Origin of the sequence: Gordonia sp. LUNF6, assembly GCF_047041125.1 — a bacterium.
Lineage (GTDB): Bacteria > Actinomycetota > Actinomycetes > Mycobacteriales > Mycobacteriaceae > Gordonia > Gordonia sihwensis.
This window is the reverse complement of record NZ_CP178181.1, coordinates 1-229,364: the sequence shown is the minus strand read 5'-3', so window position 1 is coordinate 229,364 and position 229,364 is coordinate 1. Positions and strand designations below refer to the sequence as shown.

200 protein-coding genes, 3 tRNA genes, 3 rRNA genes, 12 pseudogenes, 1 riboswitch and 1 other annotated feature (1 of these 220 running past the window's edge) are annotated in these 229,364 nt (G+C 66.6%); of the genes and pseudogenes, 117 read left to right on the top strand and 101 right to left on the bottom strand.

Annotation, left to right across the window (positions count from 1 at the left end):
* Nucleotides 1-455 carry the end of an MBL fold metallo-hydrolase gene (locus tag ACK8HH_RS01090; RefSeq protein ID WP_062367830.1) on the top strand. Its footprint begins 1,123 nt before the window's first position, so 455 of the gene's 1,578 nt are visible here — the last part of the coding sequence; its start codon lies off the left edge, out of view; the stop codon is at nt 453-455.
* Nucleotides 442-1,080 (top strand): TetR/AcrR family transcriptional regulator, encoded by a 639-nt coding sequence (locus ACK8HH_RS01085; RefSeq protein WP_062367829.1) that lies wholly within the window; start codon nt 442-444, stop codon nt 1,078-1,080. The genes ACK8HH_RS01090 and ACK8HH_RS01085 overlap by 14 nt, the downstream gene beginning before the upstream one ends.
* A gap of 182 nt (nt 1,081-1,262) precedes the next feature.
* Here the strand turns inward: ACK8HH_RS01085 and ACK8HH_RS01080 are convergent, their stop codons facing one another.
* Nucleotides 1,263-2,090 (bottom strand): CPBP family intramembrane glutamic endopeptidase, encoded by an 828-nt coding sequence (locus tag ACK8HH_RS01080; RefSeq protein WP_082781337.1) that lies wholly within the window; start codon nt 2,088-2,090, stop codon nt 1,263-1,265.
* Between the two features lie 36 nt (nt 2,091-2,126).
* Nucleotides 2,127-2,897 carry a DUF2470 domain-containing protein gene (locus tag ACK8HH_RS01075; RefSeq protein ID WP_006897145.1) on the bottom strand — a complete coding sequence of 257 codons (771 nt, stop codon included), beginning with the start codon at nt 2,895-2,897 and terminating at the stop codon, nt 2,127-2,129.
* A gap of 114 nt (nt 2,898-3,011) precedes the next feature.
* Here ACK8HH_RS01075 and pheA point away from each other — a divergent pair, with 114 nt between their 5' ends.
* Together pheA and ACK8HH_RS01065 are read left to right on the top strand one after the other, a co-directional pair.
* Complete coding sequence (gene pheA / locus ACK8HH_RS01070) at nt 3,012-3,941, top strand: prephenate dehydratase (RefSeq protein ID WP_006897146.1); 930 nt, start codon at nt 3,012-3,014, stop codon at nt 3,939-3,941.
* A gap of 4 nt (nt 3,942-3,945) precedes the next feature.
* On the top strand, nt 3,946-4,611 hold the full coding sequence (locus ACK8HH_RS01065) for a histidine phosphatase family protein (protein ID WP_006897147.1): 666 nt from the start codon (nt 3,946-3,948) through the stop codon (nt 4,609-4,611).
* Nucleotides 4,612-4,635: 24 nt separating this feature from the next.
* Here ACK8HH_RS01065 and ACK8HH_RS01060 read toward each other — a convergent pair whose 3' ends face one another.
* Both ACK8HH_RS01060 and ACK8HH_RS01055 read right to left on the bottom strand, forming a co-directional pair.
* On the bottom strand, nt 4,636-4,986 hold the full coding sequence (locus tag ACK8HH_RS01060) for a metallopeptidase family protein (protein ID WP_006897148.1): 351 nt from the start codon (nt 4,984-4,986) through the stop codon (nt 4,636-4,638).
* Nucleotide 4,987: 1 nt separating this feature from the next.
* The gene (locus tag ACK8HH_RS01055; protein ID WP_062367827.1) at nt 4,988-6,382 is read right to left on the bottom strand and encodes a septum formation family protein; all 1,395 of its coding nucleotides are present in this window, start codon (nt 6,380-6,382) and stop codon (nt 4,988-4,990) included.
* Between the two features lie 80 nt (nt 6,383-6,462).
* Between ACK8HH_RS01055 and serS the strand changes: the two genes are divergently transcribed.
* Both serS and ACK8HH_RS01045 read left to right on the top strand, forming a co-directional pair.
* Nucleotides 6,463-7,716, top strand: coding sequence for a serine--tRNA ligase (serS, locus tag ACK8HH_RS01050; protein ID WP_006897150.1), 1,254 nt, complete (start codon nt 6,463-6,465; stop codon nt 7,714-7,716).
* 105 nt (nt 7,717-7,821) lie between these two features.
* Nucleotides 7,822-8,706: a Rieske 2Fe-2S domain-containing protein gene (locus ACK8HH_RS01045; protein ID WP_006897151.1), complete on the top strand. Its 885-nt coding sequence runs from the start codon at nt 7,822-7,824 to the stop codon at nt 8,704-8,706.
* Here ACK8HH_RS01045 and ACK8HH_RS01040 read toward each other — a convergent pair.
* Together ACK8HH_RS01040 and ACK8HH_RS01035 are read right to left on the bottom strand one after the other, a co-directional pair.
* Nucleotides 8,669-9,148 carry a hypothetical protein gene (locus tag ACK8HH_RS01040; protein ID WP_006897152.1) on the bottom strand — a complete coding sequence of 160 codons (480 nt, stop codon included), beginning with the start codon at nt 9,146-9,148 and terminating at the stop codon, nt 8,669-8,671. The genes ACK8HH_RS01045 and ACK8HH_RS01040 overlap by 38 nt on opposite strands.
* A complete protein-coding gene (locus ACK8HH_RS01035) occupies nt 9,145-11,475 on the bottom strand; it encodes a molybdopterin oxidoreductase family protein (protein ID WP_006897153.1) in 2,331 nt (776 codons plus the stop codon). The genes ACK8HH_RS01040 and ACK8HH_RS01035 overlap by 4 nt, the downstream gene beginning before the upstream one ends.
* A 233-nt stretch (nt 11,476-11,708) precedes the next feature.
* Here ACK8HH_RS01035 and ACK8HH_RS01030 point away from each other — a divergent pair, with 233 nt between their 5' ends.
* The 3 genes from ACK8HH_RS01030 (at nt 11,709) to ACK8HH_RS01020 (ending at nt 14,146) form a co-directional block, all read left to right on the top strand.
* On the top strand, nt 11,709-12,020 hold the full coding sequence (locus tag ACK8HH_RS01030) for a GlsB/YeaQ/YmgE family stress response membrane protein (RefSeq protein ID WP_006897154.1): 312 nt from the start codon (nt 11,709-11,711) through the stop codon (nt 12,018-12,020).
* A 576-nt stretch (nt 12,021-12,596) separates the two neighbouring features.
* Nucleotides 12,597-13,520: an LCP family protein gene (locus ACK8HH_RS01025; RefSeq protein ID WP_062367826.1), complete on the top strand. Its 924-nt coding sequence runs from the start codon at nt 12,597-12,599 to the stop codon at nt 13,518-13,520.
* An 80-nt stretch (nt 13,521-13,600) separates the two neighbouring features.
* Nucleotides 13,601-14,146, top strand: a complete 546-nt coding sequence (locus tag ACK8HH_RS01020; protein WP_006898078.1) for a ferritin — start codon at nt 13,601-13,603, stop codon at nt 14,144-14,146.
* Between the two features lie 24 nt (nt 14,147-14,170).
* Here ACK8HH_RS01020 and ACK8HH_RS01015 read toward each other — a convergent pair whose 3' ends face one another.
* Genes ACK8HH_RS01015 through ACK8HH_RS01000 form a run of 4 tightly spaced genes read right to left on the bottom strand, consistent with a single transcriptional unit; the run spans nt 14,171 to nt 17,292 of the window.
* Entirely contained in the window at nt 14,171-15,136 is a 966-nt protein-coding gene (locus ACK8HH_RS01015) for a DUF5926 family protein (RefSeq protein ID WP_412475470.1), read from the bottom strand.
* Nucleotides 15,137-15,194: 58 nt separating this feature from the next.
* Nucleotides 15,195-15,983 (bottom strand): glycerophosphodiester phosphodiesterase family protein, encoded by a 789-nt coding sequence (locus tag ACK8HH_RS01010; RefSeq protein WP_085950764.1) that lies wholly within the window; start codon nt 15,981-15,983, stop codon nt 15,195-15,197.
* Nucleotides 15,980-16,942: a DUF4328 domain-containing protein gene (locus ACK8HH_RS01005; protein ID WP_062367824.1), complete on the bottom strand. Its 963-nt coding sequence runs from the start codon at nt 16,940-16,942 to the stop codon at nt 15,980-15,982. The genes ACK8HH_RS01010 and ACK8HH_RS01005 overlap by 4 nt, the downstream gene beginning before the upstream one ends.
* Nucleotides 16,942-17,292 (bottom strand): rhodanese-like domain-containing protein, encoded by a 351-nt coding sequence (locus ACK8HH_RS01000; RefSeq protein ID WP_006898082.1) that lies wholly within the window; start codon nt 17,290-17,292, stop codon nt 16,942-16,944. The genes ACK8HH_RS01005 and ACK8HH_RS01000 overlap by 1 nt, the downstream gene beginning before the upstream one ends.
* Before the next feature lie 442 nt (nt 17,293-17,734).
* On the opposite strand from ACK8HH_RS01000, the gene ACK8HH_RS00995 reads away from it, so the two are divergent.
* The gene (locus ACK8HH_RS00995) at nt 17,735-18,469 is read left to right on the top strand and encodes a VOC family protein (protein ID WP_412475469.1); all 735 of its coding nucleotides are present in this window, start codon (nt 17,735-17,737) and stop codon (nt 18,467-18,469) included.
* A gap of 28 nt (nt 18,470-18,497) precedes the next feature.
* Here the strand turns inward: ACK8HH_RS00995 and ACK8HH_RS00990 are convergent, their stop codons facing one another.
* A complete protein-coding gene (locus ACK8HH_RS00990) occupies nt 18,498-19,562 on the bottom strand; it encodes a winged helix DNA-binding domain-containing protein (protein ID WP_346077537.1) in 1,065 nt (354 codons plus the stop codon).
* A 9-nt stretch (nt 19,563-19,571) separates the two neighbouring features.
* Nucleotides 19,572-20,291, bottom strand: a complete 720-nt coding sequence (msrA, locus tag ACK8HH_RS00985) for a peptide-methionine (S)-S-oxide reductase MsrA (protein ID WP_006898085.1) — start codon at nt 20,289-20,291, stop codon at nt 19,572-19,574.
* Nucleotides 20,292-20,408: 117 nt separating this feature from the next.
* Here msrA and ACK8HH_RS00980 point away from each other — a divergent pair, with 117 nt between their 5' ends.
* Both ACK8HH_RS00980 and ACK8HH_RS00975 read left to right on the top strand, forming a co-directional pair.
* Nucleotides 20,409-20,552 carry a hypothetical protein gene (locus ACK8HH_RS00980; RefSeq protein WP_156150494.1) on the top strand — a complete coding sequence of 48 codons (144 nt, stop codon included), beginning with the start codon at nt 20,409-20,411 and terminating at the stop codon, nt 20,550-20,552.
* Nucleotides 20,553-20,675: 123 nt separating this feature from the next.
* Complete coding sequence (locus tag ACK8HH_RS00975; protein WP_045539355.1) at nt 20,676-21,305, top strand: superoxide dismutase; 630 nt, start codon at nt 20,676-20,678, stop codon at nt 21,303-21,305.
* A gap of 103 nt (nt 21,306-21,408) precedes the next feature.
* On the opposite strand, the gene ACK8HH_RS00970 is transcribed toward ACK8HH_RS00975, so the two are convergent.
* The 4 genes and pseudogenes from ACK8HH_RS00970 to ACK8HH_RS00955 form a co-directional block, all read right to left on the bottom strand.
* Nucleotides 21,409-21,957 (bottom strand): dihydrofolate reductase family protein, encoded by a 549-nt coding sequence (locus ACK8HH_RS00970; RefSeq protein ID WP_006898087.1) that lies wholly within the window; start codon nt 21,955-21,957, stop codon nt 21,409-21,411.
* Nucleotides 21,954-22,909 (bottom strand): annotated as a pseudogene (locus tag ACK8HH_RS00965) (helix-turn-helix domain-containing protein). The gene ACK8HH_RS00970 and the pseudogene ACK8HH_RS00965 overlap by 4 nt, the downstream one beginning before the upstream one ends.
* A 71-nt stretch (nt 22,910-22,980) precedes the next feature.
* Nucleotides 22,981-23,730, bottom strand: a complete 750-nt coding sequence (locus ACK8HH_RS00960) for an energy-coupling factor transporter transmembrane component T family protein (protein ID WP_006898089.1) — start codon at nt 23,728-23,730, stop codon at nt 22,981-22,983.
* Nucleotides 23,730-25,757 (bottom strand): ABC transporter ATP-binding protein, encoded by a 2,028-nt coding sequence (locus tag ACK8HH_RS00955; RefSeq protein ID WP_045539365.1) that lies wholly within the window; start codon nt 25,755-25,757, stop codon nt 23,730-23,732. Before ACK8HH_RS00955 ends, ACK8HH_RS00960 begins: the two co-directional genes overlap by 1 nt.
* A gap of 160 nt (nt 25,758-25,917) precedes the next feature.
* Here ACK8HH_RS00955 and ACK8HH_RS00950 point away from each other — a divergent pair, with 160 nt between their 5' ends.
* Complete coding sequence (locus ACK8HH_RS00950) at nt 25,918-26,646, top strand: TMEM165/GDT1 family protein (protein ID WP_006898091.1); 729 nt, start codon at nt 25,918-25,920, stop codon at nt 26,644-26,646.
* A 120-nt stretch (nt 26,647-26,766) separates the two neighbouring features.
* On the top strand, nt 26,767-27,528 hold the full coding sequence (locus ACK8HH_RS00945; RefSeq protein ID WP_006898092.1) for an SDR family oxidoreductase: 762 nt from the start codon (nt 26,767-26,769) through the stop codon (nt 27,526-27,528).
* Between the two features lie 46 nt (nt 27,529-27,574).
* Here the strand turns inward: ACK8HH_RS00945 and ACK8HH_RS00940 are convergent, their stop codons facing one another.
* A complete protein-coding gene (locus ACK8HH_RS00940; RefSeq protein WP_006898093.1) occupies nt 27,575-29,239 on the bottom strand; it encodes a TM0106 family RecB-like putative nuclease in 1,665 nt (554 codons plus the stop codon).
* Nucleotides 29,240-29,371: 132 nt separating this feature from the next.
* On the opposite strand from ACK8HH_RS00940, the gene ACK8HH_RS00935 reads away from it, so the two are divergent.
* Both ACK8HH_RS00935 and ACK8HH_RS00930 read left to right on the top strand, forming a co-directional pair.
* Nucleotides 29,372-30,097, top strand: a complete 726-nt coding sequence (locus tag ACK8HH_RS00935) for a DUF6474 family protein (RefSeq protein WP_039868111.1) — start codon at nt 29,372-29,374, stop codon at nt 30,095-30,097.
* Nucleotides 30,098-30,100: 3 nt separating this feature from the next.
* A complete protein-coding gene (locus tag ACK8HH_RS00930) occupies nt 30,101-30,826 on the top strand; it encodes a cutinase family protein (protein ID WP_006898095.1) in 726 nt (241 codons plus the stop codon).
* Between the two features lie 32 nt (nt 30,827-30,858).
* Here the strand turns inward: ACK8HH_RS00930 and ACK8HH_RS00925 are convergent, their stop codons facing one another.
* Genes ACK8HH_RS00925 through pdhA form a run of 3 tightly spaced genes read right to left on the bottom strand, consistent with a single transcriptional unit; the run spans nt 30,859 to nt 34,249 of the window.
* Complete coding sequence (locus tag ACK8HH_RS00925) at nt 30,859-32,154, bottom strand: dihydrolipoamide acetyltransferase family protein (protein WP_346077542.1); 1,296 nt, start codon at nt 32,152-32,154, stop codon at nt 30,859-30,861.
* A 20-nt stretch (nt 32,155-32,174) separates the two neighbouring features.
* A complete protein-coding gene (locus ACK8HH_RS00920; RefSeq protein WP_006898097.1) occupies nt 32,175-33,173 on the bottom strand; it encodes an alpha-ketoacid dehydrogenase subunit beta in 999 nt (332 codons plus the stop codon).
* Nucleotides 33,173-34,249 carry a pyruvate dehydrogenase (acetyl-transferring) E1 component subunit alpha gene (pdhA, locus tag ACK8HH_RS00915; protein WP_346077544.1) on the bottom strand — a complete coding sequence of 359 codons (1,077 nt, stop codon included), beginning with the start codon at nt 34,247-34,249 and terminating at the stop codon, nt 33,173-33,175. Before pdhA ends, ACK8HH_RS00920 begins: the two co-directional genes overlap by 1 nt.
* Nucleotides 34,250-34,399: 150 nt before the next feature.
* Here pdhA and ACK8HH_RS00910 point away from each other — a divergent pair, with 150 nt between their 5' ends.
* Both ACK8HH_RS00910 and ACK8HH_RS00905 read left to right on the top strand, forming a co-directional pair.
* Nucleotides 34,400-34,882, top strand: coding sequence for an Lrp/AsnC family transcriptional regulator (locus ACK8HH_RS00910; protein WP_006898099.1), 483 nt, complete (start codon nt 34,400-34,402; stop codon nt 34,880-34,882).
* A 143-nt stretch (nt 34,883-35,025) separates the two neighbouring features.
* Nucleotides 35,026-36,195, top strand: coding sequence for an FAD-dependent oxidoreductase (locus ACK8HH_RS00905; protein ID WP_346077546.1), 1,170 nt, complete (start codon nt 35,026-35,028; stop codon nt 36,193-36,195).
* 30 nt (nt 36,196-36,225) lie between these two features.
* Here the strand turns inward: ACK8HH_RS00905 and ACK8HH_RS00900 are convergent, their stop codons facing one another.
* Complete coding sequence (locus ACK8HH_RS00900) at nt 36,226-37,779, bottom strand: succinic semialdehyde dehydrogenase (RefSeq protein ID WP_412475468.1); 1,554 nt, start codon at nt 37,777-37,779, stop codon at nt 36,226-36,228.
* Nucleotides 37,780-37,809: 30 nt separating this feature from the next.
* A complete protein-coding gene (gene rraA, locus ACK8HH_RS00895; RefSeq protein WP_039868113.1) occupies nt 37,810-38,298 on the bottom strand; it encodes a ribonuclease E activity regulator RraA in 489 nt (162 codons plus the stop codon).
* A 172-nt stretch (nt 38,299-38,470) separates the two neighbouring features.
* Here rraA and ACK8HH_RS00890 point away from each other — a divergent pair, with 172 nt between their 5' ends.
* From ACK8HH_RS00890 to ACK8HH_RS00880, 3 genes are all read left to right on the top strand, one after another.
* Nucleotides 38,471-39,043: a TetR/AcrR family transcriptional regulator gene (locus ACK8HH_RS00890; RefSeq protein ID WP_006898105.1), complete on the top strand. Its 573-nt coding sequence runs from the start codon at nt 38,471-38,473 to the stop codon at nt 39,041-39,043.
* 70 nt (nt 39,044-39,113) lie between these two features.
* Nucleotides 39,114-40,202, top strand: coding sequence for an ABC transporter permease (locus ACK8HH_RS00885; RefSeq protein ID WP_346077555.1), 1,089 nt, complete (start codon nt 39,114-39,116; stop codon nt 40,200-40,202).
* Nucleotides 40,199-40,855: an ABC transporter ATP-binding protein gene (locus tag ACK8HH_RS00880; protein WP_006898107.1), complete on the top strand. Its 657-nt coding sequence runs from the start codon at nt 40,199-40,201 to the stop codon at nt 40,853-40,855. The genes ACK8HH_RS00885 and ACK8HH_RS00880 overlap by 4 nt, the downstream gene beginning before the upstream one ends.
* Before the next feature lie 72 nt (nt 40,856-40,927).
* On the opposite strand, the gene lysX is transcribed toward ACK8HH_RS00880, so the two are convergent.
* Nucleotides 40,928-44,320, bottom strand: coding sequence for a bifunctional lysylphosphatidylglycerol synthetase/lysine--tRNA ligase LysX (gene lysX / locus ACK8HH_RS00875; protein ID WP_346077550.1), 3,393 nt, complete (start codon nt 44,318-44,320; stop codon nt 40,928-40,930).
* Here lysX and ACK8HH_RS00870 point away from each other — a divergent pair.
* Nucleotides 44,319-44,591, top strand: a complete 273-nt coding sequence (locus ACK8HH_RS00870) for an RNA-binding S4 domain-containing protein (RefSeq protein WP_006898109.1) — start codon at nt 44,319-44,321, stop codon at nt 44,589-44,591. The genes lysX and ACK8HH_RS00870 overlap by 2 nt on opposite strands.
* Before the next feature lie 328 nt (nt 44,592-44,919).
* Entirely contained in the window at nt 44,920-45,342 is a 423-nt protein-coding gene (locus ACK8HH_RS00865; protein ID WP_045538342.1) for a VOC family protein, read from the top strand.
* Between the two features lie 91 nt (nt 45,343-45,433).
* On the opposite strand, the gene ACK8HH_RS00860 is transcribed toward ACK8HH_RS00865, so the two are convergent.
* Both ACK8HH_RS00860 and ACK8HH_RS00855 read right to left on the bottom strand, forming a co-directional pair.
* Nucleotides 45,434-46,417 carry a TauD/TfdA dioxygenase family protein gene (locus tag ACK8HH_RS00860; RefSeq protein ID WP_006898112.1) on the bottom strand — a complete coding sequence of 328 codons (984 nt, stop codon included), beginning with the start codon at nt 46,415-46,417 and terminating at the stop codon, nt 45,434-45,436.
* Nucleotides 46,418-46,602: 185 nt separating this feature from the next.
* A complete protein-coding gene (locus ACK8HH_RS00855; protein ID WP_278125698.1) occupies nt 46,603-48,954 on the bottom strand; it encodes an arylsulfatase in 2,352 nt (783 codons plus the stop codon).
* Between the two features lie 197 nt (nt 48,955-49,151).
* On the opposite strand from ACK8HH_RS00855, the gene ACK8HH_RS00850 reads away from it, so the two are divergent.
* From ACK8HH_RS00850 to ACK8HH_RS00835, 4 genes are read left to right on the top strand one after another with little or no spacing between them, the layout of a single operon-like run.
* Complete coding sequence (locus tag ACK8HH_RS00850) at nt 49,152-50,735, top strand: ABC transporter substrate-binding protein (RefSeq protein WP_346077552.1); 1,584 nt, start codon at nt 49,152-49,154, stop codon at nt 50,733-50,735.
* Between the two features lie 2 nt (nt 50,736-50,737).
* Entirely contained in the window at nt 50,738-51,697 is a 960-nt protein-coding gene (locus tag ACK8HH_RS00845; RefSeq protein WP_006898115.1) for an ABC transporter permease, read from the top strand.
* Between the two features lie 41 nt (nt 51,698-51,738).
* Nucleotides 51,739-52,659 carry an ABC transporter permease gene (locus tag ACK8HH_RS00840; protein ID WP_006898116.1) on the top strand — a complete coding sequence of 307 codons (921 nt, stop codon included), beginning with the start codon at nt 51,739-51,741 and terminating at the stop codon, nt 52,657-52,659.
* Complete coding sequence (locus ACK8HH_RS00835) at nt 52,656-54,326, top strand: dipeptide ABC transporter ATP-binding protein (protein WP_006898117.1); 1,671 nt, start codon at nt 52,656-52,658, stop codon at nt 54,324-54,326. Before ACK8HH_RS00840 ends, ACK8HH_RS00835 begins: the two co-directional genes overlap by 4 nt.
* 896 nt (nt 54,327-55,222) lie before the next feature.
* Here the strand turns inward: ACK8HH_RS00835 and rrf are convergent.
* From rrf to gltB, 5 genes are all read right to left on the bottom strand, one after another.
* A 5S ribosomal RNA gene (rrf, locus tag ACK8HH_RS00830) occupies nt 55,223-55,339 on the bottom strand.
* Between the two features lie 176 nt (nt 55,340-55,515).
* Nucleotides 55,516-58,657 (bottom strand): 23S ribosomal RNA (locus ACK8HH_RS00825).
* Between the two features lie 449 nt (nt 58,658-59,106).
* A 16S ribosomal RNA gene (locus ACK8HH_RS00820) occupies nt 59,107-60,628 on the bottom strand.
* The 16S, 23S and 5S rRNA genes sit together here, the layout of an rRNA operon.
* A gap of 757 nt (nt 60,629-61,385) precedes the next feature.
* Entirely contained in the window at nt 61,386-62,840 is a 1,455-nt protein-coding gene (locus ACK8HH_RS00815) for a glutamate synthase subunit beta (RefSeq protein ID WP_006897966.1), read from the bottom strand.
* Nucleotides 62,833-67,467, bottom strand: a complete 4,635-nt coding sequence (gene gltB / locus ACK8HH_RS00810; RefSeq protein ID WP_006897965.1) for a glutamate synthase large subunit — start codon at nt 67,465-67,467, stop codon at nt 62,833-62,835. The genes ACK8HH_RS00815 and gltB overlap by 8 nt, the downstream gene beginning before the upstream one ends.
* Nucleotides 67,468-67,678: 211 nt before the next feature.
* Here gltB and ACK8HH_RS00805 point away from each other — a divergent pair, with 211 nt between their 5' ends.
* The 4 genes from ACK8HH_RS00805 to ACK8HH_RS00790 all read left to right on the top strand — a co-directional run bounded on the left by ACK8HH_RS00805 (nt 67,679) and on the right by ACK8HH_RS00790 (nt 72,744).
* A complete protein-coding gene (locus ACK8HH_RS00805; protein ID WP_039868056.1) occupies nt 67,679-68,671 on the top strand; it encodes an alpha/beta hydrolase in 993 nt (330 codons plus the stop codon).
* A gap of 129 nt (nt 68,672-68,800) precedes the next feature.
* The gene (locus ACK8HH_RS00800) at nt 68,801-70,255 is read left to right on the top strand and encodes a catalase (protein WP_006897962.1); all 1,455 of its coding nucleotides are present in this window, start codon (nt 68,801-68,803) and stop codon (nt 70,253-70,255) included.
* 82 nt (nt 70,256-70,337) lie between these two features.
* Nucleotides 70,338-72,110 carry a DUF2207 domain-containing protein gene (locus ACK8HH_RS00795; protein WP_346077586.1) on the top strand — a complete coding sequence of 591 codons (1,773 nt, stop codon included), beginning with the start codon at nt 70,338-70,340 and terminating at the stop codon, nt 72,108-72,110.
* A gap of 70 nt (nt 72,111-72,180) precedes the next feature.
* Complete coding sequence (locus ACK8HH_RS00790) at nt 72,181-72,744, top strand: LemA family protein (RefSeq protein ID WP_346077585.1); 564 nt, start codon at nt 72,181-72,183, stop codon at nt 72,742-72,744.
* A gap of 37 nt (nt 72,745-72,781) precedes the next feature.
* Here ACK8HH_RS00790 and ACK8HH_RS00785 read toward each other — a convergent pair whose 3' ends face one another.
* Nucleotides 72,782-73,045: a hypothetical protein gene (locus ACK8HH_RS00785; RefSeq protein WP_045538737.1), complete on the bottom strand. Its 264-nt coding sequence runs from the start codon at nt 73,043-73,045 to the stop codon at nt 72,782-72,784.
* A 34-nt stretch (nt 73,046-73,079) separates the two neighbouring features.
* Here ACK8HH_RS00785 and ACK8HH_RS00780 point away from each other — a divergent pair, with 34 nt between their 5' ends.
* Both ACK8HH_RS00780 and ACK8HH_RS00775 read left to right on the top strand, forming a co-directional pair.
* The gene (locus ACK8HH_RS00780; protein ID WP_045538738.1) at nt 73,080-73,472 is read left to right on the top strand and encodes a YccF domain-containing protein; all 393 of its coding nucleotides are present in this window, start codon (nt 73,080-73,082) and stop codon (nt 73,470-73,472) included.
* A gap of 79 nt (nt 73,473-73,551) precedes the next feature.
* Nucleotides 73,552-74,694 carry an SLC13 family permease gene (locus ACK8HH_RS00775; protein WP_346077590.1) on the top strand — a complete coding sequence of 381 codons (1,143 nt, stop codon included), beginning with the start codon at nt 73,552-73,554 and terminating at the stop codon, nt 74,692-74,694.
* Nucleotides 74,695-74,749: 55 nt separating this feature from the next.
* Here the strand turns inward: ACK8HH_RS00775 and ACK8HH_RS00770 are convergent, their stop codons facing one another.
* From ACK8HH_RS00770 to ACK8HH_RS00750, 5 genes are all read right to left on the bottom strand, one after another.
* Complete coding sequence (locus ACK8HH_RS00770) at nt 74,750-76,444, bottom strand: SulP family inorganic anion transporter (RefSeq protein WP_006897956.1); 1,695 nt, start codon at nt 76,442-76,444, stop codon at nt 74,750-74,752.
* Nucleotides 76,434-77,099 carry an MBL fold metallo-hydrolase gene (locus tag ACK8HH_RS00765; RefSeq protein ID WP_006897955.1) on the bottom strand — a complete coding sequence of 222 codons (666 nt, stop codon included), beginning with the start codon at nt 77,097-77,099 and terminating at the stop codon, nt 76,434-76,436. Before ACK8HH_RS00765 ends, ACK8HH_RS00770 begins: the two co-directional genes overlap by 11 nt.
* The gene (locus ACK8HH_RS00760) at nt 77,096-78,184 is read right to left on the bottom strand and encodes an S-(hydroxymethyl)mycothiol dehydrogenase (protein ID WP_346077584.1); all 1,089 of its coding nucleotides are present in this window, start codon (nt 78,182-78,184) and stop codon (nt 77,096-77,098) included. Before ACK8HH_RS00760 ends, ACK8HH_RS00765 begins: the two co-directional genes overlap by 4 nt.
* 36 nt (nt 78,185-78,220) lie before the next feature.
* Complete coding sequence (locus ACK8HH_RS00755; protein WP_412475467.1) at nt 78,221-78,754, bottom strand: Rho termination factor N-terminal domain-containing protein; 534 nt, start codon at nt 78,752-78,754, stop codon at nt 78,221-78,223.
* A gap of 131 nt (nt 78,755-78,885) precedes the next feature.
* Nucleotides 78,886-80,034: an N-acetylglucosamine-6-phosphate deacetylase gene (locus tag ACK8HH_RS00750; RefSeq protein WP_346077588.1), complete on the bottom strand. Its 1,149-nt coding sequence runs from the start codon at nt 80,032-80,034 to the stop codon at nt 78,886-78,888.
* A gap of 202 nt (nt 80,035-80,236) precedes the next feature.
* Here ACK8HH_RS00750 and ACK8HH_RS00745 point away from each other — a divergent pair, with 202 nt between their 5' ends.
* Entirely contained in the window at nt 80,237-80,824 is a 588-nt protein-coding gene (locus ACK8HH_RS00745; protein WP_006897951.1) for a DUF2812 domain-containing protein, read from the top strand.
* A gap of 59 nt (nt 80,825-80,883) precedes the next feature.
* Entirely contained in the window at nt 80,884-81,363 is a 480-nt protein-coding gene (locus tag ACK8HH_RS00740) for a TY-Chap domain-containing protein (protein ID WP_346077583.1), read from the top strand.
* A gap of 10 nt (nt 81,364-81,373) precedes the next feature.
* Here ACK8HH_RS00740 and ACK8HH_RS00735 read toward each other — a convergent pair whose 3' ends face one another.
* The gene (locus ACK8HH_RS00735; protein ID WP_346077582.1) at nt 81,374-85,129 is read right to left on the bottom strand and encodes an NACHT and WD repeat domain-containing protein; all 3,756 of its coding nucleotides are present in this window, start codon (nt 85,127-85,129) and stop codon (nt 81,374-81,376) included.
* Between the two features lie 190 nt (nt 85,130-85,319).
* Here ACK8HH_RS00735 and ACK8HH_RS00730 point away from each other — a divergent pair, with 190 nt between their 5' ends.
* Both ACK8HH_RS00730 and gdhA read left to right on the top strand, forming a co-directional pair.
* Complete coding sequence (locus ACK8HH_RS00730) at nt 85,320-85,997, top strand: MspA family porin (RefSeq protein WP_006897948.1); 678 nt, start codon at nt 85,320-85,322, stop codon at nt 85,995-85,997.
* A gap of 229 nt (nt 85,998-86,226) precedes the next feature.
* A complete protein-coding gene (gene gdhA, locus ACK8HH_RS00725) occupies nt 86,227-87,570 on the top strand; it encodes an NADP-specific glutamate dehydrogenase (RefSeq protein WP_006897947.1) in 1,344 nt (447 codons plus the stop codon).
* 61 nt (nt 87,571-87,631) lie between these two features.
* On the opposite strand, the gene ACK8HH_RS00720 is transcribed toward gdhA, so the two are convergent.
* The 7 genes from ACK8HH_RS00720 to ACK8HH_RS00690 form a co-directional block, all read right to left on the bottom strand.
* Nucleotides 87,632-88,357, bottom strand: coding sequence for a hypothetical protein (locus ACK8HH_RS00720; RefSeq protein WP_346077579.1), 726 nt, complete (start codon nt 88,355-88,357; stop codon nt 87,632-87,634).
* Between the two features lie 106 nt (nt 88,358-88,463).
* On the bottom strand, nt 88,464-89,165 hold the full coding sequence (locus ACK8HH_RS00715; RefSeq protein WP_346077577.1) for a hypothetical protein: 702 nt from the start codon (nt 89,163-89,165) through the stop codon (nt 88,464-88,466).
* An 86-nt stretch (nt 89,166-89,251) separates the two neighbouring features.
* Nucleotides 89,252-89,986: a (2Fe-2S) ferredoxin domain-containing protein gene (locus tag ACK8HH_RS00710; protein ID WP_346077575.1), complete on the bottom strand. Its 735-nt coding sequence runs from the start codon at nt 89,984-89,986 to the stop codon at nt 89,252-89,254.
* The gene (locus ACK8HH_RS00705) at nt 89,986-90,798 is read right to left on the bottom strand and encodes an ABC transporter ATP-binding protein (protein WP_346077573.1); all 813 of its coding nucleotides are present in this window, start codon (nt 90,796-90,798) and stop codon (nt 89,986-89,988) included. Before ACK8HH_RS00705 ends, ACK8HH_RS00710 begins: the two co-directional genes overlap by 1 nt.
* Nucleotides 90,795-91,835: an iron ABC transporter permease gene (locus ACK8HH_RS00700; RefSeq protein WP_346077571.1), complete on the bottom strand. Its 1,041-nt coding sequence runs from the start codon at nt 91,833-91,835 to the stop codon at nt 90,795-90,797. The genes ACK8HH_RS00705 and ACK8HH_RS00700 overlap by 4 nt, the downstream gene beginning before the upstream one ends.
* A 7-nt stretch (nt 91,836-91,842) precedes the next feature.
* Complete coding sequence (locus tag ACK8HH_RS00695; protein WP_346077570.1) at nt 91,843-92,808, bottom strand: ABC transporter substrate-binding protein; 966 nt, start codon at nt 92,806-92,808, stop codon at nt 91,843-91,845.
* Between the two features lie 28 nt (nt 92,809-92,836).
* A riboswitch (cobalamin riboswitch) is annotated at nt 92,837-93,023 on the bottom strand.
* A 38-nt stretch (nt 93,024-93,061) separates the two neighbouring features.
* Nucleotides 93,062-93,862, bottom strand: coding sequence for an acyl-CoA thioesterase (locus ACK8HH_RS00690; protein ID WP_006897939.1), 801 nt, complete (start codon nt 93,860-93,862; stop codon nt 93,062-93,064).
* A 49-nt stretch (nt 93,863-93,911) separates the two neighbouring features.
* Between ACK8HH_RS00690 and ACK8HH_RS00685 the strand changes: the two genes are divergently transcribed.
* The 6 genes from ACK8HH_RS00685 (at nt 93,912) to ACK8HH_RS00660 (ending at nt 99,905) form a co-directional block, all read left to right on the top strand.
* On the top strand, nt 93,912-94,469 hold the full coding sequence (locus ACK8HH_RS00685) for a helix-turn-helix domain-containing protein (protein ID WP_346077569.1): 558 nt from the start codon (nt 93,912-93,914) through the stop codon (nt 94,467-94,469).
* Between the two features lie 81 nt (nt 94,470-94,550).
* A complete protein-coding gene (locus ACK8HH_RS00680; protein ID WP_346077567.1) occupies nt 94,551-95,099 on the top strand; it encodes a TetR/AcrR family transcriptional regulator in 549 nt (182 codons plus the stop codon).
* On the top strand, nt 95,099-96,646 hold the full coding sequence (locus ACK8HH_RS00675) for an MFS transporter (RefSeq protein WP_346077565.1): 1,548 nt from the start codon (nt 95,099-95,101) through the stop codon (nt 96,644-96,646). The genes ACK8HH_RS00680 and ACK8HH_RS00675 overlap by 1 nt, the downstream gene beginning before the upstream one ends.
* Before the next feature lie 100 nt (nt 96,647-96,746).
* A complete protein-coding gene (gene galT / locus ACK8HH_RS00670; RefSeq protein WP_006897935.1) occupies nt 96,747-97,883 on the top strand; it encodes a galactose-1-phosphate uridylyltransferase in 1,137 nt (378 codons plus the stop codon).
* Complete coding sequence (galK, locus tag ACK8HH_RS00665) at nt 97,876-99,036, top strand: galactokinase (RefSeq protein WP_006897934.1); 1,161 nt, start codon at nt 97,876-97,878, stop codon at nt 99,034-99,036. The genes galT and galK overlap by 8 nt, the downstream gene beginning before the upstream one ends.
* 5 nt (nt 99,037-99,041) lie before the next feature.
* Nucleotides 99,042-99,905 carry an SCO6745 family protein gene (locus ACK8HH_RS00660; protein ID WP_039868059.1) on the top strand — a complete coding sequence of 288 codons (864 nt, stop codon included), beginning with the start codon at nt 99,042-99,044 and terminating at the stop codon, nt 99,903-99,905.
* A gap of 197 nt (nt 99,906-100,102) precedes the next feature.
* Here the strand turns inward: ACK8HH_RS00660 and ACK8HH_RS00655 are convergent, their stop codons facing one another.
* Together ACK8HH_RS00655 and ACK8HH_RS00650 are read right to left on the bottom strand one after the other, a co-directional pair.
* Nucleotides 100,103-101,449 carry a lipase family protein gene (locus tag ACK8HH_RS00655; RefSeq protein WP_006897932.1) on the bottom strand — a complete coding sequence of 449 codons (1,347 nt, stop codon included), beginning with the start codon at nt 101,447-101,449 and terminating at the stop codon, nt 100,103-100,105.
* Nucleotides 101,446-102,714, bottom strand: coding sequence for a hypothetical protein (locus ACK8HH_RS00650; RefSeq protein ID WP_412475466.1), 1,269 nt, complete (start codon nt 102,712-102,714; stop codon nt 101,446-101,448). Before ACK8HH_RS00650 ends, ACK8HH_RS00655 begins: the two co-directional genes overlap by 4 nt.
* A gap of 290 nt (nt 102,715-103,004) precedes the next feature.
* On the opposite strand from ACK8HH_RS00650, the gene ACK8HH_RS00645 reads away from it, so the two are divergent.
* The 3 genes from ACK8HH_RS00645 to ACK8HH_RS00635 all read left to right on the top strand — a co-directional run bounded on the left by ACK8HH_RS00645 (nt 103,005) and on the right by ACK8HH_RS00635 (nt 106,837).
* Nucleotides 103,005-104,210, top strand: a complete 1,206-nt coding sequence (locus ACK8HH_RS00645; protein ID WP_045537523.1) for a CaiB/BaiF CoA transferase family protein — start codon at nt 103,005-103,007, stop codon at nt 104,208-104,210.
* A 115-nt stretch (nt 104,211-104,325) separates the two neighbouring features.
* A complete protein-coding gene (locus ACK8HH_RS00640; protein ID WP_412475465.1) occupies nt 104,326-105,888 on the top strand; it encodes a DUF222 domain-containing protein in 1,563 nt (520 codons plus the stop codon).
* 70 nt (nt 105,889-105,958) lie between these two features.
* On the top strand, nt 105,959-106,837 hold the full coding sequence (locus ACK8HH_RS00635) for a crotonase/enoyl-CoA hydratase family protein (RefSeq protein ID WP_412475464.1): 879 nt from the start codon (nt 105,959-105,961) through the stop codon (nt 106,835-106,837).
* A 4-nt stretch (nt 106,838-106,841) separates the two neighbouring features.
* Here ACK8HH_RS00635 and ACK8HH_RS00630 read toward each other — a convergent pair whose 3' ends face one another.
* Complete coding sequence (locus ACK8HH_RS00630; protein ID WP_006897926.1) at nt 106,842-107,459, bottom strand: L,D-transpeptidase; 618 nt, start codon at nt 107,457-107,459, stop codon at nt 106,842-106,844.
* A gap of 35 nt (nt 107,460-107,494) precedes the next feature.
* Nucleotides 107,495-108,196 (bottom strand): MgtC/SapB family protein, encoded by a 702-nt coding sequence (locus ACK8HH_RS00625; RefSeq protein ID WP_006897925.1) that lies wholly within the window; start codon nt 108,194-108,196, stop codon nt 107,495-107,497.
* Between the two features lie 184 nt (nt 108,197-108,380).
* Between ACK8HH_RS00625 and ACK8HH_RS00620 the strand changes: the two genes are divergently transcribed.
* From ACK8HH_RS00620 to ACK8HH_RS00605, 4 genes are all read left to right on the top strand, one after another.
* A complete protein-coding gene (locus tag ACK8HH_RS00620) occupies nt 108,381-109,556 on the top strand; it encodes a low temperature requirement protein A (RefSeq protein WP_006897924.1) in 1,176 nt (391 codons plus the stop codon).
* Between the two features lie 120 nt (nt 109,557-109,676).
* Nucleotides 109,677-110,618, top strand: coding sequence for an alpha/beta hydrolase (locus tag ACK8HH_RS00615; protein ID WP_006897923.1), 942 nt, complete (start codon nt 109,677-109,679; stop codon nt 110,616-110,618).
* The gene (locus tag ACK8HH_RS00610; RefSeq protein ID WP_006897922.1) at nt 110,615-111,889 is read left to right on the top strand and encodes an ATP-grasp domain-containing protein; all 1,275 of its coding nucleotides are present in this window, start codon (nt 110,615-110,617) and stop codon (nt 111,887-111,889) included. Before ACK8HH_RS00615 ends, ACK8HH_RS00610 begins: the two co-directional genes overlap by 4 nt.
* 19 nt (nt 111,890-111,908) lie before the next feature.
* Nucleotides 111,909-113,948: a CocE/NonD family hydrolase gene (locus tag ACK8HH_RS00605; RefSeq protein ID WP_006897921.1), complete on the top strand. Its 2,040-nt coding sequence runs from the start codon at nt 111,909-111,911 to the stop codon at nt 113,946-113,948.
* Between the two features lie 50 nt (nt 113,949-113,998).
* Here ACK8HH_RS00605 and ACK8HH_RS00600 read toward each other — a convergent pair whose 3' ends face one another.
* Entirely contained in the window at nt 113,999-114,898 is a 900-nt protein-coding gene (locus ACK8HH_RS00600) for a hypothetical protein (protein WP_412475463.1), read from the bottom strand.
* Complete coding sequence (locus ACK8HH_RS00595; RefSeq protein ID WP_412475462.1) at nt 114,895-115,050, bottom strand: hypothetical protein; 156 nt, start codon at nt 115,048-115,050, stop codon at nt 114,895-114,897. Before ACK8HH_RS00595 ends, ACK8HH_RS00600 begins: the two co-directional genes overlap by 4 nt.
* A 125-nt stretch (nt 115,051-115,175) precedes the next feature.
* Between ACK8HH_RS00595 and ACK8HH_RS00590 the strand changes: the two genes are divergently transcribed.
* Both ACK8HH_RS00590 and ACK8HH_RS00585 read left to right on the top strand, forming a co-directional pair.
* A complete protein-coding gene (locus tag ACK8HH_RS00590; RefSeq protein WP_045537527.1) occupies nt 115,176-115,505 on the top strand; it encodes a hypothetical protein in 330 nt (109 codons plus the stop codon).
* A 291-nt stretch (nt 115,506-115,796) separates the two neighbouring features.
* Nucleotides 115,797-117,691, top strand: a pseudogene (locus ACK8HH_RS00585) (alkyl/aryl-sulfatase).
* A gap of 281 nt (nt 117,692-117,972) precedes the next feature.
* Here the strand turns inward: ACK8HH_RS00585 and ACK8HH_RS00580 are convergent.
* Nucleotides 117,973-118,055 (bottom strand) — tRNA-Leu (locus ACK8HH_RS00580).
* Between the two features lie 261 nt (nt 118,056-118,316).
* On the opposite strand from ACK8HH_RS00580, the gene ACK8HH_RS00575 reads away from it, so the two are divergent.
* The 7 genes from ACK8HH_RS00575 to pknB all read left to right on the top strand — a co-directional run bounded on the left by ACK8HH_RS00575 (nt 118,317) and on the right by pknB (nt 127,837).
* On the top strand, nt 118,317-119,606 hold the full coding sequence (locus ACK8HH_RS00575) for a DUF3662 and FHA domain-containing protein (protein WP_062367473.1): 1,290 nt from the start codon (nt 118,317-118,319) through the stop codon (nt 119,604-119,606).
* Between the two features lie 111 nt (nt 119,607-119,717).
* Entirely contained in the window at nt 119,718-120,182 is a 465-nt protein-coding gene (locus ACK8HH_RS00570) for an FHA domain-containing protein FhaB (RefSeq protein WP_006896815.1), read from the top strand.
* The gene (locus ACK8HH_RS00565) at nt 120,179-121,654 is read left to right on the top strand and encodes a PP2C family protein-serine/threonine phosphatase (RefSeq protein ID WP_006896814.1); all 1,476 of its coding nucleotides are present in this window, start codon (nt 120,179-120,181) and stop codon (nt 121,652-121,654) included. The genes ACK8HH_RS00570 and ACK8HH_RS00565 overlap by 4 nt, the downstream gene beginning before the upstream one ends.
* Entirely contained in the window at nt 121,651-123,078 is a 1,428-nt protein-coding gene (locus tag ACK8HH_RS00560) for an FtsW/RodA/SpoVE family cell cycle protein (RefSeq protein ID WP_006896813.1), read from the top strand. Before ACK8HH_RS00565 ends, ACK8HH_RS00560 begins: the two co-directional genes overlap by 4 nt.
* On the top strand, nt 123,075-124,577 hold the full coding sequence (locus tag ACK8HH_RS00555) for a peptidoglycan D,D-transpeptidase FtsI family protein (protein WP_006896812.1): 1,503 nt from the start codon (nt 123,075-123,077) through the stop codon (nt 124,575-124,577). The genes ACK8HH_RS00560 and ACK8HH_RS00555 overlap by 4 nt, the downstream gene beginning before the upstream one ends.
* Entirely contained in the window at nt 124,574-125,914 is a 1,341-nt protein-coding gene (locus ACK8HH_RS00550) for a protein kinase domain-containing protein (protein ID WP_062367472.1), read from the top strand. Before ACK8HH_RS00555 ends, ACK8HH_RS00550 begins: the two co-directional genes overlap by 4 nt.
* A gap of 6 nt (nt 125,915-125,920) precedes the next feature.
* The gene (pknB, locus tag ACK8HH_RS00545; protein ID WP_006896810.1) at nt 125,921-127,837 is read left to right on the top strand and encodes a Stk1 family PASTA domain-containing Ser/Thr kinase; all 1,917 of its coding nucleotides are present in this window, start codon (nt 125,921-125,923) and stop codon (nt 127,835-127,837) included.
* 12 nt (nt 127,838-127,849) lie between these two features.
* Here pknB and ACK8HH_RS00540 read toward each other — a convergent pair whose 3' ends face one another.
* Nucleotides 127,850-128,500, bottom strand: coding sequence for an aminodeoxychorismate/anthranilate synthase component II (locus ACK8HH_RS00540; RefSeq protein WP_045540401.1), 651 nt, complete (start codon nt 128,498-128,500; stop codon nt 127,850-127,852).
* A gap of 55 nt (nt 128,501-128,555) precedes the next feature.
* On the opposite strand from ACK8HH_RS00540, the gene crgA reads away from it, so the two are divergent.
* Both crgA and ACK8HH_RS00530 read left to right on the top strand, forming a co-directional pair.
* Nucleotides 128,556-128,834 (top strand): cell division protein CrgA, encoded by a 279-nt coding sequence (gene crgA, locus ACK8HH_RS00535; RefSeq protein ID WP_006896808.1) that lies wholly within the window; start codon nt 128,556-128,558, stop codon nt 128,832-128,834.
* Between the two features lie 108 nt (nt 128,835-128,942).
* Nucleotides 128,943-129,371 (top strand): PH domain-containing protein, encoded by a 429-nt coding sequence (locus ACK8HH_RS00530; protein WP_412475461.1) that lies wholly within the window; start codon nt 128,943-128,945, stop codon nt 129,369-129,371.
* Nucleotides 129,372-129,383: 12 nt separating this feature from the next.
* On the opposite strand, the gene ACK8HH_RS00525 is transcribed toward ACK8HH_RS00530, so the two are convergent.
* Together ACK8HH_RS00525 and ACK8HH_RS00520 are read right to left on the bottom strand one after the other, a co-directional pair.
* Nucleotides 129,384-130,130, bottom strand: a complete 747-nt coding sequence (locus tag ACK8HH_RS00525) for a rhomboid family intramembrane serine protease (RefSeq protein ID WP_045540403.1) — start codon at nt 130,128-130,130, stop codon at nt 129,384-129,386.
* A 125-nt stretch (nt 130,131-130,255) separates the two neighbouring features.
* Nucleotides 130,256-130,786 carry a peptidylprolyl isomerase gene (locus ACK8HH_RS00520; RefSeq protein WP_006896805.1) on the bottom strand — a complete coding sequence of 177 codons (531 nt, stop codon included), beginning with the start codon at nt 130,784-130,786 and terminating at the stop codon, nt 130,256-130,258.
* A gap of 68 nt (nt 130,787-130,854) precedes the next feature.
* Between ACK8HH_RS00520 and ACK8HH_RS00515 the strand changes: the two genes are divergently transcribed.
* Together ACK8HH_RS00515 and ACK8HH_RS00510 are read left to right on the top strand one after the other, a co-directional pair.
* Nucleotides 130,855-131,004: a hypothetical protein gene (locus ACK8HH_RS00515; protein ID WP_169317717.1), complete on the top strand. Its 150-nt coding sequence runs from the start codon at nt 130,855-130,857 to the stop codon at nt 131,002-131,004.
* 24 nt (nt 131,005-131,028) lie between these two features.
* Complete coding sequence (locus tag ACK8HH_RS00510; RefSeq protein ID WP_157225326.1) at nt 131,029-131,814, top strand: DUF4190 domain-containing protein; 786 nt, start codon at nt 131,029-131,031, stop codon at nt 131,812-131,814.
* 1 nt (nt 131,815) lies between these two features.
* On the opposite strand, the gene ACK8HH_RS00505 is transcribed toward ACK8HH_RS00510, so the two are convergent.
* The gene (locus tag ACK8HH_RS00505; protein WP_412475460.1) at nt 131,816-132,961 is read right to left on the bottom strand and encodes an alpha/beta hydrolase family protein; all 1,146 of its coding nucleotides are present in this window, start codon (nt 132,959-132,961) and stop codon (nt 131,816-131,818) included.
* Between the two features lie 126 nt (nt 132,962-133,087).
* On the opposite strand from ACK8HH_RS00505, the gene ACK8HH_RS00500 reads away from it, so the two are divergent.
* The 8 genes from ACK8HH_RS00500 to ACK8HH_RS00465 all read left to right on the top strand — a co-directional run bounded on the left by ACK8HH_RS00500 (nt 133,088) and on the right by ACK8HH_RS00465 (nt 138,484).
* Nucleotides 133,088-133,960, top strand: a complete 873-nt coding sequence (locus tag ACK8HH_RS00500) for an SDR family oxidoreductase (RefSeq protein ID WP_006896802.1) — start codon at nt 133,088-133,090, stop codon at nt 133,958-133,960.
* A gap of 21 nt (nt 133,961-133,981) precedes the next feature.
* A complete protein-coding gene (locus ACK8HH_RS00495; RefSeq protein WP_412475459.1) occupies nt 133,982-134,410 on the top strand; it encodes a ChaB family protein in 429 nt (142 codons plus the stop codon).
* A gap of 203 nt (nt 134,411-134,613) precedes the next feature.
* The gene (locus tag ACK8HH_RS00490; protein WP_278125605.1) at nt 134,614-135,366 is read left to right on the top strand and encodes a SigB/SigF/SigG family RNA polymerase sigma factor; all 753 of its coding nucleotides are present in this window, start codon (nt 134,614-134,616) and stop codon (nt 135,364-135,366) included.
* Between the two features lie 55 nt (nt 135,367-135,421).
* Nucleotides 135,422-135,859, top strand: a complete 438-nt coding sequence (locus tag ACK8HH_RS00485; protein ID WP_045538779.1) for a hypothetical protein — start codon at nt 135,422-135,424, stop codon at nt 135,857-135,859.
* Nucleotides 135,859-137,097 carry an NRAMP family divalent metal transporter gene (locus ACK8HH_RS00480; RefSeq protein WP_045538790.1) on the top strand — a complete coding sequence of 413 codons (1,239 nt, stop codon included), beginning with the start codon at nt 135,859-135,861 and terminating at the stop codon, nt 137,095-137,097. The genes ACK8HH_RS00485 and ACK8HH_RS00480 overlap by 1 nt, the downstream gene beginning before the upstream one ends.
* Nucleotides 137,094-137,447, top strand: coding sequence for a hypothetical protein (locus ACK8HH_RS00475; protein ID WP_006896797.1), 354 nt, complete (start codon nt 137,094-137,096; stop codon nt 137,445-137,447). Before ACK8HH_RS00480 ends, ACK8HH_RS00475 begins: the two co-directional genes overlap by 4 nt.
* On the top strand, nt 137,444-137,737 hold the full coding sequence (locus ACK8HH_RS00470) for a PRC-barrel domain-containing protein (RefSeq protein WP_278125601.1): 294 nt from the start codon (nt 137,444-137,446) through the stop codon (nt 137,735-137,737). The genes ACK8HH_RS00475 and ACK8HH_RS00470 overlap by 4 nt, the downstream gene beginning before the upstream one ends.
* 123 nt (nt 137,738-137,860) lie before the next feature.
* Nucleotides 137,861-138,484, top strand: coding sequence for a PAS and ANTAR domain-containing protein (locus ACK8HH_RS00465; RefSeq protein ID WP_006896795.1), 624 nt, complete (start codon nt 137,861-137,863; stop codon nt 138,482-138,484).
* A gap of 16 nt (nt 138,485-138,500) precedes the next feature.
* On the opposite strand, the gene mftM is transcribed toward ACK8HH_RS00465, so the two are convergent.
* The 8 genes from mftM to ACK8HH_RS00425 form a co-directional block, all read right to left on the bottom strand.
* Nucleotides 138,501-139,361, bottom strand: a complete 861-nt coding sequence (mftM, locus tag ACK8HH_RS00460) for a mycofactocin oligosaccharide methyltransferase MftM (RefSeq protein WP_006896794.1) — start codon at nt 139,359-139,361, stop codon at nt 138,501-138,503.
* Nucleotides 139,352-140,353: an acryloyl-CoA reductase gene (locus ACK8HH_RS00455; protein ID WP_006896793.1), complete on the bottom strand. Its 1,002-nt coding sequence runs from the start codon at nt 140,351-140,353 to the stop codon at nt 139,352-139,354. The genes mftM and ACK8HH_RS00455 overlap by 10 nt, the downstream gene beginning before the upstream one ends.
* 15 nt (nt 140,354-140,368) lie before the next feature.
* Nucleotides 140,369-142,339 (bottom strand): AMP-binding protein, encoded by a 1,971-nt coding sequence (locus ACK8HH_RS00450; protein ID WP_006896792.1) that lies wholly within the window; start codon nt 142,337-142,339, stop codon nt 140,369-140,371.
* Nucleotides 142,332-143,108, bottom strand: a complete 777-nt coding sequence (locus ACK8HH_RS00445; protein WP_006896791.1) for an enoyl-CoA hydratase-related protein — start codon at nt 143,106-143,108, stop codon at nt 142,332-142,334. Before ACK8HH_RS00445 ends, ACK8HH_RS00450 begins: the two co-directional genes overlap by 8 nt.
* Entirely contained in the window at nt 143,095-144,069 is a 975-nt protein-coding gene (locus ACK8HH_RS00440; RefSeq protein ID WP_412475458.1) for a LysR family transcriptional regulator, read from the bottom strand. The genes ACK8HH_RS00445 and ACK8HH_RS00440 overlap by 14 nt, the downstream gene beginning before the upstream one ends.
* Entirely contained in the window at nt 144,069-144,968 is a 900-nt protein-coding gene (locus ACK8HH_RS00435; protein WP_006896789.1) for a hypothetical protein, read from the bottom strand. Before ACK8HH_RS00435 ends, ACK8HH_RS00440 begins: the two co-directional genes overlap by 1 nt.
* A gap of 93 nt (nt 144,969-145,061) precedes the next feature.
* A complete protein-coding gene (locus ACK8HH_RS00430; RefSeq protein ID WP_006896788.1) occupies nt 145,062-146,174 on the bottom strand; it encodes an NDMA-dependent alcohol dehydrogenase in 1,113 nt (370 codons plus the stop codon).
* Between the two features lie 99 nt (nt 146,175-146,273).
* A complete protein-coding gene (locus ACK8HH_RS00425; RefSeq protein ID WP_006896787.1) occupies nt 146,274-147,728 on the bottom strand; it encodes an aldehyde dehydrogenase family protein in 1,455 nt (484 codons plus the stop codon).
* 302 nt (nt 147,729-148,030) lie between these two features.
* Here ACK8HH_RS00425 and ACK8HH_RS00420 point away from each other — a divergent pair, with 302 nt between their 5' ends.
* The 6 genes and pseudogenes from ACK8HH_RS00420 to ACK8HH_RS00395 all read left to right on the top strand — a co-directional run bounded on the left by ACK8HH_RS00420 (nt 148,031) and on the right by ACK8HH_RS00395 (nt 154,942).
* Nucleotides 148,031-149,683 carry a sigma-54-dependent Fis family transcriptional regulator gene (locus tag ACK8HH_RS00420; RefSeq protein WP_346074738.1) on the top strand — a complete coding sequence of 551 codons (1,653 nt, stop codon included), beginning with the start codon at nt 148,031-148,033 and terminating at the stop codon, nt 149,681-149,683.
* A 177-nt stretch (nt 149,684-149,860) separates the two neighbouring features.
* On the top strand, nt 149,861-151,018 hold the full coding sequence (locus tag ACK8HH_RS00415) for an iron-containing alcohol dehydrogenase (protein ID WP_006896785.1): 1,158 nt from the start codon (nt 149,861-149,863) through the stop codon (nt 151,016-151,018).
* Between the two features lie 65 nt (nt 151,019-151,083).
* Nucleotides 151,084-152,511 carry a CoA-acylating methylmalonate-semialdehyde dehydrogenase gene (locus tag ACK8HH_RS00410; RefSeq protein WP_412475457.1) on the top strand — a complete coding sequence of 476 codons (1,428 nt, stop codon included), beginning with the start codon at nt 151,084-151,086 and terminating at the stop codon, nt 152,509-152,511.
* A 174-nt stretch (nt 152,512-152,685) separates the two neighbouring features.
* Nucleotides 152,686-153,192 (top strand): annotated as a pseudogene (locus tag ACK8HH_RS00405) (helix-turn-helix domain-containing protein); the annotation flags it as partial.
* Nucleotides 153,192-153,893 (top strand): annotated as a pseudogene (locus ACK8HH_RS00400) (ISL3 family transposase); the annotation flags it as partial. The pseudogenes ACK8HH_RS00405 and ACK8HH_RS00400, both read left to right, overlap by 1 nt.
* A gap of 155 nt (nt 153,894-154,048) precedes the next feature.
* Nucleotides 154,049-154,942: an alpha/beta fold hydrolase gene (locus ACK8HH_RS00395; RefSeq protein WP_006897061.1), complete on the top strand. Its 894-nt coding sequence runs from the start codon at nt 154,049-154,051 to the stop codon at nt 154,940-154,942.
* A 44-nt stretch (nt 154,943-154,986) separates the two neighbouring features.
* On the opposite strand, the gene ACK8HH_RS00390 is transcribed toward ACK8HH_RS00395, so the two are convergent.
* Nucleotides 154,987-156,009, bottom strand: a complete 1,023-nt coding sequence (locus ACK8HH_RS00390; protein ID WP_412475205.1) for an IS30 family transposase — start codon at nt 156,007-156,009, stop codon at nt 154,987-154,989.
* Between the two features lie 90 nt (nt 156,010-156,099).
* Here ACK8HH_RS00390 and ACK8HH_RS00385 point away from each other — a divergent pair, with 90 nt between their 5' ends.
* The 10 genes from ACK8HH_RS00385 (at nt 156,100) to ACK8HH_RS00340 (ending at nt 165,277) form a co-directional block, all read left to right on the top strand.
* Nucleotides 156,100-157,050: an MFS transporter gene (locus ACK8HH_RS00385; RefSeq protein WP_006897060.1), complete on the top strand. Its 951-nt coding sequence runs from the start codon at nt 156,100-156,102 to the stop codon at nt 157,048-157,050.
* Nucleotides 157,051-157,125: 75 nt separating this feature from the next.
* Nucleotides 157,126-157,992 (top strand): aldo/keto reductase, encoded by an 867-nt coding sequence (locus ACK8HH_RS00380; RefSeq protein ID WP_006897059.1) that lies wholly within the window; start codon nt 157,126-157,128, stop codon nt 157,990-157,992.
* 138 nt (nt 157,993-158,130) lie between these two features.
* Complete coding sequence (locus ACK8HH_RS00375) at nt 158,131-159,594, top strand: aromatic-ring-hydroxylating dioxygenase subunit alpha (protein WP_006897058.1); 1,464 nt, start codon at nt 158,131-158,133, stop codon at nt 159,592-159,594.
* Between the two features lie 2 nt (nt 159,595-159,596).
* The gene (locus ACK8HH_RS00370; protein WP_006897057.1) at nt 159,597-160,208 is read left to right on the top strand and encodes a 3-phenylpropionate/cinnamic acid dioxygenase subunit beta; all 612 of its coding nucleotides are present in this window, start codon (nt 159,597-159,599) and stop codon (nt 160,206-160,208) included.
* A complete protein-coding gene (locus tag ACK8HH_RS00365) occupies nt 160,205-160,510 on the top strand; it encodes a hypothetical protein (protein WP_006897056.1) in 306 nt (101 codons plus the stop codon). The genes ACK8HH_RS00370 and ACK8HH_RS00365 overlap by 4 nt, the downstream gene beginning before the upstream one ends.
* 48 nt (nt 160,511-160,558) lie before the next feature.
* A complete protein-coding gene (locus tag ACK8HH_RS00360; RefSeq protein ID WP_006897055.1) occupies nt 160,559-160,756 on the top strand; it encodes a ferredoxin in 198 nt (65 codons plus the stop codon).
* Nucleotides 160,753-161,988, top strand: coding sequence for an NAD(P)/FAD-dependent oxidoreductase (locus tag ACK8HH_RS00355; RefSeq protein ID WP_006897054.1), 1,236 nt, complete (start codon nt 160,753-160,755; stop codon nt 161,986-161,988). Before ACK8HH_RS00360 ends, ACK8HH_RS00355 begins: the two co-directional genes overlap by 4 nt.
* On the top strand, nt 161,985-162,734 hold the full coding sequence (locus tag ACK8HH_RS00350; protein ID WP_006897053.1) for a class II aldolase/adducin family protein: 750 nt from the start codon (nt 161,985-161,987) through the stop codon (nt 162,732-162,734). The genes ACK8HH_RS00355 and ACK8HH_RS00350 overlap by 4 nt, the downstream gene beginning before the upstream one ends.
* A 46-nt stretch (nt 162,735-162,780) precedes the next feature.
* The gene (locus ACK8HH_RS00345) at nt 162,781-163,581 is read left to right on the top strand and encodes an IclR family transcriptional regulator (RefSeq protein WP_006897052.1); all 801 of its coding nucleotides are present in this window, start codon (nt 162,781-162,783) and stop codon (nt 163,579-163,581) included.
* Between the two features lie 292 nt (nt 163,582-163,873).
* The gene (locus tag ACK8HH_RS00340; protein WP_006897051.1) at nt 163,874-165,277 is read left to right on the top strand and encodes an IS1380 family transposase; all 1,404 of its coding nucleotides are present in this window, start codon (nt 163,874-163,876) and stop codon (nt 165,275-165,277) included.
* 98 nt (nt 165,278-165,375) lie between these two features.
* On the opposite strand, the gene ACK8HH_RS00335 is transcribed toward ACK8HH_RS00340, so the two are convergent.
* Both ACK8HH_RS00335 and ACK8HH_RS00330 read right to left on the bottom strand, forming a co-directional pair.
* Complete coding sequence (locus ACK8HH_RS00335) at nt 165,376-166,434, bottom strand: MFS transporter (protein ID WP_327037082.1); 1,059 nt, start codon at nt 166,432-166,434, stop codon at nt 165,376-165,378.
* Between the two features lie 383 nt (nt 166,435-166,817).
* On the bottom strand, nt 166,818-167,573 hold the full coding sequence (locus tag ACK8HH_RS00330; RefSeq protein ID WP_006898357.1) for an IclR family transcriptional regulator: 756 nt from the start codon (nt 167,571-167,573) through the stop codon (nt 166,818-166,820).
* Between the two features lie 70 nt (nt 167,574-167,643).
* On the opposite strand from ACK8HH_RS00330, the gene pcaH reads away from it, so the two are divergent.
* The 4 genes from pcaH to pcaC are packed head-to-tail and all read left to right on the top strand — an operon-like array spanning nt 167,644 to nt 171,423.
* On the top strand, nt 167,644-168,411 hold the full coding sequence (gene pcaH / locus ACK8HH_RS00325; RefSeq protein ID WP_006898356.1) for a protocatechuate 3,4-dioxygenase subunit beta: 768 nt from the start codon (nt 167,644-167,646) through the stop codon (nt 168,409-168,411).
* Nucleotides 168,408-168,977 (top strand): protocatechuate 3,4-dioxygenase subunit alpha, encoded by a 570-nt coding sequence (gene pcaG / locus ACK8HH_RS00320; protein ID WP_006898355.1) that lies wholly within the window; start codon nt 168,408-168,410, stop codon nt 168,975-168,977. The genes pcaH and pcaG overlap by 4 nt, the downstream gene beginning before the upstream one ends.
* A 5-nt stretch (nt 168,978-168,982) precedes the next feature.
* Nucleotides 168,983-170,227: a lyase family protein gene (locus ACK8HH_RS00315; RefSeq protein ID WP_039868240.1), complete on the top strand. Its 1,245-nt coding sequence runs from the start codon at nt 168,983-168,985 to the stop codon at nt 170,225-170,227.
* The gene (pcaC, locus tag ACK8HH_RS00310; protein ID WP_006898353.1) at nt 170,224-171,423 is read left to right on the top strand and encodes a 4-carboxymuconolactone decarboxylase; all 1,200 of its coding nucleotides are present in this window, start codon (nt 170,224-170,226) and stop codon (nt 171,421-171,423) included. Before ACK8HH_RS00315 ends, pcaC begins: the two co-directional genes overlap by 4 nt.
* Before the next feature lie 368 nt (nt 171,424-171,791).
* On the opposite strand, the gene ACK8HH_RS00305 is transcribed toward pcaC, so the two are convergent.
* Complete coding sequence (locus tag ACK8HH_RS00305) at nt 171,792-172,568, bottom strand: recombinase family protein (RefSeq protein WP_006898352.1); 777 nt, start codon at nt 172,566-172,568, stop codon at nt 171,792-171,794.
* A gap of 165 nt (nt 172,569-172,733) precedes the next feature.
* Here ACK8HH_RS00305 and istA point away from each other — a divergent pair, with 165 nt between their 5' ends.
* Together istA and istB are read left to right on the top strand one after the other, a co-directional pair.
* Nucleotides 172,734-174,245, top strand: a complete 1,512-nt coding sequence (istA, locus tag ACK8HH_RS00300) for an IS21 family transposase (RefSeq protein ID WP_075845131.1) — start codon at nt 172,734-172,736, stop codon at nt 174,243-174,245.
* Complete coding sequence (istB, locus tag ACK8HH_RS00295; RefSeq protein ID WP_062394395.1) at nt 174,242-175,030, top strand: IS21-like element helper ATPase IstB; 789 nt, start codon at nt 174,242-174,244, stop codon at nt 175,028-175,030. Before istA ends, istB begins: the two co-directional genes overlap by 4 nt.
* Nucleotides 175,031-175,055: 25 nt before the next feature.
* Here the strand turns inward: istB and ACK8HH_RS00290 are convergent.
* A pseudogene (locus ACK8HH_RS00290) lies at nt 175,056-175,244 on the bottom strand (DUF2510 domain-containing protein); the annotation flags it as partial.
* Between the two features lie 229 nt (nt 175,245-175,473).
* On the opposite strand from ACK8HH_RS00290, the gene ACK8HH_RS00285 reads away from it, so the two are divergent.
* A complete protein-coding gene (locus ACK8HH_RS00285; RefSeq protein ID WP_075844772.1) occupies nt 175,474-176,217 on the top strand; it encodes a DUF4839 domain-containing protein in 744 nt (247 codons plus the stop codon).
* Between the two features lie 263 nt (nt 176,218-176,480).
* Here ACK8HH_RS00285 and ACK8HH_RS00280 read toward each other — a convergent pair.
* Together ACK8HH_RS00280 and ACK8HH_RS00275 are read right to left on the bottom strand one after the other, a co-directional pair.
* Nucleotides 176,481-177,703 (bottom strand): IS3 family transposase gene (locus tag ACK8HH_RS00280; protein WP_085948520.1). Its coding sequence is split into 2 segments (ribosomal slippage): nt 176,481-177,424 and nt 177,424-177,703, totalling 1,224 coding nucleotides; the frame shifts between segments, so codons are not numbered across the junction.
* Nucleotides 177,301-177,434: a sequence feature (AL1L pseudoknot), on the bottom strand. It overlaps the preceding gene by 134 nt.
* Nucleotides 177,704-178,337: 634 nt before the next feature.
* Complete coding sequence (locus ACK8HH_RS00275) at nt 178,338-179,360, bottom strand: IS30 family transposase (RefSeq protein WP_412475205.1); 1,023 nt, start codon at nt 179,358-179,360, stop codon at nt 178,338-178,340.
* Between the two features lie 632 nt (nt 179,361-179,992).
* Between ACK8HH_RS00275 and ACK8HH_RS00270 the strand changes: the two genes are divergently transcribed.
* Nucleotides 179,993-180,649: a hypothetical protein gene (locus ACK8HH_RS00270; protein WP_006898340.1), complete on the top strand. Its 657-nt coding sequence runs from the start codon at nt 179,993-179,995 to the stop codon at nt 180,647-180,649.
* A gap of 272 nt (nt 180,650-180,921) precedes the next feature.
* On the opposite strand, the gene ACK8HH_RS00265 is transcribed toward ACK8HH_RS00270, so the two are convergent.
* Nucleotides 180,922-183,732 carry an AMP-binding protein gene (locus ACK8HH_RS00265; protein WP_156896117.1) on the bottom strand — a complete coding sequence of 937 codons (2,811 nt, stop codon included), beginning with the start codon at nt 183,730-183,732 and terminating at the stop codon, nt 180,922-180,924.
* Nucleotides 183,733-183,847: 115 nt separating this feature from the next.
* The gene (locus ACK8HH_RS00260; protein ID WP_006897085.1) at nt 183,848-184,486 is read right to left on the bottom strand and encodes a TetR/AcrR family transcriptional regulator; all 639 of its coding nucleotides are present in this window, start codon (nt 184,484-184,486) and stop codon (nt 183,848-183,850) included.
* Between the two features lie 98 nt (nt 184,487-184,584).
* Here ACK8HH_RS00260 and ACK8HH_RS00255 point away from each other — a divergent pair, with 98 nt between their 5' ends.
* Genes ACK8HH_RS00255 through ACK8HH_RS00230 form a run of 6 tightly spaced genes read left to right on the top strand, consistent with a single transcriptional unit; the run spans nt 184,585 to nt 190,890 of the window.
* Nucleotides 184,585-185,472: a CoA transferase gene (locus ACK8HH_RS00255; RefSeq protein ID WP_008382193.1), complete on the top strand. Its 888-nt coding sequence runs from the start codon at nt 184,585-184,587 to the stop codon at nt 185,470-185,472.
* A gap of 23 nt (nt 185,473-185,495) precedes the next feature.
* Nucleotides 185,496-186,701, top strand: coding sequence for a thiolase family protein (locus ACK8HH_RS00250; protein WP_006897083.1), 1,206 nt, complete (start codon nt 185,496-185,498; stop codon nt 186,699-186,701).
* 52 nt (nt 186,702-186,753) lie between these two features.
* The gene (locus ACK8HH_RS00245; RefSeq protein ID WP_008382195.1) at nt 186,754-188,427 is read left to right on the top strand and encodes a long-chain-fatty-acid--CoA ligase; all 1,674 of its coding nucleotides are present in this window, start codon (nt 186,754-186,756) and stop codon (nt 188,425-188,427) included.
* On the top strand, nt 188,424-189,221 hold the full coding sequence (locus ACK8HH_RS00240) for an enoyl-CoA hydratase/isomerase family protein (RefSeq protein ID WP_008382197.1): 798 nt from the start codon (nt 188,424-188,426) through the stop codon (nt 189,219-189,221). The genes ACK8HH_RS00245 and ACK8HH_RS00240 overlap by 4 nt, the downstream gene beginning before the upstream one ends.
* 23 nt (nt 189,222-189,244) lie before the next feature.
* Nucleotides 189,245-190,408 (top strand): acyl-CoA dehydrogenase family protein, encoded by a 1,164-nt coding sequence (locus ACK8HH_RS00235; RefSeq protein WP_008382198.1) that lies wholly within the window; start codon nt 189,245-189,247, stop codon nt 190,406-190,408.
* Nucleotides 190,405-190,890 carry a MaoC/PaaZ C-terminal domain-containing protein gene (locus ACK8HH_RS00230; RefSeq protein ID WP_006898348.1) on the top strand — a complete coding sequence of 162 codons (486 nt, stop codon included), beginning with the start codon at nt 190,405-190,407 and terminating at the stop codon, nt 190,888-190,890. Before ACK8HH_RS00235 ends, ACK8HH_RS00230 begins: the two co-directional genes overlap by 4 nt.
* A 558-nt stretch (nt 190,891-191,448) precedes the next feature.
* Here ACK8HH_RS00230 and ACK8HH_RS00225 read toward each other — a convergent pair.
* A complete protein-coding gene (locus ACK8HH_RS00225) occupies nt 191,449-192,201 on the bottom strand; it encodes a hypothetical protein (protein ID WP_412475456.1) in 753 nt (250 codons plus the stop codon).
* A gap of 59 nt (nt 192,202-192,260) precedes the next feature.
* Between ACK8HH_RS00225 and ACK8HH_RS00220 the strand changes: the two genes are divergently transcribed.
* From ACK8HH_RS00220 to ACK8HH_RS00205, 4 genes are all read left to right on the top strand, one after another.
* Nucleotides 192,261-193,283, top strand: a complete 1,023-nt coding sequence (locus tag ACK8HH_RS00220; RefSeq protein WP_412475205.1) for an IS30 family transposase — start codon at nt 192,261-192,263, stop codon at nt 193,281-193,283.
* A 70-nt stretch (nt 193,284-193,353) separates the two neighbouring features.
* Nucleotides 193,354-194,190 (top strand): hypothetical protein, encoded by an 837-nt coding sequence (locus ACK8HH_RS00215; protein WP_412475455.1) that lies wholly within the window; start codon nt 193,354-193,356, stop codon nt 194,188-194,190.
* 34 nt (nt 194,191-194,224) lie between these two features.
* The gene (locus tag ACK8HH_RS00210) at nt 194,225-194,518 is read left to right on the top strand and encodes a transposase (protein WP_006898371.1); all 294 of its coding nucleotides are present in this window, start codon (nt 194,225-194,227) and stop codon (nt 194,516-194,518) included.
* A 53-nt stretch (nt 194,519-194,571) separates the two neighbouring features.
* On the top strand, nt 194,572-195,021 hold the full coding sequence (locus ACK8HH_RS00205) for an IS3 family transposase (protein WP_412475454.1): 450 nt from the start codon (nt 194,572-194,574) through the stop codon (nt 195,019-195,021).
* Here ACK8HH_RS00205 and ACK8HH_RS00200 read toward each other — a convergent pair.
* Nucleotides 194,961-195,983: an IS30 family transposase gene (locus tag ACK8HH_RS00200; protein WP_412475205.1), complete on the bottom strand. Its 1,023-nt coding sequence runs from the start codon at nt 195,981-195,983 to the stop codon at nt 194,961-194,963. The two genes, ACK8HH_RS00205 and ACK8HH_RS00200, sit on opposite strands and share 61 nt — an antisense overlap.
* A gap of 85 nt (nt 195,984-196,068) precedes the next feature.
* Between ACK8HH_RS00200 and ACK8HH_RS00195 the strand changes: the two are divergent.
* Nucleotides 196,069-196,395, top strand: a pseudogene (locus ACK8HH_RS00195) (helix-turn-helix domain-containing protein); the annotation flags it as partial.
* 149 nt (nt 196,396-196,544) lie between these two features.
* On the opposite strand, the gene ACK8HH_RS00190 reads toward ACK8HH_RS00195, so the two are convergent.
* Nucleotides 196,545-197,069, bottom strand: a complete 525-nt coding sequence (locus ACK8HH_RS00190) for a PaaI family thioesterase (protein WP_008379464.1) — start codon at nt 197,067-197,069, stop codon at nt 196,545-196,547.
* Nucleotides 197,070-197,455: 386 nt separating this feature from the next.
* Between ACK8HH_RS00190 and ACK8HH_RS00185 the strand changes: the two genes are divergently transcribed.
* Entirely contained in the window at nt 197,456-198,619 is a 1,164-nt protein-coding gene (locus ACK8HH_RS00185; protein WP_231887316.1) for an ISL3 family transposase, read from the top strand.
* Between the two features lie 12 nt (nt 198,620-198,631).
* Here ACK8HH_RS00185 and ACK8HH_RS00180 read toward each other — a convergent pair.
* Both ACK8HH_RS00180 and ACK8HH_RS00175 read right to left on the bottom strand, forming a co-directional pair.
* A pseudogene (locus tag ACK8HH_RS00180) lies at nt 198,632-199,468 on the bottom strand (IS3 family transposase); the annotation flags it as partial.
* Nucleotides 199,465-199,758 (bottom strand): transposase, encoded by a 294-nt coding sequence (locus ACK8HH_RS00175; protein ID WP_006898371.1) that lies wholly within the window; start codon nt 199,756-199,758, stop codon nt 199,465-199,467. The pseudogene ACK8HH_RS00180 and the gene ACK8HH_RS00175, both read right to left, overlap by 4 nt.
* A gap of 70 nt (nt 199,759-199,828) precedes the next feature.
* Here ACK8HH_RS00175 and ACK8HH_RS00170 point away from each other — a divergent pair.
* Nucleotides 199,829-200,047, top strand: a pseudogene (locus tag ACK8HH_RS00170) (transposase); the annotation flags it as partial.
* A gap of 45 nt (nt 200,048-200,092) precedes the next feature.
* Here ACK8HH_RS00170 and ACK8HH_RS00165 read toward each other — a convergent pair.
* From ACK8HH_RS00165 to ACK8HH_RS00130, 8 genes and pseudogenes are all read right to left on the bottom strand, one after another.
* Nucleotides 200,093-200,563: a transposase gene (locus ACK8HH_RS00165; RefSeq protein ID WP_228549380.1), complete on the bottom strand. Its 471-nt coding sequence runs from the start codon at nt 200,561-200,563 to the stop codon at nt 200,093-200,095.
* Nucleotides 200,564-200,602: 39 nt separating this feature from the next.
* On the bottom strand, nt 200,603-201,709 hold the full coding sequence (locus tag ACK8HH_RS00160; RefSeq protein WP_067478094.1) for a BtrH N-terminal domain-containing protein: 1,107 nt from the start codon (nt 201,707-201,709) through the stop codon (nt 200,603-200,605).
* A gap of 329 nt (nt 201,710-202,038) precedes the next feature.
* Nucleotides 202,039-202,251, bottom strand: a pseudogene (locus ACK8HH_RS00155) (transposase); the annotation flags it as partial.
* Nucleotides 202,252-202,331: 80 nt separating this feature from the next.
* Nucleotides 202,332-203,102 (bottom strand): annotated as a pseudogene (locus ACK8HH_RS00150) (IS3 family transposase); the annotation flags it as partial.
* A complete protein-coding gene (locus ACK8HH_RS00145; protein ID WP_412475205.1) occupies nt 203,086-204,108 on the bottom strand; it encodes an IS30 family transposase in 1,023 nt (340 codons plus the stop codon). The pseudogene ACK8HH_RS00150 and the gene ACK8HH_RS00145, both read right to left, overlap by 17 nt.
* 175 nt (nt 204,109-204,283) lie before the next feature.
* Complete coding sequence (locus tag ACK8HH_RS00140) at nt 204,284-204,577, bottom strand: transposase (protein WP_006898371.1); 294 nt, start codon at nt 204,575-204,577, stop codon at nt 204,284-204,286.
* Nucleotides 204,578-204,616: 39 nt separating this feature from the next.
* Nucleotides 204,617-204,772 (bottom strand): annotated as a pseudogene (locus ACK8HH_RS00135) (IS256 family transposase); the annotation flags it as partial.
* A gap of 263 nt (nt 204,773-205,035) precedes the next feature.
* Nucleotides 205,036-206,436 carry an IS1380 family transposase gene (locus tag ACK8HH_RS00130; RefSeq protein ID WP_067476669.1) on the bottom strand — a complete coding sequence of 467 codons (1,401 nt, stop codon included), beginning with the start codon at nt 206,434-206,436 and terminating at the stop codon, nt 205,036-205,038.
* A 586-nt stretch (nt 206,437-207,022) separates the two neighbouring features.
* On the opposite strand from ACK8HH_RS00130, the gene ACK8HH_RS00125 reads away from it, so the two are divergent.
* From ACK8HH_RS00125 to ACK8HH_RS00100, 6 genes and pseudogenes are all read left to right on the top strand, one after another.
* Entirely contained in the window at nt 207,023-207,586 is a 564-nt protein-coding gene (locus tag ACK8HH_RS00125; protein WP_412475453.1) for a recombinase family protein, read from the top strand.
* A gap of 2 nt (nt 207,587-207,588) precedes the next feature.
* Nucleotides 207,589-207,828: a transposase gene (locus ACK8HH_RS00120; protein ID WP_231887311.1), complete on the top strand. Its 240-nt coding sequence runs from the start codon at nt 207,589-207,591 to the stop codon at nt 207,826-207,828.
* Entirely contained in the window at nt 207,825-208,649 is an 825-nt protein-coding gene (locus ACK8HH_RS00115) for an IS3 family transposase (RefSeq protein WP_412475452.1), read from the top strand. The genes ACK8HH_RS00120 and ACK8HH_RS00115 overlap by 4 nt, the downstream gene beginning before the upstream one ends.
* A gap of 33 nt (nt 208,650-208,682) precedes the next feature.
* Nucleotides 208,683-209,705 (top strand): IS30 family transposase, encoded by a 1,023-nt coding sequence (locus tag ACK8HH_RS00110; protein ID WP_412475205.1) that lies wholly within the window; start codon nt 208,683-208,685, stop codon nt 209,703-209,705.
* Between the two features lie 9 nt (nt 209,706-209,714).
* Nucleotides 209,715-209,795 (top strand): annotated as a pseudogene (locus ACK8HH_RS00105) (IS3 family transposase); the annotation flags it as partial.
* A gap of 263 nt (nt 209,796-210,058) precedes the next feature.
* Nucleotides 210,059-212,128 (top strand): DNA methyltransferase, encoded by a 2,070-nt coding sequence (locus tag ACK8HH_RS00100; protein WP_412475451.1) that lies wholly within the window; start codon nt 210,059-210,061, stop codon nt 212,126-212,128.
* On the opposite strand, the gene ACK8HH_RS00095 is transcribed toward ACK8HH_RS00100, so the two are convergent.
* Nucleotides 212,129-212,449: an integrase core domain-containing protein gene (locus ACK8HH_RS00095; protein WP_412475741.1), complete on the bottom strand. Its 321-nt coding sequence runs from the start codon at nt 212,447-212,449 to the stop codon at nt 212,129-212,131.
* 91 nt (nt 212,450-212,540) lie between these two features.
* Nucleotides 212,541-213,233: a hypothetical protein gene (locus tag ACK8HH_RS00090; protein WP_346074739.1), complete on the bottom strand. Its 693-nt coding sequence runs from the start codon at nt 213,231-213,233 to the stop codon at nt 212,541-212,543.
* A 144-nt stretch (nt 213,234-213,377) separates the two neighbouring features.
* On the opposite strand from ACK8HH_RS00090, the gene ACK8HH_RS00085 reads away from it, so the two are divergent.
* Complete coding sequence (locus ACK8HH_RS00085; RefSeq protein ID WP_045537118.1) at nt 213,378-213,572, top strand: hypothetical protein; 195 nt, start codon at nt 213,378-213,380, stop codon at nt 213,570-213,572.
* 84 nt (nt 213,573-213,656) lie between these two features.
* Here the strand turns inward: ACK8HH_RS00085 and ACK8HH_RS00080 are convergent, their stop codons facing one another.
* Both ACK8HH_RS00080 and ACK8HH_RS00075 read right to left on the bottom strand, forming a co-directional pair.
* On the bottom strand, nt 213,657-213,914 hold the full coding sequence (locus ACK8HH_RS00080) for a hypothetical protein (protein WP_006896781.1): 258 nt from the start codon (nt 213,912-213,914) through the stop codon (nt 213,657-213,659).
* Between the two features lie 87 nt (nt 213,915-214,001).
* Nucleotides 214,002-214,214, bottom strand: coding sequence for a hypothetical protein (locus ACK8HH_RS00075; RefSeq protein ID WP_006896780.1), 213 nt, complete (start codon nt 214,212-214,214; stop codon nt 214,002-214,004).
* A gap of 153 nt (nt 214,215-214,367) precedes the next feature.
* Here ACK8HH_RS00075 and ACK8HH_RS00070 point away from each other — a divergent pair, with 153 nt between their 5' ends.
* Both ACK8HH_RS00070 and ACK8HH_RS00065 read left to right on the top strand, forming a co-directional pair.
* Entirely contained in the window at nt 214,368-215,486 is a 1,119-nt protein-coding gene (locus ACK8HH_RS00070; protein ID WP_039867593.1) for an alpha/beta hydrolase, read from the top strand.
* Nucleotides 215,487-215,575: 89 nt separating this feature from the next.
* Nucleotides 215,576-215,905, top strand: a complete 330-nt coding sequence (locus ACK8HH_RS00065) for a PLD nuclease N-terminal domain-containing protein (RefSeq protein WP_006896778.1) — start codon at nt 215,576-215,578, stop codon at nt 215,903-215,905.
* Nucleotides 215,906-215,975: 70 nt separating this feature from the next.
* On the opposite strand, the gene ACK8HH_RS00060 is transcribed toward ACK8HH_RS00065, so the two are convergent.
* From ACK8HH_RS00060 to dnaA, 12 genes are all read right to left on the bottom strand, one after another.
* On the bottom strand, nt 215,976-216,551 hold the full coding sequence (locus tag ACK8HH_RS00060; RefSeq protein WP_006896777.1) for a dihydrofolate reductase family protein: 576 nt from the start codon (nt 216,549-216,551) through the stop codon (nt 215,976-215,978).
* Nucleotides 216,552-216,648: 97 nt separating this feature from the next.
* Complete coding sequence (locus ACK8HH_RS00055) at nt 216,649-216,990, bottom strand: hypothetical protein (RefSeq protein ID WP_006896776.1); 342 nt, start codon at nt 216,988-216,990, stop codon at nt 216,649-216,651.
* Nucleotides 216,991-217,111: 121 nt separating this feature from the next.
* A tRNA-Ala gene (locus ACK8HH_RS00050) sits at nt 217,112-217,184 on the bottom strand.
* 26 nt (nt 217,185-217,210) lie between these two features.
* Nucleotides 217,211-217,287 (bottom strand) — tRNA-Ile (locus ACK8HH_RS00045).
* A 61-nt stretch (nt 217,288-217,348) separates the two neighbouring features.
* The gene (locus ACK8HH_RS00040) at nt 217,349-218,263 is read right to left on the bottom strand and encodes a DUF3566 domain-containing protein (protein ID WP_006896775.1); all 915 of its coding nucleotides are present in this window, start codon (nt 218,261-218,263) and stop codon (nt 217,349-217,351) included.
* Between the two features lie 53 nt (nt 218,264-218,316).
* Nucleotides 218,317-220,815, bottom strand: a complete 2,499-nt coding sequence (gene gyrA / locus ACK8HH_RS00035; RefSeq protein WP_006896774.1) for a DNA gyrase subunit A — start codon at nt 220,813-220,815, stop codon at nt 218,317-218,319.
* Nucleotides 220,816-220,906: 91 nt separating this feature from the next.
* Entirely contained in the window at nt 220,907-222,961 is a 2,055-nt protein-coding gene (gene gyrB, locus ACK8HH_RS00030) for a DNA topoisomerase (ATP-hydrolyzing) subunit B (protein WP_006896773.1), read from the bottom strand.
* 184 nt (nt 222,962-223,145) lie between these two features.
* On the bottom strand, nt 223,146-223,697 hold the full coding sequence (locus ACK8HH_RS00025) for a DUF721 family protein (RefSeq protein WP_006896772.1): 552 nt from the start codon (nt 223,695-223,697) through the stop codon (nt 223,146-223,148).
* Complete coding sequence (recF, locus tag ACK8HH_RS00020) at nt 223,690-224,940, bottom strand: DNA replication/repair protein RecF (protein WP_346074740.1); 1,251 nt, start codon at nt 224,938-224,940, stop codon at nt 223,690-223,692. Before recF ends, ACK8HH_RS00025 begins: the two co-directional genes overlap by 8 nt.
* A gap of 18 nt (nt 224,941-224,958) precedes the next feature.
* A complete protein-coding gene (gene gnd, locus ACK8HH_RS00015) occupies nt 224,959-225,951 on the bottom strand; it encodes a phosphogluconate dehydrogenase (NAD(+)-dependent, decarboxylating) (protein ID WP_346074741.1) in 993 nt (330 codons plus the stop codon).
* 41 nt (nt 225,952-225,992) lie between these two features.
* Nucleotides 225,993-227,195 (bottom strand): DNA polymerase III subunit beta, encoded by a 1,203-nt coding sequence (gene dnaN, locus ACK8HH_RS00010; RefSeq protein ID WP_006896769.1) that lies wholly within the window; start codon nt 227,193-227,195, stop codon nt 225,993-225,995.
* A gap of 549 nt (nt 227,196-227,744) precedes the next feature.
* Nucleotides 227,745-229,364, bottom strand: a complete 1,620-nt coding sequence (gene dnaA / locus ACK8HH_RS00005) for a chromosomal replication initiator protein DnaA (protein WP_006896768.1) — start codon at nt 229,362-229,364, stop codon at nt 227,745-227,747.

Below are 229,364 nucleotides of genomic sequence, written 5' to 3'. Positions count from 1 at the left end.
TCGACTTCCCCAAGCGAACGGTGCGGATGCGCGAGGACGGCGACGGCAAGTACCGGTACGGATTCCGGATCGCCCCCGAGTTGGTGCGCACGGTGCTGCGCGACGACGAACCCGACTGGGTGAACACCATCTTCCTCTCGACCCGGTTCACCACCTGGCGGATCGGCGGATACAACGAGTACCTGTACACCTTCTTCAAGTGCCTCACCGATGAGCGCATCGCCTACGCCGACGGCTGGTTCTCCGAGGCGCACGACGACTCGGCGTCCATCGAGCTCGACGGGTGGGAGATCCAGCGCCGCTGCCCGCACCTGAAGGCCGATCTGAGCAAGTTCGGCGTGATCGAGGGCGAGAAGCTCACGTGCAACCTGCACGGCTGGCAGTGGGATCTGGCGAGCGGGCGCTGCCTGACGTCGAAGGGACACGAGCTGCGAGCACAGCGTGCCGAGCCCTAGTCCGGACGCCCCCAGCCGGTGCTATGCCGGCCGTTCACTGGCCGAGCGGAGGGCTGAGCGGCGGGAACGGTTCCAGGAGGCCGGCCTCGAGCTGTTCGGCACCCTCGGCTTCTCCTCCGTCACGGTCTCGGCGCTGTGCGCCGAGGCCGGATTGTCGCGGAGACAGTTCTACGAGGAGTACTCGAGCCGGGAGGCGTTGCTCGCCGAGGTCTACGACAAGATCCAGGAACACGCACGCAAGACTGTCGTCGACGCGGTGCGGGCGCTCGGGGAGACGAATCCCCGCGAGGCGGCGCGCGCGGCGATGAGCGCCTACATCGACACGATCGCGACCGATTCGCGAGCTATCCGATGCTCCTTCATCGAGGTCGTCGGCGTCTCCGCCGAAGTGGAACGGCGTCGTCTCGCCGGTCGTGTGACATGGGCGCGGTTCATCGCCGACACGATTTCAACGATCCCGGGAACCACGCGAAAAGACGTCGACTACGCCGCGACTGCCTTCATCGGCGCGCTGACCTCGGTCGTTCACCGCTGGGGGACGGCACAGGAGCGTCCGGACCGGTCGGAGATCGTAGATCTGCTGTCGGACATACTCGTTCACATCGCAATCGACCGCACTGACTAGTGCACACAGCCGGTTAACCGTGATAGCTTTGGCACAGGTTCTGAGACGCTAGAGTCTCACACCGCGTGCTCGGTCCGGGTGGAATCGGGGCTCTTGGGAGGGAGCTGCTCGGATCGCCGGAGGGCGCGGCGCCGGTTTGGGGGAGAATCCGCAAACTGCGCCGCGCTTTCTCTTGCCGCAGGTCAGGACGGATTCAGCACACCGGTCGCGACCAGGACCGCATAACCGATGAAGGCCACGGTGTCGATCAGCGCGTGCGCCAGGACCAGCGGCCAGAGCCGCCCCGTCGCCTGATACCAGCGTCCGTACACCAGACCCATCACGAGGTTGCCCGCACCGGCCCCGATGCCCTGGTACAGGTGGTAGCCGCCGCGCAGAAGCGCGGACGACGCCAGCGCACCCCGCTCTCCGACGCCCAACTGCCGTAGCCGGGTCATGAAGTAGCCGACCACGACGACCTCCTCGGCGAACCCGTTGCCGAACGCCTTCATCGCCAGAACCGGGATCCGCCACCACAGACCGTCGTCCGGCGCCGCCACGAGCTGCGAATTCCAGCCCATCGCCTGAGAGAACGCGACCAGCGCCAGACCGGGCAGTCCGATGATCGCCGCCAGGACTGCGGCGGGCGGCACATCCGCACGCACGGGCCGCCCGAGGCCGATCCGCCGAAGGCCGATTCCGCTGCGCCACAGCAGGTACGCGCCCAACCCACCGATCGCCAGCAGGCGGACCACGCTCATCGACTGACGGATCACGTCGATCGCGGCCACCGACGAGCTCACCGGGTTGAGGGCGACCGTCGTGTCGCCGATGCCCGCGGTGAGAGCGTTCTCCGCCAACGACAGCACCGCGTACACGGCCGAGAACCCGAAGGTGAGAACGCCGACGAGGATCAGTTCGACGACGATCGCACGCCGTTCGCGGCGGTCGTCGACGCGTCCCACGGCAGGCGCGGGCGGGTGGACGAAAGCCCGCAGAAGTCCGCGGATGCCGCCCGCCTCAGAACTCACCGCTCCAACGGTAGCGGCAGCACTGAGGCGATGCGTTCAGTCCTCGCCGAAGCAGGGATGCAGGGCCAGCGAGTGAATCGCCGCGGACAGTTCCGGGATGCGGGAGACCGGGCGGGCGAACGGCATCCGCACGTCTTCATCGCGATTGCCGACCTCCACGCGGAAGGTGATGCCGAACCGGTCCAGGCGCAGCGGCCGGGCGCGCCCGCCTCGGACGTGGTCGGGCAAGCGCTGAGCGAGTTGGCAGATGAGGTCCTGGTGATCGGCGTCCAGGTGCACCAGCCAGTCGTTCTCGAACTCCCAGAACAGATCCGGACTCGCGGCGGCGAGCGCGTCCACGTCGACGCCGCCCGCCCCGGTCGACGTCGCGATGACAGCCGACTCGAGCGCCATTCGCATGAGGCTGTATCCGTGGCCCACGTCGAGCAGCTTCTCGTCCGGGTGGTCACCGGCGATCTCCACCGCCAGGTCGCGCTCGAGCCGTGCGGGCACCTCGTGAAGCGTGCCCGACAACCAGATCAGCGACCGCACCCGCTCGCGCATCCTGACCGGTGCGACGTCGATGACCTCGACCATCGCCGTGACGTCTCCGCCCTCGCGGACCAGGCGCAGCGCCGGCGTCTCGTCGGGAACCAGGAGAAAGGCGTCGCTTTCGAACAGATGGACCATCCCGACCGAATCGCACCCCTTCGGCTCGGTCGCCGCACAGTCCGGCGCACTGACCGACAGCGTTCCCGAATGAGCACGACGGCAGGCCGTCTGGATCAGTTCGGCATCGCACGGCGCGAGGATCGTGTTCACGTCCACCTCCAGGAAACGGTCTAATTAGCTAAGCCTAACTTATGCTCACCTAACCTAACCTGAGGGCTTTTCGCCGTCAACGCCCCGGCCGCACGGCCGGTTTCTCTCGACTACTGTGAAATGGTGCCCGTCTACGCTTACTTCGGCCCCGCCGGCACGTTCACCGAGATGGCGCTCGATGCCGTCCTGCGCCGACGCGGCGAGGCATCGACGGCGACCAAGATCGCGGTGAGCAATCCGCCGGCCGTCATCGATCTGATCCGCAGCGGGGGCGCGGACTTCGGCTGCGTCCCCATCGAGAGTTCGCTCGAGGGAGCGGTCCCGGCCACGATGGACGCCCTGTCGCCGAGCGCCGGCCTCCCGCGCGTCCAGGCGTACGCGGAGGCGGCTCTCGACATCTCCTTCACCGTCGCCGCGGCAACGCCCATGGACCCCGCCGACGTGCGGACCGTCGCGGCGTATCCGGTGGCCGCGGGTCAGGTCCGCCGCAGCATCGAAGAGCTGTTCCCGCGGGCCGAGGTGGTCGTCGCCACCTCCAATTCGGGCGCAGCGCGCGACGTGGCCGAGGGTCGCGCCGACGCCGCCGTGACCACGGCCGCCGCGGCGCGGATGCATGAGCTGGCGACGCTGGCCGACGGCGTCGCCGACTCCGACGACGCCGTCACCCGGTTCCTGCTGCTGGGGCCTGCGGGGCCGCCGCCGGAACCGACGGGAGCAGACCGCACGTCGGTGATTCTGGACCTTCCGAACACGCCCGGAAGCCTGGTCGCGGCGATGAACGAGTTCGCGATGCGCGGCATCGACCTGACCCGTATCGAATCGCGGCCGGTCGGCCCCGGACAGTACCGTTTCTATCTCGACGCGCGAGGCCACGTTCGGGACGCTGCGGTCGGCGAGGCGCTCCGCGCCCTGCACCGCAGTGCCGAACGTGTGGTCTTTCTCGGATCGTGGCCGGTCGACCCGCAGTTGGCCGTGACCACGGCCGCGACACCGCCCGACCACACCGAGTCACGCGAGTGGTTCCACCGTCTTCTTTCTGGAGAACTCTAAAGACATGGCAAGGCTTCACCTGGTCCGGCACGGCGAGACCACGTCCAACGTGCTCAAACGTCTCGACACCGCACTTCCCGGCGCGTCGCTGACCGATTTCGGCGCGCGACAGGGCGTGCGGTTCGGGCTCGAACACCCGCTGACCGACTCGGCGGTGCTGGTGAACTCTGTCGCCAATCGGGCGCAGCAGACCGCGGAACTGATCGGATCGGTGTGGGACTCGTCCACCGAGACCGTGGAAGGCGTTCACGAGATCCAGGTCGGCGACCTCGAGGGGCGCAGCGACCGCGAGGCGCATGAGCAGTTCCACGAGATCGTCGTGCGCTGGCACCGGGGCGACCTCGACGCCCGGCTGCCCGGTGGCGAGTCGCTGGAGATGCTTCACGACCGCTATCTGCCGATCATCGACGATCTGGCGTCGCGGTACCTCACCGGCGCGAATCAGCGGGACGTGTACTTGGTCTCCCACGGTGCGGCGATCCGGCTGATCGCCGCACACCTGACGCGGCTCGACCCGGAATTCGCCATGAAGAACTACCTGAACAACACCGGTTCGGTGGAGTTGGAGTTCACCGGCGATCTGTGGGTCTGCCACCGATGGGGCGAAGCCGCACTGCCGGACGCCGACGGTTCGGATACCGCACCCGGCTACGAGGATCCGATGGGCTGACCCGGCCCCGACGGCCTGATCCGGTCAGCCCCAACCGTTGGCGTGCAGCCACTCGTCGCTGATACCGAAATGGTGCCCCACCTCGTGCAGCACGGTGATCGCGACCTCTCGGCGCAGTTGCTCGGCCGAATGGCACATCGCGAGGAGCGGCTCGCGATAGATCTCGATCGTGTCGGGCAGGAAGCCGCTGTACTCGGTGGTCCGCTCGGTGAGCGCCACACCCGTGTACAGGCCCAGGATGCCGGGATCGTCCTCGTTGTGCGGACGCACCAGGATCACGACGTTCGACATGGCGTGCATCAGCTCCTCGGGGAGGAGGTCGAGCGCATCGCCGACGAGGTTCTCGAACTCTCGCTCCGACATCCGCAGCGGCATGTCAGCCGCCTGCCGGCGCGGGAAGCTGCGCGTCGTTCGGCGTGTAACCGGGAGGCAGTGGCACGGGCTCGCCCACCGACCGTCCCGGCGGGCCGACGTCGACCGGCTTCGGACTGCCGCCGTTGATGAGCAGCGTGTCCGGTCCGCCGCGGGCGTCGCCGACCAGGGTCGCGAAGCCGCCGCGGTCGGGCAGCGCCGCGTAGCAGACCACACGCCGGCTTCCCGTCAGCCAGCTCACCTCGGAGATCACCGACCACTGCACGTTGAGCGTGGTCGCCTTGAACTTCTGCGCGCCGCCGAAGAACCTGTTCGTCTGCGTCGGGCAGATCGTCTTCAGGTAGTCGTTCTGATCCGCGACGCTGGGCCACGGCTTGCCGGAGTTGCGGCCCCCGAAGCGCTGGGACAGGTCCACGGTGCCGGTCACCTGGAAGGCGTGGGGTTCGGCGCAGTTCACGACGCTGCTGGTGGCCTTGCGGGTGGTCTTGTCGATGCCGATGCAGGTGCCGTCGGGCCATGCGAACGACTGGTCCACATCGCGGACGCGGCCGGTGAACTCCTCCTGGCCGCCGCCGGCACCGGGTTGTTCGATTCCGCAGCGCAGACTGCGCACGCCGCGTTCCCACTCCACCTTCGACGGGAACATCAGTCCGGGCGAGAGCCGGCCCTGCGGATCCAGTCCACCGCCCAGGTAGCGGTCGACGATCACGCCGCAGCTCTCATCGCGGATCGCGGCGAAGCGCTCCGGTCCGGGCCACGGTGCCTCCGAGGAGAACTCGGAGCTCGGGAACGCGGAGGTGTCGAGCACACCGGCCACTTCGAACCGATGCGGCGACTCGCACGCCACCGCGCTCGGCTCGCCGGGTGTGTCGGCGCTCCAGGTGAGGCAGTCGCCCGCCTCGGATCGGGTGAAGTCGTTCTCCTGCGCGGGCGATCCCTCACCGATGACCGACGAGCCGACATCGCCGACGTCGTCGAAGACACCGGTTCCGAGCATCACTCCGCCCGCGGCGAGCGCACCGACGAGCACGGCCCCGAGCACCAGCCGCAACGAGTTCTTCGGCATCCGGTTGCGGGAGTCGGCCGGCTCGCGGCCGTCGGCGGGCTCGGGCCCCCCGTCGTCCCCATCGCGCTCTCCGTCGTCACCGTAGTCGTCGTCGCCGTATCCGTCGTCGCCGTAGTCGTAGGCGTCCTCCGGTTCGACGCCCCACTCCTCGACGTCGTCCTCGACCTCCGCGTCGTAGTCGTCGAGTCCGGCCGTCGGCTCCGCCTCCCCGCCGATCTCCGGGAGCTCTGCGGTCGCCTGCTCATCGCCTTCGACGGCACCGACCGGCCCCCACACGTCGGCATCGCCGTCGACGACGGGGCGGGCCTCGTCGTCGCCGCGGCCGTCATGCATCGGTTGATCCCTCTTCGAAGTCATCGCGTTCCATCATGCCTGGTCGTTGCTCGCCTCGTGTTCCGAGTAGGGTTCAACGTGTGATCGACCTGAAGATCGTGCGTGAGAACCCCGACCTTGTACGTGCCTCCCAGCGTGCCCGCGGCGAGGATCCCGGACTCGTCGACCAGCTCCTGGAGGCGGACGCGGCACGGCGCTCGGCGATCGCCGAAGCCGACGCCCTGCGCGCGGAGCAGAAGTCGCTCGGCAAACTCGTCGGCAAGGCATCCGGAGACGAGAAGACCGCTCTGCTCGCCAAGGGCAAGGAACTGGCCGAGCAGGTGAAGGCCGCCGTCGCGAAGCAGAACGACGCCGACTCCGCGTCGCAGGCCGCGCACCGCGCCATCTCGAACATCATCACCGATGCCCCGGCCGGTGGCGAGGACGATTACCTCGTCCTCGAACACGTCGGTGAACCGCGCGCCATCGACGACCCGAAGGACCATCTCGAACTCGGAGAGAGCCTCGGCCTCATCGACATGGCCCGCGGTGTCAAGGTGTCGGGTTCGCGGTTCTACTTCCTCACCGGTCTGGGCGCGATGCTGCAGCTCGGTCTGCTCAACATGGCCGCGGCGAAGGCGACCGCCAACGGTTTCACGCTGATGATCCCGCCGGTCCTGGTGAAACCGGAGATCATGGGCGGCACCGGCTTCCTGGGCGCGCACAGCGACGAGATCTACCACCTCGACGAGGACGACCTGTACCTCGTCGGCACGTCGGAGGTGCCTCTCGCCGGGTACCACAAGGACGAGATCCTCGACCTCTCCGGCGGACCGAAGCGTTACGCGGGCTGGTCCACCTGCTTCCGCCGCGAGGCGGGGTCGTACGGCAAGGACACCCGCGGCATCATCCGCGTGCACCAGTTCGACAAGGTGGAGGGCTTCATCTACTGCAAGCCGGAGGACGCCGAGGCCGAGCACCAGCGGATTCTGGGCTGGGAGAAGGACATGCTCGCGGCGATCGACGTGCCGTACCGAGTCATCGACGTGGCAGGCGGGGACCTGGGCAGCTCGGCCGCCCGCAAGTTCGACTGCGAGGCATGGGTTCCGACGCAGGGCACGTACCGCGAACTCACCTCCACGTCCAACTGCACCACCTTCCAGGCACGACGACTCTCTGTCCGCTACCGGGACGAGAACGGCAAGCCTCAGATCGCGGCGACCCTCAACGGCACCCTCGCGACCACCCGGTGGCTGGTCGCCATCCTCGAGAACCACCAGCAGCCGGACGGTTCGGTTCGCCTTCCCGAGGAACTCGCGCGGTTCGTCGGGGTGGAACACATCCGACCGGTGTAGTCGGCATTCCGGACGTCGTCGTCCGCGCCCTCGAAACCGTTTCATCCGTGCCGTCGCCGGGTATCCGACGGCACGGATGAAACCGCCAGAGAGGACCTCGGGTCGATGGACGTGCCACAGAGACTGATCGATCGCATCAGCGAGTTCGAGGAGGCCGATCGGGCCGCAGCGCCGCTCGCCGGTGCGGTACACCGCGTGACTCGGCGCGATGCGGTGAAGAACGCACTGTCGGGCAGCGCACTCGGCCATCAACTGCATCCGGTGCTGACCGATCTGCCGATCGGCGCCTGGACGATGGCGTCCGCGCTCGACTACTTCGGCGGCACTCGTCACGCGGACGGCGCGAGGCGGCTGGTCGCGCTCGGTGTGCTCAGCGCTGCGCCCGCCGCTGCGGCCGGAGCCTCCGATTGGTCGGATTCGTACGGCGGCGACCGGCGGATAGGCCTCGTCCACGGCGTGATGAACCTGGCGGCCACGGGTGTGCACGCCTGCTCATGGGTGGCCCGGATGCGCGGGCGATCGAAGGCGGGGGTGGCGCTGAGCACGATAGGTCTCGCCCTCACGGCGGGGGCGGGGTACCTCGGCGGCCATCTCTCGTTCGCCCGCGGCGTCGGCGTCAACCGAACCGCATTCGAACCAGCGGTCACCGAGTGGACGCGAGTGGCGGCGCTGCACGAGCTCGAAGAACGCAAACCCCTGCGTGTCGAGGCCGCGGCGGTGCCCGTCGTTCTCGTGCTCGTCGACGGCCGCGTCCATGCGCTCTCGGCCACGTGCATCCACGCCGGGGGCCGGCTCGACGACGGGATGGTGATCGATGAAGATTCCGGCCCGTGCCTCGTGTGTCCGCTGCACGGCAGTACATTCCGTCTCGCGGACGGCGGCATCGAGCGAGGGCCGGCCGCGGTGCCGGAGCCGCGCTGGCAGGTGAGAATCGACAGCGGTGAGATCTGCGTCAGCCGGCGGACAGTGCCTGCGGCGAGAGGGTTCTGACCAGATTCCTGGCCCATTCGAACTGGCGCTCAGCTTGTGACAGACACTGATCGACGAGCGCGGAGCACTCGGAATCGTTGGTAGCGGCGGCGCCTTGGCCGAGGATCTCCCACTGCATCGTCAGCCCTGCGATCCGTTGACAGACGCCGCACAATTCGGCGACCGGCAGAAGCGACGCGGGGAGCTCTCGGGCCGGAGTCTCGAACACACTCGACGGGCCGACGGCGGCCTGAGTGTCGAACGTCGCCTCCGACTCGACGCCGCGAGCGACGGCCAGCGATCTGACGGCACCGGCGTGATTGCGCGACCAGGCCGCGAGATCCGCAGCGAGATAGTGGATCTCAGGGTCGGTCGGGTGGTCTCGTGCGATCGATTCCAGCTCCAGGGCGAGAAGTCGTTCGGAGCGCTCGAGTTCACGAAGGAGGAGGCCCAGGTTCTTCATCGCGTCCCCTCGCTCTCCCTGGAGAGCAATGCGATGGCGGCGGCCGCGGTTTTGAATATCGGTTGCTTGGACGCCGGATCCCAGTCCGTGAGCGTCAGCTCGTTGGCGGCCCGGTCGTGAGCTGCCGGTGATTCCACGTCCCAATAGCCGTAATGGAAGGGCAGAAACAGCACCCCCGGTCGAATGTCCGCGATCCGTGCGGCGGCGCGCACCGTGCTGCGGGGACTTCGGATCTCGACCGGATCGCCGTCGCGAATGCCGTGGGTGGCCGCATCTGCCGCTGACAGCTCGACCCACACCTCCGGGGCCGCACCGTTGAGTTCCGGTGCCCGGGCGGTCTTGGTTCGGGTGTGGAAGTGGTAGACGGTCCGCCCCGTGATCAGGGCGAAAGGGTATTGCGCCGACGGTGGTTCGTGCGGCGTCTCATAGTCTGCGGACTTGATCAGCGCGCGTCCTTTCGGATCGTTCGCCCGGTACCGGGTGGCGTCGACGGGAGATCCGGTGATCAGGTCCTTGCCGTACGTCTCGCACTCGTCGGCCGCGGTCCAGAAACGACCGTCCGCATAGAGGCGTGCCGTGCCGCCGGGCGCGGTGTCCGTGCACGGCCACTGCACGCTGCCCTGCTCACGCAGCCCCGCATAGCTCATGCCGCTGTAATCGCAGAGTCTGCCGGCGCTGCACCGCTTCCACGCTTCGAACACGGCCTCCGCGTTCGACCACGGCGTCAGCGGGCGGCCGTCTCGGTCACGGAAGTCCATCCGTCGCGAGAAGTCCAGAAAGATGTCCAGATCCGCACGGGCCCCTCCGGGTGGGTCCACCGCCTTCTCCGACAGGTGCACGGTGCGGTCCGCGTTGGTGAAGGTACCGACCTTCTCGCCCCACGCCGCCGCGGGCAGCACCACGTCGGCGAGCATGCCGGTCTCGGTGAGGAAGATGTCCTGCACCACCAGGAACAGACTCTCCTTCGAGAGGATCGACCGTACCCGGCGCAGCTCCGGCATCGAGACAGCGGGATTGGTCGCGGAGACCCAGAGCATCTTCAGCGATTCCTGCTCGGCGTACCGGAAGATCTGCATCGCGTGGGTCGGCGGCGCGAAATGCGGGATCGTCGCCGCATCGACGTTCCAGACCGAGGCGAGCTCTCTCACGTGTGCGGGGTTGGCCCAGTTCCGAAAACCGGCCAGGTCGCCGTCGGCGCCGCACTCACGGGTGTTCTGTGCGGTCGGCTGCCCGTTCATCTGCAGTACGCCGCAGCCCGGACGTCCCAGCATTCCTCTGAGCAGGTGGATGTTGTTGACCTGTACCGCCGACGCCGTGGCTTGATGCGACTGGTAGAACCCCTGCAGGACCGTCGACAACAGTCTCTGGGCTTCGCCTATCAGCCTCGCCCCATGCCGGATGTCGTCGGCCCCGACTCCGCAGATGTCTGATACTCGCTCCGGCGGGTACTGCGAGACGAGGTCGGACAGGTCCTCGAATCCGACGGTGTGTTCCCGGATGAACTCGTCGTCGATCCACCCGTTGACGACGAGTTCGCGCAACAGACCGTTCATCAGTGCGAGGTTCGTTCCGGGCAGCGGCGCCAGATGGACGCTCGCCCGTCGCGCGACCGCGGTTGTCCGCGGGTCGACGCAGAGGAGCTTCGGCGGATCCGGAGCCGCGAGACGGTCGAGTATCCGCATCCAGGTGACGGACTGGGTCTCCGCGACGTTGTGCCCGAAAAGCGCGATGACGTCCGCATGGTCGACATCTGCCAACGTACCGGGTTGGCCGTCACTGCCGAACGATTCCTTCAGTGCTTCACCGGCGGTAGCGGTGCACAGGCGAGTGTTGCCGTCGAGGTGGTTCGTACCGATCCCGGCGCGGGCGATCACGCTCAGCGCGTAGTACTCCTCGAGGAACAGCTGGCCGGATGTGTAGAACCCGATCGAACTCGGGCCGCTGGAGTTCAGCAGGTCCTCGGCGTGTTCGGCGATCCGGCTCATCGCGGTGTCCCAGTCGGTGGGGACGAGTTCACCGTCCTTGCGCACCATCGGCGTGCTGAGCCGGTCCGGGGAGGCGTTGGCCTTCCAGCCGTAGCGGTCTTTGACGTCGAGCCTTCCGCGGTTGATCCGGTCGTCGGCACGGCCTCGGATTCCGACGATCCGACCTCTCCGGACGGCGATCTCGAGGCCGTCGCCATTCGAGTGAAGAACCGACGCGGTCGGTACCCAACAGTCCACGTCGTCTGACGTCGTGCCGGCCGCCAGCTCGGTATCGACCCGTCGCGGCCACATCTGGGCCCTCTTGTACGGGGTGCGCGGCCCCCAGATGTCGGTCACGGCCATCACTCCCCTGCTTGACAACGCTGTCGCTGCCCAGCGGGTACCCGACCGAACCGCTCTGAAACCTCGGCGAATCTCGACGCGACTCCCCGAGGAGAAGGCTCTCGCGGTCGTACGTGGGCGTACGAGCCCGCACAGCCGATGCCGACGGATGTTTCGTCTCCGGGGTCCGCGGGCATTCCCCGTGAAGTTCTCCACCGACCTGCAAAGACCGAGATCTCACTCAAGGAGCCGGCATGACCGACCACCTACTGCTCGCCGACGAGGTTCTGGCGCGCTCGTCCATGTTCACCTCTGTGGGCTGGATCGGCTACATCATCATCGGCGGCGTGGCGGGATGGCTCGCAAGCAAGATCACCGGCGTGGACGCACAGATGGGCCTGTTCGCCAACATCGTCGTGGGCGTGGTCGGTGCTCTGATCGGCGGATTCGTGCTGAGCTTCTTCCTCGACACCGCCAGCGCCGGGATGTGGTTCACATTCCTCACCGCGCTCGCCGGTGCGGTGTTGCTCCTCGTCGTCCTCAAGGCCCTTTCACGACGAGCCTGACAGTCTCGTCGCTGAGACGACGGCTGCGGCGACGGTCTGACCGGCGACCTCGCCCGAGGTGCCGCGCCGCTCGGCGGCCGCACCGACGGTGGCGGGACCGGTAGCGTAGTTCAGATGAACTCCCAGCGACCCGAGCCGCCGTACCAGCGGCGACCGAGCGGAGGCCCTCGACCGGAGGCGCCGACCCGCAGGGTCTCCGGTCCGCCGCCCGGGGAGCCGGGCTACCGGCCGCCACTCGCGTGGTCGCAGGAACCCGACCCCCGTTCGCGGCGACGTTCGCCCGCGCCGCCGCCCCAGAACCCGCTGCCCCCGAACCGGCAGGCGCCGCCCGCCGGTCCCCGCCCGGCCGCTCCCGGCGCGGTCGGCTACGCCCCGCGCCAGGAGCCCCAGCCGGTCCCGGCGGGGCGGCGGCGCCCTCCGTCTCCCGCACCGGCCGCAGGTGACGCACCGCCTCGCCGTCGCTCCGACGAGAGGCGGTCCACACCGCCGCCGACTCCGCCCCGGCGCCGCGGCCGCGCCGCGACCTCTCCCAAACCGCGCAAGCGCAGGCGGTTCCGGCTGGGCCGGATCCTGCTCGTGATCGTGCTCCTGCTCGTCGTGATTCCAGTCGGGCTGCTGTTCTATTACGACGGCAAGCTGCATCGGGTCAACGCCCTGTCCGGCTATCCCGGACGGATCGGCGATACTCCCGGAACCAACTGGCTGATCGTCGGAACCGACTCCCGTCAGGGACTCACCGAGGAACAGAAGAAGAACCTGGCGACCGGTGACGCCGACGGAGCGCGCACCGACACCATCATGATGGCGCACCTGCCGACCTCGGGTAAGCCGATGCTCATCAGCATCCCCCGCGACCTGTACGTGCCGATCCCCGGAATGGGCAGCCACAAGATCAACGCCGCCTTCAACAACGGCGGGCCGCAACTACTGGTCCAGACCGTCGAAGAGTTCACCGGCGTCCGCATCGACCACTACGCCGAGATCGGGTTCGGCGGCTTCGACAACCTCGTCGATTCCGTCGGCGGGGTTCAGATGTGCCTCGATCAGCCCCTGCACGACCCCAAGGCCGGGCTGAACCTGCCCGCGGGATGCCAGAGACTCGACGGCGCTCAGGCACTCGGACTGGTGCGCACCCGCGCCTTCCCCAACGCCGACCTGGAGCGAGTGGTGAACCAGCGCAAGTTCCTCGCGGCACTGATGTCGAAGGCCACGAGCCCAGGGGTGCTGCTCAACCCGTTCCGGCTGTTCCCGTTCGTCAGCGGGGCGGTCGACGCGGTCACCGTCGACAGCGGCGACCACATCTGGAACCTGGCCTGGCTCGCGTACAAGATCAGCGGTGATCCGATCACCACGACGGCGCCGGCCGACGGCGACGAGTTCACCGACGACGGCGACTCGCTGATACCGGGCGAGACGACGAAGAGTTTCTTCGACTACATCGCGCGCGGCCGGGCGGTTCCAGCCGATCTGCTGAGCGGAGGAACCGGCGCCGTGTCGTAGTGGCCGCCGCCACCGAATCGGAGTCGGGCGCCGCCCGTCGCCACCAGCCGGGTGCGGAGCCGGGCCATTAGACTCGTCCCATGACCGAAACGCCGCGCACGCCGTTCCATCAGCTGCTGCACGACCAGATCAGCAACGAGTTCTCCGCATCTCAGCAGTACATCGCGCTCGCGGTGTACTACGACAGCCACGACATGCCGCAGCTGGCGAAGCATTTCTACGCCCAGTCCGTGGAAGAGCGCAATCACGCGATGATGATCGTCCAGTACTTCCTGGACCGCGACATCGATGTCAAGATCCCCGCCGCCGACGCCCCGATCACCGAGTTCGACGACTACCGCGGCCCGATCGAACTCGCGCTGAAGCAGGAGAAGATCGTCACCCAGCAGATCGTCGATCTGGCGAAGACCGCCCGCGACAGCGGCGACTACCTCGGCGAGCAGTTCATGCAGTGGTTCCTCAAGGAGCAGGTGGAGGAGGTCGCGACGATCACCACGCTCCAGACCATCGCCGACCGCGCCAACGGCAACATCTTCGATCTCGAGAACTTCGTGGAACGCGAGGTCAACAACGGCGGCCCCGCACCCGACGCCGCCGAACCGCCGGCCGCGGGCGGAAACCTCTGACGGCCGGCGGGACGGCTCCGGCGGCTACCGCAGCGTGACCTGACGCCCGATGATGCCCGCCCGGGAGCTTCGCTCGGCGGCGGTGAGGTCGGAGGTCTCCGCCAGCGCCTCGGTCAGCCGGGCGTCGAACTCCTCGACTCCCGAGTGCCATTCCTCGTGGTGCGCCTCGGGATCGAGGTCGAAGACCGGAACCACCAGACCGTGGGTGCGGAACGAACCCGCGAAGCGCGAACCCTCGCCCAAGGTCAGCCCGCCGGCCGCGTGCACGCGGGCGAGTGCGTTCATCAACGCGGTCTCCTCCTCCGGACGCACCCACCTCAGATGTGCACGATCGCCTGCGTCGACCCACCACGGTGCACCGACCCCGCTCGACGGGTGCAGCCGGGCGGTCGGAAGGATTGTCGCGTTGGCGCGCTCGAGCATCATCGAGAGCTCCGCCGGAACGTCGGAGTCGTCGGCGAACCACCAACCGAAGTCCTCATGCACGACCACCTGGAGTTCGGCCTCCGGGTCGATGATCTCGGTGAGCGGACGATCGAGCACGCCGCCCGGGTAGGTGTCGCCGGCGGCGGCTGCACTCGCCCAGGTCAGAGCCGCGGACAGCGAGCCGGCGAGGTCGGCCGGCTCGGGGTTGGTCTGCAGGGCCACGAGGCCTCCGGTGACCTTCCCGCCCTCGTCCCCCTCCGCCGCTCCGCGCTCGCCGAAGACCGCTGCGTCGCGCTGCCGGACCTGGGCCGGCACCGCACCGGGCAGAATGGTCGCGAAGTCGGCTTCGTGCGCCGCGTCGAACTCTGCGGCGAACGGCACCCGGGCAGTGGCGGAAGCGATGAAGGCGCGCAACGCCACCAGATCGCATTCCGCCTTGAGTCCTTCGAACGGGCGCGCCGGCGCCGCCAGTGCGGCTTCCTGCCGTGCCTTGCGGGCGGCGATCCGCTCGGCTCGATTGCTCCCCGGACGCGGGCCGCTGCCGCGCTTACTCTTCTTTCCCATGCGACCAGCCTCTCATCCGCCGGGACGCGGCGCACGAGGGCACCCGATCGCTGGCGTCTCACTCCACCGTGACGAGCCAGTCCCGGACTCGGGCCGGGTAATTGGTCGCCAGCCAGCGCACGCCGAGGTCGGCGCACAGCTGCACGTCGGCCTGGTCGTCGCACGTCCACGCGTAAGTGACGCGGCCTGCTGCGGCGGCCCGATCGACGAGGTCGGGGTGCAGCCGCAGGGTCTCGATGGACGGTCCGACACCGGTGGCGCCGACAGCCGTGGCCGCCGTCCCGCCGATGATGCGGATGCTGTCGCCGAGGAGGATCGTCGGGAGTATCGGTGCGGTGCGCCGCACCCGCCACACACCCGCCGGGGAGAACGAGATCACGACGGCACGGCTGTGGTCGGCAGACGGCGGCGCAGCGACGCCGAACTCGTGGAGGACTTCGAGGAGTTTGAGTTCCACCATGCTGCCGAAGCGGACCGGATGCTTGGTCTCGATGAACAACCGCACCGGCCGATGCCAGTCCAGGGTGAGGGTGAGCAATTCGCGCAGGGTGAGCACCGACGCCGCCCGGCCGCTTCGGTGCCACGAGCCGAAGTCGTATTCACGCAGTTGCGCCAGGCTCATCTCGCTCACCACACCACTCGCGTCGGACGTCCGGTCGATGGTGCGGTCGTGGATGCAGACCAGTTCGCCGTCGGCGGTCAGCCGGACGTCGCATTCGAGGCCGTCGGCGCCCTGCGACAGCGCCAGCTCGTAAGCGGCCAACGTGTGCTCGGCCAGCTCGCCGGAGGCGCCGCGATGCGCGACCACCGCGGGCTTGCCCGAGCGCGAGATACCCGCCGACATCATGCCGCCACCAGTCGTCGTCCGGATGCGCTGGAACCGACCGGACCGGTGAGGACCGTCACCAGCCGCGGACCCACCCAGTGGGCGAAGACCGCGGAGACCGCGAGCGAGAACGTGACCAGCGCGAGCGCATTGGCGCTCACCTGGACCGAGTCGCTGAACCATGAGCCGATTCGATAGCAGACCGCGATCAGCGCGACGAGATTGACGATCGCCCACGCGGTCCCCAGACGCTTGATGCGTCCGATCGCCGGAGCCGGAGCGTCGCCGCACAGCGCGGCCTCGCTGAGCAGCAGGGGGATTCCGACGACATTGGCCAGCGGCACCGCCGCCAGCGCCAGCACCACGCGGGCCGGCCGCGGGTCCCGGCGGTCGGCGGCCCGATACGCTGCGGCCCGCGCCGGAAGCAGCCAGCGCACGAAGGCCACGAGTGCCACCAGCATTGCGACGAAGGCGAAGACTCCGAAGACGAGCACCGCGGCGCCCGAGAGCAGATCCAGCCACATCGGAATCGGCGTCGAGCGGTTGACGGCCGCGATGACGTACCGGATCAGATGCACCACCGCCGCCGCGCCGAGCATGGAGGTCGCCATCCGCAGCGCGCGCAGCAGCGCGTCGCCGGGGTCCGCGGGCTCCGGGTTCTCCCCCGGCGAGATCGGCCCGCGATCCGACAGACCCCAGCGCGGTATGTACCGGTACGACGGGGTCGGTGTCCATTCGTGCGCGCGGACCGTGACCGGAGCCGGACGCGCCTCGGCCGGACGGTCGGCGACCCAGCGCAGACCGGCCCGCGCGACACTCGTGCGCGGTGCCGAAGCCCCTCGCGCGGCACCGGACTGCGGCCGCTGAACCACGCGGCCCTGTGCGTCGAGCACCATGAGCCGACGGCCGCAGCGCGGGCACAGTTCACGTCCCTCGCGATGCGGCGCCTGGATGCGGCAGCTGGGGCAGACGTCGAGCATCAGGCGTCGCCGCTCCCATACATCCCTTCGGTTCCGGTGTCGACGGGCTTGTCCGCCGCCTGCCACGCCACCATGCCGCCCTCCACGCAGGTTCCGTCGATACCGCGCATCGCCAGGTACTGGAGCAGGCGGAACGATCGCCCACTGGTCCGGCATATCACCAGGAGTTCGGAGTCGAGGTCGATCTCGTCGATCCGCGCGGGCACGTCGTCGAGCGGGATGTGCAGCGCCCCGCGCACGTGGGCTTCCTCCCACTCGTAGTTCTCTCGAACGTCGAGAAGGACCTTGTCGGTGACATCGCTGAAGTCGTCGGGGAGGTCGGTGACCGCCACCGTCTCGATCTCGTCCATGCTCACCGTTCCCATGCTTCCACAAGTGCCCCGAACTCGATGCGGAGCCGCCGCGGATGACCGCATCGCGGAGCCTTCGGCGCTACCACAACCGCCCAGCGGCGCAACGCGCTCACCCATATGCAAGGTTGCATATTTTTATCCACAGCGGCGTGTCGCACTGTCGATCCACACATACCCACAACCTCCGCCAGCCCTGTGGACAGCCCTGTGGATTTGTGGATAAGGGGAGGTGAAGCAAGACTTTCTGTGTCGCACGTCTCATTCCGGCTGACAATTCCCTGAATCTTCATCGCATTTCCCCTGGATTGTCGCCTGACGGCCAAGCGATTCTTCCCCAAGTGCACTGTGGACAACGTGGGGATAACCCAGTCGAACAAACCCTCAAGTTCTACTTGCGACTTGCTCGGGCGCTGATCGCGGCACACTACACTCCGAGGTTGTGCACGTGCGCTGGCTCACCGCTTTCTTCGACTTCCCGGCCTCCGAATTCGGCGCGGAGGTGACCTTCTGGCGCGCGATCTCCGGCAGTACGGTGTCCCCGCCGCGCGGCGAGTTCAAGGAGTTCGCGACGCTCGAACCGTTCCACGGCGACCCTTATCTGCGTGTTCAGCGGGTCGACGGCGGTCCGGGCGGGATGCATCTGGATCTCCACGTGGACGATCCGTCGCAGGCGATGCTCGAGGCCGAGTCGAGGGGCGCGACGGTCGAGTCCGTCGCCGACGGTGTCGTGACGATGCGCTCGCCCGCCGGCGGCGTGTTCTGCCTCATCCCGTGGCGGAACGAATCAGTCCGGGCCCGGCCCATCCGGTGGCCCGGAGGAGGCATCAGCATCATCGATCAGCTCCGATTCCAGGTGCCGTCCGCCGACTTCGGTACCGAGGTGCAGTTCTGGGCCGGACTCACCGGCAAAGACGCCGGCCCCACCGAGGGCGTCGATGCGGTCGCTCTCAACAACAGTCCCCGACTCTCGCTGCAGGTCGTCATCATGCGGACCGACGAGAGCATCGCCAGCGCGCACACCGCGATCGCCGCCACCAACGTGCCGGACGAAGTGGAGCGGCACGAGGGCTGGGGCGCGACGGTCGTCGCACGCTCCGCCGACTGTGTGCAGATGGCCGACCCGTGCGGCCGGCTCTACTGCATCACTGCGCGCAATCCGCGGACCGGTGTGTGAGACCACCCCCGACTGCCCCACGCGTCCGTCAGCCCAATTCGGCGAGTCTGCGGGCCTCACGTTCACACTCACGGCGCTGCGCCGGCCGCAGGTCCACGAGCTCGGTGAGCTCGACGCCGGCCGCCGTCCGCCGCCAGGTCCCGGCCAGTCGCCCGTCCGCCAGGATGAATCCCGGCGACTGCCCGTTGGGTGTCACGGTCCGCGCGTAGACGTCCGGGTCGGCGACTCGGGCGCGGTCGGCGGCGGTGAAGATCACGTTGTCGAAGGGTGCGACGAGCCGAATCGGCACCGCGGTTTCCGGATCAGCGAGCGCCAGCCCGTCCAGGTCGTACAGCGTCCGTCCGTCGGGTCCGGTGAGACGCACCAACTCCCAGTCGTCCGTCATCTGCTCCAGTACCGGGCGCAGTCCGCGCAGACCGGACCAGGTCTGCACCGCCGCGACCGTCGACGGCCCGAAACCCCTCAGGTAGAGGCGGATCAGGTCGCGAATCGCCTCATCACCGGCGACGGCCGGCTCCCCCGGTCCGATCCAGTCGTCCAGTAGGCGGAAGGCCGGGCCGCCCGGCCGTCGCCACAGTCCCCGCGGGGGCGTCTGGACCAGCGGCATCCACGCCCGGACCACCGCGGCCATCGCGTCGACGGGTTCGGCCGGCCAGGTCTCCGAGAGCGCCGTACGCAGCCGGGCCGCCGTCACGGGCTCGGGTCCACCGCCGATGATCCGCGCGCCCACGGCCGCCACCTCGTCCGGGGTCGGACCGTCGAGTCGTCGGACGTGATGGCGAGCGCCGCTGATCAGCGTCGGGCTCAGCAGCGCCCTGATCCACCGCGCGTCGAGGGCGTCCATCAGGAAGACCGTGCCCCGCTGAAGCGCCATCCGGACCATCGATCGATCCTGGATCAGACTGTCCAATTCGGCTGGATCGAAGTCCTCGATCCGGGAGGCGAGCGCATAGAACGCGGCCTGCGGATCCTGCGACTGCAGGCCGACGCACCGGTCGACGACCTCCACGGCGTCCTCGTCCACCCGCTCGATCAGGTGTTGCCGCTCGAGCAGCGTGCGGTTCCATTGGCGCAGACTGATCGCTCCGGTCACGGCCGCGAGTCAGCCTGCCGCCGGGAACTCCAGGCCCGTGGTGGCATGGCAGCGGTATCCGTTGGGGTTCGTGAACAGATACTGCTGGTGGTAGTCCTCGGCGTAGTAGAACATCCCGTCGCCGGCCTCCGACATCAGCGAGATCTGGCTGGTCACCGGACCGTAGCCGGCAGCGGCGAGGACCGGTTCGAACCGGCGTGCGGCGGCCGCGGCCTGGTCGGCCTCGGCCTCGTCGAAGGTGAAGACGGCCGACCGGTACTGAGTGCCGATGTCGTTGCCCTGCCGCATCTCCTGGGTGGGGTCGTGCGAGGTGAAGAAGACCTCGAGGATCTTCTGGAAGGTCAGCACCTCCGGGTCGTAGACCACAAGCACCGACTCGGTGTGGCCGGTCTGTGCGGTGCACACCTCCTCATACGTGGGATTCGGCGTGTAGCCGCCCGCGTACCCGACGGCGGTGGTGTGGACTCCGGGCAGCTGCCAGAAGATCTCCTCGAACCCCCAGAAGCATCCGCCGGCCAACACCACGGCGCGCAGGTCCGGGCCCCAATCGCCGATACCCGCCGGAGCGAACTCTCCGTTCTCGTCGGCCGCCCCGCGCAGCGGCCGATGCAGCACCCGATGCTCCGCCGGTATCGGCATCGGCGCCCGACGGCCGGGAAGTGCGTCGTCGCGAGCCACCATCACGCGTTTGACGTCGGCTGCGGCCAGAATCCGATCGAAGAGGCTCATGCATTCCAGCGTACGTCGATCCGGACGGTTGTCGGGGCCGTCGATCCCGAGTAGCGTCTGGTACCCAGGAAGTCTGGTGTGAGGCACATCACGTCCAACAGTCGGGGAGGCTCAACGATGGCGGGACAGGCACGGTCAGCACTCGATCGGCCCGCGGAGGACACTTCACGTCTCGACCTGCACATCGGACAGCAGTGCGCCGCGACCGCGGCCACCATCGCGGCGATCATCGTGGCGATCGTGCTCGTCGTGCTCATCTGAGCCCGGGCGGTCGGCGGGTTTCGCGCAGTCGGCCGCCCTCTGTTGCAAAGCGTCTCAGTCTACGGAAATGTAGAAACCAGACCCGGGTACGGATCTTTCACACTTTCCACAGAGAGGACCATCGTGGCTGAATACACTCTGCCTGAGCTGGACTACGACTATGGCGCCCTGGAGCCGCACATCTCCGGCAAGATCATGGAGCTCCACCACAGCAAGCACCACCAGACCTACGTGAACGGTGCCAACACCGCTCTGGAGAAGCTGGCCGAGGCGCGCGAAGACGGCACCATCGCCGGCAAGGTCTACGGACTGTCGGCCAACCTCTCGTTCCATCTCGGTGGCCACACCAACCACTCGATCTTCTGGAAGAACCTGTCGCCCAACGGCGGCGACAAGCCCGTCGGCGACCTCGCCGACGCGATCGCCAACGATTTCGGCAGCTTCGACAAGTTCCAGGCCCACTTCACCGCGGCGGCCACCACCCTGCAGGGCAGCGGCTGGGCCATCCTCGGCTGGGACACCATCGGACAGCGTCTGGTCATCGAGCAGCTGACCGACCAGAGCGGCAACACCTCCGCCGCCCTCATCCCGGTCGTCATGCTCGACATGTGGGAGCACGCCTTCTATCTCGACTACCAGAACGTCAAGCCGGACTACGTCAAGGCTTGGTGGAACGTTGTGAACTGGGCCGACGCCGGCGAGCGCTTCGATCGCGCCCGCACCCAGGGCGCGGGCCTCATCGTCCCGGCCTGACACTGGGCCCGGCGACATACCCGGCACGGCGGCCCGGCACCGAAAGGTGCCGGGCCGCTCTGCGTCTCGGGAGGGGCCGGCCCGGAAGGGACCGGTCCGACTGTCACTGCGACGGGCCCCTGGCCCCCACCACGCGATAGCGCGCGATCACGAAGGCCTTGTTCCGGGCGGTCTCGAGCAATTCGAAGTCGAAGGGCCGGGTGAACAGCGGCCGCCCCGCTCCCAGCGCGACCGGGGCGTAGCAGACCACCATCTCGTCGAGCATCCCGTCCGCGGCGAAGGCGGCGGCGAGGCCGCCGCCGCCGACCACCCACACGCCGAGTTCACCGGCCGCGGTCTCCAGGAGTTCGCGGTGCTCGGCAGGGCTTCCGGAGATCACTCTCACCGTGGGATGCACCAGGGGCAGTTCGCGGTGACTGAAGACGAAGGTCTGCTGATCCGGATAGGGCCACGGCTCGTCGGGCGTGTGCTCGAGCACCCACTCGTAAGTGGTCGCGCCCATCACGATCACGCCGGTCGCCGCCATCAGGTCGGCGATCGAGAACGGACCGTCCTCGTCGATCGGCTGCGACAGCAACCAGTCGAGCGAATCGTCCGGATCAGCGAGGAATCCATCGAGTGTGGAAGCGGTGTAGTACGTGTAGTCGGTCATGGGGTTCCTCCTCCGGTGTGGCGTCGGTGCCAGACGATCGGGTCGGGGTCGAGGGCCGGAACGTCGACGTCGACGCCCGCGTCGCGGAGCATCCATCGCACCAGCAGCCGACGGTGTGCCGAGAACGTCAGTTCATGAGCCACGATCTGGCCCAGCAGAAAGGACTCGGGCGGTACACACAGCGCATCGACCACTCGGTCCGACCAAGCGTCGCGACGATCGATGTCGCGGACGGTGGCGAGCCAGCGCGCGGAGACATCGGCGTGCCGGTCCCTCAGCGCCCCGATCTCGCGGACCGGTGTGAGGTCGGGCATCTGTTCGCCGGCGATCGTCGCCAGCCACGGCTGCTTGCTGACCACGAGATGCCACATCACCTCCGACGTGATTCGTCCGGCCCGTCCCAAGAACGCGGACGGCTCCCGGGCAGCCTGCGCCGCGTGTACTCGTCGTCGCCGAGTTGCGCGACGGCGTCGATCAGCACACCGATGTCCGCGACGTCGTGCCTGGACATGATCTCGACGACGTCCCCGGCCGGTCCGGAGCCTGCCGTGCGGCTGTCGCCGGCGTCCACGTAGAGCGCGGTCGGCGAATGGAAGTGGATGCCGTTCGGGGCCGGCAGCCAGTGGCCGGATCGATCGGCGGGCGGCAGAGCCGTCGGGGGGTGTCCGTACGCGCGGGCGAAGGCCCGGCTGAACCCCTCCACCGATCCGTAGCCGTTGGCGAAGGCCGTCTCGGTCACCGAGGCGCCGCGCTGCAGTTGCCACGCGGCTCGTTCCAGGGTCACTCTGCGCCGCAGCGCCACCGGCGACTCGCCACTTCCCTGCCGCACCTGCCGCGCGAAGTGGAACTGCGAGGTGTACGCCTCGCCCGCCATCGCATCGAGATCGTCGTTCGCGTCGTCGAGAACCGCGTCGAGGAGCATGCGCAGCGGATCGGGCCTCGGTTCGCTCATGCACCGAGTATCCCCGGGGCGCTCGGCCGGACGCTTGACCGTTCTTGCTGTGTTCGACGGGCCGCCGCTGACTACAGGTAGATCACGCTCACGGTGACCGCGGCCGCACACGCCACCGCGAACACCCCGAGCACCAGCGCATCGATGCGGCCGGGACGGGACGGATACGCGGTCAGCCGCCCGGTGCCGCCGCGCGCGGTGATGGCCTCGGCCATCTCCGAACTGCGCCGCATGGCCGACGACATCGCGGCCACGATGATGTCGAGCACCGACAGCTCCGCCGAAGGGTGTCCGGAGTCCGAACTCGACCGCGGTCGCAGTCGGTGCGCGGCCCACAGGAGCCGGATCTCCTCCACGAGCAGCGGAAGGCCGCGGAGCGCCAGGGCGATGGTGACGGCCCATTCGTCGACGGGAAGCCGGAGGATCCGCAGCGGCGACATCAGGCGCGCCAGCGCCGGCGCCAATTCGGCCATCGGAGTCGTCCAGATCACGAGCACCGACATCGACACCACCAGCAGGCCGAGGAGAACCCCGCGCAACGCCGTGATGCCGCCGTCGCTGCCGCGGGCGATCCACGACCACACCACCGTCGCCGCCATCAGCGCCCAGAACCACCACGGCGGCCGCGGCAGCGCGCCGAGCGGGATCTTGGCGATCAGCACGAAGGCGATCAGGCAGATCGCGACGAAGCCGAGCCCGGGCCAGGAGGGAAGGACCCACGTCATGAGCCCCAGGACGAAGATGATGATCAGCTTGCTGCCGGCCCACAGCCGGTGCACCGGCGAATCGCCGGGGATCTCGCGCAGCATCGGAATCTGCATCACAGACCGCCTTCCAGCACACCGTCGACCAGTTCGATCCGACGGTTGCACACCCGATCGAGCGACTCCAGATCGTGCGAGATGATGATGATGGTCGCGCCCTTCTCCCGCAGTCCGGCGAGGACGGCGAGGACCTCCTCGCGCGCCTGCGGATCGAGTCCGGCCAGCGGCTCGTCGAGCACCAGGAGTTCCGGCCCCGAGGCGATCAGGGAGGCGAGCACCACGCGGCGCATCTGACCTCCGGAGAGGGCGTCTACCCGCCGCGCGGCGATCTCCCTCGGCAACGCGACCAGGTCGAGCACATGCCCGACCTCGGCGGTACCGACTTCGAGACCGCCCACCGCCATGATCTCGTCGGCGACCGTCGTCTTCTGCAATTGCAGTCGCGCGTGCTGGAAGCCGAGTCCCACGTCGCCCACCCGCTCCGCCGTCGGCTCACCGCCGAGCAGCACCGAGCCGCGGGTGGGGGTGATCAGTCCGGCGAGAATCCAGGCGAGGGTCGACTTCCCGGAGCCGTTGCCGCCGACGATGAGGACACCGTCACCGGAATTGACCTGGAAGTTCACCGATTTCAGCGCGGTGACCTCCCACGGCGATCCGGGCAGATAGGTGTGCGCCAGATCGCGGACCACGAGCAGCGCCTGCCCGTGCTCGTCGTGCCGTTGCGGTAGCGGGGGGCTGATCGCCTCCGGCCGCATCCACTCCGGATGGTGCTCCACCACCCGGCCCGCCTCGAGGTGGATCACGCGGTCTGCGGCGCGGGCCTCGGAGTCGCGGTGGGTGATCAGCACGACGGTGATCGCCCGGCGGCGCGGGAGTTCAGCGAGGATCTCGATCAACTCGGCGCGCCCGACCGGGTCGACCATCGACGTCACCTCGTCGGCGATGAGCAGCTGCGGGCTGCGCGCGAGCGCGGCGGCCACCGCCAGTCGCTGCTGCTGACCGCCGGACAGATCAGTGGTCTCGCGGTCGCCGAGTCCGGCGAGACCCACTTCCGCGAGCAGTCCGTCGACGTCGACCTCCGCGTCGTCGGGCAGTCCCCACACGAGGTCGTCCGCGACCCGCGCACCGAGCATCTGGGCTTCGGGCCGCTGCAGGACGAGTGCCGTTCCGCCCTCTCGGCCGAGGCCGGGCGCACCCGGGCGGTCGACGATACCGATGGTCGGATCCACCCCGGCCAAGAGCTTGGCGAGCGTCGACTTCCCGGAACCGTTTGCGCCGACGACAGCCACGAACTCACCGCTGATCAGCGAGAGGTCGATGTTGTGGAGCACCTGCCGGTCCGACCCCGGATAGGTGTAGCCGACCCCGGCCATGCGCAGCGGAAGGGGCTCCACGGGGCGATCGCCGTCGGCGATCCCGGCGATCTCCAGGGTGTCCTCCAGCGGCACCTCGTCGAGGCGGTCGAGCACCTTGCCCAGCAGCCACCCGGCGATCAGCAGCGTCACCAGCGTTCCGATCACGCCGGGAATCCACATCCACAGCCACCAGTTGTCGACCACATTGCGCGAGAGCGCGTCCATCGCGTCGCCGACGGCGTCGAGTCTGATCGCGCGCGCGGTCTTCGCGATTCCGGTCAGCACGTTGTCGAGGACTTCGAGTGCCAGTTTGCGCAGCGGCACCAGTACCCACATCAGCAGTACCGACACCCCGGCGAGGATCGGCGAGGCCAGCAGCGACATCAGCGCCATGGCGGGCATCCGCCCGCCGCGCCGATGCACCTCGCCGATCAATCCGCCCATCACCGCCGAGACGAGCACCGCGAAGGCGGGCCCCAGTCCGGCGACCACGAAGGTCACCGCCACCGTCGTGACGATCGCCGCCAGGACCGCCCGCGGGCGGGTGCGCGCCGCGAGCAGCGCGACCGGCACCGGTGTCATGAACCCGAGCGCCGCCGCCAACGGCACCACGGAGACGATGACGGCGGGCACCACCGTCAGACCACTGAAGATCGCGATGGCCGCGATCTCACGGGCACGCAGGCCCCCTGTCGGCGTCGCCGGGACGTCGATTGCTTTGCTGACCACCTGTCCATTGTGCCCGGTCGGGGTGCCGGACACCGACGCTCAGGGCTCCCGGGGCGGGTCGGTACGGGTACCCGAATCACCCCTTTTGGGCTCCCTACCAGCGATTTTCCAGGCCGTCGATCTGTTGCGTACGGCAGATAGGCCGCCCTAACCTAGCGATATGTTCGCCGCTCTGATGCTCAGCTCGGGCATCATCTTCGTCGCCGAGCTGGGCGACAAGTCTCAGCTCATGGCGATGACTTACGCTCTCCGATACCGCTGGTGGGTGGTACTGGCCGCGATCCTGACCGCGACCACCCTCGTCCACGCCGTCTCGGTCTTCTTCGGTCATTTCCTGGGCCTGTCGATACCGTCCGACATCATGTCGGTGCTGGCCGGACTGTCGATGCTGGTCTTCGGACTCTGGACGTTGCGGGGCGACGAGCTCGACGAAGAGGAGTCCGCCCGGGCGCGACGGGTCGGTGCATCGGTGTTCCTGGCCGTGATGAGCTCGTTCATGCTGGCCGAACTCGGCGACAAGACGATGCTCGCCACCATCACGCTCGCCACCGATCACGACTGGGTGGGCGTGTGGATCGGCTCGACGGTCGGCATGGTCGCCGCCGACGCGCTCGCGATCGCCGTCGGCCGACTGCTCGGCAGGCATCTCCCCGAGCGCGCCATCGCGGTGGGCGCGGCGGTCCTGTTCTTCGGATTCGCCGTCTGGCTGCTGGTCGAGGGTCTGTCGGGTGCTTCCGGAGTCCTCGTGGCCGTCGCGGTCCCGGCCGCGGTCCTGATCGTCGTCGCGGGTGTGTTCTGGATCCGGGTGACGCATCGGCGCAGGCAGGCGCGCTCGCAGGTCGCCGAACACGACGTCGCCGAAGCCGACCGGATCCGCGAACTGTACTGAGAGAGGCTTGCGGGTACTATTGCATCGGCCCTACCGAGCGAGCGCTCGGGGTTGTGGCCGATCAATCCGTCACGGTGCCCGGTCCGGTGCGGGCCGCACCCGCCTGAAAGGAATTCGTCCATGGACGTCACAGGTTCCGCAGTCATCGTCACCGGCGCCGCATCCGGCCTGGGTGCCGCCACGGCACGTCGGTTCGCCGAGCAGGGAGCGACCGTCTTCGGCATCGACCTGCCGCAGTCGATCGAGAAGGCGGAGTCCGTCCCGGGCGTGCAGTTGGTGGCCGCCGACGTCACCAGCGAATCCGAGGTCCAGGCCGTCATCGATCAGATCGCCGAAGCCGGTCTGCCCTTGCGCGCGGCGGTCAACTGCGCGGGCGTGGGCTGGGCGTCACGCATCCTCGGCAAGGAGGGCCCGCACGATCTGGAGCTCTTCCGCAAGGTCATCGACATCAACCTCGTCGGCACGTTCAACGTGATGCGCCTGGCCGCCAACCGGATGCAGCATGAGTCCGCGGTCACCGACGACGGCGCTCGCGGCGTCATCGTCAACACCGCGTCGGTCGCGGCCTTCGAGGGCCAGATCGGGCAGATCGCCTACACGGCCTCGAAGGGTGCCGTGCATGCCATGACGATCTCCGCCGCCCGCGACCTCGCTCGAGCCGGCGTCCGCGTGTGCACCATCGCCCCGGGCACCATCAACACCCCGATGCTCGCCGGCGTCACCGACGAGTTCAAGAAGACGCTCGAGGCGGGCATCCCGTTCCCGCAGCGTCTCGGCGAGCCTTCGGAGTACGCCGACCTCGCGGCGTTCATCGTCTCCCACGACTACCTCAACGGCGAGACCATCCGCATGGACGGCGCACTGCGCATGGCTCCGCGCTAGAGGACCTCGCGCAGCGGTGGCGGGCCGGCCGGTGAACGCCGGCCCGTCACCGCCCGCCGGGCAGAACGCCGCCGCCGGCGTTCTCGGCCAACAGATCGGCGGCCAGCGGAAGCTCGAGCACTTCGTCCGAGTCGATCCATTCGCGGAGCACCTTGGTGGCGCGGACGTCGTCCTCGTTGTACTGAAGCAGACGCTCGCGCTGACTCTCGTCGCGCACCGCGCCGTCCAGACCCACCGCGGCGGCGTACCACTCCATCGACGCCTCGCCGCCCGCCTCGTCGTCGCGCCAGTTGAATCCGGCCACCGGAGCGATGCGCTTGAGTCCCTTGCCCTTCGGGCACACGAAGTTGTCGTTGACGGCCTCGAACACGTCCACCCACTCGCGGGATGCGATGAAGGCGTCCACCGCGGTCCGCGACGGAACACCCGGCATGTCGGCGAACCGGTCGGCGCTGCCGCGCAGCCACCGGTTCTCGGCATGCTGCGAATAGCAGTAGGCGGCGAAGGTCTTGCCTGCGGCACGCGCCGCATCGCGTTCGGCTGTCAGCCACGCCCAGAACTGCGCGAACGACCGCCCCTCGTCGCGCGTGGGCAGCGGATCCCACGTGACGAACGGACGATAGGCCACCGGCCGCGCCGGATCGGTGTTGTCGGTCAGGAGTGTGCCCCACATGTACGCACCGCGCTCGGAATAGCTCTCCATGTCTACGTCGACCTCGACATCGGCCCGCTGGACGCGCGGGCGGTCGTGCCGCCGGACCAGCGGGATGTCGCGGACCCAGCACTTCGCGGACACGACGGTGTCGTCGAAGCGCACCGCACCCACCCACTCGGCCGGCTCCGCGCCGCGATAATCGGCGAGCTGATCGATGGTGACGACCCCGATGTCGCGGAGAATCTGCCCCTGGTTCCCGCCGACCACCAGACTCACGTCACGTTTCTCGGTGAGTTCGGCCTCGCATCGCGGCCACCAGTGACAACTGCGGCACTCGCTCACCCGTCGGGGCGAGGTCGCGATGTCCCCCGCGGCGATCGCCCGGCGGCGATCGAAGGTCTCGTCGTAGTCGTGGGCCGATTCGCCGAGCGGGACCACGACGATGCAGTCGGCGTCGAGACCGATCAGTCCGCCGAGCGCCTCCTCCCGCGGGGCGTGCAGCCGTCCGAGGTCGTCGAGCATCGCCGCGATCTGCGCCAGCCGCATCACGTCGCCGCGCCGGCTGCGGAACGACCGCGTCGCATCCGGCTCGGGATGCCAGCCGAACAACGGACTGGTCCGCAACGTCGGCACCTCGCCCTCGCGGGGTTCGGCGATCGTCGTCGTGACACGGTGGTTGACGACGATGATCGGGAGATAGCCCTCCCCATGCCGCAGCAGCGCCTCGGCGTGACCGCGACGGCCGCGCTCCACGTCGGTCGGCAGTGCGGCCTGGAGAATCCACTGCGCCCCGCGGTCCATCGCCGCACGGGTCGCCGCCACCCGGTCTCGGTGATCGGCCGCCTCCACCACGACCACCGTTCCCTCCGGACGGTCGCTCCAGAACCCGCGGATCAGATCGAGCACGTGACGTCGATGCGCCTGAGCTGCCTCGATCCGTCGATTCGCCTCGGCGGTCTCCGGCTTCGCGACACCGTCCGCGGCAGCCGCGGAGTCGAGCGCCAGCCGGTGCTCGCAACCCGTGAGATTCCGCGCACCGAGAATCGCAGATCCCACGTGATCGGCCTCGACTTTCCGTTTCCGAGCGGCAACACGGCCACGGGGGCCGAGTTGTTCATTACCCACAGAGACTATGCAAAGCTGGAGACAACTGATCGCAGGTGTCGGGTATCCGACGGGAAGGTCGCCATGGGACTGCTCTCATCTATGAGCTCGAAGAGGGCTCAGCGCAAGGCCGATGCGAAGGTTCGCAAGGCGGAGGAGAAGGCGATCCGCAAGCGCGCCGAGGTCCAGGCGGAGGCCGAGTCCCGCGCGAGCCGCAAGGCGCAGAAGCGTCGGCTCAAGGATGAGCACAAGTTCCACAAGCGGGCGCAGAAACAGGATCGCAAAACGGTCAAGGCCACCGGCAAGGCCCAGCAGAAGGCGGCGGCCGCCGAGGCCAAGGCGATAGCCGAACAGGCGAAGGCCGACGCCGCCGCGGCGTTCTTCACGCCGGCGAAGATGAAGCGGTACCTCGCGGTGGCCCGGATGGCGGCCCCGATCGTGGTTCCGATCGCGTATCGGGCCGCGGTCGGCGCCCGCAGCCAGGTGACCGCCGTCCAGGCCCGCCGAGCGGGCGTGTCGCCGGCGCTCCTGACCCAGTACGGCGGCCCCAGCGCATCGCTGCGGGCGCGCATCGCGGCGTGTCGCGCCACCGCGGACGAGGTCGCGGCGCTCGAACAGTCGGCCGAGGGCAAGGCCTTCGTCTCGGCGATGTCCAGCCGCCTGGACAACCTCCAGGTCGCTGCCGATGCCGCCGACACCATGCCCGCTCAGCAGCGCAAGAACGCCCAGCGCGCCATCGACAACGAGTTGACGGCGATCGACAACGATCTGCTGGCGCGGCTCAACGTCCATCCGGTCCAGGCGGGCTGAGCCGTGACGCGCCGGGTACTCGCGCTGCTGTCCTGCCTGATCGTTGCGGCCGCGGGTCTGCTGACCGGCGGCGCGACCCTCGGCCGCGCCCCCTCGACCGCGGCACCGCGGTGCGTCGACGTGCACGTCCTGTTCGCGCGCGGCACCGTCGAGGAGGCTCCCCCGCTGGGCGTCACCGGGATCGCGTTCGGCAACGCCGTCAGGAACCGGTTGCCCGGTAAGTCTGTCCGCATCGAAGCCGTCGACTACGCCGCGAGCGGCAACTTCACCGACCGGCTCGCGTTCGCGCGCACCTTCGTCGACGGAGTCAAGACCGCGCAGCGGCGGGTGAAGTCGATCGCCGCCGCGTGCCCGGACACGCGGATCGTCATCGGTGGCTACTCGCAGGGCGGCGCACTCGCCGGATACGCGATCAGTTCGGCCTACCGGGTCCCCGATCGCTATCAGCAGTACCGCACATACGTGCCCGAACCCCTGCCCGCGGCCGTCGCGCCCCACATCGCCGCCGTAGTGGAGTTCGCACCGCCGTCGGCGCGCTTCCTCCGCGAGGCAGGCGCTCCCCCGGTCCAGCCGCAGGCGGTCTACCGGAACCGGACCGTCGAGTACTGCATCCAGGGCGACACGATCTGCAACGGCGCACCGCTCGGCGGCCCGAACGCGCTGCACCTGCTGTACTCGGTGAACGGCATGGCCGATCAGGCCGCCGATTACGTCGCCCGGCACCTGTAGCGCGACCCGCGAGCCCCGGCCCGGTACCCCGCTCAGCTCAGGGCGATCAGCGACAGCGGGTCCGAGAGCGCGTCGGCGACCGTCGCCAGGAAGACCGAGCCCTGCTCGCCGTCGACGAGCCGATGGTCGAAGGAGAGGCTGAGGGTCGTCACCTGCCGCAACGCGATCTCACCCTGCCATTCCCAGGGTCGAGGCCGGACCGCGCCGAAGCAGAGGATCGCCGCCTCACCCGGGTTGATGATCGGCGTACCCGAGTCGACGCCGAAGACGCCCACGTTGGTGATCGAGAACGTGCCGCCGAGCAGGTCGGCGGGCGGCGTCGCACCGGCCTTCGCGACGGTCGTCAGTTCGCCCAGCGCCCGAGCGAGTTCCAGCAGGCTCATCGTGTGGGCGTTCTTGATGTTGGGGACCAGCAGTCCGCGGGGCGTGGCCGCCGCGATCCCGAGGTTCACATAGTGCTTGGTGACGATCTCCTGCGCGTCCTCGTCCCACGTCGAGTTGAGCGACGGGTTGCCGCGCAGCGCCACCAGCGCCGCCTTCGCGACGAGTGCGAGAGGTGTCAGCCGTACTCCGGAGAAGCGTCGGTGAGCGGCGAGGTCGTCGACGAGTTCGGTCATCGCCGTCACGTCCACGTCCACGAACTCGGTGACGTGCGGAGCCGTGAACGCGCTCGCCACCATCGCCTCGGCGGTGCGGCGCCGGACGCCGCGGATCGCGGTGCGCTCCTCGTCCGGCCCGGCGGCCCCCGCCGCGGTCGGCGCTGCCTCGTCGACCGCACCGGCCTTCACCGCGGTCAGATGCCGGTCGAGGTCGGCTCGAGTCACTTCGCCCGAGCGTCCGGTCGGCCGCACGTCCGTCAGGTCCACGCCGTGTTCGCGCGCGAGTTTGCGGACGGGCGGAGCGGCGAGCGGTCGTTCCGGAGCGCTGTGGCCGACCGCCCCGACGGTGTCGCGCGCGTCGGAGGCGGGCGCGGGCTTCCGCCGCCTCCGGGTGCCGCTCTCCGCCGCGACGCCGTACCCGACGAGCACGGGTTCGGGTGCCTGCGGCTCGACGGCATCGGCCTCCGGCGCATCCGCCTCGTCGCCGGCGACCCGGATGTCGATGAACGGGCTGCCGACGTCGACGGTCTCCCCCTCCTGGACGTGCAGTTTCACCACGGTGCCCGCATACGGCGACGGCAGTTCGACGGCGGCCTTCGCGGTCTCCACCTCGGCGATCACCTGGTTGAGTTCCACGGTGTCACCGACCGTCACCTCCCAGCGCACCAGTTCGGCGTCGGTGAGCCCCTCACCGAGGTCGGGCAGATCGAAGGTCGAGATGACGGACATGCCGGGTCCTTCCGCAGGAGTCAGTCGAGGAGTACCGCGTCGACGGCGGCGAGGATGCGGTCGACGTCGGGCAGAAAGTGACGTTCGAGTTTCGCCGGCGGATAGGGGGTCGCGAACCCGCCGACCCGCTGGATCGGTGCCTCCAGATGGTAGAAGCACTCCGACATCACGCGGGCGGCGATCTCGGCGCCGACGCCCATGAAGACCGGCGCCTCATGCGCGATCACCAGCCGGCCGGTGCGCCGGACCGAGGCCGAGAGCGTGTCCGTGTCGAGGGGCGAGATCGATCGCAGATCGACCACTTCGACGGACCGTCCCTCGTCCTCTGCGACGGCGGCCGCCTGCAGCGCGGTGGTGACCAGCGGCCCGTAGGCCACCAGCGTGACATCCTCGCCGGGACGTGCGACGCGCGCCTTGTGGAGGGGATACGGATCGGCGTCCAGAGCCGGGTAGTCCGTCTCGCCCTTCTCCCAGTAGCGCCGTTTGGGCTCGAAGAACAGCACCGGATCGTCTGAGGCGATCGCCTGCTGGATCATCGTGTAGGCGTCTGCCGCGTTGCTGCAGGTCACCACCCGCAGACCGGCGGTCGCCGCGAAGTAGCCCTCGGGCGACTCGGAGTGATGTTCCACCGCGCCGATGCCGCCGCCGAAGGGGACCCGGATGGTGATGGGCATCGAGACATGGCCCGCGGTCCGGTAGTGCAGTTTGGCCACCTGCGACACGATCTGATCGAACCCCGGATAGATGAAGCCGTCGAACTGGATCTCGCACACCGGGCGGTAGCCGCGGAAGGCGAGCCCGACCGCTGTACCGATGATGCCGGACTCGGCGAGCGGGGTGTCGATGACCCGGCCGGTCCCGAACTCCTCCTGCAATCCGTCGGTGATGCGGAAGACCCCGCCGAGGCGACCGATGTCCTCGCCCATCAGGACGACCTTCGGATCGTCGGCGAGCGCCTTTCGCAGACCCGCGGTGACGGCCTTCCCGAGTGGAGTCGGGGCGGGCGCCGCGGCGGTCATCATGCCTCCAGGGTGTCGAGGTAGGCGGCGTACTCGCGCCGTTCGGCGTCGATCAACGGGTGCGGTTCGGCGTACACGTCGTCGAAGATCGACAGCGCAGGCGGGTCGTCCAGCGCGAGGCATCCCCGCCGGAGTTCGGCGGCCGCGGCGTCGGCGTGCTCACCGATCAGCTTCGCGTCCTCGTCCGACAGCGCACCCGCGGCCTCGAGCAGCAGGCGGATGCGCTCGATCGGGTCGCGCCGGATCCACTCGGCATCATCGGCCGCGGTGCGGTAGCGGGTGGGATCGTCGGACGTGGTGTGCGGTCCGCGGCGGTAGGTGACCGCTTCGATGAAGGTGGGGCCGCCGCCCTCTCGCGCCAGTTCCAGAGCCGCCCGGGTGACCGCCAGCACGGCCAGCACGTCGTTTCCGTCCACCCGCACGGTCGGCATCCCGTAGCCGCGGCCGCGGTTGACGATCGGCGTCTTGCTCTGCAGGGTCACCGGCTCGGAGATGGCCCACTGGTTGTTCTGGCAGAAGAAGACCACCGGCGCGGCGAAGCTCGCCGCGAAGCCCATCGCCTCCGAGACATCGCCCTGGCTGGTGGCGCCGTCGCCGAAGTAGGTGATGACCGCGCTGCCCGCACCCTCGAGGTTCAGTCCCATCCCGTAGCCCGCGGCGTGCAGGGTCTGCGCCCCGATGATGATCGCCGGAGTCGCGATGTTGTGCTCGTGCGGATCCCAGCCGGACAGTGACGTGCCGCGCCAGAACGGCATCATCTCCTCGAGCGCCACGCCGCGGCAGTAGGCGACGCCGTGTTCTCGGTAGCTCGGGAAGACGAAGTCCTCGGCGTCGAGCGCTCGGGCCGAACCGATCTGAGCGGCCTCCTGCCCGAGCAGCGGCGCCCACAGACCGAGCTGCCCCTGGCGTTGCAGCGCCGTGGCCTCGGCGTCGATGCGTCGGACGACGACCATGTCCTCGTAGAGTCTCCGCAGTTCGGCCATGTCGATGTCGTCGACGTAGGTCGAGAAGTCGGGATGGATGTGCCGCTCGCCGGTGATGGTGACGAGTTGAACGATTTCGTCGATGTCGGACACGACTGCCTCCTTCGGGACGTCCGCGTGGATCGCACGCTTCCTGGTCCGTGTGGCCACCGTCTCAGTAGATTGCAGCCTGCGCAAGGTCCATCGGGGAAATTGATCAGAATGCCCAACATCAGCACCGTTCGACGAGCGATACTGTGCGCTATGGCCAGGCTGGACCGAACCGACGCGAAGATTCTCCGTGCTCTGTGCGAGTTCCCGCGCGCCACCGGCGTGCAGTTGGCGGGACTGGTCGACATGGCGCGCAACACCGTCCAGGCGCGGATCGGGCGGTGGGAGACCGAAGGCGTGCTGGCCCCTTTCGACCGTCGCGTGCATCCGCGCGACCTCGGCTTCCCCCTGCGCGCCTATATCGCCGTGGTGGTCGACCAGCATCGCCTGGAGCAGGTGCTGGACTCGCTCGACGGGATTCCCGAAGTACTCGAAGCCGTAGGCGTCTCCGGCATCGCCGATCTGCAGCTGCTGGTGGTCGCCGCCGACGCCGACGATCTCTACCGGATCGCCGGACATGTGCTGGCCGTTCCGGGAGTGGAACGGACGACGGTATCGGTGGTGATGCACGAGGCGATCGGGTATCGGACCCTTCCGCTGATCGAGCGCCTCGCCGGCGGACGTCCGCCCGACTGACCTCTCCGACTGGTCGGTTTGTGGATCTCACCGATCTGCGGCCTACCGATTCGTGCTGATGACCAAGACGTGGATCACATCTCGTGCCTACCCTCGGAGGGGAGGACACATCTCGCCTCTTCGACCTGCCGAGGGGAAGCCCCATGGACAACACCGCTTCGATCACCGCCGCCGACTTCGACACAATCGTCGTCGGCGGCGGAATCGCCGGCGTCTCGATCGCGTACGAACTGGCCGCCCACCGATCGGTCGCCCTCGTCGAACGTGAATCGACGCTGGCCTACCACACCACCGGCCGTTCGGCCGCGACCTTCCTGGAGAGCTACGGCAACGCCACCGTGCGTGCGCTAACCCGGGCCAGCCGCGACTTCTTCGTCGCGCCGCCCGACATCGTCGACGGCCCGCTGGTGGCCGAACTGCCGTTGCTGATCGTCGCCGAGGAGACCGAGGTCGACGGACTTCGCGCCCTGTACGAGACGGTGAGTCCACGCAGCCAGACCATCGAGCTGGTCGACGGGAACGCGGCGGAACAGCTGAATCCGATGCTCCGGTCGGGTTACACCGACCTCGCGATGGTCGACTACGGTTCGCTGGAACTCGACGTTCACGGCCTGCACCAGGGCTTTCTGCGCGGGCTCCGGCGCCGGGGCGGCACCGTGCTCAAGTCGGCGGGCATCGTCGAAGCCCGCCGCGAGCGGTCGTCCTGGGTGCTGCGCGATGCGGCCGGCGACGAACTGCGCGCCCGCACCGTGGTCAACGCGGCGGGGGCGTGGTGCGACGAAGTCGCGGGCATGTTCGGCGCCGCCCCGATCGGCATCGCTCCGCTCCGCCGGACCGCGTTCATGGTTCCCGACCCGCGGGAGACCCCTGCCCGCTCCATCGCGGCGCGCCGCACCATGACGATGTCGGCGAACGAGGACTTCTACTTCAAACCCGACGGCGCAGGCTTCTTGTGTTCCCCCGCGGAGGAGACACCGCAGCCGCCCTCGGACGCCAAACCGGACGATCTGGAGATCGCCCGCGCGATCGAACGGCTCAACGAGGCGACGCTGCTGGCCGTGCGCAGCGTCTCGACGTCGTGGGCCGGCCTCCGCAGCTTCACCGCCGACCGCACGCCGGTGGTCGGACCCGATCCCGCGGTCGACGGCCTCTTCTGGTTCGCAGGCCAGGGCGGCTACGGAATCCAGATGGCTCCGGCGCTCGCGCGCGCCGGAGCGTCGCTGGCACTCACCGGCGATCTGCCCGCCGACCTCGCCGACTTCGGCATCACGGCGGCGTCCCTGGCCCCCGGCCGATCGGCCCTGGCCGCCTGAGGGTCAGGCGACCGGGCCTCGAACCCTCGCTTACCGGCCGGGCAGGTACTTGAGCGACTTGATGATCTGCGGGGTCAGCTTCAAGTACAGGCTCTGCGGGATCCCGCGGATGCCGTCGAGACCGATGAACCGCTGGGTGGCGATGGTCTGCGGCTCGGTGTACTTGAGCAGCCCCTCCTCACCGTGTCGGCGTCCCATGCCCGAGATGCCCATGCCGCCCATCGGAGCTGCCGTGGAACCCCATGCGGCGGCGTAGCCCTCGTTGATGTTGACCGTGCCCGCGTGGATCTGCTCGGCGATCTTCTGCGCTTCGTCGTTGCTGCCCGCGAAGACGCTGGCGTTGAGACCGTACTCGGTGTCGTTGGCGCGCTTGATCGCCTCGTCGGTGGAGTCGACCGGGTAGATCGACACCAGCGGGCCGAAGGTCTCGTCCGCGTAGCAGGTCATCTGTTCGGTGACGCCGGCGAGCACGGTCGGCTCGTAGAAGAACGGGCCCAGGTCGGCGCGCTTGCATCCGCCGGCGAGCACCTTGGCGCCCTTGGCGACGGCGTCGGTGACGTGCGCGTCGACGGTGTCGACCTGCTGTGCCGAGGCGAGCGAGCCCATGTCGGCGCTGAAGTCATAGGTGCCCGCCAGGTTCATGCCCTTGACGTGCTCGGCGAACTTCTCCGAGAACTCGTCGGCGATGGCCCGATCGACGTAGATCCGCTCGATCGAGATGCACAGCTGCCCGGAGTTCGAGTAGCACGCGCGGGCGGCACCGGCGACGGCCCGGTCGACATCGGCGTTGCGGGTGATGATCAGCGGATTCTTTCCACCGAGCTCGGCCGAGAAACCGATCAGCCGCTTGCCCGCCTGAGCCGCGAGAGTCGACCCGGTGGCCGATGATCCGGTGAACATGACGTAGTCGGTCTGCGCGACGATCGCCTGCCCGACCACCGAGCCCGGACCGGGCACCACCGCGTACAGCTCGCGCGGGAGTCCCGCCTGGTACAGGAGTTCAGCCAGCGCGAGGCAGCAGTACGGGGTGTTGCTGTCGGGCTTGATGACGACGGCGTTGCCCGCGATGAGCGCGGCCACCGCGTCGGAGACCGCCAGCGTCAGCGGGTAGTTCCACGGGCTGATGACGCCGACGACGCCCTTGGGCTGGTAGCGGACCCGAGTGTCGGTCGCGCCCGGAAGCATGCCCTGCACCTTGCGATCGGCAAGCATCTTCGGACCGTGCTGCGCGTAGAAGCGGGCGGTCAGCGCGACGTCGATGACCTCTTCCTGCGCATAGATCCGCGCCTTGCCGGTCTCGGCCTGCGCGATGTCCATGAGCTCCTCGGCGTGGTCGTTGACCAGCTCGGAGAAGCGGTTGATCACCTTGGCCCGGTCGGCGGCCGAACGATCGCCCCATGCGCTCTGAGCTGCGCGGGCGCGGGCCACGGCCAACTCGAGATCCTCGGCGGTGCCCACTGGCACGGTCGCCATCTCGACGCCGCTGTAGGCCTCGAGCACCGGCCGGGTCGGGCGGTCGGCCGGGTTGTCGATCGCGGCCAGCGCGGCCAGACGCTGGAAGTATGCGGGTGCGGGCTTCGGCATGATGTGCTCCTAGAGTTCTGTGGCCTGCGGTCAGGCTTGGGGCGCGACGAGGACGATGCCGTCGTCGTCGGAGTAGACGATGTCGCCCGGATTGAAGGTGACGCCGCCGAGCTCCACCGGCACGTCCCGTTCGCCCGCACCGGTCTTCGTCGACTTGCGCGGGTTGGTCCCGAGCGCCTTGACGCCGATGGCCATGCCGCCAATGGTCTTCGCGTCGCGGATAGCGCCGTTGGCGATGATTCCCACCCAGCCGTTGGACCGACCGAGTTCGGCGATGATGTCGCCGACGAGCGCGGTGTGCACCGACGCGTCGCCGTCGATCACGAGCACGCCGCCCGGGTTGGGCTCCGACAGGATCGACTTGAGCAGCGCGTTGTCCTGGAAGCACCGGACCGTGGTCACGGTACCGACGAACTCACGGTTCCCGCCGTACTGGGTGAACTGGGTGTCGCAGCTCCGGACATCGGCGCCGATCTCGTCGACGAGGTCGGCGGTCGGGGTGAAGTTCAACGTGCTCATGGCCATCGATTCTAGGCGGGCGGACTCTTATCTGTAACGCCCGGTTACGTCACAGCTGCCGCAGCCGGTGAGCACCGGCTTCGGGCACCGGCTTCGGCGGCCCGCGCGGCGGCGGTAGCGTGTTCTATCCGTACGACCCGAGTCTCCACTTCCGGAAAGGCGGCCGACCGACGTGCCGAAGATCAGTGCCGACTCGCTCGCCGAGCACCGCGAGGCAGTGCTGTCGGCGTTGATCGACGGAACCGAGCGGATTCTGCTGAGCCGGGAACGGCTCACCGCGGCCTCGGTCGCCGCCGAGGCGGGCATCGCCCGGAACAGCATCTACCGCTACGTCTCCTCGATCGACGATCTGGTGGACATGGTGGTCGCGCGAGGCTTCGAGGAGTGGGCGTCGCAGGTCCGCGCGGACGTCGCCGCCGCTGCCGACCCGCGCGCCGCCGTGGTCGCCTACGTGCGCAGCAACCTCACACTCGCGGCCGGCGGCGAGCACGCTCTGCAGCGGTCACTCGCCCACGCCGGCCTGTCGGAGTCGGCCCGTGAGCGGATCTCCGACCTGCACGGACAGATCGCAGCCGTGCTGCACGAGGCGGTCGCGCGTTCCGGCGCCGCGCACCCCGACCTGGTCATCGCCGCGGTCGGGGCGCTCGTGGACTCCTCACTCGCCCTGGTCGGTCCGGAACAGGACTCGGAGTCGGTCATCGACTTCATGTGCGGCGCCGCGGAGGCGATCGTCGACTCCGACTGAGCCCAGTTAGGGACACCCTGTCGCGATCATGTACCGTCCTTCGCGACATAGTGTCTCTAAGATGGGAGCGATGGTGTTCATCGCATTGCGTGAACTGCGAGCGGCCTGGGGCCGCTTCGCGATGATCGGCCTGGTGGTCGCGCTGGTCGCGGCCCTGGTCGGAATGGTGTCGGGCTTCACGATCGGCCTGGGCAACGACACGGTGTCGGCGCTGCGTGCGCTCAACGCCCAGTCCGTGGCCTTCGCCGACGGAACCTCCGACTTCAACCGGAGCGTGATCTCGGCGAAAGACGTGGACGCCTGGCGATTCCAGTCCGGCGTCGAGGCGGCGCCGATGGGCGTCACCATGTCGCACGGCGAGACGGAGAAGGGCACGATGGTCGACCTCGCGGTCTTCGGCGTCGATCCGGACGGTCCGCTGGCTCCGGACACCGAGAGCGGTGATCGACTGACGCCGGCACCCGGCGAAGTGGTCGTCTCCGACAAGCTGCACGACGACGGCGTCGGCATCGGCGACGTGCTCGCGATCGACAACAGCGACGTCCGACTGCGGGTGGTCGGTATCTCCGAGGCCCGCTCGTACGGACACGTCCCCGCCGCGTACACCTCGCTCGACACCTGGCGGACCATCCGGTACGGCACCACCGATCTGGGCCCGCGCCAGCAGGGAACCGCCGCCGCCGTGGTCATCGTCGGCGGGACACCGCCCGATACGCTCGGCGGCACCACCACGCAGAGCGAGGACGTCCTGCTAGCCGCGGCTCCCGGCTACTCCGGCGAGCGGCTCACCATGAACTCGATCCTCGCCTTCCTCTACGTGATCGCTCCGCTGATCGTCGCCGCGTTCTTCGCCGTCTGGGTGCTGCAGCGTCAGGGCGTGTACGCGTTGCAGCGGGCGCTCGGCGTGTCTCGCTGGTCGCTGATCGGTTCCGCACTCGCCCAGGCCGCGGTGGTCGTCGCGCTCTCCACCATCATCGGCTCGGCGGTCGCGTATCTGCTCGGCCTGTTGCTCGGCGACGCCGTTCCCTTCGACCTCTCGTTCTCGTCCCTGGCGACGACCACGCTGGCGGTGATCGCGGCATCGCTCGTCGGCTCCGCCGTCACCCTCCGCTGGGTGGTCTCTGCCGATCCCCTGACCATGCTGGGAGCATCCCGATGAGCCTCGACCTCCGCGACGTCCGCGTCGAATACCACTCGGGTGAGGAGCGTCTCACCGTCCTCGACGGATTCGACGCGACCTTCCGAGCCGGTGAGGCCACGGCCATCGTCGGCCCGTCGGGCTCGGGCAAGTCCACCCTTCTCGGTGTGTGCGGCATCCTGCGACAGCCCGACAGCGGGAGCGTCACCCTCGACGACACCGAGGTCACGGGCCTGTCGGTCCGCGCCCGCGACCGGATGCGGCGCACCCGGGTGGGATACGTGTTCCAGTCCGGCAACCTGTTTCCCGGACTCACCGTTCTCGACCAGGTGCTGGCCCAGGCCGTCATCTCCGGACGCCGACCGTCGCAGGCCCGCGACCGCGCCCTGCACCTGCTCGATGAAGTGGGGCTGGCCGGACACGAGAAGCAGCGGCCCGATGAACTCTCCGGCGGCCAGCGTCAGCGAGTCGCGATCGCACGCGCCCTGGTCCACGAGCCACGACTGCTGCTGATCGACGAGCCGACGGCTGCGGTGGACCGCAGCCAGGCCGGCCGCATCACCGCCCTGATCAAGCAGGTGACCGCCGAGTCCGGCTGCATCACGGTCATCGCGACCCACGACCCCGAGGTGATGGCCGCGGCAGACAGCACGCTGTCGCTCGCCGCGGTCTGACCGCACGCGCTCGAAAACTTTGGCTCCCGGACCGGTCTCACAGCCCGTTCCGGGAGCCAAAGTTTTCGGGGTCTATTGGTGCGGCTTGGCCAGCGGGAACGCAAGCGACTCGCGGATTGACTGACCGGTGATCAACATGACGATGCGGTCCACGCCGAGGCCGAGGCCGCCGGTCGGAGGCATCGCGTACTCGAGCGCGGTGAGGAAGTCCTCGTCGAGCTCCATCGCCTCCGAGTCACCGCCCGCCGCCAGGATCGACTGCTCGGTGAGCCTCGTGCGCTGTTCCACCGGGTCCGTCAGTTCGGTGTAGGCGGTGCCGAGTTCCACACCCCAGGCCACCAGATCCCAGCGCTCCGCGAGGCCGTCGACGAGGCGGTGTGCGCGGGTGAGCGGCGACGTCGAGGTCGGGAAGTCCTTGTAGAACGTCGGGAACGTGGTCCGTGCCTCCACCAGGTGTTCGTACAGTTCCAGGACCAGATGCCCGGCGTCCCAATCGGGGCGGAACGCGATGTCGAGCCCGCGGCACACGTGCCGCAACTCATCCACCCCCGTCTCCGGAGTGATCTGCACTCCCGCAGCCTCCGACACCGCGGCGTGAACGGACTTCACCGGCCACTGTCCGGAGATGTCGACCGTCTCCACGCCGCCGTCCCCGGTGCGCTCGATCACCGCCCGCCCGTTGGCGGCGGTGGCCGCTGCGACGATCAGCTCCCGCGCAAGCGTCATCATCGACTCGTAATCATGGTGTGCCGCATAGGCTTCCAGACTGGTGAACTCCGGGTTGTGCGAGAAATCGACGCCTTCGTTGCGGAAGTTCCGGCCGATCTCGAAGACCTTCTCGATGCCTCCCACGCACAGTCGTTTCAGGAACAGTTCGGGGGCGATGCGCAGGTACAGGTCCATGTCGTAGGCGTTGATGTGCGTACGGAACGGGGTCGCGTTCGCCCCTCCGTGCACCTGCTGCAGGATCGGCGTCTCCACCTCCAGGAATCCCTCCAAGGCGAGATGATCGCGGAGGGCGCGGACCACGGCGCTGCGGGTCGCCAGCAGTTCGCGGCTGCGAGCGTTGACCGCCAGGTCGAGGTAGCGCTGCCGCACCCGGGCCTCCGGATCGGTGAGACCGCTCCATTTGTCCGGAAGCGGGTGCAGACACTTGCCGTTCAGACGCCACTGCGTCGCGAGCACCGACAGCTCGCCCGATCGGCTGGTCCCGATGGTTCCGGTGATATCGACGAGGTCTCCCAGATCCACGGTGGACGCGAAGTCGAGCGAGTGCTCCCCCATCGCCGCGGGTTCCACGAGGATCTGGATCTCGCCGCTCTGGTCGTGCACGTCGGCAAACGTGACTCGACCGAAGTCGCGTTTGCGCGTGAGCCTTCCGGCGATGCGCACCACGGTCCCGAGCGACGCGGCCGCGGCCTGGGCCACGGTGTGCGTGGGCGGTTGCGCCACCGGGTACGGGTCCACTCCGTCGTCGATCAGCCGCTCCAGCTTGTCCAGCCGCACGCGCACCTGTTCGGGCCGACGCACCTCGGCGATCCCTCGGGTCCGCGACTCCGATTCGAGTTCGGCGACCAGTTCGTCGACGTCGATGCCGTCCGGGACCGACGACGCACCGCTCCGATAGTGCCTGGCCCGCCAGTGCTTGCCGGGAAGCTGGACGAATCCCTCGGCGACCATCGCGGCCAGAGCGACGCGTGGAATCACCTTGGCGTCTTCGTAGCAGATGTAGCGCGGCTTCCACCGGGGCTGATACTTCGCATTCGACTTGTACAGCGACTCCATCTGGAAGAACTTCGAGAAGAACTTCAGCACCGCGTACACCAGCCGCAGCACCGGTCGGGCCCCCACCTGCGGCCCGTGCTCGAAGACGTCTCGGAAAGTGGCGAAGTTGAGGGAGATCTTCGTGACGCCGACCGACTCGGCGTTCTGCGCCAGCTCGGACACCATGGTCTCCACCACGCCGTTCGGGCCGTTGCGGTCGCGCCGCATCAGGTCCAGCGAGACACCGCTGCGGCCCCAGGGAACGAACGACAGCATGCCGATGACCTTCTCGTCGGCGGTGCCCTCGGCCTCCACCGCCTCGACGAGCAGTGCATCGCCGTCCGCCGGGTCACCCACCCGGCCCAGCGCCATCGCGAAGCCGCGCTCCTGCTCGGTGTCGCGCCATTCGTCGGCGCGCCGGACCACTCCTTCCACCTCGGCCCACGGCAGTTCGCTCATGCGCCGCATCCGGACGGTCACACCGAGCCGTCTGACCCGCGACACCGACCCCCGCACACCCTTCATGGTGGGCCCGGACAGGCTGAAGTCGGCCGCGTTCAGGATCGCCTCGTCGCCGAGGTTGATTGCGTCGAGGCCGGCAGCGTGCAGGACTTCGGCTCCCCTGGTGCTGGCGCCGAGCACTGCCGGATGCCACCCATAGGTCTCGCAGAGCGCGAAGAACTCGGCGATGGCCTCGGTCCAGGAGTCCGGATCGCCCACGGGATCGCCGCCGGCGAGCGCTGTCGACATCTCCACTCGATAGGTGATCGCCGCACGTCCGTCGGGGGAGAAGACGACCGCCTTGTCGCGCCGCGTCGAGAAGTAGCCGAGCGAGTCCTCGTCGCCGTAGGCGTCCACAAGCGCACGCACCAAGCGTTCGTCCTCAGCGGTCATGAGCGAGCTGAGCCGCTGCGACCGGAACAGCACGACGGCCGCACAGATCAGCGCGAGCGCCCCGAACAGACCGAGCAGCCAGTTCACCATCCAGGGCGCGTGATGATTCGCGAAGGGTTTCACATCGATGGTCGCGAAGGCGACCACGTGGTTGAAGGCGTACGGCAGCCGTTCGTTCGGTGCCACGGTACCGGGTGCGACGCTGAGCAGCGCCCAGCCGGCGAGGGTTCCGGCGGCCAGTCCGCCGACCAGCACCACCGCCGCCCACCGGAGGGCGCCGCGCCGGACACGGGTGTTGAACTGCCGGTAGCCCGCGATCAGCACGACCATCAGCGCGATGTTGACGATCAGACCGCTCACCGACTGCCGCCACTCGTCCGCCCAGCCCGGGTCCGACGCGGCGACCAGGACCACCAGCAGGTTCAGCACGGTGTAGAGCGATAAGTAGGCGACCGTGATCCACCACGCCACACGTTTGCGCAGCGACAGCGACACCGCGAGCAGCCCCAGAACCACCGTCCACGCGAGGCTGGTGCTGGGCATGGGGAACAGGTAGTCGTCGACGAACATCCGCGGAATGCGGATCAGATGCCGGAACGGCGGGATCAGCGTCGACAGCAGTGAGACGGTCGCGAGCAACCCCACGACGGTCCCCGCGATCCGCGGTATCCGCCGGCCGAAGCCGCTGGGATTGGAGATGCGCCGGACGATCGCGGACGATCGACGATTGGCGGTCGCGTGTCGACTCGCCTCCCGCGTCGCCGCACTCGGCATCGCGTCACGGGATCCGTTCTCCAGTTCTGGCATGCCTTCAAATTATCCGGGCGCCCGGCCGACGGAGAAGGACGCGCGGCACAATGCAGGAGTGGATCAGATCGAAATCCGGGATGACAACATCCGACTCGGGCAGTTCCTGAAGCTTGCGAACCTGATCGAGTCCGGGGCCGACGCCAAGGCGGTGATCGCCGACGGGCTGGTCACGGTCAACGGCCGGCCGGAGATCCGCCGCGGCCGTCAGCTGCGCGACGGCGACGTGGTCGAGCTGGGCGGAATCAGCGTGCGAGTTTCAACTCCGTGAGCTCCTGCTGAGTGACGAGACGTTCTCGCTGCTCAGACAGCTCCCGGGGAACACGGCGCCAGTTGCCGACGACACGCGCGAGCATCGTTCGCGGGGTCTTGCGTCGTTGGCGACTCGTCGGCATGTCTGTCCTTTCCACTCCGAGCCCGCAGTAGGCTCACTCCCTATCCAGAGTGTCGTCGACGACGCACCACGCGTTAGCCTCCGGCGCGGAAAGAGTCCGGTTTCACTCACGGGCCGCGGTATGAGCCAGGTCGGCCGGACACCTCCCCCGCGCCCTCGAGGTGCGCGCATACTACAGAGACCACCGGCCCCGAAGGAGCGAGACATGGCAGAGTCGATCGCAACGTACATCGCATTGCCCGGCACCACAGCCGAGGCAATGCAGCACTGGCACGACGTCTTCGGAGGGGAGCTCCAGATCCTCCGCTACGGAGACAACCCGATGCCCGGAATGCCCTTCGACCCCGACCCGCAGGCGGTAGCGCACGCGACTCTGGTGACGGACGCAGGCATCATCGCCGGCGCCGACGCGATGCCGGACGGTCACGACTACGCCGTGCAGGGAACGGCCTACTCGCTGCTCTACACGACGGACACTCCGGACCAGGCGCGCACCTACCTCCAGCGGTTGGTCGAGGGCGGCGGCCGCGAGGCCATGCCCTTCGCCCGCGCGCCCTGGGGCGGATGGTACGGCCAGGTGTTCGACCGATTCGGCGTGATGTGGGCGTTCTTTTGCGCGGGAGAGTAGTGAGACGGCGGTCGGACCCCGGCCGCGGTGAGCCCGAGGCGGCCCGACACCGCAGTGCCGGGCCGCCGCCGCGTAGGTCACGCAGCGTAGGTCACGCCGCGTATACGCCCAACCGGCGCGGCTCCTCCACCACCGAGTAGTGCGATGCGTCGCCGGCGATGATCCGGCTGCTCTCGCCGTCGATGCTCACCGGGACGTCGCCGGCGAGCGTGATCCGGTGCAGTTCCCGCTTCTGCCCGCCGAAGTCGGCGATGCCGTAGTGCTGCGTGGCACGGTTGTCCCAGATCGCCACATCGCCGAGACTCCAATTCCACCGGAAGGTGTTCTCGAGCCGGGTGATTCGGTTCTGCAGCAGCTGGTACAGCGGACCGAACTCGGCGGGCTTTAGCGCCGGGAACTCCTTGACGAAATGTCCGAGCAGCAGACTCCGCTCCCCGGTCTCCGGATGCACCCGCACCACCGGATGGAGCGTCTCGTACGCGGCGCTCGTGAACTCGCGGTAGTGGTCGGCGCGACGGCGCGTCTCCTCGTCACCGCCGTCGTGTTCGGCGGTCACGTAGTCGTAGAAGTTGGTGTGCTTGGCCCACAGCCCGTCGACCAGCGCCCGCAGCGGCGCGGGCAGTTGCTCGTAGGCCGCCACGGTCGAGGCCCAGGTGGTGGCTCCGCCCCACGCCGGCAGCGTCACCGCACGCAGGATGGACGCCTTCGGGACGCGGTCGACGAAGGAGACGTCCGTATGCCAGCTGTTGGCGGCGCCTTCGATCGTCAACAGCTGCGAACCGCGGGAGGTGACCGTGGGGTGCGGAAGAGTCGGATCGCCGAGCAGTTCGGCGAACGCGTACTGACCGTCGTCGTCGAGATGATGCTGGTCGGTGAAGACGACCACCTTGTTCGCGGCGAGGGCGAGGCGGATCGCCTCGACCTGTTCGGCGGGCAACTCCCCGCCCAGGCGCACTCCGCCGATTCTGGCGCCGATGTTCTCGCCGAGTCGGTCGACGGTGATGCCTGCTTCGGAATAGATCTTTCGCGCGGCCTCTTCGCGGTCGGCGCGATTGGAGATGGACGTGACGGTCATAGCGAGATCCCTCTCGAAGAATGTGGTTGGAATGGTGTGAATTCATCACTGAATCGGCGAATGCCGATGCTTCGCCTGTGAGTGAGGAACTGATTGATGAGATACCGATTCGGTAATTCAATGAAATCAGTCGGCTCGACCTGCCGCGAGATATTCACTCACCCTGATCGAAAGGACGCAGAGCCTCAATCCGCGTGGTCGGCGGCGTGATCGTCGATCTCTCGCCGCACGTCTTCGGGGACCCGCACCGGGCCCGGCCGGTAGGTGACGGCCACCAGGGCGGGACCGGCACGGAAGACGCCGCGACGGCGGCGCAGCTGCGGGTCGACGGCGCCGCGTGCGTCGCGACCCACCGAGATCCCGGTCCACGGCGCCATTCCGACCAGTTGCACCGCATCGGGCAGGGACGCGACCACCGTCTCATCGCCTGAGGCCGAGGCGAGCACGGTGAAGTCCCACCTCACCCGCGGTGTCGCGGCCGCCCGGAGGGTGACGGTGTCCGTTCCGGGCGGCAGAGCACCGGTGACCCGCTGGATCCGGCCGTAGGAATTGAAGGTGAACGTCAGCCGCCCGTCCTCCACCGCCAGCAGGTAGCCGCCCTGCTGGTCGCCGTGCGCGACCAGCACCCCTTCGTCCTCGGCCGACCAGCCCCGCAGTTCGACGATCACGTCGAAGTCTCGGTAGGCGATGAGCCGACTCGACCGGTACCGTTCGAGCGTCGGCGTCCCGGCCAGGATCCGGACCGGCGATGCGTACCGGCGGTCCTCGGCCGGGCGTCGCCGCTGCGGTGCGTCCGCGGTGTCGAAGAGCGGGAACACCGTGTTGTGCCAGGCCGCGGCGTCCCATGCTCGCGCCAGTTCCGCCACGAGGTCGGGATGTTCCGCGGCCACGTCGTTCGTCTCCGCGGGGTCGGTGCGCACGTCGTACAGCTGCCAGCGGGGTGCGTCGACGTGGTCAGGGCGGTGGTCGTGCAGCGACAACAGCTTCCAGCCGTCACGATAGAAACCGCGATGGCCCCCGAACTCCGCGTACTGCTCGATGTGCGGCGAGGACGCCGCCGGGTCGCGGAGCACCTCGGCGATGCTGACGCCGTCCCGTTCCACCGCGGGCACGCCCTGACGTGTCGCGGGAGTCGGCACGCCGGCCAGCTCCAGCAGAGTCGGCGCGAGGTCGGTGACGTACGAGAACTGCCGCCGGACGCCGTTGTCTCCCTCGGTCCGCGGCAGCCCGCTCGGCCACGACATCACGAACGGCACCCGCACGCCGCCTGCGAAGGTCTGCCCCTTGTAGAAGCGGAAGGGGGTGTTGGACGCCTGGCCCCAGCCGCGCGGATAATGAACGCCGAGGTCGGCCGAGCCGATCAGCTCCTCGTCGTGCGGCACGTCGCGCTCCCAGTCATCGGGCACCGGACCGTGCACGAACTGGCTGAAGTACGACCGTGTTCCGGTGGCCCCGCCCTCTGCGGTGCCACCGTTGTCGGAGGTGAACACGATGATCGTGTCCTCGAGCTCACCGAGATCCTCGAGTAGGCCGATGAGCCGCCCGACGCTCTGGTCGACGCTGTCGACGAGCGCCGCGTACACCTCCTGGTAACGCTGGTAGCGGCGCTTCTCGTCGTCGTTCAAGTCGTCCCAGCACGGCGCGTCGTAGCCGGGTTCGGTGTTGCGCTCGGCGATCGGCGTGCCGGGGTCGAACAGACCGTCGGCGATCTGTCGCGCGAAGCGTTTGCGGCGCACCTCGTCCCAGCCTTCGGCGTACCTGCCGCGGTGACGAGCCAGGTCGTCGGCTTTCGCCTGGTGCGGTCCATGCATCGCGATGTGCGCGAAGTACAGGAAGAAGGGCTTGTCCGAGTCGTGTGCGCGCAACGCTGTGATCTGGTCGATCGCCCGGTCCGTGAGATCGTCGGTGACGTAGTACCCGTCGGGATACTCGTCGACGTCGACCACCGAGTTGTCGGCGATCAGCTGATTCGGGTTGAAGAACGAGTTCAAGCCCTCCAGCGAACCGTAGTAGCTGTCGAAGCCGCGCTGCAGGGGCCACGACTTCCGCGATCGCCCCGGGCTCATGTCGGCGTCCCGCACCAGATGCCACTTGCCGACAGCGAAGGTGGCGTACCCGGACTCCCGCAGTATCTCCGGCAGCGTGAGCACGTCGTCGGCCAGTTCCAGGCGCAGCCCGGGGAAGCCGGGGTCGGAGTTGGCGACGCTGCCGTAGCCCGCACGGTGCGGATTGACGCCGGTCAGCAGCGCCGCACGCGCCGGTGAGCACACCGGTGTGGTGTGGTAGTTGCTCAGCCGGAACCCGCTCCGCGCGAGCCGGTCGATGTTCGGCGTCGGGATCTCGGCGCCGAAGGGACCGACATCGGAGTATCCGAGATCGTCGACCAAGACCACGACGATGTTCGGCGCGCCGGCCGGCGGTTCGGGCTCGGGCGGCCACCACGGCGTCGACACCGAGGTGGTGCGGCCGACTGCGCCGCCGAAATCCTCGTAACCTCGCGCATGAGCGGGAATTGAATTGCCGTCGTTGCCGGACATCTGCCTGCTTCCTGTTCGTGTTATTCGCCGAATCAGCGTTTCGGCGCTTGCGCGAAGATGCCTCACTCTCCGATCTGTGGTCAAAGTTTAGATTCGGGCTGAACGCAACCGATTACATTCGGCCGCCACCCGCGAATGATTCCTCGAAGTCGCGCATTTCCGCGATCACCGTCCTCTTCGAGAAAGCAGACCTTCGCATGTTCCCGATTCCGCGCTCGCGAAAACCGTGGGTGCTCGCCCTGACCGTCGTCGTCGTGCTCGGCCTCGGTGGTTGCCGCAGCGCGGTCGAGGCGCAGCAGACCACCGCGACGTCCGGCCCCGTCGCGGCCGGCGGTGATCTGCGCGTGGGAGTACTCGGCGACCTCTCGCCCAAGACCTTCCTGCAGATCGGTACCGGCAGCGTCAACGGCCACGTTCTCGCGAACGTGTACGACACTCTGATCACCTACGACCACGCCACCCTCACGCCGCGGCCCTCACTGGCGACCCCGTGGAGCACGGCACCGGACGGCAAGACACTGACGCTGAATCTGCGCGAGCACGTCCGCTTCCACGACGGGCGCCCGTTCACCTCGACAGACGTTCGCGCGTCGCTCCAGGCGTACCTGGGCGGTCCGTGGACACCGCAGTTCAAGCGCACCGCGGCCGCCATCACCTCGTACGACGTCAGCGATCCCCACCGCATCGTGCTGACGTTCGCGCACCCCACGGGCAACGTCTTCGACCTGCTCGACTCCGCGCCCGTCCTCGACGGATCCAAGATCGATGAGCTCAAGGCCGGCAAGTCGTTCAACGGCACCGGCCCGTTCCGGTTCGACTCGTGGACGCCGAACTCCTCGGTGCGTCTGGTCCGCAACACCGGGTACTGGGGCGGGGCGGCGCCGCTCGACGCCGTCACCTTCGTCGAAGCCCGCGATCCCAAGTCGCTCTACACCCGGCTGCGCACCGGACAGCTCGACGTGGCCAGCGGACTGACCGACAGCGACCACCAGATCGCCACGCGCCGTTACGGCTTCAGCGACATTCAGCTCACCGGCGGCGAGTCCCAGGTGTATGTGGGCGTCAATGTGGCCAACCCAGCGCTCGGCGACCCCCGGGTGCGTCGCGCCATCGCCTACGCGGTCGACAGGGATCGGATCATCAAGGACGTCTATCGCGGCTCCGGATATCCGGTGAATCTGCCGTGGCCCCGGACCTCGCCCGCCTACGACGAGTCGGGCAACCGTACCTATCGCCGGGATCTCCAGCGGGCCCGCGACCTCCTGCGTGAGGCCGGGCCGGTCCCGCCGATCGACCTCGACTACACCACCGGCGGCTCGGACCGGATCGTTGCGGAGATCATCCAGTCGAACCTGCGCGAGGTCGGGATCACCGCGAATCTCGTTCCCAATGACCGGACCGTGCAGGCCACCAAACTGATCGGCGGTCAGTTCTCCGGGCTGTGGATACTGCAGCATGCCTTCGCACAGTTCACACCGTCGACGCTGGCGGTCTCGGCGTATCCGTTCAACGCAGCCAAGAACTCCTCGAACTACTCGAGCGCCGAGTACTCGTCGGCGGCCGACGCCGCCTGGAAGATCGCCGATCCGGCGTCTCCGCAGGCTCTGGACGCCTACCGCCGACTCGACCGTGTCTGGCTCGACGACCTCTTCCTGATCGAGATCGGTGTCGTCATCTCGAGCGTGACCGCGGCGCCGACGGTCCACGGCGTCGACTGGGACCGCCGCGACCAGCTCCATTTCGATCACACCAGCCTCGCCACCTCTGATCGGAGGTCCTGACCATGACCAGATATCTCATTCGCCGGATTCCGACGGCCGTCGTCGTTCTGCTGGCCGCCTCTCTGCTCGTGTTCGCCGTGCTCCGGCTCATCCCCGGAGGTCCGGAATCGGCTCTGGCGGGTCCCGACGCCGGGCCGGAGCAACTCGCCGCCATCCGTCATGACCTCGGACTCGACCGTGGTTTCTTCAGTCAGTACTGGGCATGGATCAGCGCCCTGGTCACCCTCGACTTCGGAACCAGCTACCAGGTGGGCGGCGACATCGGCGATCTGATCTCCTTCGGCCTCACCAACACCCTCGTGCTGACCGCGGCTGCGACCGCGGTGGCGGTGAGCCTCGGGCTGGCGTTGTCGCTGAGCGCCGTGATCTGGCGAGGACGGGTACTCAACGCGGTCCTCACCGGGATCAACGCGGTCGCGATAGCGTTGCCCACCTTCGTGGTCGGCACTGTCCTGATCGCCCTCTTCGGCATCCGCTGGCGAGTACTGCCCGCAGGCGGCACCCCGCCCAACGGACTCACCGACGACCTCGGGATCACCGCGCAGTATCTGCTGTTGCCCGCCCTCACCCTCGGGCTTCCCGCCGGGGCGATGCTGGCGCGGTTCCTCACCGAAGCCCTGCGGACCGAACTCGCACAGCCGTACGCCACCACTGCGATCGCCACCGGCGCGACCCGTCGTGATGTCGTCCTCAAGCACGCTCTGCGCAACGCGCTGCCGTCCACCGTCACCGCTTTCGGTCTGATCGTCGGCGCATTGCTCGGCGGGGCGGTGCTCGTCGAATCGATCTTCGGTTGGCCGGGGCTCGGGTTGCTCACCGAAGAGGGCATCTCCGCCCGCGACTACCCCCTCGTCCAGGTGCTCGTGCTCCTGTCGGTCACCGCGTTCGTGCTGATTCAGCTCGCCGCCGACGTCGTACACGCCTGGCTCGACCCTCGAATCCGACTGGCAGGTGCACAGTGACTCGTTCTTCCGACGCCCGACCATCCGACCCCAGGCCCGGGGTGCTGATACCGCAGCCACCATCCAGTTCGTCCGGCGAAGCCCTGCCCGTCGGTCCGGGACTGCTGCCGGAGGCACCCGCAGACCGTGACGAGACACGCGCGCGGCTGCCGCTCTACCGGAGCCTCCTACGCGGCTCCGGCCTCGTCGGGACCGTTCTCGTCCTCGCTGTCGTCGCCGCCGGGGTATTCGGTCCCCTTTTCCTCTCGCACGGCGCCGACCAGCAGATCGAGGGTGCGTATCTGCTTGCGCCCAGCGCCGATCACTGGTTCGGCACCGACGACGTGAACCGCGACGTCCTCGCACGCACGCTCGTCGGCATCCGCGTGGACCTGCTCATCATTCTCATCGCCGTCCCCATCGGTGCCGCCCTCGGCACGCTCGTCGGGCTTGTGTCGGTCACCGTGCCGCTCGCCGACAGCGTCGCGCAGCGCGTCTTCGACGTGATCCTCGCTTTCCCGGCGCTGATCCTCGGCATCGCGCTGGCCGCGATCCTGGGTCCCGGCGCGCTCACGGTCGGCATCGTCATCGCGGTCGCCGAGATCCCCGTCTTCGGCCGACTGGTGCGGACCTCGGTACTGCGAGTACGCGAGCAGCCGTATGTCGAAGCAGCGCGGGTCAGCGGCGCCGGGACCGGACGGATCCTGCTGCGGCATGTGCTGCCGAACTCGGTGGAGGCGCTCGGCGTGCAGTTCGCGCTGTCGCTGTCGCTCGGGGTCTTCATCGAAGGTGCGCTGGGCTATCTGGGGATCGGCGTCGTCCCACCGACTCCGTCGCTCGGCGGCCTCATCGCCGCCGGAAACAACTACCTGGAGACCAATCCGTGGTTCTCGCTCGGACCACTGTTCGTCATCTCCGCTCTCGTACTCGGGCTCTACCTGATCGCCCAGTCGATCTCGAACGACAGAAGGAACCTCCGATGACCGCCGCGTCCTCCCCCGCCGTACCCGTACCGTCCGTTCCTCCGGCCCTGGAAGTGACCGACCTGCACGTGCGGTTCGCCTATCCGCGTCCGGCGGTCTCCGGAATCAGCCTCCGCGTCGATCGCGGCGAAATCGTCGCTCTCGTAGGAGAATCCGGATCGGGCAAGACCATGACCGCACGGGCCGCGATCGGTCTCCTGCCCGACGGTGCGACGGCCACCGGTTCGGTTCGGGTCGACGGACGCGAGATTCTCGGTCTTCCGGAGAAGGACCTCGCTCGCCTTCGGGGCGACCGCGTGGCCATGGTCTTCCAGGAACCGCAGACCGCGCTGAACCCGGTCCAGACCATCGGCTGGCAGCTTCGCCAGGCGCTCACCCGGCACAGCGGTCTGTCCCGGGCGGCGGTGCGCGCCAGGGCCGTGGAACTGCTCCGACTCGTCGACCTCCCTGAACCGGAGGTCCGTGTCGGCTATTATCCGCACCAGCTATCCGGCGGCCAGAAACAGCGTGTGGTCATCGCACTCGCGCTCGCCGGCGACCCGGCCCTGCTGCTCGCCGACGAGCCGACCACAGCCCTCGACGTCTCGGTGCAGCGAGAGATCCTCGAACTCCTCGTCCGTCTCCGCGAGCGCACGGGCGCAGGCATTCTGCTCATCACGCACAACCTCGGTGTCGTCGCCGAGATCGCTGACCGCGTAGTGGTGGTGCAACTCGGGGAGACGGTGGAGACCGGCGACGTGGGACGGATCTTCGCCGAGCCCTCCGCACCCTACACACGCCAGTTGCTGGCCGCCGTTCCGCGCTTGGACACCGCGTCGCGGGACAGCAGACGCCACGCCGCGCACGGACCGACGCCGGTCGTCGTGGTCGACGGCGTGACCGTCGAGCATCCGGGATCGTTCGGGTCGAACCCGCACGTAGCGCTGTCGGACGTGTCGCTGGTGGTCGAGTCCGGTGAGGTGGTCGGGGTGGTCGGCGAGTCCGGCTCCGGAAAGACGACCCTCGGGCGAGCCATCGGCGGCCTGCTGCCCCTGGCCGGCGGTCGTATCCTGCTGGATGGCGACGATCTCGCCGAACTCTCCGGCAAGGACCTCCGAGCAGCGCGGCGCCGCATCGCCTTCGTTCCGCAAGACCCGACCGCCTCTCTCGACCCGCGCTTCACCGTCGCCGAGTCCATCCGTGAGCCGCTGGAGATCCAAAGGATCGGGGACCGCCGCTCACGCGCGGCTCGGGTCGCCGAACTGCTGTCGGCCGTGCAATTGCCGACCTCGTTCGCCTCTCGCCTGCCACACGAGTTGTCGGGTGGTCAGCGTCAGCGCGTCGCCCTCGCCCGTGCGCTCTCGACGGACCCCAAACTCCTCATCGCCGACGAGCCGACGAGCGCGCTGGACGTCTCCGTCCAGGCCCGCGTATTGGAGCTGTTCGCACAGTTGCAGGCCGACATCGGCTTCGCGGCACTGTTCATCAGCCACGACCTCGCCGTCGTCCGCCAGGTGTCCGACCGCGTGACCGTCCTCAAGTCCGGTCGCGTGGTCGAGTCCGGCAGTGCGACAAGGATCTTCGTTCAGCCCGCCACCGACTACACCCGCACTCTGGTGCACGCGGTCCCCGCCCCCGACCCCGAACGAGACCGCCTCGGCCGCGAGCTGCTGCCCGCAACCTCGTAGCCCAGACCGCGCCGCGGCCCCCTCACACGAACCCCGCCGTATCAACACAGTCCACACCTGCGGGAAGCGATCGCCGTCCCCCCCCCCGAGGATCGTCGAGTAGGCGAGCGAGCGTAGCGAGCACGGCGTATCGAGACCAGCCTGCTCCCGCGTGTGGTGGTTTCGACTCGCTCCGCTCGCTCAACCAGCCGTCGCCCCGAGGCTCGTCGAGTAGGCGTGTGAGCGTAGCGAGCACGCCGTATCGAGACCGCTCTGCCGTCGTGTGGTGGTTTCGACTCGCTCCGCTCCCTCAACCAGCCTAAGAGGGTGCGCGCTCAACCAGCCTGCCGGAACCGCTCTCCGACCCCCCGCGGTTTGTCGAGTAGGCGGGTGAGCGTAGCGAGCACGGCGTATCGAGACCACTGTGCACCCGTCGTGTGGTGGTTTCGACTCGCTTCGCTCGCTCAACCAGCCTAAGAGGGGTGCGCGCTCAACCAGCCTACGGGAACCGCTCTCCGACTCCCTCGAGGTTTGTCGAGTAGGCGGGTGAGCGCAGCGAGCACGCCGTATCGAGACCACTCTGCCCGTCGTGTGGTGGTTTCGACTCGCTTCGCTCGCTCAACAAGCCTGAAGGGGGTGCTCGCTCGACCGGCGTGGAATCTCCGGCTCCCTCGAGGTTTGTCGAGTGGGCGGGTGAGCGTAGCGAGCACGCCGTATCGAGACCAGCCTGCACCCCTCGTGTGGTGGTTTCGACTCGCTTCGCTCGCTCAACCAGCCTGAAGCCAGTCTGAAGAGTGCGCGTTCGCGGTCCGTCAGGCGCGCCATACCCCAGACACCACCCGCCGGCCGGGGGTCACGTCCCGGGAAATGGGTTGAGCCCCGATCAGACGGTGTCTGATCGGGGCTCAACAAGTTGTGTTCGGCGGTGTCCTACTCTCCCACACCCATTACAGTGCAGTACCATCGGCGCAGGTGGGCTTAGCTTCCGGGTTCGGAATGGGACCGGGCGTTTCCCCACCGCTATAGCCGCCGTAACAATATGAAACCATCCACACCACAACCCCTCACCAGAGTTGTGGTTTGTGTGTTGTTTCAGAAGTACATAGTGGATGAACGAGCAAACATTCTGTGTGCGTGTAACAATCACCGAAACCGACTCACACAACCTCGTGATTCGTTGAATCCGAAAAAAGAATTGTTGGTGAGTGTTGTTGGTAAGTCCTCGGCCGATTAGTACCGGTCACCTGAACACATTACTGTGCGTACAGTTCCGGCCTATCAACCCCATCATCTGTAGGGGGCCTTACCCCACCCGAAGGTGGGTGAGAAACCTCATCTTGGAACAGGCTTCCCGCTTAGATGCTTTCAGCGGTTATCCCTTCCGAACGTAGCTAACCAGCAGTGCTCCTGGCGGAACAACTGGCACACCAGAGGTTCGTCCGTCCCGGTCCTCTCGTACTAGGGACAGGTTTCCTCAAGTTTCTACACGCGCGCGGCGGATAGAGACCGAACTGTCTCACGACGTTCTAAACCCAGCTCGCGTGCCGCTTTAATGGGCGAACAGCCCAACCCTTGGGACCTACTCCAGCCCCAGGATGCGACGAGCCGACATCGAGGTGCCAAACCATCCCGTCGATATGGACTCTTGGGGAAGATCAGCCTGTTATCCCCGGGGTACCTTTTATCCGTTGAGCGACACCGCTTCCACACGCCGGTGCCGGATCACTAGTCCCGACTTTCGTCCCTGCTCGACATGTACGTCTCACAGTCAAGCTCCCTTGTGCACTTACACTCAACACCTGATTGCCATCCAGGCTGAGGGAACCTTTGGGCGCCTCCGTTACACTTTAGGAGGCAACCGCCCCAGTTAAACTACCCACCAGGCACTGTCCCTGAACCCGATCAGGGTCCGAGGTTAGAAGCCCAATACGATCAGAGTGGTATTTCAACAACGACTCCACCCACACTAGCGTGCCGGCTTCACAGTCTCCCACCTATCCTACACAAACCGCACCGAACACCAATACCAAGCTATAGTGAAGGTCCCGGGGTCTTTTCGTCCTGCCGCGCGTAACGAGCATCTTTACTCGTACTGCAATTTCGCCGAGCCTGTGGTTGAGACAGCAGAGAAGTCGTTACGCCATTCGTGCAGGTCGGAACTTACCCGACAAGGAATTTCGCTACCTTAGGATGGTTATAGTTACCACCGCCGTTTACTGGGGCTTAAATTCTCAGCTTCACCACCCCGAAAGATGATTAACCGGTCCTCTTAACCTTCCAGCACCGGGCAGGCGTCAGTCCGTATACATCGTCTTACGACTTCGCACGGACCTGTGTTTTTAGTAAACAGTCGCTTCTCTCTGGTCTCTGCGACCACCACCAGCTCACACCGAAAAAGTGATCACCGGTCGTGGTCCCCCTTCTCCCGAAGTTACGGGGGCAATTTGCCGAGTTCCTTAACCACAGTTCACTCGATCGCCTTAGTATTCTCTACCTGACCACCTGTGTCGGTTTGGGGTACGGGCCGTGTACCAACTCACTAGAGGCTTTTCTCGACAGCATAGGATCACCGAATTCACCACAACGGCTACGCATCACCTCTCAGGCTCAAAAAGACACGGATTTGCCTATGTCTCACCCTACAGGCTTACACCAACTATTCCACCAGTTGGCCCGGCTACCTTCCTGCGTCACCCCATCGCTTGACTACTACACCCAAGGTCCCACGCAGCCACCATCAGAGAAATCCGAAGAAATCAACGACAGCTTTTGGATGGTTAGTACAGATGATTCATCACTGGGCGCGGATACACGGGTACGGGAATATCAACCCGTTGTCCATCGACTACGCCTGTCGGCCTCGCCTTAGGTCCCGACTCACCCTGGGCGGATTAACCTGGCCCAGGAACCCTTGGTCATCCGGCGGACAAGTTTCTCACTTGTCTTTCGCTACTCATGCCTGCATTCTCACTCCCACACCCTCCACAACTGGATCACTCCGCTGCTTCCACGGATGCAGGACGCTCCCCTACCCACCCACACCACTACACACCCACCCGCAGGCAGGCATGGATGAAATGTGTGAGTGCCGCGGCTTCGGCGGTGTACTTGAGCCCCGCTAAATTGTCGGCGCAGAATCACTTGACCAGTGAGCTATTACGCACTCTTTCAAGGGTGGCTGCTTCTAAGCCAACCTCCTGGTTGTCTCAGCGACCCCACATCCTTTTCCACTTAGTACACGCTTAGGGGCCTTAGCCGGCGATCTGGGCTGTTTCCCTCTCGACTACGAAGCTTATCCCCCGCAGTCTCACTGCCACGCTCTCACTTACCGGCATTCGGAGTTTGGCTGACGTCAGTAACCTGATAGGGCCCATCGGCCATCCAGTAGCTCTACCTCCAGTAAGAAACACGCAACGCTGCACCTAAATGCATTTCGGGGAGAACCAGCTATCACGGAGTTTGATTGGCCTTTCACCCCTACCCACAACTCATCCCCTCCATTTTCAACTGAAGTGGGTTCGGGCCTCCACAACCTCTTACAGCTGCTTCACCCTGGCCATGGGTAGATCACTCCGCTTCGGGTCTAGACCCAGCGACTCAACACGCCCTATTCAGACTCGCTTTCGCTACGGCTACCCCACACGGGTTAACCTCGCCACTGAGCACTAACTCGCAGGCTCATTCTTCAAAAGGCACGCCATCACCCACCACCCAAAGGTGCGCAAGCTCTGACGGATTGTAAGCGTCCGGTTTCAGGTACTATTTCACTCCCCTCCCGGGGTACTTTTCACCTTTCCCTCACGGTACTAGTCCGCTATCGGTCACCAGAAAGTATTTAGGCTTACCGGGTGGTCCCGGCAGATTCACAGCAGATTCCACGAGCCCGCTGCTACTTGGGAACAATCGAAGCCAGTCAACACGCTTTCAGCTACGGGACTCTCACCCACTACGGCAGACCATTCCAGGCCACTTCACCTAACATGTCGATTTATCACTGACCCACCGCACGGCAGCACGATGAACGATCACCCCACAACCCCACACGCACAACCCCTGCCGAGTATCACATACGCATGGTTTAGCCTCCTCCGCTTTCGCTCGCCACTACTCACGGAATCACACTTGTTTTCTCTTCCTGTGGGTACTGAGATGTTTCACTTCCCCACGTTCCCTCCACACCCGCTATACATTCACGAGTGGGTAACACCACATCACTGGTGCTGGGTTTCCCCATTCGGACACCCTCGGATCACAGCTCGTTTGACAACTCCCCGAGGACTATCGCGGCCTACCACGTCCTTCATCGGCTCCTGGTACCAAGGCATCCACCGAACGCCCTCAAACACTTACAACAACACCCACAAACACACCCCACACACCAAACAGTGCCCGAGGCGCGAATGCGGACAACAAACAAAAACAACGATCACAACACGCGATCGCACAAACCAGAATCGAAATTGCAGAACACACAAACCCAACAACAACAAATGCTGCCGGGCTAGATGCTCGCATCCACTATGCACTTCTCAAACAACACACACCCACCACCCCCAACACCCCACACTCGAGGCGGAAAACAGTGAGCACCAAGACAACCCGCGCAGAACGCGTGTTCCCTCAGAACCCCGATAGTGTGCTTCGTCCACAACCGCAATCACTCACGGTCGACCACCCGCCGGCCCGCCCGCATCTCGCAGGCCACCGACAAACAAATGATGGTTTCTTGTGTTTCACCCATGAACAAACACCGACCCGATACACATTCGGCACCAGCATCGACGTGTTGTTTGCTCCTTAGAAAGGAGGTGATCCAGCCGCACCTTCCGGTACGGCTACCTTGTTACGACTTCGTCCCAATCGCCGATCCCACCTTCGACAGCTCCCTCCACAAGGGTTAGGCCACCGGCTTCGGGTGTTACCGACTTTCATGACGTGACGGGCGGTGTGTACAAGGCCCGGGAACGTATTCACCGCAGCGTTGCTGATCTGCGATTACTAGCGACTCCGACTTCATGGGGTCGAGTTGCAGACCCCAATCCGAACTGAGACGCGCTTTAAGGGATTCGCTCCACCTCACGGTCTCGCAGCCCTCTGTACGCGCCATTGTAGCATGTGTGAAGCCCTGGACATAAGGGGCATGATGACTTGACGTCATCCCCACCTTCCTCCGAGTTGACCCCGGCAGTCTCCTGCAAGTCCCCGGCATAACCCGCTGGCAATACAGGACAAGGGTTGCGCTCGTTGCGGGACTTAACCCAACATCTCACGACACGAGCTGACGACAGCCATGCACCACCTGTACACCAACCACAAAGGGGGGCCGTATCTCTACGGCTTTCTGGTGTATGTCAAACCCAGGTAAGGTTCTTCGCGTTGCATCGAATTAATCCACATGCTCCGCCGCTTGTGCGGGCCCCCGTCAATTCCTTTGAGTTTTAGCCTTGCGGCCGTACTCCCCAGGCGGGGTACTTAATGCGTTAGCTACGGCACGGAACTCGTGAAATGAGCCCCACACCTAGTACCCACCGTTTACGGCGTGGACTACCAGGGTATCTAATCCTGTTCGCTCCCCACGCTTTCGCTCCTCAGCGTCAGTTACTACCCAGAGACCCGCCTTCGCCACCGGTGTTCCTCCTGATATCTGCGCATTTCACCGCTACACCAGGAATTCCAGTCTCCCCTGTAGTACTCAAGTCTGCCCGTATCGCCTGCACGCCTGCAATTGAGTTGCAGAATTTCACAGACGACGCGACAAACCGCCTACGAGCTCTTTACGCCCAGTAATTCCGGACAACGCTCGCACCCTACGTATTACCGCGGCTGCTGGCACGTAGTTGGCCGGTGCTTCTTCTCCAGGTACCGTCACTTACGCTTCGTCCCTAGCGAAAGAGGTTTACAACCCGAAGGCCGTCATCCCTCACGCGGCGTCGCTGCATCAGGCTTGCGCCCATTGTGCAATATTCCCCACTGCTGCCTCCCGTAGGAGTCTGGGCCGTGTCTCAGTCCCAGTGTGGCCGATCACCCTCTCAGGTCGGCTACCCGTCGTCGCCTTGGTAGGCCATTACCCCACCAACAAGCTGATAGGCCGCGGGCCCATCCTGAACCGCAAAAGCTTTCCACCACCAACCATGCAATCAGTGGTCCTATCCGGTATTAGACCCAGTTTCCCAGGCTTATCCCAGAGTCCAGGGCAGATCACCCACGTGTTACTCACCCGTTCGCCACTCGAGTACCCAGCAAGCTGGGCCTTTCCGTTCGACTTGCATGTGTTAAGCACGCCGCCAGCGTTCGTCCTGAGCCAGGATCAAACTCTCCAACAAAAAATGCAGAAACCACAAGATTTCAACACAAAGCCAGAAAACAGAACCTGACCAAATCCAAAAAACTGACATGGTAAAAAATTCATCCAAAACACTCACCAACCCCCCAAAAAGGGCCGGCAAGCACAATCTGTCCAAAAATCTCCCACGCCACAAAACAAAAAAAATTAGTGGCACAAGAAATCCAAAACACACTATCGAGTTCTCAAAGAACACACACCCACCAGAACCAACCCCCACAAACAAGGGCCGAACACCAGCAGACATCTGCAATTATCTGTCAGCCACCCCGTCTCCGGAGCAACCTCACCAGCCTAACACAATCCTCCAGACACCCACCAATCAGTGATCCCTCACAGGACTCACCGAATAGTCGAAGCTTTCGGACCCGATTCGGCCGACCCCGCACAAGAACACCGCGACCGAAATCGCGGCGATCAGAGTAAGGGGACGTCGTCGCGGCCTCGCCGCTCTGACTCCGAATAAGTTACGCACAGATGGACGTGAGGTCAAATCGGCGCAGGTGTGACCTGCGACAAGTACTTGGCGCAGTGGTGGTGGGAACGGCGCAGGGCGGCCCGGCTTTCGGCCGGACCGCCCTGTGGGGGTGTTTTGGTGGGGGAATCTCGATGCGCTCCCCCGCTTCGCTCCTCCGCTTACTCGATGAGCCTAGAAGGACATTCGATGGGCCTGGAAGGAGATTCGACGAGCCTCGGAGAAGTTCGATGAGTCTGGACGTATGACCGGCCCCGCGTCGCTACCGCTGCGCGACCGTCGTCGGGAGGATCGGCGACGGGAGCTGGGTGGAACCCATCAGGTACGCGTCGGCGCCGGCGGCGGCGGACCGTCCCTCGGCGATCGCCCAGACGATCAGCGACTGTCCGCGTCCGGCATCGCCCGCGACGAACACGCCGGGGAGTCCGACCGCACCGAAATCGCCTCCGCGGGCCACATTGCCTCGAGCGTCGTAGGTGGCTCCGAGCTTGTCGAGCAGATCGCCGCGCTCCGGGCCGACGAAGCCCATCGCGAGCAGCACCAGGTCCGCCTTCAATTCGAAGTCCGTGCCCTCCACCTTCTCGAAGCGGCCGCCGGTCATCTTGACCTCGTGGGCCTTGAGCGCGGTGACCTTGCCGTTCTCTCCGACGAACTCCTCGGTGTTCACGCTGTACACGCGCTCGCCGCCCTCTTCGTGAGCGGACGAGACCCGGTACATCAGCGGGTACGTCGGCCACGGAGTCGATTCGGCACGCTCGATCGGCGGCTTGGGCATGATCTCGAACTGGTGCACCTGCGCGGCACCCTGGCGCAGCGAGGTGCCGAGGCAGTCCGCGCCGGTGTCTCCGCCGCCGATGATCACGACGTGCTTGCCCTCCGCCGTGATCTGGCCGTCCACCACGTCGCCGTGCTGGACGCGGTTGGCCTGCGGCAGGAACTCCATCGCCTGATGGATGCCGTCGAGCTCGCGTCCCGGAATCGGGAGGTCACGGCCGATGGTGGAACCGTTGGCCAGGACCACCGCATCGAAGTCGCCGCGGAGTTGCTCCACCGTGACGTCGACACCGACGTTGACTCCGGTACGGAAGACGGTGCCTTCGGCCTCCATCTGCTCGAGCCGGCGGTCGATGAACCGCTTCTCCATCTTGAACTCGGGAATCCCGTATCGGAGGAGACCGCCGATACGGTCCGCGCGCTCGAAGACGGTCACATCGTGGCCGGCACGCGTGAGCTGCTGTGCGGCCGCCAGTCCGGCGGGTCCCGAACCGACCACGGCCACCTTCTTGCCCGTGCGCTGCGTGGGGATCACCGGAGTCACCGTCCCGTCGCCCCAGGCCTTCTCGATCAACTCCACCTCGACCTGCTTGATGGTCACGGCGGGCTGATTGATGCCCAGCACGCACGACGCCTCGCAGGGCGCCGGACACAGCCGCCCGGTGAACTCGGGGAAGTTGTTGGTGGCGTGGAGTCTGTCCATGCCTGCGTCCCACTGGTCGCGGTACACCAGATCGTTCCACTCGGGGATCAGGTTACCGAGCGGGCATCCGTTGTGGCAGAACGGAATTCCGCAGTCCATACAGCGGCTCGCCTGCGTCTGCAGGGTGCCCTTGTCGAACTCGGTGTACACCTCTTTCCAGTCGAGCAGCCGCAGTTCGACGGGCCGGCGGACCGGCGTCTCCCGCTCGGGGTGCTTGAGAAAACCTCTCGGATCAGCCACGTGCCGCCTCCATGATCGCTTCGTTCACATCTCGTCCGGAGCGCTCGGCGGCGTCGATGGCGACGAGCACCTTCTTGTAATCGCGGGGCATCACCTTCACGAAGTGCCCGCGGGCGACGTCCCAGTCGTCGAGGATCGCCGCGGCGACCGGCGAACCGGTCTCGTCGCGATGCTCGGTGAGCAGGCCCGACAGCACGGTCAGATCGTCGGCGTCGAGCTCTTCGAGCTCCACCAGTTCGGTGTTCAGGTCGGCCTCGAACTCACCGTGCGGGTTGTAGACGTATGCGACGCCGCCGGACATGCCCGCCGCGAAGTTCCGTCCGGTACGTCCCAGAATCACGGCGGTACCGCCGGTCATGTACTCGCATCCGTGGTCGCCGACGCCTTCGACGACCGCCTGGACACCCGAGTTGCGGACACAGAACCGCTCGCCGACCACACCGCGCAGGAAGATCTTGCCCGCCGTGCCGCCGAATGCGATCACGTTGCCGCCGATGATGTTGTCCTCGGCCACGAATTCGGCGGGCGCGTTGCGCGGCGGCCGAACGACGATCTTGCCGCCCGAGAGCCCCTTGCCGACGAAGTCGTTCGCGTCGCCCTCGATGCGCATGGTGATACCGCGCGGGACGAAGGCGCCGAAGCTGTTGCCCGCCGAACCGGTGAAGTCGATGGAGATCGTCCCCTCCGGCAGTCCCTGGGCACCGTAGGCCTTGGTGACCTCGTGGCCCAGCATGGTTCCGACCGTCCGGTTCACGTTGCTGATCGGGGACGCCAGCGTGACGCGGGTGCCGGACTCGATCGCGGCCCGGGCCTTCTCGATCAGCTCGTTGTCGAGGGCCTTGTCCAAGCCGTGGTCCTGAGTGCCGGAGCAGTACAGGTCCTGGTTCATGAACGGCGACTCGGGCATCGTCAGAATCGGCGTCAGGTCGAGCTTGCCGGCCTTGTGGTTCTTCCAGTGTTCGAGCGCCTTGCGCGTATCGAGCGCCTCGAACCGTCCGACGGCCTCCTGCAGGGTGCGGAAGCCCAGGCGCGCGAGCAGTTCGCGCACCTCCTCGGCGACGTAGAGCATGAAGTTCTCGACGAACTCCGGCTTGCCGGAGAACCGCTCACGCAGCAGCGGGTTCTGCGTGGCGACGCCCACCGGGCAGGTGTCGAGGTGGCACACGCGCATCATGATGCAGCCCGAGACCACCAGCGGAGCGGTCGCGAAACCGAACTCCTCACCACCGAGCAGGGCGGCGATCATCACGTCGCGGCCCGTCTTCAGCTGACCGTCGACCTGCACCACGATGCGGTCGCGCAGACCGTTGAGCAGCAGTGTCTGCTGGGTCTCGGCCAAGCCGATCTCCCACGGGGCGCCGGCGTGCTTCAGCGAGGTCAGCGGGCTCGCACCGGTGCCGCCGTCGTGTCCGGAGATCAGGACGACGTCGGCGTGCGCCTTGGAGACGCCCGCGGCGACGGTGCCCACACCCAGTTCCGACACCAGCTTCACGTGGATCCGGGCCTGCGGATTCGCGTTCTTCAAGTCGTGGATCAGCTGAGCGAGATCCTCGATCGAGTAGATGTCGTGGTGCGGCGGCGGCGAGATGAGGCCGACGCCGGGCGTGCTGCCGCGCACCTCGGCGACCCACGGGTACACCTTGTGCGGAGGCAGCTGGCCGCCCTCGCCTGGCTTGGCGCCCTGCGCCATCTTGATCTGGATGTCGGTGCAGTTGCTCAGGTAGTGGCTGGTGACACCGAAGCGGCCGGAGGCGACCTGCTTGATCGCACTGCGGCGCCAGTCGCCGTTCTCGTCGTGGACGAAGCGGCGCGGGTCCTCGCCGCCCTCACCCGAGTTCGACCGGCCACCCAGACGGTTCATCGCGATCGCGAGCGTCTCGTGCGCCTCCGCCGAGATGGAGCCGTAGCTCATCGCGCCCGTCGAGAAACGCTTGACGATCTCGCTGGCCGGCTCCACCTTGTCGATCGGGATCGGGTCGCGGTCGCCGAAGTTGAAGTCGAACAGACCGCGCAGTGTGCCCAGCTTGGCGGCCTGGTCGTCGACCAGCTTGGTGTACTCCTTGAACACCGAGTACTGACCGGTGCGGGTGGAGTGCTGAAGCTTGAACACCGTGTCCGGGTTGAACAGGTGGTACTCGCCCTCGCGGCGCCACTGGTACTCGCCACCGACCTCGAGTTCGCGATGAGCGCGCTCGGCGGGACGCTTGGTGAACGCGAGAGCGTGACGCTGGGCCACCTCGTCGGCGATCTCGTCGAGCCCGATGCCGTCGAGCTGGCTGTTCAGACCCGTGAAGAACTCGTCGACGACCTCCTGCCCCAAGCCGATGACCTGGAACAGCTGAGCGCCGGTGTACGACGGCACCGTCGAGATGCCCATCTTGCTCATCACCTTCAGGACGCCCTTGCCCGCCGCCTTGATGTAGTTGGCGCGCGCGACGGCGAAGGTGGCCTCGTGGCTCATGTCCTCGGTCCCCGGGACGTCGAGGCTGCCCGACTCGAGCATGTCCTCGATGGTCTCGAAGGCCATGTAGGGGTTGATGCCGCTGGCGCCGAAGCCGACGAGCAGCGCCATGTGGTGCACCTCGCGGGCGTCGCCCGACTCGATGATGAGGCTGGCCCGGGTCCGGGTCCGCTCACGCACCATGTGGTGATGAACCGCCGCGGTCAGCAGCAGCGACGGGATCGGCGCGAGGGTCTCGTCCGACTCGCGGTCGGAGAGCACGATGATGCGGGCGCCGTCGGCGATGGCCGCCGACACCTTGCTGCGGACTCCGTCGAGTGCCCGACGCAGACCTTCGCCGCCCTCGGCGACCGGGTACAGACCGTGGATGTGCACGGAGGGGAAGCCGGTGGCCGGGTCGATCTCCACGAGCCGCGCCAGATCGTCGTTGTCGAGAATCGGCTGGCTCAGCACGATCTGCTTGGCCGAACCCGCGGCCGGGTTCAGCAGATCGCGCTCACCGCCGATGCGGCCGCCGAGGCTGGTGACCACCTCCTCGCGGATGGCGTCGAGCGGCGGGTTCGTGACCTGGGCGAACAGCTGCTGGAAGTAATCGAAGAGCATCCGCGGCCGGTTCGACAGGACGGCGACCGGGGTGTCGGTGCCCATCGAGCCCAGCGCCTCGCCGCCCGTCGCGGCCATCGGCGAGATGAGCAGCTTCAGATCCTCGGTGGTGTAGCCGAACATCTGCTGACGCAGCGTCACGCGATCGTGCGCCATGTGCTTGTGCGGCGGCGCGGGCAGGTCGGACAGTGCGACCTGGTTGGCGTCGAGCCACTCCTGGTACGGCTGCTCGCCGGCCAGCGAGTCCTTGATCTCCTCGTCGGCGACGATGCGGCCCTGCGCGGTGTCGACCAGGAACATCTTTCCGGGCTGGAGTCGCTGCTTGGCGACCACATCGGCGGGGTCGATGTCGAGGACGCCGACCTCCGACCCCAGAACCACGAGCCCGTCCTTGGTGACCCAGATGCGGGACGGACGCAGTCCGTTCCGGTCCAGGACGGCGCCGATGACAGTGCCGTCGGTGAAGCAGACCGACGCCGGTCCGTCCCATGCCTCCATCAGTGCCGAGTGGTACTCGTAGAACGCCCGATGCTCGGGCTTCATGTCCTCGCTGCGCTCCCAGGCCTCCGGGACCATCATCAGCACGGCGTGCGGCAGGGTGCGTCCGCCCAGGTGCAGCAGCTCGAGGACCTCGTCGAACCGTGCGGTGTCCGACGCGCCGGGAGTGCAGACCGGGAACACCTTGTCGAGGCTGTCGCCGAAGACGTCGGTCTTGATGAGCGACTCGCGGGCGCGCATCCAGTTCTCGTTACCGCTGACGGTGTTGATCTCGCCGTTGTGCGCGACTCGGCGGAACGGGTGGGCGAGAGGCCACGACGGGAAGGTGTTCGTCGAGAAGCGGCTGTGGACCATGCCGAGCGCGCTCTCCACACGCTCGTCCTGCAGGTCCAGGTAGAAGTCGCGCAGCTGAGGCGTGGTCAGCATGCCCTTGTAGACGAACGTCTGCCCCGACAGGCTCGGGAAGTAGACGGTGTCGCGGCCGGGGCCGTCCTGGCCGGCGCCCTTCTCGCCGAGCTCGTACTGGACGCGCTTGCGGACCACGTAGGCCTTGCGCTCGAGTTCCATGATCTCCGCGCTGGACGGTGTGCGCCCGCTCGCCTCGCTCCCGGCGAGCGCGAGGAAGACCTGCCGGAAGGTCGGCATCGCATCGCGCGCCAGTGCGCCGAGCGAGCTCTCGTCCACCGGCACGTCGCGCCATCCGAGGAGAGTGAGCCCCTCCGCGGCGATGATCTCCTCGACGCCCTCGACCGCCTCGGCGGCGTCGCCGGCCGACTGGGGCAGGAAGGCGATGCCGGTGGCGTACGAGCCCTCGGCGGGGAGGTCGAAGTCCACCACCTCGCGCAGGAAGCGGTCGGGGACCTGAATCATGATGCCCGCGCCGTCGCCCGTGTTGGGCTCGGCACCGGCCGCACCGCGATGCTCGAGGTTCACCAGGGCGGTGATGGCCTTCTCGACGATGTCGCGGCTGCGGCGACCGTGCATGTCGACGACGAACGCGACGCCGCACGCGTCATGCTCGTTGATCGGATCGTAGAGCCCGACGGGCCCCGGCAAGTGCTTCATGAATCTGCCTACTCCGCACGCGACGCTGCGTACTGATACGTACTGGAGAGAGTCCCGGGTCAGAGGTCAGTGCGAACCAGCGCACCGCCCGGGGATTCAGCTTCATTGCTGGCCCGCTCAGGTCGCAGGGGGTGACCCCTCGACGCAAAGCGCAGTACTTCAAGTATTCCACTCGGGCCCGGCTGAGGCAAAAAGTGGATACAGTCCCACTGTGTACACCACGTCACACGCGGGTGAAAGTCGCGCGTCACTGCGTGCCCGCGCCTTCTCGAGGTCGACGTTCGCCTCGCGGCCGCTGATGGCCGCGGCGGGGCGGAGTGTCCTGGCCAGTCCGCGGCTCCTGACGATGACCCGCCCGGGCGTCAACCGCGGCCTGTCGCTGCTGAGCCCGGTTCCGCGCGGCACCCGCATCACCCCGGTCCGCGAACTCACCGACTCCGGGCAGGTCCGCGGCGAGTGGGTTCACGGGCGCGGGCGAGCCGACGTCCCGGCACCGTCGACCGACGACACGATTCTCTATTACCTGCACGGAAGCGGATACGTGATCTGCTCGGCGCGCACCCATCGCGGGCTGGTCGCACGGCTCGCCGGGCGCGCGGGGATCGGCGCGTTCAGCCTCGACTACCGGTTGGGTCCGGAGCATCGTTGGCCCAGCGGCGGCGACGACACCGTCCGCGGATACCGCTGGCTGCTCGATCAGGGGTTCGACGCCGGGCAGATCATCGTGGCCGGCGACTCGGCCGGTGGCCACCTGGCGCTCGACCTCCTGGCCGCCAATCACTCCGACGGCGTGCCGCAACCGCGGGCGATGGCACTGTTCTCGCCGCTGTACGACCCCACTTTCCAGCTCGCACGAGATCTGGCCGACCGCGGCGTCCGAGACCCGATCATCGACGTCGGCGCGGCGGTGACCTTCCTCGGTCTCTACACCGCGGGCGCCGATCCCGACCATCCGCGGATGCGGATCAAGCTCTCCCCCGCGATGGACCTGCCGCCGACCCTCATCCAGGTGGGCGCGCGAGAGATCATGGCCGACGACGCCCGCACCGTCCACCGCAGGCTGCTCGACGCCGGTGGACTGTCGGAGCTGCAGGAGTGGCCTGGTCAGGGGCATGTCTTCCAGATGTTCCCGTACTTCTCCCCCGAGTCGGAGCGGGCTGTGGGCGCGGCCGCTGAGTTCATCTCGCGGCAGCGCCGCCGATAGCGGACGCCACGCGGCGACCGATGTCCGTTTGTCGGGCACGTCTGCCGGACGGGCGATAGTGTCGAAGGCGGGGCCTCGGCAGGCGCCGAGCCCCGTACAGCCCGCACTCAACCTTCCTGGGAGGGTGATATGTCCGAGGAGACCACCAACTACACGACTACCGACTCCGGCGCTCCGGCCGGCAGCGATGAGCACTCGCTCACCGTCGGCCCCGGAGGGCCGATCGTTCTGCACGACCACTATCTGCTCGAGCAGATGGCCCAGTTCAATCGTGAACGCATCCCCGAGCGCCAGCCCCACGCCAAGGGAAGCGGCGCGTTCGGCACTTTCGAGACCACCGCCGACGTCTCGCCCTACACCTGCGCTTCGCTGTTCCAGCCGGGAGTGAAGACCGAGATGGTCGCGCGCTTCTCCACCGTCGCGGGCGAGCGGGGCAGCCCCGACACCTGGCGCGACCCCCGCGGATTCGCCCTGAAGTTCTACACCGACGAGGGTGTGTACGACATGGTCGGCAACAACACGCCGGTGTTCTTCATCAAGGACCCGATGAAGTTCCAGCACTTCATCCGGTCGCAGAAGCGGCGTGCCGACAACAATCTCCGCGACCACGACATGCAGTGGGATTTCTGGACGCTGTCGCCCGAGTCCTCACACCAGGTCACCTGGCTGATGGGCGATCGCGGCATCCCGCGCACCTGGCGGCACATGAACGGCTACAGCTCCCACACGTACCTGTGGGTCAACGCCGAGGGCGTCAAGCACTGGGTGAAGTACCACTTCATCACCGATCAGGGCATCGAGTTCCTGACCCAGGAGGAGGCCGACCGGCTCGCCGGGCAGGACAGCGACTACCACATGCGGGATCTGTACGAGTCGATCGATCGCGGCGATCATCCCACGTGGACGTTGAAGGTGCAGCTGATGCCGTTCGACGACGCCGCGGGCTACCGCTTCAATCCGTTCGATCTGACGAAGGTGTGGCCGCACGGCGACTATCCGCTGCACGAGGTCGGGAAGATGACCCTGCACACCAATCCGACGGACAATCACGCGCAGATCGAGCAGGCGGCCTTCGAGCCGAGCAACGTGGTCCCGGGAATCGGTTTCAGCCCCGACCGGATGCTCCTGGGCCGGGTCTTCTCGTACTCGGACGCACACCGCGCACGGCTGGGAGCCAACTACAAGCAGATCCCTGTCAACCGTCCGCGCAACGAGGTGCGCAGTTACTCGAAGGACGGGGCGATGCGGATCGATCCGGTCACCGACCCCGTGTACGCGCCCAACTCGAAGGGCGGTCCGGCCGCGGTGTACCCCGGACAGGCCGAACCGCAGTGGGCGGCCGACGGTGAGATCGTGCGCAGCGCCTACGTCGATCACCCGGAGGATGACGATGTGACGCAGCCCGGAACACTCGTCCGCGACGTGATGGACGACGCCGCGCGAAGCCGGTTGGTCGACAACGTGGTCGGTCACCTGCTCGACGGTGTCTCCGAGCCGGTCCTGTCCAGGGCTTTCGAGTACTGGCGGAACATCGACGCCGACACCGGTGCGGCGATCGAGGCGGGAGTGCGCGCGGCACAGTGATGCCGTCGCGGTAATCCTGGGCGTCGCCGGCCGAGTCATTCATCGAACAGAGAACTCGGCCGGCGGCGCATAGGATCGCCGCATGAAACGATTCCTGCTGTCGCTGGTGGCGCTCATCGCCACCGTGATCGGCGTCTTCTGGCCGCTGGTCGCGAACTCGGCGTCGTCGGGCGACGAGACCGTCGACACGGCCGTGATCACCGATTACCGCGCCGACTACGCCCTCGCGCGCGACGGCGAACTGGCCGTGGACGAGACGCTGACGGTCGATCTGCCGGAGGGCAAGCACGGGATCTTCCAATTCTGGGATGTCTCCGACGCGGACCCGGAGAACAAGGGCGTGCGTTACGAACCCCGCGACATCCGGATCACGATGGACGGGCAGGCGGTTCCGTTCGAGCTGGGTTCCGAGGAGGGCGGCAAGTTCGAGACGGCACGGATCGGCGACGCCGACACCCTCGTCTCGCCCGGCGAGCACGTGTACCGGGTGTCGTACCGGATCGCAGACACCATCGCGGACGGCGACCCGGGCCGCTTCATCTGGCGCGTGGTGGGCAACGGCTGGCGGATGCGGATGGAGCGCTCCACCAGCACCGTCCACTTCCCCGAGGCGCCGACGTCGTTCGCGTGCAGCACCAACAACGGAACCGCGTGCCAGGTGTCGGAACCGGACCCGGCCACGCGAGTGGTCACCACCGGCCCGCTGGAACCGAACGTCGGCGTCGCGGTGAAGGCCGACCTGCCCTTCCCCGGTCCCGGCCGCGCACAGTTGCCGTGGTCGGTGTCGATGGACCCGATTCTGGGCACCTCGAAGGCCATGCCGATCGTCATCGTTCTGCTCTCGCTTCTGACGTTCGCCGGGGGCTTCTACTGGATGTGGCGCAGCCGGGAGCACGCGCCGCTGCTGCCGGTCATGTACGAGCCGCCGGCCGACCCGCAGAATCAGAGCCGCGAGCTCGGACCGGTCCAGACCTACTACGTCGCATACGAGGACATGCCCAAGAAGGCGCTGGTCTCCACCCTCTTCCACCTCGCCGAGCAGGGACACGTCCGGCTCGACCGGACGTCGAACAAGGACTGGACCGTCATCTCGCAGCTCACGCCGGAGCGGTTCGCCTCACTCGATCCCGCCGCCAACGCGGTGGTCGCGGCACTGGGCCTGTCGCACGAGGGCTCGACCTTCACCGCCGACGGATCCAAGAACGCCGGACTGCGGCTGTCCACGGCGACCAAGGAGATGGACGCCGCGACCGCCAACTGGGGCACCGGGAGCGGAGCGCTGCGGGTCAGCCGCTCGGAGCTCGCTGGGCGCGTGGTCGTGGCGGCGGCGGTGGTCGTCGCAGCCGTGTTGATGATCTTCCAACTCCTCCCGGGCACGATCATGGCGCTGCCGTTCGCAGCGTTCGCGGTCGGCGGCGCCGGACTCTACGTGGCGGGGGTCGGCACCCGGCGTACGCGGCTGGGCCGTGAGGTGTGGTCGCGGGCCGGCGGTTTCGAGCGGCTCCTGTCGACGACGTCGAACCGGGAACGACTCGACTTCTCCGCCCGCAAGGACCTCTTCACCAGCTACATTCCGTACGCGATGGCCTTCGACTGCGCCGACGCGTGGGCCGCCAAGTATCGCTATGCGACCGGGCAGGAACCGCCCGACCCGATCTGGTTCCCCGGCTTCTACATCGGCAGCTCGCATGCCCTGTTCGGCGGCGCCGGCTCCGGCATGGACAGCTTCGAATCGAGCCTCTCGTCGTCCCTGTCTGCGTACAGCTCGTCGCAGTCGTCCTCAGGCGGCGGCGGAGGATTCGGCGGCGGCTTCGGCGGCGGAGGAGGCGGTGGCGGAGGAGGCGGTTCGTGGTGAGCCCGTCGCGGCCGACCGTCCCTCCATGCCATTCTCTGTGCACGTCCCTTAATAGAAAGAGGCACCAATCGTGATCTGGGCACTGATCGTCATCGTTGTCCTGCTCGTCCTGCTGGCCGTCTTCGCGATGGTCGGCTTCAACAAACTCCGCAAGGCGGACATCACCGCTCAGGAAGCGCTCGGCGGTATCGACGTCCAACTCACTCGGCGCGCCGATCTGATCCCCAACCTGGTGAACACGGTGAAGGGGTACGCGGCCCACGAGTCGGGCGTGCTGGAGGCGGTGACCGAGGCCCGCGCTCACATGCAGCAGGCGGCGCAGGGGGCGTCAGTGGCCGACAAGGCCGCCGCTGAGGCGCAGATGAGCGGAGCCCTCGGCCGGCTGTTCGCTGTCGCTGAGAACTACCCGCAGCTGCAGGCAGCGCCCAATTTCATGGCGCTGCAGACCGAACTCGGAGAAACCGAGAACAAGCTCTCGTTCGCGCGCCAGTACTACAACGACGCCGTCTCGCGCCTGAACCAGGCGGTGCAGACCATCCCGTGGATGCTGTTCTCCGGCATGGCCGGGGTTCGCGTCCGCGAGTTCTACCAGGCCCCGGCGGGACAGGAGCAGCCGCCGCAGGTTCAGTTCTGAGCAGCAGCGCACTCGCGAGCCGCCGGGAGGGAAGGCCTCAGGGCTCCCACCGGCGGCTCGTGCTCGGATAGCGGACCCGCAGGTAGCTGTACAGATACCAACTGATCGCCATGGCGATGGCCGCGCCGGCGGCCCACCACAGCCAGCCGTTGAGCAGGCTCGAACGCACCGCGGCGACCAGCCAGGCGATCGTGAAGAAGACGGTCGCGATGGTCGCCAGGACTCGGACGGTGAGCACGATGAGCGCGGCCGCCGACCAGATCGCTCGGCGACCGGCTCCGGGTTCGGGGTCAATACCCATTCCGAAAGCGTAGGCGACGCAGGACAATGGGGCCATGAGGACGATACTGAACGTGTTGTGGCTGGTCCTGTGCGGACTGTGGATGGCGATCGGTTATGTACTGGCCGGCATCGTCTGCTGCATCCTCATCATCACGATCCCCTTCGGTATCGCGTCGTTCCGCATGGCGAACTACGCGCTGTGGCCCTTCGGACGCACCGTGGTCCGCAAGCCGACCGCGGGCGCCGCGTCGACGGTCGGCAACGTCATCTGGATCATCGTCGCGGGTATCTGGCTGGCGCTGGGCCACCTCACCACCGGCCTCGCCCTGTGCATCACCGTCATCGGCATCCCGCTGGGTGTCGCGAGCTTCAAGATGATCCCCATCTCCCTGGTACCGCTCGGCGCCGAGATCGTCTCGACCAACGATCCGCGCGCGGCGTACTGAATCGACCGGTGACGGGGCGGTGCCGGCGGTGTCCGGTCCCGCGGGTCGCTGTTCGGCCGGGCATCATTGATCCGTGGCGATGGCGTGGATCGGCGGCGCACTGGTGCTCGCCGGTGCGACGGCCCTGGTGACGGGAGTTCTGCCCGCCGCGGACGCCGCCGCGACATTCGACCGAGCGTGGCCGGTGCTGCTGTTCGTCGTAGCGATCACGGTGGTCGCGCAACTGGCCGCGGAAGCCGGGGTGTTCGAAGTGGTCGCGGCGCGGCTCGGCGTTCTGGCCCGCGGCCGGGTCTTCGGCCTGTGGCTGCTGACGGTCCTCTTGGCCGTGGTCTGCACGGCCTTCCTGTCGCTCGACACCACCGCGGTCCTGCTGACACCGGTCGTACTCGCATTGGCGCGCGTCGCGGGCGTCGCGCCCGCACCGTTCGCGCTGACCACGGTGTGGCTCGCGAACACCGCTTCGTTGTTGCTTCCCGTCTCCAACCTGACGAATCTGCTGGCACTGGACCGTATGAACGTTCGCGGCGCCGCGGGCTTCGTCTCCCTGCTCGGGCTGCCGGCCGTGTGCGCAACGGCTGCAACGGTCGGGGTCCTGTGGCTGCTGCATCGACGCGAGCTCCGCGGCCGATTCCGTGCGTCGCCGGTCCCGTACGTCGGCGATCAGACACTGTTTCGGATCTGTTCGTCGATACTCCTGCTTCTCATCCCGCTGCTGGTGGTGATGCCCGCACCGTGGGTGCCTGCCTGCCTCGCCGCGCTCGCCCTCACGGCGACGTTCGCCCTCCGCCGACCCGAGGCGCTGCAGTTCGGCCTGATTCCGTGGTCGCTTCTGTTGTTCGCCGGCGGCCTGTTCCTGGTGGTGGGCGCGGTCGAGGCCTCGGGCCTGCTCGACCCCATCGGTCGGCTCTCCGAACACGGCACGGCGAGTGTCTGGGCGTTCGCGGGGGCGGGCGCAGTCGGCGCGAACCTGGTGAACAATCTGCCGGGCTTCCTGCTCCTCGAACCCGCGACCACCTCGCCGATCACCTTGGCGGCACTGCTGATCGGAGTCAACGCGGGACCCCTGGTGACGCCGTGGGCCTCGCTGGCGACGCTGCTCTGGCATCAGCGGCTGGTCGACGACGGAGTCGAGTTCGGCTGGCGCAGATACGTCTTCGTCGGTGCTGTCGCCGCTCCGGCCATCGTCGCGGCGGCCACGCTGACGCTGTCGGCGACATCCTGACAGGGCGGCCGGCGGTCCAGCGCCTGCGCGGCGTGACGACTCGGCGCGGACCGGCTCAGTGCGGTGACTGCTCGAACGCGCGAACCGCCGAGCCGACGCTCGGATACACGCTGTCGGGTGCCAGATCGGCGAGCAACTGCGCGGTCTCGAGTGCGCCCCGCAATTCCGGGGTCACACCGGCGAGGATGAACCTCGCATGCACCGAATGCACGTAGTCGATGAGATCGCGCAGTGCCTTCGCCGCCGAATAGTCGACGTCCGAGATCGCCGAACAGTCCAGCACCAGCCATCGCACCGGGTCGGGCGCAGCTTTGATCAGCGCGGTCACGTCGTCGGTGAACCGTCCGACGTTGGCATAGAAGAGGTCCGCGTCGTAACGGAAGACGATGAGCCCGGGCAGGGTCTGATGCCCGGGTCGGGCGCTCTCGTACTCGCGCTGCCCGTTCCGGCCGACCCCGACGACGAACCGCTCCGGGCGGTACTGACGGTGAATGATCTGCAGCACCGACATCACCATCGCGGCGACGATGCCGGTCAACACGCCGAAGACCACCACCATCACGGTCGTCAGCACCGCGATGGCGAACTCCACGCGCCGGATCCGCCAGATGTGCGCGAACCCCGCCCAGTCGATCAGATCGAGTCCGACCATGAACACGATCGCTGCCAGCACCGCCTCCGGGAGATCACCGAGCGGGCCGGACGCGGCGACCACCACCACGAGCGTCACAACGGCGGTCGTGATGTTCGCGACCTGAGTGCGGCCGCGCTGCCGGTCGAGGATCGCGGTCTTGGTGGGACTGCCGTTCACCACGAACGAGCCGGTGAGGGACGCGGAGACGTTCGCCGCCGACAGCCCGAGGATGTCGCGGTTGACGTCGATCCGATCTCCGTGGCGCTGAGCGAAGCTGCGTGCCGTCGCCGCACTCTGCGCCAAGATCACCAAGACGCACCCGAAAGAGACCGTGAGAACGGTGGGAAGGCGCCCGAGCACCTCGCTCATCGGTGGAAAGTCGATCGACGGCGGACCGGCGTCGACGGGCCCGACCGTCGGCACCCAGCGATCGAGGCCGAATACCGCCACGGCGACGATCGACCCGATCACGATCAGAATCGGCGTCGGCAGGCTGGGCCGCAGCCGTCGGACGCCGAGCAGGCCGGCCAGCGTCACCGCGGCGAACAGCATCGACTGCCAGTGCACTCGGTCGACGTCCCCGATCACGTGCGCCCACTTCTCGAGAGTGTGGCCGGCGTCGCGCTTCGGTTCGCCGAGCATACCGGGGATCTGCTCGGTCACCACGAGCACGCCGACGCCGGCCAGGAAGCCGACGAGCACGGAGGTCGACAGGAAATCGCCCAGGAAGCCCAGGCGCAGAACTCGGGCGACCAGCAGCATCACGCCGGTCACCAGTGCGATGAGGCCGGCCCAGGCGAGCCACTGCTCCGTGTCGGGCCGCAACCCGACCACTCCGAGACCCGCGATGCCCGAGGCGAGCAGCGCCGCGGTGGCCGAATCCGCTCCGACCACCAGCAGCCGAGACGCACCGATCAGCGCGAAGACCACCGCCGGCACGATCAGCGAGTACAAGCCGGCGCCGATCGGGACATGGGCGATGGAACTGTAGCCCATCGCCTCCGGGATCGCGACGGCTGCGAGCGACGCCCCGGCGAGGACGTCGGCCCGCAGCCAGGAGCGCTGATAGCCGCTCAGCGCGGGCGGGCGAAGACGCGTCAGCCGGTCAATGGCCACGACGAATCCACTCGTCGAGGTCACCTGCCTCGGCACCGACGGTGGTCTCGTCGCCGTGCCCGGTGCACACGCGCGTCTGCGGGTCGAGCACCAGGATTCGGTCGCGGATGGATGCGATGATGTCGTCGAAACTGGAGAACGAACGCCCGGTGGCGCCCGGTCCGCCCTGGAACAGGGTGTCGCCGCTGAAGAGCACGTTCGCCGACGGCGCCCACACCACGCACGAGCCGGGGGAATGGCCCGGCGTGTTGATCACCTCGAGTTCGTGGCCGCCGACCACGATCCGCTGTCCGTCCGAGAGTTCGTCGTGGGCCACTCCCGGGTGAGTCCGGTCCCACAGCATCTCGTCGGCCGGATGCAGCAGGATCGGTGCGCCGGTCGCCTCGGCGAGTTCCGGGGCGACTCCGATGTGGTCGTTGTGCGCGTGGGTCAGGACGATCGCCACCACGTCGCGGTCGCCGACGGCTTTCAGGATCGGCGCCGCGTCGTGCGCGGCATCGATGATGACGGCCTGGTCGTCGTCGCCGACCACCCAGACGTTGTTGTCGACGTCCCAGGTGCCGCCGTCGAGCGAGAACGTTCCGGAAGTGACGACTCGGTCGATCCGCAGACCGGCGGGGACCGATCCTTCGGGTCCGGTGGACTCGGTGCTCACAGCTCCACCACCGAACGCAGGACGCGGCCCTCCTCCATGGCCTTGAAGGCGTCGTCCACACCGTCGATGCCGATGCGCTCGGTGACGAACTTGTCGAGCGGAAGACGGCCCTGCAGGAACAGGTCGATGAGCATCGGGAAGTCGCGTTCGGGCAGGCAGTCGCCGTACCAGGACGATTTGAGCGCCCCGCCGTGACTGAAGAAATCGACCAGCGGCATCTCGAGGCGCATCTGCGGCATCGGCACACCGACCAGCACCACGACACCGGCGAGATCGCGGGCGTAGAACGCCGTCCGGTAGGTCTCGGGGCGGCCGACGGCGTCGATCACCACGTCGGCGCCGAATCCCCCGGTCAGTTCCTTGACGGCCTCGGCGACGTCGTCGATCGCCGACGCGTCGATGGTGTGGGTGGCGCCCAGTTCTCTGGCCCAGTCGAGCTTGCTCGGGTCGCGGTCGACGGCGATGATCGTCGTGGCACCGGCCAGGCGCGACCCGGCGATCGCCGCGTCGCCGACTCCACCGCAGCCGATCACCGCTACCGAATCGCCGCGACCGACCTCCCCGGTGTTCATCGCGGCGCCGAGCCCGGCCATCACCCCGCAGCCCAGGAGGCAGGCGACGGCTGGATCCGCGGCTTCGTCGACCTTGGTGCACTGTCCCTCGTGGACGAGCGTCTTCTCGGCGAAGGCGCCGATGCCCAGCGCCGGAGTCAGTTCGGTGCCGTCGGCGAGGGTCATCGGCTTACTGGCGTTGAAGGTGTCGAAGCAGTACCAGGGCCGACCGCGCTTGCAGGCGCGGCACTCGCCGCACACGGCACGCCAGTTCAGAATCACGTAGTCGCCGGCCGCGACGTGGGTCACCGCGTCGCCGACCGTCTCGACGATGCCCGCCGCCTCGTGTCCGAGCAGGAACGGGTACTCGTCGTTGATGCCGCCGGTGGCGTAGGCGAGGTCGGTATGGCAGACGCCGCACGTCTTGATCTTGACCACCACGTCATTGGGTCCGGGATCCGGGATCGTGATGTCGACCAGTTCGGTAGGCGCGTTCTTGCTGCGGGAGACGACTCCCTTGACGACGATGGGCACGTGTTCTCCTAGTCGGACGGCCGCACTTCGACGCGTTCAGCCGAGAGCGGCGATGAGTTCTGCCTTCTTCATCGTCGAGTATCCCTTGATTCCGGCCGCCTTGGCCTCGGCACGCAGATCCGCCACCGTCTTCGACGCGGTTCCCGACTTCGGCGCGGGCTTGGCGGAAGCAGCCGGCTTGGTGGCACCGGACTTGGCGGCGGTCTTCGCGGCGCTCGGCTTGGCAGCACCGGACTTGGCGGTGGCGGACTTGGCGGTGGCGGGCTTGGCGGTGGCGCCGGTGGTCTTGGCGCCGGGTTCGGCGGTCTTGGGGGTGGCGGGCTTCGCAGTCGCGGGCTTCGCAGTCGCCGGCTTCGCGGCGGACTTGGGCTCAGCAGCCTTCGGCTCGGCGGGCTTGGGCTGCGCCGGCTTCACGGCGGTCGGTGCCTTGGATGCGGGCGCGGGCGTCTCAGGCTTCTTCGGCAGCATCGGAGAACGGGCGAGCATCGTGTCGCGGAGCGCGACCACTTCGGCGGAGAGGCGCTTGACCTCTTTCTCCAGTCGCTTGATCAAGCTCTTCTTGCCACTCATCACTGGTGTACCTCCATATGTCTGTGGCTCCAGCCGGAGTGCCCGACCGGGTCAATTGTGACCCTACTGTGAGCAAACCCCGCGATGCGACTCGCGGGTAGCATGCGTCGCCGCAGATCCGAACAGCGGGGTCAGCGTGCGGAATGAACGTGAACCACACGCAGGTCGGCGTCGAGCACCACCAGATCCGCGCGGCGGCCCGATGCCAGGGCGCCGATGTCAGCGCGCCCCAGAACGCGGGCGGGGTTGGCCGAGGTCATGGCCACCGCCCCGAGCAGGATCTCGTCGGAGACGCGGTCTCGCACGCCCGGGGCGTCGGAGCGCAGGCCCGCGACCGTCCGCGCGAACAATCCGGCCATGGTGGCGGTGCTTCCCGCGATCGCGCCGGTCCGCGCGACCCGCGCGGCGCCGTCGGCGACGGAGACGTCCAGAGCACCCAGTCGATACGCGCCGTCCGGCATGCCGGCGGCCGCCATCGCATCGGTGACGAGCGCGACGCGGTCGAAGCCGACGGCACGCTGCACGTCGCGCACCAGGGCCGGATGCAGATGCACCCCATCGGCCACCAGCTCGACCACCACGCGGGGATCCTCCATGAGGGCCAGCGGCGGTCCGGGTTCGCGGTGGCCGAGCGGCGCCATCGCGTTGAACAGATGCGTTGCGACCCGAGCTCCCCGCGCAATCGCCTCTCGGACCTGGTCGTAGGTGGCGTCGGTGTGCCCCACGGCCACCGTGACACCCGCACTCACGAAGCGGTCGATCGCCTCCATCGCGCCGGGAAGCTCGGGAGCCAGCGTCACCATCACGACGGCGCCGTCGGCCAGTTCGAGGAGTTCGTCGATCTCGCCCGGCGACGGCGGGCGCAGCACGTCCGGGTCGTGCGCCCCGCACCGCGCACCGCTGATCCAGGGTCCCTCGAGATGGATGCCCGCGCTGATCCCCTCGCCTACCAGAACGCTCAGACGCGCGACGATGTCGCGGAGCTCGGCGCGACCGGCGCTCACCGTGCTCGTCACCGTCGTCGTGGTTCCGTGCTCCCGGTGGAATCGGGCGGCGGCCCGCACGTCGTCGCCGATCCCGTCCGTGTACGACGATCCCCCGCCGCCGTGGACGTGCATGTCGACGAAACCCGGCACGATCACTCCGTCGGCGAAGGTCGCACTCGCCGCGGCCGGCGGCGGCCCCGCGCCGACACCGGTGATGAAGCCGTGCGCGATCTCCACCCAGCCCGGCCGGTGGACCACGCCGTCGGCGACGACCGTGCCCGCGGCGATGATCATCGTCTCGTTCAAGGGAGTCCCTTCCGCGAATCGACTCGACACCAGTGGCTCGGAGTGTATCGCCGGCGACGCCGCGGATCGGCGCCAAACTGCAGGAAGAGACGCCTGGTGAGTTCAGTCTCAAATTCCTTGACCGGGTCGTCCGACCGGCGGAACAGTGGAGTGCAAGCTCTACTCAGGCAGCTCTCCCCAGGAGGTTCTCATGAGCTCCTCATCGTGGTTCGTCGCGCTCCGGCACCCGTCGCCCGCCGATCTCGAACTGTGGCTCGAAGCCCAGGCGGCGGACGGCCGCGTGCTGACCGACTACTCGCTGCTCAGTCCGCTGCGAATGCGGTTCACCGAGTCCGCTCCGGCCCGGGTCCGGTACGCGGTGGAGCGGCGCGCCGTCCCCGCACCCGTCGACTACTTCCGGTTCCGCGAAGCGCAGGGCTGGGAGCACGTGGGTCAGGCCGCCGACTTCCACATCTGGAAGCGCCCGTACACCGGCGAGCGCCCGGCCGGGTTCATCGGCGAGGATCTCGGCCGCCGGGCCTCCGCCCTCGCGATCGGGCTCGGAGTGATCGGAGTCCTGGCCCTCGCCGTGGCCCTGGCTCTCGGCGCCGTCGCAGGTCTGGCGGCCTTCGAGTGGACGAACTCGGTGGAATTCTGGGCTCCGGCCGTCGCAGCAGCCGTGGTGGGAGTGCTCGCCGTGACCGCCGGCGTCGTGCTCGCGGTCTCGGGCCGCAAGGCGTCCGCCCGCACCGCGCCGGGCGAGACCGCCACGCGCGAACGCGCCGAGATCGGCGGCTGAGCGCGCCCGATCTGTCGGTGTCCGCTGTTACCGTAGGGCCATCCGCTCAGGAGGTCACGATGGACAGTTCATCCGGCGTCTTCTCCGAGGCCGCGTTCGACGCGGCGATCGATCGAGTCTGGGTCAGATTCCGGTGTGAGTTGGCCGACCAACTCGACCAGATGAGTCACGACCACCCCGTCACCGTATTCGCACTCTGGACCGAGTTGTTCGGCCCGCAGCCCACCGTCGTATTCACCCACACGCTGAACTCCCGCCTGCGGTTGACCGTCGCGCATCGCGATCTGTATCCGTACGGGCCAGAGGACCGGCAGCGGGTGGCCATGCTGACCGACCGGGGCTGGCGCTCGCTGCGCGACCAGACGTGCATCGTCGAGTTCGCCCGGCGCGGAGTCGACGCCGCGGCGATGGCCGCACAGTACGCCCTACGGGAGGTGTGGGGCGTGCCCGATCCGAGCTATCTGGTGGCGGATCAGGACGACGTGCTGCGGACGTTCATCACGTCGGACGCCGCCGCGCGCGAACCCAAGATGCGCTGAACCCGATAGGTCACGGGCAGCCGTCGTCCGCCGACAGTCTGCCGAGATAGCGGTCGCGTTCCGCACCCGAGAGCGGGTCGGTGGCACTGCACACCCAGCGGCGCGCGGATTCGCGGTCGGTGGTCTGCAAGTAGACGACGCCGGTGCCGTCGCCGGCGACCGGATACCCGGGACCCGAGCCGGCATCGGTCGGCACCACCCAGTTCGACACCGTCCGCGACCCGCCGAGCACAGGAGAGACCGCCGCCCCCTGAGTGAGCGAGCCGTCGGCGCCCAGGGCGAAGTCCACCACCTCCCGCGTCCCCGTGCTGATCATCAGCCGGCCTCCCGATCGGCCGATGGACTCGGCGTGCAGGTCGCTGACCCTGCTGACCACCGTCGGCGGGCCGTCGTCGATCCGCCACACCGCCAGATCACCGGCCGCCAGAACCACGTACCTGCCGTCGCGGGCGAACGTCGCGTCGGCCACCTCCTCGCCCATCGGCAGCACCAGCGGTCGGGAATCGGCCCGGTCGAGCCGGTAGACGTAGCCGTTGCCGTCGTCGGCGGTGACGGCTAACCGAGAACCGTCGACCGCATAGCTCACACTGCGGATGAGATCCCCCGGCCCGCCGAGCGGATCGCCGACCGGTCGCGGCGCCGCCGGATCGGTCAGATCCCAACGTTGCACGCGCCGGTCGTCGATCCCGGCGGCGAGTTCACGCGTGCCGGGAGCGAAGGCGAGCGCATTGGTGTATCGGGTCCCGACTCGGAGTTCGCCCACCCGGCGCGGGCGATCGGGATCGCCGAGATCCCACAGTTCCACCAGGCCGCCGTTGTTGTTGGCCGTCGCGGCGAGCATCCCGTCGGTGGTCACCGCGACGCTGGGCCGGTTGTTGGCCCGGCGATCGATGTCGACACCGCCGCGCTGGTGCCACTGCCCGTCGTCCCGGGTCCAGACGTTCAGCCGGGCGTCGGAACCGACCGTCACCAGCCGGCGGCCCGACGCGTCCATGTCCACGCCGCTGATCAGTGCGCCGCGGTCCGGGAGCAGGCCCGGCGGCAGGGTCCAGAGGTCCACCTCGCCATCCGACCGCCCGACGGCGAGTTCCTGACCGTCGGGGCTGAACACGGTGCTGACCATGCGCACCGCTCCGGGTGCGGCCGATCGCTGCAGCTCCCAGAGCGGCAACGGATCGGAGATCGACGTGGTGTTCCAGACATGCACGATCCCGTCGGTCCCGGCGCGGGCCAGCAGCGGGCGCACCGGGTTGGCGGCGATGGACCACGAGCCGCCGGTGACGCCGGCCAGCGACGTGGTGTCCGGCCGGGGCGCCGCCGGGTCGGTGACGTTCCACAACTGCACGTTGGCGCTGTCGCCGGTGACGGCAAGCACCGAGTCACCGCGGGTGAAGGCCAGCGCGTGGGTGATGCTGGGGAATCCGCGCAACGGTTCGCCCGCGGGCCGCGGGGTGTCGGTGTCGGCGGCCGTCCAGAGCCGTACCGTCTGGTCTTCCCCGCCGGTCGCCAGCACCGTGCCCGCGGAGTTGAACGCGAGCGAGCGGACCGCGCGGGTGTGGCCGCGCAGGACCGCGGTCTGCGTCGGCGGACGGTCGCCGTCGACGCGGTACACGGTGACCGTTCCGTCGTCGGACGAGGCCGCCAGGTGAGCGCCGCTGGGACTGAAGCGCGTGAGATACGCCGCGCCGCTGCCGGGCCTCAGTGTCGCGATCTCCCGAGGAGACCCGGGATCGGCGACGTTCCACAGCCGGACCGTGCCGTCGCCGCTCGCCGCGGCGAGCAGCCGGCCGGAGCGATCGAAATCCACCGAGGTGACGAACGACCCGAAGCCGCCCAACCGGGCCACCTCGCGGAAGGGCTTCACCGCACCATCGGTGCGCTGCCACACGCGAACCGTGCGGTCGTTGCTCGCCGACGCGAGCAGCCGTCCGTCGCGGGAGAACATGACGTCGTAGACCGCGCCGGTGTGCCCGTCGAGCGAGCGTGCGAGCGGTGAGGTGTATGCCGCGAGCAAGCCGCTGCTGACCTCGGTGTCGTCGGCGTAGTGCTGATCCGCCACCGCCAGCATCCGCGCGGCCAGCGACGGATCCGAACTCACCAGTCCTTCGATGCTGGACATGACGGCCGCGTGTTCGGCGCTGTTGCGCTGCCGTGCGAGATCGCTCGCCTGCCGGGTGGCGATGATCGCGGTGATCGCGGACGCCAGCCCGAGGACCACCACCAACGTGATCGAGGCGAACCGGAGGCGCTTGCGGACGGTCCGTTGCCTGCCTGCGGCGTCGAGGAACTCCGCGGCACCGGCCGGCAGCAGGACCTGACGGTGAGCGCCCAGTTCGGCGCGGTTGGCCTGCGAGGTCGCCAGCCGGGCTCCGCTGTAGAGGTGGTCCGCTGCGCGGCCGCTCTCGTTCCACGCGTCGGTGTCCGCCGCCAACTGCTGCATCCACTGGATCAGATCCGCGTCTTCGGCGATCCAGTCGGCCATCCGCGGCCATGCGGACATGACCGCCTCGTGGATGAAGGTGACCGATTCCGAACTCACCGTCAGCAATCGGGCGTCGGAGAAGGCGTCGATGATCCGCGTGGCCGATTCGGGGAAGCGCTCCCGCAGATCGCTCGGGGCGACGGCGTTGCGCATCGGCGTCCGGCGAGGACCGAACTGGACCAGCGCCAGCAGCAGTGCCCTGGCCTCCTCGTGGTCGGCCGGGTCGAGTGCGGCCCAGGTGCGTTCCGCGGTCTCGGCGAGCGCCGAGGTGATCCCGCCCGCGGCGCGGTACGACCCGACCGTCAGCCGGTTCCCGGTCCGTTTCGCCCACATCACCTGGAGAGCGTGGGCGAGCAGCGGGAGCCGTCCCGCGCGATCGCCCTCGGTGGAGGCCTGGTGCAGATCGTCGATCATCAGATCCGCCAGACCCTCGTCGATCCGGCCGCCGGCCATCCGCACCGGCTCGATGATGACCTGACGGAGCTGGTCGTCGGACATCTCGGACAGGATCATCGAACGGTCCTGCCACGCTCGGGCGAGCATCGGGTACTCGACGCAGGCGCGGAAGAAGTCGGCGCGGATACCCAGGACCACCACGCTCCCGGCGTCCGAGAGTTCCTGCACCCGATCGAGCACGGCGCGTCGCCGCGTCTCGTCGTCGAGCGCGAAGACCTCTTCGAACTGGTCGATCACCACCAGCGCCGCACCGGCGGCCACCTCGTCTCCGACGAGTCCGGACGGCCCCACGCGCAGCGCGATCGCGGTGTTCCACGGTTCACCGGCGCGGGCGAGCCCGGCACCGAGCAGTGACGACTTGCCCGCCCCCGACACTCCGGTCACCACGACGACCCGATTGCCCGCCGAGTCCCGTGCCTCGGAAAGCAGCCCCGAGAGGGCGGCGATCGTGTCGTCGCGTCCGAAGTACCTGTCGCGGTCGCGGGCACCCATCGAGGCGAGTCCGGGAAAGGGCGTGTCCAGCCTGGCGCCCGACGCGGGGTCGTGGTGGCGTTCCCAGAGCCGTCTCCATTCGGGCATGGACACGAGGTCGTCGGCACCGGCGTCGAGCGCCCGCCGGTTGAGCCACATGATCAGCGGCAGGACGGTGTCGAAGTCCCGCGGGACGTGTCTGCCGTTGCGCCAGTCGCTGATCCGCTGCGGCGTGGCCTCGGCGCGACCGAATCTGGCCATTCCCTCCGATGCCGCACGCAGCGTCGGCTTACCGGCTTGGCGGAAGAGTCTCGCGAGCGCCGGACCGAACTCGCTCTCCGGCGGCGTCGAGGTCACGACTGTGAGGTTATCCGAGCACCGGATTCCGGGGAATTTCTCCGGTCCGGATAACTCATCCACACCTGTGACCAGTGACGATGCGGACATCGGCGAGAGATTCGTTGAATCGGCACATCGCGGATTCCTACTGTGATATGGACTCGCCGCCGGGCGGGTCTCTCTCTTCTACCGTCGGGGTAATCAACACATGACCAAGCGTCTGATCACAGCGTTCACGCTGCTCGTCGCGTTCTTCGCGACCGCCGCACTGATTCCGGCCACCGCAACGGCGGCCACCCACCACACCCGTGAGGGTGTCACCGTGGAGCTGACCACCGGCCAGCTCTCGGCCAAGCGGATTCCGCCGCTGGACGGTTCTCCCACCTCGGCCGAGGCCCTGCTCTCGTCCGACGTGCACGCCGCGCTGACCGGCATCAAGGACAAGAAGGTCAGCGCCACGCTGGAGGTCGGCTACCAGATCGGGTATCCGGTCTCGATCGCACCCGGTGGCGTCAAGATCACCGCGCACACCCCGGATCTCAAGCTCACCGGCGGCGTCGACGCGAAGGTGAACCCGAACGTCACCGTCTCCGGTACCGGTGGCGGCGGCTCGGTCGGCGACGTGGGTGTCAGCCTGGGCGCGGAGTCGACGATCATCCCGGCCACCGACCTCGAGTTCGAGGTGGCCGCGGGCAAGATCACCACTGTCTCGCTCGCGAAGATCGCGCTCACCAAGCCGACGGCCGACATCGTGCTGTCCGGCGTCGAGCTTCACGCGACCAACGCGCTCGGCCCGATCTCGGTGCGTCCGTTCACGAAGATCTCCGTCACCACCGAAACCGGCGTCTACGTCTACTACGCGTACGGCAAGACCAGCCGGATCTGACCCGCTCTCCCGCGACGGGGCCGGTGCATCGCGCGCCGGCCCCGTCGTCGTGGCGGCTGCGCCGTAATAAGCATGTAATGCAGTGGTCAACCACACGAAACGAGCATCCGGTTTCATGCCGCACCCGCTGCGCCGATAGAGTGACCAACGGAAATTGGCCCGAGAGGACCGGAATTTGCGGTGTGCGCCGAGCCCGCCTCGTCCAGCGCACCAGTTGGGAGTACTACACATGACCGCATGGGACAGCGATCTCCAGGGTTGCTACGACATGGTTATCAACCGCAACCCCGGTGAGCCCGAGTTCCACCAGGCCGTTCAGGAAGTCTTCGAGTCGCTGAGCCCCGTCATGGTCAAGCACCCCGAGTACCAGGACGTCCTGGCCCGGATGTGCGAGCCCGAGCGTCAGATCATCTTCCGCGTGCCGTGGATCGACGACGCCGGCCAGGTCCAGATCAACCGCGGCTTCCGCGTCGAGTTCAACTCGGCCCTCGGCCCGTACAAGGGCGGCCTGCGGTTCCACCCGTCGGTGAACCTGTCGATCGTCAAGTTCCTCGGCTTCGAACAGATCTTCAAGAACGCTCTGACCGGCCTGCCGATCGGAGGCGGCAAGGGCGGCTCGGACTTCGACCCCAAGGGCCGCTCCGACCTCGAGGTCATGCGCTTCTGCCAGTCGTTCATGACCGAGCTGTATCGCCACATCGGCGAGTACACCGACGTTCCCGCCGGCGACATCGGCGTCGGCGGCCGCGAGATCGGCTTCCTGTTCGGCCAGTACAAGCGCATCACCAACCGCTACGAGTCCGGCGTCCTGACGGGCAAGGGACTGTCGTGGGGCGGTTCGCAGGTCCGCCCGGAGGCCACCGGTTACGGCGCTGTCTTCTTCGTCGACGAGATGCTGAAGGCCAAGGGCGACAGCTTCGAGGGCAAGAAGGTCCTCGTCTCCGGTTCCGGAAACGTCGCCACTTACGCGATCGAGAAGATCCACCAGCTCGGCGGCACGGTCATCGCCTGCTCGGACTCCTCCGGCTACGTCGTCGATGAGAACGGCATCGACCTGGAGATCCTCAAGGAGGTCAAGCAGGTCCGCCGGGCCCGCCTGAGCGAGTACGTCGAACTGCGCGGCGGCGGTGCCCGCCTGGTCACCGAGGGCAACCTCTGGCAGGTGCCCGCCGACATCGCGCTGCCGTGTGCGACGCAGAACGAGCTGGATGAGAAGGACGCCGAGGCACTGGTCCGCAACGGATGCAAGGTGGTCGCCGAGGGCGCCAACATGCCCACCACACCGGAGGCCACCAAGGTCCTGCTCGCTGCGGGCGTCGGCTTCGCGCCGGGCAAGGCCGCCAACGCCGGCGGTGTGGCGACCTCCGCGCTGGAGATGCAGCAGAACGCCTCGCGCGACTCCTGGACGTTCGAGTACGCCGAGGAGCGTCTGAGCTCCATCATGCGCACCCTGCACCACACCTGCCTGCAGACCGCCGACGAGTACAACGACCCGGGCAATTACATCCTGGGCGCCAACGTCGCCGGTTTCGTTCAGGTCGCCGACGCGATGAACGCGCTCGGCGTCATCTGACCGACGCAGTCATATGAGAAAGGCCCGCCGTCGGCGGGCCTTTCTCATTGTCCGGGAGTGGTCAGGCGGTCTCGGTGGCCACCCGATCGACGGCCTTGGTGAAGACCTTGTTGAACGCTGCCAGGTCGGGAGTCGACTGCGGGGAGGCGTCGCTGGCCTGCACGCTGACCAGGTAGCCGTTGACCATCGCGTAACCGACGATCATCGACGTCTTGGTGGTGGTTCCCTTGAAGTCGATCGTGGAACTCTGCTGCACGACGATCGCGTCGTCCGCCTTCGTCTTCGGCGCCGGAATCACCTTCGAGACGGCCGTGCCCTTCGCGCCCGCGGCCTGGCCCTCGGTGATCTCGACCTTGATCTTGCCGCAGTCGCCGGTCACGGCCTTGCGGAAGTCCTCCACGGAGTGGTCGACCACGGAGACGGTCTCAGCGAGCACGGAGGTGCCCTTCATCGCGATGACGAAGCCGGTCTTGGCGAGGTCGATCTTGTCTGGAAACGCACTCAGCTGCATGCAGTTCGCCGGCGTCACCTTCGCGCTCTTCGTCGAGCTGAGAACGGAATCGGCGACCTTCTGGATCTGGTCTCGCGGAACCGGGGTCACCTGGTACCCGGCCGGAAAATCGGCCTTGCCGATCACCAGCGTCGGCGCCTTGCCCGCATCTACGGACGGTGCGGCGGCCGACGATGCGGGACCCGGCACCGGTGCGCCGTCCTCGGTCGAGCCGCAGCCGGTCACGAGCAGCAATGCCGCGCTCGCGGCAGCGGCGGCGCCGGCAATCCTCTTCATTGTCATCACGTCGGTCTTCATCCCTATCTGGTGATACTGAGTAGACGGGACAATCCTGACCGATGCGGAATCCGGGCGCGGCACCGGCATCCCGTCGAGGCGGCGGTCAGCGCGCGGCCTTGGCGATCGCCCTGGCGAAGACGTCCTCGAAAACCGCACGATTCAGATCGGCGGTCTGGTCGACGGCGCTCATCTGTACGGTGACCGCGTAACCGTTGACGAGGGCGTTTCCTACCAGCAGACTCGTCTCACCGGATTTGGAACCGTTCACGGTCCTACTCCGGCTCTCCACCGCCAGGACCTGGTCGGCGGCCCCGCGCGGTACGTCGATCACGGTATGCGTGACGGTGATCTCCGCACCTTTGACCGGGCCGGCCTTCACGTGCACACGGACGACGCCGCAGTCGCCGGTGACCTGCTTGCGCGCAGCCTCGAGGTCGACGCCGCCGTCGATCTCGGCGACGGGCTGCACCGACTCGCTGATCGCATCGTCACCATCGGTCGCCGCCATCACGCCGACCCTCTTCGGGTCGATCGTGGTGACCATCGCTCCGGATGCCGCACACTGCGCGGGTGCGATGTCGACGTGTGCGGTGGAATCGGAGAGTTGCTCCGTCATCTGCGCGAGGGCGTCCTTGCTGAGCCGGGCGGTGTGGAAACCGGCGGGCAGTTCGGCCTGTGTCAGCGGCAGCTCGGCGGCCTCGCGCTCGGCAGCGGTGGACGAGCCGTCGGTGCTGCATCCCACCGAGGCGAGCACTGCGCCACCCGCCAGCATCGCCACCGACATCCGGATCGCCCTGCCCGCCATGTGTCCCCTTCGACTGTGGTTTCAGTACTGAATGTACTTGCCGGACATCCGGGCCGTCCCCGGCCGTCTCCGCTCGGGCGTCCGGTTCACCGGCTCGCCGATCGGTCTCCGAACCACTCCCGGATCGGTTCACCTCCCACCAGGTGCCGCTCCACCACATCGGCGACTCGCGCCGCTGTGAGTCCGGCGTACCAGACGTCGTCCGGATAGACCGCGACCACCGGCGCCTGCGAGCAGGGGAACAGGCACCCGGTGAGCGTGATGAGGACGTCGTCGTCGCCGAGCCGCCGGGCGTCGAGTTCGGCGGAGAGTTCCGACTGCGTCTCGGCGCCCCCTCGCGCCGAGCATCGGGGACCGCGGCAGACCAGCACGTGTCGCGCGAACCCGGGAACCGCGTCCCAGGCCTTCGTCGCGAGCGGGGCGGTGGTATCGCGGGCCGGGGCCCCGCCGTCGGCGGCAGCCCGCTCGATCAGATTCGCGTAATCCGTTGTCTGGCAAAGCGATCCGCCGATCCTGATATCCGGCGCGGAGCCCGCCGGGCGGTTCCGCAGCCAGTGCCCGATCACGCGGCGGAACCAAGCGTCCATCTTTCGGTCGGCGAGCGTCTGACCGCTCAGCACCACCACCGAGTCGGCGCCCTCGCGGGCCGCCTCGTCGAGCACCTCGGTGACGGTGTCGGACTCACCGCCCAGGACGGCGGAGCGGAAGACCGTGCCCGGATGGCGTTCGGCGACCTCTCCCAGCGCACGGGCGAGTTCGCCGTGCACATCCGCGCCGCGATCCGTCGGCGCCGTCACGATCACCCAGTCGGCGTCGATCATCACTTCTCCCCGCCTGTGGCCGAAACCACGCCGCACATGACGATCAGTGGCCCGCCGGTGACCGGATGGCGAAGCACCTGCGCGTCGAGGCCGTAGACGTCCGCCAGCAACTCGGGCGTCAGCACCTCGGAGGCGCTGCCCTGCGCACGGACGCGGCCCTCGTCGAGCACGACGAGGTGGTCGCAGTACATCGCGGCGAGTTGCAGATCGTGCAGGGCAGCGAGGACGGTGAGGCCGAGATCCCGGGCCAGCTGCAGCAGGTGAAGCCCGGCCGCCACATCGAGATGGTTGGTCGGCTCGTCGAGGACGAGGACCTTCGGGCGCTGCGCCAGCGCCCGCGCCATCTGGACCTTCTGCCGTTCGCCGCCGGACAGGGTCTGCCAGGTGCGGTGCCGCAGATGCTCGATGCCGAGCGTTCCGATGGCCTGATGCGCCTCGTGCGCGGCGTCTCCGAGCGGCCTGGCCCATCCCCCGGCGTGCGGGATGGTGCCGAGCTCCACAATCTGTTCCACCGACAGTTCCAGGACGGTCGCCGAGTGCTGTTCCACCTCGGCGACGGTGCGCGCGAACTCGCGGCGGCCCAACTCCCGGACGTCGGTGCCGCCCAGCAGCACCTGGCCGGCGTCGGGCCGCTGCCAACGCATCACCATCGACAGCAGGGTCGACTTTCCGGACCCGTTCGGGCCGATCACGCCGGTGAATCGGCTGGCGGGCGCCCGGGCCGTGACGTCGTCGAGGATTCTCCGCTCGCCGCGGGCGAAGCTCACCGCCCGCATCTCGATGCCGGGCATCCCGGTCTCGGTCCCGGTCATTCGGTGCCTCGCTGTCGCCGGAGCAGGTAGATGAAGGCGGGCACGCCGATCACCGAGGTGACGAGCCCGAGCGGCAGTTCCCGCGACGGCATCACGCCGCGGGCGATGATGTCGGCCCAGACCACCACCAATGCCCCGAGCACCACCGCCACCGGCAGGACCCGATAGTGCAGCGGGCCCACGAGAAAGCGCACCATGTGCGGCACCACGAGCCCCACGAACCCGATGATCCCCGACAGCGCCACCAGGACGGCGGTGCACAGCGACACCAGCGCGTAGAGCACCCAGCGAGTGCGGGCCACGTGAGTGCCCAGGCTCGCGGCGGCGCGTTCACCGAAGGCGAAGGCGTCCAGCGTTCGGGCGTGGGCCAGCACGGCGACGATCGTGCACACGGTGACGATCGCGGTCAGCGCGAGGGTGTTCCAGCGGATGCCGGCCACCGACCCCATCGACCAGAACATGACGCGGTCGGCGGTGCCGTGCGGGCCGAAGTAGATCAACGCCGAACTCAGCGCCGCGGCGAGTTGCCCGACGGCGACGCCGGCCAGGATCAGTCTGCCCGGAAGCAGCGCGCCCCCGCGCGTGACCGCGATCGCGAACACCAGCAGCAGCGAACCCATCGCCCCCAGAAACGCTGCGACGGAGACCACTGAGCCACCGGCCATGCTGCCCATGCCGACTCCCGTGCTCAACACCACCACGGCGCCGAGAGACGCACCGCCGGACATCCCGAGGATGTACGGGTCGGCCAGCTGGTTGCCCGTCAACGACTGCAGGACGGTGCCGCAGACCGCCAGGCCCGCACCGATGAGTGCCGCTCCGACCACCCGCGGCAGCCGCAGCTGAACGACGATGTTCTCGTCGAGCACATCGGACGTGCCGATGCCCACGCTGCTGCCGAGCGCTCGCACCACCGTGCCCAGCGGCAGATCGGCCGATCCGACCACGATTCCCAGCGCCATGCTGATCAGCAGCAGGACCGTCAGTCCGGCCAGCCAACCCGCCAGGGCCGGTGTACCGCGGAGCCGTTCGCGCACGCGCCGACTACTTCGCGAGCGCGTCCGACAGCTTGGCGGCGCCGTCGATCAGCCGCGGACCGGGGGTGCTCTCAGCGAACGGGATCACCACGAACGATCCCTTCGCGACGGCCTTCAGGTCCTTGAGCGCCGGGTCGGACTCCAGATACTTCCGCTTGGCGGCGGCCGGATCCCAGTCGGCGTCCACCAGGACGATCACGTCCGGATCGGCTTTGAGCACCGCCTCCCAGCCGGTCTCGGCCCAGTTGCCGGAGAGATCCCCGAAGACGTTCTTCGCGCCGACGGCGTCGATCACCAATTGCGGCCCGCCGTCGCCGGCACCGACGAAGGGCTTGTCGGTCGAGGAATCCCACCACAGAACCGTCTTGCCCCGTCCGGCCGACTTCGCGGTGAGGTCGGCTAGCTTCGCGCGCATGTCGGCGTTCACCCGGTCGGCATCGGCCGTCCGTCCGAAGAGCACGCCGTAGTCGCTGGTCTCACCGGCCACCGCGTCCCAGGACGAGGCCGGACGCTTCGACTTGTCCTCGCAGCCGAAGGGCGACACGTAGGTCGCCACACCGAGGTCGTCGAACGACTGCCGGCTTCCCAGCGCCTTGTCGTCGAAGGCGCTGCTGTACGACGCGGCGATCAGGTCGGGGTGCTTCTCGAGGACCGCTTCGCGGGTGGGGTACTTCTCCGACAGCACCGGGATCTCGCCGTAGGCTGCGGCCCATTGCGGGGCGATGGCGCTGTCGAGGTAGGCGGTGCCGACCAGTTGCCCGCCGGCGCCGACGGCCAGGGCCGACTCGGTGGCCCCCTGGTTGACGGTGATGGCCGCGTCGGCCGGCTTCTTCAGGGTGACGGTGCGGCCGCAGTTCTGCAGGCTGATCGCCGAGCCGTCGGCGCCCGATGCGGGATCGTCGCCGGAACAGGCGGAGACGGTGAGGACGGTGCCGGCGACGGCCAGGATCACCGCGTTCTTCAGGGTGCGCAATGCGACCCCCCTTTCCAGATACTCGTGGAACTTCGGGGTACGCCGCGGCCGGTCTCCTGGCTACACAGGACTGCCGGCGGTCGCACCTTCCCAGATGACGAGCACCCAGTGGCTGGAGTCCTGCACTCCCGGCGACTTCCGGACCTGTTCACAGTGGCGAGTACCGCGCCGGCTTCTCACCGGACTTCCCGAGCACCGTGACGTATCGCCCGAGTGTATCCGGGCACGGCCGGGACACTCGGGCGACCTCGAATCAGGCGGGGTCTTTGAAGTACACGAGCTGGTGCGTGGTCGCGAGGAGCACCTCGCCCGACCAGAGCTGTCCGTACTGGTCGAAGTGACCGTGCCCGAACCGGGCGGCGCGCGCCGTCGCGAGGACGTGTCCGGTTCCATGCGCCTCGAGTTCCTGCGCGGTGGCGTGGAAATACGTGGTCAGGGTGATGGTGCCCGCCGGCATGTAGGTTCCGTGCCGGAGAAAGACACGAGGGTAGAAGACATCGGTCATCGCGGTGAGCGCCGGGAAGTCGAGCGGCCGCTCGGGCCGGTCGCGCAGCCACAACGTCGACGTCGAGTCGGCGTCGTTCCTCCCGTCCATGCCGCCCGCGACGAACCGCTTGTCGTAGTTCTTGGCCCAGGCGATGAAGTCCACGTACTCGCTGACCTCGACCTCCTCGGCGGGCGGTGCGGCCGGAGGCGTCGGCTCGGTGTCGGACCAGGTGTCACGGGCGACGCCGAAGACCGCGGTGCCGGTGGCCGCCACCTGTCCGGATTGGCTGATCGTCACCACCCAGTGCTGATTGGTGCGGTTGGTCCGGACGGGCCGCAGGTCGAGATCCCACTGTCCTTCGGCGATCGGTGCCGCGTAATTGATGGTCAGCGCGAGCGGATCGCCGAGGACGTCGGGCCGCTGCTGGATGCCGTTGACGACGGTCGCGGCCGTGATGCCGCCGAACGGGCCGACCATGTTGTTGTACGCGGGATGCGTCTGCGCGCGGACCACATGGTCCGACGCCGTGGGCGTGAGGGCGATGGCCTCATCGAAAACGTGAGTCATGCGTCGACGGTAACAGAACGATCGTTCTACTCACGCGTACCCTGGGTGCATGGCAACACTCCCCGTCCGCGACCGACTGCTCCTGTCGGCGACTCAGCTGCTCCGGAGCAAGGGAGCCGACGGATTCGGAATGTCGGAGCTCATGGAGCACAGCGGCGTGGCGCGGCGCTCGATGTACCAGCACTTCCCCCGCGGCAAGGCGCAACTGCTGGAGCAGGCCACCGACGAGGCGGCCAGGCACGCCTCGTCGCGCCTCGCGGCCGCACTGTACGGCCGGACCGCTGTGGCGGGTCTGATCGTCATCGTGGACGAGTGGAAGCAGACCCTGGTGCGCCACGACTACCGCCTCGGCTGCCCCCTGGTGGCCGCCTCCACCTCCGCCGCGGAGTACCCGGGTGCGGCCGAGCGCGCCGCCACGGCTTTCCAAACGCTGGCGGGCCAGATCGCCGCGTCCTTCGAGGCCGACGGACTGGCCGCGGACGCCGCCCGACGCGCCGGCGACATGCTGGTGGCAGCCCTCGAAGGCGCCATCATCACCTCTCGCGCCACCCGTTCCACCGCACCGCTCGACGCCTTGTCGGCACACATCCGCGAGACGTGGGGCTGAGCCCTCCGATATTCGGTCGACAGACCTCCGCCAGCCCTGTACAAAAGTACATGTACATTCGTACAGAATTGTGAGGGAGTCATGGCCAAGCACGACCCGGAGGCACGGCGGGCGGCGATTCTCGCCGCGGCGGCGGATCTGGTGGTCGAACTCGGACCGGCCGCGCTGACGCACCGCCGCGTCGCCGAGCGTGCGGGTGTGCCGTTGGGATCGACGACCCAGTACTTCACCTCCATCGACGACCTGCGCACCCAGGCCCTGGAGCGGCTCGCCGCGGAGGTCGACGAAGACCTGGCCGCCGTGCGGAGCAGCCTGGTCGCGGCCGGCGGGTCAGCGGAAGCGCTGGTGGATCAGATTCACGACTACCTCGCCGACAGCCGCGCCGTCGCGGCCGACGTCTCGCTGATGTCGGCGGGCCTGTTCGATCCCGAACTGCGCGCGCTGTCGCTCCGCTGGCAGACCAATCTCGTCGAGATCTTGAGCGATTACGTCGGACCCGACAACGCGCTCGCCCTCGCGATCGTCTCCGACGGCGTCGTGATGCACGCGGCATTGCACAACACCGTCGTCTCCAAAGACTTCCTGCACACTCTCGTCGCGCCGTTCATGGCGCAGAAAAGACAACCGTGATGACTGCCTCACCCACCACGGGGAGCACCGGCTACTCCACCGTCCGCGCCTGGCTCGCGACCGCTGTGTTGAGTGCGAGCCTGCTCGTGATCGTGATGGATATGACGATCCTGAACATCGCTCTTCCCGCGATGTCGGCCGACTTGGAGCCCACCGCCTCCCAGCTGCTATGGATCGTCGACGTCTACTCGCTGGTGCTCGCCGGGCTGCTCGTCCCGGCCGCATCGTTGGCCGACCGCTGGGGACGCAAGCGGATGCTGTTGGCCGGGTACGCCGTCTTCGGCGCCGCATCGCTGCTCGTCCTGGTCGCCGAGTCGGCGACCGCGGTGATCGCCATCCGCGCCCTCCTCGGCATCGGCGGCGCGTTCATCATGCCGACCACACTGTCGACGATCCGCGTCCTGTTCACCGACGCGCGCCGGCGGGCGCGCGCACTCGCGGTGTGGTCGTCGGTCGCCGGTCTCGGTGCGGCGATCGGCCCGCTGGTCGGCGGTTTCCTGGTGGAGCACTTCTCCTGGCAGTCGGCTTTCCTCGTCAACGCTCCGCTGATGGCGCTGGCCGTGGTCGCCGGGGTCTTCCTGCTCCCCGAGTCGCGGTCGGCCGACCCGGGAGTCTGGGACTGGCTGGGCATCGCCCTCTCGTTCTCCGGCATGGTGCTCCTGATGTGGTCGGTGAAGCACTTCGGTGCCGAATCGAGTCTGCTGGTCCCCGAGGGCTGGGCCGCGTTCGCCGCAGGAGTGCTGCTGCTGACCGTCTTCGTCCGCCGCAGTCTGCGCCAGGACCGGCCGATGCTCGACGTCGGGCTGTTCCGCAGCCGCGTCTTCACCGGCGGTATCGCCGGCGCCCTCGGCTCGATGTTCGCGATGGCCGCGGCCCTGCTGCTGCTCGCCCAGTGGCTGCAGTCGGTGGAGGGCAGTTCACCGATCCGTGCCGGCCTGCAGCTGGTCCCGCTCGCTGTCGCCTCGGCCGCCGCCTCGCTCGCCGCACCGCGTCTGGCCGAACGCGTCGGTCCGCGAATCGTCATTGCCGGCGGCATCGCGGTGGCCGGCATCGGCATGATCGCCGTGTACCTGATCCCCGGAGAGCTGCACTACGCGTCGGCCGTCGTGTCGTTGATCCTGGTGGGTGTCGGCATCGGATCGCTGGCGATCGGCTCGGCGCTGATCATGTCGGGCAGCCCCGAGAACCGCGCGGGCAACGCCGCCGCGATGGAGGAGACCTCCTACGAACTCGGCAGCGTCATCGGTGTCGCGCTCCTCGGCAGCGTCGCCGCGGTGCTCTATCGCAGCCGGCTCGACGAGTCCGGCGCGCTGGACGACCTCGATCCCCGATTGCACGACGCGGCCCGCGAGTCGATCGGGTCCGCGGCGGGCGTCGCCGATCAGCTGCACATGCCGAACCTGGCACAGCAAGCCGGTACCGCGTTCACCGATTCGCTGCAGATCACCAGCCTCACCGGCGGTCTCATCATGCTGGCGGTCGCCGCGGCGGTGTACGCCCTGGTTCCCGCGGGTACGCGTATCGACGCCGAGGTGGTCGAGGGATGAGCCGGGCTCGGGGTCATCTCCCCGTGACGATCTGAAAACGCGTGCCGGGCTCCGGTCGCGGAAGGTCGTCGCGACCGGAGCCCGATGGTAGATTCGCCGCGTGTCGACGGCGAGGTCTCTCCCCGAACCGGTCCGCGGACGGCTCAGTGACGGACGCGAGATACTGCTGTTCGACGACGGCGAGGCCTCCGTCCTGCGCCCCGACCGCCGCGACCTGCCGACGGATCGCGGTGCGACGACCGTCCGCCGAGACCCCGTCACGAACGACTGGGTGATCGTGGCGCCCGCGCGCCAGGACCGTACCCATCTGCCGCCGCGGCGGCAGTGCCCGCTGTGCCCCGACCCGGAGGGTCTCCGAAGCGAGATCCCAGCGTCGGACTACGGGGTGGCGGTGTTCGAGAATCGCTTCCCGTCGCTCGCCGCACCACCGGAGCATGCCGGTGCCGGAGCGTCGCCGCCGGCGAGCGACGATCCGCTGCGGACCGAGATTCCGGGCACCGGCCGCTGCGAGGTGGTCTGCTTCACCAGCGACCACGACGGTTCGTTCGGCGCACTCCCCGAACGCCGCGCCCGCCTGGTCCTCGACGCTCTGGCGCACCGGACCGCCGAGCTCATGGCGTTGGACGGCGTGCGCGAGGTCCATTGTTTCGAGAATCGCGGCGAGGAGATCGGCGTGACCCTCGGTCACCCGCACGGCCAGATCTACGCCTACCCGTTCCGTACCCGACGCACCGAATCGATGCTGCGGTCGGCCGGTCGGTATCGGCGCGAGCACTCCGCAGACCTCTTCGAAGCGATCCTCGCCCGCGAACTCGAAGACGGCGAGCGAATTCTCCTGTCGACCGCGCACACCACCGCGTTCGTACCGTTCGCGGCGCGCTGGCCGGTGGAGGTGCACGTCTACCCGAACCGGCACGTCCGCGGTCTCGGCGAACTCACCGACCGGGAGGCCGACGACCTCGCGCGGACCCAGCTCGCGGTCCTTCGAGCCTGCGACGCCCTGTACGACGCCCCGCTGCCCTACGTCGCGTCGTGGCATCAGTATCCGGCCGACGCGGCCGAGGGCTACCTGCACGCCGAGATCTTCTCGATCCGCCGCAGCGCCCACAGACTCAAATACCTGGCCGGGTCCGAGTCGGCGCGCGATGCCTTCATCACGGACAAGACCCCCGAGAACATCGCCGAGCAATTGCGTGCGGCGCTCGGCCGACAGGCGGACCATGGCAGACATGCCTGAGGGATCGGCCGGCAGCACCTCGCCTCCCGGACCGCGGTCGCGGGAGCCGGAGGTGCGCGCATATGCGCCGGGCCGAGTCAATCTGATCGGTGAGCACACGGACTACAACGACGGGCTGGCGCTGTCGATCGCGCTGCAGCTCGGGACCACGGTGAGCTTCCGGCCGGACCCGGCCGCCGAATCGGTCGTCGTCTCCTCCGACCTCGCGCCCGGCCGGGCCGGCGTGCCCATCGACACCGCTCCCGACGATGACGCGGCGCACGGCACCCGGGTGACCGGCTGGGCGTCGTATGTGGCGGGCTGTGTCTGGGCGCTGCGCGAACACGGTGTCCGGGCGCCCGGCGGGCGCATGGCGATCCGCTCCGATGTGCCGGTCGGAGCGGGACTGTCGTCGTCTGCCGCTCTGGAGTGCGCGGTGCTCCACGCGCTGGCCGCCGCGGCCGAGGCCACCGTCGACCGGCGCACCCTCGCGCTGATCGCCCAGCGCGCCGAGAACCGATACGTGGGCGCCCCCACCGGTCTGCTCGACCAGTTGAGCAGTCTGTACGGCGCCGACGGCACCGCTCTGCTCCTCGACTTCCGCTCACTGCAGGTGACGCCGGTGCCGGTGACTCTGGGCGGCGCGGTGCTCCTCGTCATCGATTCGCGGTCCCCGCACCGGAACGCCGACGGCGAGTACCGGAGGCGACGAGCGGCGTGCGAGGACGCCGCCCGCCGCCTGTCGGCGCCCAGCTTGCGCTATGTCCGAGATGACGGCTGGCGAGCACTCCGCGGCGACGAACTGCGGCGCCGCGCCAGGCACGTTCTCACCGAGAACCGACGGGTCCGGGACGCAGCACAGGCGTTGCGCGACGGAGACTGCACGCGTTTCGGAGAACTGATGAATCAGTCGCACCACTCGATGCGCGCCGACTTCGAGATCACCACACCCGGCATCGACCGCATCGCGGAGACCGCCCGCGACCTCGGCGCCTTCGGGGCCCGGATGACCGGCGGAGGATTCGGCGGCAGCGTCGTCGCCCTGGCACCGGCCGAGGCCGCGATGCGGATCGAGAGCACGTTGCCGGGTCTCGTCGCCGATGCCGGCGATCCGCGTCCGACGGTGATCCGTGTCCGTCCGGGCGCGGGAGCCGGTCCGGTGATGGCACAGTGACACTCATGAGCACCGAACAGGCGGCGATCGCGCGCCGCGCCTACGAGACTCTTGAACCCTTCCACGTCCTCGCCTACTTCAATCCGGGCCTCGGCGACGCCCAGACCGACCTCGGGCTCGACGGCCACGCGTTCTACGTCGGCGCTCGCGGCGCCCCGATGGGCGAAGCCACGGGAGCGGTCGTAGCCGCCGCTTTCTACAACTTCTCACCCGCGCTCATCGAATCCGCATGGGACCGCGCTCGGGCCGTCGGCCTCGAGAAGGTCGCCGAACGGCGGTACGCGATGCTCGACGAGCAGTACCGCGCCATCCTCGGCGACGCGTGCGAGCGGATCACGCCGCTGCTGCCCGAGTACGAGAAGGCGGTCGGAGGACTGCCCGTCTCCGGTCGGCCCCTGGGCGCGGCGTGGGCGTCCACCCCGATTCCCGACGCGCCGCATCTCGCCCTCTGGCGTCACTTGTCGGTACTCCGGGAATGGCGCGGCGACAACCACATCGCCGAGCTGATCGGCCACGGTCTGGACGGGATCGACGCCGGCGTCTTCCACGAGGCCGCATTGCCCGACCCGACCGTCCGTCGACGGGTGATGGGGCATCGGTTCTTCCTACTCACCCGCGGGTGGTCGGAGGACGACTGGGACGCCTCCGTCGACCGACTGGCGCGGCGCGGTCTCGTCGAGATCGGCGACGACGGACACCGCCTCACTTCGGCGGGCTTCGACCTGTATCAGGACATCGAAGCACGCACCGACCTACTGACCGGCGCGAGTCTGGGCACCGACGTCGCCGACCTCATCGAGCGCACTCGCCCCTTCGTCAAGCCGGTGCTCGACGCCGGCGTGCTCCCCGGTACGTCGAAGAAGTCCTGACGAGCGCCTCCCAGGCCCTCCCCAGGCTGGTTGAGCGAGCGTCCTCCTCAGGCTTGTTGAGCGAGCATCCCTCCTCAGGCTCGTTGAGCGAGCGAAGCGAGTCGAAACCCCAGACCCCGCCCAGCACCCCCGCAGGCTCGTTGAGCGAGCATCCCTCCCCAGGCTTGTTGAGCGAGCGAAGCGAGTCGAAACCCCCTCTACCCCTTCAGATTCGCCGCCAGCCAGTCGACGGTCTGCATGCCGAACAGGTCAGTGCCCCAGCCGTACATGTCGGTGATGAACTTGACCATGCTGCAGTCCGTCGGCTGGTAGTCGACGCGAGCGCCTCGGCTGCGCCACGCTCGGACCAGCTTGCGCGAATCCGCAGCCGGTACCAGCGACATCGGCGAGTCGTCGGCCACGCACGACGCGACGAGTGTGCGCACGCCCTTCGCTGCCGTCCCCTGCCCCATCACGTTGTCCCGGTAGGCGCGCTGGAACGCGGGAATCGTCGCAGGCGACTCATTCCCCTTGAACAGCGTGTTCAGCGGTACCAGCGGCAATGTGAAGTACGCGGGCGTCTGGCACTGGGTCCGGTAGTAATCGGCCACAGCGCGTCCCGCATCCGTGAGGTGGTCGTCGATCCGCATGTCCGGGTAGTGCGGCTCCAGGCCCAGAAGGGTCGCCATCGCGAAACCCGAACCGACGGAGCCGTCGGCGGTCGCGATGAAGTTCCGGTAGTTCGGAACCATTCCCTCGAGCACCGCGGCCTTGATGTTCAGTTCCGGCGCGTACTGATCCTTCATCTCCAACGCGTGACCGGTGCCGACACCGCCGCCGGCGATGCCGAACATGCCGATCGGAGACGATGCGGACAGGCCGGCATCGCGGACCGCGAGCGCGGCGCGCACCGCGTCGAGACTGGTGCGGGCGTTGTACTTTCCGGCGAACACGCCGTGCGGGCGCGGGTCGCCGTTGTTACCGACGTCCGACATCACGACGGCGTACCCCTTGCCGAACAACTGTGCCAGCGGCCCGAGGGCCGACCACGAGGCGCCGTCGATCGGATCGCCACCGGTCCACATCACCGACGGATGGCAGTTGGCGCCCACGCTGTCGTTGGCCATCTGGTAGCTGACGATCGGCCGCGTGGCGTTCTTGCGGCCGTCGCGCGGGATCATGATCAGCCCGGTGCTGATATCGGGCTCACCGTCGAGCGCCGTGGTGACGTACATGATCTTGTACGCATCCACGTCGCCCGGGCGGAAGCCGGCGAACTGGATGGCCACGGGCTCGGCCTTCAGCAGCGTCCCGGCCTTCTCCGACCCCGTGAGTCGCGGCTCCTTGTAGAACGGGTCGGTGGACTGCAGCGGCTTGAGGATCTCGTCGGGCGTACCCATCCGGCCGTGCTGGAAGGTCCCGAGTACGAAACCGTTGAAGACCTCGCCGAGTTGCGGAGTGCGGTTCGGCGGTCCGGCTGCGGCCGGCGCGGCTGTGAGGGAGGCACCGACGGTCAGGGCGCTCAGCAGTGCGACCGCCGCGACGATCCAACGCTGCGCTTTCATCGGACCTCCACCTTCAGCGTGTCGAGCGCCGACTGCATCATCGGCAGGAGATTGAAGATGGGGCGGTGCTGCTCCATCTGCGGATCGGCCGGCATCACCAGTTCTCGGCGCAGGTCCGGCCAGCGGTTCTCCACCTGGAATCGGTACTTCGGCAGCAGTTCGTGGGTGATGTAATCCCATCGCTCGTCGAAGACCGACCAGTTCCACGACGGCAGCGGCACGGTCGCGGTGACGGTCCGCCCGTCGGGCGTGGTCCCCGTCAGCTTCAGCGGCTTGTACGAGCGCAGCGGAAGGACTCCGGCCACCGACGGCGACCCGGCGAGGGTGCTCGCGTAGGTCATCGCCTCACCGACGTCCCCGCGGTAGGCGCGGACCGTGTCCCACTGCTCGTTGATGATCTCGCCCTGCTCACGCCTGAGCAGGCGCGCATTGCCCGCCGCGATCCCGTCGAGCGTCTTGCTCGCGACATCCTCCCACGCCTTCATGACGTCGGCGGGGAAGAGTCCCGCTCGGTACATCTCTCGCAGTGCCGACAGTCCGCCGGTCACGTATGCGCGGTGCATCGGCATCAGGTCGCTGAAGATGTTCTTCTGCATCACGAGGATCGAGCCCTGCACGTACTGGAGGTCGGCCGGCGTGAGGGTGGCGCCGACGCGGGCCAGCGCGCGCAGACCCTTGGGGAGCTTGTCGATCATCGTCGGTCCGAACGCCCTGTTGGTCTCGGTGACGATGGCGTTCGCCACCGGTGCCAACCGCGTGAACTCGTAGACGTCGGTGGCCAGCTCGAAGTCGAGGAGCCCGCCGCCGAAATCGGCACCGACGAGCCCGCCCATCCCGGCCCACTGGAGTTCGCGGTGCTTGAGCTGCAGGTTCTTGTAGAACTGGTACGACTTCGTGAGGTTTCCGCGGTTCGCAGTCACTCCCGCGCGCGGGTTCCACGACTTGAGGTCGATTCCCGCCGCCACTGTTGTGTCGGCCAGCCAGTACTGAAGCACCAGGGCCTGGTACGACGTAGGCGCGACCCCTCGTTCACGCGCCTCGTCGAGCAGGTTCTTGAGGACCTTCGGGTCGGTGGGGAGTGCCGGGTTGACCCCGCCGGGACCGTGATCCGCATGGCGATTGACCAACGGCAGATCCAGGTACCGATCCAACTCTCCGGCGGCCGACGCGGGCGGCGCAAGGACGGCCGATCCGGCCAGGGCCACCACCAGAGCCGCTGCCGTCAGAACGACGGCCCTCCAGCCGATCGTGCGAATTGAACGCATCGGTCACCTCCTGCGACTCGAGGCCGCACCGATCACGCGAGCCTGTCCGGCTCGCTGGTCCGGGATAGTGAATCACCGCGTTGTCACAACGACAAATGGCACGATCCGTCTCGACCTGCAGGTCAGAGCGCGATGAATCTGATAACGGTGCAGGTCCAAACCGTGTGCAGCGGCCCCGAACGACGGATTCGGGCGGGTCGCGGGAGCCGGTCGTCACACCACAAATCGCTCGATCGGGTGACACGCCGCCCGCCGGAGCCGCCCATCGCCGCGGTGCGATAGTGGAGTGTATGGCACTGCGTCCCGACCAACTCCTCCCCCTCGCCGGTTACACGGTCGTGACTCTCGAACAGGCCGTCGCCGCGCCGCTCGCGTCCCGCCATCTGGCCGATCTCGGCGCCCGCGTCATCAAAGTGGAACGGACCGACGGCGGCGATTTCGCCCGCGCCTACGACGACGCCGTGCACGGCACCGGCGCGCACTTCGTGTGGCTGAACCGCGGGAAGGAATCCATCGCCGTCGACCTGAAGTCGGACGAGGGGCGCAAGGTGGTCCGTGCGCTGATCCGCGACGCGGACGTCTTTCTGCAGAACCTGGCGCCGGGCGCAGCGGCGCGGCTCGGCCTGGGGGCCGATGAGTTGCGCGAGGGTCACCCCGAGTTGGTCACGGTCGATCTGTCGGGCTACGGCCGAGGCGGTCCGTTCGAGCAGCGCAAGGCGTACGACATGCTCATTCAGGCCGAGAGCGGCCTCATCTCCATCACGGGTACACCGGAGCATGCCGCCAAGACCGGGATTCCGACCGCCGACATCGCCTCCGGTATGTACTGCGCACAGGCGGTTCTCGCGGCGCTCCTGCGTCGCTGCCGCACCGGAGTCGGAGCGGCGGTCGAGGTCTCGATGCTCGAATCGACCGTCGAATGGATGGGACATTCGCTCTACACGCAGATGTACACGGGCGTGCAGCCGCCGCGGATGGGCGTGAGTCATGTGTCGATCGCGCCGTACGACTCGTACCCCACCAGCGACGGACAGATCTTGATCGGCGTTCAGAGTGAAGGAGGCTGGAAGGCGCTCACCACAGTGTTGGGCGTCCCCGAGCTGACGACCGACCCGCGATTCTCCACCAATATGAAGCGAGTCGAGAACCGGGCGGCGTGCGACGCCGCAGTGGCGCAACGGACCAGGCTGTGGACCACTGCGGAGCTCGACGCGAAGCTTTCCGCCGCGGGTGTTCCGGCAGCCCAGATCAACGAGCTCGAACAGGTCGCCGAGCATCCGCAGCTCTCCGCACGGGATCGCTGGCGCACTGTCGGTACCGAGTTCGCGCAGGTCAAGGCACTACTTCCGCCGGTCACATTCGATGACGTCGAGGCGGCGATGGGCGACGTTCCGGCACTCGGCCGCCATACAGCCGCGCTGCTCGCGGAACTCGGCTACGACGAGCAGGACGTGCAGCGGATGTCGGCCGCCGGTGTTGTTCGCGTCGGCGACTGAGAATCGAACGTAGGTCGATCGCGTCAATGTTGTTTGTCATAGGTGGGTGATAGCTTTCAGGTAGGTCAAGAAAACATGGTGTGACCAGCCGAAACACTCGGGGGAGGTGGCAGCGATGACCGATCCGATCACCGATTCGATCGCGACTGTCGTCGCCACCGGCGCGCTGCCGGAGCAGCCCGCCGAACTACTCGCCCTGATCGATGCCGCGGCGGTCAAACTCGCCGAGACCTCCCTGTCACCGGAGACCGAACCGGAACTGCTGGCCCACACACAGACCGCCGAACGCATCCGGCGACGCTGGGACGGCATCTCCGCCGCGCTGCTGGTGGAGGTCTCCGACCGCAACGCGCACCGCACCGCCGGCTATCTGAATCCGCACCAATACCTCTCACAAGGGCTGCGGCTCGGAACCCGCGAAGCCGGTCGACGGCTGCGGATGGCTGAGGCGATCGGCGAGTTCTCCAACTTTCAAGGGCAGACGCTGCCTCCGCGCAAGCCGGCTACCGCCGCCGCGGTGGCGGCCGGGACTGTCGGCGCCGAACACGCGTTGGTGATCTCGGGCGTTTTGGCGAAAGTGCCCGGCTGCATCTCGCCGGAAGTCAAAGCCCGTGCTGAGGCGGAGTTGGCCGAGGCTGCGGCCGGGTTGAATCCGGATGATCTGGGCAAGGTCGGCGACCGCCTGCTCGCTCACCTGGACCCCGACGGGCAGGAAAGCGATCACGTCGACCGGCAACGCCAACGCGGAATCAGCATCCTCCCGCAAGACCGCCAGTTGATGAGCAAAGTGCGCGGCGCGATGACTCCGGAGTTGCGGGCGAAGTTCGAGGTGATCTTGACCGCCTGGGCCGCACCCGGGATGAACAATCCCGCCGACCCGGATTCGCCGACTGGAACCATTGACGCCGACGGCATCGACGCCGAGGCTTTGGCGGCGGCGCGGGGTCGGGATCTGCGCAGTGCCGCTCAGCGCACACACGATGCGTTGCTGGCGTTGTGTGATTACGTTCTCGCCCACGGTGGACTCGGTGCACCGAGCCGGATACCGGCGGAGTTGGTCATCACCGTCACCGACCAGGAACTCGCCGCCCACGCCGGAATCGCGTTGACCGCGACCGGCACCCGCATTCCGATCGGTGAACTCGTGCGGCTCGCTGCCGAGGCTGTGCCGCATCTGGCGGTCTTCCGCCATCACACCAGCGAAGTCCTCTACCAAGGCCGCGGTGCACGCTTCGCGAGTAAGGCGCAGCGGTTGGCGTTCGCCCGCGACCGCGGCTGCACCGCCCCCGGCTGCGACCGCCCCTTCGCGCAAACTCAGGCCCATCACGCACCGGACTGGATCACCCCGGGAGGGCGCACCGACATCGACGCCCTCGGCGCCGCGTGCGGGCGCCACAACCGCGCCGTCGGCACCAACCGCGGCCAATGGGAGACCACCATCCTCACCGACGGACCCGATGCCGGACGCATGGGCTGGCGACCGGCCACCACCGACCAACCCTGGCGCCTGAACCCCATCCACCACGCCGGACAAGCACGGCACCTGCACCCGCCAGAACTGCATCGGCAAGAATCGGGCCCACCGCCGGCGCATCCGCCGCCTCGGACTCCACCGCAGGAGTCACAAGCTCCCCCGGCAGATTCCGAATCTGCCCAGTCACCCCACGCCGCGGCCTGACGCGTCCTCCCAAGGTGCGCCGCGCTTCTAAGCTGCAATCGACACACCCGCCGACCAGGGAGCACATCGCATGGAACTGACGACGCTGACGCACGAGAACGAAGACGGCATCCTCACAGTCCGGCTCAACCGCCCCGACCATCTCAACGCCTTCACCGTCGAGATGGCGCAGGAATTGGAGCACACCTTCCGTTCGGTCAACGATGACGACTCCGTTCGGGCTGTCATCGTCACCGGCAACGGACGTGCGTTCTGCGCCGGCATGGACCTGGCGACCGAGGGCGACAATGTGTTCGGGCTCGACGGCGCCAAGCGGCCCACGCTCGCGGACATGGCCGATCTGGATGATCCCGGAATCGCGCGGATTCGCGACATCGGCGGGCGGGTGACGCTCGCGATCTACGCTTGCCGCAAACCGGTGATCGCGGCCGTCAACGGCGCCGCAGTCGGCATCGGCGCCACGATGACGCTGCCGATGGACGCTCGACTCATATCGACCAAGGGCCGGATCGGCTTCGTGTTCGGACGTCTCGGCATCGTTCCCGAGGCGGCGTCATCGTGGTTCCTCCCTCGAGTGGTCGGCCTCCCGAAAGCGCTCGACCTGGTGTACCGCGCCGACATCCTCGATGCGCAGAGCGCACTCGACGCCGGCCTGGCACAGAGCGTCCACGAGCCGGAGGATCTGCTCGACGCTGCGCGCTCGCTCGCCGACTCCTGGACTCAGGGCCGTTCGCCGGTGGCCGTCGCGCTCGCCCGCCAGATGCTGTACCGCAACGCGGCGCAAGAACATCCGACAGAGGCCCATCGCATCGATTCGCTCGCGATGTTCTACACGAGCATCGGCGACGGCGACGACGATGTTCGAGCCTTCCTCGAGAAGCGACCGGCCGAGTTCGATTCGAAGGCGTCTCGGATGCCGGAGTTCTATGACGAGTGGACGCGGGAGTAGCGCCTCACTCGGCCACGGTCACCGTCGTGCCGACCTCGGCCCAGTCGTAGAGATGCTTCATCTCTGGTCCCGGAACGTGGACGCATCCGCGAGATCCCGCGGTCTTGAAGGCTTCGCGGTCGCCGAACGCCGTCTTCTGCCACGGTGCGTCGTGGAATCCGAAGTCACCGAAGAACGGCAGCCAGTAGCGAACATGGTCTCGGTAGCCGGGTCCGACGAGGTCCCGATTCGTCTCTCGGCTCTGAACGGTCCAGGTGCCGGTCGGCGTGCCGTCACCGCGCGCGACGTTCCCCGTCGTCACCGGTGACGACGACACCGGACGTCGCCCGTCGCACATCCACATGGCTTGCTGGGACAGACTGACTCGGATCAGTCGTCGTCCGGGCGCGTTGGTCCGGCACTCGGCACTTCCTGCTGCGCGAATGGCGGCGGGATCGGAGATCGTGCTCGCCGGAACCGCCGCGGCATGCGTGGCGGGCTGCACCGCGGCAGAGTTCGTGTTCCACGTCAGATGGAGAAGCAGCGCCACCGTCACCACCAGTGCCGCGGTCGCCAGGGCGAGCGGCGCCGCGTACCCGCGCACACCGCTGCGCAGTCGGTTGCCGCTCGCCACTTCCGCCACCCTGGTCTCCTCGCACTCGCGATGGCCCAGGGTAGCTATTCCGACTCCTGCTCGGATAGGACCTGCACCTCACGGACGCCGTCGATCTCGGCGAGAGCCGCGACCAACGCCTCCGTCCTCGCTCCCCCGGCCACCTCCAGGATCAGTGCGGCGGTGCCGTCGACTTCCACGTCCTGAGGCCGGGCCTGCCGTATCGTCCACCCGCCGCTGGTGATCGACTCGATGATCTGCCGCAGTAATCCGTGCCCGTCGGCGTAGGTGACTTCGATCTGCGATTCGGAGACCTGCCCGGGCAACAGTCGCGACAGGGCCCGCAGTCCATACGCCGTCACGAAGTGCAGCGCGGTCACCACCACGGCCAGCAGCCACAGGCCGGCGCCGGCCGCCATGCCGATCGCTGCGGTCTCCCACACTGAGGCCGCAGTCGTGAGGCCGCGCACCGCACCCCGGCGCGTCAGAATGATGCCCGCTCCAAGGAAGCCGATGCCCGACACCACCTGAGCGGCCACTCGCGACGGATCGACGACCACTTCGTCCGAAAGCACATTCATGAATCCGTACTTGCTGATCAGCATGAACAGTGCGGCGGAAGTGCCCACGATCGCCTGAGTGCGGAGCCCGGCACTGCGCCCGCGAAGCTGTCTCTCAAGCCCGATCAGCGCGCTGAGGACAAACGCGAGTACCAGCTCACCCACTTGGGGCCAGCCCTGCTGCTCCAACGCGTCAGCGAGTGCCATCGTCGTTCGACGGTACTCCCGGAGCAAGCGCACCGGAGTGGCGCTGAGAGATTCTGCCGACTGGTTCCACGTGAAACCGGCATCGGCACTCCCCGCGACGTCGTTACGCCCTCAGCTCGAGTCGGCGTCAAGCTACGCTGAGCCGCACCGTCAGGGAGTTCGACGAAGGGGGTCGGCCGTGGCTATGCCGGCATTGGGGCGAGCACGCAGCAAGGGCGGCGAGGTCGCGACCATCGAGTTGTTCTTCGACCTCGTCTACGTATTCGCGTTCAGCCAACTCGCATCGTTTTTCGCCGAGCACCTCACCGGCCGCGGGACCGTCGAGGTGATCGTCATGTTCGGCGGAGTCTGGTGGGTGTGGAACTACACCGCGTGGGCCACCAACTTCGTCGACCCAGCCCGCATCCCCGTCCGGATCCTGCTGGTCGTCCTCATGCTGTTGAGCCTGGTGATGGCCGCGTCCATCCCTGAGGCGTTCGGCGACCGAGGACCCCAGTTCGCCATCGCGCTGGCTGCGATGCAGGTGGTCAGGCCGTTGTTCATCGCGATTGCGATGCGCGGACAGCAGATCGGCCGCAATTACGCGCATCTGCTCGCATGGTCCGCCGTGGCCGCCGCGGTGTGGGTGATCGGCGCGTTCTGCGAACCCGACACCCGGCTGATCGTCTGGATCGTCGCCCTCGCCATCGACGTCGCCGCCCCGCTCCTGCGCACCTGGCTGCCGCGGTTCGGCGGAATCGACATGCGGATGTGGGAATTGACGCCCGCACATCTCGTGGAACGTAATCGGCTGATCTTCATCATCGCGCTCGGCGAGACGGTCCTTTCCATCGGGCGCGAGTTCATGCACATGGAATCGAGCCTGTACTCATTCGTTGCACTGGGGGTGGCGTTCGCCGTCCCGGTCGCCTTCTGGTGGCTGTATTTCGCCCACCATTCGGAGCGCACCGAACGACGGCTCGAAGAGGCCGACGATCCGACCGCCCTCGCCCGCGGAGGCTTCGCATATGCGCACGCCATCCTGGTCGGCGGCGTGATCGTGACCGCCGTCGGCACCGAGAAGATGCTCGCGCATCCCCACGATGAGACGACCACCGTCTACGCGCTGCTCCTCGCCGGTGGCCCGGCGCTGTTCTACATCGGCCTCGCGCTCTTCGTGGCGTCGATCGGCGGCCTGGACCGCTTCGAATCGACTGTCACGGCGTCAACCCTCGCCGTCCTGGCGGCAATCGGCGTTGTCGCCGCATCGACAGGTATCGAGCTCCTCGTGCTGGCCGCGCTGGTCGCTGCGATCCTCGCCGCCGGAGTCGCCTCCGCGTCCTGGCATCACCGGAACGACGCCGCGGTCGCGAAGTCCTGAGGCATTCGCACCCTCCCGTTTCCGCCGGCTGGCAGTCGCCGCACCCCACGTTTCGCGCAACCGCGACCCGGGAACCCCGTGCCCCAGGACATTGAACGGACACGGAAGGGAAGGGACCCGATGGTCTCGATACCGGCTCGATTGACGATGGCCTCACTGCGCGCGACGAGGAGCAAGAAGTTCTATGCAGACCCGGCGGTGATGACCGAGCGCCTCCCCCGGCACCAGCGCAAGAGCATGACCACGCCGCCGTGGCTGCCCACGGTGCAGGTCTCTCTCGAACACGTCGGCGACATGCGCTGCTACCGCATCGAACCGCGCGACGGTGCAGGCGACACCCGCATACTGCACCTTCATGGCGGTGGCTTCGTCGAGGAGCCGCAGCGCCATCATTGGCGGTTCCTCGCGTGGCTGGCGCGGGCCGCCGACGCCTCTGTGATCATGCCTATCTATCCGCTCTGCCCATCGGCGGATCACCGCACGATCATCCCGGCGGTGGCCGATGCGGCGCACACCTATCTAGCAGGCGCACCCGGGCCCACTGTGCTCTCGGGTGACTCCGCAGGCGGCCGACTGGCTCTCGAACTGTGCTGCGGTGATCGGAGATTGCGAACCGAACCGGACGCCGTCGTACTGCTCTCGCCATGGATTGATCTCACGGTCTCGATGCCGGAAGCCGACGCGATCGACCCCGATGATCCGGAACTCGGGATCGCCGGTCTGCGTCAAGCGGGACGGTGGTTCGCCGGGAACGCGCCGCCCACCGACTTCGGGCCCGTCGACGGCGAGCGACTCTCGGCGCTGCCCCCGACGATCGTCTTCACGGGCACACGCGACGTCCTCAACCCGGATGCCCGCGATTTCGTCGGCCGGGCGCGATCAGCAGGCGCCACGATCAGCCTCAAGGAGCATCCGGGCATGTTCCACAACTGGATCATGCACAAGATCCCGGAGGCCAGTCGGGCGCGCAGGGAACTCGAGGCCTTCATTTCCGAACGTCTCGAAGACGGAGGGTCGCACCTGCGGGGACGATCCACGACCTCGAAGGGGTCGATGCAGTGACTGTCAACGTGGTGGTCCCGGGCCTCAGCGACCGGCAGCGAGCCGAACTCGAGGCACTGCCCGGCGCCGACCAGATGCGGTTCCACAGTCTCCTGGACGTCGAGACGCTCACCGCCGCGCCTCATTTCGACCTCGAGTCGCTGCTCGACCGAGCCCGCGAAGAACTCGCGACGCTGGGCCGGGTGGACGCCATCGTCGCCCACTGGGACTTTCCGACCAGCATCCTGGTGCCGATCCTGGCCATGGAGAACTCGATACCGTCGCCCAGTCTCAAGAGCTTCCTGACGTGCGAACACAAGTACTGGTCTCGATTGATGCAGGCCGAGGCAGTACCCGAGTGCGTCCCGGATTTCGCGGCGTTCGACCCCTTCGACGACGACCCGCTGAGCGGAATCGAGGTGGCATTCCCGTTCTGGGTGAAGCCGGTGAAGTCGCACTCATCGCAACTAGGCTTCGAAATCCACGACGCTGACGAGTTCTACGAGGCGGTGGCCCAGATCCGCCGCGAGATCACGGTGATCGGCGACGCCTTCAATCAGGCGTTGGGCATGGTCGACCTACCTCCGGAGATCGAGCGCTTCAGCGGCAACAGCTGTCTTGCCGAGCAGATCATCTCGGGACGGCAGGTGGCGCCCGAAGGCTCAATGTACCGAGGAGAATTCATCACCCACGGCGTCTTCGACATGCGCAAGAGCTCCAACGGTCTCACCTTCGACCGACTGGACTACCCGGCGGGCTCGGTGGGCGACGAACTCATCGCCCGGATGCTCGACGTGAGCGAACGTTACCTGCGACACATCGGGTTCGACAACGGTTGCTTCAACGTCGAATTCATGTGGGACGACGAGATCGACAAACTCTGGGTGATCGAGGTCAACACACGAATCTCGCAGTCGCACAGTGAGCTGTTCCTGCGGGTGGACGGCACGTCGAACCACGAGTACGCCATCGATGTGGCTCTCGGGCGACGGCCCGAACCCGGCTCTCGGCGCGGCCCGTACCGGATGGCGTCCAAGTGTCTGCTCGGCCGCGCCGACGACGGGGTCGTGACGTCGACGCCGACCCAGCACGATCTGGCACGGCTGCGCGCAGAGGAACCGGGATGCACAGTCGAGGTGGATGTGCAGCCGGGCGATCGTCTCAGCGAACTGCCCAACCAAGACCCCTACCGCTACGTCCTGGCGACGGTGTACGTCGGCGGTCAGGAGGTGGACGATCTGGAGCAGGCCTACGAGCGAGCGTCGGAACTCTTGCCGTTCACGTTCGAGTGACCTACGGGGAGGATAGAGCATGGAGGTTGTCAACCGGTTCGACCGCCGCGTCGAAGTGATCGAGAACCTGTTCATCACGATGCATGACGGGACACGGCTCGCCGCCCGCGTGTGGATGCCGGAGGACGCGAACTCCGAACCGGTGCCCGCAGTGCTCGAGTACCTCCCGTACCGCAAGCGTGATGACACGCGTGAGCGTGACAGTCTGCATCACCCCTATATCGCCGGGCACGGATATGCGTCCGTGCGCGTCGACATCCGGGGCACCGGCGACTCCGACGGAGTGCTGCGGGACGAGTACCTGCCGAGCGAGCAGGAGGACGCCTGCGAAGTGATCGCCTGGCTCGCCGAGCAGCCCTGGTGCGACGGCAATGTCGGGATGATGGGCATCTCGTGGGGCGGTTTCAACAGCCTGCACGTTGCGGCGCGCCGACCACCGGCGCTGAGAGCGATCATCAGCGCATCCGCGACCGACGACCTCTACGTCGACAATATGCACTACATGGGCGGGTGCCTCCTCTCCGACAATCTCTCGGAGGCCACCGTCATGTTCGTCAATAACAGCCTCCCCCCGGATCCGGACATCGTCGGACCGCGGTGGCGCGAGATGTGGCGCGAACGACTGGAGGGCAGCGGTCTCTGGGCCGCGGAGTGGATCGAGCACCAGCATCGCGATGACTACTGGAAGCGCGCGTCCGTCTCGGAGGACTACTCACAGATCCAGGTGCCGGTGATGTCCGTCGGCGGCTGGGCCGACGGCTACACGAACGCCATCTTCCGCCTGCTGGAGAACCTCGACGTTCCGCGCAAGGGGCTCATCGGCCCGTGGGGTCATAAGTATCCGCACCTCGGTGTGCCCGGTCCGGCGATCGACTTCCTGAACGAGACCGTCCGGTGGTGGGATCACTGGCTCAAGGGCATCGACAACGGAGCGATGGACGGGCCGATGCTGCGGGCCTGGATGCAGGACAGCATCGCGCCGAACCCCGCGTACGACGAACGGCCGGGCCGCTGGGTCGGCGAGGACAGCTGGCCGTCGTCGCGCATCGACGATCACGAGTACGTACTCACTCGATACACGCTCGACGACTTCGTCGACAGCACCGAGGTGCGGCCGCGACCGTTGGCGATCCTGTCGCCGCTGTCGGTCGGTGGATCGGGCGGGAAGTGGGCGTCGTACGCCGCGACGCCGGACCTCCCCACCGACCAGCGCGACGAGGACGGCGGCGCACTCGTGTTCGAGACAGAGCCGATGGCACACGACATGGAGATCCTGGGGCGACCGACGTTGACCGCGGCGGTTGAGGCGGACAAGCCGGTCGCTCAGATCGCGGCCCGTCTCTCCGACATCGCCCCGAACGGAGAGGCCACCCGCATCACCTACGGTCTCTGCAATCTCACGCACCGGAATTCGAGCGCTGCGCCGGAGCCTCTGGAACCGGGAACCAAATACCGAATCGACGTCGAACTCAACGGACTGGCACAGCGTCTGCCCGCCGGGCACCGACTGCGGCTGTCGTTGTCCACCTCGTACTTCCCGCTCGCCTGGCCGCCGCCGGAGCCGGCGACCGTCACCGTCTACACCGGCGAATCCCGGCTCAGCGTCCCGGTGCGTCCTCCGCGTGACGCCGACGCCCTACTCAAGGACCTGGGTACGCCGAAGAGCGCGCCGCCGATGGCTCGCCGGAACCTGGAGTCGGGTCGGCACCATTGGCGCACCACCCGCGACCTCGCGTTCGGCACCACCACACTCGAGATCGAAGACGATCAGGGAACCACCCTGATCGAGGAGACCGACACCGCGGTGACGCGGTCGGCCACCGAGTGGTTCGAGTACCGGAACAACGACGTGACATCCGCGCGCGGTACCACGCGCACGGTGCGGCGCGTCGAACGCGGCGACTGGCGTATCGAGGTGAAGACGCACACCGTGCTCTCTTCGACGAGCAACGAATTCATTCTGACCGCCGAACTCGATGCCTACGAGCTCGACGATCGAGGCTCTCGTCGGGTGTACGCGGAGAGCTGGGATCGGCGGATTCCGCGTCGTCTCGTTTGATCTTGCGTCGAGCGGTCGTCTCCGAAGGCCCGGGCCCGGCTGCGGAGCGGTCAGGTCACCAGTGTGCGGCCGCGGCGCCAGGCGTCGCGGAAGGCGATCGACAATCGTTCCTCCACGGTCTGATGGGCGCGCATACCCGCGACCACCTCCTGCTCGCCGGGTTCGAAGGTGTCGAGGCCGGTTCGACGCACGTCTCCTGAAGGGCCTGCCTGTCCCTGCAGTTGCGCGAGATAGCGATGGATCGCGGCGTCGGCCGCTCCGAGCCGTTGCAGTCCGAGGAGGATGCCGGCGGACCTCGTCGTGGCGTTCACTTCCGCCGCGGTGGCACGGCCGACCGCAGCGCTGCGCCACGTCGGCCGTATTCGCACGCAATCGGTCAATACCAGCGGGCCGAGCGCCGCAGCCGGTGCCGTCGGCAGGTAAGCCAGATAGCCCGTGTCGAGCCCGAACGATTCGAGTACTCCGTCGAACACTTCCCGCTGCGACGACGAACCCCGCGGAGACAACAACGAGCCCACCGCGAAATAGTCGGCGAACTCCCGCAGATCGGCCACCTCGGCGAGATACCCGTCCAGCGCGAGAAAGGCGTCGCCGCCGGACGAGTGTGCGGGCTCGGTGCTCGGCACCCCGCGCGTCGAACCCCGAGCGCCGCAATACCTCGATGAGACCTTCGTGAAGAATCGATCTTCGAGGAGCAGGCGAATCTTCGTCAGATGCCGGTCCGAACAACGTTCCGAGTCGACCCCGTGCCACCCGCGGTAGTGGAGTTCGTGAAGAACCACGAGCGCGAGCATCGCGTCGTCGGACCACGCTTCGGAGAGACACACGGTCCGGTCGTACGAGATGACCGCCGCTTCGCGGTTCCGCCGAAGACAGTCGATCACCACGTCGGAGACCGGGCCTCGAGCGGCCGGGAGCAGCGGGCGGTCGACCGATGACGCGGCCCTCATCGGACTGAGGTGATCGTCGTGGCGACGGTTGAGCCCGTCGACGCCGTGCGCAGACCGTTGTGAACGACCACGTCGCGATCGGCGAGGTGACCGGAGGTCAATCGGCGTCGAGCCGGCGATCCAGGAACCGATCCCAGTGCGGTAGAAGCCATATCGTCACTCCTGTCCACCTCGTCCCCGACACGGGGAACCTGGTATCGGATACCCGACTGTGACGTGGATCAAACTCCGGGCCACAGGATGGTTGATCCCGGCCTCACGTGGGTATCCGTCCGGCATGAACAGCAGGCCGGACGCCGCGCGCAGAGATGCGGAGAAGCGCTGGGGCCACCCGAAGGACTTGAGGTCGCCGGCGCTGTTCCTCGGCGCCGTTGTGGTGATCGCATTGGGTGTACTGGTCGCCTTCGTGATCGGCGGCGCCCCGATCGGTTTGGCGGCCGCCGTCCCCGGAGTCCTGGGGGTGGGCGGCCTCGTCGCTCTGGCGATGGCCTTCCGTGCATACCGCCGTGGACGCAGCTGGGTGGAGTGGCAGGGCGTCGGTTGGCTGCTGCTGACCATGATGCTGCCGGCGCTGATCCTGCCTTTCATGGCCGCCTCGGCGCCCTGAACAACGGCTCGGGTGGATGATCGTGCCGGTGGAGTCGCTGTGCGGTACCGCTCGGTTGTCGCGCAGTTCGCCGGGATCCCGAGAATCTCCGAGACGTGGCCGAGGACTCCCACACCACTCGGTAGACGTGTGGTGATCCTGGCATCTCTCAGGAGTTCGGCGCACTCGACACCGCGAATTCCGGATGTGCAGTCTTCGCCCTGGGATGGTCACCCGTTGCCGGTGAGTGGTTCCACTGAGTCCGATCGTGCGGACCTACGGTGAAGCCGAACCGGCGGTTTATGAGAGGAAATGATGTCATCCAATTCACGCGAGGCGACGGCCACCATCATCGCGCAGAACGCCGCACTTCGAGAACGGCTTCCGTTCTCTGACACGCAGGATTTCGAGGACGCCATCGCGGTCTGCTCGGCAAGCGCGTTCCGAATGCGATCAGGAACGCCGAGGGAACCGTGGTGTGGGACAACGACACCTACGACTTCCTGCAGGGCGAAGCCCCCGACACCGCGAATCCGAGCCTGTGGCGACAGTCGCAGCTGAACTCGATCCAGGGCCTCTTCGAAGTCGTTCCTGGGATCTACCAGGTTCGCGGGTTCGATCTTTCCAACGTCACTTTCATCGAGGGCGACACCGGTGTTCTGGTCCTCGACCCGCTGGTGACCGAGGAGACGGCCGCGGCCGCACTGGAGTTGTACCGCGAACACCGCGGCGACCGGCCCGTCACCGGCGTGCTCTACACCCATCCGCACGTCGACCACTTCGGCGGTGTTCGCGGCATCGTGAGTCAGGAGGACGTGGACTCGGGCCGAGTTCCGGTCATCGCCCCCGAGCACTTCACCGAGCACGCCGCGTCGGAGAACGTCTACGCGGGCACTGCCATGGCCCGCCGATCTGCGTACATGTTCGGTGCAGCCCTCGCTCGCGGCCCCCAGGGCGCCATCGGAACCGGTCTGGCGCAGACCGTCGCCACCGGCAACATCACTCTGATCGCGCCGACACTCGACATCACCACCACCGGCCAGGAAGAAGTCGTCGACGGCGTCCGAATGGTCTTCCAGATGGCGCCGGGCACCGAGGCGCCGGCCGAGTTCCTGGTCTACTTCCCCGAGCACAAGGCGCTGTGCGCGGCCGAGGACGCCACCCACACGCTCCACAACCTGCTGACTCTGCGTGGCGCGCTGGTGCGTGACCCGCATGCGTGGGCCGGATACCTGACCGAGACCATCGACCTGTGGGGCGGCGAGGCCGAGGTGGTCTTCGCCTCTCATCACTGGCCGACGTGGGGCAACGAGCGCGTGGTCAAGTTCCTCTCCGAGCAGCGCGACCTCTACGCCTACCTGCACGACCAGTCGCTGCGGCTGATCAACCAGGGCTGGACCGGAATCGAGATCGCCGAGCACCTCGAACTCCCGCCCGTGCTGGAGAACGCCTGGCATGCGCGCGGCTACTACGGCTCGGTGAGCCACAATCTCAAGGCGATCTACCAGCGATACATGGGCTGGTACGACGGCAACCCGGCCCACCTCTGGCAGCATCCGCCGGTCGCGCAGGGCAAGCGCTACGTCAAGCTCGCGGGCGGCGCCGATGCGGCCGTAGCGAACGCCCAGGCGGCCTTCGACGAAGGCGACTTCCGATGGGCCGCGGAGGTCCTCAGTCACGTCGTGTTCGCCGAGCCCGACCACGCCGGGGCCCGCACCCTCCTGGCCGATACCTTCGAGCAGCTCGGCTACGGATGCGAGAACGGCGTGTGGCGCAACATCTACCTGTCCGGCGCCACCGAGCTCCGCGAAGGCAAGTTCGGCACGCCGACCGTCTCGGCGTCGCCCGACGTGATCTCCGCGCTCACCCCTGAGATGCTCTTCGACGCTGTCGCGATCCAGATCAACGGTCCGCGCGCGTGGGACCTGAAGCTGAGCATCGACGTCGTGATCACCGACGCCGACGTTCGCTACCGGCTCCGGCTGTCCAACGGCGCCCTGACCTACAGTTCCGCACCCCAGAGCGGTGACGCGGAGCTGACGATCACGACCACGAAGCAGGCGCTTCCGGTGCTCGCCACCGGAGCCCTCTCCGCCGACCGTCTCACCGAGGCGGGCATCGAACTCAGCGGTGACACCACGGTGCTGGAACGACTCGCCTCGGTCATCGATCCGGGCGACCCCGACTTCTCCATCGTCACGCCCTGATCCAACGCGGGGCGTTCACGTCACTCCGGAGCAGTCACGAAAGCGGCGCGAGCGTGCAGGTGCACGCACAGGACTGCCCACCTCCGCGTGCGGAGGTGGGCAGTCCTGGCAGTCTTGTGCGTGCTGCGACCAAGAGGATTCGCCCTACCGGTCTTGGGTCTCAAGCCATCGGGGGCTTAAAGGTCTCGGGCGTTTCCGGCCGGGAAGGCCACACCTGAACCCCCGGAAAAGCAATGAGTCGCGACATCGTGTGTAAACGATGTCGCGACTCATCACAACTGTGGGCGAAGGGGGACTTGAACCCCCACGTCCCGAAGGACACTGGCACCTGAAGCCAGCGCGTCTGCCATTCCGCCACTCGCCCGTGGCTGGTCGATCGAACGACCGGCGTCCGTGTGGACTTGAAAAAGATAGCACGCACACCCGGCCAAATGAAAAACCACGCCTCCACAGAGGTGATGACCTGCGACGACGCACATTGGCGCCCGCCTGCCCCACCTGTTACTCCTGTGACGCCCGGTACAGGAGTCATTCACGAGTCTCCGTCATGTCTTTCCGGCCGGTAACATGTTGAGACAAGGTATGCACGTCGACACGCCAACCGAGGGAAAGGGCACGAGATCTCGTGGGTTTCTTTGACCGGATCGAGCGCAAGCTCGAGTCCGCCGTGGACGGCGGGTTCGCCCGGGTCTTCGGCGGCAAGGTCGCACCGCAGGAGATCGAGCACGCCCTGCAGCGGGAGGCCGAGACCTCGGCCGAAGACCTGGGCGACGGCGCGACCTTGGTGGCCAACAGCTACGTGGTGACGCTGAGCGACTCGGATCTTGATCACGTCGCAACCGAGTACGAACTGAACCGGAAGATCTTCTCGCGCCATTTGGAGGACTTCATCCGGGACAATGGGTGGCAGACTTACGGGTCTGTCGTCGTAGAGTTCGAACAAGCGCCGTCGTTGCACACCGGTCAGTTCCACACTCGTGGCGTCGTCGACCCCGACGTCGCGCCACGACCACTGGCACAGCGCCGTGCGCCGGCGGAGCAGCAGCCGACATACCGACCTGAAAGTCTCGACCGAGGAGCCCGAGCCATGACAAATCCCCCCGGAAACGACCAGGGCGGCCAGAACTACGGCTACGCCCCGCAGGGCGATCCGAACTACCCGCAGTACGACTACAACCAGCAGGGCGGGTATCCGCAGCAGGGTCAGGAACCGCAGCAGCCGTACGGCCAGCAGCCGCAGTACGACCAGGGCGGCGGCTACGACCAGCAGGCATACGGACAGCAGCAGGCGCAGCAGTACCCGCCGCAGCAGCCGGCCGATCAGGGCTACAGCCAGCAGTACGACTACAACCAGCAGCCCGGCTACGACCAGCAGTACGCCCAGCAGCCCCAGTACGACCAGCAGGGTTACGACCAGGGCCAGCAGGGTTACGACCAGGGCCAGCAGGGTTACGGCCAGCAGCCGCAGTACGACCAGGGCGGCTACGACCAGCAGTACGCGCAGCCGGGCTACGGCCAGCCGCAGTACGGACAGCCCGCGTACGACCAGCAGTACGCTCCGCAGCAGCCGCCCTACGAGCAGCAGGGGTACGCTCCGGCCGCCTACGGTCAGCCGGCCGGCTACGCGCCGTCGGCCATCACCCTCGTGCTGGAGGACGGCAGCAACCGCACCTTCTCCCTGCGGCAGGGCTCCAATGTGGTCGGCCGCGGTCAGGACGCGCAGTTCCGCCTGCCCGACACCGGCGTCTCGCGCCGCCATGTCGAGATCCGCTGGGACGGTCAGACCGCCATGCTGACCGACCTCAACTCGACGAACGGAACCACCGTCAACGACCTGCAGGTCAGCAGCTGGGAGCTCGCCGACGGCGACCGCATCCGGCTCGGCCACTCGGACATCACCGTCCGGTTCCAGTAGTAGTTTCCGCATAAGATGCTCATCGGGTGACTGCACGGTCACCCGACCGTTGAATGCATCCGGGGGTACGAGGAACCGGATACCCGTCTGTGAGGGAGGTGATGGGAGTAGATGCAGGGCATCCTGCTGCAGGTGATCCGATTCGGATTCCTCATCCTGCTCTGGCTTTTCGTGTACGCCATCATCCGGGCGATGCGCGCCGATCTGGCCGCGGCCGGTGGCGCACGGATGCCGTTGACCTCCGGACGAGCCGAGCGCAAGCAGCGGGCCGCGCGATCCCGCGGTACCGCGCGCTATCTGGTGGTGACGGCGGGCGCTCTCGCCAACACCCGCATCACCCTCGGCACGCAACCGGTCCTGATCGGGCGGGCCGACGATTCCACGCTGGTTCTCACCGACGATTACGCCTCAGAGCGTCATGCGCGCATCTCTCCGCGCGGTGACGACTGGTATGTCGAAGACCTCGGTTCGACGAACGGCACGTACCTCGACCGTGCCAAGGTGACCACCGCCGTCCGCGCTCCGATCAACACACCGATCCGGGTCGGCAAGACCGTGATTGAGTTACGCCCGTGACCCTAGTGCTGCGCTACATCGCGCGGAGCGACCGCGGCCTGGTCCGCTCGAACAACGAAGACTCCGTCTACGCCGGCGCGCGACTCCTCGCGCTCGCCGACGGCATGGGCGGTCACGCGGCGGGCGAGGTCGCCAGCCAACTGGTGATCCAGGCGCTGCGACCGCTCGACAACGACGAGCCCGGCGGCGATCTCCTGTCGGCACTCGAACGCGCCACCGCCGACGGCAACGCGGCCATCGCCGAGCAAGTCGCCAAGCAACCCGAACTCGACGGCATGGGCACCACGCTCACCGCCATCCTCTTCGCCGGCAGCCGGATCGGCCTGTGCCATGTCGGCGACTCCCGCGGCTACCTGTACCGCGACGGCCAGCTGAGCCAGATCACGCGTGACGACACCTTCGTCCAGAGTCTGGTCGACGAGGGCCGGATCACCCCCGAGCAGGCTCACAGCCACCCGCAGCGCTCCCTGATCATGCGCGCCCTGACGGGGCAGGCCGTGGAACCGACACTCATCATGCGCGAAGCCCGGGCCGGCGACCGCTACCTGCTCTGCAGCGACGGGCTGTCGGACGTCGTCAGCGAAGAGACGCTGGCCGATACCCTCGGTTCCATCGAAGACCACAAGGCCTGCGCCGACCGGCTGATCGAGCTGGCACTGCGCAGCGGCGGTCCGGACAACGTGACCGTCGTGGTGGCCGACGTCGTCGACGACGAGTACGGCGACTCGACGCCGATCGTCGGCGGCGCCGCGGGCGAGGACGATTCCGCGGGATACGTCCCCAATCCGGCCACGGCGGCCGGTCGCGCGGCCGCCCTCCGCCCGCCCGCACCCGCACCGGCGCGCCCGACCATCACCGCCACCGAACCCGAGCCCGCCAAGAAGGCGAGCTGGCGCTGGCCGGTCCTCATCATCGCGGTCCTCGCGATCATCGGACTTCTGGTGACCGCGTTCTTCGTGGTGCGGTCGAAGGCGATGGCGAGCACCTTCGTCACCGCGGTCGACGGCAACGTCGAGATCTACTCCGGAACCCCCGACAACCTGCTGTTCTTCACAGTGCGGGCGCCGAAGGAGCGGGTCTGCGTCGACGACCTGACCGCCGACTCGCCGACCGTCCGGTTCCAGCCGTCCGACTCGACCGCGTCGTGCACGCCGATGAAGGTCGACGACCTCACCGGTATCGGCCGCAGCGCCGTGACCTCCAACAGCATCAAGAACAATTCACTCGAGAGCACCCGGGACCGCGTCCGCGGACTCGAGTTCCTGCCCAAGTGCGCACCGCCCGAGCCGCCGGCGACTCCCAAGCCCGAAGCACCCAAGCCGGGCGAGCCGCGGTCGGAGACGCCCAGGCCCGAGACGTCGAAGCCGGAGGCCCCGAAACCCAGCGGTGCGCCGAAGTCCGGTGAGACCTCGTCTGCGCCCATTCCTACGGTCGGTGCGGACGGCCACAACACCTGCAGGAGCGACGGATGACGTCGGCTCCACCTGTCCACGCACCTCCCGCTCCGCGGCCCAAGAGCGCGGGACGGCGCACCGAGCTGGTGCTGCTCTCGTTCGCGGTCTTCGTGGTCTTCGCGGCGCTGTTGACGGTTCAGGCCGCGCAGGACCAGACCCTCAGCTGGGATCTGGTCAAGTACGTCGCGGCCTTCATCGCGCTCTTCGGCGTCGCGCACCTGGCGATCCGCCGGTTCGCTCCCTACGCCGATCCGCTGCTGCTGCCGTGCGTGGCCCTGCTCAACGGCCTCGGCCTGGTGATGATCCACCGTCTGGACCTGGGATCGTCACGGCACGACGAAGTCGTCAAGGCCGACGAGGTGACCCACAACGCCGACCAGCAGTTGCTGTGGGCGGTCCTCGGCATCGTCGCGTTCTGCGTCACCCTGATGGTGGTGCGCGACCATCGGACGCTGTCGCGCTACGCGTACACCCTGGGTGTCAGCGGGCTGATCTTCCTCGCCATCCCGGCGATCCTGCCCGCGTCGATGGCCGAGGTCAACGGCTCGCGGAACTGGATCATCCTCCCGGGGTTCAGCATCCAGCCGGGTGAGTTCTCGAAGATCCTCATCATCATCTTCAGCGCGGCGTTCCTGGTGTCCCGGCGCGACCTGTTCACCACTGCGGGCAAGCAGTTCGCCGGCATCGACTTCCCCCGCCTGCGCGACCTCGGTCCGCTGCTGGCGGCGTGGGTGATCGCGATCGGCGTCCTCGCGCTCGAGAACGACCTCGGCACGCCGCTGCTGATCTTCGCGACGGTGCTGACGATGCTGTACATCGCCACCTCGCGGGTGAGCTGGCTGATGCTGGGCGTCACGCTGTTCGCCCTCGGCGCCACGGTGGCCTACCAGCTGTTCGAGCACCTCCGGATCCGCGTCTCCATCTGGCAGGACCCGTTCGCGCAGTACGACACGTACGGATACCAGATCGCGCAGAGCCTGTTCGGCTTCGCGACGGGCGGCATGTTCGGCACCGGACTCGGTTCCGGGCGTCCCAACATCGTGCCGTTCGCCAACACCGACTTCATCCTGACCTCGTTCGGCGAGGAACTCGGACTGGTCGGCGTGGCGGCGATCCTGATGCTCTACCTGATCGTCACGATCCGCGGACTCCGCGCGGCAGTCGCCGTCCGCGACAGCTTCGGCAAGTTGCTCGCCGCCGGCCTGAGCTTCACGATCGTCTTCCAGGTCTTCGTCGTCCTGGGCGGCGTCTCCAAGCTGATCCCGCTCACCGGTCTGACGACGCCGTTCCTGGCCTACGGCGGCTCGTCGCTGCTGGCGAACTACATCCTCCTGGCACTGCTGATCCGGGTCTCGAACGCCTCGCGCGAGCCCGACGTTCCGAAGCCGCGCCCGAGCCGTCCGGTCGACGCGATGGCCACCCGGGCGGTGCGTCGCCAGTGAACCGTCCCATTCAGAAGGTCGCCATCGCCTGCATCGTCATGATCGTGGCCCTGCTCGCCAACGTGACCTACGTGCAGGTCTTCAAGGCCGACAAGCTCCGCACCGACACGCGCAACTCACGTGTCCTGCTCGACGAGTACGCGCGTCAGCGCGGCGTGATCGTGGCCGCGGACGGCACAGTGCTCGCGGAATCGGTCCCCACCGACAACCGCTTCAAGTACCTGCGCCAGTACCCGAACGATCCGACGACGTTCGCCCCGGTCACCGGCTACTTCTCGTTCGTGTACCGGGCCGACCGCGGCATCGAGTACGCCGAGGACTCGATCCTCAACGGCAACGACGACCGCCTCTTCACCCAGCGGTTCATGGACATGTTCTCCGGCCGCGATCCGCGCGGCGGCAACGTCGTGACGACCATCGACCCGAAGCTGCAGCGAGTGGCCTACCGCGAACTCACCGACGCCGGCTGCGAGGGGCCGTGCCGCGGCGCGGTGGTCGCGCTCGAACCGAGCACCGGCAAGATCCTCGCGCTCGCGTCCACTCCCAGCTACGACCCGAACGCGCTGGCCACCCAGGACTTCAGCAAGGCCGAGAAGGCGTGGGAGAAGTTCAACGCGGAGGGGAACGACGATCCGCTGACCAACCGTGCGATCAACGCGCTGTATCCGCCGGGTTCGACCTTCAAAGTGGTCACCACTGCGACCGCGCTCAAGGCCGGGGTGTCGCCGGACGCACGGCTGACCTCGTCGTCGGTCATCACGCTTCCCGACAGCACCGCGACCCTCTCGAACGACAGCGGCAGCACGTGTCCCGGCGCCTCGAACGGCACGGTGACCCTGACGCAGGCCTTCGAGTACTCGTGCAACACCGCCTTCGCCCAGCTGATGACCGAGAAGGTGCCGGGTGACGCGTCGGAGGAGTTCACCGCCACGGCCAAGCAGTTCGGCGTCGGCGAGGATCCCCCTGGGATTCCGATGGACGTCGCGAAGTCGACCGTCGGCGACATCGGCGACGATCGGGCCGCGCTGGCGCAGTCGGCGATCGGACAGCGCGATGTGCGGCTGACCGTCCTGGAGAACGCGGAGATCGCCGCGACCGTCGCCAACGGCGGCGTCCGCATGCGCCCGTATCTCGTCGACAAGCTGCAGACCGCCGACCTGCGGACCATCTCCACCACGGCGCCGTCGGCGTTCAACCGGCCGCTGACGGCCGAGGAGGCCGATCAGATCACCGACATGATGGTGAAGTCGGAGCAGCACACGTCCGGCGCCCAGGCGGGCATCGCGTCCAAGACGGGCACCGCAGAGCATTCGGACACGGCCGGCGGAGGTGAGACGCCGTACGCCTGGTACATCGCGTTCTCGCCGAGTTCGAACGCACGGATCGCGGTCGCGGTCATCATTGAAAACGGCAATAGGGGACAGAATTCGTACGGCGGCCTCGCAGCGGCCCCGATCGGACGCGCTGTCATCAACGCATACGCGGGAGGTGCTCGATGAGCCTGCAGAACGGCACCATCATCGCCGACCGGTACCGACTGGTCCGGTTGATCGCCACTGGTGGCATGGGCCAGGTCTGGGAAGCCCTGGACACACGTCTCGGCCGCCGGGTGGCGGTCAAGGTGCTCAAGGCCGAGTACTCCAACGATTCGGAGTTCCTCGGCCGGTTCCGCACCGAAGCGCAGACCACCGCGCGGCTCAACGATCCGGGCATCGCCAACGTCTTCGACTACGGCGAGACCCCCGATCGCAACGGCGGCGACCCGCTGGCCTACCTGGTGATGGAACTCGTCGACGGTGAGCCGCTGAACTCGGTGATCGCCCGGATGGGCCACCTCTCGCTGCCGCACACCCTCGACATGCTGGAGCAGACCGGCCGCGCACTGCAGGCCGCGCACACGGCGGGTCTCGTGCACCGCGACGTGAAGCCGGGCAACATCCTCATCACGCCCACCGGTCAGGTCAAGATCACCGACTTCGGCATCGCCAAGGCGGTCGACGCCGCGCCCGTCACCCAGACGGGCATGGTGATGGGCACCGCCCAGTACATCTCTCCGGAGCAGGCCACCGGGGGCGAGGCGACCGCCGCATCGGACGTGTACTCGCTCGGCGTAGTGGGATACGAGGCGCTCACCGGCCGCAGGCCCTTCCTGGGCGACGGTGCCATCACCGTCGCGATGAAGCACATTCAGGAGCCTCCGCCGCCGCTGCCGCAGAACCTGCCGGCACCGGTGCGTGAACTCATCGAGATCACGCTGTCGAAGGACCCCGCGCAGCGGTATGCGACCGGCGGCGAGTTCGCCGACGCCGTCGCCGCGGTCCGCGCGGGCAACCGTCCGCCGATTCCCCGGAGCGCTCTCGGCGCCGCCGGAGTCGCCGCCGCTGCCGCGGCACCGCGCCCGTCGACCCGTGCGATGACTTCGCCCGGCCTGCAGCAGCCGCCGCAGACCGGCGTCTCGACGGCCGCCACGCCGGTCGACGACGGCGGATGGAGCACCACGCACAAGGTGCTCACGGCGGTGGCCGCACTGCTGCTGCTCGCAGCCATCGCGCTCGTCGCCTACTGGCTCACCACCAGCCCTCGCACGCCCACCGCACCGACGCCCTCGTCTTCGCACGTCACCACCACGGTGACCGAGCGGGAGACCACGACCGACGAGACCACAACCCGGACTCGTGAGACGACGTCGGACACGCCCACGACCACCACCACCGAGGAGCCCACCACCACCGAGGAGCCGACGACGACCTCCGAGGAGCCGACGACGGAGGAGCCGACGACGCGGCCGTTGTTCCCCCCGATCACGATTCCGGGCCTGCCCGGCGGCGGGGGGTGAGCGATCATGATCGATCCGCACTATCTCTCTGACCGCTACGAGCTGGGTGAGACACTCGGTTTCGGCGGTATGTCCGAGGTGCAGTTCGCGCGCGACCTGCTGCTGCACCGTGACGTGGCCATCAAGGTCCTGCGTGCCGATCTCGCCCGGGACCCCACGTTCTATCTGCGGTTCCGCCGCGAAGCGCAGAACGCCGCGAAGCTGAACCACCCGAGCATCGTGCAGGTCTTCGACACCGGCGAAGCGGAGACCGACGAGGGCCCGCTGCCGTTCATCGTCATGGAGTACGTGGAGGGTGAGACTCTGCGGGATCTGCTGCGCTCGTCGGGACACATCGCGCAGAAGCAGGCGATGACCTGGATGGCCGACGTGGCCGCGGCCATGGACTTCTCGCACCGGAACAACATCGTCCACCGCGACATGAAGCCGGCCAACGTGATGATCGACCGCACGGGCGCGGTGAAAGTGATGGACTTCGGCATCGCCCGCGCCATGGACGATACGTCGGCGACCATGACGCAGACGTCCGCGGTGATGGGGACGGCGCAGTACCTCTCGCCCGAGCAGGCGCGCGGCATCAAGGTCGATCCCCGCAGCGACATCTACTCGATGGGCTGCGTGCTGTTCGAACTCGTCACCGGAGAACCGCCGTTCACCGGTGACTCGCCGATCGCCGTCGCCCACCAGCACGTGCACGAGGATCCGCGGCGCCCGTCGTCGATCCGGCCGGAGATCACCCCCGAACTCGATTCGGTGATCATGAAGGCGATGAGCAAGAACCCGGCCAACCGGTACCAGACCGCGGCCGATTTCCGCGCCGACCTCATCAAGGTCCTCGCCGGCGGCAAACCGTCCGCGCCGATGCTGCTGACCGACGAGGAGCAGACCGCCCTCATCGAGTCGCCGCGCCTCGCGGTGCGCAACGAGACCCTGCCCAGCCGTCGCGGAACCGGAGACGACGGCGATGAGGAGGAGACCGGAGGACGCGGCGGTCTGCTGCGGCGCGGGCGCGTGCAGGTGGCGATCGCTATCGCTGCGATCGTCGTGCTCCTGATCAGTCTGTTCGCGTGGTCGCCGTGGAAGACCACGGCGCCGCTCATCGCCGTTCCGAAAGTCGCCGGCCTGGCCGCCGACGCCGCACAGGCGAACCTGGAGCAGGCCGGCTTCACGGTGAAGCGGACCGAGGAGGCCAGCACCGACATCGCGGCGGGCCTGGCCACCCGGACGGCGCCCGGCGACGACGTCCCGACCCCCAAGGGCTCCGAGGTGACGCTGTACATCTCGTCCGGGCCCCAGCGACAGCCCATCCCCGATCTGCGCGGCAAATCCGCCGACGAGGCCACCGAAGCTCTCAAGGTGCTCGGATTCACCGAGGTGAAGACGCAGAACTCCGAATCCACGGTCGCGCTCAAGGACAAGGTGGTCCGGACCAATCCGCGCACGGGCATTCCCGCGGCGGTGAACGCACCGGTGATCCTGTACATCGGTACCGGCCCCAAGGAGGTCACCCTTCCGGACCTGCGCGGCCAGACTTCCGGCCAGGCCCAGAACGTGCTCGACCAGCTCCAACTGGAGATGAAGACCGTGCAGGTCGATTCCGAGCTTCCGGCGGGACAGGTGGTCAGCACCTCGCCCAACCCCGGAGCGACGGTGGAGGTCGGCAGCGTGATCCAGGTTCAGGTCTCGCGCGGCAACATGTTCGTGATGCCGGATCTGCGCGGCAAGAGTCTCGAGGACGCCCAGCGGGCGCTCGAGGACGCGGGCTGGGAGCCGAACACTCTCAGCTCCAGCGAGCGCGGCGTCGGTCTCGCCAGCAAGGACGACGGCAAGGTCATCTCGCAGAGCCCGGCCGCGGGCAGCAAGCTGCGCAAGAACGCGACGGTGTCGGTGGTCATCGGCCGGGCGAGCCTGCTCCCCGGCTGACCGGGACGCCGGCTACTCGGCGCCGGCCAGCGCCTTCGCCATCTGATCTTCGAGTTCGGCGACCCTGCCCTCGGGAACTGTGAGGCCGCAGATCCGGAGCCAGTTCGCCAGCATCCGGTGACCGCCCTGCGTCAGCACGCTCTCCGGGTGGAACTGCACTCCGTGGATCGGCAGCTCCCGGTGCCGCATCGCCATGACGATGCCGGTCTCGGTGCGGCCGGTCACCTCCAGTTCGTCCGGGATCGTCTCCGGTGCCACGGTCAGCGAGTGGTACCGGGTCGCGACGAAGGGCTGCGGCAGTCCCTCCAGCACACCCACGCCGTCGTGCAAGACGAGCGAGGTCTTGCCGTGAAGGAGTTCGGAAGCCCGGGTGACGGTGGCGCCGAACGCCTCCCCGATCGCCTGGTGGCCGAGGCAGACGCCCAGAATCGGGGTGCCCGCGGCAGCCGCGACCGGAATGATCGGCTCGGTGGCACCCGCACGGTCGGGGGTTCCGGGTCCGGGGCTCAGCAGGATTCCGTCGAATTCACCGACCACCTTCTGCAGGTCGGCCAGCTGCTCGTCGTCGTTGCGCCACACGACGGCGTCCACACCCAGCTGACCCAGATACTGGACCAGGTTGTAGACGAAGCTGTCGTAGTTGTCGATGACGAGGATGCGCACGTCGTCCAGATTAACGGGTTCCCCACCTGGGCTTCGACTCAGTTACCGTAGACATATGCCTAAGTCAAAAGTCCGGAAGAAGACCGACTACACCATCAACACCGCGAGCCGCACTCCGGTGAAGGTGAAGGCGGGACCGTCCGGCCTCTGGTACCAGATCGTCATGTTCGGCCTGATGCTCATCGGTCTGGTCTGGTTGATGGTGTACTACCTCGGCGCGTCGACGGCGAAGTACTCGGCGCTCGACTGGATGACCTCGCTCGGCCCGTGGAACATGCTGATCGGATTCGGCTTCATGGTCGTCGGCCTGTTGATGACCATGGGTTGGCGCTGACCGCTGCCGAAACGACGAAGTCCCAGGTCGCGACTGCCGCTGCCGAAATGACACACATGTTATTCATCCCCACTGTGGATAGATCCTGTGGATAACAACGACTTGGCTGTGCATGAACAGTGGGCGACGCCGCTTCCCGCCGCCCTCGCACTCGTGGGAGCGGGCCTCGCGCTGGGCGCCGCGGCGGCCGCGTCGTACGCCGAACCGCCCGCAATGGTCTTCATCGGGCTGGCCGCGGTGGCGTTGATCGTCTCCGGCGCGGTCTCCCTGCTCCGCAGACCGCGGCTGGTCCTGCTCGACGGTCCGGAGTTGGAAGTGCGAACGCTCCGGGGAACCGTCCGCCTCGGATCAGGCGATATCGCCGCGGTGTCGGTGCTGACCACGCGGCGGATCGTGGGACGCAGACGCCAACTGGTGATCGACCTGCCGGACGACCGCCTGCTGGTGTTCGGCCGGTGGGATCTCGGCGAGGAGCCGGCAGCCGTGGCCGAGAAGCTGCGCGCCGCGGGCCTGCCGGTGAAGGACTCGACGAACTGAGAGCCGAAGCGCTCAGCCGATGGCTGCGGCGAACCCGGTTCCGATCGCCAGCGCGATCACGAGAAGCGCCGCGAGACCGATCCACCCGACGCGCGTGACCTGCTGATACGTCCGCTTCTCGGGCGGCAGTACCTTGACCGGGAGCCAGATGATCGCGGCCGCGCTCGCCGCTCCGAAGACGAAACCGCCGAAGTGCGCCCAGATCGAGATACCCGGAATGCTGAGCGAGAGCACCACGTTCAGCACGATCACCGTGATCAGCGTGGTCGCGGGCAGTTTGAGCCGGATGACCACGATCAGCAGCGCACCCAGAAGGCCGTAGATCGCACCCGACGCGCCGGCGGTCGCAGCGAGTTCCGGACCCAGCGCCACCACCGCCGCACTGCCGCCGAAGAGGCCGATCAGGTAGACCGCGAGATAGCGGGCCGGACCGAGGACGCGTTCGAGATCGGCGCCGATCAGGTACAGCGAGATCATGTTCATCGCCACATGCAGGATCGACCAGTGCAGAAAGCCGGAAGTCAGCAGTCGCCAGTACTCGTTCTCGAGACCGAGTCCGGTGACCAGGGCGCCCTGCTGCATGATGCTCGACTTCACGAGCAGGTTCGACGTCCCGCCCGCCTGCAGCACCACAGCGATGAAGGCCGCCAGATTCACCGCGATGAGACCGTACGTGACGATCGGTCTGCGGGCGGCGGCCGAGGCGTCGACGACGGGAGCGTCGGTCCGTACTCGGGCGGTGGCGTTGGCCTCGTTCACGCAGTCGACGCAGTGCTGCCCGACGGAGGCGGGCCGGAGGCAGTCCGGACAGGCCGACCGCCCGCAGCGTGTGCAGGACAGCGCTGTCGGGCGGTCGGGGTGCCGGTAACAGGTCTGGGTCAAGTTCAGCTGAGCTCGACGCTCTCGATCACGACGGCGTCGACCGGACGGTCCATGCGGTCGGTCGCGGTGGTCGCGATCGCGTCGACGACGGCCTGCGACGCCGGGTCCTTGACCTCGCCGAAGATGGTGTGGCGACGGTTCAGGTGCGGGGTCGGGCCGACGGTGATGAAGAACTGCGAGCCGTTGGTGCCGGGTCCCGCGTTGGCCATCGCGAGCAGGTACGGGCGGTCGAACTGGAGCTCCGGGTGGAACTCGTCCTTGAACTGGTAGCCCGGGCCGCCGCGGCCGGTGCCGGTCGGGTCGCCGCCCTGGATCATGAATCCGTCGATCACGCGGTGGAAGACGGCCCCGTCGTAGAACGGCCCGCTGGTGCCGCCCTTCGCGTTCTGGGTGGAGTACTCCTTGGAGCCGTCGGCCAGCCCGACGAAGTTCTCGACGGTCACGGGCGCGTGGTTGGGGAAGAGTTCGATGACGATGTCGCCGCGATTGGTGTGCAGGGTCGCGGTCTTGTTCTGCTCACTCACACGCTCCATGAAACCACGTCGGCGCCGACCGTGACCGGCAGTGGCGTGCACCGGGTGCCTCCTGGCACGCTGGACGGATGCCGAACAAACTCCTGGTCGCCCTCGCCTCCACGCTGCTTCTCCTGCTGACCGCCATCACCGTGGTGCTGCGTCGGTCGCGGACCGCGCATCCGCCCGTCGCCGCCGCGGTACCGCGTATCGAAGACGTGCGCGGGAGCGGTGACTGACCGCCGACAGGTAATTTGTAGATCGTGACTTCCGACGACTCGCGCGATCAGAGCCCGAATCCCGCTCCGGGACCGGGTTCGACGCCCCCGGCACCGCCGACCCCGCAGCCCGGCCGGCAGGCCGCGCCGTGGGAGAAGCCGCCGGTCGCCCCCAACACGGCACCCGGGCAGCGACCCGCTCCCGCCGGCCCGCCGGGGCGGCCGAGTCACGCAAGTGCACCGACCCCCACTCCGCAGGCGCCCACGCCACCGCCGACGGTCCGGCCCACCGGCAGTCCGGCGCCGTCGGCGGCCCGGCCGGGAGGTCCGTCTCCGAGCGCGGCACCGCCCCGGCCGGGCAGCGTTCCCCCGCCTCCGGCGCAGCAACGGCCGGCGGGCTCTCCGCCGCCGAACAGCCCTCTTCCCCCCACCGGCGGTCAACGCCCCGGTGCGGGACCCGCACTCGCTTACTCGGCGGTCGGTGATCAGCAGCGACCCGACCCCACCACCGCCCTTCCGGCGGCCGGCGCGCCCGCACCGGCCAAGCCGTCGCCCGTCACCGACAAGGACTCCCAGCCCGTGACCAACGCATCGACCGCTCGATCGTCAGTCGCCGCCCCGTTGAACTGGAACGCGGTGATCGCCTTCGTCCTGTCCGCGATCGGTCTGCTGTCGCCGGTCGGCATCTGGCTGGGCTACAAGACCCGCAGGCAGATCGATGCGAAGCGGCAGCTCGGCCGCGAGTTCGCGACCGCCGCCATCATCATCGGATGGCTGTGGATCGTCTTCGTGGTCCTGGGCCTGCTCGCGTACCTGTGGATTCTGATCTGACTCAGACTCGCTTCAAGTGAGTCGCGAAGAAGCGGTCGAACGCTGCCCACTGGGCGGCGTCCATGTCGGTGTGTGAGCCGTTGCCCACCACCATTCGGTAATCGACTCGATTGAGTGCGAAGTCCGCCGCGAGCTTGGCGTGCAGCGGTGACGGCACGGTGGTGTCCCGAGTGTTGAGCAGGAGCAGTATCGGCGCGTCGTATCCCGACACCGGCACCGCCATGTACTTCATCAGCGCGGGTGCCAGCGGCCCGGTGCCCAGCGGCCGCGACAGCAGCGAACCGAAGGCGATCCCCGGGTCGACGGCCGGACCGTCGCATGTCCGGCCGACCTGATCGACGAGCGCCTCTCCCTTCGGGTTGAGATAGGTGTTCACGTCCGCAGCGGGGTCGGCCGCTCGCAGGCCCGCGAGAATCGCGAGCAGGAAGTTGTACGAGCCGTTCAGCGGTGTCGGCATCGCCGGGATGTACGGGCCGAGGAAGGGCATGACCTTCTCGACGTCCGACTCCGGATCGAGGGAGACGGTGCCGCGGAAGTCCGTGCGCGGGCCGTACCACCGCTGTCGATGCGCGGTCGCCAGTGCGGCCTGGCCACCCTGCGAATCGCCCGTCACGGCCCAGCGGTTCGAGAGCGCGGGTTCGACGCTGCGGGCCGCGCGCAGCATGTCGATGGTCGCGGCGGACTCACTGCGAGTGTTCAGGTAGGGGTGAACGCCTGTATCGAAGCGGCCCAAGCCCACGTAGTCGGTGGCGACCACGGCGTAGCCGGAGTGCACGAGGCGGGTGATGTACCGATTCGGCTCGGCGTCCGGTGCGCTCTGGCCTCCGCAGCCGGGACCGTATCCGGAGGTGCCGTGCGTGTACGCCACCACCGGCCAGCCGCCCTTCGGCGCCGGTCCGGCCGGTACGAACAGTGCGCCGCTGGTCGGTACCGGTCGTCCCTGCGGGTCCTGAGTCCAGTAGTCGATGGCGCGGCCGTTCTGGAGACCGCGCCAGCCGGGCGGTCGGGTCACCACGTCGATCACCGAACCCGCCGAGTTCGACAGCGCCGCCCGAGTGGTCCCCGGCACGAGCGCCAGGGTCGTCCCCACCAGCGCCACCAGCACGAAGATTCGGCCCGCCAGTGTTCCGCGAATACCCGATCTCATGTTCGTCGACGGTACGTGTCGGCTGTTCGACGTACCCGCGATTCCGCGGATCCGACGGCGGCGGCCGAGTACCGTCGGGCTCACTGGCGAATGTTTCAGAAGCGGGCGTACCGGGAAGCCTCGACCATGAACGCAAGCACCGAACGCAGCGGCGCGGGCGCGCCGCGGCAGAACATCGCGTATCCCGGCGACACCGCGGACATGGATCCGCAGCCGAAGGACGAGATGCGCGGCTATGTCGGGAGCGGTCTGCTCGAGGGCCGGCGCGCACTGGTCACCGGCGGCGACTCGGGCATCGGACGCGCGGTGGCCGTCGCCTTCGCGAAGGAGGGCGCCGACGTCGCGATCGCCTACCTGTCTGAGGACGCGGACGCGGAGCACACCGTCGCGTTGGTCGAACAGACCGGACGACGCGCCGTCGCCCTGCGAGCCGATCTGGGCGAGGCCGCCGAATGCCGCCGGATCGTCGACGGCACCGTCGACGCCCTCGGCGGCCTGGACCTGCTGGTGAACAACGCGGGCACTCAGACGGTGGTGGACGATTTCGCGGAGCTGACTGCAGAGCAGTGGAACCGTACCTTCGCCGTCGACGTCGCGGCCGTCTTCCACACCACTCATGCGGCTCTCGAGCATCTGACGCCGGGCGGGACGGTGGTGAACACCGGCTCGATCAACGGTCTGCGGGGAAACCGCAAGCTCATCGATTATTCGGCCGCGAAGGGCGCGGTGCACGCCCTCACCTTCTCGCTCGCGCAGGCCCTGCTCGATCGCGAGATCCGGGTGAACTGCGTCGCGCCCGGTCCCGTCTGGACACCGCTGATCCCGGCCACCATGCCTCCCGACCAGGTCGAGGGGTTCGGCGAGCAGGCCCCGTACGGCCGCGCCGCGGAGCCGGATGAGATCGCGCCCTCGTACGTCTTCTTCGCCGCAGACCGCTTGTCGTCGTACTACACGGGAGAGGTTCTCGCGCCCACCGGCGGCGAGACACTGCCCGGCTGATCCGAGAGGAAGGTGACGGTCATGCCCAAGACCGATGAGAAGAACCGACCGAAGAAGTCCGAACTCCCCGACACGATCAAACGATCGCCCGCCAAGGCTCAGCGCACCTTCGCCGAGGCCCATGATGCGGCGCTCGAGGAGTACGGCTCGGAAGAGCGAGCGCATCGGGTGGCCTACAGCGCGCTGAAGCACTCGTTCGAGAAGGTCGGCGACCACTGGGAGGCCAAGAGCAGGCGCGGACCGTCCGACTCCCGCGACGAGAGCGGCGGGCCCAATCCATCGGGCAGGAGCGCCGGCGGAGTGGACACCAAGGCCACCAAGGAGCATCTGATGAACGTCGCCCGCAAGCTCGACATCCGGGGTCGGTCGCGTATGCGGAAGGCGGAACTCGTCGACGCCATCGAGAAGGCGAACCGCAAGGCGACGCGTTCGGCGCGAAAGAAGGATTGATCCCTTCAAGCGGTTGTCGCGGACCTGCCCGGTCGGTAGGGTCGATATCACTCGGTTGAACGCACAGCCGGGTTCCCGCAGACGATTGAGCGGCGGATTCTCCCGCTCTCGTCGAGCAAGAACTCTCCGATCCGCCGCGCGCGGCCGCTCCTTTTTCGGACCCGCCGCGCGACGGCGAGAGTGCGATCAAAGGAGCTCAGCAGATGACCGACGAGTACCACCGTGTCCGTGAACTTCTGCGCCGACGCGCGGACATCCCCGTCACCGACCCGCGGAACGACCGTCTCCGCGACGAGGCGATCGAAGCCTGTCTGCCGCTGGCCGGACACATCGCCCAGCGGTACCGCGAACGCGGAGAGTCGATGGACGACCTGATCCAGGTGGCGCGCGTGGGGCTGGTGCACGCGGTGGACCGATTCGATCCCTCGATGGGGACCGACTTCCTGTCCTTCGCGGTACCGACCATCACCGGCGAGGTGCGACGGCACTTCCGCGACCGATCGGCGTCGATCCGGATTCCACGCAGCGCCGGTGAACTCCGCAGCCGAATCAGGGAGGCCGAGGAGTCCTTCGCCCAGGCACACGGACGCATGCCCGGCGTCGCCGAGATCGCCGAGGCGCTCGACGAGCCGGAGTCCGCTGTACGACGTGCGCAGGCCGCGTCGGCCGCGCAGTCCACCGTCTCTCTCGACGGCAGCACGTCGGGTACCGACGACGCACGCTCGCTGCTCGAGACGGTCGGCTCCGACGAGCCCGGCTACGAGCAAGTGGAACGCTCGCTCACTCTCCGGCCGGCCTTGCGCCGCCTCCCCGAACGGAACCGGCGGATCGTCGGCATGAGGTTCTTCGAGCGTCGTTCACAAAGCGACATCGCGCGGCGAATGGGTATCTCTCAGATGCACGTCTCTCGTCTTCTGGCGTCCTCGCTGGGTCAGCTGCGCACCCAGATCGCCTGATCGGGTGCCGGTGACCGGTACGCCGTCACGACGGCGGAGGACTGCGCGGCGCACGGTGGCAGCCGTCTGCGCGATCGTGACCGCGGTGGGGATCTGCGCCTGCGCCAGTGCTCCGGGAGGACCGGCGGGTGAGTTCGCCGAATCGCTGCGCAGCTCGAGGTCGGCGGTGCTGACCGCAGCCTGGGGAATCGACGAGTGGAATCAGCGGAACCTGCTGCGCCCCACCGCCCGCGTCGTGCTCGACGACGCCGTCTCGCATGCGCTCGAAGCTCAGGGGATCATCGTCGCGCTGAAGGTCGAGTCGGCGGATGACGAGCGGGTCCGGGCGCGAGTGCACGCGGCTCTGGCCTCGTCGGTCGAAGCCGCGGTGGAGGCTCGCGGCGTGCTGCTCGGCGACCCGGGATCCGCGGCCGCGAAGTCCGCGCAACGTCGGCTCGAGCGGGTCGCATCCGGCCTCGACACGCTGTCCGAAGACGTCAGTGGTGGTCGATGATGTTGCAGCAGAACAAGATTCGCATCACGTCCGCGTCACTCGGGATCCTCACCGCGATCGGTGGGTTTCTCGACATCGGCGACATCGTCACCGACGGAGTGGTCGGCTCGCGGTTCGGTCTGTCTCTCGCGTGGGTGGTTCCGGTGGGCGTGGTCGGCATCATCCTGTTCGCCGAGATGTCGGGGCGAGTGGTGGCGTGCAGCGGCCGGGCGACGTTCGAGATCATTCGCGAGCGTCTCGGACCTCGAGTCGGCGGGCTCAACCTGCTCGCCTCGCTGGCGGTCACCGGCCTCACCCTCACGGCCGAACTGGGCGGCATCGCGCTGGTTCTGCAGCTGGTCAGCGGTGTGGCGCCCTTCCTCTGGATCCCGGTCGCAGCCTTCGGGGTCTGGATCATCCTCTGGCGAGCGAAGTATTCGGCGATGGAGAATGTCACCGGTCTGCTCGGACTGTTCCTGATGGTCTTCGCCGTCGTTTTCTTCCTGTTGCGGCCGGCGCCGGAGCTCGCCGGCGATCTGGTTCCCGCGGTGCCGCAAGACGAGACGGTTCCGGCGTACTGGTACTACGCCATCGCGCTGTTCGGCGCCGCGATGACACCGTACGAAGTCTTCTTCTTCTCGTCGGGCGGTGTGGAGGAACGCTGGGGAGCCCGCGACTTGCGGCGCATGCGGCTGAACGTCTTCGTCGGATTCCCGCTCGGCGGTCTCGGCGCCCTCGCGATCATGGGTGTCACTGCGGTGGCCTTCCAGCCGATGTCGGTCGAGGTCGACTCCCTGTCGGCACTGATGCTTCCGGTGGCGCAGGCCGGGGGCCTGGTCGCAGTCGGCTTCGCGCTGGTCGGAATCCTCGCGGCGACCACTGGCGCCGCACTCGAGACGGCCCTGTCGACCGGTTACGCACTGGCCCAGTACGCCGGGTGGTCGTGGGGGGCGTCCCGCCCGCCGCGCGAGGCCGCCCGATTCCACGTGACCATCGGCGTGTTCATCCTCATCGCCGCGGCGATTCTCGCCACCGGCGTCGATCCGATCGCCGTCACCGAGTACTCGGTGGTCTTCTCCGCGGTGGCACTGCCGCTGACCTATCTGCCGATCCTCGTGGTGGCCAACGATCCCGAGTACATGGGCGACCAAGTGAACGGCCGGGTCACCAACTTCTTCGGCCTGATCTTCCTCGGCGTCGTCCTCGTGGCGTCGGCGGCGGCGATCCCGTTGATGATCGCGACGGGAGCGGGCCGATGACGGACTCCGAACGCACCCTCGATCTACGGGTGCATCTCCTCGATCGCCAGATCATCGACTGTGACGGCGTGCCGGTGGGTGTGGTCGACGACGTGGAGTTCGACATGTCGCCCGGCGGGCAGACGCCACGAGTGGTGGCCCTGCTCACCGGGCGGGCCCTGCTCGACCGGCTGGTGGCGCAAACACCGGACACCACCGCGCTGGAATCGATCCCGGCGGAGGCGATCGCCGACGTGGGAGTGACGGTCGAGCTGACCGGCAGCGGAGAGGACCTGCTCTCGAATTGGCCCGAACGGTGGTTCCGCGATCAGATCGTCTCCCGCATCCCCGGCTCCGGAGGCCGGCGATGAGGGCCTCGACACTCCTCGGCACGCAGGTCCGGTGCGACGGCCGATCGATCGGACGGGTGATGGATGTGCGCCTGCGGGAGGACGACGGCGGCGCATTGCTGATCGCCGGACTCGTCGTCGGCCTGCGGCCTCGAGCCTCGTTCTTCGGCTCGTACCGGTTCGACGGCGTGCGGCCGTCGATCATCGCGCGGCTCTTGAGGTGGCGCGAGCGCGGGTCCCGGCTGATCCCGTGGTGCGACGTCGTCTCCGTCGACGACGACGTCGTGACGGTCCGCCCCGGCGCCGACTGACGCCGACGCCGGGTACGAGCCCCGTCCGCGTGGTAGATGTTGAACTCACATCGTTCGCATCCGAATGATTGGGTCGCCAAACGCTTCGTGCGTGCGCGGACCGCAACCCGAGAAGGGGCTGTGATGACCGGGGACACCACTGAGCACTCCCAGGACTCCCGGGTCGGCAGTTTCCGGTATCTGTTCGCGACCGACGAATGGGAATGGTCCGACGAGGTGGCTCGCATGCACGGTTATCGGCCCGGCAGCGTGAAACCGACCACGGAACTCATCATCAGTCATAAGCACCCCGACGACCGCGGTGCCTTCGAATACCAACTGACCCGGGTGCACCGGGAACACACGCACCTGTCCAGCCGCCACCGAATCATCGACGTGCAGGGGCGAGTCCATGATGTGACCGTGATCGGCCGTACCTTCGACGGCGGGTCGGGAACCCCGATCGGCACGGAGGGCTACTACGTCGACGTCACCGTTCCCGACGAGACCGTCCGCGCCGAGGTGGCCGCGCACATCGAAGACTTCCGGCAGTCGCACGCCACCATCGAGCAGGCCAAGGGGATGCTGATGGTGGTCTACGGGGTCACCGCCGAGCACGCCTTCGACGTGCTGCGCTGGCGATCACAACAGGAGAACATCAAGCTCAAGGATCTGTGCGACGCGATCGTCGAATCCGCGATCCGGAACGCCCAGTTGCCGCGGGAGACCCGAAGCGAGTTCGACTTGATCGTGCTCGGTCGCCGTTAGGCCGGCCGGAGGACTGTCAGGACTGGACTGGTTCCGAAACAGGCCTCAGCACCAACCAGCCGCCATGATCGGCGAATACCTCCGCTCCTGCGTGTGCGACCTGATCTGCCCACGAATGAAGCGTCTCCATCGTGACCCGTTGCCGGTGACCGAAGTGCTCGCTCGGCGTCTCTTCGAGAGGCACCGCAATGACCACCGTGCGGCGAGCGACTCGGAGGGCCTCGGAGACCGCGGCGAGCACCTCTGCCGACTCCAGGTGCTCGAGGAGGTGGATCAGAGTCACCGTGTCGACGCTCGCGCTCGGATAAGGCAGTGCAGTCGCGTCTGCGACTTCACAGTTCACGCTCAGCCCGTACCGACGCGACGCGTCGTCCAACAACGAGATCGCACCGGGACTCACATCGCATGCGGAGACGGCTCTGCCGTCCCGCGCGAACTGGATAGCGAGAAAGCCGAAGCAACTGCCGACCTCGAGAACCGATTCGCCCTCGACGAGCGACCGCGCACGTCGGTGGATCGGTGCGAAGGCCGCTGTGCCGTCACTGAGACTGCGAAGGGTGTTGTCGTAGAAGGCCTTCCATCCTTGCGACGCCGTAGGGCCGGACGTCTGGATGATCTCCACGGCCGCCGCTTCGAACTCGGCCTGTCCCGCCAGAGCCCCGATGTCGACCAACGAGGAGAGCGCGCCCACCAGCGTGTCGTCACGGAGGGTGGTCGGGGTGAAGTTGTGTACCAGGGAGATGCTTCCGTCCTGGCTGACGAACCACGACAGCAGTCCGTCGCCCTCGAGCAACTCGCCACGGCGTGCGGCGCGCACTTTCACCCGACCGGGCTCCAGGCGCGGTACCGATGCGTTCAGCAGTTCCATCACGGCCACCCCCGGCTCATGTCGATCACCGCGCGTCCGGTGAACTCACCTCGACGCAGGCGTTCGACGACGTCCGGCACTTCCCCGATGTGCACACCGACTCCGATCGAGTCCAGGTTGCGCGGCTTCAATTCGGTTTCGATCCGACGCCACAGTGCACGCCGACGATCGATCGGCATCTGCACCGAGTCGATGCCGAGAAGGCCGACTCCGCGCAGAATGAACGGCATGACCGTGGTACTGAGCTGGGCGCCGCCCGTCAGTCCGCTGGCCGCGACCACGCCTCCGTAGTGAGTGGTACTGAGAATGTCGGCCAGCGTGGCGCCCCCGACGCAGTCCACCGCCGCGGCCCACCGCGCACGGCCGAGGGGGCGCGGCTTAGCGTCCGGATCCAAGGGCAGACGACCGATGACCTCACTCGCGCCGTATGCGCGCAAACGGTCTGCCTCTGTCGACTTCCCCGTCGACGCGACCACGTCGAATCCCTTTGCGGCCAGCAGATCGATACTCGCCGAACCCACTCCACCGGTGGCGCCGGTGACAATCACCGGCCCCGAAGCAGGCGCGACGCCCCAGTCGAGAATTGCGGCAACGCTCATCGCAGCAGTGAAACCCGCGGTGCCGATCGTGGCGGCCTCGCGCAATGTCAGGGTCTCCAGCTTCACCGCCCAGTCGGCCGGAACCACAGATTCCTGAGCGTAACCACCATCGCGAGCGGTGCCGATCTCGTAACCATGGGCGATCACGTGGTCGCCGACCGCGAAGTCTGGTGACGCCGACTCGGTGACCACACCTGCGATATCGATTCCCGGGACGATCGGGTAGTTGCGGACCACTCCCCCGCGAGGCGCGAATGCGAGAGCGTCTTTGAAGTTCACACTCGAATAGGCGATCTCGAGACGCAGGTCGCCTGGACTAAGGGGCTGCCGCTCGCGGTCGGCGAACTCTGCGCGGATCGAGTCCTCGTCGAGAACGGCCGTGAGGGCCTGGAAAGTGGACATGTATTCCTCCTGGAATTAGGTGTTGCCGCGGCGTGCTGGGTCATTCGCGCGCCGCGTATCGAGAATTCGTACGAGATCGGCGACGACGGCCGGGTTCTCGATCGTGGGTGGGACATCTGGATCTGCGCCGTCGAGTAGCTGGCGAAGGCAGCGGCGAACGATCTTGCCCGACCGGGTCTTCGGGAGTGCGCCGACTACGTGGACTCCGCCGAGCGATGCGATCGGACCGACTCTGTTGCGCACCAGCGTCGCAACATCACTCTGCAATTCGCCTGTCCGGTCCGTGTAGTCGATGGCCGGCACCAGAATCGCGTGCGGGCGCTGACCCTTCAGCTCGTCGCGGACTCCGACGACCGCGCACTCGGCCACACCAGGGTGCTCTGAGATCGCGGCCTCTATCTGCCCGGACGACATTCGATGGCCGGCGACGTTCATGACATCGTCGGTCCGGCCCAAGATGTAGACGTAACCATCGGCGTCGATACAGCCTCCGTCGCCGGAACTGTAGAAGCCGGGATGTTCCGTCAGATAGGTCTGCGCCAGTCGGCCCTCATCACCCCATATGCCGATCAGTGCGCCTGGAGGCAGCGGGAGACGCAGACACACTGCTCCTTCTCGGCCCTGGGGAACCGGATCGCCGTCGGGTCCCAGGATCTCCACAGTGAAGCCGGGAACGGGCTTGGTCGACGAACCCGGACGGGGTTCGTAGTACGTCAGACCGAGGAAATTCGATATCACAGGCCATCCGGTCTCGGTCTGCCACCAGTTGTTGATGACCGGAGACGACTGCACCTCACCCAACCAGCGCTGAGTGTCCGGATCGAGACGCTCCCCGGCCAGGAACAAGCCGCGCAGGCTGGACAGATCGCGCTCGGCGAGCATGGTTCCATTCGGGTCCTCGCGCCGAACAGCACGCATCGCGGTCGGTGCGGTGAGGAGCACGTTGACCCGATACCGTTCGACGATGTCCCAGAACGCACCGGCGTCGGGCGTCCCCACCGGTTTGCCTTCGAACAGTACAGTCGTCGCACCCACGATGAGGGGGCCGTAGACGATGAATGAGTGGCCCACCACCCATCCGATGTCGCTGGCGGCGAAGACCACGTCCCCCGGCTCCACGCCGTAGACATGACGCATGCACCACGCCATGGCAACCGCATGGCCACCGTTGTCACGGACTACTCCCTTCGGCAGTCCAGTGGTGCCCGACGTATAGAGGATGTACAGCGGGGCCGCGGAGGGCACCGGCACCGGGTCGACTGGTCCGGCCGAGGCCAGCAACTCTCCCCAGTCGTGCTCGGCCCATTCGTCCGCGGGCCAGACGACGACCCTGTCTGGGGGCGGAGGAACTTCCGGCCGATCGACGACGATGACGTGCCGCGGACAGTGGCCGGCCTCCTCCAGCGCCGCATCGAGCAACGGCAAGTACGGGACCGTTCGTCCCGGCTCCAAGCCCCCGGTCGCGGTGACGATCACGGTCGGCCGCGCATCGTCGATCCGTACGGCCAGTTCGGCGGACCCGAAGCCCCCGAAGACCACCGCGTGCACCGCGCCCAGTCGGGCGCAGGCCAGCATCGTGACCACCGCCTCCGGGATCATCGGCAAGTAGACCAGGACGCGATCTCCCACGCCGACCCCGAGTCGGCTCAGCGCGCCCGCGGCACGGCGGACGTCGTCGAGCAGGTGTGCGTAGGTGATGGTCTCTTCGCGGCCAGTCAGCGGTGAGACATATACGAGCGCAGCACGGTCACCGTTCCCTGCGGCGACATGACGATCGAGCGCGTTGTAGGCCGTGTTGATGCTCGCGCCGGGAAACCAGTCGGCGGTGCCGTCGGTCCTCTCATGGAACGGATCACGTGGCCGGTTCTCCCAGTCGATGTCACGCGCCGCCGATAACCAGAACTGGCCGAGGTCGTGTGCCGCGTCGGCGGCTGCGCGCGTGTATCGATCGGGCTCGTTGCCCTGGGATGGACGATTGTCAGTCATCACTGAACCTCGCCGGACGCTTGTCGAGGAACGCTGTCATGCCTTCTGTCTGGTCTGCGAATGCGAACAACGAGTGGAACCACCGGCGTTCGAAGAGGAGACCTTCGGAGAGCGATGTCTGATCAGCGCGCAGCACGCATTCCTTGGCCGCCCGGACCGCCCTCGAGGAGAAGCCGGCGATCTGACGTGCGGCGGTCATCGCCGAGTCGAGAACCTCGTCGTCGGGTACCACACGGCTGACCAGACCCAGACGGAAGGCCTCATCGGCATCTATCCGACGCCCGGTGAGGATCAGATCCATCGCCTGTGGCTTGCCCACCACGCGAGTCAGCCGCTGCGTTCCGCCGATGCCGGGGATTATCCCGAGTGCGATCTCGGGCTGTCCGAACGAAGCGCCCTCACCGGCGAACAGAAGATCGCACATCATGGCGATCTCGCAACCGCCACCGAGCGCGAACCCGTTGACCGCACCGATCGTGGGAATACGCAGTGCTGCGAGCCGCTCCCAAGCGGAGAGATGGTCGGCGTCGGTCATCTCTCCGAACGTGCGATCGCGCATCTCGGCGATGTCGGCGCCTGCGGCGAACGCCCGCCCGGCCCCTGTGAGTACCAGGACGCGAGCGTCAGCGCGTGTCACCTCGTCGAGAGCCTCGGTGAATTCCCGCATCATCTGCGAGCTCAACGCGTTGAGCGCCGTGGGCCGATTCAGAGTCAGAAGGGCCACGCGGTCATCGCCGACGGCGAGAGTAAGAGTGTCATATTCGGACATCGCTGAGGAGAACTCCTTGTGTGAAGGGACTTTGGCCAGGGGACGCGGATGAGGGGTCGAGATGCCCGGACAGCCTCTCGATCAGGGCGTCCACGACGACGCGGACGTGGGGCGCCCGCTGAACCGCCGAAGGCACGACGATCCAGTACTGCTGTCCGACCGCGACACAGTCGGGCAGCACGGGCACGAGGCCCGGATGGAATGAGGTGGCGTAGTTCGGAAGCAATCCGATGCCGTGACCGGCGAGGACCGACTGAATCTGAGCGCCGACGCTGTTCGACTGCACCCGCGGGCATACGCCGGGCAGGAGGCCGTCCAGTACTCGCAGAGCGGCGATATCGAGGCAGCCGTCGAGGTAGTAGACGAGAGGGTGCGCCCGCAGATCCTCGATTCCGGCGATCGGACCGTGCGTCGCCATGTACTCCACGGACGCGAACAGCCCCAAGGAATAGGTGCACAGGCTCCGAGAGACGACCGCGCGCGAGGGAGGCGGTTCCAACGAGACGGCGACGTCGTACTCGCAATTGCGCAGATCAAGTTGGGTGGTCGACGTGAGCAACTCGATCCGCAGCGATCCGTGCTTGCGCAGTGCCGATGCGAGCGCATGCGGGGCCAGGTACGAACCGAAGGCATCGGGAGTGAGGAGGCGTACGGGTCCGCACACTCCGTCCCCGGGGTCTGAGTCGACGACCCGGACCGCATCGTCGATGCTGTGTTCAATCCGTTCTCCGATAGCCCGCAGCCGGCGTCCCGTCTCCGTGAGCTGCCATCGGTTCGGTGATCGGTCGAACAGCCGCCGTCCCACCTTTCTCTCCATCCGCGCGATGTGTCGACTCACTGTCGAGTGATCGACGTCGAGGCGGGCCGCGGCGCCGGTGATGGAACCGTTGCGTGCGACTGCGAGGAGGATCCGCAGATCGTCCGCGCCGACCTTCCCGTGCAATGGCCGAGCCGGACCCATCACGCGACCCCGATCTTGATCAACGCCAACAGCGTCGCCATGACCGCGATCGCGAAGGCGGGCGGATCGAGATGGATCCTGCAGCGTTCCAGTATCAGCCGAGCCCAGCCCTCGGCGACAAGCGACGAGACGATGCCGGTGAGCACAGCCGACACCAGAATCCACGTGGACTCGCCGGTGTGCGCTGCTGCAACACCTGCCGCCAGAGCCGCGGGGAGAGTGATGTGGTGCGTTACCGGCACCGCCGCGCCGAACACCAGTGCCAACAGGGTCACCGCAGACGCGCCGTACAGAAACAGTCCGACCATCGGCCGCGAGTCCTGCGGCCATGCCAGAAACACCGACCCGGCGATCGCCCCACCGGCTGCGCCGACGACGAGCACCGACGACAGTCGGTGCTGCCAGGGCAACCACTCGAGGCGCACCGGCGCGGGCGTACGCGCCCAGAGCACCGCGGCGATCAACGCGGTCAACACGACACTCACCGCGAGCGAATCGACCAATGCGACCTCCGAACCGTCCGATGCATGCCACGTCGGGAGCTGCTCGACTGCACGGGCCAGCAGTTGGCCTACGACTCCGAAGCCGGCCCCGACCCCGATGATCGACATCGCGTCATAGGTGATCAGCGGCTTGGCGATGTCGCGGCCGGATTCGTGACGACGGATGTGCGCCGCATACGCCGCAGCGGCGGCGCCGCCGGCGAACATCACGTGCGGACCGAAGACGGGCCCGAACGCCAGGTTCTGGACGAGTTCGGCGTCTGGACTGATCGCTGTCATCAGCGTTGCGACGACGACTATCACGCCCATCAGCGAAAAGGCGCCGATTGCGCCCAGCGCTGCTCCGAGCGCACCCCCGCCGGCCGCACCGACGAGTTCGCTCACGGTGAGTGTCATGGTGGTTCCTCACATAAGGTTCTGGCGTGCGCCGCTGCGGCGCCGTCCGCCGATCGAAGTGGGATCGACGACGCGGCGCCGCAGCGCGATCGGTCAGTGCTGGTGCTTGATGATTCCGCGGATGTTCTTGCCCGCGAGGAGGTCGTCGTAGCCCTCATTGACCTGCTCGAGGCTGTACTCCCTCGTGACGAGTTCGTCGAGCTTGAGCTTTCCGTCGGCATACATCCGGACGAGCTTCGGGATGTCGTACGTGGGATTGCAGTCACCGAACAGCGAGCCCTTGATCGTCTTTCGGAAGTAGCTCATCTCAGTGCTGGGAACCTTGACCGTGATCTCATCGATCCGGTTCAACGCGGTGAGCACGAGAGTGCCGCAGCGCCCGATCATCGAGAATCCTGCACTGACCTGCTCCGCAGTGATCAGATCCGTCGTGATGATGGCCGACTCGGCGCCCTGGCCGTTGGTCAATTCATCAACGGCTAGCTTCGCGTCGGCGGCATTGTCGAATGCTTGGGTCGCGCCCAGTTCGATGGCCTTGTCCCGCTTGTTCTGGAGCGGGTCGATGACGATGATGTGCTCGGCACCGGCGTGCTTGGCGCCCTGCACCGCGTTGATGCCGATGCCTCCGATACCGAAGATCACCACGATGTCACCGGGCTTGGTGTCCGCGGCGTACACCGCCGAACCCCAACCCGTAGGGACGCCGCAACCGACGAGCACGGCCTTGTCGAGCGGAATATCGTCGTCGACCTTCACCACGGAGTACTCGTTGATCACGTTGTACTGGCTGAAAGTGCCCAGGGTGCACATGGCACCGTACTGTCCGCGCGGACCACTGATGGGCCAACGCGGCCCTTCCAGATGACCTTCCAGCATCGCGGCGTTCATGTCGCACACCGACTGCCGGCCGGTGGCGCAGTATTTGCAGCGGCCGCAGGCCGGGGTGAACGAACAGATGACGTGGTCGCCGGGCTTGACGCGGGTGACGCCCGGGCCGACCTCCTGGATGATTCCCGCACCCTCGTGACCCAGCACCATCGGCAGCCTGGCGATGGTGTCACCGATCGCGATGTGCACGTCCGAGTGGCAGAGACCGCCGTACTGGTACTGGATCAAGACCTCGTGCGGACCCGGCTTGGCCAGCGTGAGTTCCTCGATCTCGATCGGCTTTCCGGGCTCTACGACGACTGCTGCGAGAGTTTTCATGACTTCTCCTTGTGGTGGGGACTGATTAATGGGTGGATGCGGCCCGACCGCACCGCATGCGGCACGTTCGGAGGGACGGGTAGGTGCGTATCGACCCGGCTAGGATCGCTTGAGGTTCACCACGTGGACGTCGACGAATCCCTCGACGCCGATGCGACCGAACTCCGCGCCGAGGCCTGACTGCTTCACTCCGCCGAACGGCACGTCGGGGGTCAGCTGGAAGTGATGATTGATCCAGCTGGTCCCGGCGTCGAGGCGGTCGGCGACTGCGACGGCTCGGTCGGTGTCAGTCCCCCAGACAGAGGCCCCCAGGCCATACGGCGTGTCGTTGGCACGGTCGATCGCGTCCTCGAGATCGTCGTAGCGGAGAACCGAACGGATCGGAGCAAAGGTCTCTTCTCTGACCAATGGGCTGTCTTCGTCGACATCACGGAGAAGCGTCGGTTCGACGTAGTAACCGGGCCGGTCGAGCATGTGGCCGCCGGCGACGACCGTCCCGTGCTCGTGTGCCAACTCCAGGCTGGCGCGGGCCTTCTCGTATTGCGCCGCATTCTGCACCGGGCCCAGCCGAGTGTCCTCGTCGAGGCCGTGCCCGACGGTCAGTTCCGACACTCGCCGAGCGAGGGCCTCCACCAGCGGGTCGTACATCGACGAGGGTGCATAGATCCTCTTGATCGAGACGCAGACCTGTCCGGCATTGGCGTAGGCCCAGGTGCACAGCCCTTCGGCGGTCTTCTCGACATCCGCGTCGTCGAGAACGATCGCTGCGTCGTTGCCACCGAGTTCGAGGGTGAGCCGCTTGAGAGTGGGGCCGCAGGCCTCCATCACACGGCGGCCAGTCGCCGTTGAGCCGGTGAACGACACCTTGTTGATGCCTGGATGCCCGGTGAGGTGGGCTCCGAGGTCGCCGGCATCTCCGACGACGTTGAACACGCCGGGCGGAATCACGTCGCGGACGAGTTCTGCGAAGTGCATCGTCGCCAGCGGAGTGGTCGGCGACGGCTTCAGGACCATCGTGTTTCCGACGATCAATGCGGGAGCGAGCTTGTAGAGCGCTTGGAACAGCGGGAAATTCCACGGAGTGATCGCACCGACCACACCGACCGGTCGGTGACGCAGTTCGACGTAGCCGTTCTCGTCGTCACGCAGTACTTCGTTCGGCAGTCGATAGTCGGCGAAGTACCGAGTGAAGTCGATCGACCAACTGACGTCGTCACGCGCCTGCGCGATCGGCTTTCCCTGTTCCAGGGTGGTCAGATGCGCGAGTTTCTCGTGGTGCTCGACGAGGACGTCGGCAATCCGATGCAGAATCGCACCGCGCGCATCGACGCTGAGCGCGGACCACCCTGGCAGCGCCCGCTTCGCCGCTTCCACGGCGTCATCGAGTTGTTCCACCGATGCCGCCGGCGTGGTCGCGACCTGCTGGGCCGTCCCCGGGTCGATCACCGACACCTGGGAAGCTCCGTCGACGAGCCGCCCGTTGATCAACTGCCCGTACCTCTTCGTCGCCAGATCGAAGGTCAGAGCAGTGGCTGGAGGTGTAACTGAGGTCATTGCATTCCTCTCGATTCGAGTGCCACCCGGCACAGTGGAGGTCGCCTCGCACAGCGCTTCGTGAGAGCCACGGCGGGTCCGGTCGGCGTACCGGGAAGAGCGACACGATTCAGTGTTGCGACTTGCGTCACACGTATGTGTTCGGTATCCGTACACCTGAAATCGCCGGTTTCCGTCGGCAGAACATTCGATAGACTGGCTTTGAACTCCAGTGATGGAACTCACAGGAACAGGCGGCATGTCAGGCCATCGCGTATGCATGCGCTGGTCTTCCCAGTCGGGATAGCGAGAGGTCCGACCCCATGAGCAATAACGACGCAGTCACACTCACATCGCGCGGAGCGCTCTGGTCCGACCGCGCGCTGCACGCGTCGTGGATGAGGTCTCAGCAGTACGGACTCGACCCGTCCAAACCGATGGATCCGCCGACCACTGACGGCATCGACACGGGGAGCCGGCTCTTCCGCGCTGCAACTCCCGTGCTTCGCCGTATGTGCGCCGGGATCGAGGGCGAACGTTTGTCCGTCATGCTCATCGGCGCTCAAGCAGAGATCCTGACCACGGTGAACGGGTGCGCCCAGATCGATCACGTGGTCGAAAGGATCGGCGCAACGCCGGGAGCTGTGTGGCGCGAAGACACAACCGGCACCAACGCGCTGGCGACCCCATTCGAGACCCGGCGCCCACTGTTCGTCCGCGGCGTTGAGCATTACGTACAAGATCTCCACGGCTACAGCTGCTACGGCCGGCCGATCTTCAATCCGCTGAACGGCCGACTGATGGGCGTACTCGACATCATGAGTGTCGCCGGAGCCGAATCGGGACTGATGCGACCGTTCATCGACACGGCGATCGCGGAGATCGAACGGAACATTCGGAGCACCTCGAGTGGCAGCACACGGTCAGTGATCCGAGCCTTCGAGGACGCGGCCCGGCACCCCGCCGTAGTCGTCGTGGCGCTCTCTCGGGCAATGGTTCTGCAGAGTTCGATGGCAGCTCGCACTCTGTCCGCAACCGACGTCTCGGCCCTGCAGCAACTGGCCGACGGGGTGCGGACAGCCACACGTACGGAACTCGAATTGACCAGTGGCAACACCGCCCGTGTCGAGATGGAGCCGATCGACGGCGCCGATGGAGTCCTGATCCGTGTACAGGCTCGTCAACGTCCGGCTGTACCTCGCACTGCCGACCGCCTGCGCTATTGGAGCCGGGTGCAGAACTGGGTCGACGACATTCGAGACAGCTGCCGCTCGGGCGTGATCGTGGGTGAGCCGGGTAGTGGTCGCACCACAGCATTGGCCGGCGCGGCTGGCGGGCGGGCTCGCCATGCGATCGACGGGCGGACCGATGATCCCACCGAGGTCGAGAACAGACTGCGGTCGTTGATCAACGATCCCGGTCGCGAAGTGCTGACGATCGACAATCTCGACTTACTGCCCCAGTCCGCCCGCAACCTCACCGAGAATCTGCTCGTCGGTCAGGCGCAGCGAGTTCTAGCCGCCACATCCGCCCCGAGACCGGGGGACGCTGACAATGCCCGCCTGCTCGACTTGTTCGAAGATCGTCTGGATCTGCCGGCTCTCCGCGATCAGCGTTCCGAGCTCATCGATCTGCTCAATGAAGTCGCGGGACCTGGCGTCCGGTACCGCTTCACACCTCACGCCACCCGTGTCCTGGAATCGTACTCATGGCCAGGCAACCACCGGGAACTCGCAGGGGTGTTGCGCTCGCTGGAGCGCTCTCGGGGCACTCTCATCGATGTCACTGATCTGCCGATCGCCTTGCGGATGAAGGCCACGACGAAGCAGATGACACCGTGGCAGCAGGCGAGTTGCGACGCGATCATGCGAGCCATGGAGATATGCCACGGGAACAAGGCCCACGCGGCCGACTACCTGGGCATCAGTCGCAGCACTCTCTACCACCACATCAAGGAGTACGGAATCACCGTGTAGACCGACCCGCGTCGGGCCATACCAGCGAAGTATGAGCATTGCTCTTGCTCGCGTGCTTGGCGAAGGCTGCGGGAGGTCGTGCAACAACGCACAGGGATGTGTGGATCTGGCCGTTGTCGAGCCGTCTGCGGTGAAGCAGAGTCACAGTCGACCCGTTTCCCGACCAGAGGCCGTCTCATGTCCAACCTCATCGCTTTGCCCCGCATACTGCGGGTCGGCGCCGACTCCTTGAACGATCTTCCCGCAGTTCTCGCCGATCTCGGGAGTCGACGGCCGTTGATCGTCACCGATCAGTTTCTGACGTCGACGGGTGCGGTGGCCCGGATCGCCGGAGCCCTGTCGGCTGCCGGCGTCGACTGCAGCGTCTTCGACCGCGTGATCCCCGATCCCACGACCGATTCCCTGCAGCCCGCCGCCGAGACGGTGCGCGCCGATGGGTGCGACGCCGTGATCGGCTTCGGCGGCGGCAGCTCACTCGACACAGCGAAAGCGGTTGCGCTGCTCGCCACCACCGATCGCCCGATGCGCGACTTCAAAGCTCCGACGTCGACCGATCAACCGTTGCTGCCACTCATCGCGATTCCGACGACCGCGGGCAGTGGGTCGGAGGCCACGCGGTTCACGGTCATCACGGATTCGGAGACCGGCGAGAAGATGCTGTGCCCCGGCCTGGCGTTCCTGCCGACAGCAGCGATCATCGATTTCAAACTGACCATGTCGATGCCGCCACGACTCACCGCCGACACCGGCATCGACGCTCTGACGCACGCGGTGGAGGCGTACGTCAGCGTGAAGTCGAATCCGTTCAGCGACGGGTTCGCCCTCACCGCAATTTCGACTATCGGCTCCTGCCTGCGTCGTGTCTATGCGGACGGCTCCGACGAAGATGCGCGCGAGCAGATGATGCTGGCGGCGACACAAGCCGGCATCGCGTTCTCCAATTCGAGCGTTGCTCTGGTGCACGGCCTGAGCCGGCCTCTCGGGGCTCACTTCCATATCAGTCACGGACTGTCGAACGCGATGTTGTTTCCGACGGTCGCCGAGTACTCGTTGCCGGGTGCCCTATCCCGCTACGCCGACTGTGCCCGCGCATACGGCGTCGCCGGCGACAAAGATTCGGACGAGGTCGCGAGCAGGCTGTTCCTCGACGAATTGAAGCACCTCAACCATGATCTGGGCGTACCCAGCCCGCGCGAGTTGGGGATCGAGCCCGAGCGCTGGTCCGCGCTTCTGCCGACCATGGCCGAACAGGCACTCGCATCGGGCTCCCCGCAGAACAATCCGGTAGTTCCGAGCACCGACGAGATCTGCGAAATCTATCGGCGCGTGTACTGACTCTCTACTTCGACACTGTTCGGAATCACTTCCACCCTGCCTACATGCACACCTGAGGAGTACCCATGCCTTCAACCACCATCGATACCGTCGGGAACTGGATCAACGGCCGCACTGCCACCTCCGACAGTCCCGACGCCACCAACGTCTACCGTCCTGCCACCGGCGAGGTGACCAAACGGGTCCCCGCGGGTTCCCGTACCGACGCCGAGGCCGCGGTTGCGGCGGCGCACCGAGCCTTCGAAAGCTGGTCTGCTACACCGCCCCACATTCGCGCCAGGGTGATGTTCGCGTTCCGGGACCGCCTGCTCGCCGACATCGACGATCTCGCCGCGATCATCTGCGACGAGCACGGCAAGGTTCTAGACGATGCGAGGGGCGAGCTGCAACGCGGTATCGAAGTCGTTGAATTCGCTTGTGGCATACCTGATCTCATGAAAGGCGAGTTCACAGAGAACGTCGGAACGAACGTCGACGGAATGTCGATGAGGAAGCCTCTCGGCGTGGTGGTCGGTGTGGTTCCGTTCAACTTTCCGGCCATGGTTCCGATGTGGATGTTCCCGATCGCACTGGTCTGCGGCAACACTTTCGTTCTCAAGCCATCCGAGAAGGTGCCCACGTTGGCGTTGAAGATGGCATCAATGCTCGCCGACTCGGGCTTGCCGGACGGAGTCTTCAACGTCGTCCAAGGCGGTCAGACGGTTGTGAACGCCCTGATAACGGATCCGCGAGTAGAAGCCGTCAGTTTCGTCGGGTCGACGCCCATCGCGGAGCACATCTACCGGACCGCTACCGAGTCCGGCAAACGCGTGCAGGCGCTCGGCGGCGCCAAGAACCACCTCGTGGTCATGCCGGACGCGGACATAGACAGCGCGGTCAATGCCCTGATGGGATCGGCCTTCGGCTCGGCCGGCGAGCGCTGCATGGCAATCTCCGTCGTCGTGCCCATCGGAGACGAGGTCGCGCAAGCAGTCCGCGACAGACTCGTCGAGCGGATCGCAGCATTGCGCGTAGGCGCGGGCACCGAGCCCGACGTGGAGATGGGTCCGTTGATTACACGCGAGCATCGCGATCGGGTGATCTCCTACCTGTCGGCCGGTGTGGAAGACGGTGCGGAACTCGTTGTGGACGGCCGAGACCGGTGCGATGGACCCGGCTTCTTCCTTGGTGCTTCACTGTTCGATCATGTGACTCCCGAGATGCGGATCTACCGTGAGGAGATCTTCGGGCCCGTTCTCGCGATGGTGCGAGCCGAGTCGTTCGAGGAGGCATTGGAACTCGTCAACGACCACGAATTCGGCAACGGGACTGCGTTGTTCACTGCCGACGGCGGTACCGCGCGCACGTTCATTTCGCGAGTCAGGGCAGGGATGGTCGGGATCAACGTCCCGATTCCGGTCCCGATGGCGTTTCACTCCTTCGGCGGCTGGAAGCGCTCGTTGTCGGGCTGCCACGCGTACAGCATTTGGTCGCCGCGGCGGGCATATCGTTGACGCCCAAGAGGATACCGGCCTGCCTTCCTGCCGCACCTCGGGCACTGGCCCAGTCGGCTAGATGTACTGACCACGGAGGTTGTGTCTCCGGTCGGCATGGCGAGATGAAATGAGGAAGACCTCCGTGTGAGGTGTGAAAGCGACCAAGCAACCACACCCACAACGGAGGTCTTCGTGTCCCACGCTAACGCGACCTTGACGCCCACGGGAAGACTGCGCCTGGCCCGGTGTGTCGTCGAAGACGGCTGGCCCCCGGCCCGAGCTGCGGAACGGTTCGGTGTCTCGGTCACCACGGCCCGACGCTGGGCCAGCCGGTATCGCGAGCAGGGCAAGGCCGGCATGGTTGACCGCTCCAGCCGGCCGCACACCTGCCCCCACCGCACCCCGCGTCGTCGGGAGCGCCGGGTGATCGGCCTGCGCGTATCGCGCCGGTGGGGGCCAGCCCGAATCGCTTACCACCTGGGAATGCACCCCTCGACGGTGCACAAGATCCTGTCCCGCTTCGGGTGCGTGCGCCTGGCGTTCACCGACCCGGCCACCGGCGCCCCGGTGCGCGCCACCAAGCGACGCCCGCAGCGCTATGAGCACGCCGCACCGGGCGATCTGGTGCACGTGGACATCAAGAAGCTCGGACGCATCCCCGACGGCGGCGGGCACAAGTTCCTCGGCCGCGCCAAAGGATGGTCCCGGGCCGTTCGGCGAAGGTCCTCACCGAGTGGCTCAACGCCCGCGACCAGGCATTTCGAGACCGAGTCAAGGTGGTCACGATGGACGGGTTCGCCGGCTACCACTCCGCCGCAGCCAAGGCCGTGCCCGCAGCACGCACGGTGATGGACCCGTTCCACGTCGTGCATCTTGCCGCCGACAAGCTCACCGTGTGCCGCCAACGCATCCAGCAGGCCACCACCGGGCACCGGGGCCGCACCGGCGATCCGCTGTACGGCATCCGCAGGACGCTCAACACCCGGGCAGGGCTGCTGACCGACAAACAGAAAGTGCGCTTGTTCAAGGCGTTCACCGCCAACGATGCGCACGCGGCGGTGGAGGTCACCTACGGCGTCTACCAGCGACTCATCGCCGCCTACGAGGCCTCGGGCAAGCGGGAGGGCAAGATCGCGATGTACAAGCTCCTGCGCTCGATCCGGACCGGGGTGCCCACCGAGCTGCCCGAGCTCGCCCAGCTCGGCCGGTCGCTATGGAAGCGGCACCGCGAGATCCTCGCCTACTTCGACGTGGGTGCCTCCAACGGCCCCGTCGAGGCCATCAACGGCAGGCTCGAACACCTCCGCGGAATCGCCCTGGGCTTCCGCAACCTCAAGCACTACATCTTGCGGTCACTGATCCACTCCGGACAGCTTCAGGATCGGATCAATGCACTCTGAATCCGGAAGGGCCCTTTCTATTGACAGTCGATGCGGAGGCGCGTAGCTTTCAGGCACACGCAGAAGAGATTTCTACTGGCCAGAACTACCACGTCGGTAGGGGTCGAACTGCGATGAATTGTTCAATCGTTATCGTGCACAGAAAGGCGTTATCCGTGCCAAGCTCTTCAATCACCCAGAAGTTCCATTTCGTCGATGTGAAAGGGGTTCAGACGCGTTATTTCGACGACGGCCAGGACAAGGATCCGATCCTCCTCATCCATGGGGGGCATTTCGGGTTCTTCATACCGGCCGGAATCGAATCCTGGGGCAACGTTCTAGAGGATTTCGGCGAGTACGGCCGTGTCCTCGCGGTCGACAAACTCGGTCAGGGCGAGACTGGTCTCCCGCTGAATGACGAAGACTGGACTGTCGACGCGGTCGCCGAACACGTTGCGAACTTTGCAACTCAGTTGGGGCTCAAGAACCTGACCCTGGTGGGTCACTCGCGCGGCGGCATGACGGCGGTCCTTCTCGCGTTGAAGTACCCTGAGATGGTAAAGAAGCTGGTCATCATCAGCAGTGCGACTGCGGCACCGGCGCCGCCCGTCGGAACCGACATGGACTTCTACGAGCGAGTCGAAAGGACTGCCCCCGGAGGTTCGGCCGAGTTGATCCGTCACTATCATGCTGCCCAGGCGGTTAATGAGGGAGATCTGCCCGAGGACTACATCGGGATCGCCACAAAGTGGCTCGAGAGCGAAAAGCAGCGCGACGCTGTCGCCGGATATGCACGCAATGCGGAGGAGCACTGGTTGCCTAGCCTCAGCGAGGGCAGGCGCTGGGTTCAGGAACGGCTTGCCGACGCAGGAATCCCGGTGCCGACGCTGGTTGTGTGGGGAGTCAATGATCGATCGGCGCCGGTGTCGATGGGTAAGGGGCTCTTCGATCTGATCGCTGCCAACACCCTGGATAGCTCGCTCTATCTCATCAACAACGCTGGTCATCACGTGTTCAGTGACCAGCGCGAAAAGTTCAACGCCGCGGTTGGTGCGTTCATCTCGCTTTAGCAGAACCCTTCGTCGGTCTTTCGTGCTCGAAAGACCCGGCGGTGTCAACTCGTGGAAGCAACGTTGTCCTTCAGTAGGCGTTCGAAGACTTCCCGTGGAGTGTAGAAGCCCAGGCACTGCCGTGGCCGCTCGTTGAGCTCGCGGGCGATCGCTTCGAGGTACAGCTGATCGGATGGGATTTCGGTGCCCTTGGGCAGGTACTCGCGGATCAGGCCGTTGGTGTTCTCATTCGTCGGGCGTTCCCATGGCGAGCGGGGATGAGCGAAGTAGATCGGCAACTCGGCGGCCACGGTGACGCTGGCGTGCTCGGCCATCTCGGTGCCTTGATCCCACGTCAGGCCCTGTCGCATGAACTCCGGCAGTCCTCGCAGGTGATCGATCAGCACATCAGCAACGCCGGGTGCTTTCTTCCCGTCCGGCAGACCCAGGATCAGCGTGTACCGGCTGGTGCGCTCGACCAAGGTCACCGCCGCGGACTGGCCGGCCTTCCCGACGATCAGATCTCCTTCCCACCAGCCCGGCACCCGCCGATCGGCCGCGGTCTCGGGGCGGTCGTCGATGCTGACCATGCCCACGATCCGCGCCGACCGCTCACCGACTGACTTGCGGGGTTTACGCGCGGTGCGCTTGGACTGCAACAGGATGCCCTGAGCAGCCAACTCTCCCTTCGGAAGAGCATAAATCCACCGATAGATCGACTCGTGTGACACGCGGCGGCCCTGCGCGTTCGGTGAACCCGTCATGGGATCCACTGTGGGGTCTTGGGCCTCGAGCTTCAACCTCCCCGCGATCTGGCGCGGCGTCCGCGACCTGCGCAGGTCGGACCGTACCCGGTCGGCGAGCACCGAGTCAGCATCGATCGCCCTCGTCTGCGGACGGGCCCGCCGTGCGCGGGCGTGCTTGTCGGCGTGCACCACCTGATACGCGCCCGTCTTGGTGGCATTGCGTTTGATCTCGCGAGACACCACCGACTTGTCGCGCCCGATCTGCTCGGCGATCGCCGTGACCGTCATCCCCGCACGCCGTCCGACCGCGATCTCCGTCCGGTCCGCCACCGTCAACATCATCCGTCCCAGCCCCACCCAGGGTCTCCTACCGCGCTACCCGCAACCCCTCGTGGCCTGCAGTGTTGCTACGACGGTATGACACCGCCCCAGATGTCTGATACAAACAACTTCGAAGAGGAAGCTGGATCCGGGCTGATGATCGCGATCTCGTGCGCACTGCTCGCGATTTCTCCCGCGGTCGTGTTTTTTGTCGCGTCCCAGTTGGTCCAGGGAATAGCCCGGGCGTTCTTCTGGACCAGCAGCCAGACCCACGCCGTTCGTACATCCGCCGCACCGGTCAGTGGCCTCCGGGACGTCAATCTGGCGGCGGGGATCGGTGCGCTTCTCGGCCCCACGGTGGCCGGATACCTCTGGGAGGCCTCGGTGCAACTGCCACTCATGATGGGGATCGTCGCAGGTTCCGTCGCCGTCGTCCCCGCGGCCTTGTTGATCAGGTTTCCCCCGTTCGCGGCCAGGCCTTCTTCACCCACTGGCAGGGATGTCCGTCTGTGGCGACGACCCGGTGTCAACGCTGCCTGCTGGATGAACACGGGCGCAGGGGTTTGGAAAAGCCTTCTAAACTCCTACGTCCCTTTGGCCCTGTCCCTGGCAGGCCAACCGGCTGCAGTCATCGGTATCCTGCTCTCCATCGCCAACGCCACCGTTCTCGTCGGTAGTACCGCCAGCGGGTGGGTCCGGCGCCGGGGCGTCAGGGCGTCTCTGGTCATCGGGATGATAGCTACAGGGCTGGGACTGGCCGCAGTGGGACCGTTCGCCGGTCTGACCGCCCCGGTGGCCATTGCCCTGGCCATCTCCGGCATCGGTGCCGGGGTCCTGCAGACCGTCGGTCCGGCCATCGCAGCGGAGAAGGTGCACCCAGAAGAACGCGGAGACGCCCTCGCATTGACGGGCACTTTCCGCGCCACGGCGCTCTTCCTCTCACCGCTGGGCATGGCCGGGCTGGTCACCCTCGTTCCGGTGACCGCGGCCCTGCTGGCCGCGGGCCTGCTCATCATCACCCCAGCTGCAACCACCTGGAGATCCAACAAAGATGTCGACTGACCGACACAGACCCCGAGGCTCGCGCTATTTGCCTCCGGTGACAAGAAAGCAAGACGTTTCGACGAGAGGCTGTCCATGACGACGAAAACCCATCCGAGCGATGACCCCGCAACGGTCCCGAGGCTCCGACTGCGGCACGGGCATAGCATTCCGCATCTGGGCCTGGGCACCTGGCCACTGGTGGGGGAAGAGTGCGAGACGGCCGTCCGCTACGCCATTCAAAGCGGCTACCGGCTCGTCGACACCGCGTTCCAGTACCGCAATGAAGACGCGGTGGGACGCGGTGTCCGCACTGCCGGCGTTGCGCGTGAAGAGCTGTTCGTCTCCAGCAAGTTCAACAAGGAGTCCCACAGCGTCGACGGTGTGCAGAGGGCCTACGACCGCAGTCTCCAAGCCTTGGGCCTGGACTACCTGGACATGTTCATGTGCCACTGGCCCGTGCCGGCCTTGGACCAGTACACCGAGGCATGGAGAGGCCTCGTCAAGCTCTTGGACGAAGGCCGTGTCAAAGCGATCGGTGTCTCCAATTTCAAGCCGGACCATTTGGAGAAGGTCATTGCCGCGACCGGCGTGGTTCCTGACGTGAACCAGATCCAGCTCAGCCCCGATCTCGCACGGCTACCCCCGCGGGCAGTGCACCAGGACCTGGGCATCATTACCGAGGCCTGGAGCCCTATTGGTCGCGAATCGGGACTGCGTGACCACCCCATCGTGGTGCAGATCGCGCAACGGACAGCAAAGAGTCCGGCGCAGGTTCTGCTCCGCTGGCACGTCCAGCAAGGAATCGTCCCGATCCCGCAGGCCGCCAAACCCGCATGGCTGGTCGAGAACATCTCGGTGTTCGATTTCTCCCTGACTGCCGAGGAAATGGCCGCCCTGGCGAGGCTGGACCGCGGAGAGAACGCCGCCCGCGACTCCGACTCCCCCGAAAACGGCCACTGACCCTTGCCGCACCCACCCGTACCTGGCACGAAGAGTGGGAGGGGTTGACGTAGATCACAAAATGCGGAAACCTCTTCACGACAGAGTGGACCTCTGCTCTACAGACTGACTGATCGATGATCGAGAAGGAGCTCTCCCATGGCAGACCATCACGGCGTCCTCGAGGACGTACGGCGGGGCATGATCCCTGCACATATCTACAACGACAAAGAGCTCTTCGAACTCGAGAAGGAACGTCTCTTCAGCCGCAGCTGGCTGTTCGTCGCCCACGAGTCGGAGGTCCCCGAGGCTGGTGACTACGTGGTCCGCAGGGTCCTCGAGGACTCGTTCATTATCTCTCGGGACGAACAGGGCCAGGTCCGGGCCCTGTTCAACATGTGCCTCCACCGGGGCATGCAGGTGTGCCGGGCGGAGATGGGCAATGCCTCCCACTTCCGTTGCCCGTACCACGGTTGGTCTTACCGCAATGACGGGCGCCTCGTTGGCCTGCCGTTTCACAAGGAGGCATACGGCGGGGAGGAAGGCTTCAAGAAGAAGGGCCAGACCTTGTTGCCTGCTCCCTCGCTGGCCACGTACAACGGTCTGATCTTCATCAGCATGGACCCGGATGCCGAGCCCCTGGAGGAGTTCCTGGGGGACTTCAAGTTCTACCTGGACTACTACACGAAGCAGAGCGCGGACGGCATCGAGCTGCGTGGCCCTCAGCGTTGGCGGGTCAAGGCGAACTGGAAGATCGGGGCCGAGAACTTCGCCGGGGACATGTACCACACGCCCCAGACCCACACCTCGGTGGTGGAGATCGGCCTCTTCCGCGAGCCCAAGGCGGAGAAGCGCAAGGACGGCACCACGTACTGGGCTGGCAACGGTGGCGGCACCACTTACAAGCTGCCCGAAGGTGGCCTGGAGGAGCGCCTGCGCTACGTGGGCTACCCGGACGAGATGATCGCCCGGATGAAGGAGCAGTGGACCCAGGAGCAGCTCGACGTGGTCGGCAAGGACGGGTTCATGATCTCGGCGGCCTCACTGTTCCCGAACATGAGCTTCGTCCATAACTGGCCGCGGGTCGAAGAGGGCTCCGACGAGGTGCTCCCCTTCATCTCTATCCGCGTGTGGCAGCCGATCAGCGAGAACGAGACGGAAGTCCTCTCGTGGTTCGCCGTCGACAAGAACGCGCCGGAGGAGTACAAAGCGCTTTCCTACAAGGCGTATCTCATGTGCTTCGGCAGTGGCGGCATGTTCGAGCAGGACGACGTCGAGAACTGGGTGTCCCTCACCAATACTGCCGCCGGCTCCATGGCACGGCGTCTGCTGCTCAACAGCCGGATGGGCATGCTCGAGAACGGCGAGAACGTCGTCGAGGCCCTGTCCCCCGAGGAATACTCGGGACCCGGCGCCACCCGTGTCGGCTACAGCGAGTACAACCAGCGGGAGTTGTTGCGCCGGTGGGCCGATCACCTCGAACGTCCGGTAGAAGCCGCAGCGCAGGTGCACGTGGGCTCGGACCCGGTGCAAGCGCCACCGGCCGCCGGATCGGGGCCCGCCCGCCCGGCCTGCGGCAGCGCAGAGACCGCGCCCGCAGCAACCCTTCACGAGGAGGTCTGATCATGAGTGTTGGAACGGCACACGAGAACGAGAACTTGACGCTGTCCGAACAATCGGCGCTGGGAGCCCACGCCCCGCGTACTCAGCGGACGGGGCAGACCCTGCCTTTCAACGATGAACTTCACCTGGAGGCGCATCGTTGGCTGGTCGATGAGGCGTACCTGTTGGACGCCCAGGACTACGACGAGTGGCTCTCCCGGATCGCCGATGACGTGCACTATCTCATGCCCGTCCGCGTCACCACTGCCCTGGGCGCCGGATACTCCACCTCACCGGGGATGGCGCACTGGGACGAGAACAAGTACTCGCTCAGTCGCCGCGTGGCACGCTTCGCCACCGAGCACGCGTGGACCGAAGACCCCCCATCACGGCTGCGCCACTACATCACCAACGTGCGCACCTTCCGCACCCCCGACCCGCAAGAGATCATCGTGGACTCGGCGGTTCTTCTCTTCCGCAGCCGTGGTGACGTCGGGGAGTCCTCCACTGTCTCGGCAGGACGCGAGGATCTCCTCCGCCGTACCTCATCCGGGTCCGGGTGGGAGCTGGCCCGTCGCACCATCATGGTCGACGAGTCGGTCATCCGCATGCAGAACCTGGCGATCTTCCTGTGAAACTGGAATGGGAAGGCGAGGAGGAAGACCGCCTCGCGGCGATCCAGGCCACCGAGGAACGCCGCCGGCTCGAAGAGCACGTCACCGGCAAGCCGATCGTGATCGCTAACGAGTTCTCGGAGGTCCAGGTCACCCGCATCGAGACCCGCAACGGTTCGCGGCTGATGATTCAATCTCCTCGTTCGGGCCAGTGGGTAACGCTCTGTCCGCTGGAACTGGAGTCCCTGACCTGGCAGGCCCCGGCCACGTTCTCGGCCATGATCGGACACCCTTTCGGGCCGCTCGTGGCCGAAGACGAATAAACACCCCAACCGCCAGAGCACCACCGTCTCAAGCTAAGGAGTTCGACCATGCCCGTTGTAAAAGCCGATCTGCAGGCCTGTCAGGGATACGCGAACTGCGTCGTCGGAGCCTCTGACTACTTCGACCTGGACGACGACGGGATCGTCGTGCTGCTCCAGACCGAAGTCCCCGAAGCCGACCGCGCCCGCGTCACCGAAGCCGCGCGCAGCTGCCCGGTCTCCGCACTGGTGGTAGAGGACGCATGAGCCCGGGCACCGTCGTCGTCGTCGGGTCCTCCATTGCCGGGGTGCGCACCGCGCAGTCCCTCCGGCTGGAAGGCTATAAGGGGGAGATCATCCTCGTGGGAGAAGAGACCGAACTTCCCTACGATAAGCCGCCATTGTCGAAATCCGTTCTTGCGGGATCCGCCGACGAGGACTCTATCCGGCTGCTGACACAGGAGCAGGCCGATGCCGAGGACATCCAACTCTTGCTGGGGCACCGCGCTGTCGATCTGGACGTCGCCGAGAACCTGCTGAAGCTTGAAGGGCATGACCCCCTTCGCTACGACAACCTCGTCATTGCCACCGGAGCATCACCCCGGCCCTCTCCCTGGGGCCAGTCTCCAGGGATTCACGTGCTGCGCACCCTTGAGGACGCCCGCGAACTACGTGGGGACCTTCTCCGGGGTGGGGCGCTGGCCGTTATCGGGGCAGGGTTCATCGGCGCCGAAGCGGCAGCCACCGCCCGCGGCCTGGGATTGGAGGTCACCGTCATCGACCCGGTGCCCGTGCCCATGAGCCGCCTCTTTAACCCTGAGATCGGCCAGTGGTTCGCAGACCTTCACCAGGACAACGGGGTCGACACCATGTTCGGCACCGGAGTGGAAGCTATCGAAGGCGAGGAGGGCAACTTCTCCCTCCACCTGACCAACGGTGAGAGCGTTCAGGCGGCCACCGTGCTGATCGGTATTGGCGTCATCCCCAATGACTCCTGGCTTAGCGCATCCGGCCTGCTGGTGGACAACGGGGTCGTGCTCAACGAGTACTGTCAAGCCCTCGACGCTGCGAACGTGTACGCCGTCGGCGACGTAGCCCGCTGGCGCCACCAGAAGCACGGCGAGGACGTCAGGACCGAGCACTGGACTAACGCGGTGGAACAGGCCGCCTGCGTGGCCTACAACATCATCCATCCGGAACAGCCGCGCGCCTACACGCCCATTGAATACGTGTGGAGCGACCAGCACGACTGGAAGATCCAGGTCGTGGGACGCGTCGGAGGCAATGTCGACCACGTCCTCATCGGACACCCGCAGGTCCACGGCAAGTTCGCCGCCCTCTACACCATCGACGGCACCACCGTCCGGGGCGCAGCCATCGTGAACTGGCCCAAAGCCCTCATTGCCTGCCGTCTGGGCATGGCCAGGGGCATCACGGTGCAGGATCTGCGCGCCAAGCTCGAACCCCAGTTGGAGCCACCGCCGAGGAGGGCGTCATGACACCCGGAAACTTGCTGCCCCAGACCGAGAGCGTCAGCCGGGAACGTATCGCCCTCGCCTGCCGGGTCTTGGCCCATCGGGGCCTTGCAGATGGAATCTTGGGTCACATCAGCCTGAAAATTACCGACAGCACATTGCTGGTGCGCTGTCGCGGCCCGTACGAACGCGGACTGGCGTATACGCAAGCCGAAGACATCCGCATGGTGGACCTCGACGGCAATCCCGCCGCCGACGGCGAGCTCGCGGGCGGATACACGGTCCCCAACGAACTGCCGCTGCACACCGAGCTCTTCCGGCGCCGCCCAGACATCCGGGCTGTCGTTCACGCCCATCCCCCGCGAGTGGTTGCCGCCGACCTGGCAGGGCTTGCAGTACGCCCCATCGTAGGGGCGTACGACATTCCCGGAGCCCGCCTCGCCGCCAACGGGGTGCCCGTCTATCCCCGCGGAGTACTCATCCGCGACCGTCGGCTCGCCACCGAAATGGCCGATGCTATGGGAACAAGGCCCGTTGTTGTGCTGCGGGGCCACGGCCTCACCAGCGCGGCCGAAACCGTCGAGCAAGCAGTTCTCCAGGCCATCAGCGTGGACGGCCTGTCCGGGTTGGCACTGCAAGTGACTTCGGCTGGTGGGCACCTCGTCGATCTGCCCGACGCCGATATGGCCGAACTGCCCGACCTCGGAGGAGCATTCAACACAGAGACTGCTTGGAGACATGAACTCGCACGACTTGGTGAGCCTCGTTGATGGCCTGCGCCCTAGCCGGACAGAGACTGAACCCCCGGTCAGTAACATGAAGCTCATGTCCGCATCACGGGCGGAGGACGACTCCAGATACGGCCCTCCTCCGCAGTACCCCATCGAATCCGTCGACAACGCACTCCGATTGTTGCTGCTCTTCGAGACTCGGCCGAGCATCCGGCTCACCGATGCCAGCAAGTACCTCGGAGTGGCGTCATCTACGGCCCATCGCCTCATGGGGATGCTCCTCTACCGAGGTTTCGTACGGCAGAACCCTCAGACCAAAGCGTACGAACCCGGACAAGCACTCAGCTCCATCGCCTTCGCCATACGGCGCCACGTCGACATCGGAACGCTAATTCGTCCAGCAATGGAAAGGGTATTCGAGGCAACCGGAGAGACGGTGCACTTTGCCGAGCTCAAAGGCTCGAACGCACACTTTCTGGAGGCCATCGAAAGCCAACGTGCCGTCCGCGTTGCCTCACGTCAAGGTGCGATGCTTCCTGCCAACTGCACTGCAACGGGCAAAGCAATGCTGAGCCTACTCACCACGGAACAACTGCATGCCCTGTACCCGTATGAGGAGCTCCCGGGTCTCACCAAGGGATCTATCATTTCCCGTTCCGATCTGGAGCGTGCCCTCGAAACGATTCGGCAAACCGGGTACTCAACGAGCCAGGAAGAAAGCGAAGACGGCGTCATGTCAGTCGCTGTTCCCATCACCAGCCCGAGCGGAGGATACTACGGGATCAATGTATCCGTGCCCGCTCACCGCATGACTGAACAACTCCGCACAGAACTCGGAGCTATGCTCCAGACAGTCGCCAAAGAAATCCAGAACTTGCTCGTTTAAGGATCTCGACGGCCGGTGACGGTGGTGCTGTGGACAGGACCACCTCAGGCCAGCGGCGATTCCAGAGAGTCGATTCTCCGCAGTCGGAGCCCGAAGAAGAAGGAAATGACCACGGCGACGGTTGCCATAGTGACGAGCATCGCCCAGGTCAGTGTCGAGTTACCGAGGCTAACCCGGGTGATTCATGGGAATCTGCGGATCGCTGGGCGAAAATAGACCGAAGTGCTTCCTGAACAGGGGAAACTGGGACTTGTCTAAGGTTCCATGTTCTCCAGCAGAAAGCACTCGGTAGGTGAAGCGTACTTCGTGGTCGGCCGGTCTGTCCGTTACTGCAGATGGTGTCGGGGTGGTCTCGCATGCCGGGGCTATCGTGCCTCGACTTCTGGCTGATCAGGTCGGTCTGACCGCCGAGCTGTCAGGGGCCATGGCTCGCCGCCGGTTCATCCCGATCCACGATCGCGGCCGGGTGTTGATCGATACCGCGGTGATGCTCGCCGATGGCGGCGAGTCCATCTCCGACATCGGCGTCCTGCGCCACCAGTCCGGCGCCCTGGGCCCAGTGGCGTCGGCGCCGACGGTGTGGCGCACGCTCGATGAGGTCACTGCCGGCAAGCGCAAGAAGATCCAGGTGGCGCGGGCTCGCACGCGGCGGCACGTGTGGTCCCACCTGCCCGGCGGAGTGCCCGCATCGGCGTGTGCGGGGCGGGATCTGGGATCGACGGTCGTGCTCGATGTGGACGCCACCATTGTGGTCACTCACAGCGAGAAGGAGCTTGCTGCGCCGACGTATAAGCGCACGTTCGGGTACCACCCGATCGGCGTGTGGTGCGACAACACAGAAGAGTTCCTCGCCGCGAGCTTGCGCCCAGGCAACGCCGGGTCCAACACCGCCGCCGACCACATCGACGTCCTGGGCCAGGCAATCGCGCAGATCCCCGCCAGTCATCGGCGTGATCTGCTGATCCGCTCCGACGGTGCCGGCGCCTCCCACGACCTGATCGACTGGATCACCGAGCAGAACCGCGTCCGTGGTCGACAGGTGGAGTACTCGGTCGGCTTCTCCATCACTGCCCCGATTCGCCGGGCCATCGCGACCTGCCCCGAAGCCGCGTGGGGACCAGCGCTCAACCCCAACGGGGACATTCGTGACGGGGCCGACATCGCGGAGCTGACCGGATTCCTCTCCCAACGGATGCTCGCCAAGTGGCCAGACGGGATGCGGGTGATCGTGCGCCGCGAGCGGCCCCATCCGGGTGCTCAGTTGTCGATGTTCGAGGAGATCGATGGATGGCGCTACCAGGCTTTTGTCACCAACACCACCGCCACGGGTCAGCTGCAATTCCTCGAGGCCAGGCATCGGGCTCACGCCCGGGTCGAGGACCGGATACGCCACGCCAAGGACACCGGGCTCGGGCGGCTACCTTCGCGGGGGTTCGCGCTCAACCAGGCCTGGCTCGTCGCGGTGATGATCGCAGCGGACCTCGTTGCCTGGACGCGGATGCTCGCTTGCACCGGCGAGGCCGCAGTCCTGGCGTTGTGCGAGCCCAAGGCACTGCGCTACCGCTTCCTTCACGTGGCAGCCCGGCTGGTCCGCAGCGGCCGACGGCGAAAAGTGAAGATCCCGGAAACATGGCCCTGGGCCGTCGCGATCGTCGCTGTGTTCAACACGATCGCCGCGATCCCCAAACCAGCCTGACCTCACATGCCCGCCCACGACATCACCACCCGGGGACCCGCCCACCGGCAGCGCCAGCCGGCACACACGCACGCCCACCCACGAAATCGATCCCGCCGTCACCCGACAGCAGCAGTCACACCGGCCCGTGAATCAGCGGGGCTAAGGGCCACCCCGGTGAGCACGGGGCCGATGGTATTGCCGATGTACGTGCCGGTCTGGACAATGCCGGTGGCCGCTGCGGTGGCCCCAGGCGCCATGTGCGAGATGAGGAAGTGCACCAGACCTGGCCACCCCCACCCCAGGCCCACCGCTAGCAGGACACCTACCACGTAGCTCCAGGTGGTGGGGATCGCCATGAGTGAAAGCCCGACGGCGCAGACGATGAGTGCTGTCTGGATCAGAGAAAGTGCTGACACGCCGCCTCGATCGACGACTCCGCCAATGACGATACGGGTCGCGGCTCCTAAGGCGCTGCCGACGGCCAGAATCACACCAGCCGGGCCGACTGCAATCCCCCGCTCCAGCGCGCCGATCACGGCAAAGGCCACGGCGGACGTAACGGCACCGCCCGCGAACATCGTCATCGCGGCCATCAGCACCAACGCCGAACGCATCTGGGTATCCCATTGCCCCGCCGGCCGGGTCGTACCCATAACGACCGGCATGGTCCGGGTCCGGGCCACGGGGACCAGTACGAGCATGCCCAGTACAGCCATCAGCAGGAAGGCCATGGACCATCCCAGAGTCAACGCAACCAACGGGATCGAAACGCCGGCGACCAACCCCGTCACAGGGACCGCGGCCTGTTTCACCCCGAAGGCCAGCCCGCACGAGGCGGCTGGGATGTGCGTGACGAGCAAGTGGTTGGAGGAAGGGTGCCCGAGACCGTTCCCGAGTCCCCCCAGGGATGCCCATACAATTAGCCACGGCCACGCAGAGATCCAGGACGCGCTGCCGGTCAGGCTCACGACCGCCAGAAGCAAGGCGGCGATGCCCATGCCTTTCTCGCTGAGCACACGACCAATCACACCGGTGCACGCGGAGGTGAGGGCGGCCGCAGCCCAGTAGACCCCTACCGCCAGGCCGATCCCGTAGGCCGGGACGCGGATTGTTGCGGTGATCTCCGTGGCCAGCGCCCCAAGGAGAAACACCGGCATGTTTGTTAAGACAGTCACCAGTACGGCCACAGCCAAAGCGGCGAATCCACGGCCCGGATGTCTCACGCGCTGTGACCTGCCACCGGGGCATCCGATGCCGCATCCATCTCCGGCACGCTGCGCTTACGCACCCGTGGGCAGGGCGGTAAAAAGTTCATGGCTGGCATTCCTGCCCTTCCAGGTCAAGGCTGTGGTGCGAGCAATACCGCTTCTGAAGTGCCCCGGGTTTGATGGGCACATTGGTGTGCCCCGGGTTTGATGGGCACATTGGTGTGCCCCGGATTCCGTGGGGTTCGATTTTTTGGATTCTCATGCCTCAAGTACGACTTCGCCGGACATCGGTCTAGATGGATCAGCGTCGGCCCCTGTCTCCCTCTAGCCCGCGTCAGATCTCCTTCCCATCACCCGCCTGACGCCAGTTCCCGGCCGATACCGAACGCCGCGGCCTGGAGGACTCCGACGAGGCGGGTCCTGTCCCTCGTCAAGCGGGGAACCACAAGACCCAGGGATGCGACGACCGCGGTGTCTCGAAGCACGGGGACGGCCACCGAGCACGCCCCGAGGGACATCTCCTCGACCGTTGTCGCATACCCATGGCGCCGCACCCGAGCCAGCTGCTGGCGCAGGAGCCCGGGCTGGGTCACCGTGAACGGCGTCATCCGGGTCAACGAGCCGAGCGTCTCGGCGAGCACGTCGTCGGGCGCGTGCGCGAGCAGCACCTTCCCAACCGCCGTGCAGTGCAGCGGCAGTCGGGAGCCGACGGTGCTGACGATCGGGACGGACGCCGTGCCGGACAGCCGGTCGAGGTACAACACCTCGGCGCCCTCGCGCACCGCGAGGTGCACGGTGGCCAGCGTCGCGCCGTACACGTCGTGGAGGAACGGCTCAGCGATCTGGCGCAGGCCGGTCTGGGTCGGCGCCAGTAGTGCGAGCTCCCAGATCCGGCGACCCACCACGTACTCGCCGGTCGGCCGCCGCACCAAGCCGCCCCAGGTGGCCAGTTCGGCCACCAATCGGTGAGTGGTCGGCAGCGGTAGACCCGCCCGACGCGCAATCTGGCTCAGCGTCATCGCCCGGTGCTCATCGTCAAAGGCGCCGAGAACGGTCAGCAGGCGCGAGGCGACACTGGCTCCCGGGTCGGAGGTGTTGCCGGCCATCGTCGCCCCCCTTTCACTCAGTGAACGATATAGCTCGAAGCGTACGCCCCGGCCACCTACCGTCGGGCTGGTGAGCACTCCTGACCTATCGACCCAAGCCGAGATCAGCGCCGAGATCGCCGACCTGTCCGCCGGCACCGACCCGTCCGCTATCCGGCCCCGCCTCGACTACTCCCCGTACCGCAGCAGCCTCCTGCGGCATCCGACCAAGGATCTGCACCAGGTCGATCCGGAAGGCGTCGAGTTGTGGTCTCCGTGCTTCAGCCACCGGGACGTCGATCCACTCGAGGCCGATCTGACGATTCAGCGCTCGGGCGAGCCGATCGGCGAGCGCATCACGATCTCCGGCCGGGTCGTGGACGGCGACGGACGCCCGGTCGCGGGCCAGCTGGTCGAGATCTGGCAGGCCAACGCCGGAGGACGCTACATCCACCAGCGTGATCAGCACCCTGCGCCGCTCGACCCGAACTTCACCGGCGCCGGGCGGTGCCTGACCGGTGCGGACGGTAGCTACTCATTCCAGACGATCAAACCGGGTCCGTACCCGTGGCGGAACCACCGCAATGCGTGGCGTCCCGCCCACGTGCACTTCTCCCTGTTTGGCACCGAGTTCACCCAGCGCATCGTCACGCAGATGTACTTCCCGGGCGATCCCCTGTTCGCGCTGGACCCGATCTACCAGTCGATCACCGACCAGGGCTCCCGTGACCGCCTCGTCGCCCGCTACGACCATGACCTGACGCGACCCGAGTGGTCGACCGGCTACCGGTGGGACATCGTGCTCACCGGCGCCCACCGCACCTGGACCGAGAACAACGACGACAAGGACCACGCATGAGCCCCCGCCTGCACCCCACGCCCGGCCAGACGGTGGGCCCGTTCTTCCACTACGCACTCCCCTATGACGGCGACTCCGAACTGGTGCCTGCGAGCAGCCCGGGTGCGATCCGGTTCCACGGCCGCGTGCTCGACGGTTCTGGTGCGCCGGTCCCCGACGCGCTGGTCGAGCTCTGGCAGGCGGACGCGTCCGGCGCGATCGTCCAGCAGCCGGGCTCGTTGCGCCGCGACGGTTGGACGTTCACGGGCTGGGGCCGGTCGTCGACCGACAACGCCGGCCACTACTCGTTCTCGACGATCGCGCCGGGTGGGGTCGACGGGGGCGCACCGTTCTTCGCGCTCACGGTGTTCGCGCGTGGCCTGCTCGATCGGCTCTTCACACGCGCATATCTGCCGGGACACGAGGCCGCCCTCGCTGCGGACCCCCTTCTCAGCAGCCTCGAGCCGGACCGTCGCGCGACGCTGGTCGCGGAGGCCGATGCGCAGGGACATGCGTTCGACATCCGTCTGCAGGGCCAGGGCGAGACCGTCTTCCTGACGTTCCCGGGCCACGGGGCGGCACACTGAACGCCATGACCGACCTGTTCTGGCCCGGCGACGAGCGCGCCGGCGACCTGATGAGTGCTGAGGCGTTGCTCGCCGCCATGGTCAGGGTGGAGTCCGCGTGGCTGGACGCTCTCGTGGCCTCCGGGCTCGCGCCGTCCGCCGCCGCCACCGACCTCGCCCCGCTCGTCACCGCCGACGATCTGCCGCACATCGCGGCGGCAGCCGAGGGCAGCGGCAACCCCGTCGTCCCGCTCGTCGGGCTGCTCCGCTCGCGAGCGCCGCAGCCCGCCGCCACCTGGCTTCACCGCGGGCTCACCAGCCAGGATGTCCTCGACACCGCCCTCATGCTCGCGCTGCGCGATGCGCTCGAACGGCTGATCGGCGAGCTGCGCGCCCAGGTGACCGCTCTCGCCCGTCTCGCCGCGCAGCACGCCGACACGCCGATGGTCGGCCGCACCCTGACCCAGCACGCCGTCCCCACGACATTCGGTGCGGTCGCCGCGGGCTGGCTCGACGGCCTGGTCGACGCCGCCGATCTGGTCCTCGACGCCCGCTCCCTCCTGCCGGTGCAGCTCGGCGGGGCGGTCGGGACGTTCTCGGCGGCCACCGAGCTGGCGGGCCTGCGGGGGCACGACGATCCCCAGGGGACGAGCGCTGACCTGGTCGCCGACACCGCCGTGGCCCTCGGGCTGCGCGAGCTGCGCCCGTGGCACACCTCGCGGGCGACGGTCACCCGGACGTCCGACGCGTTGGTGACGTGCACGGACGCGTGGGGACACATCTCGACCGATGTCGCGACCCTGGCACGGACGGAGATCGGCGAGCTGGCCGAGCCGACGGCTGAGGGTCGCGGCGGCTCGTCGACGATGCCGCACAAGAACAACCCGGTCCTATCCGTGTTGGTGCGTCGCGCGGCCCTGGGAGCCCCCGGTCTTGCCGCCACGCTGCACGTCGCGTCGGCCGCCTCCGGCGACCAACGTCCGGACGGGGCGTGGCACGTCGAGTGGTCGACCCTGCACCTGCTCGGCCGACGCGCCGTCGTGGCCGCATCCCAGACCACCGAGCTGCTGACGGGTCTGCACGTGGACGCCGAGCGAATGCGCACGACGCTCGACACGTCGGCCGAGAGCGTGCTGGCGGAACGCCGCTCGATCGCCGGGCTGCTGGACGCCACCGCCAGCGCCGATCCGACCACGTACCTCGGATTCTCCGAGGACCTCATCGCGGGCGCCGTCGAGCGGGCCCGGACCTTCTTGGAGGAGAACGAGTGAACATCCCTCGCATCACGGCCGTCCGGCTCGGCGGATCGCCGGCCCTCCCCCTTCTCGTGCTGGGGCCCTCGCTGGGCACGTCCGCTCAGTCACTGTGGGCGCGCTGCGCCGCCGGACTCACCGATCGATTCGAGGTTCTCGCCTGGGACCTGCCCGGGCACGGGTCCAACGCCGGCTCCGCCGAGCCGTTCACGATGGCCGAGCTGGCCGCCGGTGTCCTCGGGATGGTCGACGACGTGGTGGCCCAGCGCGACACGTTCGCCAGCACTTTCACCTACGCGGGCGACTCGGTGGGAGGCGCCGTCGGGCTGCAGCTGCTGCTGGACGCACCCGCGCGCATCGACTCCGCTGTCCTGCTGTCGACGGGCGCACGGATCGGCGAGCCGGATGCCTGGCGGACACGGGCCACGTCCGTGCGCGCGTCGGGCACCCCGTCGATGATCGAAGGGTCGGCCCAGCGCTGGTTCGCACCCGGATTCCTGGAGCGGGAGCCGGAGATCGGCGCAGCCCTGCTGCACGACCTGCGGGACGCCGACGACGAGGGCTATGCGCTGGTGTGCGAGGCGCTGGCGGGCTTCGACGTCCGTGACCGCCTCGGCGAGATCGAACCGCGAGTGCTGGCGGTGTCGGGTCTGCTCGACGTCCCCACTCCGCCGGCCGATCTCGCGGCTATCGCCTCTGGAGTCCGGAACGGGCGGCTCGTCGTCCTCGACGGCGTCGCGCACCTGCCCCCGGCCGAGCAACCGTCCGAGGTCGCCCAACTCATCCGCGATCACGCGAACGCGGGGCAGGCGGTTGCCGCTCCCACGACCGTCGCCGGGGTGCGCGACGCCGGCATGGCGGTGCGCCGGGCGGTCCTGGGCGACGCCCATGTCGACCGCGCGACCGCGGCGATCACCGATCTGACCGCCGACTTCCAGGATTTCATCACCCAGTACGCCTGGGGGTCGGTGTGGACGCGTCCGGGTCTTGACCGGCGCAGCCGCTCACTCATCACGCTGACCGCCCTGGTGGCCCGCGGCCATCACGAGGAGCTGGCCATGCACGTGCGGGCCGCGCGTACCAATGGGCTGACCAACGACGAGATCAAAGAGTTGCTGCTCCAGACGGCGATCTACTGCGGCGTGCCCGATGCCAACGCGGCCTACCGCATCGCCCAGCGCGTGCTCGACGAGCTGGACCACCCCGCTTACTAGGAGACTGCTGCACAATCCTCGTGGCAGGAGCCCGGTGTGGTGGCTGGCGTGAAATCCTGTGGCTATGCAGGGTTGTGATTGTGACTTTCGCCGGTAAGTGGCGGTGGCGGTGGTCTACGGACGTTTCGCGGCGGTCTCACTGGCGAGTGGTGGTCACCCGGGCGCGCACTAGGTCGCGCCGAACGAGACGGTGGAGCTCATTCCAACCGGGACTCACTGACGCGTGCTCGAACCCTCGTCGTCCATGCCGTAGCGGGGATCTCCGAACGCGGCATCTCGACGCAAGGGCTACGACTTCGGTGTCCTGTAAGGGTGTCGCACCAGCTTCGTCGCGCAGTGGGCGGGCTAACGCGACGTGTCGGCGGCGCCTACTTCCTTACTCGCTGGAGTGCGCGGTAGAGCGTGGATCGACCCACCCCGAGATCCCGGGCGATAGCTGACGGCCCCTCCCCCGCCTCGATACGGGCAAGGGCCTTGTCGATCTGCTCCTCAGTCAGGACGCGTTTGCGTCCCTTGTACTTGCCCTTCGCCTTGGCGATGGCGATACCCTCGGCCTGGCGTTCGCGAATGATGGCCCGCTCGAACTCTGCGAACGCCCCGAGCAGCGAGAGCATCAGGTCGGCTCGAGGATCCTGGGCACCAGCAGCGTAGGTGGCCCGCTCGTGGACGAACCGCACACTCGCACCCCTCGCGGTGACCTCGCCGACGATCTGCTTGAGATCAACCAGGGAACGAGCGAGTCGGTCCATCGACGCGACAACCAGCTCATCACCGTCCCGCAGATACCTGATGCACTCTTCGAGCTTTACGCGATCAGCGCGCGAGCGTGCCGACTGTTTCTCGATATAGACCCGGTCGCACTCCCCCACCGCCTCGAGCTGACGCGCCTCGTTCTGATCCGCGGCTGACACCCGCACGTACGCCACCCGCTGCCCACGCGCATGCGAAGATCGGCGAGCCGGCTTCGGATCTGGCTTCGGCTTTGGCGTTACCTCGATGACGTTCTCCGAGTCCGTCGACTCCACCCGAAAGTTCCAACCCAACTCATCCCGACGACGGAACCGAGTCCGCACCTTCCCGCGGCTGACGATGAGCACCTCCTCGCCACCCGAACGATTCAGCAACGTCCCGATCCGATCAGCCATGTGTCCATGGCCATGAGAAAGTCCCCACTGGTGGCCAGGTCGAGGTCCCCGCTGGTGGCCAGATAAAAGTCCCCACCCTGTGTTCGTCGTGTCGACCCGGAACTGAGGGCCCAGGCGATGACGGTGAAGGTGCCAACCGATCACCATCACCGCCTGGGAGTTCCATTGAAGTCTGCGAAGGACCGTATGGACATCATTTCTGCTTACCGAGAACTCGGAAGCTATCGCGCCGCCGCCGAGGTGTGCGGCACCACCCACAAGACCGTCAAGCGTGTGGTCGACCGGTTCGAGGCCGACGATCAACCACCCGACCGCAAGGAACGGGCCCGCAACTACGATGCGGTCGCCGAGTTGGTCGCTGAGCGAGTCGAGCGGTCACACGGCCGGATCACCGCCAAGCGACTGCTGCCGGTAGCACGTGCCGCGGGCTATGAGGGCTCGGCCCGCAACTTCCGTCGTCTCGTCGCCCAGGAGAAAACACAGTGGCGCCGTGACCATCATCGTGGCCGCCGCCCGGCAGTGTGGGCGCCGGGTGACTACCTGGTCATCGATTGGGCCGTAATCGGCGGGCTACACATGTTCTGCGCGGTGGTGGCGTTCTCGCGGTGGCGTTTCGTTCGGTTCGCCACCAACGAAACAGCGACCACCACACTCGGATTCATCGCCGAGGCGTTGGAAGAGATCGGTGGAGTACCCAACAAGGTACTCGCTGATCGGATGGGCTGCCTCAAAGGTGGAGTCGTCGCCAACGTCGTCGTACCCACCCCCACGTATGTGCGGTTTGCCACCCACTACGGGTTTTCCCCGGACTTCTGTCACGGCGCCGATCCGGAATCGAAAGGGATCGTGGAGAACCTCTGCGGGTACGCGCAGTCGGATCTGGCGCAGCCGTTGTGGACCGAAGCCAAGATCGCTGCTGGTCGTGACGACGTGCAGCTGGATGTGCACGCAGCGAACCGGGCCGCGCGGGACTGGTGTGTCGAGGTCAACACCCGCCGTCACAGCGACACACTGTGCGTGCCTGCTGACCAACTCACGATCGAACGAGACACATTGAGCCCGTTGCCGTCTCTGCGGGCCCAGGTCGGTCCACCGCCGGTCACCCGTAAGGTCGATCGCCTCTCGTGTATCCGGTACGCCTCGGCCCGCTACTCGGTACCCAACCGGCTCATCGGCACCACCGTGACCCTCATCCAGGACGGTGAGCGGCTCCTGATCGCCGAACCTGCCTCCGGTGAGGTGGTCGCCGATCATCTGTTGGCCGCACCTGGTGAGGTCGTCCTCAACGATGATCACTACGGGGGGCCACGCACCCCGCCCAGTCGTGCACCACGGCCCAAAACTGCGGTAGAGAAACAGTTCTGCGATCTCGGTGAGGTTGCTGAGCAGTTCCTGGTCGGTGCCGCGGCCATCGGGAACACCCGCCTGGGCGGTGAACTCGATGACATCCTCGGGCTCGTCACCTCCCACGGCCGCGAACAGGTGCTCACCGCTCTGACCAGGGCGGTGGCGTTCCGGAGGTTCAAGGCCGCCGATGTGCGCTCGATCCTCGATGCCGGAGCCGGCACCCCCAACCCGCGACCGGCCGGCACAGCACTGTTGGGTCACCTGCCTACCGCGCCCACCCGCTCGCTGGATGCCTACAAGCTGGGCGCCGGCGACAAGGAGGTGTCATGACCACCACAACATCGACACCCGTTGCACCTCAGACAGTGCCGCCGCTACCGGCCGACCTCGATCACGCGCTACGCCGATTGAAACTGGCCTCGATCCGCCGCAGCGCACCCGAGGTCCTGCTCACCGCGAAAACCCAGCGGTGGACACCCGAAGAAGTACTGCGAACCCTGGTGGAAACCGAGATCGCCGCTCGTGATGCCTCCAACATCCGCAACCGACTCAAAGCTGCCGGGTTCCCGGTCACCAAAACCTTGGAATCGTTCGACGTGGCCGCATCCTCTATTCCGGCCAATACCTTCGAATACCTGTCTTCACTGGAATGGGTTCGGGCGCAACATAATGTCGCCCTGATCGGCCCTGCCGGGACGGGTAAGAGTCACACCCTGATCGGGTTGGGGATCGCCGCAGTGCACGCCGGACACAAAGTGCGGTACTTCACCGCCGCCGACCTCGTGGAGACCCTGTATCGCGGGCTGGCCGACAACACCGTCGGCAGAACCATCGACACCCTGCTGCGCCAAGATCTGCTCATCCTCGACGAGATCGGATTCGCCCCGCTCGACGACACCGGCACCCAACTGCTGTTCCGGCTCGTCGCCGGCGCCTACGAACGCCGATCTCTCGCGATCGCCAGCCACTGGCCCTTCGAACAATGGGGACGATTCCTGCCCGAACACACCACCGCCGCCAGCATCCTCGACCGACTCCTACACCACGCCACCATCGTCATCACCGACGGCGACTCCTACCGCATGACACACCGAACGGAGGTACCACCCACCTAAAACATCCCGCACAGGGTGGGGACTTTTACCTGGCCACCAGCGGGGACATCAAACTGGCCGTTGACATCGGAGCACCCGCAGCACCCCGTGTATCAGACAGCAGCGGGGCTAGCTTTCCACTACCCAAGTCGGGTGCTGGCGGGGCGGGCGCCACCTGTGCCCTCCATTTCTTGCCGTCCCAGTACCGTGATCCTGAACCTCCCGATGGATCTGGATACCACCCAGGTGGGGGAGGCGGTGGAGTGGTCGTATGGGTGCCCTCTCTTGACGAAACTCGACAAGATTAGCCGCACTCGTCCGTCCTTCGGCCCTGACCCTCCGCAGGATCACCCGCGGGCGACAAAGGGATATGGGGTGTCCCAGTGGCGGGTACGGGCTCGGATGGCCAGTAGGCTCAGCACGGGCCGGCCACCTTCCTGGCATGAAGCTGAGGGGCTGTGAGCATGGCAACGGACACCGGAGTCACGTACGAGACGAAAACGATCCGTGCGGTCCGCGGCATGGAGTCGCGGATTGTAAAGAAGTGGGAGGCCGACGGCTGGGAGTTGGTCTCGCAGTCGCCAGGTATGGTTCAGGTTGAAATCACCTTCCGTCGCCCCCGGCCGAAGTCTCGTCGGCTGCTTTGGATCATCGGTGGCGGCGTGGTTGTGCTCGTGCTGGCAATCATTGTGACCGTCGGGCTAGTCATCGAGAAGAACACTGCCCCGGCGAATCCCGCGCCGGGTGAAGCGACAGCTTCGCCGAGCGGGCAACCGTCCGCTGAAGCGACTGGCGAAGCAGCGTCACGGTCATCGACCCGTGATGGCGAGGTGCTCACGCCTGAGAACAGTCCTGAGTTCGCGGCTGTCCTCGCGTTCACTGACTACTGCTCGCCGGACATCGCAGCGTTTGCTGCGGCTCATCGTGGTCGAACGATCGTGTTTCCCGGCAGCATCGCCGCGATGGCACCGCACGGGAACGCGAAGACTAGGTACGACATCCTAATCAACGCGGGCGACGCTGCGTCAGCGACTGGACCGGCTTTCCAGTTCCGTGATGAGAACACCCTCAACGACCTCCACTGGGTCGGCCCGGTACCGGACACGATCGGCGTGGGGACGAACCTCGACATAACGGCCGAAGTCGACCGCTACGAGGATCGGTCGTGCCTGCTACTGCTTGAGCCGGTTGCAACCGCCGTTCGCTAGCCGTACGTAGTAGCTCGCGGCGCGCACGCCACCCACCTGTCTCGGAACGACATCCGCAGCTGTGCTGCTGTTAGGCGACATGGGAACAGGCAACGGCTAGTTGAGCCTGGAGTCGTGCTCGAGCGCACCACGCTGCCGACGCCCGCGGGCGGCAAAAACCTAACTGACCATGCTCGCCGACACCACTCCTCGGGTCCTCAGTCTGCGTAACGAGCTCTCCGGACAGGCGGATACACTGAAGCGCCCTGGGTTTCGTTCCGTGGTTACACGGTCGCGGGCGCGGTCGTCGTGGTGTGAGTGTAGGTCGCTTCGACGTTCGCCGGGGTGCGGTAGCCGAGAGCTTCGTGGAGCCGGGAGGTGTTCCACCAGTGGACCCAGCCCATCGTGGCGAGCTCAACCTCGCTGACTGACTCCCAGATCCGCTTGGAGTAGATCAACTCCGCCTTGTATAGGCCGTTCACTGTCTCGGCCAGCGCGTTATCGTAGCTATCGCCGACGGTACCTACTGAAGCCGTAACTCCCGCGGCGAGCAGAGCGTCCGAATAGGCGAGCGAAACGTATTGACTACCCCTGTCGGAATGGTGGATCAATCCGCTTTCGTTCCTGCTCACCCCGGTGGACTGCAGTGCATGCTCCAGTGCGAGCAATGGCAGAGACTCCGTGTGGAGCGTGGGCGCGACCGCCCAGCCGACAATTCTGCGACTGAAGACATCGGTAACGAATGCGACGTAGCAGAACCCGGAGAGCATCCGGACGTAGGTGATGTCGGCGACCCAAAGCTGCTGCGGTCGATCCGCGACGAACCGCCGTTCAACGAGGTCCGGGCGCTGGTCATCTCCGTCTGCGGAGCAGGTGGTGACGGGCTTTCGACCTCGGCGAACGCCCTGCAGGCCGGCGATCTTCATCAGCCTCGCGACCTGGTCGCGACCGACGTTCCATCCTGCGTGGCGCATTGCGTGCCACATCTTCCGGACCCCATAGACGCTGTAGTTCGCCTGATGAATCCGCTGCACCTCCTCCGCCAGCATCTCGTCCCGAACGCTGCGAGCGGAGGCCGGCCTGTTCTTGGCAGCGCGGTATCCGCGGGAGGTGATGAACCCACATTCTGTCGCACTGAGGATGCGGCAGATGGCCTCGACCCCGAACTTCTCGCGATGCATGTCGACGAACGCGATCATTTCGTCGTGGGGCGGTCGAGTTCCGCTGCGAAAAACGCTGAGGCGGCCTTCAGGATCTCGTTCGCACGTCGCGCCTCGGCGAGCTCCCGCCGGAGACGGCGATTCTCCTCCTCGAGCGGCTCTCCCGGTCCGACCGGCTCGGTGGCGCCGTAGCGATTGCACCAGATCCGCAGCGTCTCTGTGCCGACACCGAGCTGCGGCGCGACGGCACGGATCGATGCTGCGCGAGGGCCGCCCTCGCGGGCTTGGCGGTCGTAGACCATGCGCACGGCACGCTCACGCAGCTCTGGACTGAACTTCTTGGGCATACTCCGATTCTCCTTGCTGAGACTCGGAACGGAACCCAGGGCGCTTCAACACTCAGCGAAACCTGAGACCCAGTACCGGCAAGGAATTTCGCCCATGCACGCGGCCGATGACGCCGACAATGATCGCGACGCCCCCACGAGCTACTACCTGAGTCAAGCCGTCGCCACACTACTGATCCCAGGAACCGGTCTCACTGTGGCTGAGTGGGTTGACGACAACAAAGGTCCACTGATAATCGCGGACGGTGACCCTGCCTTTCGGGAGTGGCTGCGTCGTCTCCGCTCCGCAGCTGCTGACATGCTTGTCACTGCACCGTATGAAGCTTGGCCCATATCCGGATCAGTCGTAATCACTCGTCCCATACGAGGCAGCACCGGTAACGAACTGGTTCCCCCTCAGTCGGTGACAAGCGCGCGAAACAGCTTCTGCGTCCTGTGCGTCACGCCCGGAGCAGTCCTTCATCAGGCCTCTCATACTCCGCACACTCGTGGCGAAGTCCGGCCACAGCCGCCAGCCGCGGACGTCGCAGCGGCACCACCGTCCGGGCGCATTGGTAACGATGCTCAACTACGCTCTGCGCTATGGATTGACGCTGTTCGCCGACTGAACACGGTGCGGGAAGAGTTGGCGGTGTCAACTCGTGGAAGCAACGTTGTCCTTCAGTAGGCGTTCGAAGACTTCCCGTGGAGTGTAGAAGCCCAGGCACTGCCGTGGCCGCTCGTTGAGCTCGCGGGCGATCGCTTCGAGGTACAGCTGATCGGATGGGATTTCGGTGCCCTTGGGCAGGTACTCGCGGATCAGGCCGTTGGTGTTCTCATTCGTCGGGCGTTCCCATGGCGAGCGGGGATGAGCGAAGTAGATCGGCAACTCGGCGGCCACGGTGACGCTGGCGTGCTCGGCCATCTCGGTGCCTTGATCCCACGTCAGGCCCTGTCGCATGAACTCCGGCAGTCCTCGCAGGTGATCGATCAGCACATCAGCAACGCCGGGTGCTTTCTTCCCGTCCGGCAGACCCAGGATCAGCGTGTACCGGCTGGTGCGCTCGACCAAGGTCACCGCCGCGGACTGGCCGGCCTTCCCGACGATCAGATCTCCTTCCCACCAGCCCGGCACCCGCCGATCGGCCGCGGTCTCGGGGCGGTCGTCGATGCTGACCATGCCCACGATCCGCGCCGACCGCTCACCGACTGACTTGCGGGGTTTACGCGCGGTGCGCTTGGACTGCAACAGGATGCCCTGAGCAGCCAACTCTCCCTTCGGAAGAGCATAAATCCACCGATAGATCGACTCGTGTGACACGCGGCGGCCCTGCGCGTTCGGTGAACCCGTCATGGGATCCACTGTGGGGTCTTGGGCCTCGAGCTTCAACCTCCCCGCGATCTGGCGCGGCGTCCGCGACCTGCGCAGGTCGGACCGTACCCGGTCGGCGAGCACCGAGTCAGCATCGATCGCCCTCGTCTGCGGACGGGCCCGCCGTGCGCGGGCGTGCTTGTCGGCGTGCACCACCTGATACGCGCCCGTCTTGGTGGCATTGCGTTTGATCTCGCGAGACACCACCGACTTGTCGCGCCCGATCTGCTCGGCGATCGCCGTGACCGTCATCCCCGCACGCCGTCCGACCGCGATCTCCGTCCGGTCCGCCACCGTCAACATCATCCGTCCCAGCCCCACCCAGGGTCTCCTACCGCGCTACCCGCAACCCCTCGTGGCCTGCAGTGTTGCTACGACGGTATGACACCGCCGTTCGCTGCCTACGAGACCGACGCAACGGCATTCTTCCATCGCCCACTACTGGCCGATCGAACACACCCGCTCGTGCAAGCTTTCTACACTGCTTTCGCCCATGCCGATGCCTTGCGAGTAGATGGCACCGTTCCTGACGAACTCGGTTTCGTGCGTGACTTCGCCGATCGGGCCGTTGCTGCCGAAACCGCATGGAGGGCCGCGTACGCAGCTGCTTCAGCCTCGGGTGACAGCGGTCTGTCGGCTGAGCAACGAACTCTGCTGCGACGCGCTGAATCGGCAATCAAAGTGGCGCTCGACGATCGATCTCCTCCTAACGAACGAGCAACTGCCTACCGACGAGTGACCGAACTCTTCGGCAAGGCTCACATCGATGTTCCCGCGAGCATAGCCACGGAGTTGCGCCACCAAATCGAGAGCGCTACTCGCAAGACGCTCCCTGATCGACCCGGTCAAGGACTCGAGGCCCATCCAAAGATTGACAGACTCTCATGTCAATCCGCCGTTCCCGACAACAATTGTGACCAAGCAGAAGGACCAACCACATGGATGCCACCGGAATAGCAGTAGCGGTCATCATCGCGCTGGCCGTGATCGTCGGCGTCGGCTGGTTCGAATACCGCCGGCGGGAGTTCGGCAAGCTCGATGTCGAGGTACAGCACGCAGTGACAGCCGCCAGGTCTGCACGCAAGCAGTTCCGGGCTGCATCGCGGCTGATGACGACAGAAGTCGCCAGCATCGAGCGAACCATCAGCGAACTGAGCAGCGTCAAGGGCCAGCGGGTCGCCGCCGGCGGAGGAGTGACGGTCTACCAGCGATGGATCGACACCAGGCAAGGTAGCGGGTCGATCATCGGCGTCACCGCATCGGCAGCCGACGAATCCACCAACGGTGCCGGCAACGCGTACGTTGTGGTTGATGGTCCTGCAGTAAATGGTGTCGCCACCCTTGATGCATCGAAAGACCCAAAAGCCGGTCCGAACGCCTACGCGCTGGCGGCAGCGATCAACAAACAAGCACGGCTGGCCGCTGACGAGAAGAAGACGCTTCCCGAAAAGATCGAGCGAGCCAAGAGTCAGCTGACGACCGCCACACGAAGTCATGAGCAGAAGGTCGAGGCGGCACGCTCTCATTTCAGGGGACGGCTAGAAGTGCTGCCGACAGAGACTCGAGCGAAGTACTTTCGCAACGATCACGCCTAGTTTGGTCCGGCGCGCGTCACCCGTGGGGTTGGAGTTCACCCGGCGGTGATCGCGCGCTGGCTACGCGTCGTTTCGACCCGCTTGGACGCCATGTGTCTGCGACCTGCGTCGATCACTAAGCGCTGGACCAGCGGTCACGTGCTGCTGTGGTGGACAAACACTTGGTGGCCAGATGCATAGACGAGCTGTGTCGGTGACGGCCATGCTTCAGGGGCCAACCTGCGGAAGCCGGCAGACACGCTTGACTTCCGCAGGTCCTCGCTGTGAGCCATTTATTGGGTGAGTCGGCCTGCCAGCCAGTTGACTGCGATATTACCGGTAACCAATCCGACTGCGTGTCCTGGAGCTCCGATGGGCGGTAGCGATGGTGTGTTGATATTCGCCCTGGCGACGTTGGTACCCCCGCGTTTCCAAGCGTCTGCCGTGGCATTCGCATCGTCGGCGGGGACAACGTCGTCGTTCACGTTCTGCATAAGGAGTACCGGATGACTCGGTGCCGTTCGTCCCATTACGAAACTCTGGAATACGCTGTTTATCTCAGGATCGGAAGCCAACTCTTCGATTAACGGTCGCCCACTTACCGTCATCCCCTTTGTCGATCTGAAATAGTGGCCGACGACACTGCCCACCAGACACTCACCCGCAGTCTTACGCAGAAAATCTCTACCCTGACTGTTTAGTTTCGCATCGATCTTCGGCGCAAGTTGCGGATACTCAGCCCGTACCCCGTTCACGAAGTAGCCAATAACTCCGGCCGATAGCTTCCCTTCGTTGAACATCATTGTTCGCGCCGGGTTGGTCGGGGGCGCACCGACCACAGACCCTCTGATATTGAGTTCAGGGGCATAAGACTTGGCCTGTTCGGCAGCGGCGGCAGCTGCCCCGCCCCCCTGTGAGTATCCCCAGATTCCGACAGGCGCTCGGCGATCAACTGCCCCCACCGATATAGCGGCGCGCGCAGCATCAAGCACTGCGTGGGCTTGGGGAATGGGCTGCAGGTAAGGTAGCCGCCCCGGCGCCTCCGTCCCCTGAAAGTCGGTCATGGTTACAGCGAACCCTCGAGTCAAGAGGGAAGCCACGTCAAGCAGCTGTAGCTCGATCATAGGAACGCCAGAGCGGTCGGTGGTCAGTCCGCGAGTCAGCAGCTGTGAAGGTCGGCAACTCGGATCCGAGCCGTGGGTGCCAACTGCATAGGTGACCAATGGGCGAGGTCCTCTACCAGTCCACTTCGAAGCCGGAACCATAACAATTCCCGTTGTAGCGACTGGCTTGCCGCGGGTATCGGAGCTTCGATACGTGACCGAAGTCGCCTTCACCCCAGTAGGGATGGCGCCTGCCAGGAGATCCGTCTTAACAGACCGCAGCAGGCCGCCGTTCTCGACAGGGGCGTCCGCAGGCTCTGCAACGGCCGGAGCGCCCGCTGTTGCTGTTGCTGTTGCTACGAGTAGCGCAGCAGCTGCGTATCCAATCGATCTTGCTAGGAAAGTACGGGGCACATCCACTCCTTCAAAAGTACACGTTGAGTTCTCTAACTGTGAACACACATCGTACACGTTGAGTTCTCTAACTGTGAACACACATCGAACTGTCTCGGGAGAACCAGTCTTCCCCGAGGGGTTACGGGGAATGGGCCGGGTGATGAGCTCGCGCGGAAGCTTGTAACCCGCAATGAACTGGGATCCGTACTCGCGGAGCGACTCCAAGGTGACCTCGCGGCCCTCGACCGGGGTGACGACGGCGATGAGGCTCTCCCCGAACATCTCGTCCGGCCGCCCGACGACCGCCACATCGGCCACGTCCGGGTGGCCGGCGAGGGCCTGTTCGACCTCCACCGAGTACACGTTGCGCCCGCCCGTGATGATCATGTCCTTCATCCGATCAACGATCGTGATAAACCCGTCGGCGTCCCGGACCGCCACGTCGCCGCTGTGCAGCCAGCCGTCGCGGAGCGCATCGGCGGTGGCCTCGGGCTTGTTCCAGTAGCCCTTCATGATGGTCTCGCCTCGGTAAATGATCTCCCCGGGCTCGCCGACCGCGGTGTCGTTGCCCTCGTCGTCGACGATCCGCGTCTCGGCGTTAGTGATGGACGCCCGTCCGGTGGCATCTGGGCGGGCGCGTACTTCGTCCGGAGTGAGGAAGATGCCGGTCGGGCCGCCTTCGGTTTGGCCGCACAGCTGGAAGAACTGCACGTGCGGCAGGGTGGCGAGCAAGCTGGTCGCCGCGCTCGGCGGCATTGGTGCGGCGCCGAAGAAGCCCAGCCGCCACGCGGACAGATCGCGCGTGCCGAGCTCGGGGTGCTGCAGCAGCATCTGGTACATGGTGGGCACGCCCAGGAACACGGTGATGCGGTGCTTCTCCAGCGCATCCAGGACCGCCTTGGGCTCGAACGCTGGCAGCACCACGTGAGTGGTGCCCAGGCTGAACCCTGACATAACGAACAGGACCAGCTCCGCGCAGTGGTACATCGGCGCGACGTGCAGATTCCGGTCGAAGATATTCATACCGAGTGCGGAAACCGAGTTCCCCACCCACAGCATGCGGTGATGGTCGAACACCGCTCCCTTGGGACGCCCGGTCGTGCCCGAGGTGTAGAGGATAATGCAGTCGTCGTCCTCGATGACCTCCACTTCCGGCGCGGTGGTCGGCATGGTGTCTGCGAGCCGCGCGATGCCCTGCGCGGCGGGCTCGTCCAGCACCAGACTTTGCGGCGCGGACGGCAGCGGATCGAGTTCGTCGAGGCCGGCCACCACCACCGCGAGCCCCTCGGAGTACAGCAGCACCGTCGCACCGGAGTCCTCGAGCAGGTAGCGAAGTTCGCGGGCCGGCACGCGAGGGTTGAGAGGCACGGCAATGGCCCCCAGTCGGAACGCTCCGTACAGGCCCAGGATGTACGCGTCGGAGTTCGGGCTCAGCAGTGCCACCCTGTCGCCCTTGCCGACTCCGAGCGACGCCAACGCGTGCGCATACTGATTGATCCGGGCCGCGAGCTGCTCGTACGAGTAGGTGCTCTCGCCGAAGATCAGTGCGGTCTTGTCCGGGTGCCGGCGGGCATTGAGCGCGAGGGCGCCTCCGAGAGTGGCCATGGTGACTCCTGAGGTGTCGATGACTCCGAGATCGGATATGTGACCCCGGACACAGCAGGAACAGTAACCGCCAGCGTGATGCTTGTACAGATGTTCAGTGAAAGTGAAACTCGAGTCAGGTGGCTGACCCGTGGGAACGATCGACAGCTCCTCCCCCGGACACGCTCACGCCGAGTTCGGGCTTGCTGCGCCCCTCGGTGTGGGTAAAGGTCCCGAGGTGGGTCCAGACGGCATCCACCAGCGGCTGCAGGAACAGCCGGCCCATCTGGTTGATGATCACGTCGACCACCTGGACGGAGTCGGCGCGACCCCGCGAGGCCGCGCCGGTCTCGCGCATCGCAACGACCTCCCGGTGGGTAAGTTCGGTGAGCCGCTCCAGCAGTTGCCCCCGCTGACCACCGGGTTCGAGTAGCGCCCGGCGGAGATAGTTGACCACCTCCGGGTTTCTGACCAGCATTTCCGAGACAGCCTCGTTCCGCACGCGAGCGATTTCTTCGCCGGCCCCGTCGGTCGGCGCCGAAGCAAGGGCCGACGCAAAACGCTCCACGACGATCTGCTCCACGGCCTCGCGGAGGCCGTCTTTGGACCCGTAGTGATGGACCACCAGCCCTACGGTAACCCCGGCGGCGGCCGCGACCGCCCGCATCGGTGTGCGGTCCTCGCCGTTGGCCGCGTAAAGCTCGAGAGCGGCGTTGCGGATTCGCGCTTTGGCGGTGAGATCTTGGTCGCCGGAGTGCTGGGCGGGGCGGTCCACGCGGTCTCCCTTCGGTCGACAAACGAGTCTACGGGGACGCGCCAATCGCTAAAGCTATACAGTGGCTAAGTTTACTGACTACTTGTATAGTCGCTGAAATGAGTCCCAGATCGCTCCGACCCCTGGCCGGCATACAGGTCGTCTCTTTGGCTACCAACCTGCCCGGTCCGCTGGCCGTGGCAGGCCTTCGTGACCTCGGCGCAGCGGTGATCAAAGTGGAGCCGCCGGTGGGTGACGCCTTGGCCGTGGCCGCGCCCTCCTGGTACGCAGAACTGACACAGGGAGTGGAGGTTCGTCGGGCCGACCTCAAAAGTCGTAGCGGCCTGGAGGAGCTGACCAGGCTGCTCGATACGGCGGACGTGTTGGTGACCGCCATGCGCCCGTCAGCGTTCTGCCGACTCGGCCTCGGCGATCTCAGCGACCGCTACCCGCGGTTGTGCCATGTGGAGATCGTGGGCTACGACGGCGCCGACGAGGAGGTCGCGGGCCACGACCTGACATATCAGGCGAGATACGGCACCATCCGGCCGCCGCACCTGCCGCTGGTCCCGGTCGCCGACACCGTCGGTGGGGAGCGGGCCATCTCGGCCGCCCTGGCCCTGCTGCTGGCCCGGGGACAGCACGACTCCGGCGGACATCAACGCATCACTCTCGACGCGGCCGCGTACGACTCCGCGGCTGCCCTCCGGCACGGCCTGTTTGGCAATGGAGCACCACTGGGCGGGGCTCTGCCCTCCTACAACATCTATGCCACCGCCGACGGCCACATCGCCCTGGGGGCACTCGAACCGCACTTCGAGGCCCGCACCAGAGAAGTACTCGATTGCGACGGCACATCCGCCGCCTACACCCGCGCCTTCGCCGCGCACACCACGGCCCACTGGGAGGATCTGGCCGCGCGCCACGACATCCCGCTCACCGCCGTTCGCGATGCCCACCCGGCCACAGCGCAGACCACTCACGCGCCCACGGCGCCCACCACCTGACCACCTTGAGGAAGGACCCAGTCATGACCGACTCCCCCCAGCCCCGTAGTTCCCGAGCCACCCGCGAGGCCGTGATCGTCGATGCCGTCCGGACCCCGGTCGGCAAGCGCGGCGGGGCGCTGGCCGCCTGGCATCCCGCCGATCTGCTGGGGGCCACCCTCAGTGAACTGGTTCGCCGCAGTGATGTGGCGCCGGAGAAAATCGACGACGTGATCGCTGGCTGTGTGATGACGCACGACCAGCAGAGCTCCAACATCGCTCGCCATGCGGTGCTCTCCTCCGGCCTGCCCGATTCGGTGCCGGCCGTGACCGTGGACCGACAGTGCGGCTCGGGGCAGCAAGCTGTCGCATTTGCCGCCCACGGTGTGGAGGCGGGGTCCTACGACCTCGCCATCGCATGCGGCGTGGAGTCGATGTCACAGGTGGCGCTGCCATCCTCATTACAACCCGGCGCCCCGCTAGGCCCGCAATACTCCCCCCGCGAACTGGCCCGCTACGACGGCGGACTGCTGGTTCAAGGCCCGTCCAGTGAGCTGATGAACACCCGCTTCGACCTCAGCCGGGAGGAACTCGACGCCTTCAGCCGCCGGAGCCACGAGCGGGCGCTGGCTGCCACCCGCGACGGCCGCTTCGAGACCCAGCTGGTTCCGCTGCGCCGCGACCCGCTCGATGACTCCAGCGAGCCCGTGACCGCGGATGAGGGGATCCGGGCCGAGCTCGACCCAGAGAAGATGGCGTCCCTGCGGGCGGTGTTCGCCGAAGACGGCAAGACCACCGCAGCCAACTCCTCCCAGCTCAGCGACGGCGCCGCCGCACTACTCATCGCCGACCGCGAGTTCGCCGAGGCCCACGGGCTCACCCCCCGCGCCCGCTTCGTGGTCCACGCGGTCGCCGCGGCCGATCCGATCATCCAGTTCACCGCAATCCTCGAGTCCACCCGCAAGGCCCTGGACCGGTCGGGGCTCACGGTGGACGATATCGACCTGTTCGAGGTCAACGAAGCGTTCGCGGGAGTACCGCTGATGTTCCAAAAAGAGTTCGGCGTCCCCGACGACAAACTCAACGTCAACGGCGGCTCGGTGGCTGTCGGCCACCCCCTCGGATCCACCGGCGCCCGCATGATGACGGACCTGCTGACCGAACTCGAACGCACCGGCAGCCGATACGGGCTACAGACCATCTGCGAAGCCCACGGCACCGCTAACACCACCATCATCGAACGCCTCTGACGAGCCCCCTCCGTCCCAGCCACCGTCCCAACCCCACTTCAGGAGCACCAACATGACGTCCCACCCCATCGTCACCGGTCTGCCGTCGACACACGGTGACAGTTACCAGCTCAACACCACCACCCTGCTGCGGCACTCCGCCCGGACCTACCCCGAGCAGGAGATCGTATTCCGCACCATCGACGGGGGCTGGGACCGCTACACCTACGCAGACATGTTCGAGCGGGTCGGGAAGTCAGCCCACGCGCTCACCGGGCTGGGGGCCGGCCCCGGAACGGTGGTGGGAATCCTGGATTGGAACTCCAAACGCCATATGGAGCTGTACTGGGCGATTCCCGGTATCGCATCGGTGATGCTGCAGATGAACCTGCGGCTCGCCCCGGTGGACCTGGCCTATGTCACCGACCACGCCGAAGCCTCGATCGTGCTGGTCGACGAGTCCCTGCTGCCCGTGGCCGAGGCGCTGGTCGAGCAGGGCGTCGGGGTGAAGACCTGGGTGGTCATGACGGACAAGCCACTCTCGGAGATCTCCACCACCCTGCCCGGGGTCGTCCACTGGGAAGACGCGCTGACGGCCGCGGAATCGACCTTCGACTGGCCGATGATCGACGAAACCTCGGCGTACAGCGCGTGCTACACCACCGGCACCACCGGCCGCCCCAAGGGCGTGTACTACTCCCATCGCGGGATCTACCTCCACACTCTTGCCGAGGCAGCGCAGTTGAAGATGGGCGACGACGACACCGTCATGGTCATCACCCCGATGTTCCACGGCCAGGGCTGGGGACTGCCGCAGTCGGCCATCTACTCGGCCGCCAAGGTCGTGCTGCCCGGACGGTATACGGCCGAGGACACCTCTGTGCTGGTTGACGCGATGATCTCCGAGTCCGTCACCGTAGCCAACGGTGCCCCCGCGATCTTCGAGCCGATGCTCGACTACATCCGCACACTCAAGACGCGCCCGGACTTCAGCCGCGCCCGTCTGCTGTCCGGGGCGACCGAACCGTCGCTCACGCTCATGCGCGGCTTCCATGACCTCACCGGCGCCGACATCATCCACGCCTACGGCGCCACGGAGACCACTCCGCTGGTCACCGTCAACGCAGGCCTGAAGCACACGCTGCGGGACGTGCTCAGTGAGAAGGAGAAGTGGGATCTCAAGCGGGCCCAGGGTCTGCTGGTCAACGGGATCGACATCAAGGTCGTCGGACCGGACGGAACCGAACTACCCCACGACGGTGTCTCCCAGGGCGAGGTGCTCATGCGCGGCCCGTGGATCATCGAGCGCTACCACAAGATGGAAGACAAAGGCGGCGCGTTCGCCGATGGGTGGTGGCGCAGCGGCGATGCCGGCACGATCCGCCCCGACGGCTACCTCAAGCTGACCGACCGCATCAAGGACGTGGTCAAAAGCGGCGGCGAATGGATCTCCTCGATCGACATGGAAAACGCGATCGTCGCCCACCCACAGGTCCGCGAAGCCGCCGTGGTGGGGATCGAGCATCCCAAGTGGCAAGAGCGCCCGGTTGCGATCGTCGTCCAAGAAGACGGTGCCGATCTTGACGTCGACGACATCCACGCCGTGTTGGAAGACAAGTTCGCCAAGTGGCAACTGCCCGACATCGTCATCTTCGCCGACGCGCTGCCGCGCACCAGCGTCGGCAAGTTGGACAAAAAGACGCTACGCACCGACTACGCCGATCTCTACCGGGGAGCCGAGGAATGAACAACCGGAGCGGACACGATGATGTGGTGCGCAGCGAACGACGCGGAGCCGTCGCGATCCTGCGCATCAACCGACCCGAGGCCCGGAATGCACTGAACGCCGCGGTGTTCGCAGCCTTGAACGGGCACCTAGCCGAGCTGCGGACCGATGACTCCGTGCGCGCCATAGTTTTGGCCGGCGCGAGCGGCGTGTTCTGCGCTGGAGCAGACATCACCGCGTTCGACGCCCTGCGGGCCGATCCGTTGATCGGGCAGCGGCGGGCCTCCGGGGGGACTCTATGGGCCGACCTGGAGAACTTCCCCAAACCGGTGATCGCAGCCGTCGAGGGCCTGGCCCTGGGGGGCGGGCTCGAACTCGTCCTGGCCTGCGACACCAGCATCGTCGGCCAGGGTGCCCGCCTTGGATTACCCGAGGTCAAGCTCGGCGTCATCCCCGGCGGCGGCGGCACCCAACGACTCATCCGGGCGCTCGGCAAACCTCGCGCCATGGCACTGCTGCTCAGCGGCGACCTGGTCACCGGGACCGAGGCCGCCACCCTCGGCCTGGTGGGAAAGGTGGTCGACGACGACGAGGTCGTCGAACAGGCGATCGCCCTGGCGCAGCGGATCTCGGCTAATTCCCCGCTGGCCGTGGCCCTGGCCAAAGACGCCGCCCTGGCCGCGCAGACCGGGTCGATAGCCGCAGGGCTCGAGCACGAAAAGCGCAACTTCGTCTATTCACTCGCCTCAGACGACAGCCACGAGGGCCAGGCCGCCTTCGTGGCCAAGCGTTCGCCGAACTTCACCGGCCGCTGACCCGGCCCGACAAGGACAAGATCATGACCACCACCCTGTTCCCCGACCACCGCCCCACCTGGCAAACCGAGTCCCACGAGTTGCTACGGGACCACGCCCGCGCCTTCTTCGCCAGAGAAGTCACCCCCCGCCAGGCGGACTGGGCCCGGCAGGGCCACGTCGACCGCGAACTCTGGAACAGAGCCGGAGCGGCAGGCCTACTGCTCACCGACATCGCCGAAAAGGACGGCGGCGGGGGAGGCGACTTCGGCCACGAGGCTGTAGTGGCCCAGGAACTGGCGTACGCGCACGACAGCGCGTTCGGCTTCACCGTGCACTCCACGATCGTCAGCCACTACATCAACGCCTACGGGACCGAGGAGCAAAAGCGCCGCTGGCTACCCGGGCTCGCCTCCGGCGAGAAAGTGGTGGCCGTCGCCATGACCGAGCCTGGTACCGGCTCAGACCTGCAGAACGTCAAGACCACAGCGATCCGCGACGGCGACCACTACGTGGTCAACGGCGCCAAGACCTTCATCTCCAACGGCACCCACTGCGACTTGGTTGTCATCGTGGCCAAGACCGATCCAGCGGCCGGCGGCAAGGGCATCTCCCTACTAGTCGCCGAGGTCGACAATAACGTCGCGGGCTTCTCCCGCGGCGCCGTCCTCGAGAAGATCGGCATGCACGGATGGGACACCCGCGAACTCTTCTTTGACGACATGCGGGTACCGGTGGAGAACATCCTTGGCGAGGAGGGCTCCGGCTTCGCCGAACTCATGACCCAGTTGCCGCGGGAGCGACTCATCATCGGAGTCGCCGGCGTGGCAGTGGCCGAGGCCGCGGTGATCGAGACCATCCGGTACGTCAAAGAGCGCGATGCGTTCGGCAAGAAACTCCTGGACTTCCAGAACACCCAGTTCGTACTAGCCGAGTGCAAGGCCGACGTCTACGCCGGCAAGGCGCTGATCGACGACGGCATCCGCCGCCAGATCGACGGCACCCTCGACGCCGCCGGCGCCTCGATGATCAAGCTGTGGGCCACCGACATGCAGTGCCGCGTGGTGGACAAGTGCCTACAGCTGTTCGGTGGCTACGGCTACATGATGGAGTACCCCATCGCCCAGATGTACACCGCCTCCCGCGTGCAGCGGATCTACGGCGGCACCAACGAGATCATGAAGCTGCTCGTAGCCAGGTCGCTGTGAACGCCACTCCCCCAAGTCCGTCCGTCTACGCCGAAGACTTCACCCCGGGCCAGATTCACAAACTGGGCGATCACACCGTCTCCAAGGCCGAACTGGTCGATTTCGCCACCCGCTGGGACGCACAGTGGTTTCACATCGATGAGGACGCCGCCAACCAGGGTCACTTCCGCGGACTCATCGCCAGCGGGGTACACACCATTGCCATCGCTCAACGGCTGCTCACACAAACAATGCTCAACCAATGGGCAGTGATCGCCGGGCTCGGATTCGACAAGGTACGGTTCCCGGCGCCCGTCCGACCCGGCAACGTTCTCACCGGAACCGCCCAAATTGCCGAGATCACTCTCGACGGAACACGCGGACGAGTGAAGATAGAAATGCGGCTGACCGATCAGGACGACCACACCGTCCTCTACGCCGAACTGACCATCGTCATGTGGCAAAGAGAGCAGGCCACGACACCGTCCGGAGGCTTCAACTGACACACGGCAGGACGTCACCAGAAAGAGCAACGGTCCCGCCCTACATCGACGAAGCGACCTTCATCTCGTATCCGCAAGTCAGCGTGGGACGTGACGACCCCACCTCACGACGGTGGCTCAAGGTAGTCAAACCCCCGTCCGAGCGCGTCCGCTAGCTAGCGATCGATTTCGCGACACTCACAGAACCAGTCGTTTCCGCAGGGCAGCAGTGTCCGAAAACTCGTGTCGCCTTGCCACCCACATCGAGCACCGGTAACCAGACCTTATGACAAGTAGAAGTATGCGTATTGCATCTGATGAATCGACACCTGACCGCATGCCGGTCACCACTACTCCAGTCGTCTTCGGCTGCGTTGTAAGCACCCCGCCACAGTCTCTGTGGCGTCGACGGACTTAAAATCATCCTGGCCCGAAAACGGAACATCAAGTGTTAGAACTGCTTACCGGAATCACCTCCAGTGCGATCCCACTGACCAATGACAGCCTCACCTCTGCGGGACTGTCCGCCGCATAGCTCACCATCGAATATGGTGCGCCACCAGTGCGGATTCCCCCACCTCAGGCACTGTCTCGCAGCGCGAACGCTTCTCGCGCGCGCTGCAGCCGACGAGCACATTGAGAATCGCTGGAGACTCGACGGAAGGCATATCCTTGACCGTGGCCACCGTCAGAAAGTCGAAATCCAAGTGAGCTGAGCAGATCCGCCTCAATATCGATAGCCGAAAGCAGGATTGAGTCCAGTTCCGAGGCGTCGAGTGCCGTGCGGACGTCCGGGATGTTTTCGTAGAAGGCAACACGTTTGCCCCAATGTGCCGCGATGTAATCATCCCAGTTCTGTCTCGAATGGCTCGACAGAGCTGATAAATCGAGCGTCGGGCTAGAAGCGTATGCGGCAACATATGCAAGGTGCTTGGTCAGCCAATCTTGCGTTGACATGACGGCGCCTTGAAACTTCTCCACGTCTGAGCTGGCCGGGTCGACCAAGGCATTCATGAGTTCGCAGTTCAGCCAGAACATTGCCTCATCAATGTAATCAACGTCGCCGGTCATTGCGACCGGATACCCAAGGTCAGCGAGCCCACGCTCGATCCGAAGTTCATCAATGGCCAGGGCTCCGAGGCACATCAGCAGCCAACGCCACTCGGAGTCAACGAGGTGCTGGCGGCCTATCACGCCCTCGCCGCGTTTGCCGAGTTTGACGTGGCCGGCCTCATGGGCCGCTAGCCTCTCCAACAGGAGATTGTCTCGATTGCGCAGTTCAGGTGCGTTAAAGACGATAACTTCGGCGGTGTCATACCGTCGTAGCAACACTGCAGGCCACGAGGGGTTGCGGGTAGCGCGGTAGGAGACCCTGGGTGGGGCTGGGACGGATGATGTTGACGGTGGCGGACCGGACGGAGATCGCGGTCGGACGGCGTGCGGGGATGACGGTCACGGCGATCGCCGAGCAGATCGGGCGCGACAAGTCGGTGGTGTCTCGCGAGATCAAACGCAATGCCACCAAGACGGGCGCGTATCAGGTGGTGCACGCCGACAAGCACGCCCGCGCACGGCGGGCCCGTCCGCAGACGAGGGCGATCGATGCTGACTCGGTGCTCGCCGACCGGGTACGGTCCGACCTGCGCAGGTCGCGGACGCCGCGCCAGATCGCGGGGAGGTTGAAGCTCGAGGCCCAAGACCCCACAGTGGATCCCATGACGGGTTCACCGAACGCGCAGGGCCGCCGCGTGTCACACGAGTCGATCTATCGGTGGATTTATGCTCTTCCGAAGGGAGAGTTGGCTGCTCAGGGCATCCTGTTGCAGTCCAAGCGCACCGCGCGTAAACCCCGCAAGTCAGTCGGTGAGCGGTCGGCGCGGATCGTGGGCATGGTCAGCATCGACGACCGCCCCGAGACCGCGGCCGATCGGCGGGTGCCGGGCTGGTGGGAAGGAGATCTGATCGTCGGGAAGGCCGGCCAGTCCGCGGCGGTGACCTTGGTCGAGCGCACCAGCCGGTACACGCTGATCCTGGGTCTGCCGGACGGGAAGAAAGCACCCGGCGTTGCTGATGTGCTGATCGATCACCTGCGAGGACTGCCGGAGTTCATGCGACAGGGCCTGACGTGGGATCAAGGCACCGAGATGGCCGAGCACGCCAGCGTCACCGTGGCCGCCGAGTTGCCGATCTACTTCGCTCATCCCCGCTCGCCATGGGAACGCCCGACGAATGAGAACACCAACGGCCTGATCCGCGAGTACCTGCCCAAGGGCACCGAAATCCCATCCGATCAGCTGTACCTCGAAGCGATCGCCCGCGAGCTCAACGAGCGGCCACGGCAGTGCCTGGGCTTCTACACTCCACGGGAAGTCTTCGAACGCCTACTGAAGGACAACGTTGCTTCCACGAGTTGACACCGCCCCCGGATACCGCGCTCGCATCGAAGAGGAGATCAAATCTCTGGGTATCCCGACGTGGTCATGGATGGGCCTGACTCAGCTCGATATTCTCGCAGCACGCCACCAGGAGCTCATCGATTACTACCTCAAAGGGGGCAAAGACCGTTTCGCTGATCAACTCGCCGAACTTACCGCCATCATTCGCGGTGACACGACCCTTGCTAGCGGGACTCGTTTGCAACCTGCCGACGTCGGCGAACGAATCAGGATCTTGCAACGTGCAGCAAACAATGACCCTCACTACCGGTACCACTTCGGAACATCCGATTGCCCCCCACACCAAGTCGACGAGCCCTGGCTGGTCGCTGTCGCAGCCGAGCAACACGGCCCCATGTGGCTTCACATCAAGGTGTATGCAAAGTTCGCTGCCGCCCTCAGCGAGCGTCCGATAACCACTACCGTGCAGGTCGACGTAACCGGCGACCCGGCACTCGCCGAGAGCTTCGAGCAGTTTCTCAATTTCGGAACAGATCTCACGATTCCCTCGTCTGCTGCGTCCGCAGAACTCAACCTCCCCGGCGGGCTCGGCGGCACTATTGACAATGCTGAGATCCACTTCACCGCCATCACGGCCGAAGCGGGCGGTCCGGAACCGGCATCTAGTATCACCGTTGGAGTCCGAGACGCTACAGGTGATGTCGTCGCCGAACTGCGGTTGGAGCGGAAGAGCTTCACGTCGGGGGTGCGCGGCGGCCAGCGAATCGTCTGGGCTGACCGGACCGGCAAGGTGGAGCTTGCACTTAGGGCCCGCTTCGGGCCCGTCGAAGTCGAAGCAGACTTCCGTATGAACTGGGACGTCCATGGCCAGTTGCCAGGCGACCTTATCTGGACCGTTCCCGCTCTGGTGGACACCCGGAGATGAGCGGTGAGTTCCCCCAAGATAGAGGGAGCGGATTATGGGATCTACTCGTCGGAGCTTCACTGCCGAGTACAAGGCCAACGCGGTAAGTTTGGTCATCGATGATGGCCGTGCGATCGCCGAAGTTGCACGCAGTATCGGCGTTCACGAGATGACGTTGGGGAAATGGGTGAAGAAGACTCGAGACGAGGGAAACGGTGAGTCTGACCGCCCGTTGAATGAGGACGAGCGGGCGGAACTCGAGCGCCTTCGCGAAGAAGTGAAGCACGCCCGGATGGAGGTGGAGTTCGCAAAAAAAGTAGCGACCTGGTTCGCGAAAGACCCGCGGTGAAATTCGCGGCTATCGCGGACTGGGCTGAATCCGATTCATATACGGTCACGTTCATGTGTGCTCAACTCGGCGTATCGACTTCTGGCTACTACAAGTGGCGCGGCAAGTCGCGCTCAGCTCGAGACCTCCGAGACGACGAGTTAACAGCGCTGATCGAGTACCACTACGAGCACCTCAACGGCCGTCCCGGCGTTCGGCGCATGCGTGCGGAACTCGCCGCCGGCGGCCACCGGGTCTCGCACAAGCGGGTGTGGCGGCTCATGAAGGTCGCAGGTCTGGAAGGCCGCCACCCGAAGGCGTGGAAACGCACCACCGTCGCCGGAGACAGCCCCGTTGGGGCACCTGACCTCATCGGCCGCGACTTCACGGCGGCCGAGGCGAACACCAAATGGTGCGGCGATATTACTTACGTACGGACCTGGAACGGCTGGGCGTGGCGGTGTCAACTCGTGGAAGCAACGTTGTCCTTCAGTAGGCGTTCGAAGACTTCCCGTGGAGTGTAGAAGCCCAGGCACTGCCGTGGCCGCTCGTTGAGCTCGCGGGCGATCGCTTCGAGGTACAGCTGATCGGATGGGATTTCGGTGCCCTTGGGCAGGTACTCGCGGATCAGGCCGTTGGTGTTCTCATTCGTCGGGCGTTCCCATGGCGAGCGGGGATGAGCGAAGTAGATCGGCAACTCGGCGGCCACGGTGACGCTGGCGTGCTCGGCCATCTCGGTGCCTTGATCCCACGTCAGGCCCTGTCGCATGAACTCCGGCAGTCCTCGCAGGTGATCGATCAGCACATCAGCAACGCCGGGTGCTTTCTTCCCGTCCGGCAGACCCAGGATCAGCGTGTACCGGCTGGTGCGCTCGACCAAGGTCACCGCCGCGGACTGGCCGGCCTTCCCGACGATCAGATCTCCTTCCCACCAGCCCGGCACCCGCCGATCGGCCGCGGTCTCGGGGCGGTCGTCGATGCTGACCATGCCCACGATCCGCGCCGACCGCTCACCGACTGACTTGCGGGGTTTACGCGCGGTGCGCTTGGACTGCAACAGGATGCCCTGAGCAGCCAACTCTCCCTTCGGAAGAGCATAAATCCACCGATAGATCGACTCGTGTGACACGCGGCGGCCCTGCGCGTTCGGTGAACCCGTCATGGGATCCACTGTGGGGTCTTGGGCCTCGAGCTTCAACCTCCCCGCGATCTGGCGCGGCGTCCGCGACCTGCGCAGGTCGGACCGTACCCGGTCGGCGAGCACCGAGTCAGCATCGATCGCCCTCGTCTGCGGACGGGCCCGCCGTGCGCGGGCGTGCTTGTCGGCGTGCACCACCTGATACGCGCCCGTCTTGGTGGCATTGCGTTTGATCTCGCGAGACACCACCGACTTGTCGCGCCCGATCTGCTCGGCGATCGCCGTGACCGTCATCCCCGCACGCCGTCCGACCGCGATCTCCGTCCGGTCCGCCACCGTCAACATCATCCGTCCCAGCCCCACCCAGGGTCTCCTACCGCGCTACCCGCAACCCCTCGTGGCCTGCAGTGTTGCTACGACGGTATGACACCGCCTCGACGAGCGGAGTAAAATCGCCTCGTATTCGGACAAGGTGAGACGTCTGATAGAGAAGCGTCCCGCAGATTGTGGAAGTCAGTGGATTGCAGACGAACTCTCCATCTCTACGAGCACACTTAAGCGGCGCCTCTCTGAGGAAGGGATGACCTATCGCGGACTGCGCCAGTCGGTCATTCGTGAGTACGCGATTCTTCGTTTACTGGACGGATCTGTGTCCGCGAGCGAGATCGCCACGGACCTCGGATATAGCGACCTCGCCAGCTTTTCACACGCTTTCAAGCACTGGACCGGCCACCCGCCGACGGGGTTCCGTCGTAGGTAGCGCTGCCTCTTGGTTGACTCGTACAGGGCAACTGGCGATGCACGGTGCCTTCAGCTTCGCCCTTTCTTTGGGCGTGGCGTTCAATAGCTTCAGGCTCCGCCGACATCCTCGACGTATTCGGGCCTGGTGCTCGCGGCGGTGAGTTTGGCCTAAGCCCTCGAGTTTCTCTGTGACTGCAAAAAGTGTTCAACCTCGACCACGATGAACAGGGCAGTGGCAGTAATAACAGTGCGGCCCTCTGCATCCTCCATCGTGGACGTGAGGTCCAATTTCCGGCCATCGCGAGACCGAACTGCAGCGCGCAGGATGTACGGGGTGTCGAGTAGTGCTGGCGCAAGATACTCGAGCTCGAGACGGCGCGTCACGGCGAGCTCGCCGACCGAATAGAGCAAGAAGCCGAAGAGGTCGTCAATCACGGTCGCTACCGCGCCGCCGTGTGCAATGCCGGGTGCCCCGACGTGGCGCTGGTCGAACTGGTGGTGTGCGACGACGCCGTCTCCGTCACGCCGTACCGAGAGGAAGTGACCATTCGGGTTCTCTGGTCCACAGCCAAGGCAGTTGGGGTGGTGGGGAGGAAGCTCGGAGGAACCGGATTCCATGCGCGTAAACGAGCGCACCCAGGTGTCGATATCGGTACCTATCGGCCCGCCGGCCTTGTCGCGAAATGTGTCCATGTCCAGACCTTCCTGTCGATGAAGTTGTGCTGGGTGCGATACCTCGGCTTGTGGCGACGGAGATATCGCCGACACCCGTACGTCCGACCCGTGACCCAACCTCCACCTGGCGTCCAAGGGGCCGGGAGGCCGATGCGGGTGGCCTGAGCAACTGGCTGCCGACGGCGCGATAGTCAGGTCGACAAGGCCGACTGAGCCGGGACACCATGTACTGTACGAACATACAGTATGCGGTACCGACGTATAGTCTAGTTTGGGGGCTCTTCCGGATCCGGAGTGCGTAGCGGGGATGCTGCGGTGATGCGGTGAGGCACAAGATGTAGGGGTCCTGGGGGTGTGAGGATTGCGGTTCCTACACCTGCACCCAGAACCACCCAGGACCCGCTTTGAACGCTACCGCCAGCCTGCTTGCCGACACCATCTGCCGCACCGTCGAGCTCGGGGTCACCATCACCGACGCCGCGGTGGCCGACGAGTTCACGCACCTGTTCTGCTCCCCGGTCACGCTGGACCCGGTGTGCGCCGACTGCGGGACGGAGGGGAGGCTGCGTGACCACGTCCAGCGGAAGGTCACGGATCTACCGATCGTCGGCCATCCCACCAGACTGCACGTACGCATACCCCGCTTCACCTGCGACAACATCGAATGCGAGACGCGGATTTTCCAGCAGCGGATGCCGGCGTTGGCTAAGCCGCGGGCCAAGACCACCCGCCGCTGCAGCCGCTGGATCCTGCAGCGCCTGGCGATCGACCGCACCAGCGTGTCCGCCGTCGCGAAGGCCCTCGGGCTGGGCTGGGACCTGGTCAACGACCTGGCGGTCACCGAGACCCGCGCCATGGTCTACGACCAGCCCGGACACTTCGACGGCGTCCGCATTCTCGGGGTCGATGAGCACAAATGGAAGCACGTCCGCGGCGACGGCACGTCCTCATTCGTCACCGTTCTCGTCGACCTCACCCCGGTCGTGGACGGCACCGGCCCGTCTCGTCTGCTGGACATGATCCCCGGGCGCTCGGCGAAGGTCCTCACCGAGTGGCTCAACGCCCGCGACCAGGCTTTTCGAGACCGAGTCAAGGTGGTCACGATGGACGGATTCGCCGGCTACCACACCGCCGCCGCCAAAGCCGTCCCCGAAGCACGCACGGTGATGGACCCATTCCACGTCGTGCACCTGGCCGCCGACAAGCTCACCGTGTGCCGCCAACGCATCCAGCAGGCCACCACCGGACACCGGGGACGGACCGGCGATCCGCTGTACGGCATCCGCCGCACCCTGCGCACCCGCGCTGAGCTACTGACCGACAAGCAGAAGGTCCGCCTGTTCAAGGCGTTCACCGCCAATGACGCGCACGCGGCGGTGGAGGTCACCTACAGCGTCTACCAGCGACTCATCGCCGCCTACGAGGCCTCGGGCAAGCGGGAGGGCAAGATCGCGATGTACAAGCTCCTGCGCTCGATCCGGGCCGGGGTGCCCACCGAACTGTGGAGTGTTCCCGCTAAAGTGGCCACTGCAATTAAGCGGCGAGTCGTATATGTCTCTGAATCCTAGTTCAAACTCGGCTGGTGTCAAATAGCCCAGTGTGGAATGTCGTCGGGCCCTATTGTAGTACTCCTCAATCCAGGTGAATGTGCTCTTTTTGAGTGCTTTTAGAGTGGGCCACGGGCGCGTGTGAATGAGTTCCTTCTTGTAGCTCGCGAAGAATGATTCTGCGACCGCGTTGTCGAAACAAATGCCAGTGCGCCCCAATGATCGTCGGATATTGTTTTTCGTGCAGTACTTATCGAAGTCGGTGGACGTGTATTGAGTTCCGCGATCGCTGTGGAATATGACTTTTCCGGGTGGTCGACGACGAGCGATGGCCATGTCCAGTGCGTCGGTGACCAGCTCGGTTCGCATGTGGTCGGCCACGGCCCATCCGACGACCATCCGGGAGTGCAGATCGATGACGGTGGCCAGGTACGCCCAGCCGTTCCAGGTCCGTACGTAAGTAATATCGCCGCACCATTTGGTGTTCGCCTCGGCCGCCGTGAAGTCGCGGCCGATGAGGTCAGGTGCCCCAACGGGGCTGTCTCCGGCGACGGTGGTGCGTTTCCACGCCTTCGGGTGGCGGCCTTCCAGACCTGCGACCTTCATGAGCCGCCACACCCGCTTGTGCGAGACCCGGTGGCCGCCGGCGGCGAGTTCCGCACGCATGCGCCGAACGCCGGGACGGCCGTTGAGGTGCTCGTAGTGGTACTCGATCAGCGCTGTTAACTCGTCGTCTCGGAGGTCTCGAGCTGAGCGCGACTTGCCGCGCCACTTGTAGTAGCCAGAAGTCGATACGCCGAGTTGAGCACACATGAACGTGACCGTATATGAATCGGATTCAGCCCAGTCCGCGATAGCCGCGAATTTCACCGCGGGTCTTTCGCGAACCAGGTCGCTACTTTTTTTGCGAACTCCACCTCCATCCGGGCGTGCTTCACTTCTTCGCGAAGGCGCTCGAGTTCCGCCCGCTCGTCCTCATTCAACGGGCGGTCAGACTCACCGTTTCCCTCGTCTCGAGTCTTCTTCACCCATTTCCCCAACGTCATCTCGTGAACGCCGATACTGCGTGCAACTTCGGCGATCGCACGGCCATCATCGATGACCAAACTTACCGCGTTGGCCTTGTACTCGGCAGTGAAGCTCCGACGAGTAGATCCCATAATCCGCTCCCTCTATCTTGGGGGAACTCACCGCTCATCTCCGGGTGTCCACCAGAGCGGGAACGGTCCACTGCCCGAGCTCGCCCAGCTGGGCCGGTCGCTATGGAAGCGGCACCGCGAGATCCTCGCCTACTTCGACGTGGGCGCCTCCAACGGCCCCGTCGAGGCCATCAACGGACGCCTCGAACACCTCCGCGGAATCGCCCTGGGCTTCCGCAACCTCAAGCACTACATCTTGCGGTCACTGATCCACTCCGGTCAGCTTCACGACCGGATCAATGCACTCTGATTCCGGAAGGGCCGGATAAGGGGCTCTTCGCATCTGAGTGTGGGGTCAGGTCCGTAGCCCGCCGGCGATGAGGAGCATCCGCAGGCGGTAGTTGTCGCGGTTGCGGTAGCCGCGGGCCAGGCGCCGGTGGAGTTCGATGAGGCCGTTGATCGCTTCGGTTCCACCATTGTTGGATCGGTCAGTGGTCCAGTAGGCGAGGAAGGAGTCCTTCCACTTGCGAAGAGTGCGGCCGAGGCGGGCGATCTCTGGGATCGGGCAGGACGGCAAGGTCGCGAGTATCTTCTCCGCAGCGCTGCGCCCGGCTGGCAGGTCTTTATGGTGGTAGGCCTGTCGGAGTTCGTGGGCGATCTGCCAGGCGAGGAACAGTTCCTCGTGCCGGGGGTCGGCGGCCAATGCGTCATTGAACCGTCGCCACTGCCGCTCGGTCAGCCGTGCCGGGTCGCAGCGGATGATGGTGCGGATCCCGTAGAGCGGGTCGCCTTTACGTCCGCGGTGGCCGCAGATTTGCTGCTGCAACCCGGCAGTGGTGCTCGCTTGCTGCGTTCGCCGACTTGCCTACAATGGGTCACCCATCCCCAGTTCCCCCGCCGCTTTGCGCATGTGAGAGATGGCATGGCCTTCGTCGCGGGGAAGCGTCGCGGCGAGTTCATTGACCCGTCGCCAGCGATCGAGCGTCGATCCGTCGCTACGGCCGGCCGCAGCCAGAGCCGACCACGTGTCCGCGCAGCGCAAGAGCGCAGTTCCGGCCTTCGCCATCTCCGCGGACTCCGTTAGCCGGGCCACGTCGCCACAGAACTGTGCCTGCAACCGGCGGAACAGGCCGCCGCCCGTGCCTGCCTTCTCTACAAAGGCGTGGAGAGAACGCAGCGCGATGTCCAGTTCCGGTTCGGGCATGAGCCCCGGCCACCGGTCGACATCCTCGGCGAAGACCGTGACTCCACTGATCCCGGCAGCGGCAACGGCATCCGGCGGTAGCACCGACGCGTCCGGAATAATCGCGGTTGTCGCCGCCTGCATGTTTTCGACCGAGGCCACGAGGGCCGAAGCCGCAGTCTGGCGGAGATCGGGCAGGATCTGGGGCCAGTTCACGAAGTACGTGGTGTGCCTCGTGGGCACGGGGAACGATCGGGACGCGCGCGCCCGCGCAAGAGCCTCGTAGGGGACTTTCTGCATCTCGGCTCGGTCGTTGTCCACCACGAAAGCCGTCTCGGTGTCGTCTTCGTAACCGATCACGACGATGTCGTGCCGACTCATCTGAAGGCGGACATTGAGGTAGGGCAGCTCAGAAATGTCGGCCCACATCAGCACGGGACGGCCTTGCTGGAGTTCGCGGCGGACCCAGCCCCAGCCGGTCTCGGGATCGTCGGTTCCCCGAACGTCGACCTCTGCACCCAGCCTGGCGAGAAGGTCGACCTCGAGGTCGCTGCTACGCCCGACGAAGTAGATGGGAGGGGCGAGACCCGGTGCCCGCAGGTAGGTGAAGCCGAGACCACCGCCCATTCCGAAGACCAGACCTTCGCTCGGCACCTCGTCCCAGCCCAGACCGGCCCACTCCAGGAGGTCTCTCAGCGCTCCGGAACCACAATGCCCTGCCTGACGGTGGGGATAGTCCAGTAGGACTCGTCGCGGCTCTGGATGACGGGTAGGGACCTCGACTGACATGACATCTCCTGAATCGGCGTCGCAGCAATCTGCGCGGTTTCCGGTTGGACGGGCATGCGGTTACGTGACTATACATTCGTTCATGCAGGCATGTACCTACCTCAGCGGTCCATCGAAAGGATCCTTCGTTCCTGCGCCGCCCGCCGAGTGATAGCTCAAGAAATGCGCTGGGCGAGGCAGCCCCGGGCGTCCGCCAGACAATCACCACCGCTCTCCTCCACGAGCCGGCGGCCGGGGGGTTCAGTCTGGGAGATGGCCGCGTGCCGGTCGTCCTGCCCCGGCACGACAACCTCCTCCACTCGACCGCTCCCGGCGCGGTGCCCGGAACGCAGGTAGCAGTCCGCCACGACCGTGATCAGCGCGGACTCGGCCCGCTTGCGGCGCTCGAGCAGCCACTCGGGGAAGTAGCTGCCCAAGCGCAGCTTCGGGACGGCGACATCAACGGTGCCGACCCGCGTATCCAGGGGCCGGTGGCGGTAGCCATTGCGGTGGTTGGTGCGCTGCTCCGAGCGGGCGTTCCACTCGGCGCCGCAGACGGCATCGGTGGAGTGTTCCCGCTAAAGTGGCCACTGCAATTAAGCGGCGAGTCGTATATGTCTCTGAATCCTAGTTCAAACTCGGCTGGTGTCAAATAGCCCAGTGTGGAATGTCGTCGGGCCCTATTGTAGTACTCCTCAATCCAGGTGAATGTGCTCTTTTTGAGTGCTTTTAGAGTGGGCCACGGGCGCGTGTGAATGAGTTCCTTCTTGTAGCTCGCGAAGAATGATTCTGCGACCGCGTTGTCGAAACAAATGCCAGTGCGCCCCAATGATCGTCGGATATTGTTTTTCGTGCAGTACTTATCGAAGTCGGTGGACGTGTATTGAGTTCCGCGATCGCTGTGGAATATGACTTTTCCGGGTGGTCGACGACGAGCGATGGCCATGTCCAGTGCGTCGGTGACCAGCTCGGTTCGCATGTGGTCGGCCACGGCCCATCCGACGACCATCCGGGAGTGCAGATCGATGACGGTGGCCAGGTACGCCCAGCCGTTCCAGGTCCGTACGTAAGTAATATCGCCGCACCATTTGGTGTTCGCCTCGGCCGCCGTGAAGTCGCGGCCGATGAGGTCAGGTGCCCCAACGGGGCTGTCTCCGGCGACGGTGGTGCGTTTCCACGCCTTCGGGTGGCGGCCTTCCAGACCTGCGACCTTCATGAGCCGCCACACCCGCTTGTGCGAGACCCGGTGGCCGCCGGCGGCGAGTTCCGCACGCATGCGCCGAACGCCGGGACGGCCGTTGAGGTGCTCGTAGTGGTACTCGATCAGCGCTGTTAACTCGTCGTCTCGGAGGTCTCGAGCTGAGCGCGACTTGCCGCGCCACTTGTAGTAGGCGGTGTCAACTCGTGGAAGCAACGTTGTCCTTCAGTAGGCGTTCGAAGACTTCCCGTGGAGTGTAGAAGCCCAGGCACTGCCGTGGCCGCTCGTTGAGCTCGCGGGCGATCGCTTCGAGGTACAGCTGATCGGATGGGATTTCGGTGCCCTTGGGCAGGTACTCGCGGATCAGGCCGTTGGTGTTCTCATTCGTCGGGCGTTCCCATGGCGAGCGGGGATGAGCGAAGTAGATCGGCAACTCGGCGGCCACGGTGACGCTGGCGTGCTCGGCCATCTCGGTGCCTTGATCCCACGTCAGGCCCTGTCGCATGAACTCCGGCAGTCCTCGCAGGTGATCGATCAGCACATCAGCAACGCCGGGTGCTTTCTTCCCGTCCGGCAGACCCAGGATCAGCGTGTACCGGCTGGTGCGCTCGACCAAGGTCACCGCCGCGGACTGGCCGGCCTTCCCGACGATCAGATCTCCTTCCCACCAGCCCGGCACCCGCCGATCGGCCGCGGTCTCGGGGCGGTCGTCGATGCTGACCATGCCCACGATCCGCGCCGACCGCTCACCGACTGACTTGCGGGGTTTACGCGCGGTGCGCTTGGACTGCAACAGGATGCCCTGAGCAGCCAACTCTCCCTTCGGAAGAGCATAAATCCACCGATAGATCGACTCGTGTGACACGCGGCGGCCCTGCGCGTTCGGTGAACCCGTCATGGGATCCACTGTGGGGTCTTGGGCCTCGAGCTTCAACCTCCCCGCGATCTGGCGCGGCGTCCGCGACCTGCGCAGGTCGGACCGTACCCGGTCGGCGAGCACCGAGTCAGCATCGATCGCCCTCGTCTGCGGACGGGCCCGCCGTGCGCGGGCGTGCTTGTCGGCGTGCACCACCTGATACGCGCCCGTCTTGGTGGCATTGCGTTTGATCTCGCGAGACACCACCGACTTGTCGCGCCCGATCTGCTCGGCGATCGCCGTGACCGTCATCCCCGCACGCCGTCCGACCGCGATCTCCGTCCGGTCCGCCACCGTCAACATCATCCGTCCCAGCCCCACCCAGGGTCTCCTACCGCGCTACCCGCAACCCCTCGTGGCCTGCAGTGTTGCTACGACGGTATGACACCGCCGTAGCCAGAAGTCGATACGCCGAGTTGAGCACACATGAACGTGACCGTATATGAATCGGATTCAGCCCAGTCCGCGATAGCCGCGAATTTCACCGCGGGTCTTTCGCGAACCAGGTCGCTACTTTTTTTGCGAACTCCACCTCCATCCGGGCGTGCTTCACTTCTTCGCGAAGGCGCTCGAGTTCCGCCCGCTCGTCCTCATTCAACGGGCGGTCAGACTCACCGTTTCCCTCGTCTCGAGTCTTCTTCACCCATTTCCCCAACGTCATCTCGTGAACGCCGATACTGCGTGCAACTTCGGCGATCGCACGGCCATCATCGATGACCAAACTTACCGCGTTGGCCTTGTACTCGGCAGTGAAGCTCCGACGAGTAGATCCCATAATCCGCTCCCTCTATCTTGGGGGAACTCACCGCTCATCTCCGGGTGTCCACCAGAGCGGGAACGGTCCATCGGCGTCCGCGGACAGCAGGGCGTTGATCATGGTCTGCTGCAGCTCACGCATCAGATCTGGAGACGCCTCTGTGAGGGCTTGGCCAAGCAGGCCTGCCGGGTCGACAATATGGGGTGCGGTCATCGTGATGACTCCTCGAGGATTCTTTGGAAGGTTGACTCGATGGATCACACGGTGGCCGCTCTACATCCGTCAACGACACGGATGTCGGAGACGATCTCGGCCACCGAGTTACACCACTCTAACCCCGCTGATTCACGGGCCGGTGTGACTGCTGCTGTCGGGTGACGGCGGGCTTGTTTTCGCGTGTGGGCGTGCGTGTGTGCCGGCTGGCGCTGCCGGTGGGCGGGTCTCCGGGTGGTGATGTCGTGGGCGGGCAGGTGAGGTCAGGCGGGTTTTGGGATCGCGGCGATCGTGTTGAACACTGCGACGATGGCGGTGGCCCACGGCCATGTTTCGGGAATCTTCACGCGCCGCCGCCGGCCACTACGGACCAGTCGGGCTGCCACGTGAAGGAAGCGGTAGCGCAGCGCTTTGGGCTCGCACAAGGCCAGAACTGCGGCGTCGCCGGTGCAGGCCAGCATCCGAGTCCACGCCACCAGATCTGCGGCGATCATCACCGCCACCAGCCAAGCCTGGTTGAGAGCGAACTCCCGCGAGGGAAGCCTGCCCAGGCCGGTGTCTTTGGCGTGGCGGATGCGGTCCTCGACCCGGGCGTGAGCCCGATGCCTGGCTTCAAGAAACTGCAGCTGGCCGGTGGCGGTGTTGGTGACAAAAGCCTGGTAGCGCCATCCATCGATCTCCTCGAACATCGACAACTGGGCGCCGGGGTGGGGCCGCTCGCGGCGTACGATCACCCGCATCCCGTCTGGCCACTTTGCGAGCATCCCGGGAGCGAGGAACCCGGTCAGCTCCGCGATGTCGGCCCCGTCGCGGATGTCCCCGTTGGGGTTGAGCGCTGGTCCCCACGCGGCTTCGGGGCAGGTCGCGATGGCCCGGCGAATCGGGGCAGTGATAGCGAAGCCGACCGAGTACTCCACCTGTCGACCACGAACGCGGTTCTGCTCGGTGATCCACTCCAGCAAGTCGTGGGAGGCGCCGGCACCGTCGGAGCGGATCAGCAGATCACGCCGATGACTGGCGGGGATCTGCGCGATGGCCTGGCCCAGGACGTCGATGTGGTCGGCAGCGGTGTTCGACCCGGCGTTGCCCGGGCGCAAGCTCGCGGCGAGAAACTCTTCTGTGTTGTCGCACCACACGCCGATCGGGTGGTACCCGAACGTGCGCTTATATGTCGGAGTTGCATGTTCCTTCTCGCTGTGGGTGACCACGATGGTGGCATCCACATCGAGCACGACCGTCGATCCCAGATCCCGCCCCGCACACGCCGATGCGGGTACTCCGCCGGGCAGTTGGGACCACACGTGCCGCCGCGTGCGGGCACGCGCGACCTGGATCTTCTTGCGCTTGCCGGCAGTGACCTCATCGAGTGTGCGCCACACCGTCGGCGCCGAGGCGACCGGGCCCAGGGCCCCGGATTGGTGGCGCAGGACGCCGATGTCGGAGATGGACTCGCCGCCATCGGCGAGCATCACCGCGGTGTCGATCAGCACACGGCCGCGGTCGTGGATCGGGATGAATTGTCGGCGAGCCATGGCCCCTGACAGCTCGGCGGTCAGACCGACCTGATCAGCCAGAAGTCGAGGCACGATGGCCCCGGCGTGGGCGATCACCCCGACACCATCAGCAGTAACGGACAGACCGGCCGACCACGAAGTACGCTTCACCTACCGAGTGCTTTCTGCTGGAGAACATGGAACCTTAGACAAGTCCCAGTTTCCCCTGCTCAGGAAGCACTTCGGTCTATTTTCGCCCAGCGATCCGCAGATCCCCATGAAACACCCAGGCTAAACATCGAGTTGGATGGAGAAGAACACCACCTTGGCCAGGTCGCAGCGTTCCTTGATGCCGTCGTCGACTACGTCGACGACGGCATCGTAGCGCTCAGCCCGGGAGACCCGGACGCCCGTGCCACTCGCATTCTCGCGGAGGGTGAAGAGAACAGAGTCTGGGTGGCGGCAACTGACGCCGAGAGCAAACGTCCCGCGCCCGACGGCAACAGGGATGGGCCAACCTAAACACCCAAAGCCGAACTGCCGCGAAGGGCACTGGGGATTGTGGCAACTCCCCCAGGTCACCATGGGCCGTCAGTCTGGTGTCGCATTTGACGATCGTCTAACGCGACACGCCGTGAGCAAGCCCCCGGGCGGAGACTCGCGCAGCTCGGACCCTAACGGCGACTCATGCCGCTGCATCAATGACATGTAGCGCAATATGAGTGGATAAATCACAGGCATATGCAACACTGCTGGGGTGAAGATCGGGTACGGGCGGGTGTCTACCGACGAACAGAACGTCGAGACCCAACGACAGGCACTGATCGAGCTCGGCGTTGATCGCCGGCGGATACACCTCGACCGCGGTGTCAGTGGCCGGCGCCGTCAGCGCCCGGCGCTGGATCGGGCGCTGGCTGAACTGCGAGATGGCGACGAGTTCGTGGTAACCAAGCTCGACCGTCTCGGACGATCGCTGCGCGACCTGCTCGACATCGCGGACCAGATCCGGAGAGAGGGCGCATCACTGACTGTCGGGAGGACTACCTACGACCCCGCCGACCCGGTCGGTGCCATGATGTTCCAGGTACTCGGCATGACCGCCGAGTTCGAGGTCGCCATGAACCGCGAGCGCACCCGAGAAGGCGTCGCCCGAGCCAAAGCTGAAGGCAAGTATCGGGGTCGGCAACCCAAGCTCTCCCTGGACCGTTCCCGCTCTGGTGGACACCCGGAGATGAGCGGTGAGTTCCCCCAAGATAGAGGGAGCGGATTATGGGATCTACTCGTCGGAGCTTCACTGCCGAGTACAAGGCCAACGCGGTAAGTTTGGTCATCGATGATGGCCGTGCGATCGCCGAAGTTGCACGCAGTATCGGCGTTCACGAGATGACGTTGGGGAAATGGGTGAAGAAGACTCGAGACGAGGGAAACGGTGAGTCTGACCGCCCGTTGAATGAGGACGAGCGGGCGGAACTCGAGCGCCTTCGCGAAGAAGTGAAGCACGCCCGGATGGAGGTGGAGTTCGCAAAAAAAGTAGCGACCTGGTTCGCGAAAGACCCGCGGTGAAATTCGCGGCTATCGCGGACTGGGCTGAATCCGATTCATATACGGTCACGTTCATGTGTGCTCAACTCGGCGTATCGACTTCTGGCTACTACAAGTGGCGCGGCAAGTCGCGCTCAGCTCGAGACCTCCGAGACGACGAGTTAACAGCGCTGATCGAGTACCACTACGAGCACCTCAACGGCCGTCCCGGCGTTCGGCGCATGCGTGCGGAACTCGCCGCCGGCGGCCACCGGGTCTCGCACAAGCGGGTGTGGCGGCTCATGAAGGTCGCAGGTCTGGAAGGCCGCCACCCGAAGGCGTGGAAACGCACCACCGTCGCCGGAGACAGCCCCGTTGGGGCACCTGACCTCATCGGCCGCGACTTCACGGCGGCCGAGGCGAACACCAAATGGTGCGGCGATATTACTTACGTACGGACCTGGAACGGCTGGGCGTACCTGGCCACCGTCATCGATCTGCACTCCCGGATGGTCGTCGGATGGGCCGTGGCCGACCACATGCGAACCGAGCTGGTCACCGACGCACTGGACATGGCCATCGCTCGTCGTCGACCACCCGGAAAAGTCATATTCCACAGCGATCGCGGAACTCAATACACGTCCACCGACTTCGATAAGTACTGCACGAAAAACAATATCCGACGATCATTGGGGCGCACTGGCATTTGTTTCGACAACGCGGTCGCAGAATCATTCTTCGCGAGCTACAAGAAGGAACTCATTCACACGCGCCCGTGGCCCACTCTAAAAGCACTCAAAAAGAGCACATGGCGGTGTCATACCGTCGTAGCAACACTGCAGGCCACGAGGGGTTGCGGGTAGCGCGGTAGGAGACCCTGGGTGGGGCTGGGACGGATGATGTTGACGGTGGCGGACCGGACGGAGATCGCGGTCGGACGGCGTGCGGGGATGACGGTCACGGCGATCGCCGAGCAGATCGGGCGCGACAAGTCGGTGGTGTCTCGCGAGATCAAACGCAATGCCACCAAGACGGGCGCGTATCAGGTGGTGCACGCCGACAAGCACGCCCGCGCACGGCGGGCCCGTCCGCAGACGAGGGCGATCGATGCTGACTCGGTGCTCGCCGACCGGGTACGGTCCGACCTGCGCAGGTCGCGGACGCCGCGCCAGATCGCGGGGAGGTTGAAGCTCGAGGCCCAAGACCCCACAGTGGATCCCATGACGGGTTCACCGAACGCGCAGGGCCGCCGCGTGTCACACGAGTCGATCTATCGGTGGATTTATGCTCTTCCGAAGGGAGAGTTGGCTGCTCAGGGCATCCTGTTGCAGTCCAAGCGCACCGCGCGTAAACCCCGCAAGTCAGTCGGTGAGCGGTCGGCGCGGATCGTGGGCATGGTCAGCATCGACGACCGCCCCGAGACCGCGGCCGATCGGCGGGTGCCGGGCTGGTGGGAAGGAGATCTGATCGTCGGGAAGGCCGGCCAGTCCGCGGCGGTGACCTTGGTCGAGCGCACCAGCCGGTACACGCTGATCCTGGGTCTGCCGGACGGGAAGAAAGCACCCGGCGTTGCTGATGTGCTGATCGATCACCTGCGAGGACTGCCGGAGTTCATGCGACAGGGCCTGACGTGGGATCAAGGCACCGAGATGGCCGAGCACGCCAGCGTCACCGTGGCCGCCGAGTTGCCGATCTACTTCGCTCATCCCCGCTCGCCATGGGAACGCCCGACGAATGAGAACACCAACGGCCTGATCCGCGAGTACCTGCCCAAGGGCACCGAAATCCCATCCGATCAGCTGTACCTCGAAGCGATCGCCCGCGAGCTCAACGAGCGGCCACGGCAGTGCCTGGGCTTCTACACTCCACGGGAAGTCTTCGAACGCCTACTGAAGGACAACGTTGCTTCCACGAGTTGACACCGCCCATTCACCTGGATTGAGGAGTACTACAATAGGGCCCGACGACATTCCACACTGGGCTATTTGACACCAGCCGAGTTTGAACTAGGATTCAGAGACATATACGACTCGCCGCTTAATTGCAGTGGCCACTTTAGCGGGAACACTCCACCCCCACCGACGCCAAGCGGCTTCGTGAAATGCACGCCAGTGGGGGATACACGGCCGCCGAGCTCGGCCGCTTCTTCGGCATCCACCGCACCTCGGTATATCGCTACGTTTCGCCATAGGCACCAAACGATGACGACTACGCCAGTGCCCACGCTGGCAGGATGACCCGCAACCCATGTACAGAGACCAGGAGTGTGTAAGTGTCTGCGACGACCTTGGACCGCGGCCAGATCCTTCAACACCTCCGGGATTTTTCGGCTCACTGGTCTGATCGCATCACAGGGTGGCGCGAGGACAAGGTCACCGGAACCGAGTCGAGCTTCGCTCAATCATTCTGGTCTGACCTGCTCGCGTGCTTCGACATCAACGCCGCCCGGATCGACCTGTTCGAGCGCGAAGCTATCCGCGCCACTACGGGCAACAAGGGCTCGATCGATGTGTTCCAGTCCGGGGTATTCATCGGCGAAGCCAAGTCCCTCGGCGTCGACCTGGACAAGGCCCAAGCCCAGGCCCAGGACTATCTAGCCGGCGGTTCCGTTGGACAGCACGAGTTCCCCAAGTACGTGATCGTCACCGACTTCGAGCGCATCCGCATTGACCAACTCGGTGTAGACGGAAGCCACGTCGAGTTCACCATCGACCAGGCGCCGGAGCATCTCGACGCAATGCTATTCCTGGCAGGACACGAGACCGTCACGCGCCGCGAGGAGCAAGACGCCTCCATTCACGCCGCCCAACTGATGGCCCAGCTCTACGAAGCAATGGTCGGCGACGAGGCCGACCAAGCCGTCGGTGACGACCTCGCCCTCGACGAGGACACCGACGAGAAAGACGAAGACGAGGGTGTGCAGCGGGCCTCGATGATGCTGACACGCATCCTGTTCCTGCTCTATGGCGACGATGCCGGCCTCTGGGAAGCGGATCTATTCCACAGGTGGGTCGAACAACGCACCGACGCCGACAACCTCGGCGCACAACTTCACTCCCTATTCGGCGTGCTCAACACCCCGACTGGCAAACGCAACAAGAACCTCGGAGACCTGCTTGCCCGCTTCCCATACGTCAATGGCGCACTCTTCGCCGATGCCCTGCCGCTGGAGTACTTCACCCCCGGCATGCGCGACGCACTCCTAGAAGCGTGCCGATTCAGATGGACCCGCATATCCCCAGCCGTGTTCGGCGCCATGTTCCAGCTCGTCAAGAGCAAAGAAGCCCGCCGCGCCGCCGGTGAGCACTACACCTCCGAGACGAACATCGGAAAAACCATCGGGCCGCTGTTCCTCGACGAACTCCAGGTCGAAGCGAACCGCCTGTGCAGCAATAAGTCCACCACCGTCAAAGCGCTACGAGAGTTCCGGGACCGACTCGCCACCCACGTGTTCATCGACCCGGCCTGCGGCTGCGGAAACTTCCTCGTGGTCGCCTACCGCGACCTGAGACGAATCGAAACCCAGATCATCCAAGAGATCCGCACCCGCGAAGGACAGACCGGCATGGCCCTAGATGCCACGCTGGAAACCAAACTCACCATCGGCCAGTTCCACGGCATCGAGATCAACTGGTGGCCAGCCAAAATCGCCGAGACCGCCATGTTCCTGGTAGACCATCAAGCCAACCGTGAGCTCGCCGCCGCCGTCGGTCAAGCCCCCGAACGCCTGCCCATCACGATCACCGCCCACATCCACCACACCAACGCCCTCCAGGCCGACTGGAACGACCTCTTCCCAGCCCCCTCCGGCAACACCTATGTGTTCGGAAATCCACCTTTCCTGGGCCATGCGACTAGGACAGAACGCCAAGCGCAGGAGTTGCGCGACGTGTGGGGCTCCAATGACATCAGCCGCTTGGACTACGTCACCGCTTGGCACGCGAAGTCCCTCGATTTCCTCGCGTCTCGAAGCGGCGAATGGGCGTTTGTCACGACTAACTCGATCAGCCAAGGCGATCAGGTTCCCCGCTTATTTGCGCCAATCTTCGATGCTGGCTGGCGCATCAAGTACGCACACCGCACTTTCGCCTGGAACTCCGACGCTCCTGGTAAAGCAGCCGTGCACTGCATCATCATCGGATTCACCAAGTCGAGAGCGGGTAAACCACGTCTCTTCGATTACCCCGACGTACGCGGGGTCGCGATCGAGCAACCAGTGCAGGGAAGTATCAACGCCTACCTGGTCGACGGACCCAATGTGCTAGTCGCAAAACGCTCAACACTGACAGATCCCCGATTTCCGGTCCAGGTAGTTCTAGAGCCAGTTCCAACTTGTCGTTGATCAGTTGATCTCGCACCCGGCCGGGTGGTGTCGGTGGGTGCATCCGGCAGCGTACTCGGCCGGTGTCTTGTAGCCCAGCGCCGAGTGCCGGTGCCGGTGATTGTGGTCGTCCTTGAAGTCCTCGATCACTACGCGCGCCTCCAGCAGAGTGGGCCAGCAGTTGCGGTTCAGGCACTCGTCGCGGAGTCGGTTGTTGAACGACTCGATGAACCCGTTGTTCCACGGCGTACCCGGCGGAATGTAGGAGATCCCGACAGTCCCAGTACAGAACTCGCGCAGGGCCTCGGAGATGAACTCTGGGCCGTTGTCGGCGACCACCATATCCACGGCAGGGAGGGCGTCCGGTTCTACACGCGGTACAAGACGGCGACGATCCGTTGGCCGCAGGGGCGAAGCTCCGCTGCGGAATTCGTCATGCCGACCGCGAAGTAGGCGGAGCCGGCCGGCCGCGCCTGCTTCCCCGGTAGGCGTTACGCCGCAGCGAGCCCAGCCAGGCGGGTACCTGTTCGACACCCGACGGCATCGTGTCGACCGGATCGAAGGCCACATCGGGATCGACGCCGACCCGCGTCAGATCGACGAACCCGAGCGGTGTGCGGTGATCTGTCTGTCGCGCCTCCAACGACAGGCCACCGCCCGCCTGCAGTGCGTCGGCGAGCGAGGCGAGATCAAGGCCTCCGAGGACGTGCGGGGCCAGCAGTCGCGCCGACACCGTCCAGTGTTCGCCATTCCACGCGAAGGGACTGATCGTCGAGACCTCGAGGTCGTTCCACGTGGCAGTCGGGGTCGGGACGTCGACGACACCGATTCTGCGCACCGGACCCGACAGCAGGAGATCCCAGTGCCGGGGCTCGCCGACGTCGTCGGTGTCTCCGGTCGGCAGTCGGAGGGCCACTCCGACGAGGTCGGGCAGCCCGGCCGGGGTGCCGAGTCCCTTCGATATCCGCACCACTGTCGGACCCGATGCCAGCGGCAGCTGCTCGGCTTCGATTGTGGCGTCGCCAGCGCACACCAGACCGTGTCGATGGACGGCGCGGCCGTGACGCAGACCGGCCACAGTCGCGAAAGTCTTCTCGACGAGCGAACTCGTGCTCGTTGCCGGCATGGCTTCCTCCTGAGGCTCGGTTCGTCGGACCACCGACGAGTACCCGGATCACCGCACGGCCAACCATCGATCGCCGGTGTTTGGGATCGCTCCGCTCGGGGTAGCCGGAGAGGACTCACCGACAGCGAACCGAAGGAGCACGTCATGACCGCGACAACTGTGGTATACGCCCCCGGGACCAGCGTGCGGTGCCGTCTGGCGTCCGGTCACGTCGCCGACTGCGTCGTGGTGGCCGTGCGGCACTTCCCGGTCGACTTCCTCGAGGTGCAGTTCGAGCAGGACGGCCGCCGGATGGCGTTCACCGGCTCGGCGATCGCGAGTGCGATCACACCGGTCTAGGCTCGACGCGCACACGCGAAGCCGCCCACCCCGACGTAGAGGTGGGCGGTTGTCGTGCGGGCCGAGGCCGCGGGTCGCCGCAGGTCAATGCAGCGTCGCCGTGCCGACCCGGTCGACCAGTTCGGTGTCTCCGCCGCGCTGGGCGCAGTGCACACAGCAGAACACCCTGCCGTCCGATTGCACGCCGTGCCCGATGATCGGCGTGTCGCAGACCGTGCAGCGGGGCGCGTGTCCCGCAATCGCGCACTCGAAGCTGTCGTAGACGCCGCGTCCTTCACGGCCCTCCACCGAGATCAGCAGCGCATGTTTGTACTCGTTTCCGCATATGTCACAGACCGCCATGTCGGCTCTCCTTCCGTCGGTCTGCTGTGCAACGGCCAGAAGGCGGCGGACAGGGAGATCCCCGTCCGCCGCCGACGGTCAGTCGACTCAGCTCTGACCGCCTCCGCCGCCGTGGCTGTGCTCGCCGCCGCGGACCTTGGCCTCGTGGGGCTCGTTCTCGGCGCCCTTCTTGCCCGCCTCATGCGGGTCTGCGCCTTCGGACGAACCGAACTGACCGGGGCTGGACTCTCCGCCCTTGCGGGCCTGCTCCTCTGTGTCCGACCGGTTACCGAACTGGCCGGGGTTGTTCGGATCTGCCATGAGAACTCTCCTTCCCTCAGGTGGGGCGTTCTCCCCCACAGTCAGTGAGTACCCGCGTGCACGGGCGTCAAACCCCGACGCCGCATCGGATCGAGAATGCGGTGGTCGGCCGATACCGCGGTCCGGCACGGTCTTGTCACTATCCTGAGAGCCATGGTTATGGCAGACCGCGACGGTGTGAAGACAGCCTCCGGACCGATCACCGCGCTGACGGTGGTGGGTCTGGTCGACAACATGCTCAACGGGCTGGCTCGGGTGCCCTTCAGTCGGCCTTTCCAGGGCGCAGGGGGAATCCTCGACAACATAGGTCAGTCCGTCACCCGGGCCACGGTCCGATCGTTCCTGGGATACTCGGTCAGCCTGCCGATCGAGGATTTCCGCTCCATGGAGAAGATCCTCGACACCGTGTGCGGGGCCATCCTCCATCCGGTGGTCGGATACTTCGGCGGCGTCGAGATCGAGAGCGACGTCGTCGGCGGCCAAGAGGGCGTCTGGTGCCGTGAGAAGGTCGCCGTGCGCGAGGCCGATCCGGAGGTGAAGGCGCGCGACAAGACCATCCTGTATCTGCACGGCGGCGGCTACTTCGGCACCACCCCGAACATGTATCTGATGTTCGCTGCAGCACTCGTCCGCCTCACGGGATGCCAGGTGTTCATCCCCGACTATCGGATGGCGCCGGAGTTCCCGTTCCCCGCCGCGTTGCACGACGCGGCCGATGCCTACCAGGGGCTGATGGACCTCGGTATCCCCGCCGAGGACATCATCGTCGCCGGCGACTCCGGCGGCGGCGGGCTCAGCACCTCGCTGGTCGTCTACCTGCAGGAGCAGGGCATGCCGAAGCCGCGGTCGTTGGTGCTGTTCTCGCCCGAGGTCGACCTCGACCTGTCGCAGGACTCCATCGTCGACAACGCGTCGAAGGATGTCCTGCCCTGGAACATCCCCGTCACCTTCTATCTCCGGGGCATCCAGCCCAACGACGAGCGGGTCTCGGCGGTCTACAGCCATCCGGATCCGGAGTGGTTCCCACCCACGTTCGTGTGCTGGGGCGGCGAGGAGATGTTCCGCGACGCGATCCGGGAGTTCGCCGAGCGGTTGCGCGAGGGCGGCGTGAATCTGCATGCGATGGAGGAACCCGGCATGTTCCACGTCTTCCCCATCCTGATGCCGTGGGCCGAGTCCGCCAAGCGCGTGTTCACGACGATTCGCGAGCTCGCCAAGGAGAACCTCGAATCCGACCCGCGGCCCCAGCCGACCGTCGCACCGGTGCCCTGAACTCGGGCGATTCCGGCTTCCCCGCCTCCGGCGCGGTGCGTACTGCGCTACCGTGAGGCATCCGTTTCGACTGCTATGGGGGAGTCAGCATGCCGTATCTCGGTGGAATCGTCTTCTTGATCTGGGTGGCGGCGTTGATCGACGTGATCATCGCCGACGAGTTCCGCGTCCGTCACCTGCCGAAGGTCGCCTGGGTGCTGATCGTGATCCTGATTCCGCTGGCCGGATCGCTGGTCTGGTTCCTGGTCGGCCGCCCCGAAGGCGGTGCTCCCGTGCCACCCCGGACCACCGGCTTCCCCGAATACGAGCGTCCCGAGTACAAGGCGGCGATCGCCGCCCGCGAGGAAGAGGAGTTCCGTCGCCGGGTTCGCGAACGGGCCGAGGCGCAGCGCCGCCGTGCCGAAGACGATGGGGAGTGACTGCGCCGCACGGCCATCGTGAACGGACGGCGCGTGCCGGTCGGGATTCAGCGGACTGAGGAGCGCGTCTCTACTGTCCGCCCGGATTCTCAACACGCCGGTAGCGCAAAGCCATCGCCCCCGACCGGAACTCCTCACGGTGCACCAGCTCGAGTCGGATGCGCTCGCGCAGACCCGACAGCAATGTCGGCCCGTGCCCGGCCAGGACCGGCTGGACGATGAACTCGTACTCGTCGATGAGGCCCGAGTCGGCCAAGGCCAGCGGGAGCGTCACTCCGCCGACCCACAGTCCCCCGCCAGGTTCCTGTTTGAGCCGCCGAACCGCTTCCCCGACATCTCCCGACACCAACTCCGCATTCCAGTCGACGGTGGCCAGGGTGCTCGACACCACGTACTTCTTCGCCCCGTCGATCGCCTCCGCGAACGGAACCTCCCACTGTTCCATCCAGTCCGGCCATACGCCGGTCGGCGGTCTCCGCCACGCCGACTCCATCATCTGATACGTCACCCGGCCGAGGAGCAGAGCATCGGCTCTCGCCATCTCGGCTGTCCAGTAGGCCATCGACTCCTCGTCCGGCGCGATCCCCGCCTCGTGATGACAGCACCCGTCGAGCGTCACGTTGATCGAGTATCGGAGTGGTCGCATCGCTCTCTCCTCAGCTCGTGAAGTTCCAGCTCAGTGCAGCGTACGACGGATCACCGGTCGGGAGACGGTCGACGGTGACAATGCGGCGGGAACTCGACTAGATCTCGGTGAGCACTTCTCCGGCAGGGAATGGGAGTGTGAATTCGTCGCCGACGTCACCGATGGCGTCGGAGACCGCGGTGGTGACAATGACGCGATCCGAGTAGAGCTGCCGGATCCGCACCGTGTATCCGCGGTAGTGAAACCGGTTGCGCAGGAACCCCAGCCCGCGCTCTTCGAGTGCTTCCTCGGCTGCGGACCAATCGGCCACTGGCTCCAGCGGCCGGCCCAGACGGTCGAACGGAATCAGGTCGGGCGCCTGAGACTCGAGGTCGATCCATCCGACGACTTCTCCGTCCTCACGACGGTGTGGGATCCAGTGACTGGGGATGGCGCTCATGGCTTCGCACGCTACCCGGGAGGTTGGCCATTCTTGGTGGTGTGGTGCCTCGGAATGTGCCCGAGGAAGGAAAAGAGCTACCCCTCGTGAGAGGGAGTAGCTCTGACTTCTGTCGAAATTGTGGAGCCTAGGAGATTCGAACTCCTGACATCCGCCTTGCAAAGGCGGCGCTCTACCAACTGAGCTAAGGCCCCGTGCCGGGTCACCGGCCGGTGAATTCTGGTGGGCCTAGGAGGACTTGAACCTCCGACCTCTTCGTTATCAGCGAAGCGCTCTAACCGCCTGAGCTATAGGCCCTTGAACCGAGAATGAAGATTACCCGAACCGCGATACATCTCCAAAACGGCTGGTCACAGCGCTAGTCAAGATCCGCGAGCGTCACCTCGACACCACCGACCATGTCCGCGCACACGTTGTAGATGTAGGCCGAGATGGTGGCGAGGGCTGTGAGAAGAATCGCAGCGACGACACCGAAGAGCGCACTGAACATGAATACCTGGCCGCCGCTGATCAAGTCCTGACCGCTGGTGCTGCCGTCCGCACTGACGAGCGTGCCGAAGGAACTGTTGATCTGATCCCAGATGCCCATGCCGCCCAGCACGCCGTAGAGGATGGCGACGGCGATCATCCAGATGAAGAACCCCGCGACCGAGAGGACCCCGGTCACCTTGAACACCGACCACGGGTCGACGCGGCGGATCTGAACCGCGGCGCGCAGCGGCGTGCCGACGGCCCGGGCAGGGATCGTCTGACTCGCGGCGCGGGCGATGGCCTGTTCCTTCGCCTGCTCGGTGTGATGAATGGAGTCCAGATCGGGCAGCTCGTCCTTCGGTGCGAGATCCTCGCGCGGAATGTTCCGCGTCTCCGACTCGACGAAGGGGGCGGGCTTGGCCGCTCCCGCAGCAGCCGGAGCGGCCGGGGCCTGCGGCTTGGCACCCGGCTGGTTCGCACCCGGCTGGGCGCCGGCCGGCGGTCCCGCAGGACCGGGCTTTCCGGGCTGAGGCGTCGGCCCCTGCTGAGCCTTGACCGCCGGCATCGGACCGGAGGGCGGACTCGACGGGACCGGTGGCTTCGACTCCGTCCGCGGGGAAGCACCCGAGACAACGCCGCGCGGGGGCGGACCGCCGGGACGGTCGTCGCCGACCGTCCCGGCGGCCTTGGCCATCTCCCCCGCGGTCAGCCCGGTCGCGGCGGAGGTCTCCGCACGCTTCCACGGCGGGGGCACGACCCCGCGTTCGACGTTCTTGTCGTCCGGCTGATTCGGTGTGCTCACAGGCGATTCCTCACTGAACGGGTACTACCCCAAACCCTAACCGCTGAGATGGGCTAGTTGTCGTCTGCCGCGCCCTCGTCCTCATCGGGCTCGTCCGCATTGCGCGCGATCGCGATGAGGTTGTCGCCCTCGGACAGATTCATCAGGCGCACGCCCTTGGTCTGCCTGCCGGCCTTTCGGACCTGCTTGGCCTTGGTCCGGATCACGCCTCCGCTGGAGGTGATCGCGTAGATCTCGCTGTCGAGATCGACGACGAGAGCACCCACCAGGTCGCCGCGCTTGGGATCGTGCTGGATCGTCAGCACGCCCTTGCCGCCGCGGCCCTGCGCCGAATACTCCTCGATGTCGGTCCGCTTGGCGTAGCCGCCCGACGTCGCGACCAGCAGGAAGGTGTCGGGCCGGACGACGGTGAGGCTGAGCAGCTCATCGTCGGCATTGAACCGCATACCCTGCACGCCCGAGGTCTGACGTCCCATCGGCCGCAGCGTCTCGTCGTCCGCGGTGAAGCGGATCGACTGACCCTTCTTCGACACCAGCAGCAGGTCGTCGTCGGCGCTGCACAGCCGCGCGCCGACCAGCTCGTCGTCGCCCCGTAGATTGATCGCCGCGATGCCGCCGGAGCGGTTGGAATCGAAGGCGTCCAGCCGCGACTTCTTGACCAGTCCGTTGCGGGTGGCGAGCACCAGGTACGGCGCGTCGTCGTAGCCGGAGATCCGGATCACCTGCGCGATCCGCTCCTCCGGCTGGAAGGCCAGCAGGTTCGCGACGTGCTGGCCGCGGGCGGTGCGGTTGGCCTCCGGCAGTTCGTAGGCCTTGGCGCGGTAGACGCGACCCTTGGTGGTGAAGAACAGCAGCCAGTCGTGGGTGCTCGAGACGAAGAAGTGGGCGACGATGTCGTCCTGCTTCAATCCGGCGCCCTGGACTCCCTTGCCTCCGCGCTTCTGGCTGCGGTAGAGATCGGTCTTGGTGCGCTTGGCGTACCCGGTCTCGGTGATCGTGACGACGACGTCCTCGCGGGCGATCAGGTCCTCGTCGGTCACATCGCCCTCGGCCGGAATGATCCGGGTGCGGCGATCGTCGCCGTACTTGTCGACGACCTCCTTGAGTTCGTCCCTGACGATGGCGCGCTGGCGTTCCGGGCGGGCCAGGATGTCCTTCAGGTCGGCGATCTCGCGCTCGATCTCGGCGAGTTCGTCGATGATCTTCTGCCGCTCGAGAGCCGAGAGTCGACGCAGCTGCATGGCCAGAATCGCATCGGCCTGGATCTCGTCGATGTCGAGCAGATCCATCAGGCCGGTCCGTGCCGCCTCGGTGTTGGCCGACGCGCGGATGAGGGCGATGACCTCGTCGAGCGCGTCGAGCGCCTTCACCAGGCCGCGCAGGATGTGTGCGCGCTCCTCGGCCTTGCGCAGCCGGTACCGGGTGCGCCGGATGATGACGTCGATCTGATGCGCCACGTAGAGGCGGATCATCTGGTCGAGCCGCAGGGTGCGCGGCACACCGTCGACGATCGACAGCATGTTGGCGCCGAAGTTGGTCTGCAGCTGGCTGTGCTTGTACAGGTTGTTGAGCACCACGCGAGCCACGCCGTCACGTCGCAGGGTGATGACGATGCGCAGGCCGGCACGATCGGACGACTGATCCTCGATCTTGCTGATGCCCTTGAGCTTGCCGTCGTTGACCTGCTCGGCGATCGAACTGATCAGATTGTCCGGGTTCACCTGGTACGGGAGCTCGGTGACGACCAGCTGAGTGGTGCCCTTGACCTCCTCGATGTCGACCACCGAGCGCATCCGAATGCTGCCGCGGCCGGTCATGTAGGCATCGCGGATGCCCTGGCTGCCGACGATCAGTCCGGCGGTCGGGAAGTCCGGCCCCTTGACGGCCTCCATGCAGGCGGCGAGCGTCGCCTCCTCGTCGGCCTCCGGGTTCTCCAACGCCCAGAACACGGCGTCCGCGACCTCGCGCAGATTGTGCGGCGGGATGTTGGTCGCCATACCGACCGCGATGCCGCCGGAACCGTTGATCAGCAGATTCGGGACGCGCGACGGCAGCACCGTCGGCTCCTGCGTCTTGCCGTCGTAGTTCGGGATGAAGTCGACGGTCTCCTCGGTGATGTCGCGCAGCATCTCCATGGCCAGCGGAGTGAGTCGGGCCTCGGTGTATCGCATGGCGGCGGCGCCGTCGTTGCCTCGCGAACCGAAGTTGCCCTGACCATCGATGAGCGGGTACCGCATCGACCACGGCTGCGCCAGACGCACCAGCGCGTCGTAGATCGAGCTGTCGCCGTGCGGATGGTAGTTACCCATCGTCTCCGACACCGGGCGGGCCGACTTCACGTAGCCGCGGTCGGGACGGAAACCGGCGTCGAATGATGCGTACAGAAGCCGGCGGTGCACCGGCTTGAGGCCGTCGCGGACCTCCGGCAGGGCGCGTCCGACGATCACGCTCATGGCGTAGTCGATGTAGCTGTTCTGCATCTCCTGCCCGAGATCGACGGGCTCGATGCGGTCCCCGCCGTTGTTCTCTGGCAGATCAGTTTCGTCGCTCATGAATCACTTTCCTGCGGCCAACGCCGCGTGCTGGCATCGGGTGCGGTCCCCGGCACTGCCGGGATCCGCGGAGTCGAAGTCGGTGGACGGATCAGACGTCGAGGAAGCGAACGTCCTTGGCGTTGCGCGCGATGAAGGTGCGGCGTGCCACCACGTCCTCGCCCATGAGGATCGAGAACAGTTCGTCGGCGGCAGCGGCGTCGTCGAGGGTGACCTGCTTGAGGACGCGGACCTCCGGATCCATCGTGGTCTCCCACAGCTCGCTGGCGTTCATCTCGCCCAGACCCTTGTAACGCTGGATGCCGTCGTCCGGGTTGATCTTCTTGCCCGCGGCGCGGCCGGCCTCGAGCAGCGCGTCGCGCTCGCGGTCGTTGTACGCGAACTCCGGCTCGGCGCCCTTCTGCCACTTGAGCTTGTACAGCGGGGGCATCGCGAGGAAGACGTGTCCCTGTTCGATCAACGGCCGCATGAAGCGGAACAGCAGCGTGAGCAGCAGCGTCGCGATGTGCTGACCGTCGACGTCGGCGTCGGCCATCAGCACGATCTTGTGATAGCGCAGCTTGCTGATGTCGAACTCATCGTGGATGCCGGTGCCGAAGGCGGTGATGATCGACTGGACTTCGGCGTTCTTGAGAACGCGGTCGATGCGGGCCTTCTCGACGTTGATGATCTTGCCTCGCAGCGGCAGGATCGCCTGGTACATCGAGTCGCGGCCCGACTTGGCGGAACCGCCCGCGGAGTCGCCCTCCACGATGTAGACCTCGCACTTGCTGGGGTCGTTGCTGCGGCAGTCGGCGAGCTTGCCGGGCAGGCCGCCGATGTCGGTCGCGGTCTTGCGGCGGACGAGCTCACGTGCGCGACGCGCCGCGAGTCGGGCCTGCTGCGAATCCGCGGCCTTGCGGATGATGGTCTTGGCCTCGGCCGGGTTCGCGTCGAACCACATCGCCAGGTGCTCGTTGCACGTCTTCTGGACGAAGCTCTTGACCTCGGTGTTACCGAGCTTGGTCTTGGTCTGGCCCTCGAACTGCGGGTCGGCCACCTTGACGGAGATGACGGCGGCCAGACCCTCTCGGATGTCGTCGCCGGAGAGCTTGCCGTCCTTCTCCTTGATGAGCTTCTTGTCGATCGCATACCGATTGACCGTGCTGGTCAGCGCCGCGCGGAAGCCCTCTTCGTGAGTACCGCCCTCAGCGGTGTTGATGGTGTTGGCGAAGGTGTGGACCGATTCCGCGTATCCCTCGTTCCACTGCATCGCGATCTCGACCTCGTGGCCCTCACCCTTGGCGGTGAAGCCGACGACGGTCTTGTGGATCGGGGCCTTGGTGCGGCTGTTGAGGTGCTTGATGTAGTCGATGAGGCCGTCCGGGTAGTGGTACGTCCGCGTCTTGACCTTGGCGATGGCAGTAGCCTTCTGCTCTTCGGTCTTGATGCTGGCGTCGCCGTCCTCCGACTCCTCCACCTCTGCCTCGAGCACGGCCTCGTGGACCCGCTCGTCGGTCAGGGTGATGGTGAGGCCCTTGTTCAGGAAGGCCATCTCCTGGAGCCGCCGGGCGATCGTCTCGATGTTGTACTCGGTGGTCTCGAAGATCTTCCCGTCGGCCCAGAAGGAGACGCTGGTCCCGGTGCCGGACGCGGCCTCGCCCTCGACGAGCGGACCCGGCTCGGCGTTGGTGTACGTCTGCCGCCACACCGAACCGTTGCGCTTGATCTCCAGCTCGACCTTCGTGGACAGCGCATTGACCACCGAGATGCCGACGCCGTGCAGACCGCCCGACACCGCGTATGAATCGGAATCGAACTTACCGCCGGCGTGCAGCTGGGTCATGATGACCTCCACCGCGGGCACACCCGTCGCATGCATGCCGACGGGCATGCCACGACCGTCGTCCACGACGCGGATGCCGCCGTCGGCCAGCAGGGTCACGTCGACGCGGGTGGCGTAGCCGGCCATCGCCTCGTCGACCGAGTTGTCGACGACTTCCCAGATCAGGTGGTGCAGACCGCGCTCACCGGTGGAACCGATGTACATGCCGGGACGCTTGCGGACAGCTTCCAGACCCTCGAGGATGCTGATCGAGTCGGCACCGTATTCGCTCGGCTTTGACTTGCCTGACTTCTTAGGTGCGTTGCCGCTGGTGTCTGCCACTCCGGTCAGCTCCCATTCGTGTTGGGGACAGTTACCGACCAGTGTACTTGGTAATCAACCCAGAGCCGCGTTTACCACGCCCCAGTAGCGACGGAGACCGACGAACTTGGTTCAAGCCGGGACCGATCATGGGTCGATCCGGTTTAAAGCCTCTCGTGTCGAAATCGGGCGATCGTTGCGCGGCTCAGCCGTACGTGTCGCGCGGACCGCGTCCGGAGATGTGCCGCGGCCCCTTCCGCCAGGACGGCGCCTGGGGGCCGGTGATCCGCAGACTCGTCACCATTCCGTGGCCGATCACCTTCGCGATCTTCGCGATGATCTGACCCTGCATGTACCGCAGCTGTGTGGCCCACGCCGTCGACTCGGCCCTGACGTGCAGGACGGTTCCCTCGAGCCTCGTCGGGTCGGCGTGGGAGGCGATGTCGTCGCCGACGATCGACGGCCACATGCCGAACAGCGCGCCCTCGGAGATGCGGGACTCCCAGCCGTGCTGCTTGGCGACCCTGCCGACCATGCTTCCCAGCGGTTGCGGGTCGCGAGGGTCCGGACCTGCTCCTGACCAGCGCCGACGCGATCGATCACTGGTCCGGCGCCTGCTTCTGATGGGTGCTGACCGTCCCATGCCGACGGGTTTGCCCTGAGCGCGGGCCAGCGCCCGGGCCTCTTCCAGAGCAGCCCTCGCGAGGTCGTACCCCGACAGCCCCTCCGGCTGCACAGTGGGTTTCTCGTCAGTCATAATCACTCCCCTCGTCCGGAGCGGTATCCGCGCCGGACGCCCCGGCCGAGGTCGGTCCCCCTTCGGGCGCGTCGTCGGCGGTCACCACCGAGTGCCTGCGACCATCATCGTCGGTGACTCCGACACAGATCCGGCGTCCGCCGATCGATTCGGGGATGTCGTCGGCGACGGCGGCGGTGATCAGCAGCTGATCGGCGCCGGAGGTGAACTCGGCCAGCAGTCTGCGCCGGGTGACGTCGAGTTCGGCGAAGACGTCGTCGAGCATGATGATCGGTTCGACGCCGTCGGCCCGCAGCAGTTCGACACTGCCGAGCCGCAGCGACAGCGCGAACGACCAGCTCTCGCCGTGGCTGGCGAAACCCTTCGCGGGTTCGTCGCCGAGACCGAGCAGGAGGTCGTCGCGGTGCGGTCCCACCAGGCACATCCCCCGCTCGATCTCCTTGCTGCGCAGTTCGGCGAGACGCTCGGCGAGGATGTCGCGGATCGCGGGCACCGCGTCGTCACCGCCTGGGCTGGCGTCGACGGCGGCGCCGGCGGCGGACCGGTACGAGATGTGCGCGGGCCTCGAGTGCGGGGCGATCGACGAGTAGGCCTCGGTGACGAACGGGGCGAGCTGCCGCACCACCGCGATGCGGGAGGCGGTGACCTGCGCACCCGTCTCGGCGAGTTGGGCGTCCCACACGTCCAGGGTGCCGAGCACCGAATCGGCCTGTGACCCGCCCCGGCGCATCGCCGCACTCGCAGTCTTGAGCAGCGCGGATCGCTGTCGGAGAACCCGGTCGTAGTCGGCCTTCGCGCCCGCCGCGAGCGGTCGCAGCTGCGCCACCAGTTCGTCGATGAAGCGGCGACGCTCCCCCGGTTCGCCGCGCACGAGTGCGAGGTCCTCGGGTGCGAACAGCACCGCACGCAGGATTCCGAGCACTTCGCGGGTGCGCCGAACCGGTCGCGTGTTGATCGTCGCCTTGTTGGCGCCCTGGGCCGGGATCGTCAGCTCGACGGTGAGTTCGCGGCCGTCGTTCTCCACCGTTGCTGTCACCCGAGCCGCCTCGGCGTCGGTCCGCACCAGCGGAGCGTCGGACGAGACCCGATGCGAGCGCAGGGTCGCGACATAGAACAGCGATTCGAGGAGATTGGTCTTGCCGAAACCGTTGCGACCGACGAAGACCGTGGTCCCGGGCGACAACGCGAACTGCGCGTGCGGCCAGGACCGGAAGTCGCGCAGAGTCAGCTCGCGAACGAACAACGAACCGCTACCTCGCCGTCACGAGTTCGGCGTTGCGGTCTCGCCGGAGCTCTGACCACCGGTCTCGTCGATGCTCTGACCACCGGTCTCGTCGGAGCTCTGACCAGCGGTCTCGCCGATGCTCTGACCAGCGGTGTCGATCATCGCGTGGCCGCCGAACTGGTTCCGCAGAGCCGAGACGGCCTTCAGCGCCGGCGACTCGTCCTGCCGCGAGGCGAATCGGGCGAAGAGTGCCGCCGAGATCACGTTCGCGGGCACCGCATGCCTGATCGCCTCCTCCACCGTCCAGCGACCTTCGCCGGAATCAGTGGTGTAATCCGAGATCCCGGCGAGGCCGGGATCGGCGTCCAGCGCCCGGACCAGCAGTTCCAGCAGCCACGACCGCACCACCGTACCCTGGGTCCAGGCCCGGAGCGTGCCCGCCACATCTTCGATCAGCGGCTCGGCATCGAGCAGTTCGTACCCCTCGGCGTAGGCGTGCATCAGCCCGTACTCGACGCCGTTGTGCACCATTTTCGCGTAGTGACCGGCGCCGACGGGGCCGGCGTGCACGAAGCCGTCTTCACGCTCTCCATCCGGACGGAGAGCGTCGAAGATCGGCATCACCGTCTCGACGTCGGCCTTTGAGCCGCCGACCATGAGACCGTAGCCGTTCTCGAGACCCCACACGCCACCCGAGACTCCGCAGTCGAGGTACCCGATACCACGCTCGGCGAGCAGATCCGCGTGGGGCCGATCGTCGGAGTAGTGCGAGTTGCCGCCGTCGATGACGATGTCGCCCGGAGCGAGAAGATCGGCGAGAGCGGCGACGTTCTGCCTGGTGATGTCCCCGGCGGGAACCATCAGCCACACCGCGCGCGGAGTCGACAACGCGCCGACCATCGCCTCGAGGCTCTCCGCGTCCGACACCTCGGGCCGCGGGTCGTAGCCGACTACCTCGTGTCCGGCGGCCCTCAGTCGGGTGCGCATGTTGGCGCCCATCTTGCCGAGTCCTACGAGTCCGAGTTGCATGGCGTCCTCTCCGGGAAGGAATTCAGGTCGGCTGCAGAGGCTCAGCCCGGGAGACGGACCGGCATCAGCAGATAGCTGAATTCGCTCGCCGACGCGGCGTAAGCACCCGACTCGTCGGCGGCCGGCTCGTCACCGGAAGACGGCCGCAGCACCGCCGGGCGGATCGCCGCACGACGCTGGCCCGAGCCGTCCGGTTCCGGGTTGGTGAACCCGAACTCCACCGTGTCGGTGCCGATCGCCGCCAGTCCGTCGAGCAGATAGTGGGGGTTGAACGCGATGATGATCGGTTCGCCGTAGAACTGGACAGGCAGCTCTTCCTCGGCCTTTCCGGCTTCGTCGCCGCCCGCGGTGAGCAGCACCGAGTCGCTGGAGAAGTCGAGCCGCACCTGGGCGCCGCGTTCGGCCACCAGTGAGACGCGCTTGATGGATTCGATCAGCGGGGCGCTCTCGACCACCGCGATCGAGGTGTGGTTGGCCGGAAACAGCTGGCGGAACTTCGGGAACTCCGCGTCCAGGAGCCGGGTGGTGGTCTTCTTCGCGTTGTTGGTGATGCCGAGCATCCCCTCGGAGCCGATCGCGTTCACGGCGCCGAACGCGAGTTCGACGTTGCCGGTGGCGTCGGCACCGGCCGACTTCGCGGCTTCGGAGAGGGTCTTGGCGGGAACGAGCGCCGCACCGGCCGCACTCGCATCCGCCGGGTTCCACTGCAGCTCGCGGACCGCGAGCCGGAAGCGGTCGGTGGCCGCGAGAACCACTTTGTCGCCGTCGATCTCGACGCGAACACCGGTCAGCATCGGCAGGGTGTCGTCCTTGCCCGCGGCCACGGCCACCTGCGAGACCGCTTCGGAGAACAGCTCTGCAGGAACCGATCCGGTGTTCTGCGGCACTTCGGGCAGCTCGGGGTAGTCCTCGACCGGCATCGTCGGCAGCGAGAACTTGGCGCTGCCGCAGCTGATCGCGACGCGGCTGCCGTCGATCGTGACGTCGACCGGCTTGTTGGGCAGCGCCTTGGTGATGTCGGCGAGCAGCCGGCCCGAGACCAGGGCTTTTCCTCCTTCGGCGACTTCGGCCGAGATGGTCTGGGTGGCCGAGACCTCGTAGTCGAAACCGGCTACCTGGAGTCCGTGCTCGTCCGCGGTCAGGACGACGCAGCCGAGAACAGGGACGGGCGGCCGGGAAGGCAGGCTCCGGGCCACCCACGCGACAGCATCGGCGAACTCGTCACGCACGACACGAAACTTCATCGGTGGTGTAACCCCTTCTCGACATGCCGGGTCTGGCGCAGGGTGCAGCAGGGCCCGGCGGTGGTTGGTCGCAGAACCCCACTGTAGAGCGCTTCGGCCTCGGATGCGGAACCGGATCGATAACTCGGTCGCGACTTCGGAGCGTCCGGCGAAGCGGACGCGGTCGCGCGGTCGCCGCAGGCTGTGTATGCACACAGCTTCTTTTAAAAGATCTTCTTCAAAGAAGAAATCTTCTTAGTAATAGGCGGTGTGAGTTCTGTGGGTAACAGCTCGTCTGTGCTGGTCACGGCCTCCGACGAGGTGTGGACTCCCGGTGGACGACGGCGGTGGATGAATCGGGGCGGTTGTGGACGGATCGAACTGTTCAACCGACACGCACCTGTTGTCCACAGAAATCGCCCCTGTTGTCACCAGATCATCCACACGTGCGACGCACGCGCGTCCTGGGCATTTCCATGGGGTCCCCCTCGCGGAGGAAACGTGAAAAAAGTCGGCGGCGGACTCGTCAGAGTCTGCCGCCGACGTCGAGAGTGCGCGCCAGTGTGCCGATCAGCGGTTCGCGCGCTGCTTGATGCGCGCGGTCAACTCCTGCACTTGGTCGTAGATGTTGCGGTTCTCATGCATCTCCTTGCGGATCTTCTTGTCCGCATGCATCACCGTGGTGTGGTCGCGATCGAAGGTCTCACCGATCTTCGGCAACGACAGATCCGTCAGCTCACGGCACAGATACATCGAGATCTGCCGCGGCAGCGTCAGTGCACGGACCTTGCTCGGACCGCAGAGATCGTCGATCGAGAGATCGTAGAAGTCCGCGGTCACCGCCACGATGCTCGCGGCGCTCACGTCCATCGGACCCGAGTCCGGGATCAGCGCCTTGAGCACCACCTCTGCCAGGGTGATGTCGAGTTCTGTGTTGTTGAGCGAGGCGAACGCGGTCACTCGGATGAGGGCGCCCTCCAGCTCGCGGATGTTGCGCTCGATCTTCGACGCGATCAGTTCGAGGACGTCGTCCGGTGCCGCGAGCTTGTCCATCTGGGCCTTCTTGCGAAGGATCGCGATGCGCGTCTCCAGGTCCGGTGGCTGGACGTCGGTGATGAGGCCCCACTCGAACCGGGTGCGGAGCCGGTCCTCGAGTGTCGCGAGCTGCTTGGGCGGCCGGTCGGAGGAGACGACGATCTGCTTGTTCGCGTTGTGCAGCGTGTTGAACGTATGGAAGAACTCCTCCTGGATGCCTTCCTTGCCCTCCAGGAACTGGATGTCGTCGATCAACAGCATGTCGATGTCGCGGTACCTGCGCTTGAAGGCGACGCGGCGGTCGTCTCGCAGGGAGTTGATGAAGTCGTTGGTGAACTCCTCGGTCGACACGTACTTCACGCGCATGCCGGGGAAGAGTCGTTGCGAGTAGTGGCCCGCGGCGTGCAGCAGGTGGGTCTTGCCCAGGCCGGACTCGCCCCAGATGAACATCGGGTTGTAGGCGCGCGCCGGATTTTCGGCCACGGCCACGGCCGAGGCGTGTGCGAATCGATTCGACGCGCCGATGACGAAGGTGTCGAAGGTGTACTTCGGATGCAGTGAGGTGGTGCCGTTGTCTGGTGCGCTCGTCTCTCGCTGCTCGAAGTAGTTCGACCACTCGCGCGGTTCCACCGGACGCGACGGCGGCGCCGACTGCGGGTAGTTCAGCGCAGCGAGCTGCTCGTCGGACGGGATCGCGGGACTCGCGGGATAGGTCGGTGTCGGGATCGCTGGGCCGGCGGCGTTCGCGGCGTCGTACGGGGAGCTCGGAACGAATGGTTCCGGTGTGACGTTTGTTGCACCTGTGGCGCCTGAGTGTGGATGAGTATCCCCAGCCGCTTCCGCACCATCCACGGGCTGGGGAGAGATCTCCTCCGGCTCGGCGACGCGGACCGCGATGTCGACGCTCTGGCCGAGGTGTCGACTGAGTGTGAGGCGCACCGCGTCGCGCAGATTCCGTTCGATCTGCTCCTGCACGAGCGTGTTGGGGACGGCCAGCAGTGCGAATCCTTCGATCATCGTCAGCGGCTGGACCAGCGACAACCAGGCTCGTTGCTGTCGGGTGAGCGGCTCCACCTCGGCCGGACCGGTGTTGGCCGACAGATCAGCGACGACTGCGTTCCAGATGTCGGAGAATGACTCCCGGTCGCCGGCCAC

What these genes read in the sequence shown, in the direction of transcription:
- pheA (WP_006897146.1), top strand. Translation starts at nt 3,012, where the DNA reads ATGGTGCCCGTCTACGCTTACTTCGGCCCCGCCGGCACGTTCACCGAG.
- ACK8HH_RS01065 (WP_006897147.1), top strand. Translation starts at nt 3,946, where the DNA reads ATGGCAAGGCTTCACCTGGTCCGGCACGGCGAGACCACGTCCAACGTG.
- ACK8HH_RS01060 (WP_006897148.1), bottom strand. Translation starts at nt 4,986, where the DNA reads ATGCCGCTGCGGATGTCGGAGCGAGAGTTCGAGAACCTCGTCGGCGAT.
- ACK8HH_RS01055 (WP_062367827.1), bottom strand. Translation starts at nt 6,382, where the DNA reads ATGCATGACGGCCGCGGCGACGACGAGGCCCGCCCCGTCGTCGACGGC.
- ACK8HH_RS01045 (WP_006897151.1), top strand. Translation starts at nt 7,822, where the DNA reads ATGGACGTGCCACAGAGACTGATCGATCGCATCAGCGAGTTCGAGGAG.
- ACK8HH_RS01040 (WP_006897152.1), bottom strand. Translation starts at nt 9,148, where the DNA reads ATGAAGAACCTGGGCCTCCTCCTTCGTGAACTCGAGCGCTCCGAACGA.
- ACK8HH_RS01035 (WP_006897153.1), bottom strand. Translation starts at nt 11,475, where the DNA reads ATGGCCGTGACCGACATCTGGGGGCCGCGCACCCCGTACAAGAGGGCC.
- ACK8HH_RS01030 (WP_006897154.1), top strand. Translation starts at nt 11,709, where the DNA reads ATGACCGACCACCTACTGCTCGCCGACGAGGTTCTGGCGCGCTCGTCC.
- ACK8HH_RS01020 (WP_006898078.1), top strand. Translation starts at nt 13,601, where the DNA reads ATGACCGAAACGCCGCGCACGCCGTTCCATCAGCTGCTGCACGACCAG.
- ACK8HH_RS01015 (WP_412475470.1), bottom strand. Translation starts at nt 15,136, where the DNA reads ATGGGAAAGAAGAGTAAGCGCGGCAGCGGCCCGCGTCCGGGGAGCAAT.
- ACK8HH_RS01010 (WP_085950764.1), bottom strand. Translation starts at nt 15,983, where the DNA reads ATGATGTCGGCGGGTATCTCGCGCTCGGGCAAGCCCGCGGTGGTCGCG.
- ACK8HH_RS01005 (WP_062367824.1), bottom strand. Translation starts at nt 16,942, where the DNA reads ATGCTCGACGTCTGCCCCAGCTGCCGCATCCAGGCGCCGCATCGCGAG.
- ACK8HH_RS01000 (WP_006898082.1), bottom strand. Translation starts at nt 17,292, where the DNA reads ATGGACGAGATCGAGACGGTGGCGGTCACCGACCTCCCCGACGACTTC.
- msrA (WP_006898085.1), bottom strand. Translation starts at nt 20,291, where the DNA reads ATGAGCCTCTTCGATCGGATTCTGGCCGCAGCCGACGTCAAACGCGTG.
- ACK8HH_RS00980 (WP_156150494.1), top strand. Translation starts at nt 20,409, where the DNA reads ATGGCGGGACAGGCACGGTCAGCACTCGATCGGCCCGCGGAGGACACT.
- ACK8HH_RS00970 (WP_006898087.1), bottom strand. Translation starts at nt 21,957, where the DNA reads ATGACCGACTACACGTACTACACCGCTTCCACACTCGATGGATTCCTC.
- ACK8HH_RS00960 (WP_006898089.1), bottom strand. Translation starts at nt 23,730, where the DNA reads ATGCAGATTCCGATGCTGCGCGAGATCCCCGGCGATTCGCCGGTGCAC.
- ACK8HH_RS00950 (WP_006898091.1), top strand. Translation starts at nt 25,918, where the DNA reads ATGTTCGCCGCTCTGATGCTCAGCTCGGGCATCATCTTCGTCGCCGAG.
- ACK8HH_RS00945 (WP_006898092.1), top strand. Translation starts at nt 26,767, where the DNA reads ATGGACGTCACAGGTTCCGCAGTCATCGTCACCGGCGCCGCATCCGGC.
- ACK8HH_RS00935 (WP_039868111.1), top strand. Translation starts at nt 29,372, where the DNA reads ATGGGACTGCTCTCATCTATGAGCTCGAAGAGGGCTCAGCGCAAGGCC.
- ACK8HH_RS00925 (WP_346077542.1), bottom strand. Translation starts at nt 32,154, where the DNA reads ATGTCCGTCATCTCGACCTTCGATCTGCCCGACCTCGGTGAGGGGCTC.
- ACK8HH_RS00920 (WP_006898097.1), bottom strand. Translation starts at nt 33,173, where the DNA reads ATGACCGCCGCGGCGCCCGCCCCGACTCCACTCGGGAAGGCCGTCACC.
- ACK8HH_RS00910 (WP_006898099.1), top strand. Translation starts at nt 34,400, where the DNA reads ATGGCCAGGCTGGACCGAACCGACGCGAAGATTCTCCGTGCTCTGTGC.
- ACK8HH_RS00905 (WP_346077546.1), top strand. Translation starts at nt 35,026, where the DNA reads ATGGACAACACCGCTTCGATCACCGCCGCCGACTTCGACACAATCGTC.
- ACK8HH_RS00900 (WP_412475468.1), bottom strand. Translation starts at nt 37,779, where the DNA reads ATGCCGAAGCCCGCACCCGCATACTTCCAGCGTCTGGCCGCGCTGGCC.
- rraA (WP_039868113.1), bottom strand. Translation starts at nt 38,298, where the DNA reads ATGAGCACGTTGAACTTCACCCCGACCGCCGACCTCGTCGACGAGATC.
- ACK8HH_RS00885 (WP_346077555.1), top strand. Translation starts at nt 39,114, where the DNA reads ATGGTGTTCATCGCATTGCGTGAACTGCGAGCGGCCTGGGGCCGCTTC.
- ACK8HH_RS00880 (WP_006898107.1), top strand. Translation starts at nt 40,199, where the DNA reads ATGAGCCTCGACCTCCGCGACGTCCGCGTCGAATACCACTCGGGTGAG.
- ACK8HH_RS00870 (WP_006898109.1), top strand. Translation starts at nt 44,319, where the DNA reads ATGCCTTCAAATTATCCGGGCGCCCGGCCGACGGAGAAGGACGCGCGG.
- lysX (WP_346077550.1), bottom strand. Translation starts at nt 44,320, where the DNA reads ATGCCAGAACTGGAGAACGGATCCCGTGACGCGATGCCGAGTGCGGCG.
- ACK8HH_RS00865 (WP_045538342.1), top strand. Translation starts at nt 44,920, where the DNA reads ATGGCAGAGTCGATCGCAACGTACATCGCATTGCCCGGCACCACAGCC.
- ACK8HH_RS00860 (WP_006898112.1), bottom strand. Translation starts at nt 46,417, where the DNA reads ATGACCGTCACGTCCATCTCCAATCGCGCCGACCGCGAAGAGGCCGCG.
- ACK8HH_RS00855 (WP_278125698.1), bottom strand. Translation starts at nt 48,954, where the DNA reads ATGTCCGGCAACGACGGCAATTCAATTCCCGCTCATGCGCGAGGTTAC.
- ACK8HH_RS00850 (WP_346077552.1), top strand. Translation starts at nt 49,152, where the DNA reads ATGTTCCCGATTCCGCGCTCGCGAAAACCGTGGGTGCTCGCCCTGACC.
- ACK8HH_RS00845 (WP_006898115.1), top strand. Translation starts at nt 50,738, where the DNA reads ATGACCAGATATCTCATTCGCCGGATTCCGACGGCCGTCGTCGTTCTG.
- ACK8HH_RS00835 (WP_006898117.1), top strand. Translation starts at nt 52,656, where the DNA reads ATGACCGCCGCGTCCTCCCCCGCCGTACCCGTACCGTCCGTTCCTCCG.
- gltB (WP_006897965.1), bottom strand. Translation starts at nt 67,467, where the DNA reads ATGAAGCACTTGCCGGGGCCCGTCGGGCTCTACGATCCGATCAACGAG.
- ACK8HH_RS00800 (WP_006897962.1), top strand. Translation starts at nt 68,801, where the DNA reads ATGTCCGAGGAGACCACCAACTACACGACTACCGACTCCGGCGCTCCG.
- ACK8HH_RS00795 (WP_346077586.1), top strand. Translation starts at nt 70,338, where the DNA reads ATGAAACGATTCCTGCTGTCGCTGGTGGCGCTCATCGCCACCGTGATC.
- ACK8HH_RS00785 (WP_045538737.1), bottom strand. Translation starts at nt 73,045, where the DNA reads ATGGGTATTGACCCCGAACCCGGAGCCGGTCGCCGAGCGATCTGGTCG.
- ACK8HH_RS00780 (WP_045538738.1), top strand. Translation starts at nt 73,080, where the DNA reads ATGAGGACGATACTGAACGTGTTGTGGCTGGTCCTGTGCGGACTGTGG.
- ACK8HH_RS00775 (WP_346077590.1), top strand. Translation starts at nt 73,552, where the DNA reads ATGGCGTGGATCGGCGGCGCACTGGTGCTCGCCGGTGCGACGGCCCTG.
- ACK8HH_RS00755 (WP_412475467.1), bottom strand. Translation starts at nt 78,754, where the DNA reads ATGAGTGGCAAGAAGAGCTTGATCAAGCGACTGGAGAAAGAGGTCAAG.
- ACK8HH_RS00750 (WP_346077588.1), bottom strand. Translation starts at nt 80,034, where the DNA reads ATGATCATCGCCGCGGGCACGGTCGTCGCCGACGGCGTGGTCCACCGG.
- ACK8HH_RS00745 (WP_006897951.1), top strand. Translation starts at nt 80,237, where the DNA reads ATGAGCTCCTCATCGTGGTTCGTCGCGCTCCGGCACCCGTCGCCCGCC.
- ACK8HH_RS00740 (WP_346077583.1), top strand. Translation starts at nt 80,884, where the DNA reads ATGGACAGTTCATCCGGCGTCTTCTCCGAGGCCGCGTTCGACGCGGCG.
- ACK8HH_RS00730 (WP_006897948.1), top strand. Translation starts at nt 85,320, where the DNA reads ATGACCAAGCGTCTGATCACAGCGTTCACGCTGCTCGTCGCGTTCTTC.
- gdhA (WP_006897947.1), top strand. Translation starts at nt 86,227, where the DNA reads ATGACCGCATGGGACAGCGATCTCCAGGGTTGCTACGACATGGTTATC.
- ACK8HH_RS00720 (WP_346077579.1), bottom strand. Translation starts at nt 88,357, where the DNA reads ATGAAGAGGATTGCCGGCGCCGCCGCTGCCGCGAGCGCGGCATTGCTG.
- ACK8HH_RS00715 (WP_346077577.1), bottom strand. Translation starts at nt 89,165, where the DNA reads ATGGCGGGCAGGGCGATCCGGATGTCGGTGGCGATGCTGGCGGGTGGC.
- ACK8HH_RS00710 (WP_346077575.1), bottom strand. Translation starts at nt 89,986, where the DNA reads ATGATCGACGCCGACTGGGTGATCGTGACGGCGCCGACGGATCGCGGC.
- ACK8HH_RS00705 (WP_346077573.1), bottom strand. Translation starts at nt 90,798, where the DNA reads ATGACCGGGACCGAGACCGGGATGCCCGGCATCGAGATGCGGGCGGTG.
- ACK8HH_RS00690 (WP_006897939.1), bottom strand. Translation starts at nt 93,862, where the DNA reads ATGACTCACGTTTTCGATGAGGCCATCGCCCTCACGCCCACGGCGTCG.
- ACK8HH_RS00685 (WP_346077569.1), top strand. Translation starts at nt 93,912, where the DNA reads ATGGCAACACTCCCCGTCCGCGACCGACTGCTCCTGTCGGCGACTCAG.
- ACK8HH_RS00680 (WP_346077567.1), top strand. Translation starts at nt 94,551, where the DNA reads ATGGCCAAGCACGACCCGGAGGCACGGCGGGCGGCGATTCTCGCCGCG.
- ACK8HH_RS00675 (WP_346077565.1), top strand. Translation starts at nt 95,099, where the DNA reads ATGACTGCCTCACCCACCACGGGGAGCACCGGCTACTCCACCGTCCGC.
- galK (WP_006897934.1), top strand. Translation starts at nt 97,876, where the DNA reads ATGCCTGAGGGATCGGCCGGCAGCACCTCGCCTCCCGGACCGCGGTCG.
- ACK8HH_RS00660 (WP_039868059.1), top strand. Translation starts at nt 99,042, where the DNA reads ATGAGCACCGAACAGGCGGCGATCGCGCGCCGCGCCTACGAGACTCTT.
- ACK8HH_RS00655 (WP_006897932.1), bottom strand. Translation starts at nt 101,449, where the DNA reads ATGAAAGCGCAGCGTTGGATCGTCGCGGCGGTCGCACTGCTGAGCGCC.
- ACK8HH_RS00650 (WP_412475466.1), bottom strand. Translation starts at nt 102,714, where the DNA reads ATGCGTTCAATTCGCACGATCGGCTGGAGGGCCGTCGTTCTGACGGCA.
- ACK8HH_RS00645 (WP_045537523.1), top strand. Translation starts at nt 103,005, where the DNA reads ATGGCACTGCGTCCCGACCAACTCCTCCCCCTCGCCGGTTACACGGTC.
- ACK8HH_RS00640 (WP_412475465.1), top strand. Translation starts at nt 104,326, where the DNA reads ATGACCGATCCGATCACCGATTCGATCGCGACTGTCGTCGCCACCGGC.
- ACK8HH_RS00635 (WP_412475464.1), top strand. Translation starts at nt 105,959, where the DNA reads ATGGAACTGACGACGCTGACGCACGAGAACGAAGACGGCATCCTCACA.
- ACK8HH_RS00625 (WP_006897925.1), bottom strand. Translation starts at nt 108,196, where the DNA reads ATGGCACTCGCTGACGCGTTGGAGCAGCAGGGCTGGCCCCAAGTGGGT.
- ACK8HH_RS00620 (WP_006897924.1), top strand. Translation starts at nt 108,381, where the DNA reads ATGCCGGCATTGGGGCGAGCACGCAGCAAGGGCGGCGAGGTCGCGACC.
- ACK8HH_RS00615 (WP_006897923.1), top strand. Translation starts at nt 109,677, where the DNA reads ATGGTCTCGATACCGGCTCGATTGACGATGGCCTCACTGCGCGCGACG.
- ACK8HH_RS00605 (WP_006897921.1), top strand. Translation starts at nt 111,909, where the DNA reads ATGGAGGTTGTCAACCGGTTCGACCGCCGCGTCGAAGTGATCGAGAAC.
- ACK8HH_RS00600 (WP_412475463.1), bottom strand. Translation starts at nt 114,898, where the DNA reads ATGAGGGCCGCGTCATCGGTCGACCGCCCGCTGCTCCCGGCCGCTCGA.
- ACK8HH_RS00595 (WP_412475462.1), bottom strand. Translation starts at nt 115,050, where the DNA reads ATGGCTTCTACCGCACTGGGATCGGTTCCTGGATCGCCGGCTCGACGC.
- ACK8HH_RS00590 (WP_045537527.1), top strand. Translation starts at nt 115,176, where the DNA reads ATGAACAGCAGGCCGGACGCCGCGCGCAGAGATGCGGAGAAGCGCTGG.
- ACK8HH_RS00570 (WP_006896815.1), top strand. Translation starts at nt 119,718, where the DNA reads ATGCAGGGCATCCTGCTGCAGGTGATCCGATTCGGATTCCTCATCCTG.
- ACK8HH_RS00560 (WP_006896813.1), top strand. Translation starts at nt 121,651, where the DNA reads ATGACGTCGGCTCCACCTGTCCACGCACCTCCCGCTCCGCGGCCCAAG.
- ACK8HH_RS00550 (WP_062367472.1), top strand. Translation starts at nt 124,574, where the DNA reads ATGAGCCTGCAGAACGGCACCATCATCGCCGACCGGTACCGACTGGTC.
- pknB (WP_006896810.1), top strand. Translation starts at nt 125,921, where the DNA reads ATGATCGATCCGCACTATCTCTCTGACCGCTACGAGCTGGGTGAGACA.
- crgA (WP_006896808.1), top strand. Translation starts at nt 128,556, where the DNA reads ATGCCTAAGTCAAAAGTCCGGAAGAAGACCGACTACACCATCAACACC.
- ACK8HH_RS00520 (WP_006896805.1), bottom strand. Translation starts at nt 130,786, where the DNA reads ATGGAGCGTGTGAGTGAGCAGAACAAGACCGCGACCCTGCACACCAAT.
- ACK8HH_RS00515 (WP_169317717.1), top strand. Translation starts at nt 130,855, where the DNA reads ATGCCGAACAAACTCCTGGTCGCCCTCGCCTCCACGCTGCTTCTCCTG.
- ACK8HH_RS00505 (WP_412475460.1), bottom strand. Translation starts at nt 132,961, where the DNA reads ATGAGATCGGGTATTCGCGGAACACTGGCGGGCCGAATCTTCGTGCTG.
- ACK8HH_RS00500 (WP_006896802.1), top strand. Translation starts at nt 133,088, where the DNA reads ATGAACGCAAGCACCGAACGCAGCGGCGCGGGCGCGCCGCGGCAGAAC.
- ACK8HH_RS00495 (WP_412475459.1), top strand. Translation starts at nt 133,982, where the DNA reads ATGCCCAAGACCGATGAGAAGAACCGACCGAAGAAGTCCGAACTCCCC.
- ACK8HH_RS00490 (WP_278125605.1), top strand. Translation starts at nt 134,614, where the DNA reads ATGACCGACGAGTACCACCGTGTCCGTGAACTTCTGCGCCGACGCGCG.
- ACK8HH_RS00480 (WP_045538790.1), top strand. Translation starts at nt 135,859, where the DNA reads ATGTTGCAGCAGAACAAGATTCGCATCACGTCCGCGTCACTCGGGATC.
- ACK8HH_RS00475 (WP_006896797.1), top strand. Translation starts at nt 137,094, where the DNA reads ATGACGGACTCCGAACGCACCCTCGATCTACGGGTGCATCTCCTCGAT.
- ACK8HH_RS00470 (WP_278125601.1), top strand. Translation starts at nt 137,444, where the DNA reads ATGAGGGCCTCGACACTCCTCGGCACGCAGGTCCGGTGCGACGGCCGA.
- ACK8HH_RS00465 (WP_006896795.1), top strand. Translation starts at nt 137,861, where the DNA reads ATGACCGGGGACACCACTGAGCACTCCCAGGACTCCCGGGTCGGCAGT.
- ACK8HH_RS00455 (WP_006896793.1), bottom strand. Translation starts at nt 140,353, where the DNA reads ATGTCCACTTTCCAGGCCCTCACGGCCGTTCTCGACGAGGACTCGATC.
- ACK8HH_RS00450 (WP_006896792.1), bottom strand. Translation starts at nt 142,339, where the DNA reads ATGACTGACAATCGTCCATCCCAGGGCAACGAGCCCGATCGATACACG.
- ACK8HH_RS00445 (WP_006896791.1), bottom strand. Translation starts at nt 143,108, where the DNA reads ATGTCCGAATATGACACTCTTACTCTCGCCGTCGGCGATGACCGCGTG.
- ACK8HH_RS00440 (WP_412475458.1), bottom strand. Translation starts at nt 144,069, where the DNA reads ATGGGTCCGGCTCGGCCATTGCACGGGAAGGTCGGCGCGGACGATCTG.
- ACK8HH_RS00435 (WP_006896789.1), bottom strand. Translation starts at nt 144,968, where the DNA reads ATGACACTCACCGTGAGCGAACTCGTCGGTGCGGCCGGCGGGGGTGCG.
- ACK8HH_RS00430 (WP_006896788.1), bottom strand. Translation starts at nt 146,174, where the DNA reads ATGAAAACTCTCGCAGCAGTCGTCGTAGAGCCCGGAAAGCCGATCGAG.
- ACK8HH_RS00425 (WP_006896787.1), bottom strand. Translation starts at nt 147,728, where the DNA reads ATGACCTCAGTTACACCTCCAGCCACTGCTCTGACCTTCGATCTGGCG.
- ACK8HH_RS00420 (WP_346074738.1), top strand. Translation starts at nt 148,031, where the DNA reads ATGAGCAATAACGACGCAGTCACACTCACATCGCGCGGAGCGCTCTGG.
- ACK8HH_RS00415 (WP_006896785.1), top strand. Translation starts at nt 149,861, where the DNA reads ATGTCCAACCTCATCGCTTTGCCCCGCATACTGCGGGTCGGCGCCGAC.
- ACK8HH_RS00410 (WP_412475457.1), top strand. Translation starts at nt 151,084, where the DNA reads ATGCCTTCAACCACCATCGATACCGTCGGGAACTGGATCAACGGCCGC.
- ACK8HH_RS00390 (WP_412475205.1), bottom strand. Translation starts at nt 156,009, where the DNA reads ATGATGTTGACGGTGGCGGACCGGACGGAGATCGCGGTCGGACGGCGT.
- ACK8HH_RS00385 (WP_006897060.1), top strand. Translation starts at nt 156,100, where the DNA reads ATGTCTGATACAAACAACTTCGAAGAGGAAGCTGGATCCGGGCTGATG.
- ACK8HH_RS00380 (WP_006897059.1), top strand. Translation starts at nt 157,126, where the DNA reads ATGACGACGAAAACCCATCCGAGCGATGACCCCGCAACGGTCCCGAGG.
- ACK8HH_RS00375 (WP_006897058.1), top strand. Translation starts at nt 158,131, where the DNA reads ATGGCAGACCATCACGGCGTCCTCGAGGACGTACGGCGGGGCATGATC.
- ACK8HH_RS00370 (WP_006897057.1), top strand. Translation starts at nt 159,597, where the DNA reads ATGAGTGTTGGAACGGCACACGAGAACGAGAACTTGACGCTGTCCGAA.
- ACK8HH_RS00360 (WP_006897055.1), top strand. Translation starts at nt 160,559, where the DNA reads ATGCCCGTTGTAAAAGCCGATCTGCAGGCCTGTCAGGGATACGCGAAC.
- ACK8HH_RS00355 (WP_006897054.1), top strand. Translation starts at nt 160,753, where the DNA reads ATGAGCCCGGGCACCGTCGTCGTCGTCGGGTCCTCCATTGCCGGGGTG.
- ACK8HH_RS00350 (WP_006897053.1), top strand. Translation starts at nt 161,985, where the DNA reads ATGACACCCGGAAACTTGCTGCCCCAGACCGAGAGCGTCAGCCGGGAA.
- ACK8HH_RS00345 (WP_006897052.1), top strand. Translation starts at nt 162,781, where the DNA reads ATGAAGCTCATGTCCGCATCACGGGCGGAGGACGACTCCAGATACGGC.
- ACK8HH_RS00330 (WP_006898357.1), bottom strand. Translation starts at nt 167,573, where the DNA reads ATGGCCGGCAACACCTCCGACCCGGGAGCCAGTGTCGCCTCGCGCCTG.
- pcaG (WP_006898355.1), top strand. Translation starts at nt 168,408, where the DNA reads ATGAGCCCCCGCCTGCACCCCACGCCCGGCCAGACGGTGGGCCCGTTC.
- ACK8HH_RS00315 (WP_039868240.1), top strand. Translation starts at nt 168,983, where the DNA reads ATGACCGACCTGTTCTGGCCCGGCGACGAGCGCGCCGGCGACCTGATG.
- ACK8HH_RS00305 (WP_006898352.1), bottom strand. Translation starts at nt 172,568, where the DNA reads ATGGCTGATCGGATCGGGACGTTGCTGAATCGTTCGGGTGGCGAGGAG.
- istB (WP_062394395.1), top strand. Translation starts at nt 174,242, where the DNA reads ATGACCACCACAACATCGACACCCGTTGCACCTCAGACAGTGCCGCCG.
- ACK8HH_RS00285 (WP_075844772.1), top strand. Translation starts at nt 175,474, where the DNA reads ATGGCAACGGACACCGGAGTCACGTACGAGACGAAAACGATCCGTGCG.
- ACK8HH_RS00275 (WP_412475205.1), bottom strand. Translation starts at nt 179,360, where the DNA reads ATGATGTTGACGGTGGCGGACCGGACGGAGATCGCGGTCGGACGGCGT.
- ACK8HH_RS00270 (WP_006898340.1), top strand. Translation starts at nt 179,993, where the DNA reads ATGGATGCCACCGGAATAGCAGTAGCGGTCATCATCGCGCTGGCCGTG.
- ACK8HH_RS00265 (WP_156896117.1), bottom strand. Translation starts at nt 183,732, where the DNA reads ATGGCCACTCTCGGAGGCGCCCTCGCGCTCAATGCCCGCCGGCACCCG.
- ACK8HH_RS00255 (WP_008382193.1), top strand. Translation starts at nt 184,585, where the DNA reads ATGAGTCCCAGATCGCTCCGACCCCTGGCCGGCATACAGGTCGTCTCT.
- ACK8HH_RS00250 (WP_006897083.1), top strand. Translation starts at nt 185,496, where the DNA reads ATGACCGACTCCCCCCAGCCCCGTAGTTCCCGAGCCACCCGCGAGGCC.
- ACK8HH_RS00245 (WP_008382195.1), top strand. Translation starts at nt 186,754, where the DNA reads ATGACGTCCCACCCCATCGTCACCGGTCTGCCGTCGACACACGGTGAC.
- ACK8HH_RS00240 (WP_008382197.1), top strand. Translation starts at nt 188,424, where the DNA reads ATGAACAACCGGAGCGGACACGATGATGTGGTGCGCAGCGAACGACGC.
- ACK8HH_RS00235 (WP_008382198.1), top strand. Translation starts at nt 189,245, where the DNA reads ATGACCACCACCCTGTTCCCCGACCACCGCCCCACCTGGCAAACCGAG.
- ACK8HH_RS00220 (WP_412475205.1), top strand. Translation starts at nt 192,261, where the DNA reads ATGATGTTGACGGTGGCGGACCGGACGGAGATCGCGGTCGGACGGCGT.
- ACK8HH_RS00215 (WP_412475455.1), top strand. Translation starts at nt 193,354, where the DNA reads ATGGGCCTGACTCAGCTCGATATTCTCGCAGCACGCCACCAGGAGCTC.
- ACK8HH_RS00210 (WP_006898371.1), top strand. Translation starts at nt 194,225, where the DNA reads ATGGGATCTACTCGTCGGAGCTTCACTGCCGAGTACAAGGCCAACGCG.
- ACK8HH_RS00205 (WP_412475454.1), top strand. Translation starts at nt 194,572, where the DNA reads ATGTGTGCTCAACTCGGCGTATCGACTTCTGGCTACTACAAGTGGCGC.
- ACK8HH_RS00200 (WP_412475205.1), bottom strand. Translation starts at nt 195,983, where the DNA reads ATGATGTTGACGGTGGCGGACCGGACGGAGATCGCGGTCGGACGGCGT.
- ACK8HH_RS00190 (WP_008379464.1), bottom strand. Translation starts at nt 197,069, where the DNA reads ATGGACACATTTCGCGACAAGGCCGGCGGGCCGATAGGTACCGATATC.
- ACK8HH_RS00175 (WP_006898371.1), bottom strand. Translation starts at nt 199,758, where the DNA reads ATGGGATCTACTCGTCGGAGCTTCACTGCCGAGTACAAGGCCAACGCG.
- ACK8HH_RS00160 (WP_067478094.1), bottom strand. Translation starts at nt 201,709, where the DNA reads ATGTCAGTCGAGGTCCCTACCCGTCATCCAGAGCCGCGACGAGTCCTA.
- ACK8HH_RS00145 (WP_412475205.1), bottom strand. Translation starts at nt 204,108, where the DNA reads ATGATGTTGACGGTGGCGGACCGGACGGAGATCGCGGTCGGACGGCGT.
- ACK8HH_RS00140 (WP_006898371.1), bottom strand. Translation starts at nt 204,577, where the DNA reads ATGGGATCTACTCGTCGGAGCTTCACTGCCGAGTACAAGGCCAACGCG.
- ACK8HH_RS00110 (WP_412475205.1), top strand. Translation starts at nt 208,683, where the DNA reads ATGATGTTGACGGTGGCGGACCGGACGGAGATCGCGGTCGGACGGCGT.
- ACK8HH_RS00095 (WP_412475741.1), bottom strand. Translation starts at nt 212,449, where the DNA reads ATGGTGGTCGCCGACAACGGCCCAGAGTTCATCTCCGAGGCCCTGCGC.
- ACK8HH_RS00090 (WP_346074739.1), bottom strand. Translation starts at nt 213,233, where the DNA reads ATGCCGGCAACGAGCACGAGTTCGCTCGTCGAGAAGACTTTCGCGACT.
- ACK8HH_RS00085 (WP_045537118.1), top strand. Translation starts at nt 213,378, where the DNA reads ATGACCGCGACAACTGTGGTATACGCCCCCGGGACCAGCGTGCGGTGC.
- ACK8HH_RS00080 (WP_006896781.1), bottom strand. Translation starts at nt 213,914, where the DNA reads ATGGCGGTCTGTGACATATGCGGAAACGAGTACAAACATGCGCTGCTG.
- ACK8HH_RS00075 (WP_006896780.1), bottom strand. Translation starts at nt 214,214, where the DNA reads ATGGCAGATCCGAACAACCCCGGCCAGTTCGGTAACCGGTCGGACACA.
- ACK8HH_RS00070 (WP_039867593.1), top strand. Translation starts at nt 214,368, where the DNA reads ATGGTTATGGCAGACCGCGACGGTGTGAAGACAGCCTCCGGACCGATC.
- ACK8HH_RS00065 (WP_006896778.1), top strand. Translation starts at nt 215,576, where the DNA reads ATGCCGTATCTCGGTGGAATCGTCTTCTTGATCTGGGTGGCGGCGTTG.
- ACK8HH_RS00060 (WP_006896777.1), bottom strand. Translation starts at nt 216,551, where the DNA reads ATGCGACCACTCCGATACTCGATCAACGTGACGCTCGACGGGTGCTGT.
- ACK8HH_RS00055 (WP_006896776.1), bottom strand. Translation starts at nt 216,990, where the DNA reads ATGAGCGCCATCCCCAGTCACTGGATCCCACACCGTCGTGAGGACGGA.
- gyrA (WP_006896774.1), bottom strand. Translation starts at nt 220,815, where the DNA reads ATGAGCGACGAAACTGATCTGCCAGAGAACAACGGCGGGGACCGCATC.
- ACK8HH_RS00025 (WP_006896772.1), bottom strand. Translation starts at nt 223,697, where the DNA reads ATGACTGACGAGAAACCCACTGTGCAGCCGGAGGGGCTGTCGGGGTAC.
- gnd (WP_346074741.1), bottom strand. Translation starts at nt 225,951, where the DNA reads ATGCAACTCGGACTCGTAGGACTCGGCAAGATGGGCGCCAACATGCGC.
- dnaN (WP_006896769.1), bottom strand. Translation starts at nt 227,195, where the DNA reads ATGAAGTTTCGTGTCGTGCGTGACGAGTTCGCCGATGCTGTCGCGTGG.